The following is a 226,492-nucleotide window of genomic DNA, read 5'->3' as shown; positions in this document are numbered from 1 at the left end:
TGCCCGATGGAGATCGTCGAAACCGTCATCAAGGTGAATGACGACATCAAGCGGCGGATGATAGAGAAGGTCGTCGATCTCTGCGGCGGCTCGGTCAATGGCAAGACGATCGCGGTCTATGGCGTGACCTTCAAGCCGAACACCGACGACATGCGCGAGGCCCCTGCCCTCACCATCGTGCCCGCACTGGTGGGCGGCGGGGCGAAGGTTCGTGTGGTCGACCCGCAGGGCAAGCGCGAGGGCGAAGCGCTGCTGCCGGGCGTGTCCTGGATGGATGATGCCTATGCGGCGGCAGAGAAGGCCGATTGCGTGGTGATCCTGACCGAGTGGAACGAGTTCCGCGCGCTCGACCTGCAGAAGATCGCGACGACGATGGAGACCGCGCGCATGGCCGACCTGCGCAACATCTACTCCGAGAAGGACGTCAGGAAGGCGGGCTTCGCGGATTACGTTGCGGTCGGGCGGTAAGGAAGCGGCCGCGCCGGGATCGGCCCCGGGGAGGGGGCTCTGCCCCCGCCCTTCGGCCCCGGGATATTTTTCCCAAGAGGAAGGGAAGGCCGCCTAGGCCACCTGCCCCGCCGCCCAGCCGGACGCCCAGGCCCACTGGAAGTTGTAGCCACCGAGCCAGCCGGTGACATCGACCACCTCGCCGATGAAATAGAGCCCTCGCACCTGCTTGGCTTCCATCGTCTTCGCGTCGAGCGCATCGGTGGACACGCCGCCCAGCGTGACCTCCGCCGTGCGATAGCCTTCCGATCCCACGGGCCGCACCTGCCAGCGATGAATCTGATCGTCGAGCTTGGCCAGATCCTTGTTCGATTGCTCGGCCAGCCGCCCCTTGAGCTTTGCCTCCGCCACCACAAATTGCGCGAGCTTCTCCGGCAGATGCCGCGCAAGCGCATTGTGCAGCGCCTGCCGGCCCGCCGCGTCGCGCTGCTCAGCCAGCGCCGCCGCGATGTCATCGCCTGGCGCGAGATCGACCCTGAGCGTGTCGCCCTCGCGCCAATAGCTGGATATCTGCAGGATTGCAGGGCCGGACAGCCCGCGATGGGTGAACAGCAGATCCTCGGCGAAATGCGTCTTGCCGAGCCGCAGATCGACGGGCCGCGCGAGGCCGGACAGCGGCGCGGTGCGCGCCAGATCCTGCTCGGCGAAGGTCAGGGGCACCAGAGCGGGGCGCGTCTCGACGATCTCGAGGCCGAAGCGCTGCGCGATCTCGTAGCCGAGGCTCGACGCCCCCATCTTCGGGATCGACTTGCCGCCCGTCGCCACAATCACCGAAGCCGCGCGGATCGGGCCTTGCGAGGTCGTCACCAGGAAACCTTCGCCCTCGCGCTCCACCCGGTCGATCGAGGTCTCGAGCGACAGCTCGCCCCCTGCCGCACGCAGATCGCGCAGCAGCAGGTCGATGATCTGCGTAGCCTTCCCGTCGCAGAACAGCTGGCCGAGATGTTTCTCGTGCCACGCGATCCCTGCCGCATCCAACCGCGCGATGAAATCCGCAGGCGTATAGCGCGACAGCGCCGAGAGAGCGAAGCGGGGATTGCGCGACAGGAAGCGTTCGGTCGCATTCTGCCGGGTCAGTAGCCGGTTGGTGAAGTTGCACCGCCCGCCGCCGGAGATTCGAATCTTCTCGCCCGGGCGCCGTGCGTGGTCGAGCACGCGCACCGACCGCCCGCGCCGCGCCGCCTCGATCCCGGCCATCAGCCCGGCAGCGCCCGCGCCGAGTATCACAACATCGCATTTTTCCATGCCGCCTCGCTTGCCGTAGCGGCGCATGACGCGCAATCGAAATTTGTCGGATTTTCCTCTTGAAGCCCCGCGCGAGCTTGGCTAGATAGCCCCCAAGTTGGGGCGTAGCCAAGTGGTAAGGCACCGGTTTTTGGTACCGCGCACCGTAGGTTCGAATCCTACCGCCCCAGCCACTTTTTCCGACAGCACCAATAAAACAAGGGATATCAACCCTTGTGTCACACCCGGTGTGTTACACCCCTCCATAACTGTAACACACAGTGTGACACACAGGCGGAGCCGACCTCGCCTTGCCATCTCCCGAAAGCACCCCTTCTCGGCCGGCCCCTATATGATGCGGCGCGGCCGGATCTTCTATTTCCGAAAGCGCCTCCCGCTCGCCGGAGAAAATCGGGAATCAAACTCTTTTTTGTGTCTCTCCTTGCGCACCGATCTCCCAGCCGATGCCGTGAAGCGCGCCGCTGCGCTGCTCGCGGTCTACGAGCAAAAGGAAGACCAGATCGTGGACGCAATTCTGAACGACACCCTGACGAAAGAAGACGCAAAAGCTCTGCTGACGGAGGTTCTGCGCGCCGAGCTCGCACGACTTCTCCATACACAATGCGAGATGACGAAAACGAGCGATGCGGAACTCGACGCGCGCGTTGAAGAACTCGAGGCCGAAAATAAAGCGCTCAAGAGGGCAGCGCGCCAGGGGAATTGGGACGGTGTCCGCAATCTGCTCGATGCAGCAACGAAGCTGATCGGCATTTCCGCCCCTGAGCCGCTTGATCCTGATCTTGGCCGCCAGGCCATCAGCCTGAAGCGGCGCCTGACCGAAATCGAAGTCGAGGTCCTCGAAGGCGACGATCTGCGCCAATGCGCCAAGCCGCTCCTGAACGACAACGGGATCGATGATCTCGATGCGTTCGTTCATGGCCAGCTTGAGGTCCCCGACATTGTGGGCGGTGTAGTGGCAGTTCAAAACCGTGCCATGGCTGTGCCCGGCGATTGCTTGTCTCTGCGTTTCAGACACACCGGCCGCGTTGAGCATGCTCGTGAACGTCATTCGCGCCGCATAGATATCCTCGTGGAAATCATCGATTTCGAGATTCGACAGAATGCGACGCAAGTGCTTGCTGAATAGGTTGCATCCCGAACGATGATCTGACCACGCCGCGCGCGCCTGCTTGCGGAAAAAGCCCCGGTGTAGATCGGGGAAAGGAAGAACGGAGCCAATCGTTCCGCGGACCAGGGCTTCCGGGTTTTGGGCTTGGTGACACGCACGTAGAGGTCGTCTTTAGGCATATTCTCCTCGAGGTGCCTCCAGATGTCCTTACGCGAAAGCACTTCTGGCGTCTCGGCGCCGAGGTCGCGCCGAAGAAAAAATGCGCTTCAGGCCGCCTTGGTTACGTTCGATCGTCGCTCGCGTCAGGCGCGGTGTAAGCTGCTCTGCGAGGAGGGCACGTTTCTCAGCGACAGAGATATCGTTGCGGCTCCGGATCTCTTCAGTGATCTTGGCATCCTCCGCATCTGCTTTGGAAATCTCGAACGCCTTGCTCAAGGTCTTCCCCTTGGAGCTGAATCGGTTTTTGCCGTGACCCTTTCCGTTGATTTTGGGCAGGCGCGCCATCCATTCAAAGAATGCTTTCTGCCGTTCGCGCGTGATCGTCGACACCGGCGCATCGCCGAAGAATTCCATCGCGAGGTTTGCGATGGCTTGCGTATTTCCCTTCATGGCTTTGGAAGGCCAAAGCTCGAATGTCCTCGCGATCGCGACAGAAAGGAGCACGGGCGTTTGGACAAGGCCGATTTCCAGCTCGAAATTCGGTATAGTCCGAAGCATGGCTTTCCGATCATCCACGGTTGTAACCTGAAAAAACAGGACGCGCTCCGGGTCGAAGTCACGCTGGACGAAAATTCGGAAGCCGAGACGCTCCAGATCTTCGATACGAAGAGCAGGCAACCGCTTTTCGAGTATCACAAAGGTAATGTCCTTGATGCTCGCGATCGCCGGGAATGCGCGAGCGAACTTCTGCGCAAGGTCGGGAATGCTCCGCTTCAGATGCCGCCGGACGGGGTCCGCATCGCGAAGGGCGTCGAGGTAGTCAGCGAACTGATCGGTCAACCAGCAGATCTCGGCTACGATCGGATCCTCGGGATCGATCAGGGCAAAATGTTCCGCCTCGATCGCCTCGCAGTCATCGACATGCTCGAGGGTCAGCAGATCACGAAAGCCCTCGAGTTTGCGCGCCAGACGACGGGAGAGCGTTTTCTGTTCCGGAAGGTCCCGGATTAGCTCCGCGACCTGCTGGACGGCTCGCTTGCCGCCGAGCACGCCAGCAGCGTTCATCAGCGGCTCTGCGTGTTCAACGAGGAACGACGCCATCGCGATCAATTGGGGTTTGATGGGCGTAAAATGTTTCATGACAGCCTCCTGTCATGCCTCGGCGATCACCGCCGGGCTTCAAGATCGGCGTTTTTCTCCTTTTCTCCCGCCGCGGGATTGAGTTGAGGGTGTGACCTGGTGGTCGGCGAGCTTCATAAGGAAGGCTCGCTGACCATCAGGGCGCGCCAGACCGAATCTGCTCTCGAATGTCGAGCCAGGCGCGTGCCGCGGCATCACTTTCCGCGAGTGCCCGGTATTCCTCGCCGCTCTCGCGAGACCGGTGACCGAGATGCGCCGCGATGACATTGCGCGCGCTCGCGGGATCATGGTGACTGACCTAATGGGATGAACTGCCTTCCCACCAAACGTTGCTATCATTGCGGGCAGAGGTGGAGAGAGGAGCATCTGATGGACATCGAGGTTCTGGGCATTGATCTGGGCAAGACCGTTTGCAGTCTTGCGGGGCTGGATGAAGCGGGAGCGGTTGTGTTTCGCAAACGGCTCCAGCGGCATCGGCTGTTGGACTTTCTTACTACGCTCCCGCCTTGCGTGGTTGCGATGGAAGCCTGCGGCGGGGCGCATCACATCGGGCGCTTTTGTCTTGAGAAGGGACATGAGCCTCGGTTGATGTCGCCGCTCTATGTCCGGCCCTATGTGAAGGTTCACAAGAATGACGACCGTGATGCGGAGGCGATTGCCGAAGCCGCGACGCGCCCGACGATGTCATTCGTTGCGATCAAATCAGAAGAACAGCTCGACCTTCAGGCTTTGCACCGTGCGCGGGAGCGCCTCGTGTCGGACAGGACGCGCTTGATCAACCAGGGTCGAGGCTTCTTGATGGAACGCGGCATTCGGGTTGGCACTGGGCGCCACGTCTTCCAAAAGGAACTTGCCAGATTGGCTGCAGAGGGCGCTTCCGATCTTTCCCCGCGAATGCGCCTGCTGGTGACTGACATGGCGTCAGAACTGGGCGTGATCAATGAGCGGGTCGCGGCGATCGATACCGAAATCAAGGCGCTGGCCAGGACAGATGCCGATATGCAGCGCTTGATGGAGATCCCCGGCATCGGTCCGACGATTGCGACAGCGCTCGTAGCAGCTGTCGGCACCGGCAGCTCTTTTGGCAAAGGTCGTGATCTTGCCGCATGGCTTGGTCTGGTGCCGCGGCAGGTCACGACAGGTGGCAAGGCCAAGCTGATCGGCATCTCGAAACACGGTAACCGATATTTGCGTACCTACCCATGTTTCACCGCCACGTAAGATGTCTCTTTGAAACGACCAAAGCCGGCGACATCCTCCTCTACCGCTGCGCGCGTCGCGTGGGTACAGAGCCAGCTCGGCATGCAACAGCTCCAAAAGAACGTGCCGTCGCCGATCTCAGCGCTGACCAAGCTCTGTAACGTCATGGCATCAGACGTAACCTCTTTCGCGTCCGAAGGTGCCCTTACCCAAGGGTGAGCCCCTTGCGCAGTGCGATCAGGTCAATGTCACGGGAGACGAAAACGGCGCCGGCCTCGAGCGCACGCTGATAGACCTCGTCGTCGGTGGTCAGGATGCCCGGCGGCAGGCCCGCGGCGCGGATGCGCGTGATCGCATCTAGCACCGCCGCAGTAGTCTCGGGGTGCGAAGGCTCGCCCGGGTGCCCAAGCGAGGCGGCGAGATCCGCAGGTCCGACGAAGATTCCGTCAACCCCGGGCACGGCCGCGATCTCTTCGAGATTGGAGAGGCCCTCGACGCTCTCGATCTGTACGACAAGACAGATCTCTTCACGTGCGACCTTGTGATAGCCCGGGACCGTCGCGAAGCGCGTGGCGCGGTTCATGCCGGAGACCCCACGCATGCCCCGCGGCGGATATTCGACCGCCGCCACCGCAGCGCGCGCCATCTCTGCGTCGTGCACCATCGGTACGAGGATCGTCTGCGCGCCGAGGTCGAGGATTTTCTTGATCTCCGCCGCGTCGAGAGAGCCGGGCCGCACGATCGGCGAGAGAGGATACGGGGCCACCGCCTGCAGCAGCGGCAAAACACTGCGCGGGTCGAGCGCCGAATGCTCGGTGTCGAACATCATCCAGTCGTAACCGCAGCCGGCGATCAGCTCGGTGGCGAGCGGATCGCTCATCGTGCACCAACAGCCCCGCTGGACCTCGAAGGCTTTCAGCGCGGCTTTGAACGAATTCCTTGGCAGATCGACCATCGTGACTTTCTCTCTTGTTGACCTCGGCACGCGCGGGAGGGATGCCCGGGGCCGTCTTGAAAAGGTTGGTTCGGAGCTTATTCGAAACAGACGCGGGTCGCACTTCGCAAACAGCGATCCGCCGGATTTGGATGACGTGCCGTCTCAGTCGAAGGCAATAGCGACGTTCCCGAAGGTGCCGAAATCGGCCTCGATCCGGGTCCCGGGCGGGCACTCGATCGGCGCGATGAACGAGCCCGACAAGATCACCTGCCCCGCCTCGATCCGCTGGCCGTATTGGCCCATTCGCCGCGCGAGCCAGACCAGCCCCTGCACCGGATCGTCCAGCACCGCCGCGCCTAGCCCGGTAGTTTCGACCTCGCCATCCTTGCGAAGGATCGCACCGGTCCAGCGCAGGTCGACCTTGGCCGGATCGTGGCGCGCCTCGCCTAGCACGATCCCCGCATTCGCCGCGTTGTCCGACACGGTATCGACAATCACACGCGCCTGCCCGGTCGCGGGATCGGCGCGCAGAATGCGGGTGTCGAGGATCTCCAGCGACGGGGCCACGTAATCGGTCGCCGCCAGCACCGCAGCGCGATCCGCCGTGGCATCGAGCGGCGCTTTCATCACGAAGGCGATCTCGGCCTCGATCCGCGGCTGGATGAAACGGCCCGCGGGCACGGTTGCGCCATTGGCGAACAGCATATCATCATAGAGCACGCCCGAATCCGGCGTCTCGATCTTCAGCGCGGCTTGCATCACCTTTGAGGTCAAACCGATCTTCCAGCCAAGGATCGACCGCCCCGCCGCCAGCTTGCGCGCCATCTGCGCCGACTGGATCGCATAGGCGTCGTCAAGCGTCATCTCCGGATGGCGCAGGCTCAGCAGCCCGATCTGTCTGCGCGCCTCTTCGGCGGACAGCAACTCGTCGGCGGCCTGCGCGATCTGATCGGGGCTCAGCATGTTGGCTCATCCGCGACGGAGTTGCGCAGCAAGCCGATGCCTTCGGCCTCGACCTCGATCACGTCGCCCGGTTGCAGCCAGATCGGCGGATCGAACCGCGCTCCCGCCCCGGTCGGCGTGCCACACACGATCACGTCGCCTGGCGCCAGCGTCGTGAAGGTGGACACGTAATTCACGATATAGCGGAAATCGAAGATCATCCGGCCTGTGCGGTCTTTTTGCCTGATCTCGCCATTGACGCGGGTGGTCAGCTCGATGTCGTCCAGTTGCGCGGCCTCGCGGAACGGCACCAGCCACGGGCCCATCGCGCCGGAGCGGTCCCAGTTCTTGCCCTGGGTCACGTTGAATTTCGCATGGCGCACCCAGTCGCGGATCGTGCCCTCGTTGCACAGGGTCAGCGCGGCGATGTGATCGTAGGCGTCTTTCTTCGCGATCCGGCGACCCGCCTTGCCGATCACGATCGCCACCTCGCCCTCGTAATCTAGCTGCGGGCTTTCCGGCGGACGGATCAGCGGCTGGCCATGCCCGGTGAAGCTGCGCGGGAAGCGGATGAACATCGAGGGATAAGGCGGCGCGGCCTGCCCGTCCTTGTATTCCGCGTTGCGGTCGGGAAAGTTCACCCCGATGCAGATCAGCTTTTCAGGCGCGGCCATCGGGATCAGGAACTCGACCTCGTCGGCGCGGTAATCAGGCGCGCGGCCCTCCGCCGCCGCGATCACCTCTTCCAGCGCGCCGGCCTCGACGACCTGCTGCAGGGTCGCGAACCGCGCGCCGAACTCCGGCGTCAGATCGACGATGCCGCCATCCTGCACCACGCCGTAGCGATCCCTGCCACCGGTGCGAAACGCCGCGATGCGCGGCAGTGTCAGCGTCATGACATTCCCTCCTGTGAAAGTCCCAGGCCATCGAGAATGGCGCTGTAGGCGATGTCGATATCGGCTTCGCGCATCGCGAAGGACCCGGCCTGGAAGCGGATCGCAAGCTGGCTGTCGACCCGCGTTTGGGTAAGGTAGATGCGCCCGTCATCGTTGATCGCGCTCAGATGCGAGATCGTATCGTCGTCCGATGCGCCCGCGCGGCGAAACGAGAACAGCGACAGCACCGGGGCGGTCACGATCTCAACGCCCGGGGTTGCAGCCAGCCGGTCATGCAGCAACCCCGCCCAGCGAACGTGATCGCGGATCATCGCGCGCAGCCCCTCAAGCCCGTGAAAGCGCAGCAGGAACCACAGCTTGAGCGCGCGGAAACGGCGCCCCAGGGGGACGGACCATTCGGAATAGTTGACGACCCCATCGCGACCATGGGTCTTGAGATACTCGGGCTGGATCGCCAGCGTGCGCACCAGCATCTCGGGGTCGCGAATGAAATGCGCCGAGCAGTCGAAAGACGCGCCCAGCCATTTATGAGGATTGAAGACGACGGAATCCGCACCCTCGATCCCGGCCCAAAGCGTGCGGAACTCGGGACAGATCATTGCGGAACCCGCCCAGGCCGCATCGACATGGATCAACAGATCATGGGCATGCGCGACCGCAACCAGCTCGCCAATATCGTCGCAGGCCCCGGTGCTGGTCGCCCCGACGCAGCCGATTACCCCGGCGGGCTGATACCCGGCCGCCAGATCCGTGCGGATCGCCGCCTCCAGCGCTTCGGGCGGGAGCGCGCCACTACGCGGATCGGCGGGCAGTTTCACAAGGTTGTCCTGCCCGATCCCCGCGATCCAGATCGCCCGATCGATGGAGGAATGCACCTGATCCGAGCAATAGATCCGCAGGCGTAGCGCTTGACTGAGCCCCGCGCGATTTCCCTGCCAGCCCAACGTACGCTCGCGCATCATCAAGACCGCCGCCAGCGTTGCGGACGAGGCGCTGTCCTGAATGACGCCGGAGAACGACTCGGGCAGCCCCAGCGCGTCGCGCAGCCATTCCATCATCCGGGTTTCCAGCTCGGTCGCGGCCGGAGAGGTCTGCCACAGCATGCATTGCGCGGCCATAGCGGTGACCAGATATTCCGCCACCACCGACACGGGGGCTGCATTGCTGGGAAAGTAAGCGAAGAAGCGCGGATGTTGCCAATGGGTCATGCCCGGCTCGATCAGGCTCTCGAACTCGTCAAAGATCCGCTCCATTTCGCAACCGGTCTCGGGCGGCCTGGGCGGGATCGCGCGGTAGATATCGCCGGGCGTCGTGCGCGCGCGCACCGCGCGGGCATCGAGTGTTTCGCGATATTTCACGCCCCATTCCGCCGCCCGCCGCGACCATGTCTCGAAATCCTGAGCATCCATCCTGTCTCTCCTGCAAGGGTCTCGTGTACGGGGCCCGCTCACGGCGCGATGATCGGAGTGGCCTTCATGTCGCTGGCGACCGGCTCGACATCCTGAAACCGCGAGCCATGCTCGAACCACGAGCGCGGAGCGGGCGCCCCCCACAGCGTCTGACGCTGCGGGTCCTTCAGATCCCAGCGGATCGCCTCGAGATCGGGATCGACGGTCTGATAATCCGAGCAGTAGATCTCGATCCGGTGACCATCGGGATCGAGGATATACAGGAAGAACGCGTTCGAAATGCCGTGGCGGCCCGGTCCGCGCTCGATATTGGCGACATAGCCGGTGGTCGACATCAGGTCGAGCAGATCGATGATGTTGAGCGGCGTCGGCACCCAGAACGCGGTGTGATGCAAACGCGGGCCAAGCCCATTCGTGAAGGCGATGTCATGCACCCCGCCCTTGCGATGGGTCCATGCCGCCCAAAGCCGCCCGCTCTCTTCGTCCTCGGTATATTCGGTGACGCGGAAACCGATGCGATTGTAAAACTCTACCGCCTTGTCGACATCGCTGGCAAAGCAGTTGAAATGGTCGATCCGGAGCGGTTTGACGCCGTGATAGAGCGCGTATTTCTGGTGGATCGGCTCCAGCCGGTCCATCCGGAAATAGAACTCGATCGGCATTCCGAAACAGTCATGGGTGCGCAGGGTGCGGCCTTGATAAGGGCGCTCGACCCATTCGACCGAATGACCCTCGGCCTCGAACCAGTCATGCGCCTTGTCCAGCTCGCCCTCGTCGAACAGCTTGAAGGCGAGCGAGCGCACATTGGCCTCGGGCGTCTTGACCAGCACGACCGAGTGATGCCCGCGCTCTTCCATCGCACGCAGGAAGATATGACGATCGTCCTCGTCGGTCACCTGAAGCCCAAGCGTATCGACATAGAAGGCGCGGCTGGCGGCCAGATCGGTCACGCCGAAGACGACATGGCTGAGACGGATGATGTTGAACGGCGGATACAGGTTCGGGGCCGGAATGGGCATGTCTCGCTCCCTTGAGGAAAGATCGGGGCGGCCTCCTCCGACCGCCCGCTGTCGTTAGCCGAGGCGCGGCACGCGATGCGCCTGACGCGGGAAGGAAACGTTGACCGTCTCCATGTAGAAATCGAAGGACCAGTCGCCGCCATCGCGGCCGATCCCGCTGGCCTTCACGCCGCCGAAGGGGCTGGGCAGATGGCGCACGTTTTCCGAATTCACCCAGATCATGCCCGCCTCCAGCGCGTCGGTCATCCGCATCGCGCGATCCAGATCGGCAGTCCACAGATAGGCGGCCAACCCGTAATCGACGTCATTGGCCAAGGCGAGCGCCTCATCCTCGTCGGCGAAGGGGATCGCGGTCAGCACCGGGCCGAAGATTTCCTCCTGCGCGATGGTCATGTCGTTGCGGGCTTGCGTGAACAGCGTGGGCGCGACGTAGCAGCCCTGATCTCCAACTTTCTTGCCGCCGGTCGCGATCGTCGCGCCTTCCTTGCGCGCGGTCTCGAAATAGGACAGCACCTTGGCCTCATGCTCGGGATGGATCAGCGGGCCGACTACCGTTTCAGGGTCGAGCGGATGGCCGACCTTGATATTCGCCGCCACCTTGGCGACGCGCGTGCAGACCTCGTCGTAGATGTTCTCCTGCACCAGAAGCCGAGAGGACGAGGTGCAGCGTTCGCCGTTGAGCGAGTAGATCATAAAGCTCGCAGCATCGACGGCGCGGTCGATGTCAGCATCGTCGAACACGATCACGGGGTTCTTCCCGCCGAGCTCGAAATGCACGCGCTTCAGCGTCGCCGCGCCCTGCGCCATGATCATCGAACCGGTGCGGCTTTCGCCCACAAAGGCAATCGCCTTGATGTCGGGATGTTCGGTAAGCCGCTTGCCCGCATCCTCGCCGTAGCCGTTAACGAGGTTCAGAACCCCTCTCGGCAGCCCGGCCTCCTCGGCGATCTCGACCAGCAGCTTGGCGGTCATCGGCGAAAATTCGGCAGGCTTGTGCACCACCGTGCAGCCAGCCGCCAGCGCGGGGGCGATCTTCCAGGTGGATAGCATGAAGGGCGTGTTCCACGGGGTGATGACGCCCACGGGGCCGATCGGGCGGCGCGAGGTCACGTTCATCTGCGTCGCGTTGCGCAGAGCCTGACCATCCTCGGCCGCCGGTGCTTTGTCCGCAAAGAACCGGAAATTGGCCGCACCACGCAGTGCCGCTTTCGACATGAAGCGCAGCGCCTGTCCGGTGTCGAGGCATTCGGTAAAGGCGATGCGCTCGGCATTCGCCTCGATCGCCTCGGCGACTTTGATCAGGAGCTTGCGGCGGTCGGTCCCGGGCATCTTGCTCCAGGTCTTGAACGCCTCTTTCGCAGCGGCGACCGCGCGGTCGATATCCTCGACCCCGCCTTTCGCGACCTTTGCCAGCGGCTTCAGATCGACGGGCGACAGCGTGTCGAACGTGGCACCAGATGCGGCCGCGACGCTTTCGCCTCCGATGTGATTGCGCACGCCGGTTTGCGCGAAATGCGCGATATAGCCTTCGGCACGGCGCAGGTTTTCCGTCAGATCGGTCATCACTTACCCTTGACTTGGCCCGACAGGCGGGCGTGGATCGGTGTCTGCTTCCAGCTCAGCTCCGGATCGATCACCCGGATTTCGAGCGAGAGCGCGAAATGTTCGGTGGCCAGCGGACCGGCAAGCGCGGTCTGGGCGGCGGCAAAAATCGCATCGCCCCCCGCGCGCAAGGTCGCCGTGTCCCGCCCTGCCCCCACCGAAAGTGTCAGCGCGGCGAAGTCATTCTCCGGCAATCCGTCGGCCACGACCGCATGATCGGCGCGGAAGGCGCGCACTCGGATTCCGGCCACCGGGAACAGACCACATTCGACCATCGCGGCATGCAGCGCATGGCAGACCCCCGACATATCGACGCGCTCCGCCAGCCCTGCGGAATATTCGATCTTGAGATGCGGCACGATTCTCCTCCCGTGCTTTTCATTAACATGTTAAGCTTATCCAGACTTGTCAACTGCTCCAAACCCACCGATTTTGCGCGCCACCTGACAGGAACGAGGTTTCGATGCCCCAAGACAGCGCCCCCCGACAGCGGCCCGACGGGTTCGAGTTGAACGCCCCGCGTCGCTCCTTGCCGATCGCCCTGCTGCGGGCGCGGGAATTGGTGATGGAGCGGTTCCGCCCGATGCTCAACGCGCATGACGTGACCGAGCAGCAATGGCGCGTGTTGCGGGTGCTGCGCGAGAGCGGACCGCTCGACGCCACGATGCTGGCCGAACGTGCCTGCGTGCTGGCCCCTTCGCTGACCCGGATGCTGCGCGCGCTCGAGACTCGTGGATTGATCGAAATCCGCCGCGACGGCGAAGACCGAAGACGGGCCCGCGTCGGCCTGAGCGAGGCCGGCACCGCCTTCCTTCGTGACGTCTCGCCGCAAAGCGCCGAGATCTATGCCAAGCTCGAGGCCGAAATCGGCGCAGAGCGGATCACCCGGCTTCTCGATGAGCTTGAAGCTTTCGTCGCCGCGCTGGAACATGACGAGCGCGCGTGAAACAGCCCGGATTGGCGCGCGCTTCGCGATCCCGCCCTCCAGTGCCGCGGCGCATCCCGAGGAAACCCCGCGTCAAGCGGTGAATGCGATGAATTGAAATCGCCCGGCCCAAAGCAGCCGACCGGGCGTTCTGCGATCAGACCGCCGCGAGACCCGCATCGAGGGCGTTGAGGATCGTCGCAATATTGCCTTCGGTCACGATCAACGAGGGCGACAGGATCACGTTGTTGCCCGACACCCGAACCATTGCGCCCGTTTCGTAGGCACCGCGGTGGACCTTGGCGATGCTGGCCTTGTCGATCGGCGCCTTGGTCGCGCGGTCCGAAACCAGCTCCAGCGCGCACATCAAGCCACGCCCACCCCGCACATCGCCCACGATGTCGTGTTTCTCCTGAAGCGCCAAGAGCCCTTCGTGAAGCTGCGTTCCACGGGCTGCCGCGTTGTCCTTGACGTTGAGCGCCTGCGTTTCCTTCAGGCAGGCGATAGCCGCCGCCGCGCCGACCGGATGGCCCGAATAGGTGTAGCCCGATCCGATCGCCGCCTTGCCGCTGGTGTCGGATTCGAAGACTTCCGCGACGCGGCCCGAGATCATCACGGCGCCGAAGGGGAAATAGCCGTTGGTGATCGCCTTGGCGGTGGTCATCATGTCCGGCTGAACGCCCCAGAGCCGCGAACCCGACCATGCGCCAGTGCGACCGAAGGCGGTGATCACCTCGTCGGCGATCAGTAGAATGCCGTATTTGTCACAGATCGCGCGCACGCCGGGCATGAAGCTTTCGTGGGGAACGATCACACCGCCTGCGCCCAGGATCGGCTCCATGATCATCGCGGCGATCGTCTCCGCGCCCTGGAACTTGATCTCGTCTTCCAGCGCGGCGAGGCAAAGCTGGGCCAGCTTCTCGGGATCTGTCTCGTTGAAGGGGTTGCGATAAGTATAGGGTGCCGTGATGTGGTAGCAGCCCGGCATCAGCGGTTCGTACTGGGTTCGGAAATTGGCATTGCCGTTGACGCTCGCGCCCAACGTATGGGTGCCGTGATAGCCCTTCTTGAGCGAGAGGTATTTCACCCGCCCCGCCTCGCCGCGCACCTTGTGATATTGCCGCGCCAGACGCAGCGCGATCTCGACCGAATCCGAACCGCCCGAAGTGTAGAAGGCGCGCTCCAGCCCGTCGGGGGCGAAGAATTCGGCGAGCATCTCCCCCAGTTCGATCACCGCGTCATTCGTGGTGCCGCGAAAGATCGAGTAATAGGGCAGACGGTCGAGCTGCGCGGCAATGGCGTCCTTCACCGGCTGGCACGAGAACCCGAGATTGACGTTCCACAGCCCGCCCACGCCGTCGACCGTCTTGTGGCCATCGACATCGGTGATCGTCACACCGTCGCCGGCGACGATGATCTCGGGCAGGTTCTTCTGGCTATCCGCAGGGTGCGCCATCGGGTGCCAGATCGAACGGGCGTTACGCTCTTTCAGGAAATTCTCGTCTTTCATGTCGGTCCTCATCATAGGCCCAACAGGCGCAGCGCGGTGGCGTAGCCCTGGGCGGGAGATTGCACGTCGAAGTGAACGGGGATCATGCCGACAGCCTCGGCGCCGCGAATGTTGCGCAGCTGGTCATCGACGAAAACGCAGGCTTCGGCCGGAAGGCCGAGCGCGTCGAGCGCACCTTGATAGGCGCGCGGATCGGGTTTCAGAATCTTGGTGTAGGTCGCGTCGATCACGGCGTCGAAGCGGCGCAGGAAGGGCAGCTTCTTGCGGAAGTCGGCGCCGTAGAACAGGTCGAGCTCGTTGGACAGGATAGCGAGGCGGCACCCTGCAGCCTCGGCCTTGTCGATCGCCGCGAGGAATTCCGGGCGGATCACGTCGGCAGGGCTCGCCCCGCGCGCCGCGCGCACGAAGTCGGACATGTCGCTCCAGTCGCATCCGACCAGAGCCGCCACCTCCTGCGTGCGCTGGCGCCAATAGTCGCGCTCCGAGATTTCATCTGCCTGCATCGCGCGCCAGAGCGGGTCGGTCTGAGGCTCGAACGGACCGCGCCAGGTCAAGCTTCCCGAAGCGAGCCCCAACGCAGCCTCGGTCAGATCATGCGTTTCGAAAAGCGTGCGTGAGATCACGCCACCGAAGTCGAGCACGAGCGCGCGCTCAGCCATGCGATACCTCGCGCTGTTGATAATCCGCAGGAAGCGAACCGCCCATGAGTTCGGACAGGCGGGGCACCCATTTTCGCAGCGCCTCCACCATGGCTTTGCGTTTGTCGGCACCCGCGCGCGACGAAGGGACCGCGATCGAAACCGCGCCGATCACCGCGCCACCGAGCCCGAAAATCGGCCCCGCGAGGGAGGAAACCTCGTCGTCGAAGCCCTTCTCCACCCAGACGCTGCCATTGGCACGGCATTCCGCCAGCTTTTCGCGCAGACTATCGGGATCGACGACGGTCTGGGCGGTGAAGCTCTCGAGCGGCGCATCCAGAACCCGCGCCCGTAGATCGTCTCCGCCGAAGCAGAGCATCACCAAACCAGAGGCGGTCGCGTGCAGGGGCAGAAGCTGCGACTCGTCGAACGCGACCTGCGTCCCGTGCAGGCGCGGATCGTGATGCACGACCGGCGACAGCTGCTGGCCTTGCAACAGAGAGACATGGACCAGCTCGCCGACCTCCTGCGCCATCTCTTCGATGAAAGGACGCAATACCGACCGCAGCGGCATATTCGCTTCGCGCACGCCATAGAGACGCAGAATCGCGGGGCCCAGCCGATAGCGACGCGTCTCCGGGTTCTGTTCCAGAAAGCCGCATTCGGCCAGTTCGACGAGATGGCGGTGCACGGTGGCCTTATCGCGCTGCGTGAGGCGAACATACTCGCCGAGCCCGATCTCGGGACGCTGAGTGGAAATATAATCCAGCAATTCCAATGCCTTTTTGATCGTTCCCATCGAGCCCTTTGGCAGCCTCCCGTAAAATTTCCGTTCGTTGCAACTGAAACGTTGACAGAAAAGAAAACCCGATGCAAGAATCTTTGCTACCAACGGTTCAAATAATAAACCACTCAACAGGAGAGCTTCATGACGTCGACCTTCAAGCTGCTGGCAGGGGCGCTCGCCCTCGGCCTCCCGCTTGCCGCGGGCCTGCCCGCGCAGGCCGAGTATCCAGAGAAACCCGTCGAATTCGTCGTTCCGTTCCCGCCGGGCGATCTGGAAGACGTGCTGACCCGGATGATCGCGGACGAGTTCCAGAAGACCTATGGCGTTCCCGCTGCCGTGGTGAACAAGCCCGGCGGCGGCGGCGGCCCCTTCCCCGGTGCGGCCGAAGTCGCGCAGGCGCCCGCCGATGGCTACACGATCGGTTCTTTCGTGATCGACGTGCCGGTGGTCGGCCCTTCGGTCGGCATCCCCGCGCTCAGCCCCGATCCGTTTGAGCCGGTGGGCATCTTCCTGACCTACCCGTTCGTCATCGCGGCCTCCAAGGACGCGCCTTACGCGACGATCGATGAACTCGCGAGCTACGCCAAGGACCACGATGTCGCCCTGGGGCATTTCGGTTCCTTCCTGATCCCGACGCAGGTGACCTTCGCGCTCGCAAAGAAGAAGGGTTTCGATTTCGGCTCCGAGGCTGCGTTCGACGCGCTGGACTGCAACACGCTGGCTTCGGGCGATGCGGACGTGATCAACACGACGCTGCAACTGATCCTGCCCTGCCTCGACGATGTGAACGTGATGGCCTCGATCGGAGAGAAGCGCATTCCGCTGACGCCCGACACGCCGACCGTCGGCGAGCTGGAACCGGATCTCGACCTGGCGCTGTGGGATGGCCTCTTCGTCAAGAAAGGCACCCCCGAAGACGTGCGCCAGAAGATCGCCGCCGTCGCCGAAAAGGTCATGAGTTCGGACAAGGCCAAGGAACTGGCCGATCAGACCGGTGCGCTGGTCTACTGGCAGGATGCGGCGACCGCGCAGCAGCGCATCGCGCATGACAGTGAAACCCTCGGCACGATCGACGGTCTCATCAATGGCGAATGAGCCGTCCTCCTCGGGTCCCGCGCGCAAGGAACCACCGCGCGCGGGTGCCCGCTCGGTCCGGGCGATCCGCACCAAGAACCTGGAAGATCTGTTCAAACGCTATCGCCGTCCCGGAGACATGGCCTTCGCCGTGCTGTTCTTCGCACTCTCGATCGGATTGCTGATCGCCCTGCCCTGGCAGACCGAATGGGTCAAGCGCACCAAGACCTACGCACAGCCCGCATTCTGGCCGATGGTCTCGATCTTCGCGATGGTCGTGTTCAGCATGTTTCACCTGCTCGGCTCGTTCGTCTCGGAGCGCATTCCCGGGCGCTGGCGCGAAGTCGCGCAATGGCTGCGCTCGCTCGAATATGCCGTGTGGTTCATGGTCTATGTCGCGCTGGTGCCGCTCATCGGCTACCTGCTCGCCACGATCCTGTTCAGTTGCATGATGACGCTGCGCCTTGGCTATCGCGGCTGGCGCTGGATGCTGGTCTCCGTGCTGTTTTCCGTTGTCGTCGTGGTGCTTTTCAAAAGCTTCCTGCAAGTAAAAATTCCTGCCGGAATGATCTACGAGGCCGCGCCTGCGCCCTTCCGCGCAATTCTGATGACCTACTTCTAAGGAGCGTCCCTCATGGACATGCTGCTTTCCGGCGCAGAGATGCTGATGCGCCTCGACGTTATGGTCGCTCTCTTGATCGGCTCGATCGGCGGGGTGGTCATCGGTGCGATCCCCGGTGTCGGCCCTGCCGTCGCGATCGCCATCCTGCTGCCCGCGACCTTCGCAATGCCGCCGCTGGTCGGCTTGACCATGCTGCTGGGCATCTACGGCTCGTCGATGTTCGGCGGCTCGCTTCCCGCGATCCTGATCAACACGCCCGGAACGGCAGTCAACGCATTGACCACCTATGACGGCCACCCGGTGACGAAGAAGGGCGAAGCGTTGCGCGCGCTCGGCCTCGCCTATGGAGCCTCGTTCTTCGGTGGCATCGCCTCGATCATCGCTCTGATCCTGCTCTCGCCGGTGCTGGCGAAGATCGCGCCGATGTTCGGCTCGCGCGAGATTTTCCTGGCCGCGCTGCTGGGCATCGTCCTGGTGATCCTCGCCCATCGCGGCCAGACCTTCGCGGCCGGCGTGCTGGCGGCCTTCGGGATATTTCTGCAGACCGTAGGTCTGGAGCCCGTCAAATACACGATGCGCTTCACCTTTGGTTTCGACTTCCTCAACTCGGGCTTCGACCTGATCGTGGTGGTCCTCGGACTGTTCGCGCTGAGCCAGGCGTTCCTGCTGCTGATTGAGCCGGAATCCGCACCGCATGCGCAACGCATCGAAGGCTCGATGGGACGCGCGATGATGGGTGTGCTGCGCCACAAGCGGGTGGCGGGGTTTGCCGCGAGTTGCGGCGTGATGATGGGGATGATCCCCGGCGTCGGCGAGTTTACCGCGCAGTTTCTATCTTACACCTACGCGCAGAAGACCTCGAAGACGCCCGAGGAATTCGGCAAGGGCAGCCCTGAAGGCCTGATCGCCTCGGAAGCCGCAAATAACGCAGTGCCTGCCGCGGCAATGATCCCGCTTCTGGCGCTTGGCATTCCCGGTGAGGCCCTGACCGCGATGATGCTGTCGGTCTTCTACGTCCATAACGTGATCCCCGGCCCGCAGCTGTTCCAGAACAAGCTCGATTTCGTCTACGCGCTCTATATCGCGATGATCCTGCTCAACATCATCGTGGTGCTGTTCATGCTCGTCTCGTCGAACTGGCTGCTCAAGATCATCCAGATCCCGACGCGTTTCCTCGGCATGATGATCCTCGTGCTCAGCTTCGTGGGCGTCTATTCGTTGCGCAATTCGATCGTGGACTGCGCGATTGCTGCGGCGTTTGGCGTCCTCGGCCTGATCCTGAAACGGCAAAACCTGCCGATCGTGCCAATAGTTCTGGGCATGGTTCTGGGCGGCATCATGGAGACCAAGCTGCGGTCGTCGATGGCCCGCGTGCACGTGCCGATCGACTTCTTCGACCGCCCGATCGCGGCGATCCTTGGTCTGGCGATCTGCGGGCTTCTGATCGTCCATTTCGCGAGCCTCTACCGCGAGCGCCAGAACCGCGAGCCAGAGGGCGCGCACGACCACGACATGCACGACAGTTTCACGAGGTAAGCAATGCTCGACACCGACAAGATCGCCGCGCTGCGCAGCGCCGACGTTCCCCCTGCTCTGCATCTGATCGAGGGTGCGGCGCAGCCCGCCTCCGACGGTGGCACCCTGCCGGTGATCTCCCCGCTCGACGGGAAGGAACTCACCACGCTGGCGCGCGGCACGGCTGCCGATGCCGAAGCGGCAATTGCCAGTGCGCGGGCGGCTTTCGACGACGGGCGCTGGTCGGGGCTCGCCCCGGGCGCGCGCAAGGCGGTGATGTTGAAATGGGCCGCCCTGATCGAGGCGAACGCGCTCGAACTCGCCGTTCTGGGCGTGCGCGACAATGGCACCGAGATCGGCATGGCGCTAAAGGCCGAACCGTTCTCGGCTGCCGCGACGATCCGCTACTATGCCGAGGCGATCGACAAGATCTATGGCGAGATCGCCCCCACCGCGCCCGACGCGCTGGGGCTGGTGCATCGCGAACCCGTCGGCGTGGTCGGCGCGATCGTGCCGTGGAATTTCCCGCTGATGATTGGCGCATGGAAACTGGGTCCGGCGCTGGCGGCGGGCAATACGGTCGTGCTGAAACCGGCCGAGACCGCGTCGCTCACGCTGCGCCGGGTCGCCGATCTGGCGCTCGAGGCCGGGATACCCCCGGGCGTCTTCAACGTCGTACTGGGCGAAGGCGCGGTGGTCGGCGAAGCGATGGCGCTGTCGATGGAGATCGACGTGATGGTTTTCACCGGCTCCGCCCCGGTCGGTCGGCGTCTGCTGGAAAATGCCGCGAAGTCGAACCTCAAGCGCGTCTATCTGGAGTTGGGCGGCAAGTCCCCCAATATCGTCTTTGCCGACGCGCCCGATCTGGACACGGCGGTGAAGGTCGCCGCCAACGGCATCTTCCGCAATTCGGGGCAAGTCTGCATCGCCGGATCGCGACTGCTGGTCGAGCGGTCGATCCATGGCGCGTTCGTCGAGAAGCTGCGCGCCTTTACCGAGACGATGCAGGTGGGCGACCCGCTTGATCCCGCGACGCAGGCGGGGGCGGTGAACTCCGCCCGCCAGTTGGAGCAGAACCTGCGCTTCGTCAGCGAGGCCGAGGCCGCGGGGCGTCAGGTCTTCGGCGGCAAGCGCATCCGCGAGGAAACCGGCGGCTTCTTCATGGAGCCCACGATAGTCACCGGGGTCGCCCCCGAAGATCCGATCGCGCAGCGCGAAGTCTTCGGCCCGGTTCTGGCGGTTATCCCCTTCGATACCGAGGAAGAGGCCCTGCAAATCGCCAACGGCACCGATTACGGGCTCGCCGCGGCCGTCTGGACCGCAGATCTGAGCCGCGCGCACCGGATGATCCGGGGCATCCATGCGGGGCTCGTGCATGTGAACACCTATGGCGGATCCGACCTGACAGTGCCCTTGGGCGGCGTCAAGCAATCGGGCAACGGGCATGACAAGTCTCTGCATGCGTTCGACAAATATCTCGATCTGAAAACCGCTTGGATCAAACTGTGAGGGGGCGCCTATGACCGATCGTACCATTCTCGTTGTCGGCACTTACGACACCAAGGACGATGAACTGACCTATCTTCGCGAGGTGATCGAGGCACAGGGCGGGCGTGTCCTGCGCATGGATGTCTCGGTGCTGGGCGACCCCTCGACCCCGGTCGAATACAGCAAGCATCAGGTGGCCGAAGCGGGCGGCTCCTCTATCGAGGCCGCAATTGCGAGCGGCGACGAAAACCGGGCGATGCAGATCATGGCGCGCGGGGGCGCGACGCTGGTCGCTCAACTCCACGCCGATGGCGTCTTCGACGGAATGGTTGTGCTGGGCGGAACGATGGGCACCGATCTGGCGCTCGACCTATGTGCGGCGCTGCCGATCGGGGTGCCGAAATACATCGTCTCGACGGTCTCCTTCTCGCCGCTGCTGCCGCCCGAACGGATCGCGGCGGATGTGCAGATGATCCTCTGGGCGGGCGGGCTTTACGGGCTGAACTCGATCTGCAAAGCCTCGCTCAGTCAGGCGGCGGGCGCGGTTCTGGGCGCGGCCCGCGCGGTGGAACGGCCCGACCGGTCGAAACCGCTGGTCGGGATGACATCCTTCGGGAAATCCTTCCTGAAATACATGGTGCCTCTGAAACCCGAGCTGGAAGCGCGCGGCTACGAGGTCGCGGTGTTCCACGCCACCGGCATGGGCGGGCGTGCCTTCGAGAGCCTCGCGGCACAGGGCGCCTTCGCCTGCGTCTTCGATTTCGCGACGCAGGAAATCGGCAACCATCTGCATGGCTCCGCGATCAGCGCAGGCGCCGACCGGATGACCAACGCAGGCGCATCGGGCACGCCGCAGATCGTCGCCCCTGCCTGTCACGACCTCGTCGACATGATCGGCTGGCAGCCCCTGCCCGACAAATGGGCCGAACATCCGAGCCATGCGCATAACCGGCTGCTGACCTCGGTCGTGCTCGATCATGCGGAGCGCAGGGCCGTGGCGCGTGCGCATTGCGAGAAATTGGCTGGGGCAAAGGGACCGACCGCGCTGCTGCTGCCCTTGGGCGGGGTGCACGAGCTGGACCGTCCCGGTCTTGATCTGCACGACTCCGAGGGGCTTGCGGGCTTCTTCGAGGAAATCCGCGCCTGTGCGCCCGACACCGTCGCGCTGCACGAGGTGGACGCGCATATCAACGACCCCGAGTTCGCCGCAACCGCGCTCGCGATCTTCGACGCATGGCGCGAGGACGGGGTGATCAAGGGCTAAGCGACATCGGCCCGGCAGCAACCGGCCCATTCGGAGAGCGACGGCGCGATCTCCTCGGCCTCCGCAAAGCGTAGGTCGAACCATCCTCGCCGCATAGGCCCGTCTCAGTCGTCGAGATCCCTTGCTGCTTCCGCGATGTGGCGCAGCGTCGTGTCGGGATCGGCTGCCTCGTGCGCCTGCAACAGGACCAGCTTCGCCAGGAACAGCTCGCGCTGTGGTTGGGGTATCGCGTCCAGCTGTGTCGCGAGCGCCTCGTAGATGGTTTCAAGCTGTTCGGGTGTCATGGCTCATCTCCTCCGATGGACCGGTGCAGCGCCGCGCGAAGGGCCTCCGGCGAGGCGTCGCGCCAGCGCGCAGCGACGTGGCCGTCGGGGCGGACGAGATACGTCACGCCCGGACCGGTGCCAAGCGCGCTTTCCGCCTCGGTCTTTGCCTGAAGGACCACGATGGTAAGATCGTCCTTCGCCAGACCCTCGAGCTCCGGATTGAAGGTCAACAGGTTGAACCCCGGGCCCAGAAGGTCGGACAGGAACCCGTCACCCACCCGCGCTTCCGGCAAAGCCGCACCGGGCACGGGACCACCCTCGAAACCGCTCTCGTCGGGCAGCACGATCGGACTGTCGGCATAGGTGTAGGGCGTCATCTGCCGCGGATTTGCCAGCTCGCCGGCAAAGGGATGCGTCAGCGCGAGGCTGAGCGCCGCGTCACGCATCAGCCGCCAACCCTCGGTCGGCGGCGTCATGAAACGGGCCGATTTCGACGCATTGGCGAAGACATCCAGCGTCGCCCCGCGCCGTTCGGGCGCGTAGCTGTCGAGCAGGCCCTCGGGCGCGCGCCCAGCGATCACCCGCGCCAGCTTCCAGGCGATGTTCTGCGCATCCGCCAGCCCGTTATTGAGCCCGCGCACGCCGAAGATCGGCACGATATGCGCGCTGTCCCCGATGAAGAACACCCGGCCGTCGCGGTAGTCGTCCAGGGCCAGCGTGTTGGCGGAATAGACGCTCCACCATTCCAGCTCCCACGCGCCGTCATGGCCGAGATCGGCGAGCACGGCGGCGACGGAGCGCCGTACCTCACCCTCGGCCATGGCGGCCTCGGTGCTTTCGTCGTCCCGCAGTTGATAGTCGATACGCCAGATATTGTCGGGTTGTTTGTGGACCAGCACGGTGCCGCCGCGTCGACAATCCGGGTCGAACAGCGCCCGCCGGATGGTCGGATAGTCATGGTTCATCTGGACGTCGGCGATCACATAGCGACCCTCGTAATTCTCGCCTTTCAGGCGCAGCCCGCGCATCTTGCGGGTCGGGCTGCGCGCCCCATCGGCGGCGAGAACCCAGTCGGCGGCCATGTCGTACCCCCCCTTAGGGTCGCGCACGGTGAGGGTGACACCGTCCGAGGTATCCTCGATCCCTGTCACTTCACTTTGCCAGCGTGCCTCGATCAGCGGCTCCCGCTCGATCGTCTCCCAGAGATACTGCTCGATGAACTGCTGCTGGATATTGTACATCGGGCGATATTTCTCGCGCGGGCTGTCGGGCATGTCGAATTCGAGGATTTGCCGCCCACGGTAGAAGCTCCGCCCCGTGGTCCATCCGAGCGCCTTTTCGAGAAACGGCGCAACCGCACCGATCCGGTCGAGAATGTAGAAACTCTGCCGTGCCACGCAGATCGCACGGCTGCCGTCGTTGAAGCTGGCCTTCGCGTCGAAGAGCACAGAGGCGATGCCCTCCTTTGCCAGGGCGAGCGCCGCCGTCATCCCCACCGGCCCCGCGCCGACGATGGCGACCCGTGCCCGGCGCGTGAGGCCAGCGCGATCGCTCGGCGGTTCGAAATGCGGGTAGTCGAAATAGAGCGACTCCGTCTCGCCGCGCCCGTCTGGTCTCATGCTTCAGTCCTCCCTTTGGCCCGGTGATAGTCAATCGCGACGCACGCTGTCTGTCCCCTTTGTCGGGGGACATGCTATGAAGGCCCATGCCCTCCACCGCCCGCATGATCGATGCCTGCCTCGAGACGCTCGGCGCCGACGCGTTCGCGCCGGTTTTCGCGGATTTCGTCGAGACGCTGGGTGTCGATCAGCTGATGATCTTCGCGATCGAGACAGGGGCGGCACGGTGCCTGCTGTCGCGTCACTTCGCCAATGCGGCGCTCGCCGGAGAACTGGCGGCGGCCTATATCGCGGGCGGGTTCCGACGCGATCCCCTGCTTCCCGCCCTGGAAACAGCGGCTTCGGGGAGCGTTCAGCTGCACCGTCTGGAGGGCGTGGCCTCGGTGATGGACGACGGCTACCGCGAGCGGTTCTTCGACGCACCGGGCCTCACGGCGAAAACGACGGTGCTCGCCGTAGGCGAGACATTGCGCCTCTTCGTCAGCTTCTATGCGGTCAAGGCGGAGGGCGACGTCTGCGATCCGGACCTCGCCCGCCTGGCCGCGCGGCTCGCCCTGCTGCATTTCGAGCGCGCCCTCGACACCGGTGTCCCGGCCCCGCTCACGGTGCTCAGCGACCGCGAGCGCGCTGTCTGCCTCGGCATCCTCTCTGGCCGCAAATCAGAGGCCATCGCGGCAGAGCTCGGCATAGCCCCCTCCAGCGTGATCACCTACCGCAAGCGCGCTTATGGCAAGCTGGGCATTTCCTCCCGCGCCGGCCTGTTCGCAATTTGCGCGGGATAGGAGCGACAATCTCGGCCGAAGTTTAGGTTCGTCGTCACGATGATCTACGTTCACTCGTAGAGCTGGCTGATGCGGTGAAATAAAAGCGGTCCGCCGGTCGGAGCGAATGGCAGGTAGCCAAGCTCGTCGGGGATCAGGAAATCGAAGCCACTCAAGCAAGCCCGCGGTGTGGCTCATCGTTCCGGGCATTTTCGGTCAACCGAGGCGAGATAGCCGAGGAAGAATTCGACACCGAGCACGATCGCTTGGACCGCAGGTGACGCATACTCCCGGAAGGACCAAAGCTCGAGCGTTGCGTCGCGGGGGGACAGCCTCCGCCTCACAAGGCAGCGGCGCCATCGAGGTGCTCAGCCTTCGGGTCGGTCGCAGAAATAGGGGGCTGGACTCGCGGCCGTGCGCGCCGTGACCCTCGCGCGCGATGCAGCTACCATGCAGCCGGGATATTTATTCCCGACCATTCAGCCGGATTCGCGGATAGGCCGCCGGACGGAAACAACATCATCCACCTGACCGGAGCCCACCGGACGAACCGTCACAGGCCCGCGAGTGATGCCGCGAGGGTGCGCGCTGATGCCTTGCTCAAACGCGCGCCCGGCTCGCCCAGAACGGCTCCGCCGACCGACTGCCCCCAGCCGATCGCGTCTTCGACCGGATGCCCGAGGAGGCGGGCGGCGAGGTAGCCCGCATTGAAAGCATCGCCCGCGCCGGTCGTGTCGCGCAGCTCCGTCAGAACCGGGGTGTCGCAGCGACCGGTATGGCCTTCGGCCAAATGCCAGACCGGACGCGCGCCATCCTTCACGGCGATCTCCGCGAGCCCATGTCTGCGGAGACGCTCCAAAGTCAGTTCCGGGTTCGCATCACCCCAGAGCGCTGCTTCGTCGTCAAAACTGGGCAACGCGATATCGGTATGGGCGAGCATGCGCGTGATCGTATCCCGCGCCTCCGACGGCGAGGCCCAGAGCCGCGGTCGGTAGTTCGGATCGAAGGAGATACGCGCGCCCGCCTCGCGCGCATTGGCGACTGCATCGAACAGGGTGTCCCGCGCTTCGGGCGAGAGGATGGCCAGGGTGATCCCCGACACATGGACGAAATTTGCACTGGACAGAGCCTGGTCAAGCAGATCAGGATCATCCGCGAGACGACGGGCTGCCGAGTGCTGACGCCAGTAGTGGAAACTTCGCTCCGTCCCCTCGAGCTCAATCATGTAGAGCCCCATCTCGCGCTCGGGGTCGCGCTGGACGGCGGCGAGATCCAGCCCGTCGGCCGCCATCTCGGCGAGGAAACGGTCGGACAGCCTGTCCTCTCCGATCCGCGTCACAAAGCCCGCCCGGGCACGCGGCCCAAGGAGTTGCGCCGCATGCCAGAGGGTGTTGAACGTGTCGCCCGCATAGCCGAGCCGAAACGTGCCGCCCTCGACCGGAGCGAGCTCAAGCATCGCCTCCCCGATGGCGAGCATTTTCTTAGGAGTCTCTCTCATTCGCGCAGGCCTTTCGCGTCGAGGTCAAAGATGCGGCCGGTCAACCAATCGGGCCAGTCGCGCTCGAAGAAGGCACGCGCACTCTCGTCGAAGCTTCGGTTTTTGCGGGTGGCGATCTTCAACTCCTCCCCCTCCAGACGGACCAGGATTTGCGTCTGCTTGTCGATCTCCCGCTCTGTCTTGAAACGGAACGCAGCCAGATCCGTATCGCGCGCCATCGGGATCGCCTCCCCGTCGTCAGAGCAGATCGCGCGCGCGCCGCGGCTGCCACCGCCTTGCGAGATATACTGGTCGAGCGCGGCAAGGACGGCTTCGGAGGCGAGTGCCATCTGCTGCCACTGGATCGCGCGCGCGCCGTCGCCCGACCGGTCCGGGGCGATGCCGTCGGCGCGCAACTTCCGGTTCAACTCGCGCGCCGCTGCAAGCGCATCGGCGACGTCCGCGCCATTGCAGATCATCCCGGCATGGTCGCTCATCCGGGCCTGAACTTCGTCGCGGACCGACTTCACGGAATGTGCGCTGTCCGTGTTCAACCGTGCAAGCAGATCCGTCACAGCCGAAATGAGGGCCTCCGATCCGACAGTCTCCGGCGCATGGGCCGTGCGGCTCGCGCCGATATGCTCGCCCACCCGGGTGCCGAAGACCTGACCGGCATTGAGGGCCGATCCACCCGGACGCGTCACGCCATGCGTGCCCGCCGCCTCGCCCGCGGCATAGACACCGCGCAGGTTGGAGCGCCCCCAGGGATCGACCGCGATCCCGCCGTTCATATGCTGGTTGTTTACCGCGAATTCGAGCGGCGCGGCGGCGATGTCCACCTTGTAGCGGCGGTACAGTTCGATCGCGAGCGGGTTCATGTGGCGCAGCCGGTCGATCGGTAGCTCCTGATCCGCCCCGGCGGTGCCGAGATAAGTCCGCACGTCTTCGTCGAGGCGGGTAAGATCGAAAGGCTGATCTCCGGGCACCGGAAGCGGATTGCGGTTGAAATCCATGAAGACCCGCCGCCCCGCGGCGCTCTCGCGCCAAATCGCCAGATCGACGAGGCTCGACGCGAAATCCAGCATCCGCGTCGCGTGGAACGGCCACTGATAGCCCTTGCGGAAGACGTTGGAGGCCAGTTCTTGCGTGGTGCGATAGTACTGCGCGAGGAAGTGATGCTCGCGCCCGTCGGCATCGACCGAATAGATATGCGGCAGGGATTGCACGTAAGTTCCCGACAGGTTCCAAGGGAACCCCTCGCGGCGCGTGCCGATGCCGAACTGGCTCTCGGTGAGGTTCACCAGTTCGATCCCCGCTTCGAGCGCGAGACCCAGCGTTCCGAAACAGCCATTGGGATAGACGCTGTCGCGATAGAGCTCGCCCGGCCCGCCCGCCGCGAGCACGATATTCGGCGCGGCAAACAGCACGAGACCGTAGGGATTGCCGTCGCTGCGGTCGGCTTTGCGGAAGGCCAGCGCCCCGGTGACACAGCGGCCATCCCCCTCCCCTTCGGTGAGCAGTTGCACGACCGTCGTGTGGTTGAAGATCGGCACGTCGAGCCGCAGCGCCTCTTCCGCCAGCACCTTGACCATCAGCCGCGAGGTTCGGGGGCCGCAGCTTGTCGCGCGCCCGGTCTCGTCATGGTCGGTCTTGTAGCGCAGCGTCGCGCCGAACCGGTCCTGCGGCAGCGGCAGGCCGAGATATTGCAACGAGGCCATCATGCGCGGCGAGCCGACCGCCTCGATATAGGCCGTATCCTCGTCCATCGCTCCGCCAGCCCGGATCGCCCGCGCCATCGCCTGGAAATCATCGCCGTGATCGGCGGTATTCGCGGTGTGCAGTGTCTGCTTGTCGGAGCCCGAGCATGCGGAGGTTCCGCCCCACGCGCTCTGGCTCGCGACGATCACCTCGCCGCCGCGTCGCTTGAGTTCGACGGCGGCGCGAAGACCCGCGGCCCCGCTGCCGACCACGAGGCAGCCGGTGCGATAGACCGGAAGAGAGAGGCCCGCGATCTCGAGCATCTCCGGGACCGCCTCGTCGGCCCGCAGCCGCGGCATCTCGATATCGGTCAGGGCGTCGAGGATTTCCTGAGGGATTGCACTGTCCATGTCTTGGCTCCGTTTGCGGTCCGGTCAGCTTTGCGGAATATCGACCCAGGCGCGTTGCCGGGACGAGCTCATGCAGGCGTCGACGATCTGGGTGATGTGATGGCCCGTCTCGAAGGTCGGCCACATCGCCTTGCCGGAGACGATGGAGCGGATGACCTCCGCCGCTTCGATGATCTTGGTCTCGTTATAGCCGAGTGCGAAATTCGGCAGCGGCAGGAAGGCCGCGTAGGTCGGATGCTCGGGCCCGACATCGATCTCGCGGTAGCCGCGGCGCCCGATCGGATCGGCATTGGTGTAGAAGCGCAGCCGGTTCACCTCGTCGAACGTATAGGCGAGGCTGCCTTTCGTGCCGTAGATCTCGTAGGTCTGCATGAATTTGCGCCCGGTCGCGACACGGCTGAAATCCACGATCCCGTTGGCGCCGTTCTCGAACGTGCACAGAATCTGGCTCGCGTCGGGATTGGTGATATCGGCCCATTCCTCGCTGCCGGTCAGCTCTGCCGTCTCACCGAGCCCCAGACCTTCGATCTTCGGACGGCGCGGCGTGACGATGATGTTGTTGGCAATCAGCGACGAGACGCGACCGACGAGGAATTCCATGAAGCTGAAGACATGGCTGCCGGTATCCCCGACGATCCCGGTCGGCGCGAGCGACCCATCGGCGCGCCACATATAGGGCACCATCGGGTCGCCATACATGTCGACATGCTGGCACCCTTTGAACATCGTGATCTCGCCGATTTCGCCCGCATCGATGATCTCCTTCGCAAGATCATGGACGGGGTTGCGCGGGAAGCCGTGACCGACGCGGGTGATAAGGCCGCGCGCCTTCGCGATATCGGCAAGCTCGCGCGCCTCCTCGGCGGACTCGGCAAGGGGCTTTTCGCAAAAGACATGCTTGCCCGCTTCGAGCGCGGCTTTCGCAACCTCGTAATGCAGGTTGTCGGGCAGGCAGATATCCACGAGATCGACCTCGGGATCGGAGATCACCTCGCGCCAGTCCTGAACGATCCGCGCACCGGGCACCCGCGCGGCAAGCTCCTGCGCTCGCGCGGGATTGCGATCGACGAGGGTGACGACGCGCGCCGTGCCACCTTCAGTGCCGAAGAAATGCGGAAAGGTCTGATAGGCCATCGTGTGGACTTTGCCCATCCACCCCGAAGCGCCGAGCACGGCAACACGAATCTCTGTCATTTGAACACTCCTCTCCTGTCCGCGCCGGTGTCTCTCTGCGCGGTCTCGTCTCTGTTTCGTCCGAACGGGCGGGCCTCCCGTCTCCCTGTCGTCTCAGCCCGCAGGCGTCTCGCCACTCGAGCCACGAATGGCCAGCGAGACCGGCGTGCGGATTTCCGGCGGCGGCACCTTGTCGTTCTCGAGCCAGGCGAGGATCGTTTCGGCGACAAGCTTCCCGAAGCCGTCAATGTCGCAGCGCACCGAGCTGAGCGGGGGCCAGGAATGGGCCGCCTCCTCGATGTCATCGAAGCCCACGATGCGCAGATCGCGGCCGACATTGCGCCCGATCTCGGCGCAGCCCGAAATCATCCCGAGCGCGACCTGATCGTTGAAGCAGACCGCGCCATCCACCTCCGGATGGTCGTCCGCCAGCTCATGCGCCGCCTGCCTGCCGAAGGCGCGGCTCGCACTGCCGGTCAGGACATGGGGTTCGAGCCCGGCGCTCTCTATCGCAGTCAGATACCCTGCCATGCGCTCCTGCGTGACGGCCCGGCCCTCCAGACCACCGACGAAGGCGATCCGCTTCGCGCCTTGTTCGAGGAGATGCTCGGTCGCGATACGCGTCCCGTTCGGATAGTCCGGCGCGGCGAAGGGGAAAAGCTCGGTCCGCATCTCGACTTTGCGCAGCACCTGCATCGCCGGAATGCCCGCCCGCTGAAGCGCCTCGAAGCTCAGCGCCTCGTCGCCATAGGCGGGCGAGAGGATCATCGCGGAGACGCCGTGCTCGATCATCGCCTCGACCACCTGCGCCTGAAGCTGCGGGTCTTCGTCAGTATTGGCCACGACGGCCGCATAGCCGCGGCTCGACAGCGCCATCTGCAACGACGTCGCGAACTCAGTGAAGAAAGGGTTGCGCAGGTCGTTGATCACCAGACCGACAAGCCCTGCCCCGGCGCTGCGCAAATTGGCTGCCGCGCGGTTATAGACATAGCCGATCTCGGCCATCGCAGCCTGCACCTGCTCGCGTGTTTTCTGCTTCACCAAGGGGCTGTTCTGGATCACGAGGCTGACTGTCGATTTCGACACCCCGGCCTTTCGGGCCACGTCGATGATCGTCGGTCTGCGGTCGCTCGGCGCCATGTCACGCCCCCTGCGACGGAGTTGCGATCTCGAAATCGAAGACAAGAATGCCGTCGATCCCGCCTTGAGCGTTGGCCACGAGCTTCGCCCCGAGCGCCCGGTGATCGGGATGTTCCTGGTAGGCGGCGAGCGCCTCCCAGTCGCGGAAATCGACGGTGAAGCCATGCATGTAACCGCGCTCGATCTTCTCGGGGCTCTCGGAGCGGCCCGCGCAGATTGCACCGAGGCCGTCGACCTTGCCCTCAATCGCGCGCAGCTCCTCCCAGAGCGGTGCGATCTCTTCCTCGCTCAGCCCGGGTTTGAATTTGACGAGAACGATGTGGCGCACTGTCATGTCAGCCTCCATGTGACGCGCGGATCATATCGGCGGCTTTCTCGCCGATCATGATTGCCGCAGCGTTGGTGTTGGACGAAATCACACGCGGCATAATCGAGTTGTCGACGACGCGCAGCCCCTCGATCCCGTTGAACCGCAATGTCGGGTCTACGACAGCCCCCGCATCGGCGCCCATGCGACATGTCCCTGCGCAGTGATGCGAGGTTTTCGAATGGGTGCAGATGAAATCAAAATAGTCCTCGTCGGTCCGCACGTCGGGACCGGGAAGGCGCTCGGCGAGGATATATTTGCGCATCGGGGCTTGTGACAGGATTTCCTGCGTCAGCTTCAGCCCCCGGATCGACATTTCGCGATCGAGCGGGTCCTGCAGGTAGTTCGGATCGATCAACGGCGCGACCGCCGGATCGCCGCTTTGCAGGCGGACGCTGCCGCGCGAGCGCGGGCGCAGGTAACAGGAATTGAGCGTGATACCGCCCTGCGGCATGGAAACCACGCCATGTTCAATGCCGGTCCCGAGTCCGAGATGGAACTGCAGATCCGGCGACCGTGCCTCGGGATCGGCATACCAGAAGCCACCAGTTTCGAACAAAGACGACGCAACCGGCCCCTTCCGTCCGAACAGATATTGCAGCCCCGCCAACGCCGCCCAATGCGGCTTCGCATAGCGGTCATAACTGTAGGGGCCGGAAAGCTCGCTGATGCAGTAGAGGTCGAGGTGATCCTGCAGATTGGACCCCACCTCCGGCTGGTCGAAGACGACATCGATCCCGAGCGAGGCCAGCTCATCCGCCGGTCCGATACCCGACAGCTGCAGCAGCCGCGGCGAGCCGATCGCCCCAGAACATAGCAGCACTTCACTTTCTGCCCGTAGGCGCGTGCCATCGACAAGCTCGACCCCGGTCGCGCGGCCATTCTCGACCACGATCCGGCGCACCTGCGCACCCAGCTTCACCGTGAGGTTCTCGCGGTGACGGTTCGGCGCGACATAGGCCATCGCAGCCGAGGAGCGGCGCACATTGCGCTGGGTCAGCTGGTAATAGGCGACCCCGTCCTGCTTCTCACCGTTCACGTCGTAATTGCGCGGAATGCCGAGCTCGGCGGCCGCTTCGAAATAGGCCTCGCAGACCGGCAGGGGCGCGCGCGGATCGCTCACGCCGAGCGGGCCGCCCTTGCCGTGATAGCGGTTCTCGATGCTCGCGTTATCCTCGGCCTTGCGGAAATAGGGCAGCACATCTTCATAGCCCCAGCCGGTACACCCCATCTGACGCCATTCGTCGTAATCGAGCGCATTGCCGCGGGTATAGACCTGAGCATTGATCGCGGAGCCGCCGCCGATCACCTTGGCCTGGGTGTAGCGAAAGACCTTGTTCTGCATGTGCCGCTGCGGAACCGTTTCCCAGCCCCAGCTGCCGATGCCCTTGGTCATCTTCGCGAAGCCCGCGGGCAGATGAAAGAACGGGTGGCGATCGCTGCCGCCCGCCTCGAGCAGCAGGACGTCCGCCGACGGGTTCTCGGAGAGACGCCCGGCCAGTACCGACCCCGCCGAACCGCCGCCGATAATTATGAAATCGTAAGTCGTCTTCATGCTGGCCTCCTTGGCCAAGTCTCTCGCCGCAGCCCGGTGGCTCAGGCGGCGAGCTCTGTCTGTGCGATATGCTCAGCCGCGCGCAGGGCGAGCGCCGCGACGGTAAGGGCGGGGTTCACGGCAGCCGAGGTCGGCAGGACGGACGCATCGGCGATGAACAGGTTCGGGTGATCATGGCTGCGGCAGAACGTGTCGACGACGCTCGACGCCGGATCGCTACCCATCCGCGCCGTCCCGCATTGATGTGACGGGGTCTGCCGGTCGAAGGGCCGCGCGAGCACGATCGGATAGCCCGCAGCGCGCAGCTTTCGGCGCAGCATGTCGACGAGTTCGAGATGGGTCTCCCAGTTCGAGCGCTTCCAATCGAGCCGGATCTTGCCCTCCTTCAGCGTCACGCGGCTCTCGGGATTGGGCAGGTCTTCAGACATCGCGTAGAGATCGACCGAGCGGTTGGCGATCCAGCTTGCCACCGGACGCGGCAGCGGCGAGGCCGAGGCGAGGATCGGACCGGAGATTTTGCCGAGCAGCTGGATATTGCCTAGCGGCGCGCCGTTCGCCCCGCCCGAGAGGTAGAAATCGTTGATCGCCAGCGTCTTCTGGTAGATTGCGCGGTTCCGGCGCAGCGGGTGCAGCGCCAGCACGGCCGAGCAATTGTGGTTCATGAAATTGCGCCCGACCTGATCGGAACCATTCGCCAGCCCGGTCGGATGGCGCTCAGTCGCAGAGGCCAGCAAAAGGGCCGCGCTTTGCACCGCCCCGGCGGAGAGCACCACGACCGACGCCGTGAGCGTCCGGACCTGCCCGTCTTTCTCGATCTCGACCCCGCTTATGCGGTTCTCGGCATCGACGATCAGACGCCGCGCCCGCGCGCCCGTCATCAGCTTGACATTCTGGGATTTCAGCGCAGTCGCCAGACCGACGCTTTCGGCATCCATCTTGCCGCCGCAGGTATCGGGGAACGCATCCCAAGGCGTCTGCCCATGCGAGAGCCAACGGTCGATCTCGACCCCGAGCGGCAGGGAGGACGGGTGCAGCCCGACCGATTTCAGCCGCCGCCGGAGCGCCGCGATATCGGGCTCGTCCGGGACCGGAGGATGTGCGTAGAGGCCGGAATGGCGCGGCTCCGTCGGATCCTCTCCAAGCTGACCGCGCACCTGATAGAGCGCCTCGGCCCTCTGGTAGAACGGCTCGATCTCGTCATAGGCGATCGGCCAACCCGGCGTGGTCCCGCCTTGATGCTCCACTGGCGAGAAATCCGCCTTGCGATAGCGCATCAGAACGGCGCCGTAGAACTTCGAATTGCCGCCGACATTGTAGTAATTGCCGGGGCTGAACGGCACGTCATCGCCATCGAGCCAGGTTTCCTCGGGCCGGTAATGACCGCGCGCGAAGATCGCGTCGGGATCGCGCGCATCCGGCGTGTCGGGCAGGCGTTCGCCACGCTCGAGCACCAGCACGCGCCGTCCCGTCTCGGCCAGCGCCGCCGCCGTGGTGGCACCGCCCATACCCGAACCGATGATGATGACGTCGGCATCGCTCATGGCTGGATGCGCTCCTCCGTCTTGGGATCGAAGGCCACCGCCTTGTCCATGTTGACGGCGAAATCGAAGACCTCGCCCGCCCGCACGGTCACATCGGCCCGCATCCGGGCGATGGCATCGCGACCGCCCAGGGTCATCGTCACGAAGGTGTCCGACCCGGCAGGTTCGGTTACGCCGATATGATTGCGCAGCGGCGCTATATGGGCGGCGTTACGATCCGCGCCCTCCGGATCCGTAATCGTCTCCGGTCGGATGCCGAGAAGGATCTCGCGCCCGTCCCACTGGGCGAGATTGGCTTGCGGGAAGCGGAGCAGTTGCTCCCCCCCGTCATGGCCCGTCACGGCCGCGTGGGGCGCACCGTCCTTCACCACGATCCGCGCCGGAACCACGTTCATCGCGGGGCTGCCCATGAAGGTCGCCACGAACACATTCGACGGCGTGTCGTAGATTTCCTTCGGCGTGCCGAGCTGCTGCACATAGCCCTTGTTCATCACCGCGATCCGGGTCGAGAGCGTCATCGCCTCGATCTGGTCGTGGGTCACGTAGACGATCGTGGTGCCAAGGCTCTGGTGCAGCTTCTTGATCTCGGTGCGCATGTCGACGCGCAGTTTCGCATCGAGGTTCGACAGCGGTTCGTCGAAGAGGAACACGTCCGGGTCACGCACCAGCGCACGTCCCATCGCGACGCGTTGGCGCTGACCGCCCGAAAGCTGCCCCGGCTTGCGGTCGAGCAGATTGTCGATCTGCAGCATCTCCGCCACCCGGTTCATCGCCTCTTCGCGTTCGGGTTTGGGGGTGCCGTGCATCTCAAGGCCGAAGGTGATGTTCTGGCCGACGGTCATGTTCGGGTAGAGCGCGTAGGACTGGAACACCATCGCGATGTTGCGCTTCGACGGGTGCACACCGTTCATCGTGCGTCCCTTGATCGAAATCTCGCCGGAGGTGATTCCTTCCAGCCCTGCGATCATGCTCAGAAGCGTCGACTTGCCGCAGCCGGACGGACCGACCAGCACGAGGAATTCACCTTCATCGACCGAGATGTCGACGCTGTGCAGCACTTCGACCGCGCCGTAGGACTTGGTGACGTTTGAAATATCGAGGAGACCCATTGGCATTACCCCTTGACTGAGCCCGCCATCAGGCCGCGCACGAAGAAGCGCCCCGAGACGATGTAGACGATGAGAGTGGGCAGCGCCGCAAGGATCGCACCCGCGAAGTGGACGTTGTAGGCCTTCACGCCGGTCGAGCTTTGAACGAGGTTGTTCAAGGCGACGGTCATCGGCTGGCTGGCCTGCCCGGCGAAGGACGACCCGAACAGGAAGTCGTTCCAGATATTGGTGAACTGCCAGATGATCGTGACCACGATGATAGGCCCCGACAGCGGCAGAAGGATGCGGTAGAAGATCCGGAAGAATCCGGCCCCGTCGATCTGCGCCGCGCGCACCAGTTCGGTCGGGAAGGCCGAGTAGTAGTTGCGGAAATATAGCGTCGTGAAGCCAAGCCCGTAGACGACGTGGACGAGGATCAGCCCCGGCACCGAGCCTGCGAGCCCGATCATGCCCAGCACCCGCGCCATCGGGATCAGCACGATCTGGAACGGGATGAAGCAGGAAAACAGCAGCATCCCGAAGAGGATCGTATCGCCGCGGAACCGCCACTTGGTCAGCACGTATCCGTTGAGCGCGCCCATGATGGTCGAGATCGCCACCGCCGGAACCACGATCAGGATCGAGTTGATGAAGTAGGGGCGCAGGCCGGTCGGCTGCACGCCGATCTGGGCCGAGGACCAGGCTTCGCGCCAGGGATCGAAAGTCCAGACATCGGGCAGCGCCATCATGTTGCCGCCGGTGATCTCGCTCAGAGGTTTGACCGAGTTGATCAGCATCACCGCGAGCGGCAGCAGGTAGAACAGCGCGAACAGCAGCAGGAAAAGATAGATGAAGGTGCGGGTTACGCGATTTGTGCGGATCGCGACCCCGGTATCGACGGCGCCGGACATTACTTCGGCTCCTTCAGTTCGGCATAGAGATAGGGGATCATGATCGCGGCGATGGTCATCAGCATGATAACCGCCGACGCTGCGCCCACGCCCATCTCGTTGCGGGTGAAAGTGTAGGAATACATGAAGGTCGCGGGCAACTCGGTGGCCCGGCCCGGGCCGCCACCGGTCAGCGCGATCACGAGGTCATACGATTTGACCGCGAGGTGCGCGAGGATGACGAATGCCGACAGGAACGCGGGCCGAAGCTGCGGAATGATGATGCGGCGATAGAGGTTCCAGTTGGAGGCGCCGTCCATCTGCGCCGCTTTCAGGATCTCGTTGTCGATCCCGCGGAGCCCGGCGAGGAACATTGCCATGACGAAGCCCGAGCTTTGCCAGACTGCGGCGATCACCACGGTGTAGATCGCCATGGACGAGCTTTTGATCCAGCCGAAATGGAAGCTCTCCCAGCCCCAAAGATGCAGCGTGTGCTCGATCCCGATGCCCGGATCGAGAAGCCATTTCCACGCCGTCCCCGTCACGATGAACGAGAGCGCCATCGGATAAAGGAAGATCGGGCGCAGAAGCCCCTCGCCGCGGATTTTCTGATCGAGAAAGATCGCGAGAGAAAGGCCGATCGCGATACAGATCGCGATGTAGAGAGAGGCGAAGATCGCGAGGTTCTGCACCGCGATCGTCCAGGTCGGCAATTGGAAGAGACGCCAGTAATTGTGCCACCCGACAAGGTCGAACGTTGGAAGAATTCGGCTGTTCGTGAACGACAGGTAGCCGGTGAAAACGATGAAGCCGTAGACGAAGATCAGCATCGACGCGACAGAGGGCGCGAGAACGATCTTGGGAATCCATTCCTGAAGCCGGGTACGCAAGTCTGACTGGACCGGACGGGCCATTGCTCTCTCCTTTAGGGAAATGAGACGGATCGGTGACGTACGGGCCGGTCTCAGAGACCGGCCCGAGGGCCTTTTACTGGGCCAGCGACACGGCCTTGACGAGTTCCTTGGCGGCGGTCTCGGCGTCATAGTCGCCGTTGAAATTCGCCGTCACCACGTCATAGATCGCGTTCTTCACCGAAGCCGGGTCAGCATGGCCATGCGCCATAGAGCCCAGAAGCGTGCCGTTCTGGCTCGCCGATTTCAGCTGAGCCATCGCCTTCTTGCCGCAAGCGTCGAACTCTTCGTCCGACACGTCGGTGCGCGAGGGAACAGAGCCTTTCACCGTGTTGAAGGCGATCTGGAACGAGGGCGACATCACGGCTTTCGCCATTGCGTCCTGTGCGGCCTGTGCGTCCTCGCCCACCTTGAACATCGCGAACTGGTCGGCGTTGAAGGTCACATCGTCCGCGGTGCCCGGGGTCCGGAAGCAGCCGAAATCGACCTCGGCCTCTTTGCCGGCCCGCAGGAATTCACCCTTGGCCCAGTCGCCCATCATCTGGAAGGCGGCCTCGCCATTGATGACCATCGCGGTCGCGAGGTTCCAGTCGCGGCCCGAGAAGTTCGGGTCGACGAAGCTGTGGAGCTGCTCCATGCGCTTGAAGGATTCGACCATCTGCGGACCGCCGAGCGCGTCGGGATCGAGATCGATGAAGGCCTTCTTATAGAAGTCGGGGCCACCGACCGAGAGCACGACGCCATCGAACATCGTCGCTTCCTGCCAGGGCTGGCCACCAGCGGCGAGCGCGATCTTCCCGGAATCCTTCACCTTCTGCATCGCAGCGATGAACTCATCCCAGGTCTTCGGCTCTTCGATCCCCAGATCGGCAAGCATCTTCTTGTTCGACCAGACCCAGTTGGTCGAGTGCACGTTCACCGGAACCGCGACCCAGTGACCGTCGTATTTCGAGAACTTCTGGAGCGCCTCGGGAACGACGGCATCCCAGTTGCCATCGGCCGCCACCTTGTCGAGCTGGGCCAAAGCGCCCTGCTGTGCCCAGTCGGAGATGTCGAAGCCGAGCATCTGGACCGCGGTCGGCGGATCACCGGAGGTGACGCGCGCACGCAGCACCGTCATCGCGCTCTGGCCGCCGCCACCGGCGACGGGCATGTCCTTCCAGCCGATCCCCTCCTTCTGCAGATCGTCCTTGAGAACGTTGAGAGCGGCCGCCTCGCCGCCCGACGTCCACCAGTGAAGGACCTCCACATCCTTCGCTTGCGCCGACCCTGCGACGAGCGCCAGAACGCTCGCCATTTTCAGTGTCCGTCCGATGTAACTACGCATTGATTTTCCTCCCTGTTGCGTTGTCGTTACACATCCCTCCCGCGCGACCCTTCAGGTCATTCGGGTCTCACCCAAGGCTCCCGCGTGCGACCGATGCGCATCACGAGCGTCTTGATCTCGAAGAACTCCTCCAGGCCATAGCGTCCGATCTCTCTCCCCTGACCGGATTGCTTGACTCCGCCGAAGCTCAATTCCGGAAAGCCGTCCATCCAAGTATTCGTCCAGACGGTCCCCGCCTGCGCCCGAGTCGAGAACTCGAGACAGGTGTGGACGTTCTCGCTCCAAACGCCCGCAGACAGACCGTAGCTTGCGTCGTTCGTTAGCGCTACAGCTTCGTCCATCGTGCGGAAGGTCAGCACCGAGAGAACCGGCCCGAACACCTCTTCTCGGGCGATCGCCATCTCCGGCGAAACGCCGCGCACGACTGTCGGCTGATAGAATTGCCCCTCGAGCCCCGGCACGGTCATCGGCCCGCCCCCCAGCGCGATCTCGGCCCCCTCGGTGACCGCGGCGCGGACGTAGTCGTCGATCTTGCCTTGATGCTGGACGGAGATGATCGCCCCGACCTGCGTGCGCGGGTCAAGCGGATCGCCGAAGGCCACGCGCTTCGACAGCTCCACGACGCGCTCGACCACCTCATCCACGATATCTTCATGGACGATGATCCGGCTGCTCGAATTGCAGCATTGCCCGGTATTGAAATAGACGCCGAAGGTGATCGCGTCGGCTGCGCTCTCGATATCGGCATCGGGGAACACGACCTGCGGATTCTTCCCGCCCAGCTCCAGTGCGACCTTTTTCAACGTGCTCGACGCGGCCGCCGAGATCGCCTTGCCGACCGCGGTCGAGCCGGTGAATGTTACCATGTCAACCGCCTCATGCGTCGTCATCAAGCTGCCCACGGACGCCCCGTAGCCCAGAACGATATTCACGACGCCCGGCGGCATCCCTGCCTCGACCAACAGCTCCCCGAGCATCACCGTGGTCGACGGCGTCAGCTCGGACGGTTTGATTACCGTGGTGCAGCCGGCGGCGAGCGCGAAGGGCAGCTTTTGGCTCAGGATCCAGAACGGGAAGTTCCACGGCGTGATCATCGACACGACACCGATTGGGTCTTTGACGACGACACCGAGGATGTCGGGCCCCAGCGTATTGTGGCTATCGCCATGCATCGTGCGCGCCAACGACGCCGCGTAGCGCCACAGATCGGCCGCGCCCGACACTTCGGCGCGCGATTGCGAGATCGGCTTGCCACTCTCGAGCGTCTCCAGCAGCGCCATCCGCTCGACATTGCCCTCGATCAGATCGGCGACGCGCAGCAGCACGGTCGCGCGCTCCTTGCCCGAGATCCGGCTCCAGACGCCGCTGTCGAACGCCTCGCTCGCCGCGACGATCGCGGCTTCCGCATCGACTTCGGCGCCCAGTGCCGCGCGGCTGACGAGGCAGCCATGCGCCGGGGACATCCGATCGTAGCTCTCACCGGAGGCACTGTCGCGCCACTCGCCTGCGATCAGGTGACGACAGATGAAGGGCTCTGCGGGGAGCGCCGCATCGACGGCAGAGATCAGGTTCAGCTCGGTCATGTTCAAAGTCCCGAAAAATTAGGTTTGCGTTTCTCGCGGAAGGCCGTGACCCCTTCGGCGCGATCTTCGCTGGCCGAAATGGCGGCACTTCCAAGCGCCTCAGCCATTGCACCGCGATCTTCACCCGCCGCGACATGGATCATCGATTTCGTGATTTCGACGGCGCGGGGCGACAGCCCGAGCGCACGGTCGATCAGGGCCTGCGCTGCCGCGCGCGGATCCTCGGAGACCGCGGCCACGAAGCCGACCGCCAGCGCCCGGTCGGCCTTCACGCGGTGACCGAAAAGCGCCATCTCCTTCACCATTGGTTCGGGCAGCAGACGCATCAGCCGCTGCGTGCCCGACCAGCCGGGAACGATCCCGACGCCAGCTTCCGGGAGGGCAAGGCTGGCGCCGGGTGCCATGACCCGAAGGTCGCAGGCTGCGGCAAGTTCGAGACCGCCCCCGAAGGCGTGTCCGTTCAGCACCGCAATCGTCGGCTTCGAGAGGCGCGCGAGCCGGTCGAAAATCCGATGTCCGTCGCGGACCCAATGCCGCGCGAACTCGGCCGGGCTCAGATCGCCCCATCCGTTGATATCCGCCCCGGTGCAGAAGGCCCGGTCGCCCTCGGCGCTCACCAGCACGCAGCGAATCTCGACGTCTCTTTCGATCCGATCGAGATGCGCCTCGAGCGCGCTCAGCATCTCGACCGTGAGAGCGTTCATCTTCTCCGGGTTGTCGAGGCGCAACTCTGCTACCGCGCCGTCGATGTTCAGGTGAATGTCGCTCATGGCGTCCACCCCATCGGGGCGTCGGCGAGCAACTTCGTGGACATGGTGACGGCATTCTCCTCCACGCGCACCCGCCCCTCGGAAGCGCCAACGATATCGCGCTCAGGATCGATCCCCGGCATGATTTCGGTGGCGATGAGCCCCTTGTCATCGAGCCGCATCACGCAGCGCTCGGTGATATAGAGCACCTCCTGCCCCTGCTCTCGCGCACGCTCCCCGGAGAAGGTCACATGTTCGACCCGGTCGACCATCTTGGTGAACTTGCCGGGTGCGCGGACGCGGATGCCAGCCTCGTCCATCTCCATCTGCGCGCCTGCCTCGAACCAGCCCGAGAAGACGATCTTGCGCGCATGGGCGGTGATATCGACGAAGCCGCCGCAGCCTGCGGTGAGGTAAGGTTTCTTGCCGAGCTTGGAGACATTCACATTCCCCTGCACATCGACCTCGAGGAAGGACAGGAAGGACATGTCGAACCCGGCGCCCTGGAAATAGATGAATTGCTGGGGCGAGGGCACGTAGCCATCGGCGTTCGATGCACAGCCGAAAGCAAATCCGGTCAAGGGCATCCCGCCCACCGCGCCCTGTTCGATCGCCCAGGTGACCGCATCATGGTGGCCCTCTTCGAGCAGGATGCGCGGCACCATCGCCGAAATCCCGAAACCGAGATTGGCGGTCATGCCGCCGCGAAGCTCCATTGCTGCGCGCCGTGCGATGACCTTCTCGATGCCATGTTCGGCCAATTCGAAGCTCGACCACGGACGCATCACTTGCCCCGAGATCGCCGGATCGTAGGGCGTCTCGCAGGTTTGTTTCTGATCCTCGTCCACGACCACGCAGTCCACAAGATGCCCCGGCACCCGGACATCGTGGGGGCGCAGGGAGCCCGCAGCCGTGACGCGCTCCACCTGCGCGATCACCAGCCCGCCATTGTTGCGGACCGCAATCGCCTGCTCGAGCCCGCCGAGATAGGCCCCCTCGTGCTCATAGGTCAGATTGCCGCGCTCATCCGCGGTGGTGGCGCGCAGGATGCAGACGTCGGGGTAAATATTCGGAAAATGGAGCCAGGTGTCACCATCGAACTCCACCCGGCGCACGATGGGCGCGCCTGCTGCGCGATCGTTCATCGCACAGCCCTCGCGCTCGGGGTCGACGAAGGTCTTCAAGCCGACCTTGGTCATCACGCCCGGACGGCGCGCCGCCGCCTCGCGATGCATATCGAACAGGATGCCGGAGGGCACGTTATAGGCTGCCACCCGATCCTCAACGACCATCTTCCAGATTTCCGGCATCGGCAGGTTCGAGGAACCCGACGGGTAGGAACCTGCCAGAACGGTATCGAGCAGACCATCCTTCGCGATGTGGTCGATGCCCTTCACCCCGTACATGTCCCCCGCGGCGATCGGGTGGATTGTGGTGATGTTTTTCGGATGCTGCTCCCGATCGAAGCGCTCGCCGATCGCCTTGAGCACGGAGTCGGGACACCCCAACGCCGAAGACGAGGAAACCGTGATGACAGCACCATCCGCAATCTTCCCTACCGCTTCCGACGCACTGACAATCGTGCCCATAGTCCGCTTCTCCCTGTTCAACCGCACATCCGCTAAAACAATTTTAGGAACGTTCCAAAATTAATAGGAACGTTCCAATTTTTTGTCAAACGCCTTTTTCGAGTGCGGGGCCCAAGGAGTGCCAAAAGGCATGGCTACAGCTAGGAAACGAAGGAGTTTCGGTGCCCTCCGTCCCTCCGAAGCGTTCAGGCCACGAGGCCGAGCGCCTCGTCACTTGCGGCGCCGGAATACTTGTCGCGCGGCGGCCACGGCCGGTCCTGCCAAGGCGGGGTGAAGATGAAGCTCGAGACCGACCACCCGTCGAGGAGCGCCCCATTCCCTGCTCCGTGCGCGTAGTCGTAATAGAGTTTGACGATCTCTTCGCGGCTCACCTGCTCCGTCGCCTCGTGGGCCATGCAGGCTTCCCGCCACGCGCGGACCCGGTCCTACCCGGCACCCTCGGGCAACTGAAAACCTTCGTAATAGTCGAGGAACCAGAACCTCTTGAACATCGGAGTGAATACGGTTTCGGCAAGCCCGAACTCGTCGAACAGGTACGGCCCTTCGGGGCTGTGCTCGAGCAGGAACCCGTCGATGTCGCGATAGAGGGACAGGAGCTTCTCGGCCCAATCGTCGCGACGGTCGCGATCCTGGTTAAGCACGAACCGGTACCCTGTCATCATGAACGCCCCCTCTCGCGCGCCCGGCAAGGGGCTTGGGGACGAGGCGATCATCACGGGTGGGTTCACCCGATCCGATCAACGACGTCGCGACCCTGAACATGCGCTCGGCCCCGTCGACCGGGGCAAGCATCGTCACCCGCCTCGCGGATGGGCAGAATCTGCGCAATCTCGGGTGTCGCATGGCAGAGGGGCGCCGTTGGTGCCAAGTTGCGACGCTCGCCGATCCTGGCTTCGAGGGCTGGGCTGCGGGAGAGTATTTGATCGAAGGCACCGGGACACCGACTCGAGCGGAGGCCGCCCCGAGTCCGAAACCGAAGATAGTGACAGGCTCAGGTCAGGAACGCGTGCGTTTCGCCTCAGGCAGTTCGGATGCGCGACTTCACGGGGGGGTCTCCAGCCCGGGAAATCGCGCCGTTACCTGCTCAACGCGCGGGACGGGTAGGATCTGAACGTTCGGGTGATGGTGCAGGAAGCCCCCCTCACCTACCGACTCTACAACCCTGACAAGAGCCCTCTCTTGGGCGACATGACGACGAGCAAGGATTACCGCGGTCAGCTTTTCCAGTCGGGCGATCATGTGATCGAGGTGATCAACAGCACCAATGCGCCCTCGAGCTATGAGCGTCTCGTCGCGGTCAAGTAAGCCCGCGACGCAGCCCGCATCACACAGGCCACCGTCAAGCGCTTCCCACACAGGAAATACCGCGGTTAAGCGGCCCACGTCAGTCATCGGAGGGGAGGAGGAGGCGGTGACCTCAGGGAGGAGGAGAGAGGCCACCGCCAATTTCCGAGGCTCAGGGAGGAGGAGAGAGCCTCAGGAACTGGTGCAGCGAATTGCTCGCTGCGTTGAGATTGTTTTCGCACAGATGCTGCGCCGCAGAAATAGCTTATTCGACATAGCCGCGCTGCATCTTCCGCATAGCTGTCGCAAGGTCAGTATCCGTGCTGCGGCGCGCTGACCTCGGCGGACAGTCCCGGGGCCAGTCTCGCAGTCTGCGGCTGATCCGGGTCAATCGAGATGCGCACCGGCACGCGCTGCGCGATCTTGGTGAAGTTGCCGGTCGCATTGGAGCCCGAAAGCAGGCTGAACTGCCCTGCCGTGGCAGGCGAGAACCGTTCGATATGGCCTCTGAACTCGGTCTTCCCCAGAGCGTCGACGGTGAAGGTCACCGGCTCACCCATGCGCAGCCCTGCCAGCTGGGTCTCCTTGTAATTCGCGATCAGCCAGAGGTCGGAGGGCACGAGCGAAACCAGCGTGCTCCCGGCGCTGACGAACTTGCCGACCCGAGCCGAAACCTGACCCAGTCGCCCATCCTGGGGCGCACGGATCACCGCATGATCGAGCGCCACCTGCGCCGCATCCAGCGACGCCTGCGCGGCATCGGTCTTCGCGGCGAGCGAGCGTTTGTTCAATTCCGCCGTCTGAACCGCTTGTTGGGCCACATCGATGGCGCTTTGCGCCTCTTGCACGCCCGCCTTCGCCTGATCGAGCGTAAGCTGCGCCTGATCGGCATCCGATTGCGAGACATAGCTTTTCTTCGTCAGCTTCGAGGCCCGGTCGCGCGCGGTCTGCGCGGTGGCCTGCGCCGCTTTCGCCGAGGCCAGCGCGGCCTGTTTCGCCTCCAGCGTCGCCTTGGCCGAGTTCACCGCCTGCGCCCCGTTCGACTGCGCAGCCTTCGCCGTCTCAAGCGCGGCCTGCGCCTGTTCCACCGCCGCTTTCAACGCGCGATCGTCCAGCCGCACCAGCACATCGCCCTTCTTGACCTCCTCGAAATCGCTGACCGGCACCGCCGTGACTTCGGCCGCGACCTGCGCGGAGATCGGCGTGACCTTGCCCTGCAGATAGGCATTGTCGGTCCATGCGACGTCGGAACGGAAAGGCGGAAGGCGCCATGCATAGAGCACGGTCGCGACACCGGCGAGCGCGATCAAAAGGATCAGGGCAGAAGCAATATAGCGGCGGGTCTGAGACATCGGATCAACTCGTGGAAACAGGGGTGGAGGGCGTAAGGCGCGGGAGCGGCCAGCTTCGGTGCAATGCGACATGGACGATCAGCCCGGCGAGCGCCGCCAGCGCGAACCAGAAGACCGCGCGGAACGCATCGTCATAAGCGAGGATCGCGGCCTGCTGCTGCACCGCGGAGGCGACGGAGGACAGCGCGCCCCCGGCCCGTGCGCCCGCATCCGCGGTCTGGCCACCAAGCGAAGCAGCACTCTGCGCGAGGGTCTGGCTCAACATCGGATTGTCGGGCGAAATCTGCGGCGAAAGCTGCGCCATGTGATAGGCGGTGCGGTCGACCACCAGCGAGCGGAACAGGCCGGAGCCGATGACCCCGCCGATGGATTGCGTGGCCAGGAACAGCACGACGAAGCTCAGCAGGTAATGCGGTCCCTTCGCGAAGGCCGCCCCCAGCCCTTTCGCCATCGCGGGCGGCAGAAACAGGATGCCCGCGAAACCGACCATCGCCTGGCTGAGATACATCTGCTCGGGCCCGGTGAGCGCGGTCGATTGCGAATCGAGCCACGCCCCAGCCGCGATCAGAACCAGTGCGATGCCGTGAAACAGCGGCGCACGCGCCCCGCTATTGGTCAGCATCAGCACGCCGGTCGCGGCGAGCATCGACAGCGCGATGATCCCAAACAGCAACTGCTCCTGCCCGGGCTGAAGCCCCATGGTGCGCAGGAAGCCGACCGCGCCCGCGCTCTGCTCGGCGAGCGCGATGCGGAACACTAGAAGCGTTCCCGCCAAATGCAGGATTGGCGGGCTCAGCAGCCAGTGGAAATCAATCAGCGGATTGGGGCGCTGCATCTCGATCAGCACCGCGCCCGCGACCATCCCGATGGCCGCCACGAGCGCCACGCCCAACCATTCGGTCTGCGTCCAGTAATCTAGCGCCCCAAACATGAAGACGCTGGTGAACGCCCCGAACCCGAACGCGAGCAGGCTGAAGGAGACGAAATCGAGCGGTTTGAGCACCTTTTGCAGAGGTCGCGGCGTCAGCGGCAGCGCGAAAATCAGCGCCAGCGCCACCAGCGCCATGCCCATCTGGAAAAGGCTCACCGCGTGCCAACTGGCATTCGCGGTGAGGTCCGGCAGCAGCACCCGCGCCAGAGGCCTGCCCACCATGATCATCGTCAGAACGGCGGGGATAGCCACCTTCAGACGCTGTGCAGCGGGTATGGCCTCCAGCATGTAGAGAAAGCCGAGGCTCGACAGCGGCGCGGCGGCGCAGCCACTCAGGAACGCCACGATCACTGCGGAATGCAGGTCGTCGACCCAGAGATTCAGCACCATCGCCAGCACGAAGCAGACGATCCCCACCTCGGCGAAGCGCCGCAGACCGAACTGGTCGCGGATACGGATCAGCATCAGCGGCATAGAGGCGCGCGGCGCCATGAAGGCCGCCATCACCCAATAGGTGTTGTTCGTGGTGGCGTGAAGATCGCCCGCCAGCTGCGGCAGGTTGGCCGAGACGAAACCGGTCGCGAGCGATTGCGACAGCGCCACGAAAACGGCTGCGCTGGCATAGACGACCCGCTTTGCACCGGAATGGTCGGGCTCTGGCGGAGCGGCGGGCTGCGGCGCGGCGTCCGGCTCTGCGGTCTCTGCCGCTGTGGCTTCGTCTTGCTTGACTTCACGCTCTGCGGCGGCCTCGGTTGCGGGTCGCGTCTCCGCCTCTTCAGACCGCGCGCGCTCGCGCAGCGTCCGCTCGACCGGCGATACCGGTTCGGCGGCCGTCGGACGCGCATCCGGGCCGTTGAGATTGCGAATCTGGGAATTCATTGGCCGCGCATCCTTTCGAGATTGGCCTGCATCCGCTCCATCGTCTTGCGGGCGCGGGCGACCTCGTCGGCGTCGAGTCCTTCGTAGAGCTGCGCGCGCAGCGCCTCGACGAAGGTCTCGATCTCGGAGGCGTTCGCACGGGCGTGATCGGTCAGGAAAATCTGGCGGACGCGTTTGTCCTTGGGATCGGCGCGCCGCTCCACGAAGCCGAGCTTCTCCAGCCCGTCGAGCGTGCGGTTCAGCGTCGGCGTCTCGATCACCAGCGTTTCCGCCAGTTGCCGCTGGCTCATCCCCTCGTCGCGCGAGATCGCAAGGATGGCCTGCGCCCGCGCGAAGGTCAGCCCCATGTCCCGCGCCTGTGCGTCGAACATCGCGCGCACCGAACGCGCCGTCAGCATCATTGTGCGCGTCAACTCGGCACGGTCGCGGCGGGCGGCTTCGCTGGGCACGGATAGTTCTGCGGCACGGTCGGACATGGGGGCCTCGGGAATAAAGTTAGCCTGCTAACGTTTTTGTCCCATCCCACATATCTTCTGTGTCGCGAGGATCAACATGGGTCCCCTGCACAGGGGGCCGTGCGAAATTGCGAAACGGAGCGATCTGGCCGTACATCCAGCGCGAGAGCTCAGGCGGCGAGCAAGCTCACAAGGCCGAGACCAGCCGCCACGAGCATCACCAGCGACAGCATCACCGTCGCGATCACGCGCGGCCCGGCGGCTGCCACCGCCCGAGCATCGACGCCAAGCCCCAGCGCTGCCATCGCGATCACCGTCAGGATCGACGCCCCCTGCCCCATCGGCGCCAGCGCGACTTCCGGCAGCGCCCCGGCAGAGCGCAGCACGATCATCCCGAGAAACCCGAGGATGAAAAGCGGCGGCATGAGTCCACGCCGCACACGCCCTTCCGGCGCGGCAGTGCGTCCATCCGCAGGCAGGTGCGGCGCGAGGAACGACAGCACCACGGTGATCGGCCCCAGCATCAGGACCCGCACCAGCTTCACCAGCGTGCCGAGCTGGATCGCCCCGGCCCCCATCGGCGCCGCTGCAGCCAGAACTTGCGGCACCGCATAGACGGTGATCCCCGACAGGATCCCGTAACCGTTGACGCTCATTCCCGCCACATGGCCGACGACCGGCAGTAACAGAACCACCGCCACGCCGAGCACGGCGGTGAACGCGATCGCGGCACTGACATCGTCGCTGTCTGCGTCGATCACCGGGGCGACGGCGGCGATGGCGGAATTGCCGCAGATACCGTTGCCGCAGGCGATCAGCAATGCCATCCGGGCCGGCAGGCGCAAGGCCCGCCCCAGCAGATATGCGGTGGGCACCATGAGCGCGACCACGGCGACAATCCCGGCCAGCAAGCCCGGACCGACCGACAACAGGGTCTGTGCGCTCACCGAGGCGCCGAGCAGGACGATCGCGATCTCCAGCACCGTCTTGGCCGAGAAGCGGATACCGGCCTCGAAACGTGCAGGCGGGGCCCAGAGGGAGCGCACCACCGCCCCAATCAGGATCGCCAGCACCAACGGCTCCAGCCATTCCGCCCCGAACAGTGCGTGCTCTGCCATACCGCCCAACGCCGCGAGCGCGGCGACGCCGATGCTCAACCCGACCCCAGGAGCGTAAGCGCGAAGCGCGAGCTGCGGACGGGCGAAACGGCAGGGCAGGATCGAATGAAGCGGCAAGACGGTCTCCTCGGGGTCAGCACGTACCCCGTATTTGCCCGCCACAATTCATTCTTCAAACAAAATGTTTTTGTCGATATGATCGGTTAAATCGATTAATTGAAGGGACGCAGGAATGACGCCTGAACAGCTCCGCGTATTTGTCGCGGTCGCGGAAGAGCAGCACATGACCCGCGCCGCGGCGCGGCTGAACATGACGCAATCCACCGCCTCCGCCGCCATCGCGGCCCTGGAGTCGCGTCATCAGATCGCCCTGTTCGACCGGATTGGGCGGGGAATTTCTCTGACCGAGGAAGGTCGCGCCTTTCTGCCCGAGGCGCGCGCGGTGCTGGCACGGCTCGCCGAGGCGGAGGCGATGCTCGCCGAGACCCGCGGGCTCGAACGAGGGCATATCCGTCTAGTCGCCAGTCAGACCATCGCGGGCTATTGGCTGCCGCCATATCTTGCCGCCTTCCGGCAGACGCGCCCGGGGATCGAGGTGACGCTGGAAATCGGCAATACACAGGAAGCCGCGGACCGGCTGCGCGCGGGCCTGCACGATCTCGCGCTGGTGGAAGGCGATGTCGAGGATGCGAAGCTGGAGCGCGTTCAGATCGGCGCGGATCAGCTGATATTGGTCAGTGCGGCCCCGCCGCCCGGCAAACTGGATGCGCGCGCGTTGAGCGAAGCGAACTGGGTTCTGCGCGAACCCGGCTCGGGCACGCGTTCCACCGCCGAAGCCGCCCTCGCCGACCTGGGCGTCGCGCCCGGCGCGCTCTCGGCCGCGCTGGTTTTGCCATCGAACGAGGCGGTGCTGAGCGCGGTCGAGGCGGGGGCCGGGATCACCATTCTCTCGGCCCATGTCGTCGCACGGGCGCTGAGCCTTGGCACGGTCAGAGATTGGGAGCTGCAACTCGCCCCGCGGCCCTTCTACGCGCTACGCCACCGCGACCACCATGTCAGCCACGCCGCGGGCGATCTTCTGGCGCGGATCGATCAGTCGCAGTTGGACGACTTCAATCAGATGGAATGAACCATTTCGCGAGCTTCGCTTCGATCTCGGACGGCATAGCCGGCTTCGGGCAGACCGCGGCACCGGGGTAGCGCTCGCGCAGCTGAGAGGCCTCCGCATGTCCGGAATGGAACAGGAGCGGCACCCCCGCTTCGTGGAGCCGGTCGGCCAGTTCGTAGACCTCGCCATCGGCCAGCATCACGTCGAGGATCGCGGCACCGGGCAGACGCTCGCGGACCAAGTCCAGACCCGCGCGAACCGTGGCGCAGGGTCCCCAGACCTCCATCCCGAGATCTTCCAGCATGAATTGAAGATCAAGCGCGACGACGGCTTCATCTTCGACAAGGAGCACCTCGCTCGGTGCTTTCTCAGTCAGCGTCGCCGTCGATTTCATGTGCGAAGATAATCCTGTTGCAACGGCTTTCCGGCGTCTGACGCGTGTCGACCCGCGCCGAAATCTGGCTGGCGGAAATATCGACCAACGTCGAGCCGAAGCCCTGTTTGTTCGTGTCGAGCTGCAACGCCTCACGGTAGCGCTCGTTCCACGAAAGTATCACAGTGTCGTCGTTTTCCTTCGACCAAGTGATCTCGAGATCGCCCTCGCGTGGCCCCAATACCCCGTATTTCGCGGCATTGGTGCTCCATTCGTGGAAAATCAATGCAAGTGCGGTCAGGTGATGCGTCGGAACATCGACCTCCGGCCCATCGATCAGGAACTTCGAGGGATCGTCATACGGCGCGAGGGTCGTCTCGATAACCTCGCGCAGCGGAATAGCCGCGCCGCTCGTCCGGGTGCGCGCCAGATCGTGCGAGCGCGCGAGCGCGTTGATCCGCTGACCGACGTCATCGACCAGCTCTCGCGGGCTCGAGGCGGTACGTCCCGCGATGCGCAGCATGCCCGAAACGATGGAGAACAGGTTCTTCACCCGGTGGTTCATCTCGCGCAGCATCAATTCGCGCATCTGCGCGGCCTCTTCATCGGCGGTGATATCGACGCTGAGGCCCAACAGACGGCTTTCCTTGCCTTCGCCCATCATCCGGCCAGTGGCGCGCAGGTGGCGCTTCGTCCCGGAGGGAAGGTCGAGCTCGTGGTCGACCTCCATATCGACGCCCTTCTCGCGCGCTTCGCGCACCGCATGTTCTACGGCATCCCGGTCATGCTCGGCCACGCGTTCGAAGAACCGCTCGAGCGGATAGGTGCCCGCAGCCTCGAGTTCGAAGAATGCGGCGACAGCCTCGTCGACCTCCACCTCGCCGCTAGGCTCGATGATCGACCAGATGCCGATCTGTGCGATTTCCAGCGCGAGTTGGAGCCGTTCGCCCTTCTGCGTGAGTTCGGTCTCGAGACGCAGCGCCTCGGTGATGTCGGTGAAGACGAGCGTCGCGCCTTCAACATTGCCGCGCGCATTCAGATAAGGCGTGGCGGCAAGCGACCAGACCTTGTCGAGCTCGGTGGATTTGACCCGACAGGGCCGCGGCAGCTCGCCCTCGAGCACCGCATCGATCAACTCGATCATGACTTCCGGCGTGTCGAGCATGTTCTTGATGTCGCCGAGCGGTCGGCCACGATCGCTGCCGCGCAGGCGGATCATCTCGCTCGCGCCGTCGGTGAAGTTGCGCAGGCGTAGCTTGCGATCGACGGTCACCAGCGCATGAAGCTTGGAATCGAAGATATTGCGCAGGTCGGCATTCGCGGTCGAAAGCTCCTCGACCTTGGTCTTCAGCTCGTCATTGACCGTCGCGAGCTCTTCGTTGGTCGATTGCAACTCCTCGTTCATCGACATCATTTCCTCGTTGGAGGATTTGAGCTCTTCGTTTGCGGTTTCCAACTCTTCGACGGTGGTGCGCAGGCGGTTGCGGGTGGCGCGCAGCTCCGCTTCCAAGACCTGCACATGGCTCTCGGAGGGCGCGATCTCGTCGAAATCGTATTCGTCGAGCGCCTCGAACGGGCCACGGTCGCGGAACACGATCAGCAGCGTGTCGTCCGAGAGCGGATCGGCGAGCACGTCGACGCGCTGCCGCCCGGTTTCCGAGATCACTTCGACGTCGCGGACGATCTTGCGCGTCCCGAGTTCAGCCGACTCGTGGATGACGGCGGAAAGCGCCTCGCGCAGCCCCGCCCGTGCGAGCGATTGCGCATAGCCCTGCCCGGTCTCGGACGGATCGATCTCGAGATACTTGCCCAGGCGCCCGGTGGCGGCGAGGATCGCTCCATCGCGATCGACATTCAGCGTCGCGGGCGCATAAAGATCGAGGATACGATTGCTGGCCAAGGTCGTGTTCCAGTCTCTGGGTCTTCTATCAGTCGTTTTTGGTCGAAGCGGAGCAAGCCGCGTATGAGGGTCGGAGCGCATAGGCAGTTCGGTCGGGTAAGGTGACCGTGGTCCAATGCTCCGGAAGATGCGCATCGCCCCGTCGATCGGCTCGAACAGCTCCTCGTGCCGCCCGATCGTCTCGGATGGGCCGAGGAAGAGAACGCCGCCCGGGTTGAGCGCGTAATGGAAGATCGGCAGCGCCCGCGCCTGCAGCTTGTCACCGAAATAGATCAGCAAGTTGCGGCAGGAGACCATGTCGAGACGCGAAAATGGCGGATCCTTGATCAGCGAATGTGGCGAGAAGCGCACCCGGTCGCGCAGCGCGACGGTGATCTGGAAATTGCCATCGCGTCCGACCGTATAGGTGTCGCGATACATTTCCGGCAGATCGAGCAGAACCGAGACCGGATAACGTCCCTCGCGTGCGATCGCGAGCATCCGTTCGTCGATATCGGTAGCGAAGATCTGGAAATCGATTTCCTTGCCGCTCGCATGGATCGCGCGATCGATGAGCATCGCCAGCGTGTAGGCCTCTTCGCCGCTCGAACAGCCGGGCACCCAGATGCGCAGCGCGCCGCCATCCTCGGCCTTCTCGACCATCGGCTTGATGGCTGCCTCGTTGAGCGCCTCGAAATGCTCGCTGTCGCGGAAGAAGCGGGTGACGTTGATCAAAAGATCGCCGAGCAGCGCCAGGGGCTCGTCTTCCTCTCGTTCGAGCCGTTCGAGATATTCGCGCGGATGAAGAATGCCCACGACCTGCATCCGGCGCTGGATCCTGCGCTCGAGCGTCGAGCGTTTATACTGCGAGAAATCATGCCCCGTCAGGCGATTCAGCGCAGAGCAGATCTCGTCCAGCGTGCCTGAAACCGGCGGCGCGGTATTGACCTGCTCGGGATCGACATTGCGGAATTCGGTGATCCGCGCGATCACGTCGGCAGGCGCGCTGACCACGTCGACCATCCCGGTCGCGACAGCCGAATTGGGCATCGAGTCGTAGCGCGCCGTGGCATCCTGCGCGATGCAGAACCCGCCGTGTTCCTTGACCGCGCGCAACCCGACCGAGCCATCCGTGCCTGTCCCCGACAGGATCACGCAGACTGCCCGACGCCCGAGATCCTGCCCCAGCGACACGAAGAAATCGTCGATCGGTCGGCGCAGACCGCGCGGCTGGGCGAATTCCGAAAGCTTCAGATGGCCGTTCTCTACCTCCAGCCCATAGCCCGGTGGGATCGTGTAGACGTGCCCAGCCTCCAGCTTGGCGCCATCTTCGGCCTGTAGCACTTCCAGCGAGGTCGACCGGCCGAGCAACTCGGCCAGCAGGGATTCGTGGTTCGGATCGAGGTGTTGGACGACGACATAGGCGCTCGGGTCGTCCGCACGCGCAGGCTCCAGCAGATCGCGAAGCGCTTCAAGCCCACCGGCGGAGGCGCCGATGCCGACAACATATAGATCCTCGGGGGTGTCGGTCACCTTATGGCCCGCCGATCCGCGCAGCGCGCGATCAAAAGGACGCGGCCCGCGCGCCCTTCTCTATCGTTATCTTTGCAGTTCATCCGCAGATCGGTGTCACTGGTCTCAGAACCCTGCAATAACATTTGACATAGTGTCGAACACATAACCGTGGCCGCAGCCATTCTCAGCCCTCACGGTAGATGATCGTAGCCATGGTTGAAAGACTCTCCGACAGGACCTTGGCGGAGCCGATCATCGCCAGGCCAAACCCGCGCGAGATCGCGGCGAGATCGTCGGCATTGCGCAGCAGGCTCGAGTCATTCGCCGCAAGATCAGCCTTCACGTTCTGACGTTCGGCGGCGGAGGTCAGGTCGAACTGCGACCCGAGGATCAACCGCGTTTCGCCATCGGGTTTGCGCAACCGCGTCATGAAGACGAAATTCTGGAAAGTCTCGCCATTCGCGCGGCTGTTGGTGACGCGAAAGCGACCCGCGGAAATCTCCTCGTCGTCGATGAACTCCCGCATCGCGGCGCGTTCTTCTTCGGTCGCGGCGCCTGCCTGCAGGAAGCGGCAGTTCTGCCCCAAAACCTCATCAGCGGAATACCCGGTCAGATTGAGAAACGCCTGATTCACGTAGACAAGCGGCACGTCCTCACGATCGACTGCGGCGATGGTCAGCGCGACATTCGACTTGTCGCAATAGCTGACGAGCGTGTCCGGCAATTCGTATTCAGTATAGACGGGCATTCAGCCTCCGGATTGTTCGAGGAGACAAGATTGATCACTGCGCGGAAAAGTCCAGCGCATGAGGCGAAATATCACCTATAACGGTTTTCAGGGGAGGATGGTACCGCCTCCCCGGCTTGAACGGGGGACCTCTGGATCCACAATCCAGCGCTCTAACCAACTGAGCTAAGGCGGCACTGGCGCGGGATTTAGCCCCCTCTCGCGCGGAATGCAAGTGTCCGATGACGAGAAATTCGCACCAAGTCTTGCCTGCGCACGTCGCGGGGGTTAGGTGCATTTTCCATCCAACCTCTCAGGAGTTTTCGATGAGCATCGACAAGGAAAGCGACATCTCCGCGAATCTGCAAATCGGCCCGACCTCGCTCGGGATGGTGCGGATCTATGTCGAGGGCGAAGGCATAGAGCTGCCGCTCGATTTCGATCCCGACGAGGCGATGGAAATCGCCGAAGAACTGCAAGCCGCTGCCGAAGCCGCGCGCGAGATGAGCAAGGGCGGCAAGGGCAAAGGCAAGAAGCGCTGAGCCCGGGCGTCAGACTCCGGGCGGATTCGCTCCCGGATCGTACAGCCTCTGCAACCGCCGCGCCGCCGCGCGCGCGAAATCGAGCGTCAGCGCCTTGCGCCGCGCTGGCGCGAGCTTGGAGAGTGGCGCCTCGCGGATCATCTCGGCACCGTAGCCATCCGCGATGAACAGTCCCGTTCCCTCGGGCAGCAGATCGGTCGGGAAATCCTGGTCCACTGCCCAGAAGTAGCGGTCGCACCATTCGAGATAGCCGTCCCATTTCCGGTCCGAAGTGAAATCGGCGCGACTAGACTTGCACTCCACGATCCAGATCTCTCCTTTCCGGTCGATTGCCATCAGATCGGCGCGCAGCCGCGGGCGCAGCACCATCTCCGGCACGCTGTCGAGGCCAAGCTCGGACAGCGCACGGGCCGTCCCGCGCGTAAGCACCTGCCCCGGCTGCAGATCGGAAAGCGGAATTTGTGTCATGCGGAAACCATGAACGAAGTATGAACAAATGTCCAGCCGCCGCTGCGGCGCGCCCTGACCCTGCAGGCAATTCCGCCCATGCGAGGCAGTCGTCCCCATGCGTCGTTCACCTCGTTGAATTCACCCCCTTGTCGGAACGCGTTTTCGCCCCTATCTCGGGCTCTGACGGTTACTGCTCTTTCCGTGAAAGACCCTTTTCCAGTGGCCTATACCATTCCTGAGGGAGCTGGCTCTGCCGGGGTCCTGGCCTCGGTATCTGGCGCCCACCTGACTTTTCAGGTCTCCGGGAACTCTCGTCTACACGTCTGCTGCGGTTTCCGTCACTTCGCTTCCCGCCAGACAGCAAAAAGCCCCGCCGGATCGGTCGGGGCTTTTGTCGTCTTGGGACGTGGACACGTTCAGCGACGCAGCTGCATCTGCTGGCGCGACTTGGGCGTATCGACGGGCACCGGGATCGCCAGTTGCTCGGCGGCCATATCGGTGGGGATACCGTCGCGCTTACCGCCGCCGGAACTGTCCTCATCCTCGGCCATGCGCATCACGGCGATCGCGAATTGCACACCGGAGAAGACGACCGTGTTGAAGACGATCAGCAGCGCCATCGCGATGTAACCGACATCCGAGGTGAAAATCAGGTGACGCAGATTGCCGACATTGAAGCCGAGAAGCAGGCCAACGAAGGCGAGCGCGATGAAGAAGCCGATGACGACGTTCTTGATGTAGAGCCGGACCAGTTCGGGCATGAAAAATCCTCCTGCTTACCTCACAATTTAGTGCATATTCCCAAGTTTCAAACGGGGAAACATGCCGTGACGGCGAGATCGGCGGGGGTTTGCCCGTGACATGGTGTCGCGAAGGGGCGGGGTGCGTTCGCTCAGAACGCGTCGGGCTGCAGCGCGCGCGCCATGTGATCGAGCACCGCGTTGACGAATTTCGGCTCTTTGCCCTCGGGGAAGAAGGCGCGCGCCACATCGACGAACTCAGTGATGACGACGCGCGGCGGCGTCGCGGGGGTGATCAGCTCGGCCCCGGCGGCGCGGAACAGGGCGCGCAGCACCGGGTCGATCCGGTCGATCGGCCATTTCGCCACGAGCGCGCGGTCGGTCGCCTGGTCAATCTTCGCCTGCCACGTCACCGCATCGTCGATCAGGCGACGGAACAGGTCGGGATTGCCCTCGGCCATCTCGGTACCGTCCTCGTCCACAGCGCCGAAGCGATAGGTCTCGAACTCCCGGCGCACCTTGTCCGCGCCCTGCCCGGCCGCTTCCATCTGAAACAGCGCCTGAACCGCGTAAAGACGCGAGGCGGATTTCATCTGACGCTTCTCCTCTTGAGTGAGCTTGCGCGGTTTCGGGGCGTCTTGGGGCGCGTCGGAGGAGGCGTCGTCGGTCATGCGTTATTCGATCCGTCAGTGTCGCCGGCGATACGGAAGGATTCGGCAGGCTTGAAGCCGATGCCCTTCGTCCGGCGCGCCCATTTGCGCGACAATGAGACAAGATGCAAGGCCGCAGCAGCCGCGCCGCCACCTTTGTTTTGATCGGCGGGATCGGCGCGCACGGCGGCCTGCTCGTAATTCTCGACCGTCAGGATACCGTTGCCGATGCAAATCCCCTCGAGCCCCATCAGCGTCAGCCCGCGCGAGCTGTCGTTGCAGACGGTCTCGTAATGGGTGGTCTCACCCCGGATTACGCAGCCAAGCGCGACGAAGCCGTCGTAATCGGCCATCCGCGCTGCCATCGCGATCGCGGTCGGAATTTCCAAGGCTCCCGGCACTTCGATCACGTCGACATGGGCGCCAGCTTCTTCGGCGGTGGCCTTCGCGCCCGCGATCAGGTTGTCCGCGATATCCTTGTAATAGGGCGCGACCACGATCAGCAGGCGCGGCGCGCTGTCGAATTTCGGCAGCTCGAGCGTGTAATGCGAAATTCCGGCCATGTCTTACTCCGTGATGGGTCGGGTGCCGACGATACGCAGGCCGTATGCGTCGATGCCTACATATTTCGTCTGCGGATTGTCGGTGAGAAGGATCAGGTCGTGAAGCCCCATGGAGGACAGGATCTGCGAGCCCAGACCGATCTGCTTGATCGTGCGCGGCCCCTGATCCTCTTCGCGCAGGAGGCGGTTCGAAGGGTCGCGGAAGAGGCAGACCAGTCCGCGACCTTCGGCAGCCACGATCTCCATCGCGCGGCGCACCTCGTCGGCAGGACCGGGACCGATGCCCAGTACATCATCGAGGATATTGAGCGAATGGGTGCGCACCAGAACCGGCTCGGGCGTCGAGATGTCGCCCTTCACCAGAACGATGTGATCGACGCCTTCCGCCATATCCGTGAAGACGCGCATCTCCCAGTCGCCGCCATGGCTGGAACTTACCATCTGGCGCACGCCCTCGCGCACGAGATTGTCGTGACGGCGACGATAGGCGATCAGGTCACTGATCGTGCCGATCTTCAGCCCGTGCTTCTTGCCGAAGGCGATCAGCCCTGGCAGGCGCAGCATGTGGCCGTCATCGCCCATGATCTCGCAGATCACGCCAGCGGGCTTGAGCCCGGCCAGACGGGCCACGTCCACGGCAGCCTCGGTATGGCCAGCGCGCACCAGCACACCACCGTCGCGCGCGCGCAGCGGGAAGATGTGGCCGGGCGAGGCGATATCCTGCGGCCCCTTGCTCGGATCGATCGCTACCTTGATCGTCTGCGCCCGGTCATGGGCGGAAATCCCGGTGGTGATGTTCTCGCGCGCCTCGATCGAAACGGTGAATGCGGTCTCATGGCGCATCGAATTGGCACGCACCATCGGCGCAAGGCCCAGTTGGTCGACGCGCTCTGCAGTGAGCGGCAGGCAGATCAGCCCGCGCCCATATGTCGCCATGAAGTTCACCGCTTCGGGGGTGCACTTCTCGGCGGGGATATACAGGTCGCCCTCGTTCTCGCGATCCTCGTGATCGACGAGGATCACCATGCGCCCGGCCATTGCCTCGGCGATGATCTCTTCGGCAGGCGAGATAGCGTGGCGCAGGCTTTCCTCGACCTCGCCGGGCACGTCATGGGTGCCGGACTTGTCGACCGGGGTGAGGGGCTTTCCGTCGGAGGTCATGCGTTCCACTCCTGCAGCCGCGCGACGTAACGCGCGAGCGTGTCGATCTCGAGATTGATCCGGTCGCCTGCCTTGGCGTGGCCCCAGTTGGTGACCTGTTTGGTGTGCGGGATGATGTTCACGCCGAACGTCGCGCCGTCGACCTCGTTCACGGTGAGCGAGGTACCGTTCAGCGCAACCGAGCCTTTCGGCGCGATGTATTTCGCGAGGGCGTCAGGCGCGCGGAAGGTAAACCGCGTACTGTCGCCCTCATCCACCATCGCCACGATCTCGGCCACGCCATCGACATGGCCCGAGACGATATGACCGCCCAGCTCGTCGCCTACTTTCAGCGCGCGTTCGAGATTGATCTTCTGCCCGACCTGCCAGCCGCCGCTGGCGTCATTGCCGCGACCGCCGATATTGGTCTTGGCCTGGCTCTCGGCGGAGATCTCCACGTCGAACCAGTTTTTCGGCTCGGTGCCGGTGGCGATCACGGTCAGACAGCAGCCGTCGCAAGCGATCGACGCGCCCAGCTCGATGCTGCCCACGTCATAGCTTGTGCCGATCCGCGCGCGCAGATCGCCGCGCTGCTCCAGCTCGAGAATTTCTCCGATATCGGTCACGATCCCGGTGAACATGGCATATCCCCTCAGATTTCGGACCTTAGCTAGCCCGCAGGGCGCGCCTTCGCAAGAGATGAGCGCCCCGCCGTCCCGTCACGCTATGCGCAGCCCCGCACAGCGCCTGCCCTAAAATTGTCCAATATTTAAGGGATTACCCCACAAACTCCGTGACTTCGCGCGGATCCTGCGCAATCAGGGAGGCAGGCCAAGGACACATGACTGGATGAACCGCTTCGAAAATCGCCACTTCCTGATGCTGCAGGGGCCCCATGGTCCCTTCTTTCATCAGCTTGGCGCGATGCTGCGGCAGGCGGGGGCGACGGTTTGGCGCGTGGGGTTTAATCGCGGGGACGAAGTTTTCTGGTTCGACAGCGCCTCCTATCTGCGCTTCGACGCCCCGCCGGAGGAGTGGGTCGGTTACCTGCGCGCCCTGATCGCCGAGAAAGGCATCACCGATCTCGTGCTCTATGGCGACACCCGCCCGATCCATGCGCAGGCCGTCGAGGTCGCGAAGGCTATGGGCCTGTGCGTGCATGTCTTCGAAGAGGGCTACGTCCGCCCCTACTGGGTCACTTACGAGCGCGGCGGCTCGAACGGGCATTCCCGGCTGATGGAGATGTCGGTGGCGCAGATGCGTACCGCCCTCGCACAGTCCGAAATCGAGTTTCCCGACGCGCCGCCCCGTTGGGGCGATATGCGCCACCACGTGTTCTACGGCGCGCTCTACCATTTCTTCGTGATGCTGCGCCCCGGCCCCTATCGCCGTTTCCGCCCGCATCGCGACATCACCGTGTTTCAGGAATTCCGGCTCTGGCTTCGCCGCCTGCTGCTGATGCCGCTGCATATGCTGGAGCGCAGACGCGCGACGCGGCGCATCCGGAATGGCGGTTTCCCCTATCATCTCGTACTGCTGCAGCTCGAACACGATTCCAGCTTCCGGATGCATTCGCCCTTCGCGAGCCAGACCGAGTTCATCGATCTGGTGATGGAGAATTTCGCGAAAGGCGCGCCGCCCCATCACCACCTCGTCTTCAAGGCCCATCCGCTCGAAGACGGACGCGCGCCGATCCGCGACACGATCCGCAAGGCGGCCCGCGCGCATGGGCTGGCGTCGCGCGTGCATTTCGTGCGCGGCGGCAAGCTGGCGGGGCTGCTGGCGCAAGCGCGCTCTGCGGTCACGGTCAATTCCACCGCGGCGCAACAGGCGCTGTGGCGTGGACTGCCGCTGAAATCGCTGGGCCGCGCGATCTTCGACAAGCCGGAATTCACTTCCGCCCAACCGCTCGAAGCCTTCTTCGCAAGCCCGGCCCGCCCCGACAGCCGCGCCTATCGCGACTACCGCCACTACCTGCTGGAAACGAGCCAGGTTCCGGGCGGGTTCTACTCTGCGAAAGGCCGCCGCGCCCTGCTGAGACAGGTGGTCGACATGATGCTGGCGGCCGAAGATCCCTATGATGCGCTGGTCGCGGGCAACGCGGCCCCACGGCAACAGTTGCAGGTGGTGCGATAATTTTTCTCGTTTTTTTCCCGGGGCTTCGGTAGCTTGATCACAAAATGATAAGCAGCATCCCGAACGAGGAGCTCGAGCAGTGACCATTACCCCTTCCCGCAGGGCCGTTTTGACGGGCCTTTCCGCCACTCTTTTGACTGCATCTTGTAGCCTTCCGCGCTCCGGCCCCAACAAGCGCGAACTCTTCGCAGGCTCCGTGATGCGCCAGGGCGACGCGTTCGTCGTCAAGGTGAACGATTTCGTCACCCGCGCAACCGCCGTGCAGCCGGCTCTCGGCTTCACCTCCGATTTCGTCAACGCGGGCCAGATCGGCTCCGACACAATCCGCCCGGGCGACACGCTTTCGCTGTCGATCTGGGAAAACGTCGATGACGGGCTTCTGGCCAGCAAAGGCGCCAACGCGACCCAGCTGCAGCAGGTGCAGGTCGACGGCGCGGGCTTCATCTTCGTGCCCTATGCGGGCCGCATCAAAGCCGCGGGCAACACGCCCGACGGGCTGCGTCGCATCATCACCACCAAGCTTGATGCGCAGACCCCGGACCCGCAGGTTCTGGTTTCCCGCGTGGCGGGTGACGGGGCGACAGTGTCGGTCATGGGCGCAATCAACGGTCAGGGCGTCTACCCGATCGAGCGGCCGACGCGCACGCTCTCGGCGATGATCGCGCGCGCCGGTGGTGTCGGCATCCCCGCCGAAGTCGCACGTGTCACCGTCAAACGGGGCAGCCGCTCGGAATCGGTCTGGCTGAAGGACCTCTACGAGAACCCGAAGATGGATATCGCACTGCGCAATGGCGACGTGATTCTGGTCGAGAAAGACCAGCGCGCCTTCACCGCGCTCGGCGCGACAGGCACGCAATCGCGCGTCCCCTTCGAGACCCAGACCCTCTCGGCGCTCGAGGCGATCGCGACCGTGGGGGGGCTGCAGTCGAACCTCGCCGATCCGACCGGTGTCTTCGTCCTGCGCAACGAGCCTGCCGAGATCGCGGACAAGGTTCTGGGGCGCTCCGATCTGGTCGGTGATCAGCGCATGATCTACGTGCTCGACCTGACCCAGCCCAACGGCATGTTCATGGCGCGCGATTTCGCGATCCGCGACGGAGACACAGTCTACGTCACCGAGGCGCCCTTCGTGCAGTGGCAGAAGACGCTCTCGGCCCTTACCCAGCCGCTGGGAACGGTGAACACGCTCAACACACTTGCCGGGAACTGATGCACCGCGACAGCGAACACGAGGCCGCCGGGACGATTCCCCGGCGGCTTTTTTTCTACAATGGCGGCATGCTGCGACAGCCGCGCCTGCGCCAGATCTTGCGGGCTGCGGGCCACGCCCCGCGCCTTGGCGTCCCCGGCCCCGAAGACGGCGTGATCGTCTGGGGCCGGTCGCCCTATGCGGCGCGCGGCGAGGCGGTGGCCGCGAAACGCGGTGTGCCGCTGATCCGGATGGAGGATGCGTTCCTGCGCTCGATCCAGCCGGGCCGGACCGGCGCGCCGCCTTCGGGCCTGATCCTCGATCCGATGGGCGTGCATTTCGACAGCGCCCAGCCCTCGCGGCTCGAATATCTCCTTGCGACCGAGCCGCTCGACGATAGTGCCATCTTGCAGCGGGCCCGCGACGGGATCGCCCGGCTGAAGGCCTCAGACCTGTCGAAATACAACAATTTCGACCCGGACCTTCCCGTCCCCGATCCGGGCTACGTTCTGGTTATCGACCAGACGCGGGACGATGCTTCGATCGCCCATGGCAGGGCGACAGCGGCGACATTTCGGGAGATGCTGGCCTATGCTCGGATCGAAAACCCCGGCGCGCGCATCTTGATCAAGACCCACCCCGAAACCCGCGCCGGCCTTCGCCCGGGCCACTACAGCCCGGAGGATTGCGACGCGAATTCCGAGATTTACGACGCGCCCGTATCCCCTTGGCAGCTACTCGAGGGCGCCATCGCGGTCTATACCGTCTCGTCGCTGATGGGCTACGAGGCGATCCTCGCAGGCCACAAGCCCCGCGTCTTCGGGCAACCATTCTACGCAAGCTGGGGCCTCACGCAGGACGAAACCCCCGTGCCGCGCCGGTCGCGTAGCCTGACCCGCGCGCAAATCTTCTCAGTGTCGCATATCCTCGCGCCGATCTGGTTCGATCCTTGTCGCAAGCGCCAGTGCAGCTTTGAGGAAGCGGTGGATCAGCTCGAGGCCGAAACCCGGGCCTATCGCGAGGATCGGCGGGGCTATGTCGCGGGCGGCATGTCGATCTGGAAACGTCCGCATCTGCGCAAAATTTTCGGCCGCCACGGACCGCTGCGCTTTAGCGAGACGCTCGACCCTGCGCGTCCCTTCCTGTATTGGGCTTCGCGTGAGGCACCTGCAAACAGCACACCGATCCGTGTTGAAGACGGCTTCCTCCGCTCGCGGGGCCTCGGTGCAGAACTCGTGCCGCCGCTATCGTTGATCGCGGATCGGACCGGCATCTATTACGACCCGACCCGGCCCAGTGATCTGGAAGCGTTGATCGCCCGCCCCCTGCCCCCGGGCGGCGAGGCCCGCGCGCGCAAGCTCATCGACCGGATCACCGCGAACAAGCTGACGAAATACAATCTCGGCGGCGCGCTTCCCAATCTGCCAGAAGGCCACAAAATCTTGGTGCCGGGGCAAGTCGAAGACGATGCCTCGATCCGGCTCGGCGCGGGGGAGACTTGCACAAATGCGATGCTTCTCGAAAGAACTCGGGCCAAAAACCCCGAGGCAGTCATCCTTTTCAAACCTCATCCCGATGTCGCCGCCGGTCTGCGCCCCGGCGCGGTGCCCGACGATGTCGCCAAGACCTACGCCGACCTGATCCTGCCCGACGCCGACACCGCCGCGCTGATCGGAGCGGTGGACGAGGTCTGGACCATGACCTCCGGTCTCGGCTTCGAGGCGTTGCTGCGCGGCAAAGCCGTCACGACGCTCGGTGCGCCCTTCTATGCCGGGTGGGGGTTGACGCGCGATCTCGGGCCAGTGCCCGCGCGCAGAACGGCGCGCCCCGATCTGCTGCACCTCGCCCATGCCGCGCTGATTGCCTATCCGCGCTACCTCGACCCGGTGAGCGGCCTTCCCTGCCCGGTCGAGGTCGCTCTGGATCGCCTGAGCGAGGGCCGCGCCCTGCCCCGTGGACCGCTCAACCGGATCGGCGCGAAGCTGCAGGGGGTGTTCGCGTCCTACGCGTGGGTCTGGCGCCGCCAGCGGTGAAGCAGGTCGTCGCCAATCGGGCGGCTCTCGACCAGCCGGTAGCGCGGTGCACAAGCCAGCTCACTCACCCCCATATCGCCAACCCCGGCGCGACCATCCGCGCCCAGCACCATGCCCGCCGTGAAGCCGACCAACTCGTCCACCAGTTCCGCATTGATCAAAGAGGCCGCGAACTTCCCACCGCCTTCGCAGAACACGCGGGTCAGGCCGAACCCGGCCAGAGCCTCCATCAGCGCCAGCGGATCGAGACCGCCGCCAACTGTCTCGGCCACTTCGATCAGTTCCGCCCCCGCATCGCGCCAGAAGGCTTTCGCCTCCTTGGGCGCCGCCCCTCCGTGGATCAGCCAGAGCGGCGCGGCGTCCAGTGACCCAGCAAGCCGATTGCGCGGGAGATTGAGCCTTGCAGACGCCACGATCCGCAGCGGCTGGCGCAAGGGCGTGAAGCTGCGCACGGTCAGCAGCGGATCATCGGCCCGCGCGGTGCCGCCGCCCACCATGACCGCATCGAATTCTGCGCGCATGGCATGGACGAGCGCACGCGATTCTGGCCCGGTGATCCACTGGCTCTCACCTGTGGAGGTGGCGATACGTCCGTCAAAACTGCTGGCGAGCTTGAGCGCGAGCCACGGTCGGGCGCGCGTGACGCGTGACAGGAAGCCGGCCTGCAGCTCACGCGCCTCCGCCTCCATGAGCCCGGTCTCCACTGCGACTCCGGCGTCGCGCAGCATCGTATGGCCGCCGCCCGAGACCCGCGGATCGGGGTCTTCCATCGCCGAGACGACCCGCGCCACGCCGGCCTCTGACAGAGCCAGCGCGCAGGGCGGCGTCTTTCCGTAATGGGCGCAAGGTTCCAGCGTGACATAGGCAGTCGCGCCGCGCGCCGCCTCCCCCGCTTGCGCGAGCGCACGCACCTCCGCATGGGGCCGCCCGCCCGGTTGGGTCCAGCCGCGCCCTATGACGCGGCCATCCTTCACGATCACGCAGCCTACGGCCGGGTTCGGCCAGACATTGCCAAGGCCCCGGCGCGCGAGCGTCAGGGCCATGGACATGAACCGCCGGTCGTTCTGGGTCACTCCGGGTCGCCCGCCCCCGGCGGACGCAATTCGGAGACGAACTTGTCGAAATCGTCCGCTTCCTGGAAGTTCTTGTAAACGCTGGCAAACCGGACGTAGCCGACCGTGTCGATCCGCGCGAGCGTCTCCATCACGATCTCGCCGATCACCTTCGAGGAGATGTCGGTCTCGCCCATGCTTTCCAGACGCCGCACAATCCCGGAGATCATCTGGTCGATCCGCTCGGGTTCGACGGGGCGCTTCTGCATCGCGATCCGGATCGAGCGTTCGAGCTTGTCGCGGTCAAAATCCTCACGCTTTCCAGAGGTCTTGATCACCACGAGATCGCGCAGCTGAACGCGTTCGTAGGTGGTAAACCGACCGCCGCAGGCCGGGCAGAACCGACGTCGCCGGATCGCGACGTGATCTTCCGCCGGGCGGCTATCCTTCACCTGAGTATCGACATTTCCGCAAAATGGGCAGCGCATTCGCTTTCCCCCGTTCGTTGTCCCGCCTCACGATAGGGTCTGCATGCCCCCTTATCCACAAGACCTTAGCCTAGCGTCGATCGTTTGGGTAGGAAAAATCTGCCGCCCCCAGATGTGGCGGCAGGCTGTGGCGAATGAGACTCAGCGCAGGAGCGCCATGACCTCGCGACGGTGCGCACGGCTTCGATGTTCGAAAAGGTAAATTCCCTGCCACGTTCCGAGCGTCATACGCCCGGAAATGACGGGAATCTGCAAGCTTACGGGTAGAAGCGCCGACTTGATATGCGCCGGCATATCGTCCGGGCCCTCATAGGTATGGGTGAGGTAGGACATGCTCGGGTCGGTCGAGGGCGGCACCAACCGATGAAAGAATTCGGTCAGATCGGTGCGGACCTCCGGATCGGCATTCTCCTGGATCGCGAGGCTCGCCGAGGTGTGGCGGATGAACAGCGTGAGCAACGCCTCCTCCGCATCGGCCCGCGCGACCCAAGCCGCGACGTCGCGCGTGAACTCGTAAAGACCCGGGCCCGTCGTCGCGATCTCGAACCGATGATGCATCAGCTTTTCGGCGCCGGACGCGCCTCGGACCGATCGGTCGCGACGATCGCGAGGCATTCGGGATTGATGTTCATGATCTTGCGCTCCTTTGCCCAGACGGCGTCTGCCTCGGATGCACTGAGGCCGCGCTTGACCATGGCCTTGGGCTGCGGCGTTCCATCCCCCACCCCGGACACCACCGAATAGGTGCCGCCACCCTCTTCCTGCACGTAGAGGAAACAGGTGCCCGCTTGATCCATGCGCGGCGCGCCCGGTTGCATCGTGCCGACCTGACAGGCGGCGAGAACGAGAGGGGTAAGCAGAAGAAGGCGGCTCATGGGTGGCTCCGTCGAAGTTTCATCAAGCCTAGCAATTGCTTGCGTGACGCGAAAGTGGCGATCACCCGACCCTGTCAGCTCAAGGCATGTGCATCAAACCGTTCATGGTGCAGCCCAGCGGCGCGAGGTCGGCTTCGACTGCCGCCTTGTGCGTGTTGTATTCGACGTTATGAGCATCGATCGCCGCTTGGCTCGGGGCGTGACCGGACTCGCGCTGCGCCTTGGTCTCGGTCTCGAGGCGCGCGGCCTCGGCCTGATGGTCGCTGGCGAAGATCGCCTTGGCCTTTTCCCAATTCGCGTCGATTTCGTCTCGGCTATCCGCCTCGCAGGTAAAGAGATAGACCAGCTTCGTGGGCTTGTCCGGAATGTAGAATTGCGCGCGCTCGGCCGCATGAGCGGAACCGGCAGCCAGCAGCGCGGTCACGATAAACGTCATGAAGGTTTTCATACGCCCCTCCCCCGGATGACATGAAAACGCCCCCTAAAATCGGGGGCGTTTCAAAATAGTCAGGCTTACTGGTCGAGGAACGAGCGCAGCTTGCGCGAGCGGCTCGGATGCTTGAGCTTGCGCAGTGCCTTTGCCTCGATCTGTCGGATACGTTCGCGAGTGACCGAGAACTGCTGGCCCACCTCTTCGAGCGTGTGGTCGGTGTTCATGCCGATGCCGAAGCGCATCCGCAGAACCCGCTCCTCGCGCGGGGTGAGCGAGGCCAGAACCCGCGTCGTCGTTTCCTTCAGGTTCTCCTGAATGGCACTGTCGAGCGGCAGAACGGCGTTCTTGTCCTCGATGAAATCGCCAAGCTGGCTGTCTTCCTCGTCGCCGATCGGCGTCTCGAGGGAGATCGGCTCCTTGGCGATCTTCATCACCTTGCGGACCTTCTCGAGCGGCATCTGCAGCTTGTCGGCCAGTTCCTCAGGCGTCGGCTCGCGGCCGATCTCGTGGAGCATCTGACGACCGGTGCGGACCAGTTTGTTGATCGTCTCGATCATGTGGACCGGGATACGGATGGTGCGCGCCTGATCCGCGATCGAGCGGGTGATCGCCTGACGGATCCACCACGTCGCATAGGTCGAGAACTTGTAGCCGCGGCGGTATTCGAACTTGTCCACCGCCTTCATCAGGCCGATGTTACCTTCCTGGATCAGGTCGAGGAATTGCAGGCCGCGGTTGGTGTATTTCTTCGCGATCGAGATCACGAGACGAAGGTTCGCCTCGACCATCTCTTTCTTGGCCTGACGGGCTTCTTTCTCGCCCTTCTGGACCTGCTGCACGATACGGCGGAATTCGGAGATATCGACACCGACATACTGACCGACCTGAGCCATCTCGGCGCGCAGCTCTTCGACCTTGTCGGCGGAGCGCTCGAACAGGGCCTGCCAGGCGCGGCCCGACTTTGCCTGCATCCGCTCGGACCAGCTCGGGTCGAGCTCGTAGCCGCGATACTCTTCGATGAATTCGCGACGGTTGATGCGAGCCTGATCGGCGAGCTTCACCATTCCGCTGTCGATCGACATGATCTTGCGGTTGATACCGTAGAGCTGGTCGATCAGCGCTTCGATCCGGTTGTTGTGCAGGTGAAGCGAGTTCACCAGTTCGACGATCTCGGAGCGCAGTTTCTGATACGCAGCTTCCTCGGTGACCGAGAAGGAGCCGTCCTCGTTCAGCGTCGCCGACATCCGCAGGTCCTGCATCTCGGCAAGCAGCGCGTAATCACCAGCGATCAGTTCGAGCGTCTCGAGAACGCGCGGCTTCAGCGCGGCTTCCATCGCGGCGAGCGACAGGTTCGCGCCTTCATCCTCGTCGTCATCGTCGGACTGGATCGGGTTGCCGTCGGCGTCGAGCTCGGGCTCCGACTTGCCGCTGTCGTCGTCCGATTTCGGCTCGCCCTCGACGGCGGGCCCTTCGATCTCTTCCTCTTCGCCTTCGACTCCTTCGAGCGAATTGCCGAAAGTGGTCTCGAGGTCGATCACGTCGCGCAGGAGAATTTCTTCGTTGAGAAGTTCATCGCGCCAGATCGTGATTGCCTGGAAGGTCAGCGGGCTTTCGCAAAGCCCCGCGATCATCGTGTTGCGGCCAGCCTCGATGCGCTTGGCGATGGCGATTTCGCCCTCGCGGGAGAGAAGCTCGACCGAGCCCATCTCGCGCAAATACATCCGTACCGGGTCATCGGTGCGATCGAGCGTTTCCGAGGTGGTGGTCGACACCGCGACTTCGCGCGAGCCGGACCCGGTCGTCGCGACCTGGCCGCCCTGGCTGCTGCCCTCTTCCTCGTCGGCTTCTTCCGCCTCGATGACGTTGATGCCCATCTCCGAGAGCATCGACATCACATCCTCGATCTGGTCGCCGGAGACCTGATCTTGCGGCATAACCTTGTTGAGTTGGTCATAGGTGATGAACCCACGTTCCTTCGCCTCGGCGATCATCCGCTTCACGGCGGCCTGACTCATGTCGAAGGACGTCGCGTCGTCGCTCGGGGTGTCGGATTTATTGTCGTCGATGTCTTTGGCGGCCATGTGGGCTCCTCGGTCAGGGCTTGGTTGTGCTCAAGCTATGACGAAAGCGAATCATATCTCGTCTGTGTATCGAATCGCAGCGGCGAATCACAGGGGCGCGAGGGGCTGTGGACATAAAGTTGATACTGAATGTGTCCGCAACAATTCGCTTTCCCATAATCCGAAGGCCCGCTGCCATCCGGCTCATTGTTTCTTACGCCAGATTTCCCCGTCGATCATGGCCTGAAGCGTCGCGGACAGCGCCGCCTGATCTTCGCCCATATCGGAGGAGTCCTCCAGTTTCGATCTCTCGGCGCGATGGCGCAGCGATGCTGCTTGCGCCAGACGCCATGTCACGCCTTCGTCGGCAAGCCCCGCCAGATCCTCCATAGCGTCGGCGACCTCTTCGCGCACGGCGCGAGCGGCGTCCAGCTTGGCCAATTCCTCGGTCAGGCACATGCGTGCCAAATCGAGGTTCTCGGCGTTGCGAACCGGGGGGGCAGAGCGCAAATGGGGCAGGTTCAACAGCTTTTCAAGGTCAGCCGCCATTTCCGCGTACAGGTTTTTCGCGATTTCCGGGGCGGGTGCGGCCACATGCATAAGCATCCGGTGTCGTAGCCGGTCATGTGTCTCATCGCGCAGTGGAACGGCTTCGAGTTCCGCTTCGAATTCCGCGATCAGGGCCGGATGCGTGACGCAGATGCCGAGGATCATCGCTTCGCGCAGATGCTCTGCCACATCGTTCGGCGCGGTCGCGAGCAATGAGGAGCGCGTCTCGGGCAAGGCAGGCGGCGGCGCACCGAAACGGCCTTTGCCGCGCTTGCCGCCAGAGCCGAAACCGCCTGGAATAAAACCGCCACGCGAAGGCTGCGCCCCGCCCGGGGAATGCCCCTGTGGACCGCCTTGGGGACCGGTGCCAAACAGCTCCCAACGCAGGCGCTTTATTTCGTCGCCGTAATGGCCGCGGATCGAGGGATCCTGAATGCGCGAAATCGCGGTGCGCAGGCTCTTGTCCAAGGCAGCGCGGCGTTCGGGACTGTCGAAGACCTTGCCCTCGGTCTCGCGCTGCCACAGCAGCGAGACCATCGGCTTTGCCTCGGACAGGATCGTCTCCATCGCCTCGCGGCCCTGCTTGCGGATCACGTCGTCGGGGTCGAGCCCCGGCGGCATGATCGCGAAGCGCACGCCCTTCCCCGCCTCCAGCAACGGCAGCGCGAGATCGATCACCCGCAGCGCCGCGCGCAGGCCCGCCGTATCGCCATCGAGCGCGATGATCGGCTCGTCATGGATGCGCCACATCAGGCGCAACTGATCTTCGGTGATCGCGGTGCCCAGCGGTGCGACCGCCCCGCCGAAGCCGCCCTCGACCATGGCGATCACATCCATATAGCCTTCGCAGACCACAAGCGGCGCTCCCTTGCCGCAGGCTTCGCGCGCGGGACCGTGGTTATAGAGCGAGCGCCCCTTGTCGAAGAGCGCGGTCTCGGGCGAATTGAGATATTTCGCCGGGTCGTTCGGATCCATCGCGCGCCCGCCGAAGGCGATGCAGCGCCCGCGCGGATCGCGGATCGGAAAGATGATACGGTTGCGGAATACGTCGAAGGGCTCGCGCCCCTTCTGGCTCTCCTTCGCGAGGCCGGCGCCCTTGATCAGGTCGTCGGAAATTCCCTTCGCCTTGAGCGCATCGCGCAGCCCCTGCCAACCGGGCGGGGCGAAGCCGATCTCGAAACGGTCGATGGCGGGTTTGTTCAGGCTGCGACCGGCCAGATAGTCGCGCGCGGCGTTTCCGGCCTGCGTGTTCAGGTGAACGCGGAAATACTTCACCGCCTCTTCCATCACGTTGGCCAGCTCAGTACGCAGATCGGCCTTCTCCTGCGCCATCGGATCGCGGGCGGGCATCTGCATCCCGGCCTCGCGGGCGAGAATTTCCACCGCCTCCATGAAGCTGACATTCTCGGTCTCGCGCACGAAGCTCAGCGCGTCGCCCTTCGCGTGGCAGCCGAAGCAGTAGTAATAGCCCTTGCGATCATCGACATGGAACGAGGCCGATTTTTCCTGGTGGAACGGGCATGGCGCCCACATGTCGCCCTTCGCCTGGTTCGACTTGCGCATATCCCAAATGACCTTGCGCCCCACGACCTGAGCGATCGAGGAACGGCTGCGCAATTCGTCGAGAAATCCGGGCGGCAAACTCATGGCCTCTATATTGGCCCCAAGCCCGGCAGAGTCGAGAGGAGGCGCAGAGCTACCCACAGCTTTCGCGCCACTCGCGGCCATGAACTTTGCGTCAGCGAAAGGCGCAGACCGCATAATTTCAGACAAGTTAACCTAGTTTAAACGACTCGGTTCCAAAGACAGGGCTTGCCCTCTCAGGGCCGCGCGATTGGCCCACTTTTGGGAAACGGTGGCGCCCCGGAAGTCGCATTTCACAGTTAAAGCACAACAATTCCATGAAGTTAGACAAGGTTTTGCCTTAATTTCGCCGTAGGAATTACGGAGCTTAGTTCGGTGTTTTTTTTGCGAGTTTTCTCCGCTGGCGGCGAGGCCAACTGACATGGAGAAGGAGGTCTGGATGAGGGACAAATACGGACAGAACGGCTTGGCACGCCGTATCGAGAACACGCGCGCCCGAATGGGGCGGTTCGCGCAGGATGAAGATGGAGCGGTCTTCATCTTCAGTCTGCAGGTCCTGATCGTGCTGATGGTCATTGGCGGCATCGCGATCGACTTCGTGCGCCAGGACGAACGCCGTACGCTCATCCAAAGTTCGCTCGACCGGGCCGCTCTCGCGGCAGCCAATCTGGATCAGACGCTCGACCCTGCGCTCGTGGCAAAGGATTACCTTTCCACGAGCGGCCTCGACTATCTCAACATCCAACCCGAAGTCGAAGAGGGCGCGCAGAAGGAATATCGCCGCGTGTCGATGACCGCGCAGGATGACATGCCGACGATCTTCGGCGACCTGATCGGCTTCGGCGTCAAATCCTTCCGCTCGAACACCCACGCGCAAGCCGAGGAATCGATCGGCAATGTCGAGATTTCGATGGTGCTCGACGTGTCCGGTTCGATGGGCCAGACCGATTCCGGCTCCTATTACGGCGTGACGAAAATCGCATCGCTGCGCGATGCCGCGACGAATTTCACGAAGAAGATGTTTGACAACGTGCAACCGCCCGGGGCGCCCGCCGGACGCCTTTCCATCTCGATCGTGCCCTACAACCAGCAGGTCTCTCTCGGCCCCGATCTGGCCTCGGCCTATAATCTTTCGACCGATCACAGCTACAACACCTGCGCCGACGTGCAACTTCAGGGCTTCAACAGCGTGAGCCTGCCGACCTCCGGGTTGCAGCGCACCATGTATGGCTGGAGCTACGATTTCGTCGGCCAGAACATGTATGTCCAGAAGCGCATCAGCGATTCAGGCGAGAACTGCTACGAGCACAGCTACGGCGACATCATGGCATTCGAGGACAACCAGAGCGATATTCTCAACAAGATCTCTTCGCTGCGCGCAGGCGGCGACACCGCGATCGACATCGGGGCCCGCTGGGGCTTTGCGCTGCTCGACCCGTCGGCGAAACCGGCCGCCACGGCGCTGGTCGAGGCTGGAACGATTTCGTCTGACGTGGCCGACCGCCCCCTGCCCTATCCCGCCACCGGGCTGAGCGTCGACGAACGCTCGATGAAGGTGATGATTCTGATGACCGATGGTCAGAACACGCGCTCCTTCTCCACACGGATGCAGTATCGGACCGGCAATTCCGGCCTTTATTCGACGGTGAGTTCGACGTCGTTCAACGATGACTACACGACCATGTCGAAAATGTACTGGTTCTCTCAGGAACGTCAGGATCTGGGCGAAAAGCCTTATTACTCTTTCGCCGACCGCAACTGGTATGCGCCCGAGGAGATCGGCGATACGACCACGAAGTGGGTATATGGACGCTATTGCACCACCGACTACTGGGGGCGCGAATCCTGCTCGTATGGCTGGTACCAGGAAAAACAGTTCGTTCACCGCGACCTGAACGCGATCGACTGGCGCACGATCTGGAGCAAGGGATGGTCGCTCCAATACGTGATTCAGACCTTCCTCCTGCCGCCGCGCCAGCGCCTCGATCCGGAGGAATCCGTGGCGTCGATTTACGATGACATGGCTATCTCTTCGATGTTCTCGGAGAAGGACAGGAACCTGCACGACGTCTGCAAGGCCGCGAAAGACAAGGAAATCATCGTCTTTACCGTCGCCGTTGATGCCCCCCAGAGCGGCAAGACCGCACTGGCCGACTGCAGCTCCGGCCCGAGCTACCAATACGACGTCGACTCCGCCAATCTCGCGGATGCGTTTTCCTCGATCGCGACGCAGATCTCGACCCTGCGCCTGACCAACTGACCGGAGGGCGCAGAGCATGGCATCGAGGCAGAGACATAAGCGAGCTTTCCTGAGGGCGGAGGAGGGGGCGGTGACGATCCCCGCCCTGCTCTGGATCGTGTTCCTGATCTTCTTCATGTTCGCCGGGATCGAGCTGGGCGTGATCTTCATCAAGCAGACCCTGCTGACCCGCGCGACAGAAGCCACGAGCCGCATCGTCCGTATCGGCAACTATTCCAGCATCGACGAAAAGACGCTGCGCCATGAAATCTGCAAACAGGCAGGCTTCTTCGGCAGCACCTGCATGAATCGGGTTTCCGTCGAGATGTTTCAGGTGGACAAGACCGACTGGACGTCCTCCATCGCCAACCACCCGGTGCGCTGCGAAGATTTCTCGGACGTGACCAAGCCGCCACCTGCCGGCACGCTGGAGGCCGCCATTCCCGATCAGCTGATCCTCGTGCGGGTCTGTTTGCGCGAGAAACCGATGATGCTGGAAGACTTCATCGCCCAGGCTTTCCTGAAGGCATCGCCGGTCGGCGCGGATGGCGATTACGCTCTGGTTGCAACGACCGCGATCGTGATCGAACCGGCGGTCGCTTCAACCGCTGGCAGTGGAGGAACCTGAGCGATGCTGATGCCAAAGTTGCGCAATCTGCTCCACCGTTTCCGCAAGGACGAAGCCGGCTCCATCCCGATCGAGGGGCTTCTGGCCTTCATCATGCTGTCGGGCTGGCTGATCCTGTCGATCGAAATCTATGACGTATTCAAGATCCGCGGCGCCGCGACCCGGGCCAATGTGACGGTCTCGGACCTGATCTCGCGCGAGCGCGATCCGATCGGCCCAAAATATGTCGCGGGCATCAAGAAAGTGTTCGACTTCACGACCGGCAATAATGACCCGTCGCGCAGCTGGATTCGCGTGACGTTGGTGAGATGCTGGGACGATCCGCTGGATCTGGGCCACACCTGCAACGATCCTGCCGAAGGCAGCGACGCGAAGAAGGTACAGCTGGAAGATTCCTACGCGACCGGGTTGGCGCAAAGCTACACGCAGGAGGCGCTCGACCTGGAAGCGGATCGCATTCCGATCCTCGCCGCGGGCGATCAGGCGTTGATCGTGGAGACCTCCTACGCCTACGACCTGCCGTTCAAGCTGTCCGAGGCCTACAAGGCCTATCTCGCATCGATCGGCAAAGACCCGAGCAAGCATTTCGTGGGCTTCCACGACGCGATCTCGTTCGACAATTTCATCGTAACCCGGCCGCGCGTCGCCCGCCTGACGTGGCTTGACGATCACTGAGGCGCTGCGCGACCGTGGCCCTCAGTGGTGGTCGCGCCAGCGATTGACGATCGGGTAGCGGCGATCCAGCCAGAAGGCCTTGCTCGAGAGACGCGTGCCCGGCGCGGACTGGTGACGCTTCCATTCCGAGATATAGAGCAGATGCTCGACCTTCTTGACGGTGTCGCGATCGTAGCCTTCGGCAACGAGGTCGGCGACCGATGCGTCGCCCTCCACCAGTCCTTCGAGAATACCATCCAGTACCGGATAGGGCGGCAGGCTGTCCTCGTCCTTCTGGTCGGGGCGCAGTTCCGCGGAGGGCGGCTTGTCGATGATCGCGCGCGGGATCACCTCGCCCTCGGGGCCCTTCATCCAGTCGCGGTAATTGGCGTTGCGCCAGCGGCAGGTCTCGAAGACGCGGGTCTTGTAGAGATCCTTGATTGGATTGTAGCCGCCCGCCATGTCGCCGTAGATCGTCGCATAGCCCACGGCCATCTCGGACTTGTTGCCGGTGGTCAGAAGCATCTCGCCGAACTTGTTCGACAGTGCCATCAGCATGACCCCGCGCAGGCGTGACTGGATGTTTTCCTCGGTCACGTCGGGCTGAGTGCCCTCCATCAGATGGGCAAGCGCATCCGAGACCGCATCGCGCGCCCCGTCGATCCGCACCGTGTCGAGGCGCATCCCCTGCCGCGTCGCCAGATCGGCCGCGTGATCGAGCGATCCCTGCGAGGTGTATTCCGAGGGCAGCATCACGCAATGCACGGCCTCCGGCCCCAGCGCGTCCGCTGCGATTGTCGCGACCAGCGCTGAGTCGATCCCGCCCGACAGGCCGAGAACGACCTTGGAGAAGCCCGACTTGCGCAGGTAATCACCGAGGCTTTCGACCATGGCGCGGTAGTCCTGCTCCCATTCCGAGGGCTGCGGATCGTCCCGGCCCGCAACGCAAGCCCAGCCCTCACCGTCACGCTCGAAATCGACATGGTCGATGATCTCGTCGAAAGGCGCGAATTGCGCGGCCAGCTGGCCGTGACGGTTCAGCACGAAGCTCGCCCCGTCGAAGACCTGATCGTCCTGCCCACCGACCGAGTTGAGATAGGCGAGCGGCAGCCCGGTCTCGACCACGCGCGCGACCATGTGGGTCATCCGTACGTCGAGTTTGTTGCGGTGATAGGGCGAACCGTTCGGCACGATCAGGATCTCGGCCCCGGTCTCGGCCAGCGTCTCGGCCACATCCGGATGCCACGCATCCTCGCAGATCGGCGTCCCGATGCGCACGCCGTTGATCGCGTAGGGCCCGGAGATCTGGCCGGTATCGTAGATGCGATACTCGTCGAAAATCCCGTGATGCGGCAGATCGTGCTTGAGCATCCGCGCGACCAGCGCGCCGTCTTTCCAGACCCAGTAGGCGTTATACTGCCCCTGCTCCGTCCAGTAGGGCCCGCCGATGCCCAGCGCTGGGCCATCGGAAATCCGCGCGCCCAGCGCCTCCATCGCGGCGACCGCGTCGCGCACGAAGGCGGGCTTCGCGATCAGGTCCTGCGTCTGGTAGCCGGTCAGGAACATCTCGGGTAGCACGACCATGTCGGCGCCTGCGCGCTTGCCCTCCTGCCATGCGGCGAAGGCCTTCTCGGCATTGGCCTCCAGCGCGCCCACGGTGGGGTTGAGCTGGGCCATGGTGAGGCGGAAACGATCGGCCATAAGCGTCCTCGGGGCTGTTATCGCCCCCTCATTTAGCAGAAAACGATGGGGTGAAAAGGGGATGGCTGCCCTGCATTCGCCGCCCCTTCCCTTACGCGGCCCCGACACGACCGCCCTGCCCGCTTGTCAGGCTACCCCCGCGCAATTAACCTTTCCCCAAGCCCGGCAGAGCGCGAATCCACGCGCTCGCGAGACCGGGGCACAGGCAGCACCATCAGGGGGCACCATGGCAGGCGCGCAGCTTCGCATCGCGACATTGGCAGTTCTGATCGGATGCGCCGCGCAGATCGCGCCGGCGCAAGAGGTCATCACCAAGCAATACGACGACGGCGGCCTCTACAAGGGCACCTTCACCGATGGCAAGCAGGACGGCTACGGCAGCTACAAGCTTCCCTCGGGCTACGAATACGAAGGCCAATGGGTGATGGGCGAGATCAAGGGCGAGGGCCGCGCGCGCTTCCCCAACGGCTCGGTCTACGAGGGCCAGTTCGACCACGGCAAACCCAACGGCAAGGGCAAGATCACCTTCGCCGATGGCGGCACCTACGAGGGCGACTGGCTCAACGGTCAGATCACCGGCACCGGCACCGCGCATTACGCCAACGGCTCGGTCTATAAGGGCCAGTTCCGCAACGCGATGCATGACGGCAAGGGCACGCTCGAGAGCGCGAACGGCTATCGCTACGAGGGCGACTGGCTAGGCGGCGTCAAGCAAGGCATGGGCAAGATCACCTATCCCGACGGCTCTACCTACGAGGGCCAGATGGCGCATGGCCAGCGCGACGGCACCGGCACGCTCACAATGGCGGACGGACTGACCTATGTCGGCGAGTGGAAGGCCGGCCAGATGAACGGCCGCGGCACGCTCACCCAACCCAATGGCGACGTCTATGAAGGCCAGATGGTCAACGGCAAGCGTCACGGGACCGGCAAGGTCACCTATGCCAATGGCGACACTTACGAAGGCGAGTTCCTCCTCGACAAGCGCCACGGCACCGGCACCTTCCACGGCAAGGACGGCTACGTATACACGGGCCAGTGGAAGGAAGGCCGAATCGAAGGTCAGGGCAAGGTGAAATACCCTGACGGCTCGGTCTACGAGGGCAGCTTCAAGAACGACCTGCCCGACGGTCAGGGCAAGATCACCTATCCCGACGGCTCCAGCTACGAGGGCGGCTGGGCGCATGGCGTCATACAGGGCACCGGCACGGCGCGCTACGCGAACGGGCTCGTCTACGAGGGCGAGTTCAAGAACGCGCGCAATGACGGGAAGGGCAAGATGACCTACCCGGACGGCTACAGCTACGAGGGCGATTGGGTGAACGGGCAGCGCGAGGGTCAGGGCGTCGCGCGCTATGCCGACGGCACGACCTACGAGGGCGGTTTCAAGAACGGCCAGCGCGACGGAACCGGCAAGCTGACCATGCCCGACGGGTTCACTTATGAGGGCCAGTGGCGCAACGGTGCGATCGACGGGCAAGGCCGCGCAACCTATGCCAATGGCGACACCTACGAGGGCAGCTTCGCGAATGGCAAGCGCGAGGGGCAAGGCACGATGACCTACGCCTCCGGGAACGTCGCGAGCGGCGAGTGGTCGAATGACAAGCTCCAGGATACCAGCGCGCCTGCGACGCAGCCGACGCCCGATGCCAGTGCCGAGACACCACCAGCCCCGGCGAACGAACCGGACGCGCAATCCGCTCCGTCTGCAAACTGATCCGGACACGAGACCGGGCCGAGCGCCCTACAAGGCCTCGCCCCTGTCGAGCTTCTCCATCAGCGCCTCCGCCGTCTTCAGCTTGGCCTCACGGGTCTCTGTCTTCTGCTTGTCCCAGTTGCGATAGACCAGCCCCATGCGCGGATTGCCCTCGAACCGGTCGCGATGCCGGTCGAGGAAATGCCAGTAAAGGCTGTTGAACGGGCAAGCTTTTTCCCCGTCCTTCGCCTTCACGTCATAGGCGCAGCCGCCGCAGTAATCGGACATCTTGTCGATATAGGCGCCCGAGGAAATGTAAGGTTTCGAGGCCACCACTCCGCCATCGGCGAACTGGCTCATCCCCGCCGTGTTCGGCGCCTCCACCCATTCATAGGCGTCGATATAGACGGCGAGATACCAGTCCTGCACTTGGCGCGGGTCGATGCCTGCCAGCAGCGCGAAATTGCCCGTGACCATCAGCCGCTGGATATGATGCGCATAAGCCAGATCGCGGGTCTGCCCGATCGCGGCCTTCATGCAGGCCATCTCCGTCTCGCCCGACCAGTAGAACCACGGCAGATCGCGCTTGTGGTTGAGCGCGTTGCGCGAGGTGTAATCCGGCCCTTCGAGGAAATAAATGCCGCGCATGTATTCCCGCCAACCGAGAATCTGCCGGATGAACCCTTCCACCGAATTGATCGGCGCGTCCCCCGCCTTGTAGGCCTCTTCCGCGGCCTTGCAGACCTCCAGCGGCGAAAGCAGCCCGAGATTGATGCTCGACGACAGGATCGAGTGATGCAGCAGCCGGTCCCCGGCCAACATCGCGTCCTGATAGGTCCCGAAATCGTGCAGATTATGGGCGATGAAATGCTCCAGCGCGCGTTCGGCCTGCGCGCGGCTGACCGGCCAGTTGAATTCGTCGAGCGATCCGAAATTATCGGGAAATTCCGCCTCGACCATCTCGAGCACCTCCTGCACGAGCGCATCCTTGCGGAAGGTCGGCGCGGGCTCGCGGAACCGGTCGGGCTGGGCGGGCTTGCGGTTCTCCTTGTCAAAATTCCATTCGCCGCCCGCCGGGTCGTCACCTTCCATCAAGAGCCCCGTTTCGCGACGCATCTCGCGGTAGAACCACTCCATCCGGAGCTCCTTGCGCCCCTCGGCCCACTCCGCGAAGCGCTTTTCAGAGCAGATAAAGCGATCGTCGGGCAGTTGCCGGATCTTGATCGGCGCGCTCTCGAAGGCCTGACGCAAGCGCCATTCGCCGGGGGCGAGTGTGATGACCTCGTCGGCCCCCTCTTCTTCGGCGCGGCGCGCGAATTCGCCAACCAACGAGCCCGCGTTGTCGTCATCGGTCAGCTTGGTGTAGCGGACCTGCCAGCCATCGCGCTCCAACTCGTCGGCGAAGCGGCGCATCGCGGCGAAGGTCAGCGCCAGCTTCTGCTTGTGATGGCCGGTATAGGTCGCTTCCTCGCGCACCTCGGCCATCACGACCACGTCCGCGCTCTTGTCGCCGCAGCGCAAAGCCGCGCCGTCATGGCTCAGCTGATCGCCCAGCACCGCGATCAGCTTAGTCATAGATCATCTTCCGGGTCATGCCGCCATCGACGACCAGCACCTGCCCCGTCACGAAGCCCGCGTCAGCGAGGTAGAGCACGGCCTCGGCAATGTCACTCGGCTCACCCACACGGCCCACGGGATGCTGCGCGTGATCCGCTTCGCCCAAGGCCTCGCCGCTCGAATTGATCCAGCCGGGCGCGATCGCGTTGACCCGCACCTCCGGCCCAAGGCTCACCGCCATCGCATGGGTCAGTGATGTAACGCCGCCCTTCGCCGCCGCATAGGCGAAGGTATCGGGCTCGGATTGCAGCGCGCGCGTCGAGGCCATGTTGACCACTGCCCCCCGACCCTTGCGCAAGGCGGGCAAAGCCTCGCGCGCCATCAGGAACGTCCCGGTCAGATGCGGGTCGATCCACTTGTGCCACGCCTCCAGCGTCAGCTCCTCCAACGGTCCGCATTCGGGATCGGCCGGCCCACCATTGTTCACCAGGAGATCGAGCGTCTCGAACCCGGCCTCGGCGACCGCAGACCGAACATCGTCTTCGCTCCCCAGATCGCAACGGATCGCCTGCAAGCCTTCGCGCGCCTCCAGCGGGCCGATATCCAGATCGAGCGCCGCGACCTGCCAGCCGCGATCCAGCAGTGCCTCGGTGATGGCGCGACCGATGCCGCGCGCGGCGCCGGTGACGATGGCGTTTCGGGTTACCATGGAATCTCCTTGCCTGCGTAGTCGTAAAAGCCGCCCGATTGCGCGGGCGTCAGCGCGCCCAACACATCCAGCAACCGGCGCGCGGCGTCTTCGGGGGCGAGCTTGTCGCGCGGGTAATCTGCGGTAAAGGGGGTGTCTACCGTGCCCGGATGCAGCGCCGCGATCACGAGCTGCTTGTGAGAGCGCCCCAGCTCGATCGCCGCGCCATGCAGCAGCTGGTTCAGGGCCGCTTTCGAGGTCCGATAGCTATACCAACCGCCCAAACCGTTATCGCCGATCGAGCCGACCCGCGCCGAAAGCGCCGCGAACCGTGCGGGCTTGTCCCGGGGCAGAAGGCGGGCTGCATGTTTCAAGACCAGCGCCAGACCCATCGCGTTCACGGCGAACTGGCTCTGCAATTCCTCGGGGGTCAGATGCGACAAGGCCTTTTCCGGCGTACCGAGCGCGCCCGAGGCCACGAAGATCAGATCGACCGGCTCGTCGATCCCGCGCAGCCCCGCCTCGACCGCGCGTTCATCCGTGACATCGAACGCGTCGCGCGACCGCGACAGCCCCGTCACCGCGAAGCCGCGCGCCTCCAGCTCCGCCCGGATCGCCGCGCCGATCCCACCCGTATCTCCGATCACGATTGCCTGACCTGCCACTGTCGCCTCCGTTATATGCGCCCAAAGGCTACGCGGCCCCGCCTCCAGCGGTTCCTTTTTTGCTTTTCATTTATCACTTGGCGCCTATAGTGCCCCTCATGACACGGGTTAAGCATATTCAACTCACCGCAGCCGGGGCGCTCGCCCAAGGCGCGATGCCCCGTGGTCTCCTTCTTCTTAGCAGCCTCTGAGCGTGCCTTCGGGCGCGAACGCTCAGGGGTAGCCAGCGCCCGGACAACTCCCGAAAGCCACCGCGCAATGCTGGCCTTCGGGCCCAAGTAACGCTAAGAGCCAAGACGAAAGAGACTAGCAGATGGCCCAGACCATGATCGACAAAAACCGCGTTCTGATTTTCGACACGACCCTGCGTGACGGCGAGCAATCGCCGGGTGCGACGATGACCCATGACGAGAAGCTCGAGATCGCCGATCTGCTCGACGAAATGGGCGTGGATATCATCGAGGCCGGCTTCCCGATCGCCTCCGAGGGCGATTTCGAAGCCGTCAGCGATATAGCGAAACGCGCAAAGTTCTCCACGATTTGCGGGCTCGCCCGCGCCAAGCTGCCCGATATCGACCGCTGCTGGGAAGCCGTGCAGCACGCGAAATCGCCGCGCATCCACACTTTCATCGGCACCTCGCCGCTGCACCGCGCGATCCCGAACCTGACGATGGACGAGATGGCCGACGTTATCCACGAGACCGTCAGCCACGCGCGCAACCTGTGCGACAACGTGCAGTGGTCGCCGATGGATGCCACCCGGACCGAGCATGACTATCTCTGCCGCGTCGTCGAAATCGCGATCAAGGCGGGCGCCACCACGATCAACATCCCCGACACGGTGGGCTATACCGCGCCGGTCGAATCCGCCGACCTGATCCGGATGCTGCTCGAGCGGGTGCCGGGCGCCGACGAGATCATCTTCGCGACGCACTGCCACAACGATCTGGGCATGGCGACGGCGAACGCGCTGGCCGCGGTCGATGCAGGCGCGCGCCAGATCGAATGCACGATAAACGGTCTGGGTGAGCGCGCGGGCAACACCGCGCTCGAAGAGGTGGTGATGGCGATGAAGGTCCGTCAGGACATCATGCCCTACCAGACCCATATAGACACGACGAAGATCATGAACATCTCGCGCCGCGTGGCGCAGGTGTCGGGCTTCCCGGTGCAGTTCAACAAGGCGATCGTCGGCAAGAACGCCTTCCTGCACGAAAGCGGCATCCATCAGGATGGCGTGCTGAAGAATGTCGAAACCTTCGAGATCATGAAGCCCGCCGATATCGGCCTCAACGAGGCGAATATCGCGATGGGCAAGCATTCGGGCCGCGCCGCGCTGCGCGCCAAGCTCAAGGATCTCGGCTACGAGCTGGGCGATAACCAGCTCAAGGACGTCTTCGTCCGCTTCAAGGCGCTGGCCGACCGCAAGAAGGAAATCTACGACGAGGACCTGATCGCGCTGATGACCGACAGCGCCGCGAACACCGCCGACGACTACCTGCAGGTCAAATGGCTGCGCGTGGTCTGTGGCTCGGACGGTCAGGAAGCCGAGCTGAAGATGCTCGTCGATGGTGAGGAGAAATCCAGCAAGTGCCAGGGCGACGGCCCGGTCGACGCGGTCTTCAACTGCGTCAAGGAAATCTATCCGACGCAAGCCAAGCTGAAGCTCTATCAGGTGCACGCGGTCACCGAAGGCACCGACGCGCAGGCGACCGTTTCGGTGCGCCTCGAGGAAGATGGGCGGATCGGCACCGGGGCCGCGTCGGACACCGACACGATCCTCGCGAGCGTGAAGGCCTATGTCGGCGCACTCAACCGCCTGCGCTTCCGCAGCCAGAAAACCGCGCCCGACGCGGACGTGAAAACGGTGAGCTACAAGCTCTGAGCCCACCGCCAGTTGCACAGCTTTCGGGCAGCCCGAGAACGGCTGCCCGTTTTCATGTCGACCCGGCGCGATTTTCCCGTTTTCAGCACGATTTCGTGACGCATCGCATATCTGCAATTTCAAGCGCATTTCCGCGGGGAAATCCGCCCGAAATGTTGAAAAAGGTCAATCGCTTGGCCTTGCCTCAGCGGATAACCGCAAGGGGGCTTCGCCTACGGCGCAAATCCGCTTCCCCGTAAGGGCCGCTTTGACTATACGAGGCGCGGGCCGTGGCTTGGCGCGAGTCGCGGTATTTCTAAGAAATTTGGGATGGGACAGGCGTAATATGGTTGGTGGGATCTTCTCCTCGGACATGGCGATCGACCTCGGGACGGCGAACACGCTGGTCTATGTCAAAGGCAAAGGGATCGTGCTGAACGAGCCCTCGGTGGTCGCCTATCACGTCAAGGACGGCAAGAAGCAGGTGCTGGCGGTCGGTGAAGACGCCAAGCTGATGCTCGGCCGGACCCCCGGCTCTATCGAGGCGATCCGCCCGATGCGCGACGGCGTCATCGCGGATTTCGACAGCGCCGAGGAAATGATCAAGCATTTCATCCGCAAGGTGCACAAGCGCTCGACCTTCTCGAAGCCGAAGATCATCGTCTGCGTTCCGCATGGTGCGACCCCGGTGGAGAAGCGCGCGATCCGTCAGTCGGTTCTCTCGGCAGGTGCGCGCCGCGCCGGCTTGATTGCAGAGCCGATCGCGGCCGCCATCGGTGCGGGCATGCCGATCACCGACCCCACGGGTTCGATGGTGGTCGATATCGGCGGCGGCACGACCGAGGTCGCGGTCCTTTCGCTGGGCGACATCGTCTATGCGCGCTCGGTGCGCGTGGGCGGCGACCGGATGGACGAGGCGATCATCTCCTACCTGCGCCGCAACCAGAACCTTCTTGTGGGCGAATCCACCGCCGAGCGGATCAAGACCACGATCGGTACCGCGCGGATGCCCGATGACGGGCGCGGGATGAGCCTTCACGTGCGCGGCCGCGACTTGTTGAACGGCGTGCCGAAGGAAACCGAGATCACGCAGGCCCAGGTCGCCGAGGCGCTGTCCGAGCCGGTCCAGTCGATTTGCGACGCGGTGATGCAGGCGCTCGAAACCACCCCGCCGGACCTCGCCGCCGACATCGTCGACCGTGGCGTGATGCTGACGGGGGGCGGTGCGCTTCTGGGCGAACTGGATCTGGCGCTGCGCGAGCAGACCGGCCTTTCGATTTCGATCGCCGACCAGTCGCTCAACTGTGTTGCGCTCGGCACCGGCAAGGCGCTTGAATATGAAAAGCAGCTTCGCCACGTCATTGACTACGACAGCTGAGCCGGGCCCGGGATTGCACCACGCCCGGCCAGTGATCTGACCGGAGACGGATTTGGCCAGAAATCGCGACGATCAGGACTATATCGGACCGCTGCGCCGACTGGGCGTTGCGGTTCTTGTCGTCGTGCTACTGGCTCTCTTCCTGGTCTGGCGCATCGACAGCCCGCGGATGGAGCGGTTCCGCTCTGCCCTCGTAGACCGCTTCGTGCCCAGCTTCGATTGGGTGATGGCCCCGGTCACCAAACTCACCGACATGGTCGAGGGCTTCCAGTCCTATTCCCGCATCTACGAGCAGAACCAGGAGTTGCGCCGCGAGCTGCAACAGATGAAGGCGTGGAAGGAAGCCGCCGTTCAGCTGGAGCAGCAGAACGCCAAGCTGCTTGCCCAGAACAAGGTGCGGCTCGACCCGAAACTCACCTCTGTGTCGGGGCGTGTGCTGGCCGATAGCGGCTCGCCGTTCCGGAAATCGGTGCTGCTGAATGTCGGCAAGCGCGACGGCATTGTTGATGGCTGGGCCACGATGGATGGGCTGGGCCTCGTGGGGCGAATCTCGGGCGTGGGCTCCTCGACCTCGCGGGTGCTGCTGCTGACCGACGCCTCGAGCCGCATCCCGGTCACGATCCCGGCCTCAGGCCAGAACGCGATCCTCGCCGGAGACAACTCCCCCTACCCGTTCGTGGATTTCCTCGAACATCCCGACCGCGTGCGCCCGGGCGACCGCGTGATCTCCTCGGGCGATGGCGGGGTCTTCCCGGCGGGGCTGCTGGTCGGTCAGGTCTTCCAGGGCCGCGACAAGCGGCTGCGCGTGCGCCTCGCCGCCGATTACGAACGGCTCGATTTCCTGCGCGTGTTGCGCTCGCACCCGGCCGAGCGGATCGAGAACGCGGGCGGGCTGATCGCGCCCGACCCGAAAGTCATCGAACAGGAAGCGGCCGAGAAGGCGCGCGCCGAGGCCGCCGCGGGCGCACTCGAACCCGATGGTGGGTCGGAGGGCGGAAACGGGAGCAGCCAATGATCGACCCCATCACCCGCCGCCGCGTCAGCTACCGCACGCTTTTCGTCGTGATCGGCCTCGTACTGATCTTCGTGCGCCTGATGCCGGTCGACCATTCGCCGGGCGGCCTGCCGGGCCCCGACCTGACCTTGGCGCTGACGCTGGCCTGGGTGCTGCGGCGTCCCGAATACGCCCCGGCCCTGCTGATCGTTATGGTTTTTCTGCTTGAAGACATCATGTTCTGGCGGCCCATCGGACTTTGGGCGCTGATCGTCCTCGGCGCGACCGAATTCCTACGCCGCCGCGAACAAAGCCTGCGCGATCTGCCCTTCGCGCTGGAATGGGCGTTGGTCGCGGGCGTGCTGCTCGCTATGGTGGCGGTGAAGCGCATCGTCCTGCTTGTCACGATGGTCGATCAGCCAAGCCTCGGGCTGGAGCTGTTCCAGATGCTGGTGACGCTGGCCGCCTATCCGGTGGTGGTGCTGGTGTCGCGGGTGGCCTTCGGCCTGCGCCGCGCGGCGCCGGGCGAGGTCGACGCCTACGGACATCGAATGTGAGGGGGCCCAGAATGAGACGATCCCCGAAAGAGACCGAAGTCAGCACCCGCCGCATCACGCGACGCGGCTTGCTCTTGGGCGGCGCGCAGGCGGCGGTCGTGGCCGTGCTGGCGGCGCGGATGCGCAAGATGCAGCTCGAAGACGCCAAGCAATACCGGCTGCTGGCCGAGGGCAACTCGGTGAAAATCCGGCTGATCCCGCCCGCGCGCGGGCTGATCTTCGACCGCAACGGTGTGCTTCTGGCCGGTAATGAGCAGAATTACCGCGTCACGATCACGCGAGAGGATACAGACGACGTCGATGCGACGCTCGCTGCGCTGCGCCGTCTGATCCCGATTACCGATGGCGATACGAAAGACATCCTGCACGATATCCGCCGCCGCCCGCCGACGACGCCGGTCACGGTGGCCGACCGCCTGACATGGGACGAGTTCTCGCGCGTCGCGGTGAACGGCCCCTCGCTGCCCGGTGTCAGCCCCGATGTCGGCCTGTCGCGCCTCTATCCGCGCCGCGAGGATTTTGGCCATGTGATCGGCTATGTCGGCCCGGTCTCGGATTACGATCTGAGCAAGATGGAAGACCCCGATCCGCTGCTGCTGATCCCGAAATTCCAGCTCGGCAAGACCGGCATCGAGTCGAAAGAGGAAAGCGTTCTGCGCGGTCAGGCCGGCCAGCGCCGCGTCGAGGTGAACTCCGCCGGGCGCGAGATGCGTGAACTCTCGCGCGAGCCCGGCAAGCCGGGCGAGAATCTGCAACTGACGCTCGACTATCGACTGCAGAACTACGCGCTGCAGCGGTTGGAGAACGAATCCGCCGCGACCGTGGTGATGGATGTGACCAATGGCGACGTGCTGGCCTGCGCCTCCGCGCCCAGCTTCGATCCCAACCTCTTCGTGCGCGGCATCTCCGTCGCAGATTACCAGCGCCTCACGCAGGACGACCATCGGCCGCTCGCCGACAAGACCGTCCAGGGTCTCTACCCTCCGGGCTCGACCTACAAGATGGTCACCGCACTTGCCGCGCTCGAGGCAGGGCTGGTGACGCCGGAGGAAACCATCTGGTGCCCCGGCTATGTCGAGATCGCGGGCCGCCGCTTCCACTGCTGGAAGGGCGCCGGCCACGGCCATGTGAACATGACCAAGAGCATGGAGCAGTCCTGCGACGTCTATTACTACGAGCTTTCGCAGCGCGTCGGCATCGACAAGATGAGCGACATGGCCAAGCGCCTGGGCGTGGGCGTCCGGCCCGACCTGCCGATGTCCGCGGTGAAAGAGGGCGTGGCCCCGACCAAGGAATGGAAGCAGGAGCGCTACGGCAAGGACTGGCTGATCGGCGACACCGCGAACGCGGCGATCGGTCAGGGCTATGTTCTGGCCTCGCCGATGCATCTCGCGATCATGGCGGCGCGCATCGCCTCGGGTCGGAAGGTAGAGCCGCGCCTGATCCGCGCCCGTGACGGGGTGGAGCAACCGATCCGCGTTACCGACGATCTCGGCGTTGAGAAAGCCTATCTCGACAGCGTGCGCAAAGGCATGACCGCAGTGGTGAACTCCTCGCGCGGCACCGCGCGCGGGTCGCGCATCGCGATGAAGGAATGGAAGATGGCGGGCAAGACCGGCACCTCCCAGGTCCGCAACATCACCAAGGCCGAGCGCGCTCGTGGCGTGATCCGTAACGACCAGCTGCCGTGGAACCGTCGCGACCACGCACTCTTCGTGGCCTTCGCCCCCGTCGACAATCCGCGCTACGCCGTCTCGGTCGTGGTGGAACACGGCTCGGGCGGTTCGACGGCAGCAGCCCCGATCGCGCGCGACGTGTTGCTGTTCGCGCTGGCGGGCGGCCTGCCCCCGGACGATGCCTATCCGTCCTTCGCCCGCGCGAAGGCCAAGGAGCTGAACGAAACGCTCGATCTCGTCGATCCCGACACCGTGCAGAAGCCGCAGGAGCGATCGCGCGCATGAGTTATCTCGAGAGCAACCTCAAGACCGTCCCGGTCGGCTGGCGCAAGATCTTCTACCTGAACTGGCCGCTGGTGATCCTGCTGACGGCGGTCGCCTGCGCCGGCTTCCTGATGCTCTACTCAGTTGCGGGTGGCAATATCCACACTTGGGCCGAACCGCAGATGAAGCGTTTCGCGCTCGGCATGATCGCGATGTTCACCGTGGCCTTCGTTCCAGTATGGTTCTGGCGCAACGTCTCGGCCTTGGCCTATTTCGTGGCGCTTCTGTTGCTGGTTGCGGTGGAATTCTTCGGCGCAATCGGTATGGGCGCACAGCGCTGGCTGGAGATCGGCCCGCTGCGCATCCAGCCTTCCGAGTTGATGAAGATCACCCTCGTGATGCTCCTCGCCGCCTATTACGATTGGCTGCCTGTCGAGAAGGTCTCGCGCCCGCTCTGGGTCTTCATCCCGGCGGTGATCATTCTCGCTCCCACCTTTCTTGTGCTTGCCCAGCCCGACCTCGGCACCGCCGTCATGCTGGTGCTTGGCGGCGCTTTCGTGATGTTCGCGGCCGGGGTGTCGTTTTGGTATTTCGGCACCGTAATCGCGCTGGTCGTGGGGTTGGTCTTCGGCGTGATGGAAAGCCGGGGCACGGAATACCAGCTACTGCACGACTACCAATACAAGCGCATCGACACCTTCCTCGATCCGGGCTCGGACCCGCTTGGCGCGGGCTACAACATCATGCAGGCGCAGATCGCGCTCGGCTCGGGTGGCTGGTCGGGGCGCGGCTTCATGCAGGGCACGCAATCGCGGCTGAACTTCCTGCCGGAGAAGCACACCGACTTCATCTTCACCACGCTCGCCGAGGAGTTCGGCTTCGTCGGCGCCTTCGGCTTGCTGATGCTTTACACCGGGATCATCGGCTTCGCCCTCTATACCGCGATGGCAACGAAGGACCGCTTCGCCTCACTCCTCAGTTTCGGGGTCGCGGGGACGTTCTTCTTCTTCTTCGCGATCAACATGGCGATGGTGATGGGGCTGATGCCCGTCGTGGGTGTGCCCCTGCCACTGGTGAGTTACGGCGGCACCGCGATGATGATCCTGCTTGCCGCCTTCGGGTTGGTGCAAAGCGCCCATATCCATAGACCGAGGCAAAGATGATCCGCGTCCTTTTCGCCGACAAGCCCGAGAACTGGGGCCGTTACGAAACCCCGCTGACCGAGGCGATCGCCGCGACCGGCGTCGAGGCGCAGATCGTGCAGCCCGGCGAGAGCGACCCGGCTCAGATCGACTATGTCGTCTATTCACCGCAAGGCCCGGTGCAGGATTTCACCGCCTATACCGGCGCGAAAGCCGTACTGAATCTCTGGGCCGGGGTGGAGCGTGTCGTGGGCAACGACACCCTGACCCAGCCGCTGTGTCGGATGGTGGATGCGGGGCTGGAGCGCGGCATGGTCGAGTACGTGACCGGCCATGTGCTGCGCTATCACCTCGGAATTGACGCGACACTGGCCCAGCAGGACGGCGTCTGGCGTCATGACGACGGCGTGCCGCCCTTGGCGCGCGACCGCTCGGTGGTGATGCTGGGTTTGGGAGCGTTGGGCAAAGCCTGCGCCGAAGCGCTGGCGGGGCTGGGCTTTGCCGTCACGGGCTGGAGTCGGACGCGGAAGGACATCCCCGGGATAACCTGCCTGAGCGGCGACGATGGGCTAGCGGAGGCGCTGTCGCGCGCCGAGATTCTCGTCTCGATCCTGCCCGACACGCCCGAAACCACCAACCTTCTGAACGCGGACACGCTGGCGCAGATGCCGAAAGGCGCACGGCTCGTCAATCCGGGCCGCGGGACGCTGATCGACGATGACGCGCTGCTAGCGGCGCTGGACCGCGGCCAGATCGGCCACGCGACGCTCGATGTGTTCCGCGTCGAGCCTCTGCCCCCCGAGCACCCCTATTGGGCGCATCCGCAGGTGACGGTGACGCCCCATATCGCCGCCGAGAGCCGGGCCGAGACCGCCTCCGAGGTGATTGCCGAAAATATCCAGAGGGGCGAGGCGGGCGAGCCGTTCCTCTATCTCGTGGATCGCTCGCGCGGCTATTGAGCGCAGGGGGCGCTGCACCGCTCTCGTGCCCTTCGCGTGCGCTTCGGACGTTCGACAGGGCGTCCTTGCTGATCCCGCCTCATCCCCCGGCATATTTACGCCAAGAAGAAGATCAGAGCGTGGGCGCGTCGAGACCGATCTGCTTCGCGAGATCCGCGAGGCGGGTTTCCTTGCCAGACCAGTCGGCGGCGCGCGATGCGAACAGCGTCGCCTGAGACTGGTGGATCAACCCGTCTGAGAGGATCTTCAGGTGGTTCGCGCGCAGCGTCTCACCGCTGGAGGTGATGTCGGCCACGGCCTCGGCAGTGAGGTTCGCGATGGTCCCCTCGGTCGCGCCTTGGCTGTCGACAAGCTGCCAGTCGGCTACGCCTTCGCGGGTCAGGAATTCACGCACCAGCCGGTGATATTTGGTGGCGATCCGCAGGCGGAAGCCGTGGGTGGCGCGAAAGCGGTGGGCGGCGGCGTCGAGGTCTTCGAGGCTGTCCACGTCCGACCAGCAGTCCGGCACCGCAATGATCAGATCGGCATGGCCGAAGCCCATCGGCGCGAGATCGGCGACCTGGCTTTCCCAATCGGCGAGCTTCTCGCGCACGAGATCGGAGCCGGTGACGCCCAGATGGATACGCCCCGCCGCCAGTTCGCGCGGAATCTCTCCGGCCGACAGGAGCACGAGCTGCACGCCGTCCGCCCCTTCGACCGCACCGGCATATTCACGCTCGGACCCGGTGCGCTTTAGCGTGATGCCGCGCTCCGCGAACCAATCGAAGGTCTTCTCCATCAGACGCCCTTTGGAGGGCACGCCGAGTTTGATCATGCTTGCGCCTCCAGATCGGCCATCAACCCTGCACGGATCACGCCGCCCACGGCGGGGATTTCGCGCCCCTGCCCCAATTGCCGGGTCAGCGCGTCGTAGCGTCCTCCGGAGGCGACCGGCGGAAGTGCCGGATCGGCGGCGGTGAAGGTAAAGACAAAGCCGTCGTAGTATTCCATGGTCGAGCGACCGTGGCTCGTGTCGAAATTGATCGCAGCGAGGTCGATGTCGCGGGTGGCAAGCGCGTCGAGCCGCTTTTCGAGCCGCGCGATGGCGGGTTCGATCGCTTGGATGCCGAGAGCGCGCAGCGCGGCAGGCGCCTGATCGGCGGCGCAGCGCAGCTCGGCGAGCTTGCCCATCGCGGCGACCGCGTCGGTCGGGATCGGCGCAGCAGCGGCATCGGCGGCGAGCGTGGCGATCCGCGCCTCCATCTCTTCGCGCGAGCGCAGCCCGATCCACGGCGCGCCGGAGCGTTGGCCGCTCAGCAGATCGGCGCGGGCTTTCGGCACCTCGATCTGACCCGAATAACGCGCGAGCAGATGCTGGAACCGCTTGGGCCGCCAGATATGGCGGGCGAGCGCGGCCTTGCGCTCGGGCATGGTATCCAGCCCGTCGACGGCGGCGCGCAGCAGGCCCATATCCCCGATCGTGGCGGACAGGTTCAGCTTGGCGAGAAGCCCCGAGAACAGCACGAAGACCTCGGCATCGGCAGCTTCCGGGTCGGCGCGGTCGAAAATCTCGAACCCGGCCTGAAAATACTCATGCGCGCGCGCGGCGCCGCGATGATCCTGACGGCGGAACACCTCGCCCGCATAGGCGTAGCGCGCAGGCTCGGCGCCATTGGCCATGTGCTCCTGCACGACCGGCACGGTGAAATCCGGGCGCAGCATCATCTCGCCGCGCAGCGGGTCGGCGGTGACATAGGCGCGGGCGCGGATATCCTCGCCGTAAAGGTCGAGAAGCGCCTCGGCGGGCTGCAGGATATCGGGCGTGACCTCGACCGCACCGGCTTTGAGGAATTGCTCCAGCAGACGGCCTGCCTGTGCCCGTGCTTGCGCCTTGTCCGCCATCACTCGGCCTCGTAGCGCGCAAGGATTTCTTGCACTTTTGCGACCATTTCCGCGGTCGGAACCTCGAATTGCGCCGGTTGGGATTTCCATTCTTCAACCGTCGCGTCCTGCGCAATCTTCGCGCCGAGGATCAGATCCTTGATTTGGACGACGCCGCGTTCGGCCTCGTCCGAGCCTTGGATGATCGCCACCGGGCTTTCGCGTTTATCGGCATATTTCAACTGGTTGCCGAAGTTCTTCGGGTTGCCCAGATAGACCTCGGCGCGCAGCCCTGCCCCGCGCAGCGTCGACGCCAGCGCCATGTATTCTGCCATCCGGTCGCGATCCATCACGGTCACGACGACCGGGCCCTGAGCAGAGCCGCCGATGCGGCCCTTGGCGCGGAGCGCGGCCAGAAGGCGGTCGACGCCGATCGAGACGCCGGTGGCAGGAACGACCTGACCGGTGAAGCGCTTGACGAGGTCGTCATAGCGCCCGCCACCTGCGACCGAGCCGAATTGCCGCGGTCGGCCCTTTTCGTCGGTGATCTCGAAGGTCAGTTCGGCTTCGAAAACCGGGCCGGTATAATAGCCCAGCCCCCGCACGACCGACGGATCGATCACGATGCGGTCGGGGCCGTAGCCCTGCGCGTCGAGAAGCGACGCGATCTGCTCCAGTTCATCCACGCCTTCCGCACCCAGCGCAGAGCCTTCGACCAGCTCGCGCAGCCGCGCGACGGTGGTGGCGTTGTCTTTGCGCTTGGCCTCCATGAAGCCCATGACCGTATCGGCCTGTGCCTCGGACAGCCCCGCGCCCTTGGTGAAGTCGCCGGAGTCGTCCAGACGCCCCTCGCCCATCAGAAGGCGCACGCCCTCCTCGCCGAACTTGTCGAACTTGTCGATGGCCCGCAGAACGATGCCGCGCTCTTCCTCGAACTTGGCCGGATCGGCGGGGTCGAGAACGCCCGCCACTTCCATCACACCGTTCAGAACCTTGCGGTTATTCACGCGCACCACGTAGTCGCCGCGCGGAATGCCGACGGCTTCCAGCGCGTCCGAAAGCATCCCGCAAATCTCGGCGTCGGCGGCCACCGAGGGCGCGCCCACGGTATCGGCATCGCATTGATAGAACTGGCGGAACCGGCCCGGGCCGGGTTTTTCGTTGCGCCAGACGGGGCCCATCGTGAAGCGACGATAGGGCGTCGGCAGATCGTTGCGGTATTGCGCCGCGACGCGGGCCAGCGGCGCCGTCATGTCGTAGCGCAGCGCCAGCCACTTGCCGTCGTCTTCCTCCTGCCAGGCGAAGACACCCGCGTTCGGGCGGTCCACATCGGGTAGGTATTTGCCCAGTGCCTCGACCGTCTCGATGGCCGAGGTTTCCAGCGCCTCGAAGCCATGCGTGCGATAGACCTCTGCGATCTTCGCCAGCATATCGGCGCGCTCGGTCACCTCCGTGCCGAAATAGTCGCGGAAGCCCTTCGGGGTCTCGGCCTTGGGACGGGGCTGCTTTTTCTGTTTCGCCATCGGCTTGCACCTGATCTTATCTCGCGCGAGGGTGTAGCCCAAGGGGCAGGCCCCGGCAAGCAATAGGAACGGCAGATGCAGGAACGGCTCGAACGGGCGGAAGAACAGATCGCCTATCTGACGCAAACGGTGGACGAGTTGTCCGATGTCATCGTCGCGCAGGCCCGTCAGATCGAACGGCTTGAGCGGCATCTGGGCCTGCTGATGGAGCGCGAGGCCGAGCGCGAATATGACAGCGGCGGCTCTATCCCTCTGGCCGATCAGAAACCACCGCACTGGTAATGGACGCGGCGCTCTGGGGGCTAAACGGTGTTTTCGTGAGCGCGCAGGCGCTCATCTACACCGCTTTGCTGGTCTGGCCCCCGGGCATCGACCTCCGTTCGACGATCGATCGGTTCGAGCTGTGGCAGGGAAGCGGCATCCTCGCGATGCAGGTCTTCTTCGCCGTGCCGCTGATGAGCGCGCTGATCTGGCAGACGCGCGCCCATCGGCAGACGATGTTTCTGGTTTCGTTGAGTTTCCTCGCAACAGGGCTGCTGGGTGCGGCCGCGTGGCTGGAGATGGGCATGATCTCCGGTGCGGTGCGCGACGGGATCAACGAGCCCGATCTGCTGCGCGGCGTGGCACTGTTGCGCTGGGGCGAGTTCGCCACCGCCCTGGCCGCCGCGATCACGCTGCGGCTGGCATGGGTGGCGCGCAGCCTGTGAGGCTCAGACCTCTTCGACCTCGCTGACCCCGCGCAGGCTGCGCAGCGCTCCTTTCACCTGCGCATTGACCGGCGCCTCGGGCATCGCGGTGATCTGGTAGCGGCAGCCGCGCTCGTTGTCATAGACCATGAAGCTGATCGGCCCGCGCGAATGGACCTTCCCTTCGCGGGCGACCCGCTCGACGAGGCTCGCCACCGAGGCGACCGCATCATTGTCGTCGATATGCACCAGCAGCCCGGAGGAGCCCGCATCCGCCGTCGCCTTGTCCACGGTCTGCGCCGCGTTGGCGACCATGCGCACCGACTCGCCATCCACCTCGACCTTCACGGTCAGCACCAGAAGGTTACCGGTTTCCAGCACGTCGCGGCAGGCTTCCAGCGCCTCCGACCAGAAAGCCACCTCGTAGGGGCCCGAGGCATCCGACAGCGCGACGAAGGCGAAGCGGTTGCCCTTGGCGGATTTCTTCTCGCGCACCGAGGCGACCTCGCCCGCGATCTTGGTGACGAAGGGACCGCCCACGGCCTTTTGCTGCACCTCTTCCCAGCTCAGCACCTTCTTGCGCTTGAGCGCGGGCAGGTAATCCTCGATCGGGTGGCCCGAGAGGTAGAAGCCGATGGCTTTGTGTTCCTCGGCCAGACGCTCGCCCGGCAGCCAGTCGTCGGTATCGGCCAGACGCGGCGGCGGCAGATCGTCGCCCGCCTCGCCGAAGAGCGACACCTGCGCCGACTCGCGCGCCTCGATCACCGCGCCCGACCACGCCATCAGCGATTCCAGCGACTCGAAGACGCGCTTGCGGTTCGGATCGAGCAGATCGAAAGCCCCGGCCCGCGCCAGCATCTCGAGCGGGCGCTTACCGACGCGCTTCATGTCGACACGCCGCGCGAAATCGAACAGATCCTTGAACGGCTCGTCGCCGCGCGCGGTCACGATCATCTGCATCGCGTCCACGCCCACATTCTTCAGCGCGCCCAGCGCGTAGACCAGCTTCTGATCGACCACGTCGAAGGTCGAGAGCGAACGGTTCACGCAAGGCGGAATGATCTCGATCCCGAGCTTCTTCTGCACCTCGTCGGCATAGATCGCGAGCTTGTCGGTCAGATGAATATCGCAGTTCATCACGCCGCCCATGAACTCGACCGCGTGGTTCGCCTTCAGCCAGCCGGTGTAATAGGACACCACCGCATAAGCCGCTGCGTGGGATTTGTTGAAGCCGTAGTTGGCGAATTTCTCCAGAAGGTCGAACACCTCGGAGGCCTTCTTCTTGTCGACCCCGTTCTTGGCCGCGCCTGCCTCGAATTTCGGACGCTCGGCGTCCATCGCCTCCTTGATCTTCTTACCCATCGCGCGACGGAGAAGGTCCGCGCCGCCAAGCGAGTAACCCGCCATGACCTGCGCGATTTGCATCACCTGCTCCTGATAGACGATGATGCCCTGCGTCTCTTCGAGGATATGGTCGATGGTCGGATGCACCGAAGTGATCTCGCGCAGACCGTTCTTCACCTCGCAATAGACCGGGATGTTCTCCATCGGACCCGGGCGATAGAGCGCCACCAGCGCCACGATGTCCTCAATACAGGTGGGCTTCATCTGGCGCAGCGCCGATTTCATGCCCTCCGATTCCACCTGGAACACCGCGACCGTCTTCGCGTCCGCGTAAAGCTTGTAGGTCTTCGGATCATCCAGCGGGATCGCGTTGATGTGGTTTTCCGCGCCCTCGGCGGGCTCGTAAAGCTGGTTGCCGGCGGCATCGACATGCAGCGGCCGGCCGGATTTGAAAATCAGTTCCATCGCCGAGCGGATCACCGTCAGCGTCTTCAGGCCGAGGAAGTCGAACTTCACCAGACCCGCCTGCTCGACCCATTTCATGTTGAACTGGGTCGCGGGCATGTCCGAGCGCGGATCCTGATAGAGCGGCACCAGCTCATCGATCGGACGGTCGCCGATCACGACGCCCGCCGCGTGGGTCGAGGCGTTGCGCAGCAGGCCTTCGATCGCCTTCGCGTAATCGAGAAGCCGCGCCACGACCTCTTCGTTGCGGGCCGCCTCGCGCAGACGCGGCTCATCGGCCAGCGCCTTCTCGATGCTGACGGGCTTCACGCCTTCGACCGGGATCAGCTTCGACAGCTTGTCGACCTGGCCGTAGGACATCTGCAACACGCGCCCCACGTCGCGCACGGCGGCCTTCGACAGCAGCGCACCGAAGGTGATGATCTGGCCCACCTTCTCGCGCCCGTATTTCTTCTGCACGTATTGGATCACCTCCTCGCGGCGATCCATGCAGAAGTCGATGTCGAAGTCCGGCATCGAAACGCGTTCCGGGTTGAGGAAGCGTTCGAACAGCAGCGAATAGCGCAGCGGATCAAGGTCGGTGATGGTAAGAGCGTAGGCGACCAGCGAACCTGCACCCGAGCCGCGCCCCGGCCCGACCGGAATGTCGTGATCCTTGGCCCATTTGATGAAGTCGGCAACGATCAGGAAGTAGCCCGGGAAGCCCATCTGCTCGATGATGTCGAGTTCGAATTTCAGCCGCGCCTCGTAATCCTCGACCGGCGCTGCATGCGGGATCACGTCGAGGCGGTTGCGCAACCCGTCCCACGCCTGACGCCGCAGTTCCTCGACCTCGTCATCGGCGAATTTCGGCAGGATCGGTGCCCGCTTGTAGGTCGAGAAGGCGCAGCGTTTCGCGATCTCGACTGTGTTCTCCACCGCTTCGGGCAGATCGGCGAAGAGCGCGACCATCTCGCCTTCGGACTTGAAATAATGCTGCGGGGTCAGACGGCGGCGCGGCTCGATCTGATCGACATAGGCGCCCTCCGCGATACAGATCATCGCGTCATGGGCCTCGTAAATCTCGGGCTTCGGGAAATAGACGTCGTTGGTCGCGACCAGCGGCAGACCCAGCTCGTAGGCCCATTCGACGAACGGCCGCTCGGTCGCGATCTCGGCCTCGGTCAGCGTGCCGCCCTCGCCCGGGTGGCGCTGTAATTCGACATAGAGACGGTTCGGGTAGATGCCGGCGAGCTGTTGCAGAAGCGCCTTGGCGCGGTCCTTCGCGCCGTTCCGGATCAGCCGTCCAACCGGACCGTCGGGACCGCCAGAGAGACAGATCAGCCCCTCGGAATGGCGCTCCAGCTCCTCCAGAGTGACCTGAATCTGCGCCCCGTGCTTGTCGAGATAGAGGCACGAGTTCAGCTTCATCAGGTTCTCGTAGCCGCGCTCGGTCTGGGCCAGCAGAACGATCGGTGCAGGCAGGCGCGGACGCTCGCCCGGCTTGGCGGGATCGAATTCGAGCGATACCTGACAACCGACGATCGGCTGCAGCCCCGCCCCCGTCGCGGTCACGGAAAACTCGAGCGCCGCGAACATGTTGTTCGTGTCGGTCACGGCGACGGCGGGCATCCCCGCCGACTCGCACATCTTCACGAGTTTCTTTGCGGGCACGGCGCCTTCGAGCAGGGAATACTCGGTATGGACGCGCAGATGAATGAATCGGGGGCTGGTCATGCCACCAGATTTAGCTGGTCGTGTCGCCCCGCGCCAGCCTCTCGCCGCGTCCTCCAGACGCTTCGCGTTCGACCGTTCGGCGTCGCTCGACGCCCAAATCTTGATCGTCGGATCAAGATTCGAGCAGCGCATGATCGAGAATCCCTTGCCAAAGCCCGTCCGCATCGGCTTTGCTGGGCAGGTCCCGTTCTACGCCGCATCGAGGGGGACCGCAGGGACGACTGGTAAGGCGGCGGATTTTTCTTATGGAGATCACGTTTCTTCTCAATGGAGAAACCCGGACGGTGGCGATTACCGATCCGACGCAATCTGTGCTCGACTGGCTGCGCGCCGAAGGCCTGACCGGCACCAAGGAGGGCTGCAACGAGGGCGATTGCGGTGCCTGTTCGGTCATCGTGACCGACGCCAACGGGGCCAAACCGCTCAATGCCTGCCTGATGATGATGCCCCATCTGCACGGGCGCGCGCTGCGCACCGTCGAAGGCGTCGCGGGGCCGAAGGGCGAATTGCACCCAGTTCAGCAGGCAATGGTCGACCATCACGGCTCGCAATGCGGTTTCTGCACGCCGGGCTTCATCGCCTCGATGGCGGCGGGTCATCTCAATGGACGCCGCGATCACGACGATCTGCTGGCGGGCAACCTTTGCCGCTGCACCGGCTACGCACCGATCATCCGCGCCGCCGAGGCGGCTCAGGACGCGCCCGTGCCCGCGTGGATGCACGACACGCCGCCCGATCTGACAGACGTCGCGCTTATGGCCGATCATGTCTTCCTTCCCGCAAGCGCGGATGCGCTGGCGGAGTGGTATCTCGCTCATCTGGACGCCACGCTGATCGCGGGCGCGACTGATGTGGGTCTCTGGGTCACCAAACAGCTGCGAGACCTGAAAGAAGTCGCTTTCCTGAACAACTGCAAAGACCTGCAGAACATCGAGGAAACCCACGACCGCTATATCGTCGGCGCGGGCATCACGCTCTCGACGTTGCGCGAGACGATCCGCGACACGCTCCCGAGCTTTGCCGAATTGCTCCGCCGTTTCGCCTCCGAACAGGTGCGTCAGGCGGCGACGATCGGTGGCAATATCGCGAACGGCTCGCCCATCGGTGACAGCCCGCCTGTCCTGATCGCGATGGGCGCGGAGCTGACGCTGCGCAAGGGTGACACGCGCCGCACGATCCCGCTGGAGAGTTTCTTCCTCGACTACGGCAAACAGGACCGCGCGCCCGGCGAATTCGTCGAAAGCGTCAGCTTCCCGAAATCCGTGCCCGATCTCGCCTGCTACAAACTCTCGAAGCGGTTCGATCAGGACATCTCCGCCGTCTGCGGCGCGCTGAATATCTCGCGCGAGGGCGACACGATCCGGTCCGCGCGCATCGCCTTTGGCGGCATGGCGGGTATCCCGAAACGCGCAACGGAATTGGAAGCGGCGCTTGAGGGCCAGCCCTTCACCGAGGAGGCGGTCACGGCCGCCCTGCCCGCGCTGGAGCAGGACTTCACGCCGCTCACCGACATGCGCGCCTCGGATGCCTACCGGATGGAGGCCGCCAAGGCGATGTTGATCCGCTATGTGCGCAACGCCCAAGGCGCCCTCTCCATTCTGGAGGTGCAACCATGAGCGTCGGCACGAAGAAACCCCACGATTCCGCGCAGTTGCACGTCACCGGAGCGGCGCGCTACGTCGATGACATCCCCTGCCCCGGCAACACGCTGCACCTCGCCTTCGGCCTCTCGACCGAAGCCCATGCCGAGATCGCCTCGCTCGATCTGAGCGCGGTGCGCAGCGCTCCGGGCGTCGTCGCGGTGCTCACCGCCGAAGACATGCCGTTTGCCAACAATGCCTCGCCCGCGCCCGAACCCGAACCGGTTCTGGCCGAAGGTGTCGTGCATTATGTCGGTCAGCCGATCTTCGTGGTCGCCGCGACCAGCCACCATGCCGCGCGCAAAGCAGCGCGGCTCGCGAATGTCGACTACAAGCCGCGCCCGGCGATCCTGACCGTCGAACAGGCGCTCGAGGCCAACAGCCATTTCGAAGGCGGCCCGGTCACCTGGGCGCGCGGCGATACCGGCGCGGGCTTCGCGCAGGCAGAACATATCGTCGAAGGCAGCTTCGACATGGGCGGGCAGGAGCATTTCTACCTCGAAGGTCAGGCCGCCCTCGCGCTGCCCGACGATCAGGGGATGGTGATCCGCTGTTCCTCGCAGCACCCGTCGGAAATCCAGCACAAGGTGGCCGACGCGCTTGGCTGCGCGATGCATGACGTCCGCGTGGAGATGCGCCGGATGGGCGGCGGTTTCGGCGGCAAGGAGAGCCAGGGCAACGCGCTCGCCATCGCCTGCGCCGTCGTCGCGCGGGCCACCGGGCGGCCCTGCAAGATGCGCTACGACCGCGACGACGACATGGTCATCACCGGCAAGCGCCATGATTTCCGGATCAAATATCGCCTTGGCGCGGATGCCGAGGGCAAGATCGTCGCGGCCGAGTTCACCCATCTCGCCCGCTGCGGCTGGTCGCCCGACCTGAGCCTGCCGGTCTGCGATCGCGCGATGCTGCACACGGACAGTTCCTATTACCTGCCGAATGTGAAGATCGAGAGCCACCGGCTGCGCACCAACACCCAAAGCGCGACGGCCTTCCGGGGCTTCGGCGGCCCGCAGGGCATGATCGGAACGGAAGCCGCGCTCGATCACCTCGCGCATGTGATGGGGATCGACCCGCTCGATCTGCGCAAGCGCAACTACTACGACCCAGCGGGCGGGCAGAGCACGCATTACGGACAGCCGGTCGAGGATTTCATCCTGCCCGAAATCACCGAGCGCTTGGAGCAATCCGCCGAGTTCGCGGCCCGCAAAGCCCGCGTGGCCGAATGGAACGCCGCCAACACGACGCTGAAGCGCGGCATCTCGCTGACGCCGGTGAAGTTCGGCATCTCCTTCACGCTGACCCAGCTGAACCAGGCGGGCGCGCTGGTGCATCTCTATGCCGACGGCTCGATACAGTTGAACCACGGCGGCACCGAGATGGGTCAGGGCCTGCACCGCAAGGTCTGTCAGGTCGCGGCCTCGGTCTTTGGCGTGACGGACGAGGACGTGCGCATCACCGCGACCGCCACCGACAAGGTGCCCAATACCTCCGCTACGGCGGCCTCTTCGGGGGCCGACCTGAACGGCATGGCGGTGAAGGCCGCCTGCGAGACGATCAAGGCGCGGCTCGCCGCGTTCATGGCCGAAAGCTCCGGCGCAGCCATCGAAGACGTGAGCTTCGCCAATGGCGAGGTGCGCGCGGGCGATCATGCCCTGCCCTTCGCGAAGCTGGTGAAGCTGGCCCATGAGGCGCGGGTGTCGCTCTCCTCGACCGGCTTCTATGCCACGCCGAAGATCAGCTGGGACCGGATCAAGGGGCAGGGCCGCCCGTTCTTCTACTTCGCCTATGGCGCGGCGGTGACCGAGGTCGTGATCGACACGCTGACCGGCGAGAACCGCATCCTGCGCACCGACATCCTGCATGATGCGGGCGCTTCGCTGAACCCGGCTATCGACATCGGCCAGATCGAAGGCGGCTACGTTCAGGGCGCGGGCTGGCTGACGACCGAGGAACTGGTCTGGAACGATAAAGGCCGACTGCGCACCCATGCGCCTTCGACCTACAAGATCCCCGCCTGCTCGGACCGCCCGCGTGTGTTCAACGTGGCGCTCTGGGACGCACCGAACCGCGAGGACACGATCTATCGCTCCAAGGCGGTCGGCGAGCCGCCCTTCATGCTGGCGATCTCGGCCTTCCTCGCGCTGCAGGACGCGTGCAAATCCTGCGGCCCGCACTGGCCCGATCTGCAGGCGCCCGCGACGCCCGAGGCGGTTCTCGCTGCCGTGCACCGGGCAAGGGGCGACGCATGAGCCTGGATCCCGCAGCCCTCGCCCGCGCGGCGGAACGCGGACCGTTCACCCGCGTGGTGGTCGCGCGCGCCCAAGGCTCCACCCCGCGCGAAGACGGGGCGGAGATGCTGGTCTGGGCGGATCACGTCGAGGGCACGATCGGCGGCGGCGCGCTGGAATTTTCCGCCATCGCAAAGGCGCGGGACGGGCTGACGGGGGTCGAGAAAATCCCGCTCGGCCCGGCCATGAACCAGTGTTGCGGCGGGGCCGTGGTGCTGGGCTACGAGCGGATGGACCGGAACACCGTCGCGCAGATTACAGGCGATTGGCACGCGCGCCCGCTGACGCCGGGCGCGCCCGAGCCGCTCGCCGTCACCCGCGCGCTGGCGCGCGCCCGGGATCGCGGCGAGGCACCGCCGCTGCTGGTGGAGACCTGGCTGATCGAGCGGGTCGCACCACCCGCCACCCCGGTCTGGATCTGGGGCGCGGGCCATGTCGGGCGCGCGCTGATCGGTGCGCTCGCCCCCCTGCCCGGCCTCGCACTTTTCTGGGCCGATAGCGGGTCCGAGAGGTTTCCCGAGACACTCCCCGAGGGCGTCACGCCACTGATCGCAGAGAACCCGGCTGATCTTGTCTCTCTAGCCCCGACCGAAGCGCGCCATTTCGTGCTGACCTATTCACATGCGCTCGACCTCGAACTCTGCCACCGGCTGCTCGCTCACGGGGTCGGCGGGCTCGGCCTGATCGGATCGGACAGCAAATGGGTCCGCTTCCGCAAACGTCTTGCCGCCCTGGGTCATTCGGATGCACAAATTTCACGCATTGCCTGCCCGATAGGCGATCCGACCTTGGGGAAGCATCCTCAAGCCATTGCTCTTGGGGTCGCGACCGGGCTAGTGAAGGAGCTGAACGCCGCGAAGGTGGCGACGGGGAAAGGGAAACGCGCCGGGTGACGGAGCTGCTCAAGATCGACGGGCTGACGAAAGCCTATCCTGGGGTCGTGGCCAACGATGGCGTCGGCTTCTCGGTGCGTCCGGGCGAAGTGCACGCCCTGCTGGGCGAGAACGGCGCCGGCAAATCGACGCTGGTGAAAATGATCTACGGGCTCGTGAAGCCCGATTCCGGCACGATGCATTTCGCCGGCCAACCCTTCGCGCCAGCCGATCCACGCGCGGCGCGGGCCGCAGGCGTCGCGATGGTGTTCCAGCATTTCTCGCTCTTCGAGGCGCTGAACGTCGCCGAGAACGTGGCGCTCGGCATGGAAAACCCGCCGCCGATGCGCCAACTCGCCAAGCGTATCCGCGAGATTTCCACCGCCTATGGCCTGCCGCTGGACCCTGCCCGTCTGGTCGGAGACCTCTCCGCGGGCGAGCGTCAGCGCGTCGAGATCGTGCGCTGCCTGCTGCAGGACCCGAAGCTTCTGATCATGGACGAGCCGACCTCGGTTCTGACGCCGCAGGAGGTGGAAATCCTGTTCCACACGCTGCGCAAGCTCTCCGCCGAGGGCACCGCGATCCTCTATATCAGCCACAAGCTCGAGGAAATCCGCACGCTTTGCGAAGGCGCGACCATCCTGCGCGGCGGCAAGGTGGTGGCAAGCTGCAACCCGAGCGAAAAGACCGCGCGCGAACTGGCCGAGCTGATGGTCGGTGCGGAGTTGAAAGTGACCGACCGAGCCGAGCGCAAACTGGGCGATGTGGTGCTGAAGGTCGATGGGCTGTCGCTGGCGCCGATGTCGCAATTCGGTCCGTCGCTGAAGGATCTCAGCTTCGAGCTGCGCGCGGGCGAGGTGCTTGGCATCGGCGGCGTCGCAGGCAACGGTCAGGAGGAATTGCTGGCGACCCTGTCGGGAGAACGGCCCTCCGCCCCCGGCACCGTCAGCCTGATGGGCGAAGATATCTCCGGCCTCGGGCCGAATCCACGCCGCACGAAGGGGATGCTGGCGGCCCCCGAGGAAAGGCTCGGCCATGCCGCCGTTCCCGCGATGAGCCTGACGGAGAATGCGATTCTCACCGGGACGATGCGCAAGCCGCTGACCCGCAACGGCTTCGTAGATCAGGGTGCGGCGAAGACCTTCGCCGACGAGATCATTCAAGCCTTCGACGTGCGCACCCCCGGCGCGCATGTGGCCGCCCGGGCGCTGTCGGGCGGAAACCTGCAGAAATACGTGATCGGCCGCGAAGTGCTGCAAAACCCCGCCGTGTTGGTCGTGAACCAGCCGACATGGGGTGTCGATGCCGCCGCCGCAGCGTCGATTCGGCAAGCGCTGCTCGATCTGGCCGCGAAAGGGGCTGCGGTGATCGCGATCAGCCAGGACCTCGATGAGCTTATGGAAATCTCCGACCGCTTCTCGGCACTGAACGAAGGCCGCCTGAGCGCCTCGCGCCCGACGCAGGGGCTGACGATCGAAGAGATCGGCATGATGCTCGGTGGCGCGCACGGGATGCAGGAGGCTGCGGTATGATCACTCTCGTCCGGCGCCCCACCCCGTCTCGCTTCTGGTCCTACGCCACACCGATCCTCGCCGTGATCGCCACCATGATCGCGGGCGGCATCCTGTTCGCGATGCTCGGAAAGCACCCGGTCGAGGCGATCCGCGTAATCTTCTGGGACCCGCTTTTCGGCGGCAACGCGGCCTATTTCCGCGGCCAGTTGCTGGTCAAGGCTGGGCCGCTGATCCTGATCGCCTGCGGGCTCGCCGTGGGCTTTCGCGCGGGCATCTGGAACATCGGCGCGGAGGGGCAATACATCATGGGCGCGCTGTTCTCGGCGTGGCTGGCGCTGAAGATGTACCCGGCCGAAAGCCACTGGCTGTTCCCGGTGATGATCGTGCTCGGCGCGCTTGGCGGCTTCCTCTGGGCAATGATCCCCGCGGTGCTGAAAGTGATGTTCGGCACCTCTGAAATTCTCGTCTCGCTGATGCTGGTCTACGTGGCCGAGAACCTGCTGGCCTACATGGCCTTCGGGCCGCTCAAGAACCCCGAAGGCTTCGGCTTTCCCGGATCGCGCAACCTGCAGGACTACCCCTCTGCCTTCAACCACGAGCTGATCGCGGGCACAGGCATGCATTGGGGCGTCGTCGCGGCGCTGATCGCGGTGATCTTTACCTATGGGCTGATGCATCGCCACATCACCGGTTTCCGTATCCGCGTCGCAGGCGAGGCCCCGCGCGCCGCTCGCTTCGCAGGCGTGATGCCGGCGCGGCTGGTGATCCTCGGGCTTGGCATGGGCGGCGCCTTTGCGGGCCTCGCGGGCATGTTCGAAGTCTCCGGTCCCTCGGGCCAGATCACCGACAGCTTCAACGTGGGCTATGGCTTCACCGCAATCATCGTGGCCTTCTTGGGTCGCCTGCACCCGATCGGCATCCTGCTGGCGGGTCTGCTGATGGCGCTGACCTATATCGGCGGCGACATGGCGCAGTTGATGCTCGGCCTGCCCTCGGCGGCGATCCAGGTATTTCAGGGGATGCTGCTGTTCTTCCTGCTGGCCTTCGATGTGCTGACCAACTTCCGCATCCGTTTCGGGAGGGTCGCGGCATGACGGGCAAACTCCCCTCGCTGCGGCTGGCGGTCATCTTTCTCGGCGGCGTCGTGATGGGGCTAGGCCTGTACTATCTGCTCGCCGTGGCGCAGGCATTCTGGGCCTTCGTCGTGATCGGCGTGGTTATGATGGTAGTTTTCGAACTGGCGGTTGGCGCGTCGCGGGCGGTGATCTACCGCATCGGCGCGCGCCCTGACAGCGAAGAGCCCCGTCGCCCCACCCTGCGCGGACGCGAGCGTTACGCCTCGATGGCCGGGCTCGTCATCGGCCTCGTCGGGGGCTATCTGGCCTGGGGGCCGGTTCTGTTCTGGGGACATGGAGGCACGCTATGATCGTGGGCGGCATCGACATCATCACCCTGACGGCGACTCTGATGGGCGCGTCGACCCCGGTTTTGCTAGCGGCCACCGGCGAATTGGTGGCCGAGAAATCGGGCGTGCTGAACCTCGGCGTCGAGGGGATGATGATCATGGGCGCGGTCGCGGGCTTTGCTGCTGCCGTCGCCACCGGAAGCCCGGTTCTGGGCTTCCTGATGGGGGCGATTGCCGGCGCTTTGCTGGCGACGCTCTTCGCCTTTCTGACGCAGAAGCTGCTGTCGAACCAGGTCGCGACCGGCCTTGCACTGACGCTGTTCGGACTTGGCCTGAGCGCGCTGATCGGAAAGGGCTATGAGGGCGTGCGGCCGCCCGCGACGCCGAAGATCGATTTCGGGCCGCTCTCGGATATTCCGGTGCTGGGCCGCATCCTGTTCTCGCATGACTGGATCGTTTATCTCTCGCTGATCCTCGTCGCCGTGGTCTGGTACGTGCTGCGCTCAACCCGCATGGGGCTGATCCTGCGCGCGGTGGGCGAAAGTCATGACGCAGCACACGCGTTGGGATACCGCGTCGTCGCCGTCCGCTTTGCCGCGTTGGCCTTCGGCGGGGCGCTGGCCGGTCTGGGCGGTGCCTATCTCAGCCTCGTGCGCGTGCCGCAATGGACCGAAGGCATGACCGCCGGCGCGGGCTGGATCGCGCTCGCCATCGTCGTCTTCGCAAGCTGGCGCCCTTGGCGCGTGCTGCTGGGCGCCTATCTCTTCGGCGGCATCACCGCGCTGCAATTGCAGCTGCAGGCCGCGGGCTACGCGATCCCGGTGCATATCCTGTCGATGGCCCCCTACGTCATCACCATCGTGGTGCTGGTCATCCTCTCCGCCATTCACCGCCACGGCGTGCAGGCCGCCCCTGCCAGCCTCGGCAAGTCTTTCCACGCCTCGAGCTGAGGCATATCTCGAAGGGCCCCATCAAGAGGCCCGCCACCCAACTTGGAGTAACGCGATGAACCGCAGATCCTTTTTGAAAACCACCGCCGCCACGGCCGTTGTCGCGGGCGCAGGCGTCCCGGCTTTCGCCGCTGACGAGCCGCTGAAAGTCGGCTTCATCTATGTCGGCCCCGTCGGCGACATGGGGTGGTCCTACCAGCACGACCAGGGTCGTCAGGCGATCGAAGAGAAATACGGCGACAAGGTGAAAACCTCGTTCATCGAGAACGTGCCGGAAGGTCCCGATGCCGAGCGCGCGCTGACCCAGCTTGCGCTGGACGGCAACAAGCTGATCTTCGCGACCTCCTTCGGCTTCATGGACGCGGTCGTGAACGTCGCCAAGAAATTCCCCGACGTGAAATTCGAGCACGCCACCGGCTACAAGCTCGCCGACAACCTCGCGACCTATGACGCGAAGTTCTACCAAGGTCGCGCCATTCAGGGCACGATCGGCGGTCGCATGACCAAGACCAACAAGATCGGCTATATCGGCTCCTTCCCGATCCCGGAGGTCTATCAGGGCATCAACGCCGCCTACCTCGCGGCGAAGAAGGTGAACCCGGACGTCGAAATGAAAGTCGTCTGGGCCTATTCGTGGTTCGACCCGGCGAAAGAGGCCGACGCGGCCGCAGCCCTGATCGCCGATGGGGTGGACGTGCTGCTGCAGCACACCGACTCGACCGCGCCGCAGGCGAAAGCTCAGGAAGCGGGCAACGTCATCACCTTCGGTCAGGCCTCGGACATGTCGTCCTTCGCGCCGATGCCGCGCGTCTCCTCGACCATCGACAACTGGGCGCCCTATTATATCGAGCGCGTCGGCGCCGTCATGGACGGCACCTGGAAATCGGAAGCCACCTGGGGCGGCATCGACAGCGGCATGGTGAAGATCGGCGAGATATCCTCGGCGGTGCCGGACGACGTCAAGAAAGAGGCGCTGCAGCTCAAGGACGACATCGCCTCGGGCAAGGTCCATCCCTTCGCGGGTCCGCTCAACAAGCAGGACGGCAGCGAATTCCTCAAGGCAGGCGATGTCGCGACCGACGACCAGCTTCATTCGATGACCTTCTATGTCGAGGGCATTACCGCGGAACCGCCGAAGTAAGCGATTGCACGAACGAAAAGACGAAAGGGTCGGCCAGGCGCCGGCCCTTTTTTTTCATGCTCGCGCCGCCTCTACCCCCCTTCTCATTGACCGTCATCGTTGCCGCCCCCAGGATTCAGGCTCAAAATTTGAAGAGTCGAGCAACTTGACACATTCAATAATTTGCATCTATCGGTAGATAGAGCGGTTGACGTTAGGGAGTGGGAGGAAGGCAATGGCACATATCGTGGTACTTGGCGCGGGTCTTGGCGGCGCCATCATGGCTTATGAATTGCGTGACCAGGTCCGCAAGGAAGACGAGATCACCGTCATCACCAAGGACCCGAAGTATCACTTCGTGCCCTCGAACCCCTGGGTCGCCGTCGGTTGGCGCGACCGCAAGGACATCACCGTCGATCTCGAACCGACGATGAAGAAAAAGAACATCAAGTTCATCCCGGTCGCGGCCAAGCGCCTGCATCCCGATGACAACAAGGTCGAGCTGGAGGATGGCCGCGAGGTTTCCTACGATTACATCGTCCTCGCCACCGGCCCGGAACTGGCCTTCGACGAGATCGAGGGGCTCGGCCCTGACGGCTTCACGCATTCGGTCTGTCACATCGATCACGCCGAGGAGGCTGGCACCGCCTTAAAACGCTTCTGCGAAAATCCCGGCCCGATCATCGTGGGCGCGGTGCAGGGTGCCTCGTGCTTCGGCCCGGCCTATGAATTCGCATTCATCCTCGACACTGCGCTGCGGCGCGCGAAGATCCGCGATCAGGTGCCGATCACCTTCGTCACCTCCGAGCCCTATGTCGGCCATCTCGGTCTTGATGGCGTGGGCGACACCAAGGGCCTTCTCGAATCCGAAATGCGCAACAAGCACATGAAGTGGATGGTCTCGAGCCGTGTGAAGAAGGTCGAGGACGGCGTGATGCATGTCGAGGAAATCGCCGATGACGGCTCGATCAAGGCCGCCCACGAATTGCCGTTCAAATACGCGATGATGCTGCCACCCTTCCGTGGCATCCCGGCGGTCATGGGGCTGGACGGTCTCGTCAATCCGCGCGGCTTCGTCATCGTCGACAAGCACCAGCGCAACCCGAAATATCCGAACGTCTTCGGCATCGGCGTCGGCATCGCGATCCCGCCCATGGGGCCGACCCCGGTACCCTGCGGCGTGCCGAAAACCGGCTTCATGATCGAGTCGATGGTCACCGCCACCGCGCATAACCTAGGCAATATCGTGCGCGGCAAAGACCCCGACGAGACCGGCACCTGGAACGCGATCTGTCTGGCCGATTTCGGCGACAGTGGCATCGCTTTCGTGGCCCAGCCTCAGCTTCCGCCGCGAAACGTCAACTGGTCGAGCCAGGGCAAATGGGTCCATCTCGCCAAGATCGGGTTCGAGAAATATTTCCTGCGCAAGCTGCGCAAGGGCACCTCGGAGCCGTTCTACGAGAAGACCGCGATGAAGATGCTCGGCATCGACAAGTTGAAGGCGGTGAAGAAGACTCACTGAGCCGGGCCGGCAACCATATCTGTTTTCAATTCACGGGGCGGGCCTGCGGGCTCGCCCCGCGCTGATTCACGCCGATGGTGGTGACGCGCCGGAACACACGCCTCCGTGAAACGTTTGGTCCCCCGATACACGGCCAGATGCCGTATGAAAGGGAGACGACATGAAGACGTTGAAGACGACCACTGCGCTCGTTGCCGGCCTTGCCGCGCTGAGCCCGGCGATCCTGCCGTTCAGTGCGCTTGCCCAGGACAGTAACACCGCCGCTGCGGAATGCGTTGCGAAAGCAGTCGCAGACGGCACCCCGATGGAGCAGGCGAAAGCCGATTGCGAGGCCAATGCGGCGAATGCCGACGGCTCCGCCGAAGCCGCCGCAGGCACCGATCCGGCGAATGCAGATGCGCCGATGTCCGACAGCGAAGCCGATCAGGCTGCGAAAGCGGCGATCGAAGGCGCAGCCCCGCCCTCCGAACAGGACCCGGCCGCGAGCAGTGACACCCCCGACGCCAGCGCGAAAGCCGCAGTCGAAGGCGGCGCGGATGTGACCACTCAATCCGGGACCACGGGCACCGATGCCAACGCCGACGCGGCCGCTGCCGCGACGAGCGATACCGATACGGCCACGAATGCAGATACGTCTGCCGAGCCCGACGCCGCCGCATCGACCGATGCGCAGCCCGAGGCCGCGGCACCCGCCGAGACCGACAGTGCCGCGACCGCGAACGGCGAGGGCACGACTTCAGCCGATACGACCGCGAAGACCGACGGGTCCGCGACCGCCGCGACCGATGGCTCGACCGGCGCGACGGCTGACGGTTCGACCGACGCCACCGCTGACGGTTCGACTGCTGCAGAAGGCCAAACGAATGCCGAGGCGACGGACACCATGAGCCCCGACACCACCTCGCAGGACGCCCCTGCCCCGGTGACCGACACCACCGAAAACGCCATGCAGAACTCGGCGGCTCAGCCGGAGAGCACCGCGACGGCTGAACCCGAGGCGAAACCCGCTGGCGAGACCTCGACCGATACCACCTCCGACACTCAGGTCGTGCAGGAGGGCAATGGCGGATCGGGTTCCGACGTCGAGCCGAAGGTGGTCCAACCGAAAGAGGCGACGACCGCAGATTCGACGAACGCCGACGCGAACACCACCGATGCGGCGAGTGCTGACGCGAGTGCCGAGGCGCAAACGGATCAACAGGCGAACACGCAGGACAGCTCGACCGCCGAGGCGACGAAGCTGCTCGAGAACGCGCTGACAGACACCAAGGCCGCGATCCAGGGCGAGGCTGTGCAGAACGAGGCGCTCAACGCACCGGCCGACAGCACCGACACCACCAATGCCACCGAAGAAACGGTGACCGAGGACACTGCGCGCAGCGCCTCGGAAGACTTCTCGACCACGGTCGACGCCAAGCCCGACGCACAGGCGCAGGCCACGGCCCAGACCGATTCGACGAAGAAGAAAAAGGACGGCCTGAGCACGCTCGAAACCGCAGCGCTCTCCGGTCTCGGTGCGCTCGCCGTGGGAGCGATCCTGAACAACGGTTCGAAAGTAGCCGTGAATTCGGGCGACCGCGTCGTGGTGCAGCAGCCCGACGGATCCTATCAGTTGGTGAAGGACGATAACGCGCTTCTGCGTCAGCCCGGGTCGAAGATTCGCACGCAGGACTACGCGGACGGCTCGTCGCGCACGATCGTGACCAAGCCGGACGGCAGCCAGATCGTCACCGTCTATGACGCGCAGCGCCGAATCCTCAAGCGGACGCTGGTCCAGCCCGACGGGACGCAATACCTGCTGGTCAATGACGCGCAGGGCGCAGACCCTGTAGATGTCTCGGCGCTCCCCAAGCCCAAGCCCGTCGCGACGGTGTCTTCCAGCAACGAACAGGCACTGCGCGAAGCGCTGACCCGCCAGAGTGGCGTCGACCGTACCTTCACGCTTTCGCAGGTGCGCAACATCACCCCGGTCCGCGAACTCGCGCCCGCAATTACGGTCGAGAACATCAACTTCGAGACTGGTTCGGCAGCGATCCAGCCGGATCAAGCGCAGGCCCTCTCGGCTCTGGGACAGGCGATCCAACAGCGCATCGACGAGAACCCGCGTGAGTTGTTCCTCGTGGAAGGCCATACCGACGCCGTCGGCAGCGCCGCCTACAACCTTGCGCTCTCGGACCGTCGCGCGGAATCGGTCGCGCTGGCACTGAGCGAGTATTTCGACGTGCCCGCCGAGAACCTCGTGGTGCAGGGCTATGGCGAACAGGACCTGAAAGTGCAGACCGAAGGCCCCTCGGAAGCCAACCGCCGTGCCGTCGTGCGCCGGATCACCGATCTTCTGCGCACCGCCTCGAACTGAGGTTGAGCCAGAGACAAAAGCAAAGGGCGCCCCGCGGGGCGCCCTTTTCGCATCTCTCCCGAAAGAGGGGAGTAGTGGTGGCGAGGGGGGGACTTGAACCCCCGACCCCACGATTATGAGTCGTGTGCTCTAACCAGCTGAGCTACCTAGCCACTGGGGGGCTAACTAGGCAAAGCGGATCGTCCAGTCAAGGACGTTTTGCGGGAAAATTGCCCCCATTTCGCTGCGGCATATTGGGAATTGGCGAAGCCGCGCGCAAAGGCTAGGCAGGAGGAGAAAAGGAGAGACCATGCACGCCGCCCCTGCCCTGCCCCTCACACGCGATATCGTTCTGATCGGGGGTGGTCATACCCACGCGCTGGTGCTGCGGATGTGGGGGATGAAGCCGCTTCCGGGCGTGCGGCTGACAGTGATCAACCCCGCGCCTTCCGCCGCCTATTCGGGGATGCTGCCGGGCCATGTGGCAGGGCATTACACGCGCGACGAGTTGCAGCTCGATCTGGTGAAGCTCGCAAGACATGCTGGCGCGCGGCTGGTTCTGGGGCGCGCGACGGGAATCGATCGGGCCCGGCGGCTGATCGAAGTGCCGGGGCGTGCGCCGATCGCCTATGACGTGGCCTCGATCGATATCGGGATCACGGCAGAGATGCCGCAGCTGCCGGGATTTCGCGAGCATGTCGTGCCTGCGAAACCGCTCGACGCTTTCGCCGATGCCTGGGACGCCTTCGCCGCCAATCCGCCCGAGTCGCCAAAGATCGCCGTGGTCGGCGGCGGCGTGGCGGGGGTGGAGCTTGCAATGGCCTGTGCACACCGTCTGCCACAGGCCCAGGTAACGGTCTATGAGGCCGCCCCCGAGGCGTTGCGCGCGCTCGGCACCGGCGCCCGGAACGCGATGCTGAAACACTGCGCACGGCTCGGCGTGAAGATCGAGACCGACGCGGCGCTGATCGGGGCGGGAAAAGGGCGGCTCCTTCTGGAAGGCGACCGCACAGCCGAGGCCGATTTCATCATCGGTACGGGGTCGACGAAACCCGCCGACTGGCTACCCGAAACCGGACTCGATCTGACCGACGGTTTCGTCACGGTCGGCCCGACGCTGCAAAGCTCGGACCCCGCGATCTTCGCAGCAGGCGACATCGCCCATCTCAGCCACGCGCCGCGTCCCAAGGCAGGGGTCTATGCGGTGCGCGAGGCCAAGCCGCTGTTCGCAAACCTGCGCGCTGCCGCTTCGGGCGGAGAGATGAAGACCTACCAGCCGCAGCGCGATTATCTGAAACTGATCTCCGCAGGCGGCAAGCTGGCGGTGGCCGATAAATGGGGGTTGCCGTTGAACGGCGCGTGGCTCTGGCGCTGGAAGAACCGGATTGACCGCAAGTTCATGACGAAGGTCCACGATCTGCCCGCGATGCCGACCCCCCCCCTGCCACGCGAGCACGCGCAGGGAATCGCGGAGGTGCTGGGCAGCAAACCGATGTGCGGCGGCTGCGGCGCGAAGCTGGGCGGTCAGGCGCTGCGCGAGGCGCTATCTGACTTGCCCGCACCTGCACGCGCGGATGTGCTGAGCGGTCCGGGCGACGATGCCGCCGTTCTGTCCTGCGGCTCGCAAGCACAGGTCTTCACCACCGATCACGTCCGCGCCTTCACCGAAGATCCCTGGCTTCTGGGCCGGATCGTCGCGCTGCATGCGATGAGCGACGCCTGGGCGATGGGCGCGGCACCGCAGGCGGCCTTGGCGCAGGTCACACTGCCTCGCCAGTCCGAGGAACTGGGCGCGCGGGCCCTGCGCGAGATGCTGGGTGCCGCGTCGGAGGCGTTCCGCCAAGCGGGCTGCGATCTCGTCGGCGGGCATACCTCGATGGGCGCGGAGCTGACACTCGGCTTCACCGTGACCGGGCTGGCAGAGCGGCCGCTGGGCCAAGACCGAGCGCGTCCGGGTGAGGCGCTGATCCTGACCAAGGCGCTTGGAACGGGCGTGATCCTCGCCGCCGAGATGGCGAAGCACGCTCCCGGCGACGTGGTGGCAGGCGCGCTGGAGAGCATGGGCCGCAGTTCCGCCGGCGCCTCCGCGATCCTCGCGCCCGTGGCCTCTGCGATGACGGATGTAACGGGGTTTGGTCTCGCAGGGCATCTGCTGGGACTATGCGAGGCGTCGGCTGTCTCGGCAGAGCTGGACCTTGACGCGATCCCGCTGCTGGAGGGCGCCGAAGCTTTGGCGGAAGCGGGCGAACACTCGACCCTCCTGCCGCAAAACATCGCCAATTGCGCGGGCCGGATGACCGCGCCGCCGGGGCCGCGTACGGAGTTGTTGCACGATCCTCAGACCTCGGGCGGCTTGCTGGCGAGCGTGCCGGAGGCGCAGACGGCGGAGGTGTTGGCAAAGCTGGAAGCGGCAGGCTACCGCGCCGCGCGGATCGGGTCGATTGCGGACGGCCCGGCGTTCCTGCGGGTGCGGTGAGAGACGGGACGCGCCCGACCCTTGGGGGGGCGCTTTGACCGGCAGATGGCTTGGCGCTTTATCTCGCAAGCCCGGAAGACATTCCTACTCGCGATGACATTGCCAATGTGCGCTCCCGGGGGGAGGGTCGGGCGCGGCCCAGGCTGGTCGCCCCTTGCCAAGGGCTCACGCCCCTTAGCGCTCCGCCATCTCCTGCGCCTCTCTTACCACCTGCGCAGCTATCCCCTCGATCGCCTCCGGCGCGAGACTCTCAGCCTCGATCACCCGCTCCTGCTCCACATGACGCGCGCGGTGTTTCTCGTAGCGTGGATCATAATGGTCGCGCATCAATTCGCCCGCCAGCGCCGCATATTCACCGGCCTGCGCCTGTGCCTGCCATGCCGCGACCCGCTCGGCGGGCTGGAAGGGCCGCAACTGATCGAGCACCCCAAGCAGCCGATCTGGATCCGCCGTGATATCCGCATAGGCCCGCGCCAGATACTCCGCGCGCTCCGCCAGCGGCGCCCTGACCCGCACACGCGGCGCGTCCTTGATCGCAGCCCAGATCCCGCTCGGCAGCTGGAGATCGCCAATCTTTGAGCTTTCCGCCTCCAGCAGCACCGGTCGCGCCGGGTCGAGCGCCGCGATCTCCATGATCAGCCGGGTCTCGAAATCCTTCTGGCTCGATTGCCCGCCCTCCATCGCCCCGAAGAGAGAACCGCGATGATTGGCCAGCCCCTCCAGATCGATCACCTGCGCGCCCTGTGCCCGTGCCGCTTTCAGAATGTCGGTCTTCGCGGTTCCGGTATTGCCGTCGAGTACGACCACCGGACAGGGCATCGCCGCCTTTCCAGCCTCCACCACCAGCGACCGGAACGCCTTGTAGCCGCCCTCGACCAGCTCCACGCGCCAGCCGACCTGCTTCAGGATCGTCGCGAAAGAGCCCGAGCGCTGTCCGCCGCGCCAGCAATAGACCAGCGGACGCCAGCCGCCTTCCTTGTCGGCCAGCGGACCCTGCAAATGTTTGGCTGCGTTCTGTGCCACCAGCGCCGCACCGATCTTGCGCGCGTCGAAGGGCGCGACCTGTTTGTAGATCGTGCCGACGCGGGCGCGCTCCTCATCGTCGAGCACGGGCAGGTTGATGGCGCCGGGGATACGATCCTCGGCGAATTCCGAAGGCGAGCGCACATCGATGATCGTGTCGAAATCGAGCGCGGCGACCTCGGCAATCGAGGTAAGTTTCATCAGTAGACAGTAACCTGCGTGCCGACGGGAACGCTGTTGAACAGCTCGATGACGTGATCGTTCACCATCCGGATGCAGCCGTTCGAGACCGCATGCCCGATCGACCGCGGCTCGGTCGTGCCGTGGATGCGGATCGCCGTGTCATGCCCATTCTGATAGAGATACATCGCCCGCGCGCCGAGCGGGTTCTCCGGCCCACCTTTCATGCCGTCGGCGTATTTCTTGTAGGCCGGGTTACGCTCGATCATCTCTGGCGTCGGGGTCCAGCTCGGCCATTTGACCTTGCGCGCTACCGTCGCCTTGCCGCGGAATGTCAGTTCCGCCTTGCCGACCGCCACGCCGTATCGCATCGCAACGCCCGGCGCGATGATGTGATAGAGGAAGAACTTGTCGGAAACGATGATGATCGAGCCCACCGGCAGATCCGGCTTCACCGCCACTTTCGTCGGGTAATATTGCGAGCCGATCGGCCAGCGCTTGGCCGGTCCGGTCTCGACGCTTTGCGCGGGTTCGGTTGCGGCAAAGGCGGGCAGGCTTGCGAAGGGCAAGGCGGCCAACGAAAGAAGAAAGGCGCGGCGATCCATCTCAAACTCCTGCAAATCCCGTGGCTTCATTCAAGAAAAGCCAAGGGCGAGGCTAGCAAAGCCGCCCCACCCTCTCAAGATTTGGTCTCGGGTCCGGAAAAGACCAGCGCCAATCGTTGCCGCTTTGTCGATTACTTACCGAAAGCGCAGCCCGATTTGACACCGAACTTGCCGAAGATCATTGCAGCCGGGCAGAAACCGGTGAAGGCCGATTGCAGCAGGTTCGCGCCGATGAAGGCAGTAAACCAGAGCCAATACATCGAGACATAAACGGCCAGCAGCAGCGAGATCAGGATCATCACGCCAGCAAAGGCAAAAATCGCACGGTCGAGGTTCATTCGAGGGTACTCCACGAAAAGGTTACGTTGAGGCAGAATATAGCATCTCCTCAAGACAAATTCAATTGATTGCATATGTCTCGCGACGCTTGACCGCAGCCCCGCGCGGGATCAGATAACGTCCCATGAGCGAAGCCACTTTCATAATCGACGCCATGCATTGCGGGGCCTGCACCGGTCGGGTCGAACGCGCGCTGATGGCACAACCCGGCGTTCAAAACGCCTCGGCCAACCTGATGGCGCGCAGCGCCCATGTCGAATTCGACGGGCCCGCCGATCTCGAGAGCCTCAAAACTGCGCTCGATCAGGCCGGCTATCCGGGCCGTCTGAAAGAGGAGATGGCCAGTGGCCCCAGCGCCGCCGAACGCCAATTGCAGGAGGCGCGCCAGCTCCGGCGGCAGTTCCTGACCGCGCTCGCGCTGACCGCCCCGGTCTTCGTGCTCGCGATGGGCGCGCATATGATCCCCGGCATGCATCACCTGATCGCCAGCACGATCGGGATCGAAGCAAGCTGGTGGGTGCAGATGATCCTTACCGCGCTGGTGCTGGCCTTCCCAGGCCGCGTCTTCCTGCGCATCGGCGTCCCCGCCCTGCTGCGCGGCGCGCCCGAGATGAATTCGCTCGTCGCGATGGGCTCGCTCGCCGCGTTTGTCTATTCCGCCCACGTCACGCTTGCCCCCGGCCTTCTGCCGGAGGCCGCGCGCGGCGTCTATTTCGAGGCGGCGGCGACCATCGTCACGCTGATCCTGCTGGGTCGCTGGCTTGAGGCGCGCGCCAAGGGCCGGGCCAGCGAGGCGATCTCGCGGCTGATCGGTCTGCAACCCAAGACCGCGCGTGTGCAGACCGAAAACGGGGTGGAGGAACGGCCGATCGAGGAACTCGTGCCCGGCGACATTCTGCTGCTCGCCCCCGGCGAACGAGTCGCGCTCGACGGGGTAATCGCCGAAGGCGCGGGGCATATCGACGAGAGCATGCTGACGGGCGAGCCCGTGCCCGTCGCGAAATCCGAAGGCGATCCGATCACCGGCGGAACGGTGAATGGCGAATCCGCGCTGAGCTACCGCGTCACCGCAACCGGCGGCGACACCGTCCTGTCGCGGATCATCGCGATGGTCGAAGCTGCGCAGGGCGCGAAACTGCCGGTGCAGGCACTGGTCGACAAAGTCACCCGCGTCTTCGTGCCCGTGGTGATGGCACTGTCGCTCCTGACCTTCGCGATCTGGATGATCGCGGGCATGGGCTTTTCGCATGCCTTCGTCGCGGCGATCTCGGTGATGATCATCGCCTGCCCCTGCGCGATGGGGCTGGCGACACCGGTCTCGATCCTCGTGGGCACCGGGCGCGGCGCCGAGCTGGGCCTGCTGTTCCGCCGTGGCGACGCGCTGCAACGCCTCTCGGAAGTCGCGGTCGTGGGCTTCGACAAGACCGGGACGCTGACCGAAGGCCACCCCGCCCTGACCGATCTCGAGCCGCTCGCCGACCTGGCCGAGGCGGAAATCCTCGCGCTCGCGGCAGGCGCCGAGGCGCGCTCGGAACATCCGCTGGCCCGGGCGATCCTCGCCGAGGCCGAAGCGCGCGGCATTACCCATGCACCGGTCAAACGCGTCAAGGCGCTGTCCGGCAAGGGGCTGCGCGCGCAGGCCGAAGGCGCGAAGCTCTGGATCGGCAATGCCGGCGCGATGGCAGAGGCCGGAGCCGATATCACGCCCTATGCCGAACGTGCGAAGGCACTGGCCGCGAAAGGCCGCACCCCGGTGTGGATGTCGCTCGACGACCGGCCAGTCGCGCTGATGGCGCTGTCGGACCCGATCAAGACAGAGGCGCGCGAAGCGATCGACGCTCTGCACAAGGCGGGCAAACAGGTGGCAATGGTCACCGGCGACACGCGCGTCACCGCGGAAGCCGTGGGCCACGATCTTGGCATAGACCGGATCGAGGCCGAGGTGCTGCCCGACGGCAAGCGCGATGCGGTCGAGAGCCTGCGCCAGATCGGACCGGTCGCCTTCGTGGGCGACGGCATCAATGACGCCCCTGCGCTGGCGGCCGCCGATGTGGGCCTCGCGATCGGCACCGGCACCGATGTCGCCATCGAGGCCGCCGAGGTCGTGCTGATGCGCGGCGATCCGAACGGCGTCGCGATGGCGCTGGAACTGTCGCGCGCGGTGATGCGCAATATCCGGCAGAACCTGTTCTGGGCATTCGCCTATAACGTCGCGCTGATCCCGGTCGCGATGGGCATCCTCGTGCCCTTCGGCGGGCCCGGCCTGTCCCCGATGCTGGCGGCGGGCGCGATGGCCTTCTCCTCGGTCTTCGTGGTCACCAACGCGCTGCGCCTGCGCCGCGCCCTGCGGTGATCCGGGCGTGGATCGGCAAGAGCGCGCCGAGGCCGGAACTCCACCCTTCCCAAGCGGCAAGGAGGGCGCTTAGCTGCGGAAGACCTCGATTGGAGCGCCCGCATGCTGACTCGTCGCCTCTTCCTGCTCTCGCTCAGCGCCCTCGCGGCCTGCGGCGGCTCACCACGCCCGATGGCGAAACCCGCTTATGCGCTGCCGCTCCACCGCAACGAGACGCCGGAAATCCGCGCCCTGATCAACCGCTACTCGGACCACTACGGCGTTCCGCGCACCCTGACCCACCGAGTCATCCAGCGCGAGAGCCGTTACCGCGCCGATGCCCGCAACGGCCCCTATTACGGGCTGATGCAGATCCTGCCGCAAACCGCCCGCGGCATGGGCTTTCGTGGCAAGCCGCATGACCTGCTCGACCCTTCGACGAACCTGAAATACGCCGTGAAATACCTGCGCGGCGCATGGCTGGTCTCGGACGGCTCTGAAGATCGCGCGGTCAAATGGTATTCGCGCGGCTATTATTACGAGGCCAAGCGGCGCGGCCTGCTCAGGGAAACCGGACTGCGCTGACCCGCGACCTGCGCGGCCTCAAACTGAGGGACGCTCCGCGGGGGATATTTGCGCCAAGGCGAAGCAAAACGCTCTCTCTTCGGCTTGGCCGAAATATCCCCGCCGGAGGCATCCGGCCTTTCCACGCAAAGCTGCCCTCACTCAGGCGCGCGCAACACCCCGGCAGGCCGGGCCGCAAGCGGGCGCAAAGCGAAGACCAGACCCGCGAGCAGCGTCGCGATCACACCGCCCGCCACGATCAGAAGCGCTGGCGTCGGGGCGAAATGGAACTCCGCGCCCATCACCAGATGAACCACGGCCCAGCCCGCGAGCCCGCCAAACAGGATCGCGACCAGCCCCGCCGCCGCGCCCATCAGCGCAGAGCGCAGCGCGAAGCTCGCTAGGATCGCGCCGCGCGTGGCGCCGAGCGTCTTGAGCATCGCAGCCTCCCAGGCCCGCTCGCGCTCGCCCGCCGCTGCCGCCCCGATCAGGACGACGAAGCCGGTGAGCAGCGTCACACCCGCGGCCAGCGAGGTCGCCCGCGCGATGGCCGAAAGCGCATCGGTCACGCGCTGCAGGGCGTCGCGCACGCGGATCGCGGTGATATTGGGGAAGCGTTCCGCCAGATCGCGCATCACCTGCGCCTCGGCGCTTGGCGGCGCGTAGATCGTGGCGAGCCAGGTATGGGGCGCACCGCGCAGCGCCGCCGGATCGAGCGTGAGGACGAAACCGATCCCGCCGGTCGAGAAATCCACATCGCGGAACGAGGTCACCTTCGCGGTGATGTCGCGCCCGAGGATGTTCACCGTGATCGTATCGCCGAGCTTCAGGCCGATCTCCTGCGCCTCCTTGGCCGAGAAGCTGGCCAGCGGCGGCCCGTTATAGTTCTTCGGCCACCACTCGCCCGCGGTGATCTTCTCACGCGGGGTCTCGGCATAGGTCACGCCGCGATCGCCGCGCAGCACCCAATGCTCGCCATGCGTCTTGCGCGCATCCTCGCCGTTGATCTTGGTGATCACGCCGCGCAACATCGGCACGCTTTCGACTTTGGTCACCTCTGGCATGTCAGCCAGCAGATCGGTGAAGGGCTGGATCTGGTCGGGCTGGATATCGATCACGAAATAGGCCGGCGCGACCTTCGGCAGATCGCGGTCGATCGCACCGCGCAAGCCGCTGTCGACTTGTCCCACGGCGGCCAGAACCGAGAGGCCGAGGCCGAGCGAGAGGATGACCGAGCGCGCTTCGGAGCGCGGCCCGCCGATAGCGGCAAGGGCTGCGCGCAGCACCGGGCGGCCCCGGGCACGGTGCTGGGCGCGACGCGCGAGCCAGCGGATCAGGCTGGCGGAAAGCGTCAGGATCAGAAGCGCCACGGCGATGCCGCCGAGGCTCGCCAGCGTCAGCGTCCAGAGACCCGAGAACCACGCCGAGACGGTGACGAGGATCGTCAGAAGCGCTGCCGTCAGCAGAAGTGTGGGCCAGCCCGGCAGGCGGCGGCCTGCGCCGGTATCGCGGTAAAGCGTCGCCGCGCGCATCTTCGACATGCGCGAGAGCGGCCAGAGCGCAAACAGCATCGCGACCAATGCGCCGTAGAGCGCGGCCTCGCCCAGCGGGCCGGGATCGAGGCCGATCTCGACCGGCAGCGGCAGCGAGCGTTCGATCAGCCCGGATGCGCCGAGTACGAGACCGGCGCCAAGGACGAGCCCGGCGAGAATGCCCGCGAGGCCGAGGGCTGCGAGCTGCAGCAGAAACGCCGCGCGGATCGTGCCTCCGGTCGCGCCGAGCGCGCGCAGGGTCGCGATGGTGGGCGCTTTGCGTTCGATCCACGCAGCGACCGTGGCGGAGATGCCGACCCCGCCTACGGCCAGCCCGGCAAGCCCGACCAGCACGAGGAAAGAGCCCAGCCGCTGCACGAAACGCTCCGCCCCCGGCGCGGCCCGGCGGCGGTCGGACCAGCGCATTCCTGCACCGTCGAACCGGGTCTCGGCCTGCTGTTTCAGGGTGGCGAGGTCGGTGTCTGGCGGTAGCGTCGCGCGGTATTCCGTCTCGAAGAGCGAGCCGGGCGACAGGAGCGGCGTGTTCTCGATGGCCGACAGAGAGACGATGGAATGCGGACCGAGGCCCATCCCCGTGCCCGTCGAATCCGGCTCGCGCACGATCCGCGCCATCATCACGAAATCCTGCCCGCCCAGCTGCACCCGGTCACCGGGGCTCAGGCCCAGACGGTCAGCGAGGATCGGATCGAGGAAAATCCCCGGCAAGCCGTCCTGCCCCGTCAACGCCTCAGGCGCGACGGGCGGATCAAGCTGCAGCTTGCCGGTCAGAGGATAGGCCCCGTCCACCGCTTTCACCTGCGTCAAAGCGCGGTCGGCGGGATCGGTGCCGGTCGACAGCATCGAGCGGAAGTCGATCACCTCCGAGACCGCCGTGGCGCGGTCGGTGATCCATTGCATCTCCTCGGGCTTGGCGCGGCGATAGGTGAATTCGTATTGCGCGTCGCCCCCCAAGAGCACCGCGCCCTGATCCGACAGCGCACGCTCGATCGCGGAGCGCACCAGACCGACCGAGGCGATCGCCGCAACGCCCAGCATGAGGCAGAGCAACATCACCCAGAAGCCGCGAATGCCGCCGCGCAGCTCGCGCCGGGCGATGGAGAGCGCGAGGCTCATGCGGGGGTGCCCGTTGCAATGTGATCGCCCACGACTTCTCCATCACGCAGCTCCACGATCCGGTCGCAGCGCGAGGCCAGTTCAGGCGCGTGGGTCACCAGCACCAACGTCGCGCCGTGTTTCTCCTGCAGGCCGAAAAGCAGCTCGATGATCGTCTCGCCCGTGGCGCTGTCGAGATTGCCGGTGGGTTCATCCGCCAGCAGGATCGCAGGTCGCGGCGCGACCGCGCGGGCCAGCGCCACGCGCTGCTGCTCGCCGCCCGACATATGGCTGGGATAATGGTCGAGCCTATGCGCCAGCCCGACGGCCTCCAGCTCTGCCGCGGCGCGCTCGAACGGGCGCTCCACGCCTGCGATTTCCAGCGGCATCGCGACGTTTTCCAGCGCCGTCATCGTCGGGATGAGGTGGAAGCTTTGGAAAACCACCCCCATATTACCCCGACGAAACCGCGCCAGCGCATCCTCGGACAGCTTCGAGAGATCGTGACCCAAAGCGGTGACAGACCCCGAGGTGGCGCGTTCCAGCCCACCCATCAGCATGAGGAGCGACGATTTGCCCGATCCAGACGGCCCCGTAAGCCCGACGCTTTCCCCTTTCGCGATGCTGAGGTCGATCCCGTTGAGGATCTCGACCGGGCCGGTATTGCCGTCGAGCGCGAGCCGCGCGTCTTTCAACTCAAGGATCGTTTCACTCATGCGCCGTCTTTCTTTTGCTTCAAAGGGATATGGGCCGCGCATGGGGATACGCAAGCGGATCGCGGCCGGTTTTATCGCCGCAGGGCTGGCTCTGAGCGCTGTGCCCGCGATGGCGGAGGTGTCGATCCTCGCGCTCGGGGACTCGCTGACCCAAGGCTACGGGCTCGATAATCCGACCGACGGGCTGGTCCCGCAGCTGCAAGGCTGGCTGCGCGATCACGGGCAGGATGTCAGCGTCATCAATGGCGGCGTCTCCGGCGACACGACGGCGGGCGGGCTGTCGCGGATCGACTGGCTCCTGACGCCGCAGCCCGATGCGGTGATCGTGGCTCTGGGCGGCAACGACCTGCTGCGGGGGTTGCCCCCGGAACAGGCGCGCGCGAACCTCGACGGCATCCTCGCGAAACTGCAGGCGAAGGACATTCCGGCACTGCTGGCAGGCCTTCCCGCACCGGGGAATTTCGGCCCGAAATACCAGAAGGATTTCGACGCGATCTATCCCGACCTGGCGAAGAAATACGATGCGGTTCTGGTGCCCAACCTGCTCGCCCCGATCACGGAGACTTCGATCGAGGAGCGCGCGAAGACCAACCTGATGCAGCCCGACAATATCCACCCCTCGCCTGCCGGCGTGAAAAAGGTGGTGGCGGCGCTGGGGCCGAAGGTGCTGGAGCTTCTGGCGAAGGTGAAGCCAGGGAGCTGAGCTCTCAGCTCTCCTCTTCGGGATAGGCCGCCTTGCAGGCTGCGATCTGCGCCTCGGCGGCCTTCGACAGTTCCGCCTGCCGCTTCAACAGAGCCTCCAGCTTGCGCTTTTCGATTACCGGATCTATCGGGATCGGTCGCTGGCGCGTCACAGTGTAATCCTCGAGGCACATGCGCGGCTTCTGGATCACCTTGTCGCCCTTGGTGATCGTGTCGTAGCCACAGATTTCCCACCGGCTCGACGTGGTCTCGTAGCTCTGCCACGCATAGCCGCGCGCGAGATTTCCCTGCACCTCGCTGACCAGATCGGTGACGCGGCGCAGTTCGGTCGTGGATTGCCGGATACAGCGCTCCTGCGGGGTGCCGCAGGCGGCGAGCAGGACGAGCGGGATCAGCATCAGGGCGTGGCGCATGGGCGGTCTCCTTCGCGTTCAGCCTACGCCCGCTTCCGCCCGCGATCAATCGCGCCCTTCCCGCACCCGCCCACGCCTGCTAAGGATCACGCCAGAGATTTGGGAGGCCCGACGCATGACAGACACGGTTGAGGATTTCGACGCCCGCAAGGCCCGCGCGAGCCAGTGGTTCTCGGACCTGCGCGACCGGATCGTGGCGGCGTTCGAGGGGCTGGAGGACAGTCATACCGAAGGTCCGCTGTCCGAGCAGGCGCCGGGTCGCTTCGAAGTCACCCCGACCGAGCGCAAGGGCCCCGCGGGCGAGGACCACGGCGGCGGCAAAATGAGCGTAATGCGCGGCGGTCGCGTCTTCGAAAAGGTCGGCGTGAACATCTCCACCGTGTGGGGCGAACTGGCCCCCCGCGCGCAAAAGGCGATGGCCGCGCGCGGCGTGCCGGGGATGGAGGAAGACCCGCGTTTCTGGGCCGCGGGCATTTCGCTGGTCGCGCATATGCAGAACCCGCATTGCCCCGCCGTACACATGAATACCCGGATGTTCTGGACGCCCGGCGCGTGGTGGTTCGGCGGCGGCGCGGACCTCAATCCGTGTCTTGAGTATGACGAGGACACCGCGCATTTCCACGCCGAGATGCAGGCCGCCTGCGACGCTCATGACAAGACCTATTACGACCATTTCAAAGCCTGGGCGGACGAGTATTTCTTCATCCCCCATCGCGGCCGTGCGCGTGGCGTCGGCGGTATCTTCTACGACGATCTGAACACCGATGAGTGGGAGGACGATTTCGCCTTCACCCAATCGGTGGGCGCGGCCTTCCTGCCCGCCTTCCAGCCGCTGATCGAGAAACGCCGCGTGCAGGACTGGTCCGAAGAGGACCGCGAAGCCCAGTTGCGTCATCGCGGGCTCTATGCCGAATATAACCTCGTCTATGATCGGGGCACGAAATTCGGGCTGGAAACCGGCCACAATGCGGATGCGGTCCTGATGAGCCTGCCGCCCGTCGCGAAGTGGTATTGAAGGGCTGATGGCCTCATGGGCGCGAGGTGGAGGGGCGCTGCCCCACCCGCGCGCAGGCACGTAAACGGAAAGAAAAGAGGGGCGCTGCCCCTCTTCGCTTACGCGAATTCACCCCGGGATATTTTTGCCAAGAGGAAGAGATAGTTGCGCGCCCGAATACTCGGACGCGCGCGCTCTCGGCCGAAATCGCGTGTCAGCCGTTGCGGATCGTCTCGACCATCAGCGCCACGTTCTCCGGATCGGCATCGGGAGTGATCCCGTGACCGAGATTGAAGATATGCGGCCCCTTGCTGAAGGCCTGCACCACGTGGCGGGTCTCGTCGATCAGCGCCTGACCTCCGGTGACCATATGCGAGGATGCGAGGTTGCCCTGTACGCAGCCCGACACCTGGACATGCTCTGCACCCCATTCCGGTGTCACCGAATTGTCGAGAGCGACGCAATCGGCGCCGGTCTTCTGATGGAAGCCGATATAGCCCTCGCCCGCCTCGCGCGGGAAGGCGATGACCGGCAGACCCGGGAAACGCGCTTTCATCTCGGCGATGATCTTGCGCGCCGGTTCGACGGCGAAGTCCTCGAAATCCTGGCCCTTGAGCGAGCCCGCCCAGCTGTCGAAGATCTTCACGACTTCGGCCCCGGCCTCGACCTGTTTCGAAAGGTATTCGATGGTCGAGACGGTCAGCAGGTCGATGATTTTCACGAAGGTCTCGCGGTCTTCGGCCTTCAGCGCATGCGCCGGACCCTGATCCTTCGTGCCACGCCCCGCGATCATGTAGGTCGCGACGGTCCACGGTGCGCCGGCGAAACCGATCAGAGTGGTCTCTTTCGGCAGTTCTTCCGAGAGGATCGAGACCGTCTCATAGACCGGATTCAGCGTCTCGTGGATGTCGTCCTTGGTCTTGAGCTTGGCGAAATCGTCGGCCCCGGTGATCGTCGAGAGGCGCGGGCCCTCGCCTGTCACGAACCACAGATCGGCGCCCAGAGCCTGCGGCAGGAGCAGGATGTCGGCGAACAGGATCGCCGCGTCGAAGCCGTAGCGGCGGATCGGCTGCAACGTCACTTCGGCGGCCAGTTCGGGGGTGTAGCACAGCGACAGGAAATCGCCCGCCTTCGCCCGCGTCGCGCGATATTCCGGCAGGTAGCGCCCCGCCTGCCGCATCATCCAGACCGGAGGGGTCGGCAGCACTTCGCCTTTCAAAGCTCGCAGGATCGTCTTGTCGGTCATTCTGGCGCCTCCTCTTTGCCCCCTTCGACGCGACCTGTGGCGTCATGTCAAGCGCGGGGCTTCTTGCAAGGTCCATCTGTCGCGGATATTCCGGGGCCATGACACAGATGCCCGATGCGAAATCCCCGCTCAAGATCGGCACCCGCGGCTCGCCGCTGGCGCTGGCACAGGCCTATGAGACCCGTGACCGGCTGATGGCCGCGCATGGCCTGCCCGAAGACGCTTTCGAGGTCGTGGTGATCAAGACCACGGGCGACGACCGGGCGATGATCGCGGCGGACAAACCGCTCAAGGAGATCGGCAACAAGGGCCTGTTCACGAAGGAAATCGAAGAGGCGATGGTCGATGGCCGCATCGATATCGCCGTGCATTCGATGAAGGACATGCCGACCGAGCAGCCCGAGGGACTGGTGCTCGATTGCTATCTGCCGCGCGAAGACGTGCGCGATGCCTTCGTCAGCTTGGAATACGACTCGATCATGGCCCTGCCCGAAGGGGCGACGGTCGGCACCTCCAGCCTGCGTCGCCGGGCGCAGCTTGCCCACGTGCGACCCGATCTGAAACTGGTCGAGTTTCGCGGCAATGTGCAGACCCGGCTGAAGAAGCTGGCGGACGGTGTCGCGGCTGCGAGCTTCCTTGCCTATGCGGGGCTGCGGCGTCTGGGGATGGAGGACTCGGCGCGCGGGCCCATCGCCCCCGAAGAGATGCTGCCGGCTGTCGCACAGGGCGCGATCGGGATCGAGCGCCGGATGGCCGATGCTCGCGCCGAGGCGCTTCTGGCCCCGATCCATGATCTGGTGACCGAGCAGCGCCTGCTGGCGGAACGCGCCTTCCTCGCGACGCTGGACGGCTCCTGCGAGACACCGATCGCCGGGCTCGCACTGATCGAGGGCGACCGGCTCTGGCTGCGCGGTCAGATCCTACGTCCCGACGGCTCCGAGGCGCTCGCGGGCGAGCGCTGGGGCAATATCGACGAGGGCGCCGCTATGGGCGAACACCTCGCGCGCGATCTGCTGTCTCAGGCGGGCGAAGGCTTCTTCGACTGGCGCTGAGCGCCCCGGCACCGGGTTAGCACAGAAGGTGACCCGCCGCGCGGCGCTCGAGCGCCCGCTCCATCTCGGGGATTTCGCCATCGCCGAAGCCGCGCAAGGCGAGGCGTTCCAGCGGGCTAATATCGCACCAGAGGTTTTTCAGCACCTTGTCGCGGCGCTTGCGCGGCACCTCGGCCAGACGCATTTCATAGATCTCGTCGGCCGCCGCCAGAAGACGCGGATGCAGGTTCTCGAGCAGCGGTTCGAAAGCGATGCGGGCGGATTTGGCGTTGCGGAGCCGCAGGATCGCCCCCTCGCCGACGGTCATCGTCTGGATCAGAGTCCAGTCCAGCACATCGGCAGCCCGGTGCGGCGGGATCGGGGCGTGACCGCTAAGGCCATAGGTCAGACAGAGCACATCGCGCTCGTCCCGTGGCATCGCCAGCACGACGCGGGCGCAATCCTGTTCCAAGGCAGTTTCGGCATCCTCCAGCCGCCCGAGGCGCGGTGTCGACACCTGCGATGGCGGCACCTCCGCGCGGACGAAGATATTGCGGATCACATTATCGAACTTCAGTGCGATATGACGCGAGAGCATGACACTTCCTTTTACATATACAACCTCTCCGCCCTGTCTTCTGAACGAGCTTTGCGGCACCGCCGTTCCCTCCCGAGAGCGGTTTTCCGCCGGGCTTTTCGCTAAGTCTTTGTAGGTCCACGAGGAAGGCTTGACGCCTCCCTCTTGCACTTGGTCGCCCGAAAGCGCAAAGCGGCGCCATGCTGCGCCCGATCCGCCTTGTCCTGTCCGATCCCGCCCTGCGCCTCGCCGCCGTGCTGCTCGTGCTGTTCGGCGCCCATGCGGCGACGATGGGGCCCTATGTCTCGGCGCTGGCGATCAAGGTGTTCGGCCTGTCGGATCGCGCCTATTCGGGAGTGCTGATGGTCGCCTCGGTGCTGTCGGTCTCGGCCTCGGTCGGACTTGGCATCCTCGCTGATCAGCGCGCGAACCGCCGCGCCATCGCACTTGGCACCTCGGCGATGCTGATCGCGGGCTCTGGGCTGGTGCTGGCGGGCGACAACTGGGTGGTCTTCGTGATCGCCAACGCGCTGATCCTGCCGCTCTCGGCGTCGATCTTCGGGCAGCTTTTCGCTCTGTCCCGTCTGGCGGCCTCGACCCATCCGGCAGAGGACCGACCCGCGATCCTCTCGACCCTGCGGGCACTTTTCGCGCTGCCTTGGGTCGTGGTGCTGCCGATCTGGTCGGTGATCTTCGATCAGGGGGCGGAGCTGACCTCGATCTACCCGGTGACGCTGACCCTCGGGGCCACGATCCTCGCGCTGACCTTCCTCTTCTGGCCGCGTGACGGGGCGACGCGCTGGCCCGACCCGAAATCCGGGCTGAGCTTCCGGCAATCCTTACGCGAGATGGCGAACCTGCCGATCCTTGCCCGCGTCGTGGCGCTTGGCACGATCAACGGGGCGGTGATGCTCTATCTCGTGGTGATGGGCTTGGTGTTCGAGGCGACGCCGGGCCGTGGGGCCGCCGATACCGCGCTCTATGCTGGCCTGATGGCGGGGCTGGAAGTGCCCTTCATGCTGGCGCTGCCGCTTGTTCTGGGACGGATCGAGCGGACGACGATGATCTGGGCGGGAGCCGCGCTTTACGCGACCCATCTGGGACTGATCCCGGTGCTGGCTGCAACGCCCTATGTCTGGTTTCTCGCCCTGCCCGGCGCGATCGGCGGCGCGGTCGTTCTGACCCAACCGATGGCCTATCTGCAGGACCTGCTGTCGAACCGGCCCGGCGCAGGAGCCTCGCTGATGGCGCTGCAAAAGCTGGCAGGCGATGGATTCTCCGCGGCAATCTTTGCCATCGGCACGGCTATTGCGGGTTATGAGCTGGCCGCGGCGGCAGGTGCGCTTCTGGGCGTCGCTGGCGCGGGCGCGCTTTGGGCGATGGACCGGCGCGCGGCGCGGTCCTGACCCCTTAGAAGGCCGGAACCTGCACGCGGTCCAGAAGGCTGCGTCCGCCGTCGACATTGATGATCTGCCCGGTGACGAAGCTCGCCCCCGAGGACGCCAGATACTGCACCGTCTCGGCCAGTTCCGACGGCGGTGCGATCCGGCCCAGCGGCGTGCCTTCGCAGATCGCCTCGCGCCAGTCGTCGTTTTCCTTCAGAGCATCCTGCAGCGAACGGCTCATCACCGAGGCGAAGCTGACACCGTTCACCCTAATCCGCTTCGGCGCGAGCGCCACGGCGAGCGAGCGGATCGCCTGATCTTGCGCAGCGCAGGCGATCGAATAGGCCATCAACTCGGGCTGGGTGCGGTTCGAGGCCAGCGTCGAGACATTGATGATCGAGCCGATCTCACCCTCGGTGCGACCCTCTTCCTCGGCCTGCTTGATCATCCGCTTCGCGGTCATCTGACTGACCCGCAAAGCCGATTTCATGTTCTGCGACAGCATCGAGTCGAGTACGTCCACCGACGGTTCGAGCGGGTCGCAGGGCGCGAAGGTGCGTGCGCAATTCACCAGGATGTCGATCCGGTCGAACGCGTCCACCGTGGCCGAGAGCAGGTTTTTCACCGCCAGCTTCTCGCACAGGTCGCCCGAGAAATAGCGCACCGGCCCTTCGGTCTTGGCGGTGTCGCCCAGTTCGGCGGCAAGCTTTTCTTCATCGATATCGGCGAACATCACCTGCGCGCCGCGATCGACGAAATGGCGCGCGATGGCCTGACCGATACCGTGGGCTGCGCCCGTGACGATGACGGTCTTGCCGGAAACAGAAAGGGACATTGGGTGTCTCCTCGTGGATGTTGAGGCAGGTTAGGCGAGCTTAGCGCCGCTTGCGAGGGGCAAGGGTACGTTTCGGCTCGGCTGTGGCGCGCATGCCCGCAGATTTCCCCGGGGTCTTTCCGGCCGGGATCGGCTTGGCTGCGCGGATGATACGAAAACGGGTGGAGGGGCCGCTGGGCGGCGTGATCTCTTCGATCTCGTGGAACGCGGTGGCGAGCGCGTCGGCATAGGGCAAATGGCGGTTCGCGACCATCCAGAGCGTGCCCGACAGCGACAGCATACCACGCGCAGCCTGAATGAAGGCCAGCCCCAGCGCCGGATCTGCGCCGCGTGCAGCCCCGTGGAAGGGCGGATTCATCACGACGGCAGTGTAGCGCTCTTCCGGCGCATGCCGCGTGGCATCCGCCCAAAGGAACCGTGCGCGCGGATCGGAAATATTGCGTTTCGCGCAGTCCAGGGCGACCGCATCCGATTCCACCAGATCGAGACGCTCGACGCCCTTACGTGCAAGGATTTGCGCCGAGAGCCAGCCCCAGCCGGCGCCGAGATCGGCTACCTTCGCGGGCAGCGTCTCGGGCAGGCATTCGGCCAGAAGCGCTGAACCCTCGTCCACCGCATCCGCGGAAAACACACCCGGACGGGTCACGAAACCTTCGACAGGATGGATATCCCGCGCCGCCCAGTCGCTCAGCAGATCTGGGTCTGCCGCGAACCATGCGATCTTGCCATGGGCCTTCGCGATCGGCGCGGACAGGTCCACCCGTCCCCGCAATTCCTTGAGCAGCGAGTCGATCCCTTCGGTCTTCACCCCGTCGACATAGATCGGCCCGCCAGGAGCCACACGCTGGCACGCATCGGCGATCAGGGCGCGGGCCTCCGCCTTGGCGCGGGGCGCGAAGATGATCGCGGCGGCATAGCTGCCTTCGGCGCTCGGCGAGACGCGGAGGCCGCGCTGTGAGAGAACGTCGTGATCGGGTTTCTCGGGCTGGATCGCGACGAGGCGATCAACCGGCAGGCCGCCAAGATCCAGCGTGCCCACGGGCGAAAACAGCGCAATGTCTCCCTCGGGCGGAAGCGCCTCGGGCATCTCGAGAGCGAGCGAAAGTCGCGGATGGCTCATGCAGGGAACCCTCTGAAAGAAACGAGCCCGCCAGATAGGCGGGCGCGACTGAATTTGCAAGGAACCGCTTTGGCGGCGTTTATTCCTTCTCCATCGTGCATTGCAGCGGGTGCTGGTGGCGGCGCGCGAAATCCATCACCTGCGCCACCTTCGTCTCGGCCACCTCGAAAGAGAACACGCCGACCACAGCGAGGCCCTTCTTGTGCACGGTCAGCATGATCTCGAACGCCTGTGCGTGGTTCAGCCCAAAGAACCGCTCGAGGATATGCACGACGAATTCCATCGGCGTGTAATCGTCGTTGAGCAGCATCACCTTGTACATCGGCGGGCGCTGCGTCTTCGGCCGCGTCTTGGTCGCGAGGGACGCATCGTTATCGCTGTCGTCCTGGTCGTCGTCGGACATCATGTAAAGAGGCTCGGTCAAGGGCGCTCCGGCATCAGGATTCGTTGAGGGGCTCTGGCGGAATATAGGGTCTTCGTGACATATGAAAAGTCCCTCAACACCTCCAGCGAGAAAGGCGGGACGATGCAGCTGACGGCGATTGGCTTCGATGCGGATGACACGCTTTGGCACAACGAGCGTTTCTTCAAACTCACGCAGGGGCGCTTCACCGAATTGCTGCGCGAGCACGCCGAACCCGATCATCTGGCAGAGCGGCTGATCGCGGCGGAACGTCGCAACATCACGCATTATGGCTTTGGCGTCAAAGGCTTCACCCTGTCGATGATCGAAACCGCCATCGAGGTGAGCGAGGGTCGCGTGCCCGCCACGATCCTGTCGGAGATCCTCGCCGCCGGGCGCGAGATGCTCTCGCATCCGATCGAGTTGCTGCCGCACGCGCGCGAGACGATCGAGGCGCTGTCGGACGACTACCGCATCCTGCTGGTGACGAAGGGCGACCTGATTGACCAGGAGCGAAAGCTGGCGCAGTCGGGCCTCGGCGATCTGTTCGACGCGGTCGAAATCGTCTCGGACAAGAAGGCCCCGGTCTATGCCGAGATTTTCGCGCGCCACGCCGAAGGCGCGGAGCACGGGCTGATGGCGGGGAATTCGCTGAAATCCGACGTGATCCCGATGATCGAGGCAGGCGGCTGGGGCGTGCATGTGCCCCATGAATTGACATGGGCCTTCGAGCATGCGGAGGCTCCGTCAGCGCATCCGCGCTTCGCGGAATTGCCGGACCTCGGCGCGCTGCCGGACCTGATCGCAAAAATCACGAATTGAGCCCTGCTTTGCGTGGCGTCACGCTCCGCTAACCTCACGCTTTCGTGCGCCTCCAGCACCACAGATAGACGAATTTCCGAGAAGACCCCACCACATATTGTGGTATTGCATGAATGTCGCAGTGAAAGTGCTTGAAAATAGGGAGTTTTCAGCCTGATAGAGCCGTGCTACGCTTCTCGCTAATATAAACCCCGGAAACCGGCCGAAGATCGGTACCACCACAAGGGGTCAAATTGAGGCAGTGAAATAGGTGAAGCCGTGACCACGCTGATGCGCTGGGTCCGTGATGGGCTATTCGTAATCCTTCTGACACTCATTGCGCCGATCGCTGCGCAGGCCGCCCCTTACGCGGCGATGGTCATGGACATGCGATCGGGCGAAGTTCTCTACTCCAAAAACGCCGATACGCCACTGCATCCGGCCTCTCTGACGAAGATGATGACGCTCTACATCACCTTCCAGGCTATCGAGCATGGCGAGTTCAGTCTCGACTCGATCGTTACCGTCACCAAGCACGCCGCCAGCCAGCCGCCCTCGCGACTCGGCCTGCGCCCCGGCCAGAAGATCGCCGTGCGCTACCTGATCCGCGCTGCCGCAATCAAATCGGCCAATGACGCCGCCGCAGCTCTCGGCGATTACATCGGCGGCTCGGAGGAAGGCTTCGCCGCGCGGATGAACCGCACCGCCCGGCAGCTGGGCATGAAGAACACCCATTTCGTCAACGCCAACGGCCTGACCCGCAAGGGCCACCTGTCCTCGGCACATGACATGACGATCATGGGCCGCCACCTGTTCTTCGACTTCCCGCAATATTACAACATCTTCTCGCGCCGCTCGGCGGATGCGAAAGTGCGCACCGTCTATTCGACGAACCGCAAGTTCCTCGCTGCCTACAAGGGCGCGGACGGGATCAAGACCGGCTACACCTCGGCCTCGGGCTTCAACCTGACCGCCTCCGCGAAGCGTGGCGACAAGCGCATCATCGCGACCGTCTTCGGCGGCACTTCGACCGCGCAGCGCAACGCGAAAATGGCCGATCTGCTGGATATGGGCTTCAAGCGCGCGCCGGCCCACGCGCGCACGATCCGCCCTGCGATCCCGCAATACATCGCCCCTGCGCAATCGCCGATGCTGATGGTGAATCTCGCGCCGAAGAAGAGCCCGCGTCCCGATATCCGTCCGACCGTGCCCAATGCGGATAGCGATGCAATCTCGACCGCGCTCGCCGCTGCGGTGCAGGCCGATCAGGTGGACGAAGTGACCGATATCCCCGAGGACGTGGCCGAAGGCGCTCAGGACGGCGCGGCAGGCGCGGAGGACGTGGTCGTCGCCGATGCCGGCACGCTCGGGATCGGCGCGGAGATCACCGCAAGCCCCCGCCCGCAGCGCAACCCGCGCGACATCCAGATCGCGGACGTGACCAAGTCGCTGCCCGCCGAAGTGACCAAGGCCACGCCGCTGGCGCAGGCACAGGCGCATGACGCCGCTGTCGCTGCAGACAAGGCGGGCCAGGACGGCACCGAAAAGCCGAGCGACGTGCAGCTAGCCTCCTACGATCCCGGCGCATCGGACGGTCCGAAATTCGTTCAGTCCACCAAACCGCAGCCCGAGACGGTCGAGCTGGCCGAGGCGCATACGCTCGACCTCGACGGAAACGGCAAGGCCAACGGCGCCAAGGCCCCGTCCAGCTTCGTGCAGTCGACGGATCCGCAGCCCGAGACCGCGCAGATGGCCGCAGCTCCCGAGAAGCGCAAGAGCGAGATCATCCTCGCCGCGCTCACCCCGCCGGCCCCCGGCCCGGCGCAGAAACCGCGCGTGGTAGCGCGCGTGTCCAGCTCGGGCGGGCGCAACTGGGGCGTCAGCCTCGGCCTGTTCGGTTCGCGCTTCGCGGCGGAGCGTCACATGCTGACCACCGCGCTGATGGAAAGCGACACGCTAGGCGAGGCGCTGCGCAAGGTCGCGACGCGCAAGACCGGATACGAGGCGAATTTCGTGGGAATGACCCAGGACATGGCGCAACTGGCCTGTGCAAGGCTCGAAGCACGCGCTATGGACTGCAAAGTGGTCGGTCCCTGAGATTCTTCCTCCCTCGGGGACAAAGAGAGAAAGCCGCGCCTGGTCAGCGCGGCTTTTTCTTATCCGGGGCCTCATGCGGTCCGCCGCGTGGAGCGCCACGGGGGAGCCTCCGGCGGGGATATTTGAACCAAGGCGAAGGGGGCGCAAGTCTGTCGGGATCGCCCCTGCCCTTCTCCGAGCCCTTCGGGCACTCAATCCTGCTTCGGGCGGTCGTCGAACTCGTCCGACAGGATGCGCTCGGCATCGCCTTTCGGGTCGTCATACTGATTGGTCTTGAGCGACCAGAAAAACGCCCCGAGGCCAATCCCGCCGAGCAGTAGGGAAATCGGAATCGAATAGAGAAGAACCTCCATGCGGGGCTCCTTTCAGCGCAGGCGTAGTGAGTTGAGCGACACCGTGATCGAACTGGCCGACATGGCGAGCGCCGCCATCAGCGGCGTCGCAAGCCCGGTCAGCGCGAGCGGCACGGCGAAGATATTGTAGACGATGGAGATGCCGAAGTTCTGCTTGATCCGGCGACGCGCGCGCACCGAGATCGAGGCGGCGTCGGAAACCGGCGCGAGGTCCTTGCCCAGCAGCACGATATCCGAAGCCGTCCGCGCCGCGTCGAGCGCGGAGGCAGGCGAGACCGAGACATGGGCCGCGGCCAGCGCGGCGGTGTCGTTCAGCCCATCGCCCACCATCAGCACGCGGTGGCCCTGTTGGGTGAGATCGTTTACCAGCTGCGCTTTCTCGGCAGGCAAGGCGCCGGCGCGGTAGGCCTCGATCCCGAGGCGCGCGGCGAGATCGCTCACCGCCCCTTCGACATCGCCCGAGACCAGCCAGACCTGCTTGCCCTGCGCCTTCAGACCGGCCACGGCCTCTTCGGCGCCGGTGCGCAGCGTGTCGGCGAAGCGGATCGAGATCGGGGTCGCATCGCCGATCTTGAGATGGGTCGCGGTGGTCGTGCCGTCCTCGGCACCGATCCAGTTCGCACGGCCGAGGCGCACGCGCTGCTCCTGCCAGACGCCCTCGACGCCGTAGCCAGGAACTTCGCGCAGATCGGTGAGCGTGGCGGGGACGCCCCCCTGCCCTGCCGCGGCCTCGTGCAGCGCGCGGGCGAGCGGGTGGCTCGACCCTTCGGCCAGCGCCATCGCGACGGAGAGCGCCTCGGGCGACAGATCGGAGAGGTTCTGCGGACGCGGCGCGCCCATGGTCAGCGTACCGGTCTTGTCGAAGACGACCGTGTCGATCTCGGCCAAACGCTCCAGCGCGGTGCCGTCCTTGATCAGCAGCCCCTTGCGGAACAGCTTGCCCGATGCGGCGGTCACCACCGCAGGCACGGCGAGCCCCAGCGCACAGGGGCAGGTGATGATCAGCACGGCAGCGGCGATATTAACCGCCAGACGGAAGTCACCGCCGGTGATCCACGCCCAGGCGCAGAAGGCGGTGAAGGACAGGATATGCACGATCGGCGCATAGGCTCGCGCTGCCCGTTCGGCGAGCGAGGTGTATTTGGTCTTCGCACTCTCGGCCATCGCGACGAGATCGGCCATGCGGTGCAGCGAACTGTCGCGCCCGGCTGCCGTCACGCGCAGGGTCAGCGGCCCGGTCAGGTTCACTTCGCCGGCGGAGAGCGCCATTCCGGGCAGCACCTGAACGGGAAGGCTTTCACCCGTCAGGAGCGAGCGGTCGCTCTCGGATTGGCCGTCGGTCACTTCGCCATCGGCAGGGATGCGGCCACCGGGGCGCACCCGGATCAGGTCGCCCACAGCCAGTTCGCCCACGGGCACGATGACTTCCTCGCCGTCGCGCAGAACGGTCGCGCGCGGCACTTCCAGCGCGGCCAGTTCCTCGGCCGCCGAACGGGCCACGGCCCGCGTGCGGTAATCGAGATAGCGCCCCACCAGCAGGAAGAAGGTGAGCATCGTCGCCGCTTCGAAATAGGCATGCGCACCGGAATGCATCGTCTCGAACAGCGAAATCCCGAGCGCGAGCAGGATCGCGAGCGAGATCGGCACATCCATTCCCAGACGCCCGCCGCGCAGGGAAGACCAGGCATTGGCGAAGAACGGCTGGCCCGCGAAGATCGTGGTAGGCAGCGCAATCGCCGCCGAAATCCAGTGGAAGAGGTCGCGCGTCGAATCCTCGGCCCCCGACCAGACCGCGATCGAGAGCATCATGATGTTCATCATCGCGAAACCCGACACGCCGATCCGCATCAGCAGGTCGCGCCCGCGCTTGTCGGCCTCGGTCGCAGACAGCATGCCGGGATCAAGCTCGTGCGCCTCATAGCCGATCTTGTCGAGCGCCGCGATCAGCCCCGCCGGTTCGACATCGCCCGCCGCATCGACGGAGGCGCGCTTCAGCGTCAGGTTGACCCGGGCCGACTTCACGCCCGGCTGTTTCATCAGCTCGCGCTCGACATCGGTGATGCAGACCGCGCAATGCGCCGTGGGAAGCGAGAGCATGATCCGCGCGCCCTTGACGTCACCCGATTTCGCCATCTGCTCCGCCGAGGGGGCCGCGATGCAGGCCGGACAGGCCGAGGCCGAGACGCGCTCGTCTTCGAACGGTTCGTTGCGTGTGGGCGAAGCGGGCGACACCGACATCGGTTCAGCCTTTCACGAAGAGGTCGATCCGCTGACGGAACTCCGTGCCGTCTGCGGCTTTCGCGTCGAGATGCACCAGCCAGACGCCCGGAGCAAGGTCGACCTTGGAGGTGAAGATGCCACCGACATAGTCGAAATCGGGGGTCATGTCCTCGCGGACGTGGGTCGTCCGCCCGACCAGCGCCTTGAACTCGGCCACCCGCGCGGGCAACCCGTTCTCGTCGCGGATGACGAAGCTGAGCTTGCCGTCGGAATAGTCCGGCGACACAGTCCAGCCAAGCGCATCCTGCGCGCGTTTTTCTTCGTTGAAGGACTGCGAGGCGACATAGGAATTGTCGACCTCGAGGCCGGGAAACGTGCTGATCGCCTGCCACGCCATGACAAAGTTGACCGCGATGATCACCCCGAAGGAGCCCACCGCGATCATCAGCACTTTTCTTCCGGTCAGCGGTTTCGCCATCTCGGTCATTGTACCCTTCCGTTGAATACGGTCGTTTCCGACACGCGGTCAGTATTGGTCATGTCCTCGATCCACATCGTCAGTTCGGTGCGTTCGCTGGTGGCGATGGACGAACCGGGATCGGCGACAATATAGACCCTTTGGGTCATGGTTTCATCCGCGGGCACCGTCACGGTGGTCCCGTCCTGGCCTTCGAGCAACACGCTCAGCGTGCTCTGGTCGGCCGGATCGGGCGCCTTGACGGAGACCTTGAACTCGGTCGCCTCGCCCGCCTTGTTGCGCAGCCGCAGCGTGTAGATGTTCCGGATCGCGCCCGACGGTTCCACCACGAAGAGCGGATCGCGGTTCGGGGTCACGTTGAAATCGATGGGCGAGCGCATAAACAGCGCGACCACGAGGCCGACCCCGATCAGCGACCACATCGCGAAATAGAGGATGGTGCGCGGGCGCAGGATGTGCTTCCAGACATTGACGACCGGGTTGCCAGAACGCTCGTTCGCTTCGTCCTTCAGGGCCATGTAGCCGATCAGGCCGCGAGGTTTGCCGATCTTGTCCATGACCTCGTTGCAGGCGTCGATGCACAATCCGCAGGTGATGCATTCGAGCTGTTGGCCATCGCGGATATCGATGCCCATCGGGCAGACGTTGAAACAAGCCATGCAGTCGATGCAATCGCCCTGCGTCGGGTCGTGCTGTCCCTTCTTGAGCTTGCCGCGCGGCTCGCCCCGCCATTCGCGATAGGCGATCGTGATCGTGTCTTCGTCCATCATCGCGGCCTGAATGCGCGGCCACGGACAGGCGTAGATGCAAATCTGTTCGCGCGCGAAGCCGCCGAAAGCGAAGGTCGTGAGCGTTGCCACCGCGATCGTCGTGTAAGCGATCGGCGAGGCGCTGCCGGTGAACAGATCGTGCAGCAGCGTCGGCGCATCGGTGAAATAGAACACCCAGGCCCCGCCCGTCGCGACACCGATCAGAAGCCAGAGCACCCATTTGGTGATCCGCTTGCGGACCTTCTCGGCGTTCCATTTCTGGCGCAGCAGGCGGATACGTGCGTTGCGGTCGCCCTCGACCCAGCGCTCGACGAGGATGAACAGATCGGTCCAGACGGTCTGCGGGCAGGCATAGCCGCACCAGACGCGCCCCAGCGCCGAGGTGAACAGGAACAGCCCCAGACCGGCCATGATCAGCAGACCCGCGACGAAGTAGAATTCATGCGGCCAGATTTCGATCATGAAGAAGAAGAAGCGACGGTTCGCGAGGTCCAGAAGCACCGCTTGATCGGGCAGCTCCGGCCCACGATCCCAGCGAATCCACGGCGTGATGTAATAGATGCCGAGCATCACCGCCATCAACACCCATTTCAAGTTGCGGAACTGGCCATGCACACGGCGCGGGAAAATCGGCTCGCGGGCGGCGTAGAGCGGCGGGGGATCGACTGGTTCGGTGGAGCTCACGACTCTCTCCGTTCATAAATCATTCTGCGTCAACGGTTCTTCTGGTATGACACAGTCGTGAAGACTTTGACCTGCGTCAAAAAGACAGGTCTCCCATACAGGAAATCGTCACTGGTTGGTGTTTTCACTCGTCATCGGCATATGCTGCCTGCTTGAAAAGCCACGACATCAGGTGGCGTTGCGCCGGTCGCCTCACGCCCGGTCGCGTTCCCGTGTAATAGCGCTTTTGCGCGCTGTCTTCAAACGGAAGCCGCACCGCCCGGCCGCGACATTTCGTTCGCCCCGGACCAACGCGGTCGCACCCCCGCCGGCCTCCCCGGTCCGCCACCCAGCGCTTCGCGCAGAAGGATCCCGGGCATCGCGGCGAGGTCACAACGGCGTGCAACGGCTGGCACGGCGCTTGTTTTGCCCGGGGACGCCCCCCAACTTAGGCAGCAGGTAACCCTCGACAAACGAGAGGGCCCGCGAAGGGGCCCTCTGGAATTGGGCACCGGCACCCCCAGGAAACGCGCGAACAGGACGGGGTGCCGGTGCGGCCCGCCAGACCGAAGCCCCGCGGGATCTCTCTTGTTTTCGACCGTTACTGGCCGCCGCCCAAGCTGTGAACGTAGGCCGCGACGGCGCGGATATCCGCTTCCGAGAGACGCTCGTTCCAGTTCGGCATCACGCCGAAGCGGGCATTGGTGACCGTGTAGGTCAGCGTGTCGACGTCACCGCCATAGAGCCAGACGGCATCGGTGAGGTTCGGCGCACCCATGGTGTTGTCGCCTTTGCCATCCTCACCGTGACAGGCTGCGCAGTTATCCGCGAAGATCGTCTCGCCTTCCGCAGCCATCGCCTCGTCATGCTCCTGGTCCGAAATCTTACGGACATATTGCACGACCTGATCGATCTGCTCGGGTTCGAGAAGACCATCTTTCCCGAAGGCCGGCATCTGCGAGAACCGCGCCTCGCCTTCCGGGTCCGTCTCGTTGCGGATGCCGTGGGTCACGGTGAAATGGATGTCCTCCATCGTGCCGCCCCACAGCCATGCGCTGTCGAGAAGGTTCGGATAGCCGTGCTTCGGGTTGCCGCCCGCGCCCGCACCGTGACATTGCGCGCACCAGGTGCGGAACACCGCGGCGCCCGCGTTCTGGGTGTAGTTCTTCAGCTCGGGATCGCTCGAAATCTCGTTGAGATCGACCGAGACGAGCTTCTCCTGGATCGGCTTGTTCGCCGCGGCGACCTTGTCGATCTCGGCCTGCACGTTCGCGCGGGTCGAGGAGCCCAGAATCCCCGGCGTCGCGCCGGATTTGAAGATCGGCCATGCCGGCATCGCGATCGAGTAACCGATCCCCCAGATGACGCAGGCATAGAAGGTCCACAGCCACCATTTGGGCAGCGGGTTGTTGTATTCCTCGATGCCGTCCCACGAGTGTCCCGTGGTCTCGACCTCGTGCTTTTGCTTGCTTGGTCTCTTGCTCATGTTTTCCACGCCTCCTTACAACGTGGCGCCGTCAGTCCTTGGAGGACCGGCTCTCGCCGGCCTCCGAGGCATTGGCGGGTTTGTCTTCGTACCGGAAGGGAATCTCGGACGTATCTTCGTAGGTCTTGCGCGCGCCGGGCCGGAAGACCCAGACGACGACGGCCAGGAAGAAGACGAACATGAAGATCAGAAACCAGCTGTCCGCGAATTCCCTGAAGATATGATAGTCCATTGATCAGCCCCCCTTACCGGCTGGCCACGGGTTCGAAGGTCGAGAAGTCGACCATGGTGCCGAGCACCTGCAGATAGGCCACCAGCGCGTCCATCTCGGAAATGCCCGGGCGACCGTCGAAGTTGCGGACGTTCACCGCGTTGGGATAGCGCTCCAGCAGACCGTCGGTGTCGCTGTTCGGATCGGCCTGGGCCGCGAAGTCCGCCTTGGCGTTCTCGATCATGTCCGACGTGTAGGGCACACCCACCATCGCATCGGTCGCGATCCGCTCGTCGATATGCTTGGAATCGACCATGCGATTGAGCAGGAAGCCGTATTTCGGCATCACCGATTCCGGCACGACCGACTGCGGGTTGGTCAGGTGATCCACGTGCCAAGCGTCCGAGTAGCGGCCGCCGACGCGGGCGAGGTCGGGCCCCGTCCGCTTCGAACCCCACTGGAACGGGTGGTCGTATTGCGACTCCGCTGCCAGCGAGTAATGGCCGTAACGCTCCACTTCGTCGCGCATCGGGCGGATCATCTGCGAGTGGCAGACATAGCAGCCCTCACGGATGTAGATGTCGCGCCCGGTAAGCTCCAGCGGGGTGTATGGACGCATGCCGTCCACGTCCTCGATGGTGTTTTCGAGGTAGAAGAGCGGCGCGATCTCCACGATGCCGCCGATCGTGACGACCAGGAAGGCAAAGATCAGCAGGAGCGTGGCGTTCTTTTCAAGGACGCCGTGTTTGTCGAGAAGTCCCATTGATCTCCTCCTTATTCAGCCGGCACGGCGGCAACCGAACGCGATTCCACGCGCGGCTGACGAGCGACGGTCATCCACAGATTGTAGGCCATGATGATGCCACCCGTGAGGTAGAGCACACCACCCAGACCACGGACCACGAACATCGGATGCATGGCGGCCACGGTGTCGGCGAAGGCGTTCACGAGGAAGCCCTGGCTGTCCGTTTCGCGCCACATCAGGCCCTGCATGATCCCGGCGACCCACATCGACGCGGCATAGAGCACGATCCCGATGGTGGAGAGCCAGAAGTGCCAGCTGACCAGTTTCAGCGAGTAGAGCCCTTCACGCGCCCACAGACGCGGCACGAGGAAGTAGAGCGTGCCGAAGGTGATCATGCCGTTCCAGCCGAGCGCGCCCGAGTGCACGTGACCGATCGTCCAGTCGGTGTAGTGCGACAGCGAGTTCACCGCCTTGATCGACATCATCGGGCCTTCGAAGGTCGACATGCCGTAGAAGCCGACCGACACCACCATCATGCGGATGATCGGATCGGTGCGCAGCTTGTCCCATGCGCCCGAGAGCGTCATCAGACCGTTGATCATGCCACCCCAGGAAGGCATCCACAGGATCACCGAGAAGGTCATGCCCAGCGTCGAGGCCCAGTCGGGCAGCGCCGTGTAGTGGAGGTGGTGCGGACCGGCCCAGATGTACAGGAAGATCAGCGCCCAGAAGTGCACGATCGACAGCTTGTAGGAATAGACCGGACGTTCAGCCTGCTTCGGGACGAAGTAATACATCATGCCGAGGAAGCCCGCGGTCAGGAAGAAACCCACCGCATTGTGGCCGTACCACCACTGCGTCATCGCGTCCTGCACGCCCGAGAATACCTGCACCGACTTCGATCCGAAGAGCGAGACCGGGATCGACAGGTTGTTCACGATATGCAGCATCGCGATGGTCACGATGAAAGACAGGTAGAACCAGTTGGCGACGTAGATATGGGGTTCCTTGCGCTTGAAGATCGTGCCGAGGAAGACAACCAGATAGGCGACCCAGACGATCGTCAGCCAGATATCGACATACCATTCCGGCTCGGCATATTCCTTCGACTGCGTTGCGCCGAGGATGTAGCCGGACGCGGCGAGCACGATGAACAGGTTATAGCCCCAGAACACGAACCAGCCGAGCGCGTTGCCGCCGAACAGCCGCGCTGCCGAGGTGCGCTGCACCACGTAGAACGACGATGCGATCAGCGCGTTGCCACCGAAGGCGAAGATCACCGCCGAGGTGTGCAGCGGGCGCAGCTTGCCGAAGTTCAGGTAGCCCTGCGCCCATTCGAAGTTGAGCGCCGGATAGGCCAGCTGGAAAGCGATGATGACGGCGACCAGGAAGCCCACGACACCCCAGAAGGTCGTCGCGATAACCCCGGCGCGAACCACGCCGTCGAAATACTCGTTGTGAGCCACCGGCTGGCGGCTCCCCATGGTGCGAAGCACCCAGATGAACGCGATGGCCGCGGCCAGCATGACCTCGACAGCATTCACCTGATAGGCAAGATCGCGCGCGTAGCCGGCCGCAATGGCGGCCAGAACCGCCACAAGACCAAGCGCGATCAGCTTGATATAATCCCACATTTTGTGCGTCCCTTCGTCTGGTCTGCCCCTGCGGCACTCTCTTGAACCGAGAATCCTCCTGGGCCTGACTGGAGTCCTTGTGGTCCGAGGGTATGCACGATGCCTTGATCTGCATCAAATGCTCGCGATCGAACTGCGCCATTCGGTCGCAGTTCTGTGATCTGACAATCACGTCTCTTGATCCGAGTCAAAGTGCGGCCGATCTCTTCGGGTTAGGCTTTGGTCTCACATGCTTAATCGCTTATGGCGCAAGGACAGGACCCATGGCTTACAAGACACTTCTCACGATCGTCACGGATCCCAAGGCGGCCGCGACACAAATCGACACGGCCGTGGCCGTCGCCCGACGGCGCGACGCCCACCTAGACGTGCTCTGCCTCGGTGTGGATCGCACGCAGACCGGATATTACTACGCGGGGGCGACCGCCTTCGTACAACAGGAAACGATGGATCGCGCGCAAGACGACGCACGCAACGCGGAAGCCGCGGTGCGCGCGCGCCTCGAAGCCGAAGACATTCGCTGGGGCGTCGATGCGGTCGTCTCGCAAATCGGGGCGATGGCTACCGTCGTCGGGCAGCGCGCCCGCTTTGCCGATCTGGTCGTGATGGGCCGCCCCTATGGCGAGGGCCGCGGCCCGGAGATCGAGGCCGCAGTCGAAGCCGCGCTCTTCGAGGGCCAGGTTCCGGTCGCGATCGTACCCGACGGGTATAACGGCGACATGCCTGCCAAGCGCGTCGTGATCGCGTGGAACCAGTCGCACGAAGCGATGCGCGCCGTGCGGGCCGCCCTGCCCGTCCTGAAATCCGCCGATCTGGTCGACATCACCGTGATCGACCCGCCCGCGCATGGGCCCGAGCGCTCGGATCCGGGCGGCCAACTCAGCCAGATGCTCTCGCGTCACGGCGTCCACGCTGAGGTGTCGGTGCTCGCCAAGACGATGCCGCGCGTGTCGGACGTGCTCAACCGCCATATCAGCGACAGCGACGCCGATGCGGTGGTGATGGGGGCTTACGGCCATTCGCGATTCCGCGAAGCGATCCTGGGCGGCGCGACGCGCCACATGCTCGAGATGGCCGAGGTTCCGGTGATCATGGCGCATTGAGCGCGCCGCCTTTCAAGACTGTCGACGGCGCCTCTCGGGGCGCCGTTTTTCGTCACTCGGGACCGATCCCGACGCCCTTCCCGTTGCCCGCGCGGCGTCGGACATGCTTTCGCGGATGTCGTGGAACAGACCCGAGCATTGCGCCATTCTCTGCAATACGGTTGGCAACACTCGGGCCCGGGGCGACAACGAGAAAGACACAAGTAAACGGGATACGCATAACCCTTCCCCGCTGCAGCCTCCTTCCGTTTACCTTACGACAATGTCCAAACCGCGACGGAACGCGTGCGAAATAACGACCTTCTCGCGACATCTGTGTCCGGCACGGAACTCCGGCCGCGCTGGCGGGTTGGCTCGCTGACGAAAGACCGGAGCCCCCAATGACCCGCCATATTCTTCCCACCCTTCTCGCCAGCCTCGCCCTGCTGTCTGCCTGTCAGGAGATGACGCCGAAACAGGACGGGACGATGCCGAAGACACTGCCGGAGGGGATGGTCGGACGCTGGGGGCTGACAAAGGCCGATTGCGACGCCTCACGCGATGACAACAAAGGCCTGATGGTGGTGAAGCCGGACAGCCTGAAATTCTACGAGTCGCAAGCCAAGTTGGCAGAAATCGACAGCGCGACCGATCGCGTGGTGCGGGCCACGTGGAATTTCACCGGTGAAGGGCAGAAATGGCAGCGCGATATCGTGCTCACCCTGTCGAGCACCGGCATCTACCTTTCGCGTCAGGACATCTCGCAGAGCGGAATGAAGCCGCTCACCTATCGGCAGTGCGTATCCCCCTGACCGGAGGTATGCTCAGATAAGGAAACCGCCGTCGCTGTCATCGCCCGCCTCAAGCAGCAGCCGATCCATGTCCGGCACGGTGACGTGGCGCTTACCCTGCAGTTCGATCACCCCGTCGCGTTTCAGCGCGGACATCTGACGACTCACCGTCTCTAGCGTGAGGCCAAGGTAATCGGCCATCGCTTCGCGCGTCAGCGGCAGATCGAACACCATCTGCCGGGCGCTGGGGCTCATGTTGATCGAGGCATCACGCCGCGCCACGATCGACAGGAGCGAGGCGATCTTCTCGCGCGCGGTCTTGCGGCCCAGCAGCAGCATCCATTCGCGCGCGGCGTCCAGTTCGTCGAGCGTCATCTGCAACAGGCGCTGCGCGATATGGGGCGTGCGCTCCATCATTTCCTCGAAGGGCTTGCGGCGGAAACAGCACATCAGGATGTCGGTCGTCGCGGTCACGTTATACGCGGCACGGGTGCGCCCGGGGCGCCCCACGAAATCCGAGGGCAGCAACAGACCCACCATCTGTGTACGCCCGTCTTCGAGCGTTTGCGTCAGCGTCGCGATCCCTGAGACCACCGAGGCCACGAAATCCATCTGGTCGCCCGCCCATATGATCGTCTGCCCCGCTTCGAAGCTTCGGTAATATTTGATCTTCTCAAGCTGCTCGAGCTCCTCCGCGTCACATCGTGCACAGACCGCGCGATGTTGGATCGGGCAGTCTCCGCATGCGAGCGAAGCAGGCTGAACGTCATCATGTGCCATATGGATATTGCTTGATCTGGGTCAAATTCTGTCGCGCGTGTTATCTCTAAAGATACGCGCATGGAACAGGAATCGCAACTTACCCGACTCGGACTCTTCGACGCACGGGTGCCCCGCTATACGAGCTACCCCACCGCCCCCCATTTCGCGGGCGATGTCGGCCCCATGGAATTCGCGCATTGGATCGAAGCGATCCCCGAAGGCGCGTCGATTTCGCTCTACATGCACGTGCCGTTTTGTCGTCGGCTCTGCTGGTTCTGCGCCTGCCGCACGCAAGGCACGCAAAGCGAGGAACCGGTCCGCGCCTATGCCGAGACACTGCTGGCCGAGCTGCGCCTCTTCAAGGAGCGCCTGGCGCCCGGCGTCACGCTGTCGCGGCTGCATTGGGGCGGCGGCACGCCGACGCTGATGCCCCCCGACATGATGCGCCGCCTCGCCGATGCGGTCTTCGACGTGGTACCGATGGGCGAAGGCGCGGAATTCTCGGTCGAGATCGACCCCAACGAAATCGACGCCGCCCGCCTCGACGCGCTCGCCGAGTCGGGTATGAACCGCGCCTCGATCGGGGTGCAGGATTTCGACCCGCAGATTCAGGGCGTGATCGGGCGCGACCAGAGCTATGAGGTAACCAAAGCTGCTGTCGACATGATTCGCGAACGCGATGTCGCGAGCCTCAACGCCGATATCCTCTACGGTCTGCCTTACCAGACACCGACGAAAATCGCGGCCTCGGTGCAAAAGCTGCTGTCGCTCGGCCCCGATCGCGTGGCGCTCTACGGCTACGCGCATGTGCCGTGGATGGCGCGCCGCCAAACGATGATCCCATCAGACCATCTGCCCACCCCGCAAGAGCGCCTGAAGCTGTTCGAGGTGGCGCGCGAGTTGTTCGTGGCCGATGGTTATGACGAGATCGGAATCGACCATTTCGCGCTGCCGACCGACGGGCTCTCGACCGCTCAGAAGGGAGGTCAGTTGCGGCGCAATTTCCAAGGCTATACCGACGATCAGGCCGAGGCGCTGGTCGGGCTCGGAGCGTCCTCGGTCTCGCGCTTCCCGCAAGGCTATGCACAGAACGCGCCAGCTACTTCAGCCCATACAGCTGCGATCCGGGCGGATCGCTTCTCGACCTCGCGCGGGCACCGCTTCACTGCGGATGACAAGATGCGCGCGCGGCTGATCGAGGCGCTGATGTGCGATTTTGAAGTGAAAGCGGCAGAGCTGGTGCGGGATTACGGCGCCGATCCGAAGGAACTCGCCGCAATGTTCGCCGCCTGCGCGGAGCATTTCGGCGACATGGTTCAGGTGAACGCAGACGGGCTGCGCATTCCGGCGAAGGCGCGCCCGCTCACCCGCATGATCGCGCGCCATTTCGATGCTTACGATCTGTCGAAAGCCGGGCATAGTTCGGCGATCTGATCGCCGGGGAAGAGGGACGAGGGAGGGGTCGCCGCGCGCGGCCCTTTTTCCTTTGGCCGGCGGTCATCCGGCCACGCGTCCGCCGCGTATCGAATTGCATGAAGATGCGCCGCAAATCCGACCTGCCGACAAAGCTCTGCGCCAGCTGTGGCCGCCCCTTCGCGTGGCGCAAAAAGTGGGCCCGTGACTGGGAGAGCGTGCGCTACTGTTCCGATCGCTGCCGCCGCTCGGCAAAGGCCGCACTGGCGAGGGGGGACATTCGCGGCGGTTGATTTTACATACCGTATGGTATATTAATTCTATATGACCGTTACTCCAGCCCCCGCGCGCCGCGGCCGCCCGCGCCGCAAGCCCGAGGATCAGGACGCCCGCAAGGCGCTGATCCAGGCAGGGCTCGCCCAATTGACCGAGCGCGGCTACGCAAGCGTCGCTCTCGAAGAGATCACCGCCGCTGCCGGTGTCACCAAGGGCAGCTTCTACCACTACTTCCCCACGAAAGCGGCTTTTGGCGCGGCGCTCATCGACGCCTATGACGCCTATTTCGAAGACAAGCTGCGCCGCGCCTTCGACCGCACGGACATCACCCCACTCTCCCGGCTCACCGCCTTCACCGAAGAGGCCGAGGCGGGCATGGCGCGGTTCGACTTCCGCCGTGGCTGCCTGATCGGCAATCTCGGTCAGGAAATGGGCAGCCTGCCCGAGGAGTTCCGCAGCCGCCTGATCGCGGTGTTCGAGCGCTGGCAAAACCTTACCGTATCGTGCCTGCGTGACGCGCAAATGGCGGGCGAAATCGGCGCCGATCACGACCCCGAAGCACTCGCAGAACTGTTCTGGACCGGCTGGGAAGGCGCGGTTCTGCGCACGAAACTTCAACGCAACCCCGAGCCGCTGCGCCGTTTCACCGACGGCTTCCTGCGACTCGCCCGAAGCTGAAAGGATACCCCATGGTCAAAGCCATCCTGATCGAGAAACCCGAAGAGACTCAGAGCGCCGCGCTCAAGGATATCGACCTGCCCGATCTGGCAGAGGGCGAGGTGGCGGTCGACGTCGCCTACTCGACGATGAACTACAAGGACGCACTCGCGATCACCGGCGCGGGCCCCGTGGTGCGCAGTTTCCCGATGGTGCCGGGCATCGACTGCTCCGGCATCGTCGCGACCAGCAAGCATCCCGATTTCGCCAAGGGCGACCGGGTCGTGCTCAACGGCTGGGGCGTGGGCGAGAAACACTGGGGCGGGCTGGCAGAGCGCGCCCATCTGAAAGGCGAGTGGCTGGTGAAACTGCCCGACGGTATCTCTTTGCGTCAGGCAATGGCGATCGGCACTGCGGGCTACACGGCGATGCTCTGCGTGATGGCGCTCGAGGCGCATGGCGTGACGCCCGAGAGCGGCGAGATCGTCGTGACCGGAGCGACCGGCGGCGTGGGCAGCGTCGCGATCGCTCTTCTGGGCAAACTCGGCTATAAAGTGGCTGCCGTTACCGGGCGCCCGGAAGAGGAAGACTACCTCAAGCGCCTCGGCGCATCGTCGATCGTTCCGCGCGAGGACGTTTCTGGCAAGCCGCGCCCGCTGAACAAGGAACGCTGGGCCGGTGCGGTCGACGTGGTCGGCGGTGAGGTGTTGGCCAATGTTCTGTCGATGATGGCCTATCGCGGCACCGTCGCAGCCTGTGGTCTCGCGGGTTCGATGAACCTGCCGACCTCGGTCGCGCCCTTCATCCTGCGCGGCGTGACGCTCGCAGGCGTCGACAGCGTGATGTGCCCGATCGAGGATCGCGTCGAAGCATGGCGTCGTCTGGCTGCCGATCTCGACATGGAGAAGCTCGCCGCGATGGAGATGGAAGTCGCCCTGGACGAAGTGATTGCAACCGCGCCGAAATTCCTCGATGGAAAGGTTCGCGGGCGGATCGTCGTTCCGGTCGCACCTGACCTCGGCTGACTACGGTAAGAAATGCTGTCTTTCCTGATCCTCGCGCTCGCCGGTCTCGCGGCGGGCGCTTTGAATGCGGTCGCGGGCGGCGGGACGTTCCTGTCCTTCCCCGCGCTTGTCTGGACCGGCGTGCCGCCGATCACCGCCAATGCCACCGCGACGCTGGCGGCCCTGCCCGGCTATCTGTCGAGCGCCTGGGCCTTCCGTCACGAGCTGCGCCACAAGGGGCCGATGGCGCTGCGCACGATCCTGATCGCCGCCGTCGCGGGCGGGTTCCTCGGCGCGCTCCTGCTGCTGATCACGCCCGAAAAACTGTTCGCCGGCGTGGTGCCGTGGCTTCTGCTGCTGGCGACGGCGGCGTTTGCCTTCGGGCCGATGCTGCTGAAGGCGCTGCAACGCTCTGGCCGCACGATGGGCGCCGTGTCCGCCTTCGCCCTGCTACTCGCGGTGACGATCTACGGCGGCTATTTCAACGGCGGGCTCGGGATCATGCTGCTCGCCGCGCTCGGCCTGATTGGCTTCACCGATCTGCATGCGATGAACGGCCTGAAGAACCTCGTCTCGGCCGTGCTGTCGCTGGTCTCGGTCGTAACCTACGCGGTGGCCGGGCTGATCGACTGGCAGGCGGTTCTGGTGCTGGGCATCGCGAGCGCCGTCGGCGGCTACCTGGGCGCGCATCTGTCAAAGCGGATCACCAATATGGCGCTGCTGCGCGGCTTCATCATTGCGGTCGGGCTGGTGATGGCGGCGGTTTTCTTCGTACGCGGCTAACCCAGCCAGAGCGCCGAGCCGAACATCTTGCGCAACAGTCCCGTCTGACCGCTGACCCCGGCGCGGGCATAGATCTGCTTTGAGGTCGAGCGCGCGGTCTCCAGCGTCCAGCCAAGCCGCTCGGCCGCCTCGCGCAGGCTCGCCCCATCGCATAGAAGCGCCGCGAGCCGCGCCTCGGACCGGTTGAGATCTAGCGCCCCCGCGACACGCGCGACCGGCAGCGCCTCAGCCAGCGGCATGGCGCGCAGATGTCCGATCAGTGCAGGACTGCCCCGCCATCGCCCCGGCGCGAGCCGGAGCACGCCCTGCCCCTCGGGGCCAAGCGGGATCGGCCGGACGACCGCCCCGCCTTCCCCGAGTTTCGCGAGGCTCTGCCGAAAGCGCAGCGCGGCGTCGGGATCGGCGAATTCCGGGCGCGCGCCGATGCGCAGCCGCAGCCAACCTCCCGCATCGAATTCCGCCGCTACGCGCGGATCGAATTCCAGCACCGTACCCGCGGGCGTCAGGACCAACCACCCCGCACCGAGCGCCGCCGTGGCCTCGGCATCGCGCGCGGCTCGCGCCCGCTCGCCGCCCAGCGCCTCGCGTATCATCACCGCCTGCCCCAGATGCGGCGCGAGCGTCGAGAGGGCCAACGCCTCCGCCGCGCGGAAATCCCGGTTCGGGCGCGCGATCATCAGCACCACGCGCCCCGCCGCCCCTGCCGCGACCTTCAGCGCCCGGAGCGGTTCGGGCCACGCCACTTCACCCGGCAGGTCGATCTGCGAATAGACACGATCCAGTCGCATCGCGTGGAGTCGCGCGGCGTCCGGCAAGGCGATCCTGCCGACCTGCCAGCCCGCGCCCTCCCACTCGGGTGCGAGAATCTGCACCGCCGCACCCTCGGCATGGGCGACCGAACAGAGCCGCTCGAGAAAGCGCACCCAGCCAGCCTTTCCCGCCTCGCTCGCCGCCGCGAAGAGCGCGTTGATCAACAGTGTGTTCTCGGACTGCCCCAACATAAGCCGTATTTACCCCCCATTTGGGGGGTTATCCAGCAAAACCCGCCGCCTATATCTCGGAAAACCGCGATCAGACAGAGACCTCCCGCATGAACAAGACCCTGACTCACCTGCAGCGGCTCGAAGCCGAAAGCATTCACATCCTGCGCGAAGTCGTGGCCGAAGCCGACAATCCGGTCATGCTCTATTCGGTCGGCAAGGACAGCGCGGTGATGCTGCATCTCGCGAAGAAGGCCTTCTACCCGTCGCCGCCGCCCTTCCCGCTGATGCATGTCGACACGACGTGGAAATTCCAGGCGATGTACAACCTGCGCGACAAGGCCGCGAAGGATGCGGGGATGGAGCTGATCGTGCACCAGAACCCCGAGGCGAAGGCCAAGGGGATCAACCCGTTCGATCACGGCTCGCTGCATACCGACATGTGGAAGACCGAAGGTCTGAAACAGGCGCTGGACAAGCACGGCTTCGACGTGGCCTTCGGCGGCGCGCGCCGCGACGAGGAGAAATCCCGCGCGAAGGAACGCGTGTTCTCGTTCCGCTCGGCCAATCATCGCTGGGATCCGAAGAACCAGCGCCCCGAGCTCTGGCGCCTCTACAACGCCAAGAAAGCGAAGGGCGAGAGCGTCCGCGTCTTCCCGATCTCGAACTGGACCGAGCTGGACATCTGGCAATATATCCACCTCGAAGGGATCGAGATCGTCCCGCTCTATTTCTCGGCTCCGCGTCCGACGGTGGAACGCGACGGGCTGATCCTGATGGTGGACGACGACCGCTTCCCGCTGCGCGACGGCGAGGAGCCGGTGATGCGCTCGGTCCGCTTCCGCACTCTGGGCTGCTACCCGCTGACCGGCGCCGTCGAGAGCGAGGCGCAGACCCTTCCGGAAGTCATTCAGGAAATGCTGCTGACCACCACCTCCGAGCGTCAGGGCCGCGCGATCGACCACGATCAGAGCGCCTCGATGGAGAAGAAAAAGCAGGAAGGCTATTTCTGAGCCCTCCCCTCCCGAGCCGCACGCGCGCCTTCATTTCCACCCTATCAGGTGAGCCGACATGACGACCAACGATCCGATCTACAAGACCGACGCACTGATTGCGCAGGATATCGACGCCTATCTCGAGGCGCATCAACACAAGACCATGCTGCGCTTCATCACCTGCGGCTCGGTCGATGACGGGAAATCGACGCTGATCGGGCGGCTGCTCTATGACAGCAAGATGATCTTCGAGGATCAGCTGGCCGCGCTGGAGGCCGACTCCAAGCGCGTCGGCACCCAAGGCCAGGAGATCGACTTCGCACTGCTGGTCGACGGGCTCGCTGCCGAGCGCGAACAGGGCATCACGATCGACGTGGCCTACCGCTTCTTCGCGACCGAGAAGCGCAAGTTCATCGTCGCGGACACCCCCGGCCACGAACAGTATACCCGCAACATGGTCACCGGCGCCTCGACCGCCGATCTGGCGGTGATCCTGATCGATGCGCGCAAGGGCGTACTGACCCAAACGCGGCGCCACTCCTACCTCGTCCACCAGCTCGGCATCCGCCATATCGTGCTGGCGGTGAACAAGATGGATCTGGTGGACTACGATCAGGCGACCTTCGACGAGATCGTGGCCGATTACCAAACCTTCGCCGACAGCATCGGCATCGAAGGCTTCACCGCGATCCCGATCTCGGGCTTCAAGGGCGATAACATCACAGGCCCGAGCGAGAATACCCCCTGGTACAAGGGGCCGTCGCTCCTACCCTATCTCGAAGCCGTCGAGGTGGACGTGACCTCCGATCAGGAGCGCCCCTTCCGGATGCCCGTGCAATGGGTGAACCGCCCTAACCTCGACTTCCGCGGCTTCTCGGGGCTGATCGCGTCGGGCACCGTGCGTCCGGGCGACGAGGTGCGCGTGCTGCCCTCGGGCAAAACCTCGAAAGTGGCGCGGATCGTCAGCTTGGAGGGCGACCGCGACATGGCGGTGGCGGGCGAATCCATCACGATCACGCTGGTCGACGAGATCGACTGCTCGCGCGGGCAGGTCATCGTCTCCGCGAAAGAACCGCTGGAAGTGGCCGACCAGTTCGAGACCACCATTGTCTGGATGGACGAGAACGAACTGCTGCCAGGCCGCGCCTATTGGCTGAAAATCGGCACGCAGACCGTCTCGGCGACCGTGCAGGAGCCGAAATACGAGGTGAACGTCAACACGCAGGAGCATCTGGCGACGAAGACGCTGGACCTGAACGCGATCGGCGTGGCCAACATCACCACCGACCGCGAGATCCCCTTCGCCCCCTATGCCGAGAACCGCGATCTGGGCGGGTTCATCCTGATCGACAAGATGACCAACCAGACTGCGGCTGCGGGCATGATCAACTTCGCGCTGCGCCGGGCCCAGAACATCCACTGGCAGGCGACCGATATCGGGCGCGAGCATCATGCCAACATGAAGCACCAGAAGCCGGCGGTGGTCTGGCTCACGGGCCTGTCGGGCTCGGGCAAATCCACGATCGCCAACATGGTCGAGAAGAAGCTGGCGCGGATGAACCGCCACACTTTCCTGCTCGATGGCGACAACGTGCGCCACGGCCTGAACAAGGATCTGGGCTTCACCGAGGCCGACCGCGTGGAAAACATCCGGCGCGTCGGCGAGGTCGCGAAGCTGATGACCGACGCGGGCCTCATAGTGGTCACGGCCTTCATCTCGCCCTTCCGCTCGGAGCGCGACATGGTGCGCGCAATGATGCAGCCGGGCGAATTCCTCGAAGTCTTCGTGGATACGCCGCTCGAAGTGGCCGAGGCGCGCGACGTGAAAGGGCTCTATGCCAAGGCGCGATCCGGCCAGCTGAAGAACTTCACCGGCATCGACTCGCCCTACGAGGCACCCGAGAACCCCGAGATGCGGATCGACACCACCGCGATCAGCCCCGAGGAAGCGGCGGAATTGATCCTCGCTCGGCTCATTCCGTAAGCGACGACAACGACTGCACCATTTCACGCGAACGTGCAGCCCTCCCGGGGGTTGCACGTTTTCGTTTTGGCCTTGACCTTGCTCGGGGGCGCGCCCCAACCTGCCCGAAATACCGCCAGCAGAAAGAAGCCCGAATGCCGATCGAAAACGTGCACTTCAGCGAACTCGAATTTTCCCGCCGGATCGCGCTCGTACGCGCGGCAATGGCGCAGCGCGAGATCGACATTCTCTTCATCACCAACCCGTCTAACCAGTTCTGGCTGACAGGTTATGACGGCTGGTCCTTCTACACCCATCAGGGCGTGATCCTGCCGATGGAGGGCGCCCCCTATTGGTGGGGCCGCTTCATGGATTCCAACGGCGCGCGCCGCACCGTCTGGATGGAGGAGGAAAACATCCTCCATTACAACGACGCGATGGTGCAATCCGACATCATGCACCCGATGGAAGACCTCGCCTCTCACCTGCGGATCATGGGCTACGGCAAGGCCCGGATCGGCGTCGAGATGGAGACCTATTTCTACACCGCGAAAGCGCATGCAGTCCTCTTCGAAGGGCTGCCCGAAGCGACGCTGCTCGATGCCTCTGTGCTGGTGAACTGGCAGCGCCTGATCAAATCCGACGAGGAGCTGCGTTTCATGCGCCGTGCCGCACGGATCTCCGAACTGGTGATCCAGCGTGCGGTGGAACTGGCCGAGCCGGGGCTGCGCAAGCATGATCTGGTCGGCGAATTGTACAAGACCGCCGTGCAGGGCGAGGAAGACAGCTGGGGCGATTATCCGGCCATCGTGCCGATGCTGCCCTCGGGTCCGGATGCCTCCGCGCCGCACCTGACATGGAACGGCGAGGCACTGAAAGCTGGCGAAGCGACCTTCGTCGAGCAATCCGGCTGCTACCGTCGCTATCACGCGCCGCTCTCGCGCACGATCTTTCTGGGCAAGCCCCCGCAGCATGTCCTCGATGCGAGCGAAGCGCTGACCGAAGGCCTCAACGCCGGGATCGAAGTCGCGCGTGCCGGGAACCGCGCCTGTGACATCGCCCGCGCACTGAACGTCGAGCTGGCCAAGGTCGGCATCGAACGTCCGAACCGCGCGGGCTACGCGGTGGGCTGCTCCTACCCGCCGGATTGGGGCGAGCATACCGTCTCGATCCGCGACACCGACGAGACGATCCTCGAGCCCGGCATGACCTTCCACTTCATGCCCGGCCTCTGGATGGATGACTGGGGGATGGAGACGACCGAGACCATCCTCATCACCGAGGACGGCCCCGCCGAGCCGCTGTGCAACATCGAGCGCAAACTGTTCGTCAAGGACTGAGCCGATGCGGATCGACACCACCCGCGCGATCCTATCGGACCTGATCGCCTATCCGACGATATCGACCGACAGCAACCTGCCGATCATCCACTACATCGCGGACCGGCTGGAAACCGTCGGCGCGGCGGTAGAGGTCATGGTCGACGAGAGCGGCCACAAGGCGAACCTTTTCGCGACGCTGGGCGAGGCAGGCGATGGCGGGCTGGTGCTGTCGGGCCATTCGGACGTGGTACCGGTCACCGATCAGGACTGGACTAGCGATCCTTTCACCATGACCGAGCGCGACGGCAAGCTCTACGGGCGCGGCGCCTGCGACATGAAAGGCTTCATCGCCGCCTGTCTCGGCTCGCTCGATCTGCTGGCCGAGGCCGCGAAAACCCGCCCGGTCCATTTCGCCTTCACCCATGACGAGGAAGTCGGCTGTCTGGGCGCGCAGGAACTGGTGAAGCTGCTGGCGAAACGCCCGGTCAGACCGGCGCTGTGCATCATCGGAGAGCCGACTTCGATGCAGGTCTTCGACGGCAACAAGGGCTGCTGCGAATATACCGTGCGCTTCGAGGGGCTGCCGGGCCATAGCTCCGCGCCTGAGAAGGGCGTGAACGCGGTCGAATACGCTGTGCGCTACATCAACCGCCTGTTCGAGCTGCGCGCCGAGCTGATCAAACGCTGCCCCGAAGGCTCGCGCTTCGATCCGCCGCAGACGACGCTCAACGTAGGCGCGCTGAAAGGCGGCATTTCTCATAACGTGATCGCGCCGCGCGCCGAACTGGCCTGGGAGATGCGCCCGATCAATGCCGCTGACATGGATTTCGTCAAAGCCGAGATCGCGAGCTACGTCGAAGACACGCTGCTGCCCGAGATGCGCGCCATCGCGCCGGAAGCCGCGATCTCCACCGAGACCATCGGCGAGGTCGTGGGGCTCGAGCCGATGGACGACAACGCCGCGCGCGATCTGGTCTTCGCGCTGACCGGGCAGAACCACGCAGGCTGCGTTGCTTTCAACACCGAGGCCGGGTTGTTCCAGTCGCTCGGAATGGACGCGGTGATCTGCGGGCCCGGCTCGATCGAGCAGGCCCATAAGGCCGACGAGTTCGTCTCGCTCGAGCAGATGGATCAGGCGCTGACGATGTTGGGCAAGCTCGCCAGCGCCCGGAACTGAGTGCGCCTGGCCGCCTCTCCGATCAGTTCAGGCGCTTGCCGGTTTTCGGATCAAAGAGATGCAGATCCTCGGCGTTCACCGACAGCCGCACCTGCCCCACCGCCTGCTTCTCCATATGCACGCCCGGCAGCGCCGCGGTCATCGGCTCGCCGCGCCCTTCCAGCGTTCCGTGCAGAAGCGTATTCGCCCCTAGCGGTTCGGACAGGGTAACATTCAGCGTCAGCGGGCCATTGTCATCGGGATGCAGGTGTTCGGGCCGAATCCCGAGGCTGACGGGGCGATCGGGCAGATCGGTCGGCCCGAGCGTCACATGGCCCAGCATCACCCGCCCTCCGCGCACCTCGGCATCGATGACGTTCATCGACGGGCTGCCGATGAACTGCGCCGCGAAGATGGTCACGGGGCGCTCATAGACTTCGAGCGGGGTGCCGATCTGCTCGGCCACGCCGCCGTTCATCACGATCATCCGGTCGGCCATGGTCATCGCCTCGACCTGATCATGGGTCACGTAAAGCGCGGTCACGCCGAGCTTGCGCTGCAGCTCGCGGATTTCGACGCGCATCTGCACCCGCAGCTTGGCGTCGAGGTTGGACAGCGGTTCGTCGAACAGGAAGACCGACGGCTCACGCACGATGGCGCGGCCCATCGCAACCCGCTGACGCTGCCCGCCGGACAGTTCGCGCGGCTTTCGCTCGAGATAGTCCGACAGCTGCAACAGCTTCGCGGCCTCATCGACGCGGCGCTTGATCTCGGACTTCGACATGCCCGCGATCTTCAGCCCGTAGCCCATGTTCTGGCGCACCGACATATGCGGGTAGAGCGCGTAGTTCTGGAACACCATCGCGATATCGCGATCCATCGGCTCGCGCTCGTTCACGCGGGCCTCGCCGATGCGGATCTCACCCTCGGAGATACTCTCCAGCCCCGCGACCATGCGCAACAGCGTCGATTTCCCGCAACCGGAGGGACCGACGATGACGATGAATTCGCCGTCCTGGATGTCGATCGAGACCCCGTGCAGCACCTCGGTCTTGCCGAAACGTTTCTTGATATTTTCGAGTTCAACGGTCGCCATTGTCTGCCCTTATTTCTCGCTGTCCACGAGACCGCGAATGAAGAGTTTCTGCATCGAGATCACCACGATCACCGGCGGGATCATCGCGAGGATGGAGGTCGCCATGATGACCGGCCAATCGGCGATATCGTCGCCCGACGGGAACATCTGCTTGAGCCCCATGACGATCGTGTTCATCTCGGGATTGGTGGTGATGAGGAGCGGCCAGAGATACTGGTTCCAGCCGTAGATGAAGAGGATCACGAAGAGCGCCGCGATATTCGTGCGGCTCATCGGCAGCAGGATATCGAAGAAGAAGCGCATCGGACGCGCGCCGTCGACTCGGGCGGCCTCTGCCAGCTCGTCCGGCACCGTCAGGAAGAACTGCCGGAACAGGAAGGTCGCCGTCGCCGACGCGATCAGAGGCAGGATCAGGCCGGAATAGCTGTTGAGCATCCCGAAGCCCGCGACCACCTCGTAGGTCGGCACGATCCGCACCTCGACCGGCAGCATCAGCGTGATGAAGATCATCCAGAAGAAGAAGCGCCGTCCCGGAAAGCGGAAATAGACGATCGCGAAGGCCGACAGGAGCGAGATCGCGATCTTTCCGAGCGCGATCCCCAACGCCATCACCAGCGAGTTCACCAGCATCGTCGCGACCGGCACATTCACCCCGGAGAACAGCGCATCCGAGTAGTTCTCGATCAGGTGCGAGCCCGGCATCACCGGCATCGGCGCCTGCGCGATCTCCTGCTGGGTATGGGTCGAGGCCACGAAGGCCAGCCAGATCGGGAAGAAGATCACCAGTACGCCCGCGATCATCAGCACATGGGTCAGCCACAGGCCGGAGCCGCGTTTTTCCACCATGCCCGGGGGCGGTTCGTTGTGCATGTCAGCCATCAGTAATGCACCCGCTTCTCGACGAATTTGAATTGCAGCACCGTCAGGAAGCCCACGACCACCAGCAGCACCACGGATTGCGCGGCAGAGCTTCCGAGATCCTGACCCACGAAGCCATCGGCGTAGACCTTGTAGACCAGGATCGTGGTCGCCTGTTGCGGCCCGCCGGAGGTGATCGTGTGGATCACGCCGAAGGTCTCGAAGAAGGCGTAGACGATATTGACGACCAGCAGAAAGAAGGTCGTGGGCGACAGGAGCGGCAGCACGATCGTGAAGAAGCGCCGCCAGAACCGCGCCCCGTCGATCGCCGCCGCCTCGATCACCGATTTCGGCACCGCTTGCAGCGCCGCGAAATAGAACAGGAAGTTGTAGCTGATGCGGCCCCAGGCCGACGCCACGACGACGAGGCCCATCGCCTCGTTCTCGTTGAGCACATGGTTCCAGTCATAACCCATCTGGTTGAGATAGAAGGCGACCACACCGATCCGCGTGTTGAACATGAAGAGCCACAGCACACCGGCCACCGCGGGCGCGACCGCGTAGGGCCAGATCAGAAGCGTGCGGTAAGTTCCCGCCCCTTTCACCAGCCGATCCGCCAGCACCGCGAGGAACAGCGCCGGGATCATCGAGACCAGTGTCACAAGGGTCGAGAACACCGCCGTCGTCACAAAAGACGCGCGATAATAGGGGTCGTTGAACAGGTATTCGAAATTGCCGAGGCCCACATATTGCATCGACAGGCCGAACGGATCGGGGATGAACAGCGATTGCCACACCGCCTCGCCCGCCGGGTAGAAGAAGAACACGGCCGAGATGATCAACTGCGGCGCGAGCAGCAGCATCGGCAAGAGCCAGCCCTTGAAGGTTACGCGCTTTTCCATATCGGGATCGGGGCCTTAGAATAGAAATAGCCGCGGGCAGGGTTCTCCCCGCCCGCGGCTGGATTTGGGTTAGCGGTTGGCTTGCTCGAAGCGGCGCAGCAGCTGGTTGCCACGCTCCACCGCGTTGTCGAGCGCGTCTTGCGCGGTCTTGTCACCGGCCCAGACAGCCTCCAGTTCCTCGTCGATGATGCCGCGGATCTGGTCGAAGTTGCCCAGGCGGATGCCCTTCGAATTCTCGGTCGGCGCATTCGCGGTCATCTGCTTCACGGCCACGTCAGTGCCGGGGTTCTTTTCGTAGAAGCCCTGCTCACGGGTCAGCTCGGCCGCGGCCTTGGTGATCGGCAGGTAGCCGGTATCCTGGTGCCACTTCGCCTGCACTTCCGGCGACGAGAGGTAGTTCAGGAATTCAGCGACGCCCTTGTAGTGGTCGTCATCCTTGCCAGCCATGACCCAGAGCGAGGCGCCCCCGATGATTGTGTTCTGCGGCGCGCCGTCGACGTCACCCCAATAGGGCAGCGGGTGCACTTCGAAGTTGAACTTGGCTTCGGACTTGATGCCCGCGTAACCGGCCGAGCTCTCGGTGAAGAGCGCGCAGGTGCCGGCACGGAAATCGGCACCGCCTTCGTTGCGGCGGCCCTTGTAGACGAACTCGCCCTTCTTGGCCCAGTCACCCAGCGTCTGGATGTGCTTGACCTGAACGGGGCCGTTGAACTCCAGCTTCGCGTCGAGACCGGCGAAGCCGTTCTCCTGGCTCGCGAAGGGCACGTTGTGATAGGCCGAGAGGTTCTCGAGCTGGATCCAGCTCTGCCAGGCGGTGGTCATCGGGCAATCGACGCCCGCTTCCTTCAGCTGGTCGAGCACCTTGCCGACATCTTCCCAGGTAGTCAGCGGCGCATCCTTGGCGACGCCTGCCTTGTCGAGCATGTCGCGGTTGACCCAGAGAACCGGCGTCGAGGAGTTGAAGGGCAGCGACAGCATCTTGCCGTCGGTGGTGGTGTAGTAGCCCTTCACCGCGCCGATGTAATCGTCGGGATTGAAGTCCACGCCGGCGTCTTCCATCACCTGGTAGACCGGCTTGATCGCGCCCTTGGCGGCCATCATCGTCGCCGTGCCGACCTCGAACACCATCAGGATGTCGGGCTGTTCCCCGGCGCGGAACGCGGCGATCCCGGCGTTCAGCGTTTCCGAGTAGTTGCCCTTGTTGGTCGCCACGACCTCATACTGGTCCTGGCTGGCATTGAAGTCCTTGACCTGCTGATCGACGAGCTCGCCGAGACGGCCGGTAAAGGCGTGCCAGAACTGGATTTCCGTTGCTGCATTGGCCGTGAAGGGCGCAATGAGCGAGGCCGACGCAAGCGCCGCACCGAGTGCAAAATTCTTCATGTCTTCCTCCCATATGTAGCGGGATTCATTGTTGGATGGATCTGAGGCCCCGTGCGAAGCCTCCGCGCTACGCGGCGTAGTGTGCGGATGTAACAGGAACAAAACAAGAGAGTGATTTCGGTTTCGCTTTGCCTCTCGGTCGCGCGATCCAGCGCGGTACGGCGGCTTCTCAGCCCTTTCCTGCTAAGCTTTTTCGAGATTCCTCGAAGTTTTGCATGACGCTAGATCACGACTTTGTGAAGCGCATTTTTGCGCGATTCGATCGAAACCGAACAAAAACCGACAGTCGCGCGAAACACCCGATTACGATCAGCTTTCCTCGCGGCGCTTTCCCGAATCCCTTAGATTTGCCAAATCATTGAAATGGTTCAACTCGGTCCGGATCATCGTTCGCAGCCTGATCGACTGCCTCACCTTCTTCTACGAGATGCGCCTGAGGGAGATGGACCGTATCGCGCAGGCCAATCAACCGCCGTATCGAAAATCACGCACATGCGCGGGCATCTCGACACCGTCGAGATTGCGCGGATCGGGGATCGGGTCGCCCACCTCCATACGGATCGGGATTACCCCGGCCCAGATCGGCAGCGCGTAATCCTCCTCGTCGTCACTCGGCCCGCCGGTGCGGATCTTCGCCGCGCCCTCGGTGATCTCCATCCCCAGCACGGTCGTCGCCTTCAGATCCTGTTCGTGGTCTGGGCGCAGCGTCTCGTAGCGGCCCGGATAGAGATGGTTCACGAAATTTCCGAGCTTTTGCAGCTTCTCCGCCGGATCCTCCACCTTGAACGCGACACCAAAGAGCATGACCGAGCGCGTGTTCAGCGAATGATGCATGCCAGAGCGCGCCAGAACCAAACCATCGAGGATCGAGACCGTCAGACAGACCTCTGTCTCCTTTTGACTGCGCAGCGCGCGGCTCGCGGAAGAGCCATGCCAATAGACGTGATCGCCTTCGCGCCATTGCATCGTCGGCGTCACGTAGGGCTTGCCGTCCCGGACATAGCCCACATGGCACATCGGCTGCGCGTCGAGGATCGTGTTGATGCTGTCGCGGTCGAAATGGCCGCGCTCATGCAGGCGGCGCAGGCGGGAACGGTCGGTTACAGGGAGGGTCTCGGTCATGGTCTGCCTCATGTCTGACTTGTGCCCTCAGCGATAGCGGCCTACTGGATCGGAAAACATGTCCAGTTTCGCAAAAATGCAGCAGTCCAATTTAAACACCGCCCTGTTTGGTCTTTCGCTGGATCGAAACTCCGGTCTGCCGCTGCATGCGCAACTGACCCATGTCCTGCGCGAGATGCTGCGCGCCGATCCCGCCGCAGCCGGAGAGCGCCTGCCGCCAAGCCGCGCATTGGCCGAGGAGCTGTCGGTCTCGCGCATGACAGTGACCACCGCCTATGATCAGCTGATCGCCGAGGGCTACCTGAGCACCCGCCCCGGCGGCGGCACCTATGTCGCCGAGGATCTGCCCCATCTCGTTCCTCCTACCCCGCGAAAAGCATCAAGGGCCGCGCAAGGGGCGCCTCCGCCAGCTTGGCTGCCTTTCCAGCCCGGCCTGCCCGATCAGGCGCTGTTCCCGCACAGGCTTTGGGCGCGCCACCTCGAGCGCGCGTGGCGCACCCCCGATCCCACCCTTCTGGACCGGCCCGACCCGTTCGGCTGGCCGCCGCTGCGGCTGGCGATCCGCGACCACCTCGCGGCGTGGCGCGGCCTCGATTGCGCGCCGGAACAAGTGGTGATTACCGGCGGCGCATGGGACGGGTTCGACCTGATCGCGCGTAGTGCGATCGCCCCCGGCGGGCTGATCGCGACCGAGGATCCCGGCTGGGCGACGATGGGCCATGTGCTGGCCTCCAGCGGCCTCAACGAGCACCCGGTGCGGATCGACGCCGAAGGGCTGGACCCGGTACATCTGCCGACCGGCACCCGCGCCGTCATCATCACCCCCTCGCGCCATTTCCCGACCGGGGCGGCGATGCCGCTCACGCGCAGGCTGACGCTTCTTGACTGGGCGCGTGCCCATGATGCGCTGATCGTCGAGGATGATTATGACAGCGAATTCCGTTATCGCGGCCAGCCCCTGCCCGCGCTGGCGGGGCTCGACGGGCTGCAGCGCGTGATCTACATGGGCAGCTTCTCGAAACTGCTCAGCCCGGCGCTGCGGATCGGCTATATCGTGCTGCCCGAGCGGCTTGTCGGGCCGATGCGGGCGGCGATCGACGCGACGGGGCCGCGGGTTTCGATGGTACCGCAACCGGCGCTGGCGAGCTTCATGGCGAGCGGCGAATTCGCGACCCATCTACGGCGGATGCGGCGCCATTACGCGAAACGGCAGCGCCACCTTCTGAACGCGCTGACAGGGCTCGAGGAGTATCTCCGGCTCCAGCCCGATCCGTCGGGAATGCATCTCTGCGCGGGTCTCGGCCCGGCCCTCGTGCCCGCCGGCGACCGCGCGATATCCGAGCGCGCGAAGGCGGCCGGTCTTACCCTGCGCGCTCTGTCGTCGCACGCACGCCTGCCCGACCCGCCGCAAGGCGTCCTGCTTGGGTACGCGGGTTTCGACGAACCGACGCTAAGCGCCGCAGCAGAGAAGCTGCGGGCACTTCTGACGTCGCTTCCATGACCGCCGACCTCGCAACTCACAACAGGGTGACCTTACGTCGAGAAAGCACTCGCCCTCTTGGCAAGCCCGCGCTGTTTGCCAAAACTAACGCGCGAGTAAAAAACGGGCGCGTGACTTGATCCAAGCGCACGGGAGCGGAGGACAGGATGCGCGGATGGAAAGCGGTGCTCGGCGGGATTGGCCTGCTTTTCATGGCGGCTTTGATTTACGCGATCATCGTGCCTCCGGAACTGCTACGCGTCGGCGCGGGCTATAGCGCGAAGATTACCTGCTCGGCGCTGGTCCTGCAGGACCGCGACCCCGACGAGGTTCTCGAAACCGATGTGCAGGCGCCAGGCAATCCGCTGCTGCGCGCCTTCTGGGTCAGCCCCGATCGCCGGGCGGGCCGCGTCTGGGCGGCTTTCGCCGGGATCATCGCGCCCACGACAGCGGAGCAACGCATGGGTCTCGGTTGCGCGACCTTCCCCGACGGCGATCTGGCCGACGCCCCCGAACAGGCCGCCCCGCCCGCGCCGGGACCGAGCAAGAGCGTCGCCCTCTGGCCCGCGGGATCGAAGACCGAACTGACGGGACAAGGCCGCTTTGCCGATGTCTTGCAAAACGATGCGCTGACCGGGCCGGGGATGCGCGCGGTGGTAGTGATCAAGGACGGTCAGCTCGTGGCCGAGCGCTACGGCGATGGATTCGATGCGAAGACACCGCTTCTGGGCTGGTCGATGACGAAGACCGTCACCGCCGCCCTTGTCGGCACCGCGATCGAGGCGGGCAAGCTGCGGATGGATCAAAGCGATCTACTGCCCGAATGGCAGGGCGACGACCGGGCGAAGATCACTGTCGCGCAGCTGATGTCGATGTCGAGCGGGCTGCATTTCAACGAGGATTACGGCGACGTCTCGGACGTGACGCGGATGCTCTACCTCGAGCCGGACATGGCGAAGTTCGCAGCGTCGCAGCCGCTCGATCATCCGCCCGGCACGCATTTCAGCTATTCCAGCGGCACCGCAGTCCTGCTGTCGCGCATCTGGCAAAACGCGGTGGGCGACACCTCCACCGCACTCGCTTGGCCGCGCCGCAAGCTGTTCGGTCCGCTCGGGATGAACTCGGCCACGCTCGAGACCGACGCCTCCGGAACCTTCGTCGGCAGCTCCTACCTCTACGCGACCGCGCGGGACTGGGCGCGGTTCGGACAGTTTCTGCTTCAGGACGGCCAATGGGAGGGGCGGCAATTGCTGTCCGCCGAGTTCGTAAAGCGGATGCATGCGCCCGCGCCGACCGACGGGGTCTATGCGCAGGGCATGATCTGGCTCGCCGGGCCGAGCGATCAGCAGAAAGCGGGCGACGACGCGCGGTTCGGCCTGCCCGCCGACACCTATTGGCTCGAGGGGCATGACGGGCAGACTGTCACCGTGATCCCCTCGGCCGATATGGTCGTGGTGCGGATGGGGCTGACGCCGTCGGACCTGAACTACCGCCCGCAGAAGCTGGTGGCAGCATTGCTGGAGGCGGCAAAGACCACCACTCAGGCCTCGTCGAACATCCCTTCGAACAGCGCCGAAGACAGGTAACGCTCGCCCGAATCCGGCAGCACGACGACGATGGTCTTGCCCGCATTCTCCGGTTCGCGCGCAAGGCGGAGGGCTGCCGCAGCCGCCGCGCCGCAGGAGATCCCTGCCAATATGCCCTCTTCGCGCGCCAGCCGCCGGGCTGTCTCGATAGCCTCATCATTGCTGACCTGCTCGATCCGGTCCACGAGATCCATGTCGAGCACCTTTGGCACGAAGCCTGCGCCGATGCCCTGAATCTTGTGAGGACCGGGGTGCAGCGCTTCGCCCGCGCGGGCCTGCGTCAGAACCGGGCTCGCCTCGGGCTCGACCGCGACCGAGATCAGCGGCAGGCCCTTTTCCTTTTTCAGATAGCGCGAGACACCAGTGATCGTGCCGCCCGTGCCGACGCCCGCGACGAAGATATCGACCACGCCATCGGTATCCTCGAAGATCTCCGGGCCGGTAGTCTTCTCGTGAATCTCGGGGTTCGCGAGGTTGTTGAACTGCTGCAGCAACACGTAGCGGTCGGGATCCGAGGCCGCGATCTCCTCGGCCTTGGCGATCGCCCCCTTCATGCCCTGTGCGCCTTCGGTGAGCACCAGCTTCGCGCCATAGGCCAGCAGAAGCTTGCGCCGCTCGATGCTCATCGTGTCGGGCATGGTCAGCGTGATCGGGATACCGCGCGACGCGGCGACGAAGGCCAGCGCGATCCCCGTGTTGCCCGAGGTCGGCTCGACGATCTCCTTGCCGGGGCCGAGCACGCCGCGCTCCTCCGCGTCCCAGATCATGTTCGCCCCAACGCGACACTTCACCGACCACGCCGGGTTGCGCCCTTCGATCTTGGCCAGAACGGTCGCGCCCGCGCCCTCCGTCATGCGGTTGAGCCGCACCAGCGGCGTGTTTCCGATGCTGAGCGAGTTATCCTCGTAAATCCGTGCCATGCGCGCGCTCCCTTTCAGCCTGCTGCCGCCCCATCAGATAACCAAAGGCGGTCGAGGGAAAGGCGAAAGCGACGCGAGCGGCGACGTGCCCTTTCACTGGAGAGCGCGCAGAGACGTCAGGACGTCGTAATTCGGGCAATCCGTCGGGATGGCCTGCGGCCCCTCACCTTTCTCGGCCAGAACAGCGAGGCAGAATTCGGTGCGCCCGCAGGTCGCACAGGTTGTGATCATCTCGGCAAAGTCGGCTTGTGTGAGAAAGCCGTCACGCATCGCTTCGGAAATGTTCACTCCGAGACGCCGCGCCATGCCGCGCGTCACCCAGAAGTTCAGATCGACATCGCTTTGCATTCCCATCATTCCACTCCTTCGGGTTCAGCCCCAATGGTCGCGCGCAGACGCGTCATCATCAGGCGGTTTTCGCAATAGGCGGGAGGGGCTTTCGCGGGGTTCATTTGCGGATCGTGCTCGGCCAGCCAGAGCAGGCAGGCCCCGGCTTCGCGGCACTTGGTGCAGCGGATCAGCGCGTCTTTCCATGCTTCGCCGCTAAGCCGCCCGGCGGCCATCTCCATGCTGAGATCGCCGCCCATCTGCTGGGCCATGCGGTTCATCATCGACGCATGGCGATTGAGGTGCTTGGCAGCGGTCATGGCAGCCTCCCTTGAAACAGTCATCCCGGTGATGGGCCGACTCTGCCGCAGGGGCCGTGATTTCGATATGATTCAGATCAAGCGTCGCGTTCCGCTCTGTCGCTGTCGAGGTCATGGCCGACGTCACAGTCCAGATCGGGAGCAAAGCGCGCCGCCAGCGCCTGCGCTTCCTCCGCGATCACCGCGCGGTCGCGCCTCAAGGTCATCGCGGATTGCGAATGGGCGGCTGCGCGCAGCGCCTGATGTGCGGCGGGACGGCCGAAATGAGCGGGATGCATCTCGGCCAGAGCTTCCAGCACCTCCTGCTGGCGCAGCGCGACCTCCAGATGCCCGGCTCCGTCGCGCGCGATCGCGGCGAACGCGTCCTCGGTATACTGCTCGGGCGTCACCGCGCGCACATAGACGCGGTCGAAAACGCAATCGGGGCTCTTCGGTGGATGCCAATCGGCCAGCACCCGCACCAGACGCCCGAGAATATCGATACCGGTTCCGGGGTCGTTGATCGCCGGCGAAAGCGCGCGCGAGGCAATCTCGGCCAGCGCGATCAGGCCGAATTGCGGATCCTGGTCGAAATCGCGCGCGTGATCGATGGTGAAGGCGTCGCGCGCGGCCTCCTCGATCGCCTCGCGGGTCTCGGCGTCGCCCGGCAGCGCGTCGCATCGCACCAGATCGGATGCGCCGTGGACGAATTCGCCGGTCCGTCCGCAAAGCCAGATGTGGCAGTCATGCGTCTCGGCCACCTTTTGCAGCGCCCCCATGTCGACATGCTGCACATGGCCGGTCCGCGTCGACGTGATCCCGAATACCCCGGGGGGCGGGTCTTCCCATTCCTTGCCGCCGAGCCACGGCCGCTCGCAGCGCGCTTTCAGCGCCGTGCTCGCAGCGTCCTCGACCCGGCTGATCACATCGCCGAGCCGTCCGAACTCGCTCAAATGCTGCACCCAGCGCAACAGCGATATCACCACCATCGCCACCACGCCGAGCGTGACGACCAGCAGGATGAATCGCCCGGAGTCGTCATAGACATCCGTCTCGAGCGCGATGATCCCGACCAGCGAAAAGACGAAAGAGCCGATGAAGCTCGCCAGCACGTTCTGGGTCACGCGGTCGGTCTGCATCAGCTTGATCGCGCGCGGCGTGGCTCCGGTCTGGGCCGAGCTGAACGCGGTGATCATGATCTGCAGCGAAAACGTCGTGACGGTCAGCATCGCGGTGGCGATGATCTTCAGGATCGGCTCCACCGAGCCCGCGCCCATCTTGTAGCCGATATCCGCGGGTACGAGGTAGCCGAAGCCCGCCGATCCCAGCGCGGTCGCGATCCCCAGCACGCCGAAGGCCGTCACCCGCACCCAGATCTCGCGCAGGATAACCCTCAGCCGCCAGCGCAGTCGCGAAAAGATTGTCATAGGTTCTTCGTCCCCGTCCCCTGTTCCCGCGTCCCGGACCCGCCTTTCCCGGCGGCCTCTCTCTCAAATCTCAAGCCCGCAGACCTTGGGCGGGTTCCTCAGCTGCCCGCCGGGATCTTGCCCGCGCGCAGTTGGGCAACGGTATTTCGCACCACGTCGAAGCGCAGCTGGTTGGGCGGGTGAGAACCCAGCATCTTGTCGCCCGGGTCCGGCAACCGCAGGAAGAACTGCGCGCCCTTGAGCGGGTCGTAGCCCGCATCCCACGTGATGATCGTACCGAGCCGGTCGGCCTCAAGCTCGTAATCCTTGGAATAGAGCCGCGAGCCGATTTCGGCCCCGATGCGCCGCGCGCGCTGGATCGTGAGCGGATCGGCGCCCTGTGCCTGCACCGCACGCCCCAGATAAGCCGCCCCCACCGCCGCATCGCGTTCGCGCGCCGCGATATGGCCCGCGATGTGATGCGCGGCCTCGTGGCCGATCACGAAGGCCAGCTCGTCGGCATTGCGCACCTCGGCGATCATCGCGAGTGTCACCCCGATCACCGGACGACCCGAACGGTCCATGGTCTGGAAGGCGTTCGCGTCGAGATCGAGCCGGTCATCGACCACGAAAAGGTAGTCGCAATTGAGGTTCCGCGTGCGCTTGCGACATTCCGACTCGATCTGCGGCTCCATGCGCTCGCCGACATCGACCAGCCGCGTCACCGCCACCTCGGCACGCTTCTTGGCTTCGGGCGAGAGCTCGCTCTCCGGGACGGGCTGCATCGGCGCCATGGTCGGCACGCAGCCCGACAGCAGCGTCGCAGCGAGCGAGAGGGTCACGAGAAGGAAACGGGCGGAAGGCATCGACGGGAAAACACCCCAGAGACAGGATTTGTCCCAGCTTAACGACTTGGCCTGCAGCCGCCTAGTGTCCTCCACGTACTCTCCCGCAAGCGGCGGCGTGATTTCGCTTTTTCGGATCGGCAAGCCGCGCTAGCATGAGGTCATGTTTACCATCGAACACGAATTCGACGCGACCGTGATCACCCTTGTAGACGAAGGGGCGGATCCGCGCGATTATTTGCAGGAAGACATCACGATCAGCTCTTTCGAGGATTGCGTGGTGGTCGAACAGCTCGACGAGCAGACCGAGCAGGTGCAGACGATCACCTTCAGCCATGCCCAGCTGCGGGAGCTGGCGGCGGCGCTCAACCTGCCCGAAGGCGTCTATCGCCTGAAGCAGACCGACAGCACCGCCGAGGACGGCTGAGGGGCCTGCCCGGCCCCGCGCGCCCGCTCAATCGAGACGGAACACCTTGTCGCGCGCGGTCTCGCCCCGGATCAGCGTCAGCCGCGACTTCGCCACACCTAGCGCCTTTGCCAGCAATTTGACGACCGCCGCATTGGCCTTGCCGTTCTCCGGAACGACCGTGACATAGGCCCGAAGCCCATCTTCCCCGACCCGTATCTCGTTGCGCGACGCTTTTGGCGTCACGCGCAGGGCGATTTCGTTGCCAGGAATTGCGAGGTGGCTGAGATCCGTCATCGTCGCGCAGCATAGGCGCTGCACGATCGCATACAAGACAGTTGCCCATGCTGCGGTTGCAATCACATGCCGAGCGCCCGATATCTGGCGCAACAGACGGAGATTTTCATGACTGAACTGCCCGAAGTGAACCCGGCCGAGCGCAATGACGCGGCGATGGCTTTCCTTCTGACCCGCCGGTCACGCCCGGCGAAAACCCTCAAGGCTCCTGCCCCCGACGAGGCCGCGCTGCGCGAGATCCTGACGGCCGCCGCGCGCACTCCCGATCACGGCAAGCTGGAGCCGTGGCGCTTCATCACCATCACGCGCGAGGCCGCGCAGCGGCTGGGTGCTGAAGCCGAGGCGCGCGCCAAAGCACAGGGCCTTCCCGATGAGAAGATCGCGAAGGCCGGCAAGCAGTTCCATGACAGCCAACTTTGCGTCGCGGTAGTGTCCTCGCCCAAGGAGAGCGAGAAGGTTCCGCAGGTCGAGCAACTCTATTCGGCGGGCGCGGTTTGCCTCTCGCTTCTGAACGCGGCACTCGCGGCGGGCTGGGGCGCGAACTGGCTGACCGGCTGGGCCGCGCATGACGAGGCCTTCGGGCGCGAGATGCTGGGCCTTAAGGACGGCGAAAGCGTCACGGGCTTCATCCACTTGGGTACCGAAGGCGTGACGCCGCCCGAACGCCCCCGTCCCGACCTCGACGCGATCACCACGCGGATTTCGGAATGATCATTTCAAGCTATCTGAAAGCCTGGACCGACCTGCTGCGGCCCGGCGCGATGAAAGTCGTGGGCTTCGGCGTGGCGCTGTCGCTGGGCCTTCTGGTCGCGATCTATGTCGCGATGGTGATGCTGATCGGCTGGCTGATCCCCGACAGCTTTTCGCTGCCCTTCATCGGCGAGATCGGCCATATCGACACCGCGCTGTCGATCGTCTCGGCGGGGGTGATCCTCTTTGCATCGGTCTTCCTGATGGTGCCCGTGGCCTCCGCCTTCACCGGTTTCTTCCTCGAAGACGTGGCGGAGATGGTGGAGGACGTCCACTACCCGACGCTGCCGCCGGTGCGCAAACTCACCTTCGCGGAAGGGATGCGCGACACCGTACGCTTCTTCGGCGTGATCCTTGCCGCCAACATCATCGCGCTGATGATCTACCCCTTCGTGATCCCGCTTGCGCCGCTGATGTTCTTCGGGCTCAACGGTTACCTTCTGGGGCGTGAATACTTCCAGATGGCAGCTTTCCGGCGGATGGAACGCGAGGCGGCGCTCGAACTTTACGAACGCAACAGGGTCACGATCTGGGCCGCGGGCGCGCTGATGGCGGTGCCGCTGTCGATCCCGCTGGTGAACCTGTTCGTGCCGGTGCTGGGAGCCGCAGGCTTCACCCACCTCTTCCACGCGATCACCGGTCGCCGTGGATAAGGGGCGGCGCCTAGGCGCCGCTCACATCTCTTCCTTGATACCCTTGCGGATCAGCAGCCAGTTCACCGGGTAGGCGGTCACGAAACCGGCCATCATCGCGATCTGCATGGCGAACCAGAATTCCGGGTCGGCGGCGTTGATCTCCGCGCCCCAGAGCCCTTTGAACACGGCGAAATGGAAGATCGCCATCATACCGTACATGCCGATCTGCCACGAGGTGAGCGAAGCCACATCGGCCTTCGCCGCCTCCTTGAGTCCCTCGCCAAGCCCGAGCCCGCGCATCGGGGCGATCGAGAAATACTGGAACACGATCCCGATCGCGAGGGCGAAGACGTAATCGAGCCCCCAGACCGCAAAGATCTTGTGCCCCCAGAAATCCGGCCAGCCGAACGCGACCAGAATCACTGGAACGGCGAGCGCGAGGTTCTCGGCCAGAATGTCACCCAAGGTGCAGCCCGCGCCGCAATGCAGTGTCCCCTTCGCGACCGAGACCGGGAAGGGCGCATTGCCATGGCCCGGAAAGCGACTGTGCAACCAGATTACTAGTGGTCCGCCAAACAGCCCGCAAATCGGCCAGACCCACGCCATGATGGCCATGTGAGGCGGGTTTCGACGCACCTGCACGAGAAGATAGATGAACGAGAGCACGCCTACAGCAAGCGATAACCAGCTCAGAACGGTAAACCAGTTTGGTGTCATGGGAGGCTCCTTTCAGCCCCCCAACCCGGCTGATCAGATACGGTTCCCGGCGCGGTCAGCGGCGCAACTGCCCGAAGAAGTCGATATCTTCCAAAGTGATGATCCCCGACAGCAGCACTGCCGCGATGACCGCCCATAGCACGATGGTGACAACGGTGGTGATCTTCACCTTCGCGCCCAGATGCGCCTCGTGCGGTGCGCCTGCGGGAGTGCCCGGCACGACCTCGTCCACATCGCCTTGCGTTTTCAGACGAACCGGCAGGACCATGAAGAAGATCATGAACCAGATCACCGCGAAGAGAATGATGCCGCCCGTGAGACTCATCAGACCTGCTCCAGTTCGATCAGGCAGCCGTTGAAATCTTTCGGGTGCAGGAACAGCACGGGCTTGCCATGCGCACCGATCTTCGGCTCACCGCTGCCCAGAACCCGCGCGCCGTCCGCCTTGAGCTTGTCGCGGGCCTCGAGGATGTCCTCCACCTCGAAACACATGTGATGGATGCCGCCCGCGGGGTTCTTTTCTAGAAAGCCGTTGATCGGACTGTCCTCGCCCAGCGGGTAGAGCAGTTCGATCTTGGTGTTGGGCAGCTCGATGAAGACGACCGTGACGCCGTGATCGGGCTCGTCCTGCGGCGCGCCAACATTGGCACCCAGCGTGTCGCGATACTTGGCCGAGGCCGCCTCGAGGTCAGGCACGGCAATGGCGACATGGTTCAGGCGTCCGATCATCTGGGTCTCCTCCGGTGATATGGATCAAGGGGTAGCGGGGCGCATCGGTTCGCGCAAGCCTGGATGCCCCTGTTCGCGTTAACACGGTGTTAGGCACTTTGCCCCTTACTGGAGAGGACCTGCCGAATCTCGAGAATCCGACGATTTCCATATCGACTGGGGGCCGCCATGAGCGACACGATACCGAACCCGACCCGCACTCCGACGCCGGAGCGTCCGCTGACCGGACTGACGGTGCTGTTGGTGGAGGACAGCCGCTTCGCCTCCGAAGCGGTGCGTCTCCTGTGTCTGCGCTCGGGCGCACGAATCCGTCGCGCCGATTGCCTCGCCTCGGCGGACCGCCACCTCAAGACCTACCGCCCTTCGATCGCGATCGTGGATATGGGCCTGCCCGACGGATCAGGCGGCGATCTCATCGCCGAAATCCGAGGGTTGCGCGGCCCGCATCCGGTGATCCTCGGCACCTCGGGCGATACCGCGCTGAAGGAGGCCGCTCTTGCCGCGGGGGCGAACGGGTTCCTCGACAAACCGATCGAGAGCCTTGCGCTATTTCAGGACACGATCCTCTCCGCCCTTCCCGAAGAGATGCGCCCGCTCGGGTGGCGCCCGCTTGCCGATCTCGTGGTCGAACCGGACCCGCTCGCGCTGCGTGACGACCTGCAACGCCTATCGAACCTCCTGCACGCGGTCGGGGCGGGCATGCCGCTCCCCGCCCTGCCCTATGCGGCGCATTTCCTGTCGAGCGTCGCCCGCTCGGCGCATGACGCGGCACTTGGAGACGCGGCGCAAAGGCTCGGCCGCCGCGGCGGCCCATCGCGCGACGACATGACCCGGGTCACGGAATTGCTCGACGAGCGGATCGCGGCGGCCGGGGCATTCTGACGCGGTCGAGGAACCGCCCGCAAGACTTCGCGTTGCCAAAACGAGTTGAAGCAACCGGAGGACCGCCAGATGAGCTCGATCTACGACGCCATCAAGCAAGATCACGAAAACCACCGTGCCCTGATGAAGAAGATCGCCGATACGTCCGGCGACAGCGCCGCGCGCACCGAAGCGTGGAAAGAGTTCTATTACGACATCAAGTCCCACGCAGCCGCCGAGGAAGAGACCTTCTATTCCAAGCTAATGACCAAGACCTGGGGCCAGGATTCCGCGCGCCACTCGGTCGAGGAACATGCCGAGCTCGACGATCTGCTCGAAGAGCTCAACGAAATGGACATGGCGAGCCCCGGTTGGCTCAACAAGTTCCACAAGCTGGAGCATGATTACAACCACCACATGGACGAGGAAGAGGACGAAATCTTCGGCCGTGCCAAGGAAGTGATCGACGACAGCGAGATCGAGGATTACGGCGAGAAATTCGTCGCGCGTAAGAAAAAGGAGATGAAGCTGGTAGACGAGAAGCGGAACGACGACCCTGAAGGCTGATCGGGCTTCCACCTGAGGCTGGCACGGCACCTGCCGCAAAACATTCCGCTGCGGCTGCATCTTTCCTCCGACGCGAATAGAAAAAGGCCCCGCTCGATCCCGAGCGGGGCCTTTTAGATTCGGACGATAGCGCCGGGATCAGTCTTCTTGAGGAAGAACCCGCAGGCGCAGCTCGCGTAGCTGTTCGTTCATCGGCTCCGACGGCGCGCCCATCATCAGGTCTTCTGCGCGCTGGTTCATCGGGAACATGATGACTTCGCGGATATTTGCGGTATCGGCGAGGATCATCACGATCCGGTCGATGCCGGCGGCGCAACCACCGTGCGGCGGGGCGCCGTATTTGAACGCCTTGACCATACCGCCGAAGCGCTTCTCGACCTCGGAGGCCGGGTAGCCCGCGATCTCGAACGCCTTGTACATCGTCTCGAGCTTGTGGTTCCGGATCGCGCCGGAAAGGATCTCGTAACCGTTGCAGGCGAGGTCATACTGGTAGCCCTTGACCTGCAGCGGGTCGCCTTCCAGCGCCTCCATGCCGCCCTGCGGCATCGAGAACGGGTTGTGCGAGAAGTCGATCTTGCCCTCGTCGTCTTCCTCGTACATCGGGAAGTCGACGACCCAGGCGAACTTGAACTTGGTCTTGTCGGTCAGGCCCAGCTCTTCGCCGATTACGTTGCGCGCACGACCGGCGACGCCCTCGAAACTCGACGGCGCTCCGCCGAGGAAGAAGGCCGCATCACCTTCGCCCAGACCCAGCTGCGCGCGGATCGCCTCTGTCCGCTCGGGGCCGATGTTCTTCGCCAGCGGGCCTGCGCCTTCGAGCGAGCCATCCTCTCCCTTGCGCCAGAAGATGTAGCCCATTCCCGGCAGGCCCTGCTCCTGCGCGAATTTGTTCATCCGGTCGCAGAATTTGCGCGAACCGCCCGTGGGGGCCGGGATCGCGCGGATCTCGGTGCCGTCCTGCTCCAGCAGCTTGGCGAAGATCGCGAAGCCCGAGTCGCGGAAGTGATCCGAGACCACCTGCATCTCGATCGGGTTGCGCAGGTCGGGCTTGTCCGAGCCGTATTTCAGCATCGCCTCGGCATAGGGGATGCGGGGCCAGTTCGGATCGACGGTGCGGTCGTCGCCGAATTCCTCGAACACGCCCTGGATCACCGGCTGCATCACGTTGAAGATGTCTTCCTGCTCGACGAAGCTCATCTCGACGTCCAGCTGGTAGAAGTCGGTGGGCGAACGGTCGGCGCGCGGGTCTTCGTCACGGAAGCACGGTGCGATCTGGAAATACTTGTCGAAGCCGCCGACCATGATCAGCTGCTTGAACTGCTGCGGCGCCTGCGGCAGCGCGTAGAACTTGCCCGGGTGCAGACGCGAGGGCACGAGGAAGTCGCGCGCGCCTTCGGGCGAGGAGGCGGTGATGATCGGCGTCTGGAACTCGTTGAAATCGGCGTCCCACATGCGTTTGCGCATGGATTTCACGACATTCGAGCGCAGGATCATCTTGTCATGCAGGCTCTCGCGGCGCAGGTCGAGAAAGCGATAGGACAGACGGGTCTCTTCGGGATATTCCAGCTCGCCGAAGACCGGCAGCGGCAGTTCCTCGGCCTCACCCAGGATTTCGATGTCGCGAACATAGACCTCGATCTCGCCGGTCGGAATCTTCGGGTTGATCAGGCTCTCGTCGCGCAGTTTCACGGTGCCGTCGATGCGGATCACCCATTCCGAGCGCACTTTCTCCATCGTCTTGAACGCCGGACTGTCGCCGTCGCACAGAACCTGCGTCATCCCGTAATGGTCGCGCAAATCGATGAAGAGCACGCCTCCGTGATCGCGCACGCGATGGACCCAGCCCGCAAGGCGGACGGTCTCACCGGCGTTGGCGGCGCTCAGATCGGCGCAGGTATGGCTGCGAAAGGCATGCATGGGAGGCTCCCGGATCGAGAATTGCGTATAGTCGCGCCGATACACCCGTTGAGAGCGCAAAAGTCAAGCTGTGCGGAGGAACACAGGCACGTCTCGAGCCGATCACGCGCGCGTGGCTCGAAAAAGAGTAAATTTTCGGTTAACTTCAGTGAGAACGGGAACTTTGGTAATTTCACAAAGGTTACCGTCGTGAAGACACACGCTGGAGCCTGCCAGCCCCGGCACGATCCGGAGAGACCGCATGAGAGCTTGGGACTCGCTTCTCGACCGTATGTTGCGCCACCTGATCCGCAGGGGCACACTCGAACTCGTCTATCCTGACGAAACCCTCATACGCTATGGCGACGGCACCGGGAATCCGGTCCGCGTTACCATGAGCAACCCGGAACTGACGAAGAAGATCGTGCTGCGGCCCGACCTCGGTGTCGGCGAAGGCTACATGAACGGCGACTATACGATTGCCGATGACGACCTGCGCGGATTTCTCGCGCTCGCAATCCGCAACCAGACCGGCTCGGGCATGCCATGGTTCGAGAAGCCGCGCGAGGCGAGCCGCTTTTTCGGTCGCCGTTTCGCGCAGTTCAATCCGGTCAACAAGGCCCGCACCAACGTGGCGCATCACTATGACCTGTCGGGCGAACTCTACGATCTCTTCCTCGACGAGGATCGGCAATATAGCTGCGCCTATTTCGAGCGCCCCGACATGACGCTGGAGGAGGCGCAGGAGGCCAAAAAACGCCATATCGCCAAGAAGCTGCTGATCGAACCGGGGATGACCATTCTTGACATCGGCTGCGGTTGGGGCGGCATGGCGATGACGCTGGCGCGCGATTTCGGCGCGAAAGTGGTGGGCGTGACGCTCTCGACCGAACAGCACGCGCTGGCCCGCAAGCGGGTGAAGGAGGCCGGGCTCGAAGACAAGATCGACATCCGTCTGACAGACTATCGCGACGTGACCGACAAGTTCGACCGCATCGTCTCGGTCGGCATGTTCGAGCATGTCGGCGTGCCTCATTACCGGGAATATTTCGCGAAGGTCCGCGAGTTGCTGAAACCGGGTGGCATCTCGCTGATCCATTTCATCGGACGTTCAGGCCCCGGCGGCGCGACGGCCGATTTCATCACCAAATACATCTTCCCCGGCGGCTATTGCCCCGCCATGTCCGAAGCGTCGAACGCGGTCGAACACGAAGGGCTCATCACCACCGATCTCGAAGTGTGGCGGCTGCATTACGCGGAAACGCTGCGCCACTGGTGCGATCGGTTCGAGGCGAATATCGACAAGGCGGTCGCGCTCTATGACGAGCGGTTCTGCCGGATGTGGCGCTTCTACCTCGTAGCCTCGGAGATGGCCTTCCGCCATGGCGGACAGGTGGTGTTCCAGTACCAGCTGGCCCATGAGGTCGGCGACGTGCCGCTGACCCGCGATTACCTCTATCGGGACGACGACGAACAGGAACACAGGCTGGCTGCCGAATAGGCGGATATCCCCTCACCGGGCCGAAATCGGGTCGCGCCCTCCCCGCGCGCGGCCTTGGCGGGGTTGGGTCCGCGCCTCCACGTCATCCCGCAACCCGGCTATCGCGTCCTGACCCTCTTGCGACGCCTGACCCTTTGCGTATAAAGCGCCTCAATTTGCGCAGCGACCAGAGGGGATTCCCATGCCGAAGAGAACAGACATCACGTCAATCCTCATTATCGGCGCCGGGCCCATTGTGATCGGGCAAGCCTGCGAGTTCGACTATTCGGGTGCCCAGGCCTGCAAAGCCCTCCGTGAAGAAGGCTACCGCGTCATCCTCGTCAACTCCAACCCCGCGACGATCATGACCGATCCGGGTCTGGCCGACGCCACCTATATCGAACCGATCACGCCGGAAGTCGTGGCCAAGATCATCGAGGCTGAGCGCCCCGACGCGGTGCTGCCGACGATGGGCGGGCAGACCGGCCTCAACACGGCGCTTGCTCTCGCCGATATGGGCGTGCTGGAGAAATTCGGCGTCGAGCTGATCGGTGCGAACCGTGACGCGATCGAGATGGCCGAAGACCGGAAGCTTTTCCGCGAGGCGATGGACCGGATCGGCCTCGAGAACCCGAAAGCGACCATCGTATCCTCGCCCAAGCGTGAGAACGGCACCTATGACGTCAACGAGGGTGTGCGTCAGGCGCTGGTCGAGCTGGAGCATATCGGCCTGCCCGCGATCATCCGCCCCGCCTTCACGCTGGGCGGCACCGGCGGCGGCGTGGCCTATAACCGCGAAGACTACGAGCGCATTTGCCGCTCGGGCCTCGACGCCTCTCCCGTCTCCCAGATCCTCGTCGACGAGTCGCTGCTGGGCTGGAAAGAATTCGAGATGGAGGTCGTGCGCGACCGCGCCGACAACGCCATCATCGTCTGCGCCATCGAGAACGTCGACCCGATGGGCGTCCATACCGGTGACTCGATCACCGTGGCGCCCGCGCTGACGCTGACCGACAAGGAATACCAGATCATGCGCAACGGCTCGATCGCCGTGCTGCGCGAGATCGGCGTCGAGACCGGCGGATCGAACGTGCAATGGGCAATCAACCCCGAAGATGGCCGCATGGTCGTGATCGAGATGAACCCGCGCGTATCGCGCTCCTCGGCGCTAGCCTCCAAGGCCACCGGCTTCCCGATCGCCAAGATCGCGGCGAAACTCGCCGTGGGCTACACGCTGGACGAGCTCGACAACGACATCACCAAGGTCACGCCCGCCAGCTTCGAGCCGACCATCGACTATGTCGTCACCAAGATCCCGCGCTTCGCCTTCGAGAAATTCGCAGGCTCCAAGCCGGAACTGACGACGGCGATGAAATCGGTGGGTGAGGCGATGGCGATCGGCCGGACCTTCCACGAATCCGTGCAGAAGGCGCTCGCCTCGATGGAGACGGGCCTCAGCGGCTTCGACGAGATCGAGATCGACGGCGCGCCGGAGAAGGCCGCCGTCATCAAGGCGATCTCGCAGCAGACGCCCGACCGGATGCGCCTGATCGCGCAGGCGATGCGCCACGGGCTGAGCAATGAGGAAATCCAGCACGCGACCGCGTTCGATCCGTGGTTCCTCGCCCGCATCCGCGAAATCGTCGAGGCCGAGAACGAGATTCGCAAGAAGGGCCTGCCGCTCGACGAAAAGGGTCTTCGCAATCTCAAGATGATGGGCTTCACGGACGCGCGTCTCGCCAAGCTGACTGGCCGCGACGAAGCGCAGGTCCGCCGCGCCCGCCGCAACCTTGGCGTCACCGCGGTCTTCAAGCGCATCGACACCTGCGCCGCCGAATTCGAGGCGCAGACGCCCTACATGTACTCGACCTACGAGGCCCCCGCGATGGGCGAGGTCGAATGCGAGGCGCGTCCCTCCGACCGCAAGAAAGTGGTCATCCTCGGTGGCGGTCCGAACCGGATCGGCCAGGGGATCGAGTTCGACTATTGCTGCTGCCACGCCTGTTTCGCGCTGACCGACGCGGGTTACGAGACCATCATGGTCAACTGTAACCCCGAGACCGTATCGACCGACTACGACACCTCGGATCGCCTGTATTTCGAGCCGCTCACGCTGGAGCACGTCCTCGAAATCCTGCGGGTGGAGCGTGACAACGGCACGCTGCACGGCGTGATCGTGCAATTCGGCGGCCAGACGCCCCTGAAACTCGCAAACGCGCTGGAGGCCGAAGGCATCCCGATCCTCGGCACCACGCCCGACGCGATCGACCTTGCCGAAGACCGCGAGCGGTTCCAGGACCTGCTCAACCGGCTGGGCCTGAAGCAACCGGTCAACGGCATTGCCAGCTCCGACGAGCAGGCCTTCGAGATTGCGGGCCGCGTCGGCTATCCGCTGGTGATCCGTCCCTCCTATGTGCTGGGCGGCCGCGCGATGGAAATCGTGCGCGACCTCGACCACCTCAAGCGCTACATCAAAGAGGCGGTAGTGGTCTCGGGTGACAACCCGGTGCTGCTCGACAGCTATCTGGCGGGCGCCATCGAGGTGGACGTGGATGCGCTCTGCGACGGCGAAAGCGTCCATGTTGCGGGCATCATGCAGCATATCGAGGAAGCCGGCGTCCACTCGGGCGACTCCGCCTGCTCGCTGCCGCCCTACTCGCTGAGCCCCGAGATCGTGGCCGAGCTGAAGGTGCAGACCGAGAAGATGGCCAAGGGCCTCAACGTGGTCGGCCTGATGAACGTGCAATTCGCGATCAAGGACGGCGAGATTTATGTGCTCGAAGTGAACCCGCGCGCCTCGCGCACCGTGCCCTTCGTCGCGAAAGCCACCGACTCGGCAATCGCCTCGATCGCGGCGCGCCTGATGGCGGGCGAGAAGCTGTCGGCCTTCCCGGCGCGCCCGCCCTACCCCGAAGGCGTCGGCCCCGACACGCCGCTGCCCTTCGCCGATCCGCTGACGCTGGCCGATCCGCAAACGCCGTGGTTCTCGGTCAAGGAAGCTGTGCTGCCCTTTGCCCGCTTCCCGGGTGTCGACACGCTTCTCGGCCCGGAAATGCGCTCCACCGGCGAGGTGATGGGCTGGGATCGCGACTTCCCGTCGGCCTTCTGGAAAGCCCAGCTCGGCGCGGGCACCGTGCTGCCTGAAAGCGGTCGCGTGTTCTTCTCGATCAAGGATTCCAACAAGACCGACGATCTGGCCGAGGCCGCCGCCACGCTGATCTCGATGGGCTTCACCATCGTCGCGACCGGCGGCACCGCCGCTTGGCTCGCCGAGCATGGCGTGGAAAGCGAGAAGGTGCTGAAGGTCTATGAGGGCCGCCCGAACATCGTCGACCGGCTGAAGAACGACGAGATCGACCTCGTCTTCAATACCACCGATGGCAGTCAGGCGATCTCGGACAGCCGCGACATCCGCGCGGTCGCGCTCTATGACAAGATCCCCTACTTCACCACCGCCGCCGCTTCGATCGCCGCCGTCGCAGCGATCAAGAGCCGCAAAGAGGGCGAAGTCCACGTCCGCTCGCTACAGTAAGCGACCGCGCCAGTTCAGAAAGACATGTGTCCTCCGAAGCACAAGCTTCGGAGGACATTCATTTTTCACATTCCGGATATTGTTCACATTCGCGTCCTGACTATGAGTGTCGAAACATCGCTCTGATCAGCCAGGACACATCATGAAAGTCTCTCTTCTCGCGGCAGCATTGCTCGCGCTCGCGCCGACCGTCTCGAACTCGGCGGATCTGAAAGGCGGCTCGATCGAGCTGGGCTATTCCGATCTTGTGAACAACGATTTCTATGACACGTTCGCCAAGCGTTCGGTCACAGGCTCCGCGGAGATCGGCTTCGGCCCGACTTTCTCGGTGCAGGGTGATCTCGCCTATGCGAATTACGGGAACGGCGCCGATTTCGACATGGATACCAACAATGTCGCGCTGCACACGATCTATCACCCGAACGAAGCGACCGCTCTCGGGGTCTTCTTCGGGCGCGACACCTTGGACGGCGAGAATACGAATTACCACGGTATTGAAGTGGGCCACGGCATCGGGGCCTTCTGGGGCGAAGCCTACTTCACGCGCGTCAAGGATCTGGGCGCGAAAGGCGATCTCTACGGCGTCTCCGGGCGCTACACGCTCAATGACCGGATCGAGTTCAACGCGAGCCTCGACAACTTCAACGTCTCGTACCTCAACACCAACCGCGTGTCATTCGGGATGGATTACCGTGTGAACGACGCCTTCACGCTGAACGGCACTGTCGGCCACCTCGAAATGGGCTATGGCGGGGCTTCGGACTTCATCTCCATCGGCGCGAAATTCACCTTCGGTCCGAACAAAGGCGCGACATTCGAGCAGCGCGACCTTTTGCGCTATCTGCCTGGACAAGGCAACTCTGCTGCCTGACCGGTCGGACGGCTTATACTCATGACAAGGGCGGCTCCAAGTCGCCCTTTTTCATCCCCGCTGCCCGCGAGGAGCCCCCGTCACGCCCGCTGCGCCCGCCGGGCGAGCCAGCTTTGCCACGCGCCCGGAGACCCCGCGAAAGCGTTCATGTCCACCGTTCCGGGCACGCCGGGCACGACGCCCGTGCCGCTATATTGCCAGAAGCTCCAATCCGCGCCGGGGTAGCGCTCCATCGGGTGCGCGGTGACCGAGCGCAGCCACATCTCGTAGCCCGAGAAACGCGACAGGTCGTTGTCGCGCCAGAAGTCGATCGTCGTGTAGATGACCGGTTTCGTGCCGTAATGACGCGTCAAAGCAGCGAGGAAGCGGTGCATCTCGGCGCGGGTGACGTGGGCCGCGGGGCGGCGCTGGCAGGTGCGCGAGGTATGGTTCCACTCGATATCCAGCACAGGCGGCAGATCCCCCCGCCGGCGCGGCACGTTGCGGATATACCAATCCGCCTGCTCTTCGGGGGAACGGCAGAAATAATAGAAGTGATACGCCCCCACCGGCACGCCCGCTGCCCGCGCGCGGGTCGCGTTGATGTGGAAACCGGGATCGGAGTGATCGCCGCCCTCGGTCGCCTTGAGCCACGCGAAGGACACGCCAGCCGCGCGCGCCCGTCGCCAGTCGATCTCGCCCTGATAGCGCGCGGCGTCGATCCCGTGGACCGGCAACCGCGCTGGCGCCAGACCTTCCCAGTCATGCGGATCGGTATCGCCGAAGCGCGCGGGGATGCCGCTCGCCCGGTAGTTCGAGGCGGACAACACGGCCGGACGCATCAGCTTGGCCTGTTTGCCGCCCGGCCCGCCGCCGCAGCCCGCCAATGCCAAGGCCGCGCCCGAGACGAAGAACCTGCGTGAAATCCCCATGCTCACTCCCCCGTGATTTTTTCCCAGCCTCTCATGCAAACGCCCGCCTGTCATCGCTGACAGGCGGGCGTCTTTTGACATCGGCAAGGCTTCGCCTAAAGGGTCCGGGTCAGGTCCGTGGGCCAAAATCGGCGCTGGTCAGCACGCCGTCCCCGTTGCGATCGCGCATCGCGAACCACCGATCGGTACCGCCCACGAACTCCACGCGCGAGATTACCCCGTCACCATTCGCATCGAAGGCGCGCAGCCCTTCGGCGGCTGGGACATCGTGCCCCGAGCGCATCGCGCGGCCCTGACCCTGACGCTTGCCGGGCCCCTGCCCCATACCTTCTGGCATCTGATGCCCCGGACCCTTGCCGGCCGCGCGCTCCATTGCCTTATGCTCGTCGATCATGGCGATCTCCGCTGCGGAATAGGCGTCATCCTCGTTCTCGTCGAACATCGTGAAGATGTCGCCGCGCCGCTCGCGGGCTTCGGACAGCGTGACGCCACCATCGCCATCGAGATCCCATTGCAGGAGGAATTCTTGCCCCGGCACCGGGGCAGTCTGCGCGAAGCCCGGAGCGGCGCCGAGCAGGAGGGCCGCGGCGAGGGGCGCGGCAAGAGAGGCGAACCGTTTCATCTGTCTGTCCTTTACAATGTGATGTCGAAAATGAAACGAAACGGCCCGCACCTTTCCGGCGCGGGCCTGACAACATGTCGCAGAGGAGAAGCCTCAGCCTTTCGCGGCGGCCAGCTCGTCCCAGCACGCCAGCGCGTGACCGGCATACATCACACCCGGGCCACCGCCCATCTGGATCGCCATGGCAAGCACGTCGCCCAGCTCCTCGCGCGTGCCGCCCGCTTTCATCAACGCCTCTACATGGAACATGATGCAGGGCTCGCAACGCAGCACGACCGCCATGCCGAGGGCGATGAATTCCTTGGTCTTCACGTCGAGCGGCCCGTTCTCCTTCACCGCTTTCGACAGCACACCAAAGCCGCCGACTGCGTCGGGGATCGTCTTGTTCATCACGCGTAGCTCGTTGCGCATCTCGTCGATTTTCGCCTTGTAGCTCATCGCAGGTCTCCTTCGCATTTCGTCCCTCGCGGCGTGACACGGGGCGCGGGCGAAATCCTTGACCTGCGTCAATACATTGGCGTGAGCGGGTAACGGCTGATAGCGAGGGGGCTCCGCCCCCGGCGCGGGACACGCGCCTCCCCCGGGATATTTCTCAAGCCCGAAGAGGCGCAAAGCGTCGTCCTCTTCGCCTTGGCGCAAATATCCCCGGGGGTAAATTCGCGCAGCGAAAAGGGGGGCAGCGCCCCCCTTCTGCGATCTCCATCGAGAGACAGGCTCAGCCGTCGACGCGGATGCGTGCGTTAGTCGGATCGTGCGGGCTGTCCTCGGTCACTTCCGCCGGATAATCGGCACCGAGGATGCGCACGCTCAGCTTGGTGCCCGGCTCGGCCAGATCGGGGCGCACATAGCCCATGCCGATCTGCTTGCCGAAGGCCACCGACCAGCCGCCCGAGGTCAGACGCCCGACCTTCTCGCCGTCCCGCTTGATGACTTCCTTGCCCCATGGATCGGCATCGTCCGGCCCGTCGATCAGAAGCGTCACGCATTTCGAGCGGATGCCGGTGTCGAGCATCGCCTGCTTACCGGTAAACTCCTTCTCGAGGTCGATGAAGCGGTCGAGACCGGCTTCCTGCGGGGTCGCGTCGCGGCCCAGCTCGTTGCCGAAGGCGCGATAGCTCTTCTCCTGACGAAGCCAGTTCTGGGCGCGCGCGCCGACGAGCTTCATCCCGTGCTTCTCGCCCGCTTCGACCAGCAGATCCCAGAGGTAGCGGCCGAATTCGACCGGGTGATGCAGTTCCCACCCCAACTCGCCGGTATAGGCCACGCGCACGGCACGGACCGGACACATGCCCAGCTCGATATTGCGCATCGAAAGCCACGGGAAGCGCTTGTTCGAAAGAACCGTCTCCGGATAGGCGTCCTTGACGACCTCCTGCAGGATCTTGCGGGCATTGGGGCCTGCGAGCGCGAAGACGCCCCATTGCGTGGTCACGTCGTGGCAATCGACATAGTCGCCGCCCGCCGCGCGGAAATCCTCGATCGATTTGCGCAGGAAGTCGCCGTCGTAATCGGTCCAGGCGCCCGCCGAGATCAGGTAGTATTCATCCTCGGCCAGCCGCACGATCGTGTATTCGGTGCGGGTCGTGCCCGCTTCGGTCAGGGCGTAGGTCAGGTTGATCCGACCCACTTTCGGCAACTTGTTGCAGGTGAACGCATCGAGGAAGGCGGTCGCGCCGGGGCCGCGCACCATGTGTTTAGTGAAGGCGGAGGCATCGATAAGGCCGGCGGTGTCGCGCAGCGCCTCGGCCTCGGCCTTGGCATATTGCCACCATTCGCCGCGCCGGAACGATCGGCTGTCATGGTCGAAGCTCGAAGGCGCATCCTTGGGCCCGTAGTAGTTCGGACGCTCCCAGCCATTGGTTTGGCCCATCTGCGCGCCCGCCGCGATCTGGCGATCATAGGCGGGGGCGGTGCGCAGCGGGCGGCAGGCTTCGCGCTCTTCATCGGGGTGGTGCAGGATGAAGACGTGCTCATAGGCCTCTTCGTTCTTTCGCGCCGCGTATTCGGTGGTCATCCAGCTGCCGTAGCGCTTGGGGTCGAGCGAGGCCATGTCGATCTCGGCCTCGCCTTCGACCATCATTTGCGCGAGGTAATAGCCGGTGCCGCCCGCGGCGGTGATACCGAAGGAGAAGCCTTCCGCCAGCCACATGTTGCGCAGGCCCGGCGCCGGGCCGACCAGCGGGTTGCCATCGGGGGTGTAGCAGATCGGGCCGTTGAAATCGTCCTTCAGGCCGACTTCCTCGGAACTCGGCAAGCGATGGATCATCGACATGTATTCTTCTTCGATACGCTCCAGATCGAGCTGGAACAGATCGGCGCGGAAACTCTCCGGTACGTCGTAGAGGAAGCGCGCGGGCGCGTTGCGCTCATAGGGGCCCAAGATCCAGCCGCCGCGCTCTTCGCGGACATACCATTTCGCATCCGCATCTCGCAGCACCGGGTGCTCGGGGTTGCCCTCGGCGCGCCATTTGACGAGCGCCGGATCGGCATCGGTCACGATGAACTGGTGCTCCACGGGAATGGCGGGGATCTTGATGCCCAGCAGGCGCGCGGTGCGCTGCGCGTGGTTGCCGGTGCAGGTCACGACATGCTCGGCACGGATCTCGATCTCTTCGCCGGAGCCGACAAGGTTGCCGCCCTTCTCGACCATCTTCTCGAGCGTCACGACCCATTCCGAACCGGTCCAGCGATAAGCGTTGACCTGCAGCTTGCGCGCGATCTCGGCACCGTGCTGGCGCGCGCCCTTGGCCATCGCCTGCGTCACGTCGGCGGGATTGATATAGCCGTCCTGCGGGTGGAATAGCGCACCCACGAGGTCTTCGGTGTTCAGAAGCGGCCAGCGCTCCTTCATCTGCGCAGGCGTGAGGAACTCGTGATAGACGTCCGCGGTCTCGGCCACGGAAGAATAGAGCTTGTACTCGTCCATCCGTTCCTGCGTCTGCGCCATGCGCAGGTTGCCCACGATCGCAAAACCCGCATTCAGCCCGGTCTCGGCTTCGAGCGTCTTGTAGAAATCGACCGAGTATTTGTGGATGTGGGTCGTCGCGTAGCTCATGTTGAACAGCGGCAACAGACCCGCGGCGTGCCAGGTCGAGCCCGAGGTCAGTTCGTCGCGCTCGATCAGCAGCGTGTCCCAGCCCGCCTTGGCGAGATGATAGGCGACACCGCACCCGACCGCGCCGCCACCGACGACCAGAGCTTTCACATGGGTTTTCATCGCGGGGCCTCCTTGCCGATACGGACGTAGGGGCAGATTGACCCTCATATTCGCGAACGCAATCCGATCCGGGCGACATTCGCGCGACAAAAACGACAAAACCGCACACGCCACGCTTTGGGCGCGCGGCGCCAGCCCGCCATAGCCCGTTCATGAAAGCCCAAGCCTCGTTGGACGGCCCAGAACCGAGCGATGACATGGTCGTGATGCGAGTCGCGAATTCGTGTTTAGTTCCCGCAAAAAGTAAAAATTTTTCCCTTGCATGCACAGGAACTGTGCGCGGGTTCACCAGTTTTCAGTGCATCAGAGGCGGCGGTGACGGAAAGCAAAGCCGACCCGCCTCGCCTAATTCGAAAGGGAGACGAGATATGAAGAAGCTCATCACCACTACCGCAATCGGCCTGATGCTTGCCCTGCCCGCACATGCCGAAGACAAAGCGAATGCCAACGCCAAGGCGGAAGCCAACGCGAACGCTTCGGCCAGCATGTCGGGCGACATGTTCATGAAGTCGATTCCGGATTCCTTCAACGCCTCGGGCCTCATGGGCAAGCGCGTGTACATCTCGAAGGACAAGGTCGACGCCAAGACCGCGGTCAACGAGGCGCAGGACAACTGGGATGACGTCGGCGAAGTCAGCGACGTCGTGCTCGGCACCGATGGTAAGGTCGATGCCGTACTCGTCGACGTTGGCGGATTCCTCGGCATCGGCGAGAAGACCGTCGCGATCTCGATGGATTCGCTGAACCTGGTTCCCGATGGCGACACCGAAAATTCCTATTTCGTCGTCGCTCAGGGCAGCAAGGACCAGCTGGACCAAGCCCCGAAATACGACGCCGAAATGCAGACCGCGTTCAGCTCGGACACGAAGGGCGAGATGAACGGCAACGACAACGGCGAAGACATGCAGAACGCCGATGCGTCGCAGTCGCAGGATTCGGACATGGACGGCGACAAGATGGAAAACGCCGACGCGTCGCAGAAGATGGATAAGGCTGGCGACAACGCGGAAGCCGCTGCCACCGCGACCGCCGCTGCCGCTGGCGCCGCTGCGAACGAAGCTGCCGACAAGACCGCCAAAGCTGCCGATAACGCAGGCGAAGCGATGGACAACGCTGCCGAGAACACGGCCGACGCTGCTCAGAACGCCGCGCAGGACACCGAGCAGGCGATGAACAACGCCGCCGACAAGACCCAAGAGATGGCGAAAGACGCCGCTCAGAACACCAAGGAAGCCGCGAACGCGACCGGCCAAGCCGTCGAGAACGCTGCTGACAACGCTGGCGAAGCGACCAAGGAAGCCGCGAACGAAACCGGGAGCGCGATCGACGACGCCGTCGACAGCACCGCTGCCGCCGTGGGCACCATGGGGCAAGCCGACAAGGAGAGCGGCCAGAAGGTCGACGTGGCTTCGGTCGATCCCGACACGCTGCGTGGTGAAGGCGTCTATGGCCCGAACGACGACAAGGTCGGCGACGTGTCCGAACTGGTTCAGGGCAAGGACGGTAAAGTCTCGGGCGTCGTGATCGACGTGGGGGGCTTCCTCGGCATCGGCGCCAAGCCGGTCGAGATCAAGGCCAGCGAGCTGACCGTTCTGAAGAACGACACTTCGATCACCGTGCATACGGGTCTGACCGAAGAGCAACTGAAGAAGCTTCCGAAATACGAAGCGAAGTAATCTTCGGATGATGTGACGGAGAGCGGGGGCAGCCCCTGCTCCCAGCGAAGGCCCCGGGACTGTCCCGGGGCCTTTCGTCATTTCGGGCACATTTCGACCTCGGGGTCGCCTGCCGCAAAAGAAAAGGCCCCGGATCGCACTGACGCATTCCGCGTGGTGGGAGTTTTGATGAGGTATCTCATCGGCGACAAGAGGAACCGAGCGTAGAGCTCGTTGGCCATAGCAAGTACGCGGCGATTTCATCGTCGCCTACTTGCTATGGCGATGTCTCGAAAGCGTGTTGGGCAGGTCGGCTCACGACCAGTTTCATCTGCGGCTTCAGCCGAAGCGGCGGAAAAGACTGAACTGGAAGGACTGGCTTTTGCCCGAGGGAGTCTGATGCAGGTGATGGCGATGCGCCACGAGTTCGAAGCTTTCTCCAAGCAACTGGGCGAGGTCGTTTGGACTATATCGGGCGACCGGGAGGCCACTACATTTCTCCGGCCCGTCTGGCGCAAAGGTGGCAATGATCGCATGGCCGCCGATGTTCACCGCGCGCGCGAGGTTTTCCAGATAGGCCGCCCGCTCCGCCGCATCGACGAGGAAGTGGAACACTGCCCTGTCGTGCCACAGGTCGTAATGGCGATCAGGGGCCCAAGTGGTGATGTCTACTGAGATCCATTTCACTGTTTCACCGGCTTGTCCCAGCCGGTCTCGGGCTACATCCAGGGCGACCTGCGATAGATCGAGGACTGTGATATCGCGAAGTCCCATCGCGACGAGAGCGCCCGCAAGGCGGGAGGTTCCTCCGCCAATGTCGATGATTGATGAATTCGCAGTTGCGCCAGCCATCTCGATCAGTTCGAGCGAGACCCGTGGATCATCCTGATGCCAACTCAACTGGGCCTCGGACTTCTCGCCATAGACGGTGTCCCAGTGTGCCTTTCTGTCGACCGTCATGTCTCCACGCCCTCCCAACTCATTGCGGCGAAAGCACCCTTCGAAAGACTGCTCCGCCGTCCATCTTCGACCGGAGTAGAAACCAACGCAGGTAACGCCCCAGACACTTCGACGCCGGACCTTTGAAGGGCCCCATGAAGTCGTTGTACCGGGAGTGTAATGCGTTCACATTCTGGGTGTGAAATGCTTTCTGCGTGACCCGTTTGCCTGGCTTGTTCTTCTTGGTGAGGAGAACGGCGCGCGGCTTGAAGTCGATACGGATGCTCGTCCGCGGATTTTGCCGCATGCGAAGGTCAAGCTTGTGGCCGAGGGATATTGGCTGCATTCATGAAATCGGAAGCAGAAAGGTCTGAAATCACTGATTTTTCTTTATTCACGCAGGCGCCGCCGAGAAAAAAGTCTCGGATTTACCACATCTTTTTCGGAACCTGACGCGGCATTTTCCTTAGAAATAATAAAGACCTGCCGTGAGTATCACGACAGGCCCGATCTTTTGGGCCTCCCACCACGCGGAATGCGTCAGGATCGCACCGGGGCCTTTTCTCTGCCACCTGGGGATCAGATCATCGACGGCACGACGAGATCCGGCGGCCGGTGACCGTCGGCGAAGGTCTTGATATTGACCAGTACCTTCTCGCCCATCTCAACACGTCCTTCGACCGTGGCCGAGCCCATATGGGGCAGCAGCACCACGTTCGGCAGCTCGCGCAGACGCGGATTGACGTCCGCGCCATGCTCGAACACGTCGAGCCCGGCCCCGGCCAGCTCGCCCGCCCGCAACGCCCGTGTCAGCGCGTTTTCGTCGATCACCTCGCCCCGCGACGTATTCACGATCACCGCCTCGCGCTTGAGCATCTTCAGCCGCCGCGCATTGAGCAGGTGGAAGGTCGAGGGCGTGTGCGGGCAGTTCACCGAAATCACGTCCATCCGGCTCACCATCTGGTCGAGACTGTCCCAGTAGGTCGCCTCCAGCTCGGCCTCGATATCGGGGTGAACCTTGGTGCGGTTGTGATAGTGGATCTGCATCCCGAAGGCCTTGGCGCGCCGCGCCACCGCCTGACCGATCCGGCCCATGCCGAGAATGCCCAGCCGCTTTCCGCCAATCCGATGGCCCATGAAGGCGGTGGGGGCCCAGCCCTTCCAGTCGCCCGCCTGCATATGCGCGAGCCCCTCGGGAATGCGTCGTGTCACCGCCAGCATCAGCGCGATCGTCATATCCGCCGTATCATCGGTGACGACACCGGGCGTGTTCGACACCAGCACCCCGCGCTGACGCGCCGAGGACACGTCGATATGATCGACCCCGGCGCCGTAATTTGCGATCAGTTTCAGGCGCTCGCCAGCCTGCGAGATCATCGACGCATCGATCCGATCGGTCACGCAAGGCACGAGAACATCGGCGCGCTTCATCGCCTCGACAAGGTCCTCCCGGCTCATCTTGCGATCGTCGTGATTGAGCTCGACCTCGAACAATTCCTTCATCCGGGTCTCGACGACCTCGGGCAGGCGTCGCGTCACGACAACACTCAGGCGCGGTGCAGGCATCTCGGTCCTCTCCTCTCTTCCATCGCGGGGCGGTTGGATGCAAACTGCCCCTCAACGCGGGCAGGCACAAGGCCCGGCACGAGCAGTAATGGCCGAAATCGACACGCGAGCGCAATTTTATTGCGCACCGGATGTCGCAGACCCGCGGATCAGCCGACGGGCGGGCCGGGATATGAGGCGGATGATGACGGGCAGCAAAATCCTCGCGGCGGTATCCTCAATTGCGATTCTGGTGGGTGCGGTCTGGAGCGTGTCGGGCAATGCCTCCGGCGCGCAATCGAAACCCGACGCGGCACCCTCTCAGACGGCTGCAACCAGCCAGCCCAACAAGCCCCAAGCGAAGCCCGCGGCCGAACCCGATGGCAATGGCCCCGACGTGCAACTGTCGAAACCGCAACATCGCGGCCCCGTCACCCACCTGCCGATCCCGCGCTACGTCTCGCTCAAGGGCTCGAAGGGAAATGTGCGCCGCGGCCCGTCGCTGTCGCACCGGATCGACTGGGTCTTCACCCACCCGGGCATGCCGCTGAAAGTCACCGCAGAATTCGGCCACTGGCGGCGCGTCGAGGATAACGAAGGCCAAGGCGGCTGGATTCACTACACGCTGATCTCGGGCGTCCGGAACGTGATCGTCATGCAGGACATGGTCTCGCTCCATGCCCGTCCCGATCCGAAATCCGCGGTCACTGCCAAGGCGCAGGCCGGAGCGATCGCGCAGCTGGGGGCCTGCACCCACGATTGGTGCGAAATCTCGGGTTCGGGCGCGGATGGCTGGTTACCCAAGACGGAAATCTGGGGCGTCGACCCCGACGAGACCCGTGACTGAGACGCTCTCCTGCGCTAGAGCAACGGCGCAAAGGTAGAGGCGGCGGCGATGGCCTATAGCGAAAACGAACACCGGATGAACACCTCGGCGGGTCTGGCCTCGGTCGGCACCGCCGCGCTGCTCGTCGCGATAAAGGCCTGGGCGCTGTGGCAGACCGGGGCGCTCTCCGTGGGCGCCTCGCTGGCCGATAGCTCGGTGGACCTGCTGATCTCGGGCGCGGGGCTGCTGGCGATCCTCTATGCCGCGAAACCCGCCGATGACGATCACGCTTTCGGACACAGCTCGGCCGAAGACCTCGCGGCCCTCGGTCAGGCGCTGATCGTGCTGGGCGCAGGCGCCACGATCGGCATCACCGGGATACGGCGGCTGATGGCGCCTTCGCCCCCGCCGCTCGCCGCAGAGGGGCTTGGGATCGCGGTGATGGTCGCCTCTGCGGTGATCACCTTCGGCCTGATCTGGTGGCAGGGCCGCGTAGCAAAGGCGACCGGCAACAAGGTCGTCGCCGCCGACCGGCTGCACTATGTGGGCGACCTGCTGCCGACACTGGGCGCGATCCTCGCGCTCTGGCTCTCGCATGCCTTTGGCTGGGGCGACGTGGACAGCATCGTCGCCCTGATCGCCGCCGCGATCATGCTAGCCGGCGCGGCGAAGATCTTCATTGGCGCATGGCACGCCCTGATGGACCGCGCAGCCCCTGACGACGTGATCGAAGGCATCGCCAAGATCGCCCGCGACTGGCCCGATGTGCGCGGCTTTCACGATCTTAAAACCCGCACCGCCGGCGCGCAGATCTTCGTAAACCTGCATATCGAACTCGACGGGGATCAGACGCTGGAGGAAGCGCACGACATCGGCGCCGCGCTCAAACGCGCCATTGTCGCGGCCTATCCGCAGGCCGACGTCATCATCCACAAGGATGTCTATCGGGGCTGAGCGCGGAGGGGGCGCTGCCCCCACGGCTTGCGCCGCCCCCCGGGATATTTTGGCCAAGAGGAAGGCAGATCGTCCTGCTTCCAACTGCCTCAAATATCCCCGCCGGAGGCTCCGACATCACCACCCGCTCAGGCGGCCGGATCAAGCAGCCCGCGACCCTTCAGCAGAGGCTCGACCCCCGGCATCTTGCCCCGGAACTCGGTATAAAGTTCCTCCGGCGGCCGCGAATTGCCCGCAGACAGAACGAAGCGTTCGAGCTTCGCCGCCGTTTCCGGGTCGAACACGTCGCCCGCTTCCTCGAAGGCCTCGAACGCATCGGCATCCATCACCTCGGACCACATGTAGCTGTAATAGCCCGCCGAATAGCCGTCGCCCGAGAAGACATGCGAGAAATGCGGCGTCGCGTGGCGCATCCGGATCGCGTGGGGCATGCCGATCTCGCGAAGCACCTCGGCTTGTTTCGCCATCGGATCTTCCGGGGCCGCACCCTCGTGGAAAGCCAGATCGACCAGCGCCGAACCGAGATATTCCACCGTCGAGAAGCCCTGATCGAAAGTGGCAGCACCCTTCAACTTCTCGCGCAGCTCCGTCGGCATCGGCTCGCCCGTCTTGTAGTGGCGCGCGTGTTTTTCGAGCGTCTCGGGCACGTCGAGCCAATGCTCGTACAGCTGGCTCGGCAGCTCCACGAAATCGCGTGCGACCGAGGTGCCTGATAGGAACTGATAGGTCACGTTGGACAGCATCTGGTGCAGCGCATGGCCGAATTCGTGGAACAGCGTGCGTGCGTCGTCATGCGACAGAAGCGCCGGATCGCCCTTGGCGAAGTTGCACACGTTCACCACGATCGGCACCGGCGCGCCGCCCAGCTTGCGCTGCGAGCGCATCGCCGAGCACCACGCGCCAGACCGCTTCGAACCGCGCGCGAAATAGTCGCCGAGGAACACGGCCAGAACCTTGCCCCCGCGCGACACTTCCCAGCCACGCACGTCCGCATGATAGAACGGCCCGTCGATCTCCTTGAACTTCAGCCCGAAGAGCCGGTTCGCCGTATCGAAGGCCGCACCGATCATCGCGTCGAGCGAGAGATAGGGCTTGATCTGCCCCTCGTCGAAATCATGCTCTGCCACGCGGCGCTTCTCGGCATAGTAGCGCCAGTCCCACGGCTCCAGATCGCCATTGATCCCGTCGGCGTGCATCATCTCGGCCAGCTTCGCGGCATCGGCCTCGGCGGCAGCCTTCGCAGGTGCCCAGACCCGCATCAAAAGACCGCGCACCGCTTCGGGCGTCTTGGCCATCTCGGGCTCCAGCTTGTAGGCGGCGAAGCTCTCGTACCCCAGAAGCTTCGCACGCTCTTCGCGCAGCTTCAGCACCTCGGCGGCAATCTCGCGATTGTCGGTCTCGCCCCCGTTTGCCCCGCGCGCCGTCCAGGCCTCATAGGCGATGCGCCGCAGCTCGCGATTGGGAGAGAATTGCAGGAAGGGCACGATCAGCGAGCGCGAGAGCGTCAGCACCGGCCCGTCCTGCCCGCGCTCCTTGCCCGCCGCGCGGGCGGTATCCACGACAAAATCGGGGAGCCCATCCAGCTCATCCTCGGCCAGCGGGCGGAACCACCCGCTTTCATCGGCCAGCAGGTTCTGGCTGAACTGCGTGGTGATCGAGGCGAAGCGCTGCTTGATCTCGCGCATCCGCTCGGCCTCGGCCCCTTCCAGCGCCGCGCCGGAACGGGTGAACATCTGATAATATTGCTCCAGAAGCCGGTCCTGCTCCGGGCCAAGTCCGAGGCTCTCGCGGTCCTGCCAAAGCTGGTCGATCCGCGCAAATAGCGCCTTGTTCATCGTGATCTCGGAGGAAAACGCCGCGAGCTTCGGCGCCAGATCGCGCATCAACTCCTGCCGCGCGGGCGTCGCATCGGCGCCGGCGAGGTTGTAGAACACGCCCGCGACCTTTTCGAGCGCCTCTTCAGCCAGTTCCATCGCCTCGATCGTATTGGCGAATGTCGGGGCGTCGGGCGAGTCCGCGATTGCCGCGATATTGGCGCGCGCCTCGGCCAGCGCAGCATCGAAAGCAGGCGCGAAATCGGCATCTGAAATCTCGGTGAAGGGCGGCAGTTCGTAGGGGCCGGTCCAGTCGGCGAGAAGCGGGTTGGTCATGGCGTGTCTCCTTTGCATCGCAAGCTAGGACGCACGCTCAGGATTGACCATCCCCCGCGCCACGCCCTTCGCCGCAAACCGCGCAATCGGCGCGCCGCTTCACGCCGAACTGACGGCTCTCGCCCCAGAGGGCGTCGTAGATCATCAGCCGTCCGCGCGCGGATTGCCCCGCGCCGGTGATCTCCTTGATCGCCTCGGTCGCCATCATCGAGCCCACAACGCCCGGCAACGCGCCGACCACCCCCGCTTCGGCGCAGGTGGGCGCAAGACCCGCCGCCGGTGCCTCGGGGAAAACACAGGCGTAACAGGGCGCACCCTTCGCTGGATCATAGAGCGAGAGCTGCCCTTCCCATTGCGTGATCGCGCCGGAAATCAACGGCGTGCCCGTCGCCACGCAGGCCGCGTTCACGAGATAGCGGGTGTCAAAGTTGTCGGTCCCGTCGAGGACGAGGTCATATTCTGCAACCAGCCCTTCGGCATCCTCGGCGCTCAGGCGGCGGTTATAGGGCAGCACCTCGATATGAGGGTTGAGCGCCAGCATCGCTTTCTGTGCGGAGAAGACCTTGGGCATCCCGAGATCGGCGTCGCGGTGGATCACCTGCCGCTGCAGGTTGGAATTCGAGACGACATCGTCATCCACGACACCTATCCGCCCCGCCCCGGCAGCGGCGAGATAGAGCAGCGCGGGCGAGCCCAGCCCCCCGGCGCCGACCACCAGCACACTTGCCTGCTTGAGCCGCTTCTGTCCCGGCCCGCCGATCTCGCGGAGCATGATGTGGCGCGCGTAGCGGTCCAGTTCCGCCTCGGAAAAGCTGCCCGGTTTGGCGGCTGGCGACTGCGGCTCCTTCGCCTCGGCTCTCGTCCGGATCGCCCCGAGCATCCGGCGATAGATCAGCACCAGCGCGACCACGACACCGAGGCCAATCCACCCCGCAAGCGAACCGCCCAGAACACGCCCGATGGGAGAAAATCCCGGGATCGGCAGATGCGCGACCACCAGCGCCGCCCAGACCAGCACCAGCATCCCGAAGATCGCACGGGCAGACGCTTTCATCACCAGCCCGAGCCCGAGGATCGCCGCCATGAGAGTGAGTCCGAGCATGCCTCAGCCCTTGCCGGTCGAGCCGAAACCGCCTGCGCCGCGTGCGGAGTCACCCAAAGTGTCGGCGACCTCGAAGCGCGCCTGCACCACCGGCGCGACGATCGCCTGCGCGATGCGCGCCCCATGCTCGATCAGATAGGGCTCTTGGGCGAGGTTGATCAGCAGCACCCCCAGCGGCCCGCGATAATCGGCGTCGATCGTCCCGGGCGTGTTGGCCAGGCTGATCCCGTGTTTGTACGCAAGCCCCGAACGCGGACGGATCTGCATCTCGAACCCTTCGGGAATCTCGACTCGCAGCCCTGTCGGAATGATCGCGCGCTGCATCGGGCCGAGCATGACGCCGCGGCCGCGATCCTCGGGCGGAAGATTGGCGCGCAGGTCGGCCCCGGCGGCGCCGTGGGTCTCGTAGCGCGGCAGGGCGATCTCGTGATCGGCCCAGTCTTCGTGCAGAACCTTGATGATCGGTGTGCTCACGTGTCCCTCTCCTGCCCGATGTCGTGCGGGCGTCAATTGCAGATGCCTCCGGCGGGGATATTTGGACCAAGCCGAAAGAGGGGCGCTTCGCTTCGGCTTGGCATAAATATCCCCCGCGGAGCGTCCCCTAACCCGTCGCCGCGCCCAAGGCTGCCGCGATGCGCGCAGCCAACCGCCGCGCAACCTCGTCCTTGCCCGTCCGGTCCCAGCTTTCCGCGCCGGTCTCGTCGATGATCGTCACCGCATTCTCGGTGCCGCCCATAATCCCGGTCGCGGGACTCACGTCATTGGCGACGATCCAGTCACAGCCCTTGCGGGCGCGTTTGTCCGCCGCAAAGCGCGCGACATCGTGGGTCTCGGCGGCGAAGCCAACCACGAGACCCGGGCGGCCCTCGCCCATCTTCGAAACTGTGGCGAGAATGTCCGGGTTCTCGGCAAATTCCAGCGCGGGCGGCGCGCCGGTGCCGTCCTTCTTCATCTTCCGCTCGGCCGCGTTCGCGACGCGCCAATCCGCCACGGCGGCAGCAAAGATGGCGGCCTCGGCAGGCAGCGCGGTCTGCACCGCGTCGAGCATTTCGCGAGCGGTCTCGACCTTGATCACCTTCACGCCCGCAGGGGGCGCAACCGTCGCGGGACCGGTGACGAAGGTGACAGTCGCGCCGAGGTCGCGCAGGGCTGCGGCAATCGCCGTGCCCTGCGCGCCCGAGGAGCGGTTCGCTATATAGCGCACCGGGTCGATCGGCTCATGGGTGGGCCCCGAGGTCACGAGGATATGGCGGCCTTTCAGCGGACCGTCGGACAGAGCCGCACCGATCGCCACGAGGATCGCCTCGGGCTCGATCATCCGGCCCTCGCCGAATTCGCCGCAGGCCATGTCGCCCTCGGTCGGACCTGCGAAGATCACCCCGTCGGATTTGAGCGTCGCGAAATTGCGCTGCGTTGCGGGATGCTCCCACATCCGCACGTTCATCGCGGGCGCGATCAGCACACGCTTGTCCGTCGCGAGCAGCAGGGTCGAGGCGAGGTCATTGGCCAGACCGTGCGCCATCTTCGCCATCAGGTCGGCGGTGGCCGCCACGACGACGACCAGATCGGCGGCGCGCGACAGTTGGATATGACCGATCTCGGCCTCATGCGTCAGATCGAAAAGGTCGGAATGCACGGCCTCGCCCGCAAGCGAGGACAGGGTCAGCGGCGTCACGAACTCGGCGCCGGCCTTGGTCAGGACCGGGCTCACCGAGGCTCCGGCACCCCGCAGCAGTCGGATCAGCTCGGGCGCCTTGAAGGCGGCGATGCCGCCGCCGACGATCAACAGGATGCGTTTGCCGGCAAGCATTTGCCTCTCCGTGAAACTCTCTCAGATGGTCTAAGCGCCGGGGCGCATTGGTGCAAGGATCACTTGAACGCGGCGCAGGGATCGGCGCGCTCGGTCGGGGGCGTCACGATCCAGTCGTCATAGGGCTGTGGGCCGGGATCGGCACCCGGCTCGGCCTCGATCTGGCCGATCGCCACGACCTTCGCCTCCGGGTCCGCCTTGCGCAGAAGCGCGGGGACCGCGAGATCGGTTCTGGCATGGCCCGAGCCGGTGACCACCGCGACCGGGCCGCCGGTTTCCTTCAGCGCCTTCAGAGCGACCCGGGCAAAGGCGGCGTCGCGGAAGCGTTGCGCGGCGACCATGCCGGGGAGCAGATCGACCGGAAGCGCGTTACAATGATCTTCCTGCGACTGAGCTTCCAGCTTGGCCTGCAACGCGTCGGGATAGGGTCGATCGAGCCCGTAACGCGCAGCGCCCTTGCCGAACACCTCCGGTAGCGGCTTGGTCATCGCGGCGCGCACTGTCTCGCGCGGCTGCGCGGCGCCATAGACTTTCGCATCGCCCAAAGCCTCGAAAATCGGATAGTAGATCGCGAAATCGGGCCAGCCCGAGTTATTCCAATCCAGCGCCTTTTCCAGCGCCCCCTCGTCCTGCAAAAGCGCCTGCGTGATCTTCGCGGCCTGCTCGGGCGTCAACTGTTCGAACACCACAGCGGCGGGCTTCAGCGCCTTGATCGCCCGCGCCTGATTGAGGTGATGGGTGGGGTTGTCGTGAATCTCGCCCAGAACGACAATATCGCCCGACAGCGTATCGAGCTGGTCGGGCGATATTTCCGCAGCTTGAGCGGAACCTGTCAGCGACAGCAGGCAGATCGCGGCGAGAAACTTCCTCATATGAAGAAGCTTTGCACCTCGCCCTGATGTGTTTCAAGCGATTTACGCATCTTGCCGAAGGCCTGCGCTTCGAGCTGACGAATGCGCTCTTTCGAAAGACCCAATTCTTCACCGAGGCTTTCCAAAGTGCGCGGCTCGTCGATCAGGCGGCGCTCGCGGACGATGTAGGCTTCGCGGTCGGTCAGTCGCTCCATCGCCTCACCCAACCAGACTTTCATCGTTTGGCCGTCATGGGTGTCGGCCACGGTTTCCTCCGGGCTCGCGCCATCGTCTTCCAGTGTGTCGACCCATTCGCGGCCTTCGTCTTCACTGGACTGCGTCGCGTTGAGCGAGAAGTCGGAGCCGGACAGGCGGCCCTCCATCATCTCGACGTCGGCAAGCGGCACGCCGATCACCTCGGCCACGCGCTGCCGCAGCTGCATCGCGTCGAGCTGCTCGCCCTCTTGCTGAGCCTCGCGGGTCAACTGAGCCTGAACGCGGCGCATGTTGAAGAACAGCGCTTTTTGCGACGAGGTGGACCCGGTGCGCACCATCGACCAGTTCCGCATTACGAATTCCTGGATCGAGGCCTTGATCCACCACACGGCATAGGTCGAGAAGCGAACGCCGCGTTCCGGATCGAACTTGTCGGCGGCCTTCATCAGACCAAGTGACGCTTCCTGAATGAGATCGTTCATCGGGGCGCCGTAGCGGCGGAACTTCGACGCCATCGAAATCGCCAGGCGCATGTAAGCGGTTACAAGTCGATGGAGGGCCTGCTCATCCCGATGATCGCGCCACGCGCGCGCCAGTTCTGCTTCGGTGTCAGCGTCCAGGAACTCTGCCCGCATCGCTTGGCGTGGCAGGGTTTCATCGGTCATACCATCAAGTGCCATTTACAATCTCCCTGGGGTGTCCAGCCCAAACCGGCGCAACCTTGAATTGGGTGGCTGCTTTGCCCACCCAATGCGAATGACATGAATTAGTTCCTCACGGAAATGTTGAATTTTGCTTGAAACTTTGTGCGCGTGGCGCACTTGACGACGTTTTCAAGCGAAAAATGAAAGAAATTCATACCCCTACGGAAGGACCATCACTCCTTCTTGAGCACGACATATCATAAGCCTGCTCACGGACACTTGAGAAACTGTAACGCAACGCGTTGATCTTGTGCGCGAAATTGAAGCGAGCGCTGTGCGGATATGCAGAAAATGCAGGTTCTCGTGGAGATTTCGGCAGCTTTCCCCCAGGCGCCTTTCGCCCCTGAGTCGAGGTTCGGGTGCCGCCTCTCAGCCTCGGCGACCGTTAACCAATCCTAAACCATGATCGCGCTACCCATCGACGAGGAGGCGTGGGAGAACCGATGGTCAGCCAGAGCTACACGGTGGCGTTCGAGGGGGTGGAAGCCCGCCTCGTGGAGGTGCAATGCGCGCTCTCCGAAGGCATGCCCGGCTTCGCGGTCGTGGGTCTGCCCGACAAGGCGGTCTCCGAGGCGCGCGAGCGGGTGCGCGCGGCGCTCGGTGCGCTGGGGATCGCACTGCCGATGCAGAAGATCACCGTGAACCTTTCGCCCGCGGACCTGCCGAAAGAGGGCTCGCATTTCGACCTGCCCATCGCCCTGTCGCTGCTGGGCGCCATTGGCGTGGTGCCCCGCGACCGGATCGAGGCACTGGTCGCGGTGGGGGAACTATCGCTCGACGGACGACTGCTGCCGGTCGCGGGCGCCCTACCCGCCGCGATGGCGGCTGCCGCAGCGGACAAGCGGCTGATCTGCCCGAAAGGCTCCGGCGCAGAGGCCGCCTGGGTCGGCGCGACCGATGTAACGGCGCCGGAGACGCTCGGCGGCGCAATCGACCATCTCAGCGGTCGCCTACCGCTGGAGCCTGCGCGACCGGGTCTGATCGAAGCGACCGCGCATCCGCGCGACCTGCGTGACGTGAAGGGTCAGGAGCGGGCGAAACGCGCGCTGGAAATCGCCGCTGCCGGACGCCATCACCTGATGATGATCGGCACGCCCGGCTCGGGCAAATCCATGCTGGCCGCGCGGCTGGCCTCTATCCTGCCCGAGATGCGCCCCGAGGAGATGCTGGAAACCTCGATGATCCAGTCGCTTTCGGGCCTGCTGGCCGAGGGCGGCATCTCGCGCACCCGCCCCTTCCGCGAACCGCACCACACCGCGTCGATGGCGGCGATGATCGGAGGCGGGCGCGGCGCACGCCCCGGCGAGGTCAGCCTCGCCCATAACGGCGTCCTGTTCATGGACGAGTTCCCCGAATTCCCCCGCGCCGTGCTGGAGACTCTGCGCCAACCGATCGAGACCGGAGAAGTCGTCGTCTCGCGCGCCAACGCACATACGCGCTACCCCTGCCGCTTCCTGTTGATCGCCGCCGCGAACCCCTGCAAATGCGGCTATCTCGGCGATGCCGAACGCGCATGCCCCCGCGCGCCCGGCTGTGGTGACGACTATCTGGGCCGAATTTCAGGACCGCTGATGGATCGGTTCGATCTGCGCATCGAGGTGCCCCCGGTGCGCTATGCCGATCTCGACCTGCCCGCCACCGGCGACAGCTCCACAGAAGTGGCGGCGCGCGTCGCTGACGCACGCGAGCGGCAGGCCCAACGCTTCGCGGATCACCCGGAAATCCGCGTCAACGCCGAAGTCGAAGGACGGTTGCTCGAAGATATCGCAACGCCGGATACCGAGGGACGCGATCTTCTGGCGCGGATGGCGGAACGGGTCGGGCTCTCGGCGCGCGGCTACCACCGCGTCTTGCGGGTCGCACGCACGATCGCCGATCTCGATCACGCCGATAAGGTGCGCAAGCCACATATCGCGGAGGCGTTGAGCTATCGCCTCAGCGCTGTGGCAGGTTGAGCATCTTGCGCGCCGCGGCGGCCGCGTCTTCCAGCGCCTCGCGCGCCTCGGGAATCCGACCGTCGAAGAAATGCCACACATGCGGCGTGTCGGGCCAGCTCTGCACGGTGACATCCGTGCCGAAATCGCGCAGCCTTTCGGCCATGCGCAGCGAGTCGTCACACAGGATCTCGGCCATCGAATGCTGGATCAGCACCGGTGGCGGATCGGGAAATTCCGCGAAAAGCGGCGAGAAGCGCGGATCGGTCGGGTCATGGCCGCGCAGAACCATTTCGCAGGTGTCGCCAAGACGCTCGACCGGCAGCATTGCATCTTTAGAAGCGTTGAGGCGGAGGCTCTCGCCCGAACAGGTCAAATCCGTCCAGGGGGACAAAGCGATCACCCCGGCAGGCGGCGTGCCGCGCTGGCACAGGGCGCTGAGAAGCGCCAACGCCAAGCCGCCCCCCGCGCTGTCGCCTGCGAGCACGATCGCGCTAGGGTCATACCCGGTTTCAACAAGCGCGTCGAAAGCCGCCGTCGCATCCTCGAGCGCGGCGCCCACCGGCGCTTCGGGCGCGAGGCGGTAATCCGGCACGATCACCTCGAGGCCGCTCAGCTTCGCCAAGCGCCCCGTGAGGCCGCGATACATCCAAGGGGAGCCGGTGACATAACCGCCGCCGTGAAGATAGAGAATGACGCGCCCGGCCACGCATTGTCCCGCGCGCAACGACAGCGCATCACGCCCGGCCAGCCTGATTTGCAGACGACATATCTCCGTGGGCTCGCGCACGATCCAACTGGCCAATCTCTCGGTCCCGCGCCGCATTTGCGCAGGGCCGTGGAACCTGCGCACCATCGGTTTTGCGAAAGCGCGCAGCCAGAGATTGAGTAAAACCAGACGGATCGACATATCAGCTCCGTTTCGCTTCGATCGCCTCCCAGATCCGGGCGGTGATATTCACGCCGTCGAACCGTTCGAGCTCCTGAATTCCGGTGGGCGAAGTCACGTTGATTTCGGTCAGCCAATCGCCGATCACATCGATTCCGACGAAAATCTGACCCTTCTCGCGCAGATGCGGACCGATCCGCGCACAGATTTCTCGATCACGTGCGGTCAGCTCGACCTTTTCGGGCCGGCCGCCGACATGCATGTTCGACCGCGTCTCACCTTCCGCAGGTACCCGATTGATCGCGCCCACGGGCTCGCCATCGACAAGAATGATCCGCTTGTCGCCCTTCGACACCGCGGGCAGGAATTTCTGCGCGATCAACGGCTCGTTGTTGATGCCGATGAAAAGCTCATGCAGCGACGACAGGTTGCGGTCGTTCGGATCGAGCCGAAACACCCCCGCTCCCCCGTTGCCATAAAGCGGCTTGAGGATGATATCGCCATGCTCGGCCTTGAAGGCCCGGATGGCCTTGAGGTCGCGCGCAATCAATGTCGGCGGCGTCAGGTCGGGGAAGTCGAGAACGAGTAGCTTCTCGGGCGAATTGCGAACCCAGAAAGGATCGTTCACCACAAGCGTCTCGGGATGAATCCGATCCAGCAGATGCGTCGTGGTGATGTAGCCCATGTCAAAGGGTGGATCCTGCCGTAGCCAGACGACGTCCCAATCCCCCAGATCGATCTCGGCCTCTTCGCCCAACGAGAAGTGATTGCCCTTCTCGCGGCGCACCGTGAGCGGCCAACCACGTGCATAAACGCGACCCGCGCGATAAATCAGACGGCCCGGCGTGTAATAGAACAGCTCATGTCCACGAGCCTGCGCTTCTTCGGCGATCCGAAACGTGCTGTCAGCCTCGATATTGACCGCTTCGATCGGATCCATCTGGATCGCAACTTTCAAACCCATCCGCGCCCCCTGTTTCAGTGCAATCTTGATGCAATGTGGCGCGCCCGGATGCAACCTCAACCCATCGGCCGGTCACATTCCGAAATAGGCGTTCTCCAGAACCTTGATCTCCCCGATCTCATTGACCAGCGCGAGATCGAACCGAACCTTGCGATTGCAGTTGGCCGGAGCCGGATGGCGCATCAGGTATTCTTCGACCGAAACGCAGATTCGGCGCATCTGACGTTGCGAAAGACGTTCGGCAGCACGGGCATGGCTCCGCGATTTCTTCACTTCGATGAAGATCAAGGTGTCGCCCTCGCGCGCGATCAAATCGATCTCGCCGCCATATTTGCCGCGCCAGCGATGTTCCGACACCGCGCGGCCTTCTCTCTCGTAATGCAGCATCACCTGTTCTTCGGCGGCGAGACCCGAATGATACGACAGCGATCCACTCATTTCTTCTTCTCCATAGCCAGAGCGGCCTGATAGACCTTGCGTCGCGGCAAACCGGTCGCGCCCACGACGGCATCGACCGCATCGCGAAGCGACTCCCGCTCGAGCGCGGCGCTCAACCGGCGCTCCAGTTCCGCATCATCGACTTCGACCGCGTGCGGCCTGTCGACCACCACCACGATCTCTCCCTTGATCGGCGCATCAGCCACGCCTGCCGCAAGTTCTTCCAGCGTGCCCCGGCGCACCTCTTCGAACCGCTTCGTCAGTTCCCGGCACAGCGCCGCTTGTCTCTCCTTTCCCAGACTATGGGCCGCGTCAGCTAACATTTCCCTAATGCGTTTGGGGCTTTCATAAAAAACCAGTGTCGCGGGAATTTCCTTGAACTCGGCGAGCCAATTCCGCCGCGCGCCTTTACTGTTCGGCGCGAACCCGGCGAAGAGGAAGCGATCCGTCGGCAGGCCCGAGAGCGTCAGCGCCGTCAGCACCGCCGAGGGGCCCGGCGCGCTGTAGAGCGGCAGCCCGGCTTCGATCACCGCGCGGCCGAGCTGATAGCCGGGGTCGGCGACCAGCGGCGTGCCCGCTTCGGAGGCATAAACCACCGACTTCCCGGCCTCGAGCGCGGCAAGGATTTTCGGCCGCATCGCGGCACCGTTATGGTCATGATAGGCGAGCACCTGGCGCCCGTTGAGCGGTACTCCGTGAATCTCCATCAGGTGCCGCAGGCTGCGGGTATCCTCGGCCGCCAGAACATCGGCGGCGCGCAACATATCTAGGGCGCGCAGCGTGATGTCGCGGGCCGCTCCGATCGGCGTGGCGATGAAATGAAGCCCCGGGCTTAACGGCGCAGGCACCCCCTTGGTTCCGCCATTTTGCGCGTTTGCATCAGATACAACACCCTCGCCCATCGCCCGCCTCATCACTTGTGTGGATCGTTTACTTCACGCCTGCTTGTGCGTAGTCTCGATCGCGTCATCCGATCGCGGTTCGCAGGCTTTGCTTAAGTGCCCGGACCGGACGCCAACGCCCAAAAGGACGTATCATGTTTAATCTCATTCGTAACCCCCGCGCCCTCGCTGCGCGAATCGCAGCCCTCCTTGCTCTGGTCTGGCTCGCGGCCTGTCAGCCGGGGCCGATGGGCAATTCCGGCCAGAAGATCGACAGCAGCGCACCTGTCAAGGTCGCGCTTCTCGTCCCGTCGGGGTCGGGAAATGCGGGCGATGAGACTCTCGCACGGGCTCTGCAGAATGCGGCCAATCTCGCGATCCAGGACCTGAAGGGCACCCGCATCGACCTGCAGGTCTACAACACCGCGGGCAATCCGCAGCAGGCCGCGGCGATGGCGACCAAGGCTGCCGACGAGGGCGCGAAGGTCATCCTCGGCCCCGTCTATGCGCAATCGGCGAATGCGGCGGGTCTCGCGGTGGCCTCGCGCAACATCAACGTGCTTGCGTTTTCGAACAATACCAACGTCGCGGGCGGCAATGTATTCGTGCTCGGCCCGACCTTCCAGAACACCGCCAACCGCCTCGTAAGCTTCGCCGCGCGTCAGGGCAAGCAGCGGATCATGGTCGTGCATGAGCAGACCACGGCAGGCGAAATCGGCGCGCAGGCGATCCAGACGGCGATCGCACGGTCGGGCGCTTCGCTCGCGGGCGTGGCCTCCTACCCGTTCTCGCAGCAGGGCGTGGTCGATGCGACGCCGCAGATCGCAAGCCGCGTGAAGTCCGGCGACGTCGATGCGCTGTTCCTGACCGCCGATACCGCAGGCGCACTCCCGCTGCTCACGCAGCTGATGGGCGAGCAGGGAGTGACCCCGCAGACCACGCAATATATCGGCCTGACCCGTTGGGATATCCCGCCGGCGACCCTGTCGCTTCCGGGCACCCAAGGTGGATGGTTCGCCGAGCCCGACCCGGCGCTGCAACAGCAGTTCGTGTCGCGCTACACCGCCGCTTACGGGCAAGCGCCCCACCCGATCGCGGGCCTCGCCTATGACGGGGTCGCGGCGATCGGCGCGCTGGTGAAATCGGGCAATCCGAACGCGCTGACCAAGCAGGGCCTGACCCAGCGTTCGGGCTTCGTGGGCGTCAACGGCGTCTTCCGGCTCCTGCCCGACGGCACCAACGAGCGCGCACTCGCCGTAGCTCAGGTCCGCAACGGGCAGGCGGTCGTGATCGATCCGGCGCCGCGCAACTTCGGCGGTTTCGGCTTCTGATCCGGAGCGCCGCTACAGGAAAGGGCCCGCAAAGGGACGAGATCGCGCAGTGACCAGCATGACAGACACCGCCCCGGCATCGACCGGGGCGCCCCTCCTTCTGGATCAGCAGCGTCTGTTCGACGCGCTCGACGCCGCAACCTCCGGTGCAAGCGATCCCAAGGACATCCGGACCGCGACGGTGAACTTCCTCACCGAGGAGCGCCGCGCCGCCACCGCTGCGATCGAGGCTGATTTCGAGAGGCACCCGCGCGCGGCGCGCGACACGGTCGAAGCCTATGCCCAGATGACGGACGGGATCGTCCGGTCGGTGCTGCGCATCGCGACGACGCGCCTGCATCCAAGCGGCATCCGCACCGAGGCAGAGCGTTTCGCGGTGCTCGCCGTGGGCGGCTATGGCCGCGCCGAGATGGCTCCACATTCCGATGTCGATCTGCTCTTCCTCACCCCTTACAAGGTCACCCCCTGGGCCGAGAGCGTCATCGAGTCGATGCTCTACATGCTCTGGGATCTGAAGCTGAAGGTCGGTCATTCGTCTCGGACGCTCGACGATTGCATCCGGCTCGGGCGCGAGGACATCACGATCCGCACCGCACTTCTGGAGCATCGCTGCGTCGGCGGCGACGATAAGCTGGCCGAGGCGCTGTCGCTGCGCCTTCACCACGACCTTTTCGAGGGGACCGAGGCCGAGTTCATCGAGGCCAAGCTTGAGGAACGCTCGCAACGCCACCGCCGGCAGGGCGGGCAGCGCTACGTGCTCGAACCGAACGTGAAAGAGGGCAAGGGGGGCCTGCGCGATCTGCAGACCCTCTACTGGATCGGCAAATACATCCATCATGTGGGCCGCGCCCGCGAATTGATGGAGATCGGGGCATTTTCGCCCGAGGAATACGAGACCTTCCACGAGGCCGAGAATTACCTCTGGGCGGTGCGTTGTCACCTGCATCTGATCTCCGGCCGCGCTTCGGATCAGCTGACCTTCGACATGCAGGTCGAGGTGGCCGAGCGCATGGGCTATCGCGATCTGGCGGGCCGCCGCGCGGTAGAGGTATTCATGCAGGATTACTTCCGCCACGCGACCGCCGTGGGCGACGTGACCCGCATCTTCCTGACCAAGCTTGAGGCGCAGCACGTCAAAAGCGCGCCGATGCTGACGCGGATTTTCCGCCGGCGACGCAAGCTGAAGGCCCCCTATTGCGAAGAGAACGGACGCATTAACGTGGCCGACGAGAAGGCATTCCTCTCCGATCCGGTCAACCTGCTGCGCCTCTTCGAAGAGGGGCTGCGATCGGGGATGCTTATCCACCCTGACGCGATGCGGCTCGTCTCGGCCAATCTCGACCTGATCGACGACAAGGTGCGCACCAATCGCGAGGCGCAGCGTATCTTCCTCGATCTGCTCCTGAAGCACGGCAACCCGGAACGCGCGCTGCGCCGGATGAACGAGCTGGGCGTGCTGGCCGCCTTCATCCCCGAATTCGAGCCGATCGTCGCGATGATGCAGTTCAACATGTATCACAGCTACACCGTGGATGAGCACACGATACAGGTCGTCTCGACGCTGGCACAGATCGAGCGCAAGGAGCTGGTGGAGGATCTGCCGCTCTCGTCGCATATTCTCGAAGAAGGCATCAATCGCAAGGTTCTCTATGTCGCGCTGCTGGTGCATGACATCGGCAAGGGACGCCCCGAAGATCACTCGATCCTCGGCGCGAAGATCGCCCGCAAGGTAGCGCCGCGGCTGGGGTTGAACCCAGAGGAATGCGACACCGTCGAATGGCTGGTGCGCCATCACCTTCTGATGTCCGACGTGGCGCAGAAACGCGACCTGTCGGACCCGCGCACGATCCGCGATTTCGCCAAGCGCGTGAAGTCGCGCAAGCGACTCGACCTGCTGACGGTGCTGACGGTCTGTGACATTCGCGGCGTCGGCCCGAACGTGTGGAACAACTGGAAAGCGACGCTGCTGCGCAAGCTGCATTCCGAGACCGCGATGGCGTTGGAGCACGGGCTGGAAGCGGTCAATCGCGAGCAGCGTACCGACGAGGCCAAACGTGCCCTGCGCGAAGTGCTGGAGGCGCAGGACGACTGGGACAAGACCCGCATCCGCGCCGAGCTCGCCCGCCATTACCCGCCCTACTGGCAGGCGCTCGCCACGGTCAATCACGAGATCTTCGCGCGGCTGCTCCGCGATCTGGGCGATAACGAGATCCGTATCGACCTGCATCCCGATGACGATCACGACGCGACCCGCGTCAGCTTCGCTCTCGCCGATCACCCCGGCATCTTCTCCCGGCTCTCCGGCGCGCTGGCGCTGGTCGGCGCGAACGTGGTCGATGCGCGCACCTATACCTCGAAGGACGGGTACGCGACCGCCGTCTTCTGGGTTCAGGATGCCGAGGGCCATCCCTACGAGGCCTCGAAACTGACCCGCCTGCGCGGGATGATCGAGAAGACGCTGAAAGGCGAGGTCGTCGCCCGCGAGGCGCTCAAGGATCGCGACAAGCTCAAGAAGCGTGAGCGCGAGTTCAAGTTCCCGACCCATATCACCATCGACAACGAGGGATCGGATATCTACACGATCATCGAAGTCGATACCCGCGACCGGCCCGGCCTTCTCTACGACCTGACCCGGGCGCTGGCATCGAACAATATCTCGATCTCCTCGGCGGTGATCGCCACCTATGGCGCGCAGGTCGTGGACAGCTTCTACGTGAAAGACATGTTCGGCCTGAAACTCCATTCCAAATCGCGCCAGGAAGCTCTCGAGAAGAAGCTGATGGACGCGATTGCCTCGGGCGCGAAACGGGCGGGCAACTAATATGAAACCAATCCGGCTGGTGCGCGGCTTCCTCACGGTGGGCGGCTGGACCATGGCGAGCCGCATCCTCGGCTTTGCGCGCGACATGATGATCGCGGCCTATCTCGGTGCAGGCCCGGTGGCGGAGGCCTTCCTCGTGGCCTTCTCGCTGCCGAACCTGTTTCGCCGTTTCTTCGCGGAAGGCGCGTTCAACACCGCCTTCATCCCGATCTTCTCGAAGAAGCTGGAGGGCGGCGAGGACGCGCAGGGCTTCGCGCGCGAGGCAATGGGCGGCTTGGCCTCGGTGCTGATCGTGCTGACACTGGTGGCTTCCGCGGCAATGCCGTGGCTGGTGCTGGCGATGGCCTCGGGCTTCGCGGGCGATGAGCGGTTCGCCATCGCCACGAGCTATGGCCGGATCGCCTTCCCCTACATCCTCTTCATCTCGCTCAGCGCGCTTCTGTCGGGCGTGCTGAACGCCGCCGGTCACTTCGCCGCTGCCGCCGCGGCACCCGTGCTGCTGAACGTCACCTTTGTCATCGCGATGCTAATGGCCGATCAGGCCGGCTGGCCGGTGGGCGATGCGCTGGCCTGGGCCGTGCCCGTTGCGGGCGTGGCGCAACTGGCGCTGGTCTGGGCCGCGGCATGGCGGGCGGGCTACAAGATCGTGCCGAAACGCCCGCGCCTCTCTCCCGACATGAAACGCCTCGTTCGGATCGCGATCCCGGCGATGCTCGCGGGCGGCGTGGTGCAGGTGAACCTGCTGGTGGGCCGTCAGGTCGCCTCGCATTTCGACGGCGCGATCGCGTGGCTGAACTATGCCGATCGGCTCTATCAGTTGCCGCTGGGCGTCGTGGGCATCGCGATCGGCGTGGTTCTGCTGCCCGACCTGTCTCGTCGCTTGCGCGGCGGCGACACGGCCGGCAGCCGCTATTCCTTCTCGCGTGCGGGAGAGTTCGCGCTCCTCTTCACCGTCGGCCCCGCCGTGGCGCTGCTGGTGGCAGCCCAGCCCATCGTCTCGGTCCTGTTCGAGCGCGGCCAGTTCACCCACGAGGACACCATTGCAACGGCCTGGGCCACCGCGATCTACGGTCTCGGCCTGCCCGCCTTCGTGCTGCAAAAGGTTCTGCAGCCCTTGTATTTCGCCCGCGAGAACACGCGCACGCCGTTCAACTACGCGCTCGTCGCGATGGTGGTGAATGCGGTGTTGGCGATCGGGCTGTCCTTCGTGATCGGCTACCTTGCGGCGGCTGTCGGAACGACGCTCGCCGCCTGGGCGATGGTCGCGCAGCTTTGGCTCGGCGCACGCCCGATGGGGGAAGCCGCGAGCTTCGATCACCGTTTCTACCGCCGCCTGCCCCGCATCGTGATCGCGGCGCTGGTGATGGGCGCTGCGATCTGGGCGGTGACCTGGGCGGTGCCCGGCGCATTCGCCGTGCCGGGCCTACGTGCGCTGGCGCTACTGGGGCTCGTGCTGTTCGGGATGGTCGTCTATTTCGGCACGGCCATCGCGATCGGTGCGATGCATATGGCCGATCTGAAAGGTGCGATGCGGCGCGGTCCGGGCGGGGCGTAAGGGCCGCGCCCGACCCTTGGGTGGCACTTTAATCCGTCTCTCGCTGGGCGCTTTATCTCTCATGCCCGACGGCCGCTAATGCCTGCGCCGACTTCGCCAATGCGCCCTCCCGGTGGGAGGGTCGGGCGCGGCCCGGGGCTAGTCGCCCCTGGCCAGGAAGGCTCACCGACGCCGCAGCCGCTGCAACGTCCGCTGCATTCCGCCGGGCGCCACGAAGAAGCTCAGCACGAAGCCTGCCACGAACCCGACGATATCCGCGATCCAGTCGGGCCGCGCGCCGAAGATCATCGCAAACAGCAGCTGAATGCCCATCAGTGCGCCGATCAACGAGAAGGCCCGGAACTGGTTCGCATTTTCCTGCCCCAGTCGCGTCCACAGAATCCATGTGAACGCCCCGATCAGCCCGTAATCGCCGGGATAGCCGCCATAGAGCCCGATCTGCGTAAAGGGCAGCGCCGCATAGACAAGCGCGCCAAGGATCGTCGCCCCGAAGAAGACGATCGCCACGGCGAGGCCCGAGAACACCTCGCCAACCATCTTGCCCAGCGCCAAGAGGAACACGAGCACGAAGATCGCCTGAGTCACCGAAGCGTTGACGAACGGATAGGTCAGAATTCGCATCATCTGCTCCGGCGGATATTGCCCGGTCTGGACCATCGCGCGCATCACCTGCGGCGAGAAGGCGAATTTCTGCAGCGCGTCGAGCCGCCAGCCCGCCGCCTGCGCCCCGCCGATCAGCCCCGACTGGCCCATCGCGAAGAACAGCTCCGTCGCGATGATCGGCAGCGCCAGAAGCCAGACCACTGGCGGCAGCGGGTTCATCGGGTGTTCATCATAGCCGTCGCGCATTAATGGTCTCCTGCTCGCGGGCTCAGTTGCGCCCTTTGCGCTTTAGCGATAAGCGAGCGGAGAGCGGATTTCCACCCCGGGAGATCCTCAATGGCGGGCTTCCACCCCCCGCAGATCAGGAGCATCAGATGAGCGAGCAAGCGCAACCCCTCAACGCCAATTTCAAACCGCGGATCTTCTCCGGCATCCAGCCCTCGGGCGGGCTCACGCTGGGCAACTATCTGGGCGCGCTCAAGCGCTTCGCCCAGAAGCAGGACGAAGGAATCGAGACAATCTACTGCCTCGTCGACCTGCACGCGATCACGGTCTGGCAAGAGCCCGAGGCGCTGCGCCGCAACACCCGCGAGGCAGCTGCCGCCTTCATCGCCTCGGGCGTCGACCCGAAACGCTCGATCCTGTTCAACCAATCGCAAGTGTCGGCCCATGCCGAACTGGCCTGGGCGCTGAACTGCGTCGCGCGTCTGGGCTGGATGAACCGGATGACCCAGTTCAAGGACAAGGCGGGCAAGAATGCCGAGAAGGCCTCGCTGGGCCTCTATGCCTATCCCGCCCTGATGGCCGCCGACATCCTGCTATATCACGCGACGATGGTGCCGGTAGGCGAGGATCAGAAGCAGCACGTCGAATTGACCCGCGACATTGCGGCCAAGTTCAACCACGACTACGGGACCGAGTTCTTTCCCTCCCCCGAGCCGCTGATCGAAGGCGCCGCTACCCGGGTGATGTCCCTGCGCGACGGCACCAAGAAGATGTCGAAATCCGACCCCTCGGACGCGAGCCGCATCAACCTGACCGACGATGCCGACACGATCGCCAAGAAGATTCGCAAGGCCGTGACCGACCCCGAGCCCCTGCCCTCCGAGATCGAGGGGCTCAAGGACCGAGCCGAGGCGCGCAACCTCGTGAACATCTACGCCGCGCTGGCCGACATGACGCCGACCCAAGTGCTGGGCGAATATGGCGGCGAGGGCTTCGGCAAGTTCAAACCGGCGCTGGCGGAGCTCGCAGTCGCGAAGCTCGCCCCGATCTCGGACGAGATGACCCGGCTGATGAACGACCCTTCCGAGATCGACAATATCCTGGGCGATGGCGCGAACCGGGCCGACGAGATCGCACAGCCGATCCTGGGCCAGACGCTCGAGATCATGGGAATGATCCGCTCGCGTTAAGCGTCGAGAACGGGGGCTCTGCCCCCGTCGCCGGAGAGCGACAAAACCAAAGGAAGAGGGGCGCTGCCCCCTCGGGCTATCGCCCTCCCCCCGGACATTTCGCCCAAGCCGAAACGGATCTTCCTCTTGATGGAAATATCCCGGGGGAGGCGCGCACGCGCCGGGGGCGGAGCCCCCTTCGCGCCTTCCGGCCGCGATCCGGCGAACCAGCAGCGCCCCCCTTGCCGCCGCTCACGGCCCGCACTACGCTTCGGCAACAAGAGCTTACGAGCGGACCTCCCATGCGTATCGGCATTCTCCAAACCGGCCAATCCCCCGACGTTCTGCGCGACAAGGCGGGCGATTATCCCGACATGTTCGAAGCCCTGCTCGCCGGGCGCGGCCTCGAATTCCAACGCTACGACGTCGAGCATATGCACTTCCCGAAAGACGTGCATGAATGCGACGGCTGGCTGATCACCGGCTCCCGTCACGGCGCCTACGAGGATCATCCCTTCATCAAGCCACTCGAGACGTTCATCCGCGACGCCCATGCCGAGAAGGTGCCGATGGTTGGCATCTGTTTCGGCCACCAAATCATCGCGCAGGCGCTTGGCGGCAAGGTCGAGAAATTCTCCGGCGGCTGGGCCGTAGGCCCGCAGGATTACGATTTCGGCGGCGAGGTGATCGCACTCAACGCGTGGCATCAGGATCAGGTGACAGAGCTGCCGCCGGGTGCGACACCGATCGCGGGCAATGATTTCTGCGCCTATCCAGCGCTTACCTATGGCGACACGATCTTCACCGTTCAGCCCCATCCCGAGTTTCGCGACGAATTCGTGGAAGGGTTGATGGACACACGCGGGCGCGGCGTCGTGCCCGACGAGTTGATGGAGGCGGCCCGCACGCGGCTGGGCCGGCCCAACGGCGCGCCCCGGATCGCCGAGCGCATCGCCGATTTCTTCCTCAAGACAAGGGTGCCCGCGCACCCGGAAAGCTGACCGATGAGCGACATGAAGGACTGGACCGACCGCATCCCGCAAGCCGCACGCGATTACATCGAGGGTCGGCGTCTCGACGAGGTTGAATGCATTGTCGCCGACATCGCGGGGGTCGCGCGCGGCAAGGCGATGCCCGCGTCGAAATTCAAGTTCCAGGATCGCTTCTTCCTGCCGAACTCGATCTTCCTGCAGACGATCACCGGCGAGTGGACTGACAACCCCTCGGGCGCCTTCACCGAGCCGGACATGATCCTGACGCCCGATTTCTCGACCGCGACGGCCGCGCCCTGGACGGCGGACTGGACCTTGCAGATCATCCACGACGTCGAGGACCAGCAGGGCAACCCGGTGCCGATCGCCCCACGCAACGTGCTCAAGCGCGTGCTTTCGCTTTACGAGGCCGAGGGCTGGGTGCCGGTCGTCGCCCCCGAAATGGAATTCTTCCTCGTTGCACGTAATGTGGATCCGAACCAGCCGATCATCCCGCCGATGGGGCGGTCTGGTCGTCGCGCGGCCGCCAAGCAGGCCTATTCGATGTCGGCGGTCGATGAATACGGCAAGGTCATCGACGATATCTACGACTTCGCCGAGCTTCAGGGTTTCGAGATCGACGGCATCTTGCAGGAAGGCGGTGCCGGGCAGATCGAGATCAACCTCGCCCATGGCGACCCGGTCGAACTCGCCGACCAGATCTTCTACTTCAAGCGGCTGATCCGCGAGGCCGCCCTGCGTCAGGATTGCTTTGCCACCTTTATGGCGAAGCCGATCGAGGGCGAGCCGGGCTCGGCCATGCATATCCACCAATCGGTGATCGACACCAAGACCGGCGAGAACATCTTCTCGGACGAGAGGGGCGGCGAGACGGAGGCCTTCCTGCATTGCATCGCGGGGCTTCAGACGCACCTGCCCGCGGTGATCGCGCTGCTGGCGCCCTACGTGAACAGCTATCGCCGCTACGTCCCGGATTTCGCGGCCCCGATCAATCTTGAATGGGGCCGTGACAACCGCACGACGGGCCTGCGCGTGCCGATCTCCGGCCCAGCGGCGCGGCGGATCGAAAACCGTCTCGCGGGAATGGACTGCAACCCCTATCTCGGGCTCGCGGCCTCGCTCGCTTGCGCTTATCTGGGCCTCAAGGAAAAGCAGATGCCGAAGCCCGAATGCCTGGGCGACGCCTATATGTCGGCCGAAGACGTGCCGGTGAATCTGGGCGATGCGCTCGATCTGTTCTCGGAAAGCGCCCCGATCCGCGACGTGCTGGGGCCGGAATTCTGCGCCGTCTATGAGGCCGTGAAGCGCAACGAATACAAGGAGTTCCTACAGGTGATCTCGCCGTGGGAGCGCGAGCACCTGTTGATGAACGTGTGATGCGATGAACCTGCTCTTCGCCAATGACCGCAAGGGCGAGCACGCGCCGAGCTATTACGCGGCGACCGCGCTGACCGACCGGCGCTGGCCCGAGTTGAAGGGCCGCCACCGGGCGGATGTCTGCGTGGTGGGCGGCGGCTTCACCGGCCTCTCGGCGGCGCTGCATCTGGCGGAAAAGGGCTATTCTGTGCGGCTGCTCGAGGCCCATCGCGTAGGCTTCGGGGCGTCGGGACGCAATGGCGGGCAGGTGGGCTCGGGCCAGCGGCTGGAGCAGGACGATCTGGAGAAAGCCCACGGCCCCGAAATGGCGCGCAGGCTTTGGGATATCGGAGAGGACGCGAAAGCGCTGATCCGCGACCTGATCGCACGATACGAGATGGACGTGACCTTCCACCCCGGCATCGCCCATGCCTGCCGGACGCAATCCGAGGTCGCGCATTCCCACCACATGGCGGAGAAACTGGCCCGCGATTACGGCTACGATCAGGTGGAGCCGCTCTCCCGCGAGGCGCTGCACGCAATTCTGCCGTCGGAGGCCTATCTTGGCGGCGATATCGACCGGGGCGCAGGGCACCTGCATCCGCTGAACTTCGCCCAGGCCCTGGCGCTCGCTTGCGACAAGGCCGGCGTGGAAATCCACGAGGGCTCGCTCGTCCATCATATCCGTCCCGGCGCGCCGGTGCGCGTGCAGACCGAGCATGGCCATATCGATGCCGATCATCTGATCTTCGCGGCCAATGGCTATCTTGGAAACCTCGCCCCGCGCGTGGCTTCGCATGTGATGCCGATCAACAATTTCATCGTCGCGACAGAGCCGCTGGGCCCGCGCGTCGCCCAAGTGCTGCGCGAGAATATCGCCGTGGCGGACACGAAATTCGTGGTGAATTACTGGCGGCTCTCTGACGATAACCGCCTGCTCTTCGGCGGCGGCGAAAGCTATGGCTACAAGTTCCCCGACATCGTGCAGACCGTGCGCAAGCCGATGCTGGAGGTCTACCCCTCCCTTGCCGATGTAAAGATCGACTACGCTTGGGGCGGCACGCTCGCCATCACCCGCACCCGGATGCCCTATTTCGCACGGCCTTTGAAAAACGCGCTCTCGGCCAGCGGCTTTTCCGGCCATGGCGTCGCGATGGGCACGATGGCGGGCAAGATCATGGCCGAGGCAGTCGCAGGTCAAGCCGAACGCTTCGACCTGATGGCCAGCCTCGACGTGCCGGGCTTCCCGGGCGGATCGCTCCTGCGCAGCCCGCTTCTGGTCGCCGCGATGACGTGGTTCTCGATGCGCGACAAACTGGGGATTTGAGCCGGTCTCAGTTTCGTCATGAAAAGGTCACTGGAGAATTCGCCCCCTGCAGTGTAAGTATTTCTGAAAGTCAGTTTCAGGATATCTTGCCATGCCGCGTGACGGACAGACCGCCCCGAATTGCTACGACGCCGAGGCCATTCCCGAGGCCGCCCGGGCCGAAATCGATCGCCTTCTGACAAGCGGGGACCTGTTCCGCTACACCTCGGAAGACGCGCCGGTCGCCAAGCTGGAAGCCGAGTTCGCGGAATTCATGGGCGTCAAATACGCCGTGGCGGTGTCATCCTGCTCGCAAGCCCTCTTCCTGTCGATGAAGGCGCTCGACCTGCCGCGCGGCGCGCGCGTGCTGGTCCCAGCCTTCACCTTCGCTGCCGTCCCTTCCGCCATCGTCCACGCCGATTGCGTCCCGATTCTGGTCGAAGTCGGCTCCAATTTCCGCATCGACCTCGACGATTTCCGCGCGAAATTCGACGACAGCATCGACGCGGTGCTAATCTCTCACATGCGCGGCCACACCTCCGATATGGACGTGATCATGGAACTGGCAGCCGAGAAGGACGTGCCGGTGATCGAGGACGCGGCGCACTCGCTCGGAACGCTCTGGAACGGCAAGAAGATCGGCACCATCGGCAAGATCGGCTGCCTCTCCTTCCAGTCCTACAAGCTGATCAACGCGGGCGAAGGCGGCATCCTGCTGACCGACGATCCGGAGCTCGCCGCCCGCGCGGTCATCATGTCGGGCGCCTATGAGCATAATTGGAAGAAGCATCCCGGCCTGCAGAACAGCTTCCATCACTGGCAGAACAAGCTGCCGCTATACAATTGCCGGATGCAGAACCTCTCCGCCGCCGTCATCCGCCCGCAGATCGCGGAAGTGGAGCGCCGCGTGAACGATGGTCGCGCCAACCACGACTATGTCGCGGAGCGGCTGAACACGAGCGACTGGCTCGACGTGCCGCCGCCGCTCGGGCCCGAAACCCGCGCCCCGGATTCGCTGCAGTTCAACCTCGCGGGCGATTGGTCGGATGACGAAGCCCGCAAGATGCAATCGGAAGCGAAAGCGCGCGGCGTCAGCGTGCAGGTCTTCGGCCTCAGCCAAGACAATGCGCGCGCCTTCTGGAACTGGCAGTTCCTCGGAGATGTGCCGGAGCTTCCGAAAACCCGAGAGATGCTGATGCGCGCTTGCGATACGCGCTTACCCGCGAGGCTCAAGCAGCCCGATCTCGATTACATCGCCGATGCGATTCTCGAGGCTGTCAAAGCCGTAAAGGGCTGATCCGGTCTTCTCCTTGATCGAAATATCCCGGGGGCAAGGCCGTCACGAGGGGGCAGAGCCCCCTCGCCTTACCCGACCATCACGCGGGGATAGTCGATCTTCGGGCATCGGTTCATCACGACTTTCACCCCCTGTCCTCGGGCTTTCTCGGCGGCAGCGTCATGCGACACGCCAAGCTGCATCCAGATCGTCTTGAGATGGGGCAGATGCGCCAGCGCCTCGTCCACGACCTCCGGCACCGCCTCGGAACGGCGGAACACGTCGACCATATCCACCGCGATCTCGTCGGGGATCGCGACGAGATCGGCATAGACCGTCTCGCCCAGCAGCTGTTGCCCCGCGAGCCCAGGATTGACCGGGATCACACGATACCCCTTGGATTGCAGAAACCGCGCCACTTCATATGAGGGGCGCTCCGGCTTGTGGGACATGCCGACCACGGCGATGATCTTGGTACTTTCCAGAATGTCGCGAATCTCGTCTTGCATCTGAAACCTCTCCTTTGTCGCAGCCCTCTAAGAAAAATGCGCCCAAGCCTTGAAGGCTGGGCGCAACAGTGGCGGAACGAGGGACAGTGAACTAGAGACGCAGCGGTTCCGAAGCTGCGCCTCGGACATCGAGATAGGAACGCATCCCGCCGCTTTTAAGGTCCACGCCCTCATGATCGCGATTTTGTGACCATTACCGACTTGCGGATGCATAAAGAGACACCGCGGCGGCATTCGACACGTTGAGCGAACCGAATTCGCCCGCAAAGGGGATTCGCACCAGACGGTCGCAGGTCTCGCGGGTCTTCTCGCGCAGGCCCGGTCCCTCGGCGCCCAAAACGAGCGCCACCGGCTCCATTCCCGCCTCGGACAGCCCGTCTTCGAGCGACATCTTCGCCTCGCCCGCAAGCCCGATGAGCCGGAAGCCCATCTGGCGAAGCTCCTCCATCGCGTCGGAGAGGTTCTTCACCCGCAGATAGGGCTGACGCTCGAGCGCGCCGGAGGCGGTTTTCGCGAGTGCGCCGGTCTCGGGCGCGGAATGGCGATGCGGCGCGATCACGGCGGCCGCGCCGAACACCTCGGCCGAGCGCAGGATGGCGCCGACGTTATGCGGATCGGTGACGCGGTCGAGCAGCACCACACGGCGCGCCCCGAAGCAGACATCCTTCAGCGCGCCCCAATCGAGCGGTTTCACCTCGAGCGCCGCGCCCTGATGGACGGAGTCGGTCGAGATCGGTACGAACTTGTCGAACTTGCGGACATCGACGATCTCGGGCTCCATGCCCGACGCCTCGATCGCCTCGGCCAGTTTGTCGGCGGCGTTCTTCGAACAGACCAACCGCAGACGCTCGCGCATCGGGTTCTGCAGTGCATCGCGCACCGCATGCAGGCCGAAGAGCCACACGGACTCGGCGGCCGCAGCGCGCTTGGCGCGTTCCTTATCGATCACCCAGGCTGGCTTTTTCATCGCGGGTCTCCTTTGGCCCCTACCTGCGCGGAATGACCTCGTTTGGCAAGCTCTGATCCGGAGCGCGATTTTTCGGCAAACTCTCTCTTGACGCCCCCCGCCCCCTTTTGTATCTCCCGCCCAGCGTCGGGTGACGTGCTGCAAGGTGCGGCAGCGGACTGTAACTCCGCCGGGGCGACCCACGCCTGGTTCGATTCCAGGGTCACCCACCACTTCCCCCTTTCAGGAACTGGTGACACGCGGCTCCCACGGGGGCCGCTGTGTTGAATAACGCCCATTCGTTGCGCCGTTTATTGCAGCACCGCTTTGCGGCTGAACCGTGCTTCTTCCGAACTGCCATCGTCATAGATCAGCTTCACCCGCACCTCGGAGACCGAGCCCTGCGGCTGGCTGACATAGACATTGTCGCCCGAGATCGCGTTGGGCTGGGCTGCGCCCTCGTGGCATTTCTCCATCTTGAACGATTTGGTGGGCGGCGCACCATTGAAACCGTAGCGAATCTCGCTCAGCCCGCAGCGCCACGCCAGAAGATGGGTGAAGTAGACCAGATCCTTGCCACCGTATTCCCGGATCGCGACCCAGGAGTCGCGGGTCATGCCGAGAATCGGGCGCACTTCGGCAGCGGTGGTAAAATTCTGCGCGTTCGCGGGGCCGCTCAATGCGACACCACACAGCGCCAACGCGGCTAACTTGCTTATCCGTATCACCTTTTACCCCTGAACTTTCTCGCTATACTGCGTTCAAATCCTCCGACAGGCGGCAGTATGGCGGCGAACGACCGGACTTCACAACCCTACAACATCTTCTGTGTTGCACAGGCGGGACGGCTGGAATTCGAAGCGATTCTGTTCGTATTGAGTTTCCGCGCCGCCAATCCGGACTTCGCTGGGCGCTTGCTGATCGCCGAGCCGCAACCCGGCCCGCGCTGGTCCGAGGAGACGCGGATCTCCGGTCCGGTCCGGGCGCTGCTCGAAGAGGTCGGCGCCGAGATCGTGCCCTTCGAGTCGAAGGTCTTCGGCCAGTCCTACCCCCATGGCAACAAGATCGAGGCGCTCGCCGCCCTGCCCGCGGGGATGCCCTTCGTCTTCTTCGACACCGATACAGTTTTTACCGGGCCGCTGTCGCAGGTCGGTTTCGACTTCGACCGTCCATCAGCCTCGATGCGCCGCACCGGCACCTGGCCCGAGCCGCCGCTTTACGGTCCGGGCTATACCGGCATCTGGAAGTCGCTCTACGACAAATTCGGGCTGGACGGGTTCGAGGAGACGCTCGATCTGAGCCAGCCGGACGAATACTGGCGGCGCTACATGTATTTCAACGCAGGCTGGTTCTTCGGTCCCGACCCGGCGGAGTTCGGCGACCGTTTCCTGCGCTACGCCCGCGACATCCGCGACGAGACGCCGGATGAGCTGGCCTGCCAATCGCTCGATCCGTGGCTCGATCAGGTTGCGCTGCCGCTGGTGATCCATTCCTTCGGCGGCGGGCGCCCGGGACCCGAGCTCGATGGGCTCGACGGCGATGTCAGCTGTCATTACCGCGCGCTGCCATTGATGTACGCGCGCGAGAGCGACACCGTGATCGACACCGTCGAAGAACTGACGTCCCCGAACAGGGTCAAGAAAGTGCTGAAGGCTTACGAGCCTGCCAAGAAGCTGATTTATCAGGGTAAGGGCCGGAAGCTTCGCGGGATCATCGCGGAGGAAGGCATGCCACGGCACGAGAAGGCGCTGCGTAACCGGATCAAGCGCGCGAAGCTCTGGATGCGCTGAGCCGCGCGGTCCTTCTCTGGCCTCTTATCACCGAAAACGAATGTGTTTGTCGGCCTCTCCCGGTGCCGCTAACGTCTCGGCAAGAAAAGAGGAGCCCCGATATGTCCGACTACGCATTCGACACCCTGCAAATCCACGCCGCGGCCGATCCCGATCCCGCGACGGGCGCGGTTCAGGTGCCGATCTACCAGACCACATCCTACGCCTTCAAAGACGCCGACCACGCGGCGCGCCTGTTCAATCTCGAGGAAGTCGGCTTCATCTATTCGCGCCTGACCAACCCGACGGTGATGAAGCTGGCCGAACGTGTCGCGGCGCTTGAAGGCGCGGCAGGCGGCGTGACCTGTTCCTCGGGTCATGCGGCGCAGATCATGGCGCTCTTCCCGCTGATGGGGCCGGGGCTGAACATCGTGGCCTCGACGCGGCTCTATGGCGGCTCGATCACCCAGTTCAGCCACACGATCAAGCGCTTCGGCTGGTCCTGCACCTTCGTCGATTTCGACGATCTCGACGCGTTGGAAGCGGCGGTGGACGAGAACACCCGCGCGATCTTCTGCGAGTCGATCTCGAATCCGGGCGGCTACATCACCGACCTTCCGGCGGTGGCGAAACTGGCCGACAAGGTCGGCCTGCCGCTGATCGTCGACAACACGCTGGCCACCCCCTACCTGTGCCGCCCGATCGAGCATGGCGCGACCCTCGTCGTCCACTCGCTGACGAAATACATGACCGGCAACGGCACCGTCACCGGCGGCTGTGTCGTCGATAGCGGCAAGTTCGACTGGTCCGCCTCGGGCAAGTTCCCGTCGCTGAGCGAACCCGAGCCCGCCTATCACGGGCTGAAATTCCACGAGGCGCTGGGGCCCATGGCCTTCACCTTTCACTCGATCGCGGTCGGGCTGCGTGATCTCGGCATGACGATGAACCCGCAAGGCGCGCATTACACGCTGATGGGGATCGAGACGCTGAGCCTGCGGATGGACAAGCACAACGCCAACGCCAAAGCGATTGCCGAATGGCTCGAAAAGGACCCGCGCATCGATTACGTCACCTATGCGGGGCTGGAGAGCTCGCCGTGGCATGAGCGTATGAAGACCGTCTCGCCGAAGGGCGCGGGCGGGCTGTTCACCGTCGCGGTCAAAGGCGGCTACGACGCCTGCGTGAAGCTGGTGAACAATCTCAAGCTGTTCAGCCACGTCGCCAACCTTGGCGATGCGCGCTCGCTGATCATCCACTCGGCCTCAACCACGCACCGCCAGCTGACCGAAGCGCAGCAGATCGCCGCAGGGGCCGCGCCGAACGTGGTGCGCCTGTCGATCGGGATCGAGAATGCGGACGACCTTATCGCCGATCTCGATCAGGCGCTGAGCGCCGCAACCAGCTGATAACACAGATGGCGCGCCGCGATGTCGGCGCGCCATCCATGACCGCGGATTGCATTTCCGACATTTCTTGCTTCGTTCCCCGCGTCTGCGCCGTTGAAACGGTGGAAAACCGGCAAATGCCCGCTCCGTCCCCGTCGCGGCGCTTTTCAGAAGATCGAATCTCCTTTACCAAGATGTGAACACTTGGACCGGACCGCCCCGAGGCGCGCGCAGCACCCATGAAACCCGATTTTGCATTGATCCTCTCGCATGATGGCATCGCTCTGGTGCACCGCGCGAAAGAGGGCTGGACGCTTCTGGGCGAGGCCGCGCTCGAAGGGGAGGACCCGATGGCCGAGGTCGCGGCCCTGCGCGACAAGGCCCGGGCGCAGGCTCCGCGCGGCTTCACTTCGAAGCTCGTGCTGCCGGATACGCAGATTCTCTATACCGCGATCTACGCGCCCGGTCCCAGCCCGGCGCAGCGCAAGAAACAGATCGAAGCGGCGCTGGAAGGCATGACGCCCTACCCCGTCAGCGAGCTGGTCTATGATTTCGCGGGCCCCGGCCAGACCGTGCAGGTCGCCGTGATCGCACGCGAGACATTGAAGGAAGCCGAGAGTTTCGCGCAGGAGAACGGCTTCAACCCGGTCAGTTTCGTGGCCGCCCCCGAACCCGGCGACTTCCCCGGCGAGCCGCAATTCGGCCTGACCTCGTCGGTCGCGCAGTACATTCCCGAAGGTGCGCATGTCGAGCCCGACAAATTCGCGCTGATCGTGGCTGTCGATCTGTCCGAGGAGGCAAGCGAGACGCCGGCGGAGGCCGTTCCGTCAGAAGCCACGGAGACGGAGGCCACCGAGGTGGAAACCGCCGCTGCGCAGAGCGAGATGGCGGAGCTCTCCGACGACAGCGCAGTCTCGGAAACCGAACTGGCAGAATTGAGTGCGCTGGATCAGCCGGCGAGAGCGGAGGCCACGGCGGAAGAGGCTGATCTCACGCTGCCGGGCGAGCCGGGCGAATTCTCCGAGTTGCTCGATGCGACGAGAGCCGAGCCCGACGCGCAGCAAGGCGCGCCGAGCGAGGACACGCCCGCTGCGGCAAGCCCCGCCGCCAAGGCCGCCGAAGCGGTGGCGGCGGGCGAAATCGCACCCAAGGAAACCGAGGCTGCGGATGCGGTCGAATTTGCCGAGGGCGAGCCGGATGGCGCGCTCTCCGACGACGCGGAGGCGGACAGCGCCGAGGAAACCTCGGACGCAGCCCTCGCCGCTGCTGGCCTCGCGGCCGCACGGGCCTTGCCAACCGCCGCGGAGGCCGATGCCAAACCTGAAGATGTGGCGCACGATGCGGAGAGCGACCAATCCGAGGCTCTCGAAAGCGACGAGGACGACGACGATCTGCCGAAATCCGACGCCAGCGTTATCGCCGCCGCCTTCGCTTCGCGCCGCGACCACGCGGCGACGGTGACCGTGAACGACACGCCACCGCGGCTCGGCGGGGCCACGCGGCTCAGCCCGATGCCCGATCGCAGCAAGATCGCATCGGGCGACGCCAAGATCACCGCGCCCACGCTCGATTTCGACGAGCCCGATCCGCGTTTCACGCCGAAAGAACCGCAGAAAACCGGGGCGAAAGCGGGCAAGGCTACAGCCCCCTCGGCGCGCACGGGGATCGGCGAGACGACTGCGCTCGGCGCGAAATCCGCGACCTCGTTGCTGCGCGAGGAGGCGAAGGACGGGCCGGATGCGAGCGCCGCCACCCCGGCCCCGATCGTCGAGCGTACGAGCGACAAGACTGTTTTCGGCGGCACCAAGCGGCCGACGACGGGCGGCAAGCCGCGCCATCTCGGGCTGATGCTCACCGGCGCGCTGGTGCTGGTACTGGCGATCATCGCGCTCTGGACCACACTGCTCGACGATCCCGCACCGGTCGATGCGCCGGTGGACGCCATCGCCGAAGCGCCCGCCCCGGCCGCGGGTGACGCGCCAGAGCAGACCGCCCTTGCCCCGGCCACTCCTGAAGTGGCGGCCCCCGAGGCAACGCAATCCGACGCTCAGGCTCCGGCCAACCAACCCGCTCCTCAAGACGAGCAAGTCGCGGCGCTCGCCCCGGCTGATGCGCAACCCGCCCCGTCGGAACAAAGCGACGCGGTCACCACGGCCGCGCCCGCCACCGCCGCGCCAGCGCAGGATCAGGCGCCCACGCAGAGCGGCGCCGACGCACAGCCCTCTGACACGCAGCCTGCCGATACGGCTGCGGCAGAGCCGCTCGCCGACGCACAGGCGACCGCTTCGGACATCACGGCGTCCGACACGGGCGACACCGCCCCCGACACCATGCCCAATTCGCAGGCAGAGACTCCGGACGCCACGGCTGAGACGCAAACGGACGTTGCGGCAAACGACGCGACCGCCAGCGAAACCGCACAAAGCGACGCGACCGAAGCTCCCGCAACCGAGGCGCAGATCGCGTCGCCTGCGACGCCGCCCGCAGAGCTTCCGGCCTTCACCGCGACGCCGCTCGCCCCGCCGAGCGCCGATACGCTGCAGAGCGACACGCAGCCCCCAGACACCCCGCCTGTCACGCCGACGGAGGACGGAGTGGAAATGCCGGGCGGCTTCACGCTTTACGCGGGCGCGCCCGCCGTCACTCCAGGCCCCCGCCCCGAAGCCGTCGCGCAGGCCTATGCCGCGACCCAGCCGATCACGCCGGAAGGCACGCTCGGCGCGATCCCGTCGCTGTCGGGATTCCGTCCCGCGGACAAGCCCGCCGACCTCACCGGCGCAACCGCAGCGCCAAATGAGACCGATCCCGCCACGCAGGCTGATCCGAACGATCAAGGCGCGCTCGACCCGGCACTTCAGCCCAATCCCGAACTCCAGACGACGCGCCCGACGGCTCGCCCCGACGCGGTGACCAAGCTCGCCACAACGCAGGCGCCCGCCTCGGAATCCGCAGCGGTCGCGAACCCTGAACTCGCGGCACTGCGGCCACCGCGCCGTCCGGCATCGATCCAGGAGTCGGTCGCCGCCGCCGTGCAGGCGCAAGATGAAGCCGTCGCCGAGAACGCCGATCCCTTCGCCGGCGCGACCGCTCTGGCGGTGGCGCGCTCCGCCGTCCCGCCGACGAAACCGCGTAACTTCTCGCGTTCCGTCGAGAACGCCCTGGCCGCTGCGATCGCCGCCGAGCCCGCGCAAACCGTCGCCGCCGCCGCCGCGCGCGCCCCGGTCGCCACGCCCGTGCCCGACCCGCGGCCCGCCGATCTCGACGAGCCGGAACCCACTGCCGCGCCGACGCGCCTGCCGACCTCTGCCTCCGTCGCCAGACAAGCGACCGAGAAGAACGTCATCAACCTGCGCAAGATCAACCTGATCGGGCTTTACGGCTCCTCGTCGAACCGCCGCGCCCTAGTGCGGCTCTCGAACGGGCGCTTCGTCAAAGTGGGGGTGGGCGACCGGCTGGATGGCGGGCGGGTGACGCAGATCGGCTCCAATGCGCTGACCTATAAGAAAGGGTCGCGCAGCCTGACGCTGAAGCTGCTGCAAGAGGGCTAAACGCGCGCGGCGCAATCATTCGCGACCTTGAACCCTTGCGCACGGTCTGCGCTGGATTACGCTGGGACGTAGACGCGTCGCGCCCCTCCCCCTCCCGCGCACCGCCCAAGGAAACAAGCCGCCGATGGAAAGCTTTCTCTTTCAAGCCACGTTGTACCTGCTCGCGATGGTGATCGCAGTGCCGCTGGCCACCCGTGCCGGCCTTGGCTCTGTGCTGGGCTACCTGATCGCGGGCATCCTGATCGGCCCGGTCACGGGGCTCTCCGGCGCCGAGATGACCGACCTGCAGCATTTCGCCGAGTTCGGCGTGGTGATGATGCTGTTCCTGATCGGACTGGAGCTGGAGCCGCGTGCGCTATGGGCGATGCGCGACAAGCTGATCGGTCTCGGCGGGTTGCAGGTGCTGGTCACGATGATCCTCGTCACCGCGATCGTGATGACGATGGGCGAGGATTTCCGTGTCTCGCTCGCGATCGGGATGACGCTGTCACTGTCCTCGACGGCGATCGTGTTGCAGACTCTCAACGAGAAGCGACTGATGCAGACGGCGGGCGGGCGGTCCTCCTTCGCGGTGCTGCTGACGCAGGATATCGCGGTAATCCCGATGCTGGCGCTGATGCCGCTTCTGGCCCTGCCCGGCGCGCGGGCGGTGGCCAAGGCTGGGCACGGCGATCACGTCGTGGCGCGCGTGATCGACTCGTTGCCCGCCTGGGGCGTCACGGTGATCACGCTGGCCGCGGTCGCCTTCACCGTGCTGATCGGGCATTACCTAGTGCGCCCGCTGTTCCGGTTCGTGCAAGGCGCAAGGCTGCGCGAGGTGAACACGGCGATGGCGCTGCTGATCGTGGTGGGCATCGCGAGCCTGATGAACCTCGTAGGTCTCTCGCCCGCGCTCGGGACTTTCCTCGCCGGGGTCGTGCTGGCCGACAGCGAGTTCAAACACGAGATGGAATCCGATATCGAGCCCTTCAAGGGCCTGCTGATGGGCCTGTTCTTCATCACCGTCGGCGCGGGCATCAATTTCGACGTCATCACCGCGCAGCCCGCGAATATCTTCGCGCTGGTCTTCCTGCTGGTCGCGCTGAAATCGGCGGTGCTTTACGGGCTGTCGGTGCTGTTCAAGATCCGCGGGCCGGATCGTTCGCTGTTCACGCTGAGTCTCGCGCAGGCTGGCGAATTCGGCTTCGTGCTGGTCTCCTTCGCGGTCGGCCAACGGATTTTGCCGAATGCCTTGGCCGAGAAGCTTCTGGTGGTGATCGCACTGTCGATGCTCATCACGCCCTTGCTGTTCATCCTGCACGAGCAGATCGGCCTCAGGCTGCGCAAGCCGCCGGGCCCCGACCCGGACGCGATCGACGAGCAGCAGCCGATCATCATCGCAGGCGTGGGCCGTTTCGGGCAGGTGGTGAACCGTCTGGTGACGATGTCCGGCATGCGCACGACCGTTCTGGACGCCGATCTCAAGACGATCCAGCTGATGCGAACCTTCGGCTTCAAGGGCTATTTCGGGGATCCGACGCGCCCCGACCTGCTCGCCGCGGCCGGCATCAATCAGGCGCGGGTGCTGGTCGCAGCGCTCGACGGGCGCGAACAGACCACGAAGCTCGTGGCCTATGCGCGCCGCATCCGGCCCGACCTTCACATTGTCGCCCGCGCGCGCGACCGGACGCATGTGTTCGATCTGTATCGAGCCGGCGCGAATGACATCGTGCGCGAGATGTTCGACAGCTCCCTGCGCGCCGGGCGGTATGTGCTCGAGAACGCGGGACTGTCGGCCTTCGAAGCCTCGGAGCTGGAGAAACTGTTCTTCAAGCTCGACCGGGCCGCCGTGCGCGACCTGGCGCAGGTCTGGAAGCCTGGCGTGCCGGTCGAACAGAACGCCGAGTACATCGCGCGCACGAAGGAGCTCAACGCAGAGCTGGAAGCCGCAATGATGGAGCAGTTCCGCCGCCGCGGCGAGCGCGACGAAAGCGATCGCGAGGCCCCGGGCAACGAAAAGACCGGGCCGGAAGCGTGATCGCGGGCAACGGCTCCCTTGCCCTTCGCCCATGAAAAAACGCGAGGCTCGCAAGCCTCGCGTTGGAAAAGTTCCGCGTGTGCGCGATCAGGCGGCGCGGCCGACCAGAACCTCGTCAACGGTTTTCGCGGCACGCTCTTCGTCGGTGCCCGAAACGGCGGCCACTTCGCGGGTCAGACGCTCGAGCGCGGCTTCATAAAGCTGGCGCTCCGAGTAGGACTGCTCGCGCTGATCGTCGCTGCGGTGCAGGTCGCGCACCACTTCAGCGATCGCGAGCAGGTCGCCCGAATTGATTTTCTGTTCGTATTCCTGCGCACGGCGCGACCACATCGCCCGCTTGACCTTGGCTTTACCCTTGAGGGTCTCGAGGGCCTTGGTCACCATGTCGGGCGAAGACAGGCTGCGCATCCCGACTTCGGTCGCCTTGTGCGTCGGCACGCGGAGGGTCATCTTGTCCTTCTCGAAGGAGATCACGAAAAGCTCGAGCTTGAGCCCGGCGATTTCCTGTTCTTCGATGGACATGATCTTCCCTACGCCATGCGCCGGGTAGACGACGAAATCGTTGGGGCGGAATTCGGTCTTCTTGGTTTTGGTCATGCGGTTCGTTTCCTTGCAGCCGGTCACGAACCCCGGTATCCAGCGAGCATACGACGCCCACGGGGCTCTCTAGCTCCGCGTTCGTCAGTCAGTCACGAGATCTCTTTTGCGGGCGAGCGGGCGACGCAAAAGGTGGGGTCGAACTCATTTGTGACAGTAATATAGCAAGAATCGCATGAATTTCAAAGCGCGTAACTGTCGCGCATATGTAATATGATGCGTTTTCAAAGAGTTACGCAGGGGATTTTGACAAAATGCCGCAGCGTAAACCGCCCCAACTCCCAGAGAATCGGGGAAAATTGGTCAGAATCACCGACCCGTCAGTCGCCTTCGCCAGGCGCCTCGGAGAAATACTTCTCCAGCTTGCCACTCTCGCCGTCGTATTTCTCGGCTTCCGGCATCGGATCTTTCTTCTGGGTGATCACCGGCCAGAGCTCGGAATACTTCCGGTTTAGTTCGACCCAGGATTCCATTCCCGGCTCGGTATCCGGACGGATCGCATCGGCGGGGCATTCGGGCTCGCAGACGCCACAATCGATGCATTCGTCGGGATGGATCACCAACGTGTTCTCCCCCTCGTAGAAGCAATCCACCGGGCAGACCTCGACGCAGTCGGTATATTTGCAGTTGATGCAGTTATCGATGACGACGTAGGTCATTGGTGAAACCCCGATTGAACAGCTTCCTGCCCCGTCCTAGCGGGGGATGAACCCTCTTTCAAGAGAGAGGCCCGGCTTTTCGCTGCGGCATTGCGCACAGCCTATCCCTCCGGTTCGAGCAAGGTGTAAAGCGTCTGAGCCTCGACCGCGGGGCCGCGCCGTGTGCCGCATTCCAGTACCCGCAGCACACAGATTCGTGCGTCTTCGCCCTTGCCGAGCCGCAAGGTCAGCACATCGCCCGGGCCGATCGCCCGGCCGGGCTTGTCGATGCGCTGACCGTTGACGCGCGCCTTGCCACCCTGCACCAGCTCCTGCGCGAGGCCGCGGGACTTGCAGAACCGCGCCTGCCAGAGCCATTTGTCGATGCGGATGCGCTCGGGCGCGTCAGCCATGGCGGGACGTTACTTCTTGTCCTTGAGGGCTGCCAGAACCGCGAAGGGGTTGTCCGGATCAACCGGCTTGTCCTTCTTCGGCGGACGAGCCTCG

General features: G+C 64.4%; 202 protein-coding genes, 4 tRNA genes and 2 pseudogenes (2 of these 208 only partly in view). 87 read left to right on the top strand and 121 right to left on the bottom strand.

Translation table 11 applies throughout. The features are described from left to right. On the top strand, positions 1–468 hold the 3' end of the coding sequence (locus tag B6V72_RS05880) for a UDP-glucose/GDP-mannose dehydrogenase family protein (protein WP_075774281.1). The gene continues 837 nt to the left of window position 1, outside the view; the window shows 468 of its 1,305 coding nt (coding positions 838–1,305); the start codon falls outside the window, past its left edge; its stop codon occupies positions 466–468. 93 nt (positions 469–561) lie between these two features. Here the strand turns inward: B6V72_RS05880 and B6V72_RS05875 are convergent, their stop codons facing one another. Beyond that, positions 562–1,752 carry an NAD(P)/FAD-dependent oxidoreductase gene (locus B6V72_RS05875; RefSeq protein ID WP_088722633.1) on the bottom strand — a complete coding sequence of 397 codons (1,191 nt, stop codon included), beginning with the start codon at positions 1,750–1,752 and terminating at the stop codon, positions 562–564. Positions 1,753–1,850: 98 nt separating this feature from the next. On the opposite strand from B6V72_RS05875, the gene B6V72_RS05870 reads away from it, so the two are divergent. Together B6V72_RS05870 and B6V72_RS05865 are read left to right on the top strand one after the other, a co-directional pair. Then, positions 1,851–1,925, top strand: a tRNA-Gln gene (locus B6V72_RS05870). Between the two features lie 158 nt (positions 1,926–2,083). Then, positions 2,084–2,878, top strand: coding sequence for a DUF6538 domain-containing protein (locus tag B6V72_RS05865; protein WP_088735042.1), 795 nt, complete (start codon positions 2,084–2,086; stop codon positions 2,876–2,878). 189 nt (positions 2,879–3,067) lie between these two features. Here B6V72_RS05865 and B6V72_RS05860 read toward each other — a convergent pair whose 3' ends face one another. Continuing rightward, positions 3,068–4,159, bottom strand: coding sequence for a hypothetical protein (locus tag B6V72_RS05860; protein ID WP_088735040.1), 1,092 nt, complete (start codon positions 4,157–4,159; stop codon positions 3,068–3,070). Positions 4,160–4,528: 369 nt separating this feature from the next. Between B6V72_RS05860 and B6V72_RS05855 the strand changes: the two are divergent. Beyond that, positions 4,529–5,353, top strand: a pseudogene (locus B6V72_RS05855) (IS110 family transposase); the annotation flags it as partial. 211 nt (positions 5,354–5,564) lie between these two features. On the opposite strand, the gene B6V72_RS05850 reads toward B6V72_RS05855, so the two are convergent. The 7 genes from B6V72_RS05850 to B6V72_RS05820 form a co-directional block, all read right to left on the bottom strand. Next, complete coding sequence (locus B6V72_RS05850) at positions 5,565–6,314, bottom strand: aldolase/citrate lyase family protein (RefSeq protein WP_088719737.1); 750 nt, start codon at positions 6,312–6,314, stop codon at positions 5,565–5,567. Between the two features lie 144 nt (positions 6,315–6,458). Beyond that, positions 6,459–7,256 carry a 2-oxo-hepta-3-ene-1,7-dioic acid hydratase gene (locus B6V72_RS05845; protein ID WP_206185771.1) on the bottom strand — a complete coding sequence of 266 codons (798 nt, stop codon included), beginning with the start codon at positions 7,254–7,256 and terminating at the stop codon, positions 6,459–6,461. Then, entirely contained in the window at positions 7,253–8,134 is an 882-nt protein-coding gene (locus B6V72_RS05840; protein WP_088727236.1) for a fumarylacetoacetate hydrolase family protein, read from the bottom strand. The genes B6V72_RS05845 and B6V72_RS05840 overlap by 4 nt, the downstream gene beginning before the upstream one ends. Next, positions 8,131–9,543 (bottom strand): pyridoxal-dependent decarboxylase, encoded by a 1,413-nt coding sequence (locus B6V72_RS05835; RefSeq protein ID WP_088735035.1) that lies wholly within the window; start codon positions 9,541–9,543, stop codon positions 8,131–8,133. The genes B6V72_RS05840 and B6V72_RS05835 overlap by 4 nt, the downstream gene beginning before the upstream one ends. 38 nt (positions 9,544–9,581) lie before the next feature. Further along, entirely contained in the window at positions 9,582–10,562 is a 981-nt protein-coding gene (gene hpaD / locus B6V72_RS05830; protein WP_075774257.1) for a 3,4-dihydroxyphenylacetate 2,3-dioxygenase, read from the bottom strand. Positions 10,563–10,616: 54 nt separating this feature from the next. Next, positions 10,617–12,125, bottom strand: a complete 1,509-nt coding sequence (hpaE, locus tag B6V72_RS05825; RefSeq protein ID WP_075774256.1) for a 5-carboxymethyl-2-hydroxymuconate semialdehyde dehydrogenase — start codon at positions 12,123–12,125, stop codon at positions 10,617–10,619. Beyond that, positions 12,125–12,523: a 5-carboxymethyl-2-hydroxymuconate Delta-isomerase gene (locus B6V72_RS05820; RefSeq protein WP_088735033.1), complete on the bottom strand. Its 399-nt coding sequence runs from the start codon at positions 12,521–12,523 to the stop codon at positions 12,125–12,127. Before B6V72_RS05820 ends, hpaE begins: the two co-directional genes overlap by 1 nt. A 104-nt stretch (positions 12,524–12,627) precedes the next feature. Here B6V72_RS05820 and hpaR point away from each other — a divergent pair, with 104 nt between their 5' ends. Next, a complete protein-coding gene (gene hpaR / locus B6V72_RS05815; protein WP_075774254.1) occupies positions 12,628–13,110 on the top strand; it encodes a homoprotocatechuate degradation operon regulator HpaR in 483 nt (160 codons plus the stop codon). Between the two features lie 136 nt (positions 13,111–13,246). Here hpaR and B6V72_RS05810 read toward each other — a convergent pair whose 3' ends face one another. Genes B6V72_RS05810 through B6V72_RS05800 form a run of 3 tightly spaced genes read right to left on the bottom strand, consistent with a single transcriptional unit; the run spans position 13,247 to position 16,153 of the window. Next, entirely contained in the window at positions 13,247–14,599 is a 1,353-nt protein-coding gene (locus B6V72_RS05810; protein WP_088735031.1) for an aminotransferase class III-fold pyridoxal phosphate-dependent enzyme, read from the bottom strand. A gap of 11 nt (positions 14,600–14,610) precedes the next feature. Beyond that, complete coding sequence (locus B6V72_RS05805; RefSeq protein ID WP_088735029.1) at positions 14,611–15,258, bottom strand: HAD-IA family hydrolase; 648 nt, start codon at positions 15,256–15,258, stop codon at positions 14,611–14,613. Continuing rightward, positions 15,251–16,153, bottom strand: coding sequence for an IclR family transcriptional regulator (locus B6V72_RS05800; protein ID WP_240497685.1), 903 nt, complete (start codon positions 16,151–16,153; stop codon positions 15,251–15,253). Before B6V72_RS05800 ends, B6V72_RS05805 begins: the two co-directional genes overlap by 8 nt. A gap of 12 nt (positions 16,154–16,165) precedes the next feature. Here B6V72_RS05800 and B6V72_RS05795 point away from each other — a divergent pair, with 12 nt between their 5' ends. The 5 genes from B6V72_RS05795 to B6V72_RS05775 are packed head-to-tail and all read left to right on the top strand — an operon-like array spanning position 16,166 to position 21,987. Beyond that, complete coding sequence (locus B6V72_RS05795; RefSeq protein WP_075774250.1) at positions 16,166–17,119, top strand: tripartite tricarboxylate transporter substrate binding protein; 954 nt, start codon at positions 16,166–16,168, stop codon at positions 17,117–17,119. Beyond that, a complete protein-coding gene (locus B6V72_RS05790) occupies positions 17,109–17,720 on the top strand; it encodes a tripartite tricarboxylate transporter TctB family protein (RefSeq protein ID WP_088719727.1) in 612 nt (203 codons plus the stop codon). The genes B6V72_RS05795 and B6V72_RS05790 overlap by 11 nt, the downstream gene beginning before the upstream one ends. Before the next feature lie 12 nt (positions 17,721–17,732). After that, positions 17,733–19,256, top strand: a complete 1,524-nt coding sequence (locus tag B6V72_RS05785) for a tripartite tricarboxylate transporter permease (protein ID WP_088735026.1) — start codon at positions 17,733–17,735, stop codon at positions 19,254–19,256. A gap of 3 nt (positions 19,257–19,259) precedes the next feature. Further along, positions 19,260–20,744 (top strand): aldehyde dehydrogenase, encoded by a 1,485-nt coding sequence (locus B6V72_RS05780; RefSeq protein WP_088735024.1) that lies wholly within the window; start codon positions 19,260–19,262, stop codon positions 20,742–20,744. A gap of 10 nt (positions 20,745–20,754) precedes the next feature. Continuing rightward, positions 20,755–21,987 (top strand): Tm-1-like ATP-binding domain-containing protein, encoded by a 1,233-nt coding sequence (locus B6V72_RS05775; protein ID WP_088735022.1) that lies wholly within the window; start codon positions 20,755–20,757, stop codon positions 21,985–21,987. Positions 21,988–22,091: 104 nt separating this feature from the next. On the opposite strand, the gene B6V72_RS05770 is transcribed toward B6V72_RS05775, so the two are convergent. After that, the gene (locus B6V72_RS05770) at positions 22,092–22,271 is read right to left on the bottom strand and encodes a DUF2783 domain-containing protein (protein WP_088719723.1); all 180 of its coding nucleotides are present in this window, start codon (positions 22,269–22,271) and stop codon (positions 22,092–22,094) included. Beyond that, positions 22,268–23,872, bottom strand: a complete 1,605-nt coding sequence (locus tag B6V72_RS05765) for an FAD-dependent monooxygenase (RefSeq protein ID WP_088735020.1) — start codon at positions 23,870–23,872, stop codon at positions 22,268–22,270. The genes B6V72_RS05770 and B6V72_RS05765 overlap by 4 nt, the downstream gene beginning before the upstream one ends. An 86-nt stretch (positions 23,873–23,958) precedes the next feature. Here B6V72_RS05765 and B6V72_RS05760 point away from each other — a divergent pair, with 86 nt between their 5' ends. Next, positions 23,959–24,654 carry a helix-turn-helix transcriptional regulator gene (locus tag B6V72_RS05760; RefSeq protein ID WP_088735018.1) on the top strand — a complete coding sequence of 232 codons (696 nt, stop codon included), beginning with the start codon at positions 23,959–23,961 and terminating at the stop codon, positions 24,652–24,654. 53 nt (positions 24,655–24,707) lie between these two features. On the opposite strand, the pseudogene B6V72_RS05755 reads toward B6V72_RS05760, so the two are convergent. The 17 genes and pseudogenes from B6V72_RS05755 to B6V72_RS19280 all read right to left on the bottom strand — a co-directional run. After that, positions 24,708–24,797 (bottom strand): annotated as a pseudogene (locus tag B6V72_RS05755) (ATPase); the annotation flags it as partial. A 389-nt stretch (positions 24,798–25,186) separates the two neighbouring features. Continuing rightward, entirely contained in the window at positions 25,187–26,110 is a 924-nt protein-coding gene (locus B6V72_RS05750) for a sugar kinase (protein ID WP_276206166.1), read from the bottom strand. A 17-nt stretch (positions 26,111–26,127) separates the two neighbouring features. Next, positions 26,128–28,218 (bottom strand): FAD-binding protein, encoded by a 2,091-nt coding sequence (locus B6V72_RS05745; protein WP_088735014.1) that lies wholly within the window; start codon positions 28,216–28,218, stop codon positions 26,128–26,130. Between the two features lie 24 nt (positions 28,219–28,242). Continuing rightward, positions 28,243–29,412: a Gfo/Idh/MocA family oxidoreductase gene (locus B6V72_RS05740; RefSeq protein ID WP_088722448.1), complete on the bottom strand. Its 1,170-nt coding sequence runs from the start codon at positions 29,410–29,412 to the stop codon at positions 28,243–28,245. A 93-nt stretch (positions 29,413–29,505) separates the two neighbouring features. Further along, positions 29,506–30,531: a LacI family DNA-binding transcriptional regulator gene (locus B6V72_RS05735; protein ID WP_075774240.1), complete on the bottom strand. Its 1,026-nt coding sequence runs from the start codon at positions 30,529–30,531 to the stop codon at positions 29,506–29,508. A 1-nt stretch (position 30,532) separates the two neighbouring features. Beyond that, complete coding sequence (locus B6V72_RS05730) at positions 30,533–30,865, bottom strand: Dabb family protein (protein WP_088722447.1); 333 nt, start codon at positions 30,863–30,865, stop codon at positions 30,533–30,535. A gap of 1 nt (position 30,866) precedes the next feature. Then, positions 30,867–32,453, bottom strand: a complete 1,587-nt coding sequence (locus tag B6V72_RS05725) for a GMC family oxidoreductase N-terminal domain-containing protein (protein ID WP_088735012.1) — start codon at positions 32,451–32,453, stop codon at positions 30,867–30,869. A 41-nt stretch (positions 32,454–32,494) separates the two neighbouring features. Continuing rightward, on the bottom strand, positions 32,495–33,994 hold the full coding sequence (locus B6V72_RS05720; protein ID WP_088735011.1) for a GMC family oxidoreductase: 1,500 nt from the start codon (positions 33,992–33,994) through the stop codon (positions 32,495–32,497). Then, complete coding sequence (gene ugpC / locus B6V72_RS05715) at positions 33,991–35,103, bottom strand: sn-glycerol-3-phosphate ABC transporter ATP-binding protein UgpC (RefSeq protein ID WP_088735009.1); 1,113 nt, start codon at positions 35,101–35,103, stop codon at positions 33,991–33,993. Before ugpC (B6V72_RS05715) ends, B6V72_RS05720 begins: the two co-directional genes overlap by 4 nt. Before the next feature lie 5 nt (positions 35,104–35,108). Beyond that, positions 35,109–35,993: a carbohydrate ABC transporter permease gene (locus tag B6V72_RS05710; RefSeq protein ID WP_088735007.1), complete on the bottom strand. Its 885-nt coding sequence runs from the start codon at positions 35,991–35,993 to the stop codon at positions 35,109–35,111. Next, complete coding sequence (locus B6V72_RS05705; RefSeq protein WP_075774234.1) at positions 35,993–36,886, bottom strand: sugar ABC transporter permease; 894 nt, start codon at positions 36,884–36,886, stop codon at positions 35,993–35,995. Before B6V72_RS05705 ends, B6V72_RS05710 begins: the two co-directional genes overlap by 1 nt. A gap of 73 nt (positions 36,887–36,959) precedes the next feature. After that, entirely contained in the window at positions 36,960–38,210 is a 1,251-nt protein-coding gene (locus tag B6V72_RS05700; protein ID WP_075774233.1) for an ABC transporter substrate-binding protein, read from the bottom strand. A gap of 56 nt (positions 38,211–38,266) precedes the next feature. Then, positions 38,267–39,793, bottom strand: a complete 1,527-nt coding sequence (locus B6V72_RS05695; protein WP_088735005.1) for an aldehyde dehydrogenase family protein — start codon at positions 39,791–39,793, stop codon at positions 38,267–38,269. Between the two features lie 2 nt (positions 39,794–39,795). After that, positions 39,796–40,563: an enoyl-CoA hydratase/isomerase family protein gene (locus tag B6V72_RS05690; protein WP_088735003.1), complete on the bottom strand. Its 768-nt coding sequence runs from the start codon at positions 40,561–40,563 to the stop codon at positions 39,796–39,798. Next, positions 40,560–42,131: a CoA-transferase gene (locus tag B6V72_RS05685; RefSeq protein WP_088735001.1), complete on the bottom strand. Its 1,572-nt coding sequence runs from the start codon at positions 42,129–42,131 to the stop codon at positions 40,560–40,562. The genes B6V72_RS05690 and B6V72_RS05685 overlap by 4 nt, the downstream gene beginning before the upstream one ends. A 185-nt stretch (positions 42,132–42,316) precedes the next feature. After that, the gene (locus B6V72_RS19285) at positions 42,317–42,526 is read right to left on the bottom strand and encodes a hypothetical protein (protein ID WP_206185769.1); all 210 of its coding nucleotides are present in this window, start codon (positions 42,524–42,526) and stop codon (positions 42,317–42,319) included. A 30-nt stretch (positions 42,527–42,556) separates the two neighbouring features. Further along, entirely contained in the window at positions 42,557–42,793 is a 237-nt protein-coding gene (locus B6V72_RS19280; protein ID WP_199224610.1) for a glutathione S-transferase domain-containing protein, read from the bottom strand. Positions 42,794–43,253: 460 nt separating this feature from the next. Here B6V72_RS19280 and B6V72_RS05670 point away from each other — a divergent pair, with 460 nt between their 5' ends. Further along, positions 43,254–43,436 carry a hypothetical protein gene (locus B6V72_RS05670; protein ID WP_088734997.1) on the top strand — a complete coding sequence of 61 codons (183 nt, stop codon included), beginning with the start codon at positions 43,254–43,256 and terminating at the stop codon, positions 43,434–43,436. Between the two features lie 290 nt (positions 43,437–43,726). On the opposite strand, the gene B6V72_RS05665 is transcribed toward B6V72_RS05670, so the two are convergent. The 4 genes from B6V72_RS05665 to B6V72_RS05650 all read right to left on the bottom strand — a co-directional run bounded on the left by B6V72_RS05665 (position 43,727) and on the right by B6V72_RS05650 (position 48,267). Beyond that, positions 43,727–44,767, bottom strand: coding sequence for an HlyD family secretion protein (locus B6V72_RS05665; protein WP_088734995.1), 1,041 nt, complete (start codon positions 44,765–44,767; stop codon positions 43,727–43,729). A gap of 4 nt (positions 44,768–44,771) precedes the next feature. Continuing rightward, the gene (locus tag B6V72_RS05660) at positions 44,772–46,577 is read right to left on the bottom strand and encodes an MFS transporter (protein ID WP_088734993.1); all 1,806 of its coding nucleotides are present in this window, start codon (positions 46,575–46,577) and stop codon (positions 44,772–44,774) included. Continuing rightward, a complete protein-coding gene (locus B6V72_RS05655; RefSeq protein ID WP_077701293.1) occupies positions 46,574–47,053 on the bottom strand; it encodes a MarR family transcriptional regulator in 480 nt (159 codons plus the stop codon). Before B6V72_RS05655 ends, B6V72_RS05660 begins: the two co-directional genes overlap by 4 nt. Positions 47,054–47,202: 149 nt before the next feature. Continuing rightward, positions 47,203–48,267 carry a putative sulfate exporter family transporter gene (locus tag B6V72_RS05650; protein WP_206185768.1) on the bottom strand — a complete coding sequence of 355 codons (1,065 nt, stop codon included), beginning with the start codon at positions 48,265–48,267 and terminating at the stop codon, positions 47,203–47,205. 115 nt (positions 48,268–48,382) lie between these two features. Here B6V72_RS05650 and B6V72_RS05645 point away from each other — a divergent pair, with 115 nt between their 5' ends. Continuing rightward, positions 48,383–49,279 (top strand): LysR family transcriptional regulator, encoded by an 897-nt coding sequence (locus tag B6V72_RS05645; RefSeq protein WP_088734991.1) that lies wholly within the window; start codon positions 48,383–48,385, stop codon positions 49,277–49,279. On the opposite strand, the gene B6V72_RS05640 is transcribed toward B6V72_RS05645, so the two are convergent. The 4 genes from B6V72_RS05640 to B6V72_RS05625 form a co-directional block, all read right to left on the bottom strand. After that, positions 49,263–49,652 carry a response regulator gene (locus B6V72_RS05640; protein WP_075774227.1) on the bottom strand — a complete coding sequence of 130 codons (390 nt, stop codon included), beginning with the start codon at positions 49,650–49,652 and terminating at the stop codon, positions 49,263–49,265. The two genes, B6V72_RS05645 and B6V72_RS05640, sit on opposite strands and share 17 nt — an antisense overlap. Next, a complete protein-coding gene (locus B6V72_RS05635; protein WP_088719707.1) occupies positions 49,627–53,043 on the bottom strand; it encodes a CheR family methyltransferase in 3,417 nt (1,138 codons plus the stop codon). Before B6V72_RS05635 ends, B6V72_RS05640 begins: the two co-directional genes overlap by 26 nt. A 166-nt stretch (positions 53,044–53,209) precedes the next feature. Further along, positions 53,210–53,773, bottom strand: a complete 564-nt coding sequence (locus B6V72_RS05630) for a PAS domain-containing protein (protein WP_088719706.1) — start codon at positions 53,771–53,773, stop codon at positions 53,210–53,212. Positions 53,774–53,871: 98 nt separating this feature from the next. Continuing rightward, positions 53,872–53,948: transfer RNA gene (locus tag B6V72_RS05625), tRNA-His, on the bottom strand. A gap of 130 nt (positions 53,949–54,078) precedes the next feature. Between B6V72_RS05625 and B6V72_RS05620 the strand changes: the two genes are divergently transcribed. Then, positions 54,079–54,294 (top strand): DUF6324 family protein, encoded by a 216-nt coding sequence (locus B6V72_RS05620; RefSeq protein ID WP_088719705.1) that lies wholly within the window; start codon positions 54,079–54,081, stop codon positions 54,292–54,294. 9 nt (positions 54,295–54,303) lie between these two features. Here B6V72_RS05620 and B6V72_RS05615 read toward each other — a convergent pair whose 3' ends face one another. From B6V72_RS05615 to B6V72_RS05590, 6 genes are all read right to left on the bottom strand, one after another. After that, positions 54,304–54,762 carry an MmcB family DNA repair protein gene (locus B6V72_RS05615; protein WP_088735103.1) on the bottom strand — a complete coding sequence of 153 codons (459 nt, stop codon included), beginning with the start codon at positions 54,760–54,762 and terminating at the stop codon, positions 54,304–54,306. Positions 54,763–55,160: 398 nt separating this feature from the next. Continuing rightward, a complete protein-coding gene (locus B6V72_RS05610) occupies positions 55,161–55,505 on the bottom strand; it encodes a hypothetical protein (protein WP_088722435.1) in 345 nt (114 codons plus the stop codon). A gap of 131 nt (positions 55,506–55,636) precedes the next feature. Beyond that, positions 55,637–56,155, bottom strand: coding sequence for a transcription antitermination factor NusB (nusB, locus tag B6V72_RS05605; RefSeq protein ID WP_075774222.1), 519 nt, complete (start codon positions 56,153–56,155; stop codon positions 55,637–55,639). Further along, entirely contained in the window at positions 56,152–56,697 is a 546-nt protein-coding gene (locus B6V72_RS05600; RefSeq protein WP_075774221.1) for a 6,7-dimethyl-8-ribityllumazine synthase, read from the bottom strand. Before B6V72_RS05600 ends, nusB begins: the two co-directional genes overlap by 4 nt. A 3-nt stretch (positions 56,698–56,700) precedes the next feature. Continuing rightward, positions 56,701–57,858, bottom strand: a complete 1,158-nt coding sequence (gene ribB, locus B6V72_RS05595) for a 3,4-dihydroxy-2-butanone-4-phosphate synthase (RefSeq protein ID WP_088734989.1) — start codon at positions 57,856–57,858, stop codon at positions 56,701–56,703. After that, positions 57,855–58,478 (bottom strand): riboflavin synthase, encoded by a 624-nt coding sequence (locus tag B6V72_RS05590; RefSeq protein ID WP_075774219.1) that lies wholly within the window; start codon positions 58,476–58,478, stop codon positions 57,855–57,857. Before B6V72_RS05590 ends, ribB begins: the two co-directional genes overlap by 4 nt. 208 nt (positions 58,479–58,686) lie before the next feature. Here B6V72_RS05590 and B6V72_RS05585 point away from each other — a divergent pair, with 208 nt between their 5' ends. The 3 genes from B6V72_RS05585 (at position 58,687) to B6V72_RS05575 (ending at position 63,195) form a co-directional block, all read left to right on the top strand. Then, positions 58,687–59,973 (top strand): capsular biosynthesis protein, encoded by a 1,287-nt coding sequence (locus B6V72_RS05585; protein ID WP_075774218.1) that lies wholly within the window; start codon positions 58,687–58,689, stop codon positions 59,971–59,973. 199 nt (positions 59,974–60,172) lie between these two features. Further along, the gene (locus B6V72_RS05580; protein ID WP_088719702.1) at positions 60,173–61,183 is read left to right on the top strand and encodes a polysaccharide biosynthesis/export family protein; all 1,011 of its coding nucleotides are present in this window, start codon (positions 60,173–60,175) and stop codon (positions 61,181–61,183) included. A 68-nt stretch (positions 61,184–61,251) separates the two neighbouring features. After that, positions 61,252–63,195 carry a capsular polysaccharide biosynthesis protein gene (locus tag B6V72_RS05575; protein ID WP_346394063.1) on the top strand — a complete coding sequence of 648 codons (1,944 nt, stop codon included), beginning with the start codon at positions 61,252–61,254 and terminating at the stop codon, positions 63,193–63,195. On the opposite strand, the gene ribD is transcribed toward B6V72_RS05575, so the two are convergent. From ribD to dnaG, 7 genes are all read right to left on the bottom strand, one after another. Beyond that, a complete protein-coding gene (gene ribD / locus B6V72_RS05570; RefSeq protein WP_088734985.1) occupies positions 63,165–64,268 on the bottom strand; it encodes a bifunctional diaminohydroxyphosphoribosylaminopyrimidine deaminase/5-amino-6-(5-phosphoribosylamino)uracil reductase RibD in 1,104 nt (367 codons plus the stop codon). The genes B6V72_RS05575 and ribD overlap by 31 nt on opposite strands. Further along, entirely contained in the window at positions 64,265–64,735 is a 471-nt protein-coding gene (gene nrdR / locus B6V72_RS05565; protein ID WP_075774214.1) for a transcriptional regulator NrdR, read from the bottom strand. The genes ribD and nrdR overlap by 4 nt, the downstream gene beginning before the upstream one ends. Positions 64,736–64,876: 141 nt before the next feature. Further along, a complete protein-coding gene (locus B6V72_RS05560) occupies positions 64,877–65,293 on the bottom strand; it encodes a secondary thiamine-phosphate synthase enzyme YjbQ (RefSeq protein WP_075774213.1) in 417 nt (138 codons plus the stop codon). Further along, on the bottom strand, positions 65,293–65,610 hold the full coding sequence (locus B6V72_RS05555; protein ID WP_075774212.1) for a hypothetical protein: 318 nt from the start codon (positions 65,608–65,610) through the stop codon (positions 65,293–65,295). The genes B6V72_RS05560 and B6V72_RS05555 overlap by 1 nt, the downstream gene beginning before the upstream one ends. Positions 65,611–65,689: 79 nt before the next feature. Beyond that, a complete protein-coding gene (locus B6V72_RS05550; RefSeq protein ID WP_088734983.1) occupies positions 65,690–66,058 on the bottom strand; it encodes a hypothetical protein in 369 nt (122 codons plus the stop codon). Positions 66,059–66,123: 65 nt separating this feature from the next. After that, on the bottom strand, positions 66,124–68,124 hold the full coding sequence (gene rpoD / locus B6V72_RS05545; protein ID WP_088719696.1) for an RNA polymerase sigma factor RpoD: 2,001 nt from the start codon (positions 68,122–68,124) through the stop codon (positions 66,124–66,126). A gap of 183 nt (positions 68,125–68,307) precedes the next feature. Then, a complete protein-coding gene (dnaG, locus tag B6V72_RS05540) occupies positions 68,308–70,299 on the bottom strand; it encodes a DNA primase (protein ID WP_088734982.1) in 1,992 nt (663 codons plus the stop codon). Between the two features lie 376 nt (positions 70,300–70,675). Between dnaG and B6V72_RS05535 the strand changes: the two genes are divergently transcribed. The 3 genes from B6V72_RS05535 (at position 70,676) to B6V72_RS05525 (ending at position 73,778) form a co-directional block, all read left to right on the top strand. Next, on the top strand, positions 70,676–72,496 hold the full coding sequence (locus B6V72_RS05535) for a TadE/TadG family type IV pilus assembly protein (protein ID WP_168173012.1): 1,821 nt from the start codon (positions 70,676–70,678) through the stop codon (positions 72,494–72,496). Between the two features lie 70 nt (positions 72,497–72,566). Continuing rightward, positions 72,567–73,103 carry a hypothetical protein gene (locus B6V72_RS05530; RefSeq protein WP_088727263.1) on the top strand — a complete coding sequence of 179 codons (537 nt, stop codon included), beginning with the start codon at positions 72,567–72,569 and terminating at the stop codon, positions 73,101–73,103. Between the two features lie 3 nt (positions 73,104–73,106). Continuing rightward, a complete protein-coding gene (locus tag B6V72_RS05525; RefSeq protein ID WP_075774206.1) occupies positions 73,107–73,778 on the top strand; it encodes a hypothetical protein in 672 nt (223 codons plus the stop codon). Positions 73,779–73,799: 21 nt separating this feature from the next. On the opposite strand, the gene B6V72_RS05520 is transcribed toward B6V72_RS05525, so the two are convergent. Next, complete coding sequence (locus B6V72_RS05520) at positions 73,800–75,458, bottom strand: NAD+ synthase (protein WP_088719692.1); 1,659 nt, start codon at positions 75,456–75,458, stop codon at positions 73,800–73,802. A 226-nt stretch (positions 75,459–75,684) separates the two neighbouring features. Between B6V72_RS05520 and B6V72_RS05515 the strand changes: the two genes are divergently transcribed. Beyond that, positions 75,685–77,175 (top strand): 2-isopropylmalate synthase, encoded by a 1,491-nt coding sequence (locus B6V72_RS05515; protein WP_088734978.1) that lies wholly within the window; start codon positions 75,685–75,687, stop codon positions 77,173–77,175. A gap of 27 nt (positions 77,176–77,202) precedes the next feature. Here the strand turns inward: B6V72_RS05515 and B6V72_RS05510 are convergent, their stop codons facing one another. From B6V72_RS05510 to B6V72_RS05500, 3 genes are read right to left on the bottom strand one after another with little or no spacing between them, the layout of a single operon-like run. Next, positions 77,203–78,729, bottom strand: coding sequence for a cryptochrome/photolyase family protein (locus tag B6V72_RS05510; RefSeq protein ID WP_088734976.1), 1,527 nt, complete (start codon positions 78,727–78,729; stop codon positions 77,203–77,205). Beyond that, positions 78,722–79,420 (bottom strand): SDR family oxidoreductase, encoded by a 699-nt coding sequence (locus B6V72_RS05505; protein ID WP_088734974.1) that lies wholly within the window; start codon positions 79,418–79,420, stop codon positions 78,722–78,724. Before B6V72_RS05505 ends, B6V72_RS05510 begins: the two co-directional genes overlap by 8 nt. Continuing rightward, a complete protein-coding gene (locus B6V72_RS05500) occupies positions 79,414–80,064 on the bottom strand; it encodes an SDR family NAD(P)-dependent oxidoreductase (RefSeq protein WP_088734972.1) in 651 nt (216 codons plus the stop codon). The genes B6V72_RS05505 and B6V72_RS05500 overlap by 7 nt, the downstream gene beginning before the upstream one ends. A gap of 325 nt (positions 80,065–80,389) precedes the next feature. Here B6V72_RS05500 and B6V72_RS05495 point away from each other — a divergent pair, with 325 nt between their 5' ends. From B6V72_RS05495 to B6V72_RS05465, 7 genes are all read left to right on the top strand, one after another. Next, a complete protein-coding gene (locus tag B6V72_RS05495; protein ID WP_088735101.1) occupies positions 80,390–81,949 on the top strand; it encodes a 2-isopropylmalate synthase in 1,560 nt (519 codons plus the stop codon). 325 nt (positions 81,950–82,274) lie between these two features. Then, the gene (locus B6V72_RS05490; protein ID WP_038064670.1) at positions 82,275–83,306 is read left to right on the top strand and encodes a rod shape-determining protein; all 1,032 of its coding nucleotides are present in this window, start codon (positions 82,275–82,277) and stop codon (positions 83,304–83,306) included. Positions 83,307–83,358: 52 nt separating this feature from the next. Next, positions 83,359–84,321, top strand: a complete 963-nt coding sequence (gene mreC / locus B6V72_RS05485) for a rod shape-determining protein MreC (protein ID WP_088734970.1) — start codon at positions 83,359–83,361, stop codon at positions 84,319–84,321. Continuing rightward, a complete protein-coding gene (locus B6V72_RS05480) occupies positions 84,318–84,857 on the top strand; it encodes a rod shape-determining protein MreD (RefSeq protein WP_088734968.1) in 540 nt (179 codons plus the stop codon). Before mreC ends, B6V72_RS05480 begins: the two co-directional genes overlap by 4 nt. 11 nt (positions 84,858–84,868) lie before the next feature. Then, the gene (gene mrdA, locus B6V72_RS05475; protein ID WP_075774199.1) at positions 84,869–86,818 is read left to right on the top strand and encodes a penicillin-binding protein 2; all 1,950 of its coding nucleotides are present in this window, start codon (positions 84,869–84,871) and stop codon (positions 86,816–86,818) included. Next, positions 86,815–87,960, top strand: a complete 1,146-nt coding sequence (gene rodA / locus B6V72_RS05470; protein ID WP_088719687.1) for a rod shape-determining protein RodA — start codon at positions 86,815–86,817, stop codon at positions 87,958–87,960. Before mrdA ends, rodA begins: the two co-directional genes overlap by 4 nt. Beyond that, positions 87,957–88,898 carry a glyoxylate/hydroxypyruvate reductase A gene (locus B6V72_RS05465; protein WP_088734966.1) on the top strand — a complete coding sequence of 314 codons (942 nt, stop codon included), beginning with the start codon at positions 87,957–87,959 and terminating at the stop codon, positions 88,896–88,898. Before rodA ends, B6V72_RS05465 begins: the two co-directional genes overlap by 4 nt. A gap of 112 nt (positions 88,899–89,010) precedes the next feature. Here the strand turns inward: B6V72_RS05465 and hisG are convergent, their stop codons facing one another. The 3 genes from hisG to hisS are packed head-to-tail and all read right to left on the bottom strand — an operon-like array spanning position 89,011 to position 92,281. Then, a complete protein-coding gene (gene hisG / locus B6V72_RS05460) occupies positions 89,011–89,712 on the bottom strand; it encodes an ATP phosphoribosyltransferase (protein ID WP_088725698.1) in 702 nt (233 codons plus the stop codon). Continuing rightward, on the bottom strand, positions 89,709–90,779 hold the full coding sequence (locus B6V72_RS05455; RefSeq protein WP_088734964.1) for an ATP phosphoribosyltransferase regulatory subunit: 1,071 nt from the start codon (positions 90,777–90,779) through the stop codon (positions 89,709–89,711). The genes hisG and B6V72_RS05455 overlap by 4 nt, the downstream gene beginning before the upstream one ends. Then, positions 90,779–92,281 carry a histidine--tRNA ligase gene (gene hisS, locus B6V72_RS05450; RefSeq protein WP_088734962.1) on the bottom strand — a complete coding sequence of 501 codons (1,503 nt, stop codon included), beginning with the start codon at positions 92,279–92,281 and terminating at the stop codon, positions 90,779–90,781. The genes B6V72_RS05455 and hisS overlap by 1 nt, the downstream gene beginning before the upstream one ends. 75 nt (positions 92,282–92,356) lie before the next feature. On the opposite strand from hisS, the gene B6V72_RS05445 reads away from it, so the two are divergent. After that, the gene (locus B6V72_RS05445) at positions 92,357–92,563 is read left to right on the top strand and encodes a SlyX family protein (RefSeq protein WP_075774193.1); all 207 of its coding nucleotides are present in this window, start codon (positions 92,357–92,359) and stop codon (positions 92,561–92,563) included. After that, a complete protein-coding gene (locus B6V72_RS05440) occupies positions 92,563–92,988 on the top strand; it encodes a hypothetical protein (protein WP_075774192.1) in 426 nt (141 codons plus the stop codon). Before B6V72_RS05445 ends, B6V72_RS05440 begins: the two co-directional genes overlap by 1 nt. A 3-nt stretch (positions 92,989–92,991) precedes the next feature. Here the strand turns inward: B6V72_RS05440 and dnaE are convergent, their stop codons facing one another. Next, positions 92,992–96,492, bottom strand: coding sequence for a DNA polymerase III subunit alpha (dnaE, locus tag B6V72_RS05435; RefSeq protein ID WP_075774339.1), 3,501 nt, complete (start codon positions 96,490–96,492; stop codon positions 92,992–92,994). A gap of 245 nt (positions 96,493–96,737) precedes the next feature. On the opposite strand from dnaE, the gene xdhA reads away from it, so the two are divergent. The 10 genes from xdhA (at position 96,738) to B6V72_RS05385 (ending at position 110,162) form a co-directional block, all read left to right on the top strand. Then, on the top strand, positions 96,738–98,108 hold the full coding sequence (xdhA, locus tag B6V72_RS05430) for a xanthine dehydrogenase small subunit (RefSeq protein ID WP_088734960.1): 1,371 nt from the start codon (positions 96,738–96,740) through the stop codon (positions 98,106–98,108). Next, positions 98,105–100,384, top strand: coding sequence for a xanthine dehydrogenase molybdopterin binding subunit (gene xdhB, locus B6V72_RS05425; RefSeq protein WP_088734958.1), 2,280 nt, complete (start codon positions 98,105–98,107; stop codon positions 100,382–100,384). The genes xdhA and xdhB overlap by 4 nt, the downstream gene beginning before the upstream one ends. Next, a complete protein-coding gene (xdhC, locus tag B6V72_RS05420) occupies positions 100,381–101,316 on the top strand; it encodes a xanthine dehydrogenase accessory protein XdhC (RefSeq protein WP_088734956.1) in 936 nt (311 codons plus the stop codon). The genes xdhB and xdhC overlap by 4 nt, the downstream gene beginning before the upstream one ends. Continuing rightward, the gene (locus B6V72_RS05415) at positions 101,313–102,827 is read left to right on the top strand and encodes an ABC transporter ATP-binding protein (protein ID WP_088734954.1); all 1,515 of its coding nucleotides are present in this window, start codon (positions 101,313–101,315) and stop codon (positions 102,825–102,827) included. The genes xdhC and B6V72_RS05415 overlap by 4 nt, the downstream gene beginning before the upstream one ends. Further along, positions 102,824–103,903 (top strand): ABC transporter permease, encoded by a 1,080-nt coding sequence (locus B6V72_RS05410; RefSeq protein WP_088734952.1) that lies wholly within the window; start codon positions 102,824–102,826, stop codon positions 103,901–103,903. The genes B6V72_RS05415 and B6V72_RS05410 overlap by 4 nt, the downstream gene beginning before the upstream one ends. After that, positions 103,900–104,235 carry a hypothetical protein gene (locus B6V72_RS05405; protein WP_088719680.1) on the top strand — a complete coding sequence of 112 codons (336 nt, stop codon included), beginning with the start codon at positions 103,900–103,902 and terminating at the stop codon, positions 104,233–104,235. The genes B6V72_RS05410 and B6V72_RS05405 overlap by 4 nt, the downstream gene beginning before the upstream one ends. Then, positions 104,232–105,164 (top strand): ABC transporter permease, encoded by a 933-nt coding sequence (locus tag B6V72_RS05400; protein ID WP_088719679.1) that lies wholly within the window; start codon positions 104,232–104,234, stop codon positions 105,162–105,164. The genes B6V72_RS05405 and B6V72_RS05400 overlap by 4 nt, the downstream gene beginning before the upstream one ends. 55 nt (positions 105,165–105,219) lie before the next feature. Beyond that, a complete protein-coding gene (locus tag B6V72_RS05395) occupies positions 105,220–106,305 on the top strand; it encodes a BMP family ABC transporter substrate-binding protein (RefSeq protein WP_075774184.1) in 1,086 nt (361 codons plus the stop codon). Between the two features lie 214 nt (positions 106,306–106,519). Continuing rightward, positions 106,520–107,806 carry an FAD/NAD(P)-binding oxidoreductase gene (locus tag B6V72_RS05390; RefSeq protein ID WP_088734950.1) on the top strand — a complete coding sequence of 429 codons (1,287 nt, stop codon included), beginning with the start codon at positions 106,520–106,522 and terminating at the stop codon, positions 107,804–107,806. Between the two features lie 160 nt (positions 107,807–107,966). Further along, positions 107,967–110,162: an OmpA family protein gene (locus B6V72_RS05385; protein ID WP_088734948.1), complete on the top strand. Its 2,196-nt coding sequence runs from the start codon at positions 107,967–107,969 to the stop codon at positions 110,160–110,162. A 75-nt stretch (positions 110,163–110,237) separates the two neighbouring features. On the opposite strand, the gene B6V72_RS05380 is transcribed toward B6V72_RS05385, so the two are convergent. Next, positions 110,238–110,314 (bottom strand) — tRNA-Met (locus tag B6V72_RS05380). 137 nt (positions 110,315–110,451) lie between these two features. Here B6V72_RS05380 and selD point away from each other — a divergent pair. Continuing rightward, positions 110,452–112,617 (top strand): selenide, water dikinase SelD, encoded by a 2,166-nt coding sequence (selD, locus tag B6V72_RS05375; RefSeq protein ID WP_088734946.1) that lies wholly within the window; start codon positions 110,452–110,454, stop codon positions 112,615–112,617. A gap of 174 nt (positions 112,618–112,791) precedes the next feature. Here the strand turns inward: selD and mnmH are convergent, their stop codons facing one another. The 3 genes from mnmH to B6V72_RS05360 form a co-directional block, all read right to left on the bottom strand. Then, positions 112,792–113,841: a tRNA 2-selenouridine(34) synthase MnmH gene (gene mnmH / locus B6V72_RS05370; protein WP_088734944.1), complete on the bottom strand. Its 1,050-nt coding sequence runs from the start codon at positions 113,839–113,841 to the stop codon at positions 112,792–112,794. Then, entirely contained in the window at positions 113,841–114,425 is a 585-nt protein-coding gene (locus tag B6V72_RS05365) for a L,D-transpeptidase (RefSeq protein WP_075774179.1), read from the bottom strand. The genes mnmH and B6V72_RS05365 overlap by 1 nt, the downstream gene beginning before the upstream one ends. A gap of 131 nt (positions 114,426–114,556) precedes the next feature. Beyond that, positions 114,557–114,763 carry a DUF2892 domain-containing protein gene (locus B6V72_RS05360; RefSeq protein WP_075774178.1) on the bottom strand — a complete coding sequence of 69 codons (207 nt, stop codon included), beginning with the start codon at positions 114,761–114,763 and terminating at the stop codon, positions 114,557–114,559. Between the two features lie 125 nt (positions 114,764–114,888). On the opposite strand from B6V72_RS05360, the gene B6V72_RS05355 reads away from it, so the two are divergent. Together B6V72_RS05355 and B6V72_RS05350 are read left to right on the top strand one after the other, a co-directional pair. Beyond that, on the top strand, positions 114,889–117,117 hold the full coding sequence (locus B6V72_RS05355) for a heavy metal translocating P-type ATPase (RefSeq protein WP_088734942.1): 2,229 nt from the start codon (positions 114,889–114,891) through the stop codon (positions 117,115–117,117). Between the two features lie 102 nt (positions 117,118–117,219). Continuing rightward, entirely contained in the window at positions 117,220–117,681 is a 462-nt protein-coding gene (locus B6V72_RS05350; protein ID WP_088722407.1) for a lytic transglycosylase domain-containing protein, read from the top strand. Between the two features lie 137 nt (positions 117,682–117,818). On the opposite strand, the gene B6V72_RS05345 is transcribed toward B6V72_RS05350, so the two are convergent. Then, positions 117,819–120,326 carry an FtsX-like permease family protein gene (locus B6V72_RS05345; RefSeq protein WP_088734940.1) on the bottom strand — a complete coding sequence of 836 codons (2,508 nt, stop codon included), beginning with the start codon at positions 120,324–120,326 and terminating at the stop codon, positions 117,819–117,821. Further along, positions 120,323–121,021, bottom strand: coding sequence for an ABC transporter ATP-binding protein (locus B6V72_RS05340; protein ID WP_088734938.1), 699 nt, complete (start codon positions 121,019–121,021; stop codon positions 120,323–120,325). The genes B6V72_RS05345 and B6V72_RS05340 overlap by 4 nt, the downstream gene beginning before the upstream one ends. Before the next feature lie 40 nt (positions 121,022–121,061). On the opposite strand from B6V72_RS05340, the gene B6V72_RS05335 reads away from it, so the two are divergent. Beyond that, positions 121,062–121,724 carry an arylesterase gene (locus B6V72_RS05335; protein WP_075774173.1) on the top strand — a complete coding sequence of 221 codons (663 nt, stop codon included), beginning with the start codon at positions 121,062–121,064 and terminating at the stop codon, positions 121,722–121,724. Positions 121,725–121,728: 4 nt separating this feature from the next. Here B6V72_RS05335 and B6V72_RS05330 read toward each other — a convergent pair whose 3' ends face one another. Beyond that, entirely contained in the window at positions 121,729–122,136 is a 408-nt protein-coding gene (locus B6V72_RS05330; protein ID WP_088719671.1) for a hypothetical protein, read from the bottom strand. A 115-nt stretch (positions 122,137–122,251) separates the two neighbouring features. Here B6V72_RS05330 and hemF point away from each other — a divergent pair, with 115 nt between their 5' ends. Beyond that, on the top strand, positions 122,252–123,151 hold the full coding sequence (gene hemF / locus B6V72_RS05325; protein WP_075774171.1) for an oxygen-dependent coproporphyrinogen oxidase: 900 nt from the start codon (positions 122,252–122,254) through the stop codon (positions 123,149–123,151). Between the two features lie 193 nt (positions 123,152–123,344). Here the strand turns inward: hemF and hemE are convergent, their stop codons facing one another. Next, positions 123,345–124,376, bottom strand: coding sequence for a uroporphyrinogen decarboxylase (gene hemE / locus B6V72_RS05320; protein ID WP_088719669.1), 1,032 nt, complete (start codon positions 124,374–124,376; stop codon positions 123,345–123,347). 98 nt (positions 124,377–124,474) lie between these two features. Here hemE and hemC point away from each other — a divergent pair, with 98 nt between their 5' ends. Beyond that, positions 124,475–125,428, top strand: coding sequence for a hydroxymethylbilane synthase (gene hemC / locus B6V72_RS05315; protein WP_075774169.1), 954 nt, complete (start codon positions 124,475–124,477; stop codon positions 125,426–125,428). A gap of 16 nt (positions 125,429–125,444) precedes the next feature. On the opposite strand, the gene B6V72_RS05310 is transcribed toward hemC, so the two are convergent. After that, positions 125,445–126,005: a hypothetical protein gene (locus tag B6V72_RS05310; protein ID WP_088727285.1), complete on the bottom strand. Its 561-nt coding sequence runs from the start codon at positions 126,003–126,005 to the stop codon at positions 125,445–125,447. 179 nt (positions 126,006–126,184) lie between these two features. Between B6V72_RS05310 and B6V72_RS05305 the strand changes: the two genes are divergently transcribed. Beyond that, entirely contained in the window at positions 126,185–127,390 is a 1,206-nt protein-coding gene (locus tag B6V72_RS05305; RefSeq protein ID WP_075774167.1) for a hypothetical protein, read from the top strand. Positions 127,391–127,394: 4 nt separating this feature from the next. Here the strand turns inward: B6V72_RS05305 and B6V72_RS05300 are convergent, their stop codons facing one another. The 3 genes from B6V72_RS05300 to clpS form a co-directional block, all read right to left on the bottom strand. Further along, positions 127,395–128,204: an SDR family oxidoreductase gene (locus tag B6V72_RS05300; protein ID WP_075774166.1), complete on the bottom strand. Its 810-nt coding sequence runs from the start codon at positions 128,202–128,204 to the stop codon at positions 127,395–127,397. A gap of 40 nt (positions 128,205–128,244) precedes the next feature. Next, positions 128,245–129,324, bottom strand: coding sequence for a class I SAM-dependent methyltransferase (locus B6V72_RS05295; protein WP_088734936.1), 1,080 nt, complete (start codon positions 129,322–129,324; stop codon positions 128,245–128,247). Between the two features lie 79 nt (positions 129,325–129,403). Then, complete coding sequence (clpS, locus tag B6V72_RS05290) at positions 129,404–129,730, bottom strand: ATP-dependent Clp protease adapter ClpS (protein ID WP_088722630.1); 327 nt, start codon at positions 129,728–129,730, stop codon at positions 129,404–129,406. Positions 129,731–129,850: 120 nt separating this feature from the next. Here clpS and B6V72_RS05285 point away from each other — a divergent pair, with 120 nt between their 5' ends. Continuing rightward, the gene (locus B6V72_RS05285; protein WP_088734934.1) at positions 129,851–130,549 is read left to right on the top strand and encodes an HAD family hydrolase; all 699 of its coding nucleotides are present in this window, start codon (positions 129,851–129,853) and stop codon (positions 130,547–130,549) included. A gap of 270 nt (positions 130,550–130,819) precedes the next feature. Further along, positions 130,820–132,625: a D-alanyl-D-alanine carboxypeptidase family protein gene (locus B6V72_RS05280; protein WP_088735100.1), complete on the top strand. Its 1,806-nt coding sequence runs from the start codon at positions 130,820–130,822 to the stop codon at positions 132,623–132,625. 191 nt (positions 132,626–132,816) lie between these two features. Here the strand turns inward: B6V72_RS05280 and ccoS are convergent, their stop codons facing one another. From ccoS to ccoN, 8 genes are all read right to left on the bottom strand, one after another. Continuing rightward, positions 132,817–132,978, bottom strand: coding sequence for a cbb3-type cytochrome oxidase assembly protein CcoS (gene ccoS, locus B6V72_RS05275; RefSeq protein ID WP_075774163.1), 162 nt, complete (start codon positions 132,976–132,978; stop codon positions 132,817–132,819). Between the two features lie 12 nt (positions 132,979–132,990). Continuing rightward, positions 132,991–135,216: a cation-translocating P-type ATPase gene (locus B6V72_RS05270; protein WP_088734932.1), complete on the bottom strand. Its 2,226-nt coding sequence runs from the start codon at positions 135,214–135,216 to the stop codon at positions 132,991–132,993. A gap of 4 nt (positions 135,217–135,220) precedes the next feature. Next, the gene (locus B6V72_RS05265; protein ID WP_075774161.1) at positions 135,221–135,685 is read right to left on the bottom strand and encodes a FixH family protein; all 465 of its coding nucleotides are present in this window, start codon (positions 135,683–135,685) and stop codon (positions 135,221–135,223) included. Further along, the gene (gene ccoG / locus B6V72_RS05260) at positions 135,682–137,130 is read right to left on the bottom strand and encodes a cytochrome c oxidase accessory protein CcoG (protein ID WP_075774160.1); all 1,449 of its coding nucleotides are present in this window, start codon (positions 137,128–137,130) and stop codon (positions 135,682–135,684) included. Before ccoG ends, B6V72_RS05265 begins: the two co-directional genes overlap by 4 nt. A gap of 580 nt (positions 137,131–137,710) precedes the next feature. Further along, a complete protein-coding gene (gene ccoP / locus B6V72_RS05255) occupies positions 137,711–138,595 on the bottom strand; it encodes a cytochrome-c oxidase, cbb3-type subunit III (protein ID WP_088734930.1) in 885 nt (294 codons plus the stop codon). Positions 138,596–138,626: 31 nt separating this feature from the next. Next, positions 138,627–138,827, bottom strand: coding sequence for a cbb3-type cytochrome c oxidase subunit 3 (locus tag B6V72_RS05250; protein ID WP_075774158.1), 201 nt, complete (start codon positions 138,825–138,827; stop codon positions 138,627–138,629). A 13-nt stretch (positions 138,828–138,840) separates the two neighbouring features. Continuing rightward, a complete protein-coding gene (gene ccoO / locus B6V72_RS05245; protein ID WP_075774157.1) occupies positions 138,841–139,569 on the bottom strand; it encodes a cytochrome-c oxidase, cbb3-type subunit II in 729 nt (242 codons plus the stop codon). A gap of 11 nt (positions 139,570–139,580) precedes the next feature. Further along, positions 139,581–141,185: a cytochrome-c oxidase, cbb3-type subunit I gene (ccoN, locus tag B6V72_RS05240; protein WP_075774156.1), complete on the bottom strand. Its 1,605-nt coding sequence runs from the start codon at positions 141,183–141,185 to the stop codon at positions 139,581–139,583. Between the two features lie 263 nt (positions 141,186–141,448). On the opposite strand from ccoN, the gene B6V72_RS05235 reads away from it, so the two are divergent. Both B6V72_RS05235 and B6V72_RS05230 read left to right on the top strand, forming a co-directional pair. Then, the gene (locus B6V72_RS05235; protein WP_075774155.1) at positions 141,449–142,288 is read left to right on the top strand and encodes a universal stress protein; all 840 of its coding nucleotides are present in this window, start codon (positions 141,449–141,451) and stop codon (positions 142,286–142,288) included. A gap of 380 nt (positions 142,289–142,668) precedes the next feature. After that, a complete protein-coding gene (locus tag B6V72_RS05230; RefSeq protein ID WP_088727290.1) occupies positions 142,669–143,079 on the top strand; it encodes a hypothetical protein in 411 nt (136 codons plus the stop codon). 12 nt (positions 143,080–143,091) lie between these two features. Here B6V72_RS05230 and B6V72_RS05225 read toward each other — a convergent pair whose 3' ends face one another. After that, positions 143,092–143,838 (bottom strand): Crp/Fnr family transcriptional regulator, encoded by a 747-nt coding sequence (locus tag B6V72_RS05225; RefSeq protein WP_075774153.1) that lies wholly within the window; start codon positions 143,836–143,838, stop codon positions 143,092–143,094. Between the two features lie 60 nt (positions 143,839–143,898). On the opposite strand from B6V72_RS05225, the gene hemN reads away from it, so the two are divergent. From hemN to B6V72_RS05200, 5 genes are all read left to right on the top strand, one after another. Continuing rightward, positions 143,899–145,254 carry an oxygen-independent coproporphyrinogen III oxidase gene (gene hemN, locus B6V72_RS05220; protein WP_088734928.1) on the top strand — a complete coding sequence of 452 codons (1,356 nt, stop codon included), beginning with the start codon at positions 143,899–143,901 and terminating at the stop codon, positions 145,252–145,254. A gap of 98 nt (positions 145,255–145,352) precedes the next feature. After that, positions 145,353–145,526 carry a DUF2256 domain-containing protein gene (locus B6V72_RS05215; RefSeq protein ID WP_206184202.1) on the top strand — a complete coding sequence of 58 codons (174 nt, stop codon included), beginning with the start codon at positions 145,353–145,355 and terminating at the stop codon, positions 145,524–145,526. 31 nt (positions 145,527–145,557) lie between these two features. Then, entirely contained in the window at positions 145,558–146,187 is a 630-nt protein-coding gene (locus B6V72_RS05210; protein ID WP_088734926.1) for a TetR/AcrR family transcriptional regulator, read from the top strand. Positions 146,188–146,198: 11 nt separating this feature from the next. Beyond that, the gene (locus tag B6V72_RS05205) at positions 146,199–147,191 is read left to right on the top strand and encodes an MDR family oxidoreductase (protein ID WP_075774150.1); all 993 of its coding nucleotides are present in this window, start codon (positions 146,199–146,201) and stop codon (positions 147,189–147,191) included. 12 nt (positions 147,192–147,203) lie between these two features. Further along, the gene (locus B6V72_RS05200; protein WP_075774149.1) at positions 147,204–147,953 is read left to right on the top strand and encodes a sulfite exporter TauE/SafE family protein; all 750 of its coding nucleotides are present in this window, start codon (positions 147,204–147,206) and stop codon (positions 147,951–147,953) included. Here the strand turns inward: B6V72_RS05200 and B6V72_RS05195 are convergent. Further along, complete coding sequence (locus tag B6V72_RS05195; protein WP_146696171.1) at positions 147,950–148,927, bottom strand: helix-turn-helix transcriptional regulator; 978 nt, start codon at positions 148,925–148,927, stop codon at positions 147,950–147,952. The two genes, B6V72_RS05200 and B6V72_RS05195, sit on opposite strands and share 4 nt — an antisense overlap. Before the next feature lie 80 nt (positions 148,928–149,007). On the opposite strand from B6V72_RS05195, the gene cysD reads away from it, so the two are divergent. The 4 genes from cysD to argE all read left to right on the top strand — a co-directional run bounded on the left by cysD (position 149,008) and on the right by argE (position 154,390). Further along, positions 149,008–149,946, top strand: a complete 939-nt coding sequence (cysD, locus tag B6V72_RS05190; RefSeq protein WP_075774335.1) for a sulfate adenylyltransferase subunit CysD — start codon at positions 149,008–149,010, stop codon at positions 149,944–149,946. Positions 149,947–150,004: 58 nt separating this feature from the next. After that, positions 150,005–151,912, top strand: coding sequence for a sulfate adenylyltransferase subunit CysN (cysN, locus tag B6V72_RS05185; protein ID WP_075774147.1), 1,908 nt, complete (start codon positions 150,005–150,007; stop codon positions 151,910–151,912). Positions 151,913–152,046: 134 nt separating this feature from the next. Next, positions 152,047–153,231: a M24 family metallopeptidase gene (locus B6V72_RS05180; protein WP_075774146.1), complete on the top strand. Its 1,185-nt coding sequence runs from the start codon at positions 152,047–152,049 to the stop codon at positions 153,229–153,231. A gap of 4 nt (positions 153,232–153,235) precedes the next feature. Further along, on the top strand, positions 153,236–154,390 hold the full coding sequence (gene argE / locus B6V72_RS05175; protein ID WP_088734922.1) for an acetylornithine deacetylase: 1,155 nt from the start codon (positions 153,236–153,238) through the stop codon (positions 154,388–154,390). A 22-nt stretch (positions 154,391–154,412) separates the two neighbouring features. On the opposite strand, the gene ugpC (B6V72_RS05170) is transcribed toward argE, so the two are convergent. The 5 genes from ugpC (B6V72_RS05170) to B6V72_RS05150 form a co-directional block, all read right to left on the bottom strand. Beyond that, the gene (gene ugpC, locus B6V72_RS05170) at positions 154,413–155,465 is read right to left on the bottom strand and encodes a sn-glycerol-3-phosphate ABC transporter ATP-binding protein UgpC (protein ID WP_075774144.1); all 1,053 of its coding nucleotides are present in this window, start codon (positions 155,463–155,465) and stop codon (positions 154,413–154,415) included. A 9-nt stretch (positions 155,466–155,474) separates the two neighbouring features. After that, positions 155,475–156,311: a sn-glycerol-3-phosphate ABC transporter permease UgpE gene (ugpE, locus tag B6V72_RS05165; RefSeq protein WP_075774334.1), complete on the bottom strand. Its 837-nt coding sequence runs from the start codon at positions 156,309–156,311 to the stop codon at positions 155,475–155,477. A gap of 32 nt (positions 156,312–156,343) precedes the next feature. Then, positions 156,344–157,225 (bottom strand): sn-glycerol-3-phosphate ABC transporter permease UgpA, encoded by an 882-nt coding sequence (gene ugpA, locus B6V72_RS05160; RefSeq protein ID WP_088719653.1) that lies wholly within the window; start codon positions 157,223–157,225, stop codon positions 156,344–156,346. A 69-nt stretch (positions 157,226–157,294) separates the two neighbouring features. Continuing rightward, complete coding sequence (gene ugpB / locus B6V72_RS05155; protein ID WP_075774142.1) at positions 157,295–158,608, bottom strand: sn-glycerol-3-phosphate ABC transporter substrate-binding protein UgpB; 1,314 nt, start codon at positions 158,606–158,608, stop codon at positions 157,295–157,297. A gap of 465 nt (positions 158,609–159,073) precedes the next feature. Next, on the bottom strand, positions 159,074–159,730 hold the full coding sequence (locus B6V72_RS05150; RefSeq protein ID WP_199224613.1) for a pyridoxamine 5'-phosphate oxidase family protein: 657 nt from the start codon (positions 159,728–159,730) through the stop codon (positions 159,074–159,076). A gap of 58 nt (positions 159,731–159,788) precedes the next feature. Here B6V72_RS05150 and B6V72_RS05145 point away from each other — a divergent pair, with 58 nt between their 5' ends. Both B6V72_RS05145 and B6V72_RS05140 read left to right on the top strand, forming a co-directional pair. Next, positions 159,789–161,231: a PLP-dependent aminotransferase family protein gene (locus tag B6V72_RS05145; RefSeq protein WP_088734920.1), complete on the top strand. Its 1,443-nt coding sequence runs from the start codon at positions 159,789–159,791 to the stop codon at positions 161,229–161,231. 146 nt (positions 161,232–161,377) lie between these two features. Further along, positions 161,378–162,796: a serine hydrolase gene (locus B6V72_RS05140; protein ID WP_088734918.1), complete on the top strand. Its 1,419-nt coding sequence runs from the start codon at positions 161,378–161,380 to the stop codon at positions 162,794–162,796. Here the strand turns inward: B6V72_RS05140 and cysK are convergent. From cysK to B6V72_RS05115, 5 genes are all read right to left on the bottom strand, one after another. Beyond that, positions 162,751–163,716, bottom strand: a complete 966-nt coding sequence (gene cysK / locus B6V72_RS05135; RefSeq protein WP_088734916.1) for a cysteine synthase A — start codon at positions 163,714–163,716, stop codon at positions 162,751–162,753. The genes B6V72_RS05140 and cysK overlap by 46 nt on opposite strands. 93 nt (positions 163,717–163,809) lie before the next feature. Then, positions 163,810–164,070, bottom strand: a complete 261-nt coding sequence (locus tag B6V72_RS05130) for a DUF6455 family protein (RefSeq protein ID WP_088719648.1) — start codon at positions 164,068–164,070, stop codon at positions 163,810–163,812. After that, entirely contained in the window at positions 164,070–164,363 is a 294-nt protein-coding gene (locus tag B6V72_RS05125) for a DUF6455 family protein (protein ID WP_075774134.1), read from the bottom strand. Before B6V72_RS05125 ends, B6V72_RS05130 begins: the two co-directional genes overlap by 1 nt. Positions 164,364–164,440: 77 nt before the next feature. After that, positions 164,441–165,769, bottom strand: a complete 1,329-nt coding sequence (locus B6V72_RS05120) for a DUF2254 domain-containing protein (RefSeq protein ID WP_075774133.1) — start codon at positions 165,767–165,769, stop codon at positions 164,441–164,443. A gap of 98 nt (positions 165,770–165,867) precedes the next feature. Beyond that, positions 165,868–166,689 carry a M48 family metallopeptidase gene (locus B6V72_RS05115; protein ID WP_240497683.1) on the bottom strand — a complete coding sequence of 274 codons (822 nt, stop codon included), beginning with the start codon at positions 166,687–166,689 and terminating at the stop codon, positions 165,868–165,870. 67 nt (positions 166,690–166,756) lie between these two features. Here B6V72_RS05115 and B6V72_RS05110 point away from each other — a divergent pair, with 67 nt between their 5' ends. Beyond that, a complete protein-coding gene (locus B6V72_RS05110; RefSeq protein ID WP_088719646.1) occupies positions 166,757–167,020 on the top strand; it encodes a hypothetical protein in 264 nt (87 codons plus the stop codon). A gap of 27 nt (positions 167,021–167,047) precedes the next feature. Here B6V72_RS05110 and B6V72_RS05105 read toward each other — a convergent pair whose 3' ends face one another. Then, positions 167,048–167,296, bottom strand: coding sequence for a DUF167 domain-containing protein (locus B6V72_RS05105; RefSeq protein WP_088735098.1), 249 nt, complete (start codon positions 167,294–167,296; stop codon positions 167,048–167,050). 108 nt (positions 167,297–167,404) lie between these two features. Here B6V72_RS05105 and B6V72_RS05100 point away from each other — a divergent pair, with 108 nt between their 5' ends. Then, positions 167,405–168,007, top strand: a complete 603-nt coding sequence (locus B6V72_RS05100; protein WP_088734914.1) for a nitroreductase — start codon at positions 167,405–167,407, stop codon at positions 168,005–168,007. Beyond that, entirely contained in the window at positions 168,004–168,699 is a 696-nt protein-coding gene (locus tag B6V72_RS05095; protein ID WP_088734912.1) for an EI24 domain-containing protein, read from the top strand. Before B6V72_RS05100 ends, B6V72_RS05095 begins: the two co-directional genes overlap by 4 nt. Before the next feature lie 21 nt (positions 168,700–168,720). On the opposite strand, the gene B6V72_RS05090 is transcribed toward B6V72_RS05095, so the two are convergent. The 3 genes from B6V72_RS05090 to mce are packed head-to-tail and all read right to left on the bottom strand — an operon-like array spanning position 168,721 to position 170,127. Continuing rightward, positions 168,721–169,398: a DUF4396 domain-containing protein gene (locus B6V72_RS05090; RefSeq protein WP_075774128.1), complete on the bottom strand. Its 678-nt coding sequence runs from the start codon at positions 169,396–169,398 to the stop codon at positions 168,721–168,723. Between the two features lie 55 nt (positions 169,399–169,453). Beyond that, positions 169,454–169,723 (bottom strand): DUF1467 family protein, encoded by a 270-nt coding sequence (locus B6V72_RS05085; protein WP_075774127.1) that lies wholly within the window; start codon positions 169,721–169,723, stop codon positions 169,454–169,456. Continuing rightward, a complete protein-coding gene (mce, locus tag B6V72_RS05080; protein WP_075774126.1) occupies positions 169,723–170,127 on the bottom strand; it encodes a methylmalonyl-CoA epimerase in 405 nt (134 codons plus the stop codon). Before mce ends, B6V72_RS05085 begins: the two co-directional genes overlap by 1 nt. Before the next feature lie 168 nt (positions 170,128–170,295). Between mce and B6V72_RS05075 the strand changes: the two genes are divergently transcribed. Further along, a complete protein-coding gene (locus tag B6V72_RS05075) occupies positions 170,296–171,009 on the top strand; it encodes a response regulator (protein WP_088725668.1) in 714 nt (237 codons plus the stop codon). Between the two features lie 69 nt (positions 171,010–171,078). After that, positions 171,079–171,555, top strand: a complete 477-nt coding sequence (locus B6V72_RS05070; RefSeq protein ID WP_075774124.1) for a hemerythrin domain-containing protein — start codon at positions 171,079–171,081, stop codon at positions 171,553–171,555. Between the two features lie 138 nt (positions 171,556–171,693). Here the strand turns inward: B6V72_RS05070 and aspS are convergent, their stop codons facing one another. Further along, entirely contained in the window at positions 171,694–173,472 is a 1,779-nt protein-coding gene (gene aspS / locus B6V72_RS05065; RefSeq protein ID WP_075774123.1) for an aspartate--tRNA ligase, read from the bottom strand. Between the two features lie 241 nt (positions 173,473–173,713). Between aspS and B6V72_RS05060 the strand changes: the two genes are divergently transcribed. From B6V72_RS05060 to B6V72_RS05050, 3 genes are all read left to right on the top strand, one after another. Next, complete coding sequence (locus tag B6V72_RS05060) at positions 173,714–174,952, top strand: cyclopropane-fatty-acyl-phospholipid synthase family protein (RefSeq protein WP_075774122.1); 1,239 nt, start codon at positions 173,714–173,716, stop codon at positions 174,950–174,952. 181 nt (positions 174,953–175,133) lie between these two features. Beyond that, complete coding sequence (gene carB / locus B6V72_RS05055) at positions 175,134–178,463, top strand: carbamoyl-phosphate synthase large subunit (protein WP_075774121.1); 3,330 nt, start codon at positions 175,134–175,136, stop codon at positions 178,461–178,463. A gap of 142 nt (positions 178,464–178,605) precedes the next feature. After that, complete coding sequence (locus B6V72_RS05050; RefSeq protein ID WP_088734910.1) at positions 178,606–179,334, top strand: hypothetical protein; 729 nt, start codon at positions 178,606–178,608, stop codon at positions 179,332–179,334. An 80-nt stretch (positions 179,335–179,414) separates the two neighbouring features. Here B6V72_RS05050 and B6V72_RS05045 read toward each other — a convergent pair whose 3' ends face one another. From B6V72_RS05045 to B6V72_RS05030, 4 genes are all read right to left on the bottom strand, one after another. Beyond that, positions 179,415–180,155, bottom strand: a complete 741-nt coding sequence (locus B6V72_RS05045; RefSeq protein WP_088719769.1) for a GH25 family lysozyme — start codon at positions 180,153–180,155, stop codon at positions 179,415–179,417. 199 nt (positions 180,156–180,354) lie between these two features. Beyond that, entirely contained in the window at positions 180,355–180,867 is a 513-nt protein-coding gene (locus B6V72_RS05040) for a calcium-binding protein (RefSeq protein ID WP_088734909.1), read from the bottom strand. 93 nt (positions 180,868–180,960) lie between these two features. After that, positions 180,961–181,305, bottom strand: coding sequence for a carboxymuconolactone decarboxylase family protein (locus tag B6V72_RS05035; RefSeq protein ID WP_075774118.1), 345 nt, complete (start codon positions 181,303–181,305; stop codon positions 180,961–180,963). A 277-nt stretch (positions 181,306–181,582) separates the two neighbouring features. Beyond that, entirely contained in the window at positions 181,583–184,084 is a 2,502-nt protein-coding gene (locus B6V72_RS05030; RefSeq protein WP_088719639.1) for an FAD-dependent oxidoreductase, read from the bottom strand. A gap of 368 nt (positions 184,085–184,452) precedes the next feature. Between B6V72_RS05030 and B6V72_RS18945 the strand changes: the two genes are divergently transcribed. Continuing rightward, complete coding sequence (locus B6V72_RS18945) at positions 184,453–185,760, top strand: PRC-barrel domain-containing protein (RefSeq protein ID WP_075774116.1); 1,308 nt, start codon at positions 184,453–184,455, stop codon at positions 185,758–185,760. 318 nt (positions 185,761–186,078) lie between these two features. Here the strand turns inward: B6V72_RS18945 and B6V72_RS05020 are convergent, their stop codons facing one another. Then, complete coding sequence (locus B6V72_RS05020; protein ID WP_088734907.1) at positions 186,079–186,699, bottom strand: class I SAM-dependent methyltransferase; 621 nt, start codon at positions 186,697–186,699, stop codon at positions 186,079–186,081. A gap of 558 nt (positions 186,700–187,257) precedes the next feature. Next, positions 187,258–188,244 (bottom strand): D-glycerate dehydrogenase, encoded by a 987-nt coding sequence (locus B6V72_RS05015; protein ID WP_088727308.1) that lies wholly within the window; start codon positions 188,242–188,244, stop codon positions 187,258–187,260. Positions 188,245–188,428: 184 nt separating this feature from the next. Here B6V72_RS05015 and B6V72_RS05010 point away from each other — a divergent pair, with 184 nt between their 5' ends. Beyond that, entirely contained in the window at positions 188,429–189,070 is a 642-nt protein-coding gene (locus tag B6V72_RS05010) for an SH3 domain-containing protein (protein WP_088735096.1), read from the top strand. Between the two features lie 48 nt (positions 189,071–189,118). Next, positions 189,119–190,003, top strand: coding sequence for a cation diffusion facilitator family transporter (locus B6V72_RS05005; protein WP_088734905.1), 885 nt, complete (start codon positions 189,119–189,121; stop codon positions 190,001–190,003). A 128-nt stretch (positions 190,004–190,131) separates the two neighbouring features. Here the strand turns inward: B6V72_RS05005 and B6V72_RS05000 are convergent, their stop codons facing one another. The 6 genes from B6V72_RS05000 to B6V72_RS04975 all read right to left on the bottom strand — a co-directional run bounded on the left by B6V72_RS05000 (position 190,132) and on the right by B6V72_RS04975 (position 196,812). Continuing rightward, positions 190,132–192,153 (bottom strand): M3 family metallopeptidase, encoded by a 2,022-nt coding sequence (locus B6V72_RS05000; protein WP_088734904.1) that lies wholly within the window; start codon positions 192,151–192,153, stop codon positions 190,132–190,134. Between the two features lie 37 nt (positions 192,154–192,190). Continuing rightward, entirely contained in the window at positions 192,191–193,255 is a 1,065-nt protein-coding gene (locus B6V72_RS04995) for a HesA/MoeB/ThiF family protein (RefSeq protein WP_088734902.1), read from the bottom strand. 3 nt (positions 193,256–193,258) lie between these two features. After that, positions 193,259–193,729, bottom strand: a complete 471-nt coding sequence (gene dut / locus B6V72_RS04990) for a dUTP diphosphatase (RefSeq protein WP_088734900.1) — start codon at positions 193,727–193,729, stop codon at positions 193,259–193,261. A 127-nt stretch (positions 193,730–193,856) separates the two neighbouring features. Continuing rightward, entirely contained in the window at positions 193,857–195,065 is a 1,209-nt protein-coding gene (gene coaBC, locus B6V72_RS04985; RefSeq protein WP_088734898.1) for a bifunctional phosphopantothenoylcysteine decarboxylase/phosphopantothenate--cysteine ligase CoaBC, read from the bottom strand. A 59-nt stretch (positions 195,066–195,124) separates the two neighbouring features. Beyond that, entirely contained in the window at positions 195,125–195,937 is an 813-nt protein-coding gene (locus tag B6V72_RS04980) for a ChaN family lipoprotein (RefSeq protein WP_088734897.1), read from the bottom strand. Beyond that, positions 195,934–196,812: an RNA polymerase factor sigma-32 gene (locus tag B6V72_RS04975; RefSeq protein ID WP_075774107.1), complete on the bottom strand. Its 879-nt coding sequence runs from the start codon at positions 196,810–196,812 to the stop codon at positions 195,934–195,936. Before B6V72_RS04975 ends, B6V72_RS04980 begins: the two co-directional genes overlap by 4 nt. A gap of 467 nt (positions 196,813–197,279) precedes the next feature. On the opposite strand from B6V72_RS04975, the gene B6V72_RS04970 reads away from it, so the two are divergent. Beyond that, positions 197,280–198,791: a YifB family Mg chelatase-like AAA ATPase gene (locus tag B6V72_RS04970; protein WP_088734895.1), complete on the top strand. Its 1,512-nt coding sequence runs from the start codon at positions 197,280–197,282 to the stop codon at positions 198,789–198,791. Here the strand turns inward: B6V72_RS04970 and B6V72_RS04965 are convergent. The 4 genes from B6V72_RS04965 to rsmI all read right to left on the bottom strand — a co-directional run bounded on the left by B6V72_RS04965 (position 198,772) and on the right by rsmI (position 201,909). After that, entirely contained in the window at positions 198,772–199,680 is a 909-nt protein-coding gene (locus B6V72_RS04965; RefSeq protein WP_088734894.1) for an alpha/beta fold hydrolase, read from the bottom strand. The genes B6V72_RS04970 and B6V72_RS04965 overlap by 20 nt on opposite strands. A 1-nt stretch (position 199,681) precedes the next feature. Further along, a complete protein-coding gene (gene gshB, locus B6V72_RS04960; protein WP_088734892.1) occupies positions 199,682–200,623 on the bottom strand; it encodes a glutathione synthase in 942 nt (313 codons plus the stop codon). A gap of 72 nt (positions 200,624–200,695) precedes the next feature. Beyond that, the gene (locus B6V72_RS04955; protein WP_075774103.1) at positions 200,696–201,061 is read right to left on the bottom strand and encodes a YraN family protein; all 366 of its coding nucleotides are present in this window, start codon (positions 201,059–201,061) and stop codon (positions 200,696–200,698) included. Continuing rightward, the gene (rsmI, locus tag B6V72_RS04950; protein ID WP_075774331.1) at positions 201,058–201,909 is read right to left on the bottom strand and encodes a 16S rRNA (cytidine(1402)-2'-O)-methyltransferase; all 852 of its coding nucleotides are present in this window, start codon (positions 201,907–201,909) and stop codon (positions 201,058–201,060) included. The genes B6V72_RS04955 and rsmI overlap by 4 nt, the downstream gene beginning before the upstream one ends. A gap of 188 nt (positions 201,910–202,097) precedes the next feature. Here rsmI and B6V72_RS04945 point away from each other — a divergent pair, with 188 nt between their 5' ends. From B6V72_RS04945 to murJ, 3 genes are read left to right on the top strand one after another with little or no spacing between them, the layout of a single operon-like run. Beyond that, entirely contained in the window at positions 202,098–203,273 is a 1,176-nt protein-coding gene (locus B6V72_RS04945; protein WP_075774102.1) for a penicillin-binding protein activator, read from the top strand. A gap of 58 nt (positions 203,274–203,331) precedes the next feature. After that, complete coding sequence (locus B6V72_RS04940) at positions 203,332–206,094, top strand: [protein-PII] uridylyltransferase (protein ID WP_088719629.1); 2,763 nt, start codon at positions 203,332–203,334, stop codon at positions 206,092–206,094. A 1-nt stretch (position 206,095) separates the two neighbouring features. Further along, a complete protein-coding gene (murJ, locus tag B6V72_RS04935; protein ID WP_088734890.1) occupies positions 206,096–207,649 on the top strand; it encodes a murein biosynthesis integral membrane protein MurJ in 1,554 nt (517 codons plus the stop codon). A gap of 162 nt (positions 207,650–207,811) precedes the next feature. Here murJ and B6V72_RS04930 read toward each other — a convergent pair whose 3' ends face one another. After that, on the bottom strand, positions 207,812–208,498 hold the full coding sequence (locus B6V72_RS04930) for a rhomboid family intramembrane serine protease (protein WP_075774099.1): 687 nt from the start codon (positions 208,496–208,498) through the stop codon (positions 207,812–207,814). Positions 208,499–208,626: 128 nt separating this feature from the next. On the opposite strand from B6V72_RS04930, the gene trpS reads away from it, so the two are divergent. The 5 genes from trpS to B6V72_RS04905 all read left to right on the top strand — a co-directional run bounded on the left by trpS (position 208,627) and on the right by B6V72_RS04905 (position 214,597). Next, the gene (gene trpS / locus B6V72_RS04925) at positions 208,627–209,667 is read left to right on the top strand and encodes a tryptophan--tRNA ligase (protein WP_088719627.1); all 1,041 of its coding nucleotides are present in this window, start codon (positions 208,627–208,629) and stop codon (positions 209,665–209,667) included. 281 nt (positions 209,668–209,948) lie between these two features. Then, entirely contained in the window at positions 209,949–210,647 is a 699-nt protein-coding gene (locus B6V72_RS04920; RefSeq protein WP_075774097.1) for a type 1 glutamine amidotransferase, read from the top strand. A 12-nt stretch (positions 210,648–210,659) separates the two neighbouring features. Then, positions 210,660–212,015, top strand: a complete 1,356-nt coding sequence (locus B6V72_RS04915) for a glutamine synthetase family protein (RefSeq protein ID WP_088719768.1) — start codon at positions 210,660–210,662, stop codon at positions 212,013–212,015. A gap of 4 nt (positions 212,016–212,019) precedes the next feature. Next, positions 212,020–213,321: an FAD-binding oxidoreductase gene (locus tag B6V72_RS04910; RefSeq protein ID WP_088734888.1), complete on the top strand. Its 1,302-nt coding sequence runs from the start codon at positions 212,020–212,022 to the stop codon at positions 213,319–213,321. Between the two features lie 91 nt (positions 213,322–213,412). Beyond that, positions 213,413–214,597 carry an aminotransferase class I/II-fold pyridoxal phosphate-dependent enzyme gene (locus tag B6V72_RS04905; protein ID WP_088734886.1) on the top strand — a complete coding sequence of 395 codons (1,185 nt, stop codon included), beginning with the start codon at positions 213,413–213,415 and terminating at the stop codon, positions 214,595–214,597. Positions 214,598–214,665: 68 nt separating this feature from the next. Here the strand turns inward: B6V72_RS04905 and B6V72_RS04900 are convergent, their stop codons facing one another. Beyond that, positions 214,666–215,085 carry a CoA-binding protein gene (locus B6V72_RS04900; RefSeq protein WP_088734885.1) on the bottom strand — a complete coding sequence of 140 codons (420 nt, stop codon included), beginning with the start codon at positions 215,083–215,085 and terminating at the stop codon, positions 214,666–214,668. 193 nt (positions 215,086–215,278) lie between these two features. After that, positions 215,279–216,052, bottom strand: a complete 774-nt coding sequence (rlmB, locus tag B6V72_RS04895) for a 23S rRNA (guanosine(2251)-2'-O)-methyltransferase RlmB (protein WP_088734884.1) — start codon at positions 216,050–216,052, stop codon at positions 215,279–215,281. 128 nt (positions 216,053–216,180) lie between these two features. On the opposite strand from rlmB, the gene B6V72_RS04890 reads away from it, so the two are divergent. After that, positions 216,181–216,264: transfer RNA gene (locus B6V72_RS04890), tRNA-Tyr, on the top strand. 78 nt (positions 216,265–216,342) lie between these two features. Here B6V72_RS04890 and B6V72_RS04885 read toward each other — a convergent pair. Then, positions 216,343–216,648: a hypothetical protein gene (locus B6V72_RS04885; protein ID WP_233242987.1), complete on the bottom strand. Its 306-nt coding sequence runs from the start codon at positions 216,646–216,648 to the stop codon at positions 216,343–216,345. Positions 216,649–216,816: 168 nt separating this feature from the next. Between B6V72_RS04885 and B6V72_RS04880 the strand changes: the two genes are divergently transcribed. From B6V72_RS04880 to B6V72_RS04865, 4 genes are all read left to right on the top strand, one after another. Next, positions 216,817–217,821 (top strand): hypothetical protein, encoded by a 1,005-nt coding sequence (locus tag B6V72_RS04880; protein WP_088734883.1) that lies wholly within the window; start codon positions 216,817–216,819, stop codon positions 217,819–217,821. Positions 217,822–217,922: 101 nt separating this feature from the next. After that, on the top strand, positions 217,923–219,206 hold the full coding sequence (locus B6V72_RS04875) for an O-acetylhomoserine aminocarboxypropyltransferase/cysteine synthase family protein (RefSeq protein WP_075774091.1): 1,284 nt from the start codon (positions 217,923–217,925) through the stop codon (positions 219,204–219,206). A 218-nt stretch (positions 219,207–219,424) separates the two neighbouring features. Beyond that, entirely contained in the window at positions 219,425–222,733 is a 3,309-nt protein-coding gene (locus B6V72_RS04870; RefSeq protein ID WP_088734882.1) for a hypothetical protein, read from the top strand. A gap of 124 nt (positions 222,734–222,857) precedes the next feature. Beyond that, positions 222,858–224,750, top strand: a complete 1,893-nt coding sequence (locus B6V72_RS04865) for a monovalent cation:proton antiporter-2 (CPA2) family protein (protein ID WP_075774089.1) — start codon at positions 222,858–222,860, stop codon at positions 224,748–224,750. Between the two features lie 87 nt (positions 224,751–224,837). Here B6V72_RS04865 and B6V72_RS04860 read toward each other — a convergent pair whose 3' ends face one another. The 4 genes from B6V72_RS04860 to B6V72_RS04845 form a co-directional block, all read right to left on the bottom strand. After that, entirely contained in the window at positions 224,838–225,347 is a 510-nt protein-coding gene (locus tag B6V72_RS04860; RefSeq protein WP_075774088.1) for a CarD family transcriptional regulator, read from the bottom strand. A 320-nt stretch (positions 225,348–225,667) separates the two neighbouring features. Next, positions 225,668–226,006: a ferredoxin FdxA gene (gene fdxA / locus B6V72_RS04855; protein ID WP_075774087.1), complete on the bottom strand. Its 339-nt coding sequence runs from the start codon at positions 226,004–226,006 to the stop codon at positions 225,668–225,670. Between the two features lie 101 nt (positions 226,007–226,107). Then, entirely contained in the window at positions 226,108–226,398 is a 291-nt protein-coding gene (locus B6V72_RS04850) for an RNA-binding S4 domain-containing protein (RefSeq protein ID WP_075774086.1), read from the bottom strand. 9 nt (positions 226,399–226,407) lie between these two features. Next, positions 226,408–226,492, bottom strand: the final stretch of a protein-coding gene (locus tag B6V72_RS04845; RefSeq protein WP_088734881.1) for a helicase-related protein. 2,756 nt of this gene lie beyond the right edge of the window; 85 of the gene's 2,841 nt are visible here — the last part of the coding sequence; the start codon falls outside the window, past its right edge; it ends in the stop codon at positions 226,408–226,410.

It is taken from the genome of Thioclava sp. F34-6 (genome assembly GCF_002213235.1).
GTDB lineage: Bacteria > Pseudomonadota > Alphaproteobacteria > Rhodobacterales > Rhodobacteraceae > Thioclava > Thioclava nitratireducens.
The sequence above is the reverse complement of the archived record's forward strand: the minus strand, read 5'-3'. Positions and strand labels throughout refer to the sequence as shown.

Bases quoted from the DNA above. Each gene is read 5' to 3' on its own strand.
- B6V72_RS05610 (WP_088722435.1), bottom strand. From the start codon at position 55,505: ATGCCCGAACTGGTCCGGCTCTACATCAAGAACGTCGTCATCGGCTTC.
- B6V72_RS05060 (WP_075774122.1), top strand. From the start codon at position 173,714: ATGAGAGCTTGGGACTCGCTTCTCGACCGTATGTTGCGCCACCTGATC.
- clpS (WP_088722630.1), bottom strand. From the start codon at position 129,730: ATGATGTCCGACGACGACCAGGACGACAGCGATAACGATGCGTCCCTC.
- rlmB (WP_088734884.1), bottom strand. From the start codon at position 216,052: ATGAAAAAGCCAGCCTGGGTGATCGATAAGGAACGCGCCAAGCGCGCT.
- B6V72_RS05250 (WP_075774158.1), bottom strand. From the start codon at position 138,827: ATGGACTATCATATCTTCAGGGAATTCGCGGACAGCTGGTTTCTGATC.
- B6V72_RS05785 (WP_088735026.1), top strand. From the start codon at position 17,733: ATGGACATGCTGCTTTCCGGCGCAGAGATGCTGATGCGCCTCGACGTT.
- ugpC (WP_088735009.1), bottom strand. From the start codon at position 35,103: ATGGGTCTCCTCGATATTTCAAACGTCACCAAGTCCTACGGCGCGGTC.
- B6V72_RS05695 (WP_088735005.1), bottom strand. From the start codon at position 39,793: ATGACCGAGCTGAACCTGATCTCTGCCGTCGATGCGGCGCTCCCCGCA.
- B6V72_RS05775 (WP_088735022.1), top strand. From the start codon at position 20,755: ATGACCGATCGTACCATTCTCGTTGTCGGCACTTACGACACCAAGGAC.
- B6V72_RS05575 (WP_346394063.1), top strand. From the start codon at position 61,252: ATGCTGCGACAGCCGCGCCTGCGCCAGATCTTGCGGGCTGCGGGCCAC.
- B6V72_RS04955 (WP_075774103.1), bottom strand. From the start codon at position 201,061: ATGAGTGGATCGCTGTCGTATCATTCGGGTCTCGCCGCCGAAGAACAG.
- B6V72_RS05665 (WP_088734995.1), bottom strand. From the start codon at position 44,767: ATGTCTCAGACCCGCCGCTATATTGCTTCTGCCCTGATCCTTTTGATC.
- B6V72_RS05585 (WP_075774218.1), top strand. From the start codon at position 58,687: ATGAACCGCTTCGAAAATCGCCACTTCCTGATGCTGCAGGGGCCCCAT.
- B6V72_RS05075 (WP_088725668.1), top strand. From the start codon at position 170,296: ATGAGCGACACGATACCGAACCCGACCCGCACTCCGACGCCGGAGCGT.
- B6V72_RS05555 (WP_075774212.1), bottom strand. From the start codon at position 65,610: ATGAGCCGCCTTCTTCTGCTTACCCCTCTCGTTCTCGCCGCCTGTCAG.
- B6V72_RS05355 (WP_088734942.1), top strand. From the start codon at position 114,889: ATGAGCGAAGCCACTTTCATAATCGACGCCATGCATTGCGGGGCCTGC.
- B6V72_RS05085 (WP_075774127.1), bottom strand. From the start codon at position 169,723: ATGAGTCTCACGGGCGGCATCATTCTCTTCGCGGTGATCTGGTTCATG.
- B6V72_RS19280 (WP_199224610.1), bottom strand. From the start codon at position 42,793: ATGATGACAGGGTACCGGTTCGTGCTTAACCAGGATCGCGACCGTCGC.
- B6V72_RS05705 (WP_075774234.1), bottom strand. From the start codon at position 36,886: ATGGCCCGTCCGGTCCAGTCAGACTTGCGTACCCGGCTTCAGGAATGG.
- B6V72_RS05010 (WP_088735096.1), top strand. From the start codon at position 188,429: ATGACGGGCAGCAAAATCCTCGCGGCGGTATCCTCAATTGCGATTCTG.
- B6V72_RS05130 (WP_088719648.1), bottom strand. From the start codon at position 164,070: ATGGGAATGCAAAGCGATGTCGATCTGAACTTCTGGGTGACGCGCGGC.
- B6V72_RS05735 (WP_075774240.1), bottom strand. From the start codon at position 30,531: ATGGCGCCGAGCGACCGCAGACCGACGATCATCGACGTGGCCCGAAAG.
- B6V72_RS04850 (WP_075774086.1), bottom strand. From the start codon at position 226,398: ATGGCTGACGCGCCCGAGCGCATCCGCATCGACAAATGGCTCTGGCAG.
- B6V72_RS05465 (WP_088734966.1), top strand. From the start codon at position 87,957: ATGATCCGCGTCCTTTTCGCCGACAAGCCCGAGAACTGGGGCCGTTAC.
- B6V72_RS05020 (WP_088734907.1), bottom strand. From the start codon at position 186,699: ATGACGGTCGACAGAAAGGCACACTGGGACACCGTCTATGGCGAGAAG.
- ccoS (WP_075774163.1), bottom strand. From the start codon at position 132,978: ATGGAGGTTCTTCTCTATTCGATTCCGATTTCCCTACTGCTCGGCGGG.
- ccoO (WP_075774157.1), bottom strand. From the start codon at position 139,569: ATGGGACTTCTCGACAAACACGGCGTCCTTGAAAAGAACGCCACGCTC.
- B6V72_RS05095 (WP_088734912.1), top strand. From the start codon at position 168,004: ATGATCATTTCAAGCTATCTGAAAGCCTGGACCGACCTGCTGCGGCCC.
- B6V72_RS05620 (WP_088719705.1), top strand. From the start codon at position 54,079: ATGAGCATCGACAAGGAAAGCGACATCTCCGCGAATCTGCAAATCGGC.
- B6V72_RS05660 (WP_088734993.1), bottom strand. From the start codon at position 46,577: ATGAATTCCCAGATTCGCAATCTCAACGGCCCGGATGCGCGTCCGACG.
- B6V72_RS05710 (WP_088735007.1), bottom strand. From the start codon at position 35,993: ATGTCCGGCGCCGTCGATACCGGGGTCGCGATCCGCACAAATCGCGTA.
- B6V72_RS05560 (WP_075774213.1), bottom strand. From the start codon at position 65,293: ATGCATCATCGGTTCGAGATCGCGACGACGGGCCCGGGTCTTTACGAG.
- B6V72_RS05405 (WP_088719680.1), top strand. From the start codon at position 103,900: ATGACGGGCAAACTCCCCTCGCTGCGGCTGGCGGTCATCTTTCTCGGC.
- B6V72_RS05410 (WP_088734952.1), top strand. From the start codon at position 102,824: ATGATCACTCTCGTCCGGCGCCCCACCCCGTCTCGCTTCTGGTCCTAC.
- hisG (WP_088725698.1), bottom strand. From the start codon at position 89,712: ATGATCAAACTCGGCGTGCCCTCCAAAGGGCGTCTGATGGAGAAGACC.
- B6V72_RS04975 (WP_075774107.1), bottom strand. From the start codon at position 196,812: ATGGCACTTGATGGTATGACCGATGAAACCCTGCCACGCCAAGCGATG.
- B6V72_RS05725 (WP_088735012.1), bottom strand. From the start codon at position 32,453: ATGAAGACGACTTACGATTTCATAATTATCGGCGGCGGTTCGGCGGGG.
- hemE (WP_088719669.1), bottom strand. From the start codon at position 124,376: ATGACCGACAAGACGATCCTGCGAGCTTTGAAAGGCGAAGTGCTGCCG.
- B6V72_RS05100 (WP_088734914.1), top strand. From the start codon at position 167,405: ATGACTGAACTGCCCGAAGTGAACCCGGCCGAGCGCAATGACGCGGCG.
- B6V72_RS04995 (WP_088734902.1), bottom strand. From the start codon at position 193,255: ATGCTCGGACTCACTCTCATGGCGGCGATCCTCGGGCTCGGGCTGGTG.
- B6V72_RS05295 (WP_088734936.1), bottom strand. From the start codon at position 129,324: ATGAGCCATCCGCGACTTTCGCTCGCTCTCGAGATGCCCGAGGCGCTT.
- fdxA (WP_075774087.1), bottom strand. From the start codon at position 226,006: ATGACCTACGTCGTCATCGATAACTGCATCAACTGCAAATATACCGAC.
- rpoD (WP_088719696.1), bottom strand. From the start codon at position 68,124: ATGGCCGCCAAAGACATCGACGACAATAAATCCGACACCCCGAGCGAC.
- B6V72_RS05030 (WP_088719639.1), bottom strand. From the start codon at position 184,084: ATGAAAACCCATGTGAAAGCTCTGGTCGTCGGTGGCGGCGCGGTCGGG.
- cysK (WP_088734916.1), bottom strand. From the start codon at position 163,716: ATGGCACGGATTTACGAGGATAACTCGCTCAGCATCGGAAACACGCCG.
- B6V72_RS05535 (WP_168173012.1), top strand. From the start codon at position 70,676: ATGAGGGACAAATACGGACAGAACGGCTTGGCACGCCGTATCGAGAAC.
- cysN (WP_075774147.1), top strand. From the start codon at position 150,005: ATGACGACCAACGATCCGATCTACAAGACCGACGCACTGATTGCGCAG.
- B6V72_RS05525 (WP_075774206.1), top strand. From the start codon at position 73,107: ATGCTGATGCCAAAGTTGCGCAATCTGCTCCACCGTTTCCGCAAGGAC.
- gshB (WP_088734892.1), bottom strand. From the start codon at position 200,623: ATGGGTTTGAAAGTTGCGATCCAGATGGATCCGATCGAAGCGGTCAAT.
- ugpA (WP_088719653.1), bottom strand. From the start codon at position 157,225: ATGGAAAAGCGCGTAACCTTCAAGGGCTGGCTCTTGCCGATGCTGCTG.
- hemN (WP_088734928.1), top strand. From the start codon at position 143,899: ATGGAACAGGAATCGCAACTTACCCGACTCGGACTCTTCGACGCACGG.
- B6V72_RS05040 (WP_088734909.1), bottom strand. From the start codon at position 180,867: ATGAAACGGTTCGCCTCTCTTGCCGCGCCCCTCGCCGCGGCCCTCCTG.
- B6V72_RS05265 (WP_075774161.1), bottom strand. From the start codon at position 135,685: ATGACCGAGATGGCGAAACCGCTGACCGGAAGAAAAGTGCTGATGATC.
- B6V72_RS05345 (WP_088734940.1), bottom strand. From the start codon at position 120,326: ATGAGCCTCGCGCTCTCCATCGCCCGGCGCGAGCTGCGCGGCGGCATT.
- B6V72_RS04880 (WP_088734883.1), top strand. From the start codon at position 216,817: ATGGCGGCGAACGACCGGACTTCACAACCCTACAACATCTTCTGTGTT.
- B6V72_RS04905 (WP_088734886.1), top strand. From the start codon at position 213,413: ATGCCGCGTGACGGACAGACCGCCCCGAATTGCTACGACGCCGAGGCC.
- B6V72_RS05310 (WP_088727285.1), bottom strand. From the start codon at position 126,005: ATGCTCTCGCGTCATATCGCACTGAAGTTCGATAATGTGATCCGCAAT.
- hpaD (WP_075774257.1), bottom strand. From the start codon at position 10,562: ATGCCCATTCCGGCCCCGAACCTGTATCCGCCGTTCAACATCATCCGT.
- B6V72_RS04945 (WP_075774102.1), top strand. From the start codon at position 202,098: ATGTTTAATCTCATTCGTAACCCCCGCGCCCTCGCTGCGCGAATCGCA.
- B6V72_RS05110 (WP_088719646.1), top strand. From the start codon at position 166,757: ATGTTTACCATCGAACACGAATTCGACGCGACCGTGATCACCCTTGTA.
- B6V72_RS05580 (WP_088719702.1), top strand. From the start codon at position 60,173: ATGCGCCAGGGCGACGCGTTCGTCGTCAAGGTGAACGATTTCGTCACC.
- B6V72_RS05145 (WP_088734920.1), top strand. From the start codon at position 159,789: ATGTCCAGTTTCGCAAAAATGCAGCAGTCCAATTTAAACACCGCCCTG.
- B6V72_RS04930 (WP_075774099.1), bottom strand. From the start codon at position 208,498: ATGCGCGACGGCTATGATGAACACCCGATGAACCCGCTGCCGCCAGTG.
- ccoN (WP_075774156.1), bottom strand. From the start codon at position 141,185: ATGTGGGATTATATCAAGCTGATCGCGCTTGGTCTTGTGGCGGTTCTG.
- B6V72_RS05305 (WP_075774167.1), top strand. From the start codon at position 126,185: ATGCTGCGCCCGATCCGCCTTGTCCTGTCCGATCCCGCCCTGCGCCTC.
- B6V72_RS05140 (WP_088734918.1), top strand. From the start codon at position 161,378: ATGCGCGGATGGAAAGCGGTGCTCGGCGGGATTGGCCTGCTTTTCATG.
- B6V72_RS05765 (WP_088735020.1), bottom strand. From the start codon at position 23,872: ATGAGACCAGACGGGCGCGGCGAGACGGAGTCGCTCTATTTCGACTAC.
- B6V72_RS05360 (WP_075774178.1), bottom strand. From the start codon at position 114,763: ATGAACCTCGACCGTGCGATTTTTGCCTTTGCTGGCGTGATGATCCTG.
- B6V72_RS05230 (WP_088727290.1), top strand. From the start codon at position 142,669: ATGACCCGCCATATTCTTCCCACCCTTCTCGCCAGCCTCGCCCTGCTG.
- ribB (WP_088734989.1), bottom strand. From the start codon at position 57,858: ATGACCTCCGACGGAAAGCCCCTCACCCCGGTCGACAAGTCCGGCACC.
- ugpE (WP_075774334.1), bottom strand. From the start codon at position 156,311: ATGGTGGAAAAACGCGGCTCCGGCCTGTGGCTGACCCATGTGCTGATG.
- B6V72_RS05270 (WP_088734932.1), bottom strand. From the start codon at position 135,216: ATGTCGGTGTCGCCCGCTTCGCCCACACGCAACGAACCGTTCGAAGAC.
- B6V72_RS04965 (WP_088734894.1), bottom strand. From the start codon at position 199,680: ATGTCGATCCGTCTGGTTTTACTCAATCTCTGGCTGCGCGCTTTCGCA.
- B6V72_RS05180 (WP_075774146.1), top strand. From the start codon at position 152,047: ATGCCGATCGAAAACGTGCACTTCAGCGAACTCGAATTTTCCCGCCGG.
- B6V72_RS05760 (WP_088735018.1), top strand. From the start codon at position 23,959: ATGCCCTCCACCGCCCGCATGATCGATGCCTGCCTCGAGACGCTCGGC.
- hemC (WP_075774169.1), top strand. From the start codon at position 124,475: ATGACACAGATGCCCGATGCGAAATCCCCGCTCAAGATCGGCACCCGC.
- B6V72_RS05480 (WP_088734968.1), top strand. From the start codon at position 84,318: ATGATCGACCCCATCACCCGCCGCCGCGTCAGCTACCGCACGCTTTTC.
- B6V72_RS05235 (WP_075774155.1), top strand. From the start codon at position 141,449: ATGGCTTACAAGACACTTCTCACGATCGTCACGGATCCCAAGGCGGCC.
- B6V72_RS05780 (WP_088735024.1), top strand. From the start codon at position 19,260: ATGCTCGACACCGACAAGATCGCCGCGCTGCGCAGCGCCGACGTTCCC.
- B6V72_RS05875 (WP_088722633.1), bottom strand. From the start codon at position 1,752: ATGGAAAAATGCGATGTTGTGATACTCGGCGCGGGCGCTGCCGGGCTG.
- B6V72_RS05120 (WP_075774133.1), bottom strand. From the start codon at position 165,769: ATGACAATCTTTTCGCGACTGCGCTGGCGGCTGAGGGTTATCCTGCGC.
- B6V72_RS05730 (WP_088722447.1), bottom strand. From the start codon at position 30,865: ATGACAGTGCGCCACATCGTTCTCGTCAAATTCAAACCCGGGCTGAGC.
- B6V72_RS04875 (WP_075774091.1), top strand. From the start codon at position 217,923: ATGTCCGACTACGCATTCGACACCCTGCAAATCCACGCCGCGGCCGAT.
- B6V72_RS05350 (WP_088722407.1), top strand. From the start codon at position 117,220: ATGCTGACTCGTCGCCTCTTCCTGCTCTCGCTCAGCGCCCTCGCGGCC.
- B6V72_RS05550 (WP_088734983.1), bottom strand. From the start codon at position 66,058: ATGAAAACCTTCATGACGTTTATCGTGACCGCGCTGCTGGCTGCCGGT.
- B6V72_RS05005 (WP_088734905.1), top strand. From the start codon at position 189,119: ATGGCCTATAGCGAAAACGAACACCGGATGAACACCTCGGCGGGTCTG.
- argE (WP_088734922.1), top strand. From the start codon at position 153,236: ATGCGGATCGACACCACCCGCGCGATCCTATCGGACCTGATCGCCTAT.
- rodA (WP_088719687.1), top strand. From the start codon at position 86,815: ATGAGTTATCTCGAGAGCAACCTCAAGACCGTCCCGGTCGGCTGGCGC.
- B6V72_RS05335 (WP_075774173.1), top strand. From the start codon at position 121,062: ATGGGGATACGCAAGCGGATCGCGGCCGGTTTTATCGCCGCAGGGCTG.
- B6V72_RS05285 (WP_088734934.1), top strand. From the start codon at position 129,851: ATGCAGCTGACGGCGATTGGCTTCGATGCGGATGACACGCTTTGGCAC.
- B6V72_RS04915 (WP_088719768.1), top strand. From the start codon at position 210,660: ATGAAGGACTGGACCGACCGCATCCCGCAAGCCGCACGCGATTACATC.
- B6V72_RS05455 (WP_088734964.1), bottom strand. From the start codon at position 90,779: ATGGCGGACAAGGCGCAAGCACGGGCACAGGCAGGCCGTCTGCTGGAG.
- B6V72_RS05790 (WP_088719727.1), top strand. From the start codon at position 17,109: ATGGCGAATGAGCCGTCCTCCTCGGGTCCCGCGCGCAAGGAACCACCG.
- B6V72_RS05385 (WP_088734948.1), top strand. From the start codon at position 107,967: ATGAAGACGTTGAAGACGACCACTGCGCTCGTTGCCGGCCTTGCCGCG.
- B6V72_RS05015 (WP_088727308.1), bottom strand. From the start codon at position 188,244: ATGCCTGCACCGCGCCTGAGTGTTGTCGTGACGCGACGCCTGCCCGAG.
- B6V72_RS05035 (WP_075774118.1), bottom strand. From the start codon at position 181,305: ATGAGCTACAAGGCGAAAATCGACGAGATGCGCAACGAGCTACGCGTG.
- B6V72_RS05685 (WP_088735001.1), bottom strand. From the start codon at position 42,131: ATGGGCACGATTGTCAGTGCGTCGGAAGCGGTAGGGAAGATTGCGGAT.
- B6V72_RS05505 (WP_088734974.1), bottom strand. From the start codon at position 79,420: ATGGTAACCCGAAACGCCATCGTCACCGGCGCCGCGCGCGGCATCGGT.
- B6V72_RS04865 (WP_075774089.1), top strand. From the start codon at position 222,858: ATGGAAAGCTTTCTCTTTCAAGCCACGTTGTACCTGCTCGCGATGGTG.
- B6V72_RS05070 (WP_075774124.1), top strand. From the start codon at position 171,079: ATGAGCTCGATCTACGACGCCATCAAGCAAGATCACGAAAACCACCGT.
- B6V72_RS05640 (WP_075774227.1), bottom strand. From the start codon at position 49,652: ATGAAATCGACGGCGACGCTGACTGAGAAAGCACCGAGCGAGGTGCTC.
- B6V72_RS05495 (WP_088735101.1), top strand. From the start codon at position 80,390: ATGATCGACAAAAACCGCGTTCTGATTTTCGACACGACCCTGCGTGAC.
- hpaE (WP_075774256.1), bottom strand. From the start codon at position 12,125: ATGACCGATCTGACGGAAAACCTGCGCCGTGCCGAAGGCTATATCGCG.
- hisS (WP_088734962.1), bottom strand. From the start codon at position 92,281: ATGGCGAAACAGAAAAAGCAGCCCCGTCCCAAGGCCGAGACCCCGAAG.
- B6V72_RS05205 (WP_075774150.1), top strand. From the start codon at position 146,199: ATGGTCAAAGCCATCCTGATCGAGAAACCCGAAGAGACTCAGAGCGCC.
- mce (WP_075774126.1), bottom strand. From the start codon at position 170,127: ATGATCGGACGCCTGAACCATGTCGCCATTGCCGTGCCTGACCTCGAG.
- coaBC (WP_088734898.1), bottom strand. From the start codon at position 195,065: ATGCTTGCCGGCAAACGCATCCTGTTGATCGTCGGCGGCGGCATCGCC.
- B6V72_RS05330 (WP_088719671.1), bottom strand. From the start codon at position 122,136: ATGCGCCACGCCCTGATGCTGATCCCGCTCGTCCTGCTCGCCGCCTGC.
- xdhB (WP_088734958.1), top strand. From the start codon at position 98,105: ATGAGCGTCGGCACGAAGAAACCCCACGATTCCGCGCAGTTGCACGTC.
- B6V72_RS05395 (WP_075774184.1), top strand. From the start codon at position 105,220: ATGAACCGCAGATCCTTTTTGAAAACCACCGCCGCCACGGCCGTTGTC.
- ugpC (WP_075774144.1), bottom strand. From the start codon at position 155,465: ATGGCGACCGTTGAACTCGAAAATATCAAGAAACGTTTCGGCAAGACC.
- B6V72_RS05670 (WP_088734997.1), top strand. From the start codon at position 43,254: ATGGTGCAGGAAGCCCCCCTCACCTACCGACTCTACAACCCTGACAAG.
- B6V72_RS05740 (WP_088722448.1), bottom strand. From the start codon at position 29,412: ATGACAGAGATTCGTGTTGCCGTGCTCGGCGCTTCGGGGTGGATGGGC.
- nusB (WP_075774222.1), bottom strand. From the start codon at position 56,155: ATGACCGACGACGCCTCCTCCGACGCGCCCCAAGACGCCCCGAAACCG.
- selD (WP_088734946.1), top strand. From the start codon at position 110,452: ATGCACGCCGCCCCTGCCCTGCCCCTCACACGCGATATCGTTCTGATC.
- B6V72_RS05795 (WP_075774250.1), top strand. From the start codon at position 16,166: ATGACGTCGACCTTCAAGCTGCTGGCAGGGGCGCTCGCCCTCGGCCTC.
- B6V72_RS05045 (WP_088719769.1), bottom strand. From the start codon at position 180,155: ATGCGTCCGGCCGTGTTGTCCGCCTCGAACTACCGGGCGAGCGGCATC.
- B6V72_RS19285 (WP_206185769.1), bottom strand. From the start codon at position 42,526: ATGGCCCACGAGGCGACGGAGCAGGTGAGCCGCGAAGAGATCGTCAAA.
- B6V72_RS05215 (WP_206184202.1), top strand. From the start codon at position 145,353: ATGAAGATGCGCCGCAAATCCGACCTGCCGACAAAGCTCTGCGCCAGC.
- B6V72_RS04940 (WP_088719629.1), top strand. From the start codon at position 203,332: ATGACAGACACCGCCCCGGCATCGACCGGGGCGCCCCTCCTTCTGGAT.
- B6V72_RS05200 (WP_075774149.1), top strand. From the start codon at position 147,204: ATGCTGTCTTTCCTGATCCTCGCGCTCGCCGGTCTCGCGGCGGGCGCT.
- B6V72_RS05400 (WP_088719679.1), top strand. From the start codon at position 104,232: ATGATCGTGGGCGGCATCGACATCATCACCCTGACGGCGACTCTGATG.
- B6V72_RS05440 (WP_075774192.1), top strand. From the start codon at position 92,563: ATGGACGCGGCGCTCTGGGGGCTAAACGGTGTTTTCGTGAGCGCGCAG.
- dnaG (WP_088734982.1), bottom strand. From the start codon at position 70,299: ATGAGTTTGCCGCCCGGATTTCTCGACGAATTGCGCAGCCGTTCCTCG.
- B6V72_RS05050 (WP_088734910.1), top strand. From the start codon at position 178,606: ATGAAAGTCTCTCTTCTCGCGGCAGCATTGCTCGCGCTCGCGCCGACC.
- B6V72_RS04900 (WP_088734885.1), bottom strand. From the start codon at position 215,085: ATGCAAGACGAGATTCGCGACATTCTGGAAAGTACCAAGATCATCGCC.
- B6V72_RS04870 (WP_088734882.1), top strand. From the start codon at position 219,425: ATGAAACCCGATTTTGCATTGATCCTCTCGCATGATGGCATCGCTCTG.
- B6V72_RS05835 (WP_088735035.1), bottom strand. From the start codon at position 9,543: ATGGATGCTCAGGATTTCGAGACATGGTCGCGGCGGGCGGCGGAATGG.
- ugpB (WP_075774142.1), bottom strand. From the start codon at position 158,608: ATGAAGAATTTTGCACTCGGTGCGGCGCTTGCGTCGGCCTCGCTCATT.
- B6V72_RS05850 (WP_088719737.1), bottom strand. From the start codon at position 6,314: ATGGTCGATCTGCCAAGGAATTCGTTCAAAGCCGCGCTGAAAGCCTTC.
- B6V72_RS05090 (WP_075774128.1), bottom strand. From the start codon at position 169,398: ATGACACCAAACTGGTTTACCGTTCTGAGCTGGTTATCGCTTGCTGTA.
- B6V72_RS05860 (WP_088735040.1), bottom strand. From the start codon at position 4,159: ATGAAACATTTTACGCCCATCAAACCCCAATTGATCGCGATGGCGTCG.
- B6V72_RS05225 (WP_075774153.1), bottom strand. From the start codon at position 143,838: ATGGCACATGATGACGTTCAGCCTGCTTCGCTCGCATGCGGAGACTGC.
- B6V72_RS05770 (WP_088719723.1), bottom strand. From the start codon at position 22,271: ATGACACCCGAACAGCTTGAAACCATCTACGAGGCGCTCGCGACACAG.
- B6V72_RS05515 (WP_088734978.1), top strand. From the start codon at position 75,685: ATGGCAGGCGCGCAGCTTCGCATCGCGACATTGGCAGTTCTGATCGGA.
- B6V72_RS05125 (WP_075774134.1), bottom strand. From the start codon at position 164,363: ATGACCGCTGCCAAGCACCTCAATCGCCATGCGTCGATGATGAACCGC.
- B6V72_RS04910 (WP_088734888.1), top strand. From the start codon at position 212,020: ATGAACCTGCTCTTCGCCAATGACCGCAAGGGCGAGCACGCGCCGAGC.
- B6V72_RS04885 (WP_233242987.1), bottom strand. From the start codon at position 216,648: ATGACCCGCGACTCCTGGGTCGCGATCCGGGAATACGGTGGCAAGGAT.
- B6V72_RS05150 (WP_199224613.1), bottom strand. From the start codon at position 159,730: ATGACCGAGACCCTCCCTGTAACCGACCGTTCCCGCCTGCGCCGCCTG.
- mrdA (WP_075774199.1), top strand. From the start codon at position 84,869: ATGAGACGATCCCCGAAAGAGACCGAAGTCAGCACCCGCCGCATCACG.
- ccoP (WP_088734930.1), bottom strand. From the start codon at position 138,595: ATGAGCAAGAGACCAAGCAAGCAAAAGCACGAGGTCGAGACCACGGGA.
- aspS (WP_075774123.1), bottom strand. From the start codon at position 173,472: ATGCATGCCTTTCGCAGCCATACCTGCGCCGATCTGAGCGCCGCCAAC.
- B6V72_RS04860 (WP_075774088.1), bottom strand. From the start codon at position 225,347: ATGACCAAAACCAAGAAGACCGAATTCCGCCCCAACGATTTCGTCGTC.
- B6V72_RS05365 (WP_075774179.1), bottom strand. From the start codon at position 114,425: ATGGATCGCCGCGCCTTTCTTCTTTCGTTGGCCGCCTTGCCCTTCGCA.
- B6V72_RS05810 (WP_088735031.1), bottom strand. From the start codon at position 14,599: ATGAAAGACGAGAATTTCCTGAAAGAGCGTAACGCCCGTTCGATCTGG.
- B6V72_RS05000 (WP_088734904.1), bottom strand. From the start codon at position 192,153: ATGACCAACCCGCTTCTCGCCGACTGGACCGGCCCCTACGAACTGCCG.
- hpaR (WP_075774254.1), top strand. From the start codon at position 12,628: ATGCCCCAAGACAGCGCCCCCCGACAGCGGCCCGACGGGTTCGAGTTG.
- B6V72_RS04920 (WP_075774097.1), top strand. From the start codon at position 209,949: ATGCGTATCGGCATTCTCCAAACCGGCCAATCCCCCGACGTTCTGCGC.
- B6V72_RS05390 (WP_088734950.1), top strand. From the start codon at position 106,520: ATGGCACATATCGTGGTACTTGGCGCGGGTCTTGGCGGCGCCATCATG.
- carB (WP_075774121.1), top strand. From the start codon at position 175,134: ATGCCGAAGAGAACAGACATCACGTCAATCCTCATTATCGGCGCCGGG.
- B6V72_RS05750 (WP_276206166.1), bottom strand. From the start codon at position 26,110: ATGCTCGCCATCGGGGAGGCGATGCTTGAGCTCGCTCCGGTCGAGGGC.
- B6V72_RS05615 (WP_088735103.1), bottom strand. From the start codon at position 54,762: ATGACACAAATTCCGCTTTCCGATCTGCAGCCGGGGCAGGTGCTTACG.
- B6V72_RS05590 (WP_075774219.1), bottom strand. From the start codon at position 58,478: ATGTTCACCGGGATCGTGACCGATATCGGAGAAATTCTCGAGCTGGAG.
- B6V72_RS05105 (WP_088735098.1), bottom strand. From the start codon at position 167,296: ATGACGGATCTCAGCCACCTCGCAATTCCTGGCAACGAAATCGCCCTG.
- B6V72_RS04980 (WP_088734897.1), bottom strand. From the start codon at position 195,937: ATGAGGAAGTTTCTCGCCGCGATCTGCCTGCTGTCGCTGACAGGTTCC.
- B6V72_RS05690 (WP_088735003.1), bottom strand. From the start codon at position 40,563: ATGAGCGACATTCACCTGAACATCGACGGCGCGGTAGCAGAGTTGCGC.
- B6V72_RS05340 (WP_088734938.1), bottom strand. From the start codon at position 121,021: ATGAGTGAAACGATCCTTGAGTTGAAAGACGCGCGGCTCGCGCTCGAC.
- B6V72_RS05720 (WP_088735011.1), bottom strand. From the start codon at position 33,994: ATGAGCGATGCCGACGTCATCATCATCGGTTCGGGTATGGGCGGTGCC.
- B6V72_RS05490 (WP_038064670.1), top strand. From the start codon at position 82,275: ATGGTTGGTGGGATCTTCTCCTCGGACATGGCGATCGACCTCGGGACG.
- B6V72_RS05865 (WP_088735042.1), top strand. From the start codon at position 2,084: ATGATGCGGCGCGGCCGGATCTTCTATTTCCGAAAGCGCCTCCCGCTC.
- B6V72_RS05510 (WP_088734976.1), bottom strand. From the start codon at position 78,729: ATGACTAAGCTGATCGCGGTGCTGGGCGATCAGCTGAGCCATGACGGC.
- B6V72_RS05445 (WP_075774193.1), top strand. From the start codon at position 92,357: ATGCAGGAACGGCTCGAACGGGCGGAAGAACAGATCGCCTATCTGACG.
- murJ (WP_088734890.1), top strand. From the start codon at position 206,096: ATGAAACCAATCCGGCTGGTGCGCGGCTTCCTCACGGTGGGCGGCTGG.
- B6V72_RS05630 (WP_088719706.1), bottom strand. From the start codon at position 53,773: ATGCCCGTCTATACTGAATACGAATTGCCGGACACGCTCGTCAGCTAT.
- hemF (WP_075774171.1), top strand. From the start codon at position 122,252: ATGACAGACACGGTTGAGGATTTCGACGCCCGCAAGGCCCGCGCGAGC.
- xdhC (WP_088734956.1), top strand. From the start codon at position 100,381: ATGAGCCTGGATCCCGCAGCCCTCGCCCGCGCGGCGGAACGCGGACCG.
- B6V72_RS04970 (WP_088734895.1), top strand. From the start codon at position 197,280: ATGGTCAGCCAGAGCTACACGGTGGCGTTCGAGGGGGTGGAAGCCCGC.
- B6V72_RS05840 (WP_088727236.1), bottom strand. From the start codon at position 8,134: ATGACGCTGACACTGCCGCGCATCGCGGCGTTTCGCACCGGTGGCAGG.
- trpS (WP_088719627.1), top strand. From the start codon at position 208,627: ATGAGCGAGCAAGCGCAACCCCTCAACGCCAATTTCAAACCGCGGATC.
- nrdR (WP_075774214.1), bottom strand. From the start codon at position 64,735: ATGCGCTGCCCATTTTGCGGAAATGTCGATACTCAGGTGAAGGATAGC.
- B6V72_RS05210 (WP_088734926.1), top strand. From the start codon at position 145,558: ATGACCGTTACTCCAGCCCCCGCGCGCCGCGGCCGCCCGCGCCGCAAG.
- B6V72_RS18945 (WP_075774116.1), top strand. From the start codon at position 184,453: ATGAAGAAGCTCATCACCACTACCGCAATCGGCCTGATGCTTGCCCTG.
- dnaE (WP_075774339.1), bottom strand. From the start codon at position 96,492: ATGACCAGCCCCCGATTCATTCATCTGCGCGTCCATACCGAGTATTCC.
- xdhA (WP_088734960.1), top strand. From the start codon at position 96,738: ATGGAGATCACGTTTCTTCTCAATGGAGAAACCCGGACGGTGGCGATT.
- B6V72_RS05700 (WP_075774233.1), bottom strand. From the start codon at position 38,210: ATGCGTAGTTACATCGGACGGACACTGAAAATGGCGAGCGTTCTGGCG.
- B6V72_RS05520 (WP_088719692.1), bottom strand. From the start codon at position 75,458: ATGGCCGATCGTTTCCGCCTCACCATGGCCCAGCTCAACCCCACCGTG.
- B6V72_RS05645 (WP_088734991.1), top strand. From the start codon at position 48,383: ATGACGCCTGAACAGCTCCGCGTATTTGTCGCGGTCGCGGAAGAGCAG.
- B6V72_RS05745 (WP_088735014.1), bottom strand. From the start codon at position 28,218: ATGGACAGTGCAATCCCTCAGGAAATCCTCGACGCCCTGACCGATATC.
- B6V72_RS05280 (WP_088735100.1), top strand. From the start codon at position 130,820: ATGCGCTGGGTCCGTGATGGGCTATTCGTAATCCTTCTGACACTCATT.
- mnmH (WP_088734944.1), bottom strand. From the start codon at position 113,841: ATGAAACTTACCTCGATTGCCGAGGTCGCCGCGCTCGATTTCGACACG.
- B6V72_RS05655 (WP_077701293.1), bottom strand. From the start codon at position 47,053: ATGTCCGACCGTGCCGCAGAACTATCCGTGCCCAGCGAAGCCGCCCGC.
- B6V72_RS05300 (WP_075774166.1), bottom strand. From the start codon at position 128,204: ATGTCCCTTTCTGTTTCCGGCAAGACCGTCATCGTCACGGGCGCAGCC.
- B6V72_RS05600 (WP_075774221.1), bottom strand. From the start codon at position 56,697: ATGGCCGGAATTTCGCATTACACGCTCGAGCTGCCGAAATTCGACAGC.
- B6V72_RS05805 (WP_088735029.1), bottom strand. From the start codon at position 15,258: ATGGCTGAGCGCGCGCTCGTGCTCGACTTCGGTGGCGTGATCTCACGC.